Raw genomic sequence first — 208630 nt, 5'->3', positions numbered from 1 at the left:
ACTTACAGCTCCCCAAAGCATATCGGTGTTAGTCCCGTCCTTCATCGGCTCCTAATGCCAAGGCATCCACCGTGCGCCCTTATTCACTTAACCTTACGATCTTACGATCGGTTTTGTTTGGCTCGTTTCTCTAGCGATAGAGGCGTGACCAATAAAATAAGCTTCGAACAATTTTAATTAAAAAACTCATTCAACGCGGTGTTCTCGGTTTGTTTTGATTACTTTTTTACTTCAATATCCAGTTTTCAATGAACAATTCGTTTGAGAGAATTATAGAATAAGAAAAGAATCTAATGATTATTTTCTTAAGTTATAAGAGTAAACCTCTCAAAACTGAACAAAGTGTTAACGAATGTGTAAGTTTCCGTAATATTCCTTAGAAAGGAGGTGATCCAGCCGCACCTTCCGATACGGCTACCTTGTTACGACTTCACCCCAATCATCTATCCCACCTTAGGCGGCTGGCTCCACAAGGGTTACCTCACCGACTTCGGGTGTTACAAACTTTCGTGGTGTGACGGGCGGTGTGTACAAGGCCCGGGAACGTATTCACCGCGGCGTGCTGATCCGCGATTACTAGCGATTCCGGCTTCATGTAGGCGAGTTGCAGCCTACAATCCGAACTGAGAGAAGCTTTAAGAGATTTGCATGACCTCGCGGCCTAGCGACTCGTTGTACTTCCCATTGTAGCACGTGTGTAGCCCAGGTCATAAGGGGCATGATGATTTGACGTCATCCCCACCTTCCTCCGGTTTGTCACCGGCAGTCTCGCTAGAGTGCCCAACTGAATGATGGCAACTAACAATAAGGGTTGCGCTCGTTGCGGGACTTAACCCAACATCTCACGACACGAGCTGACGACAACCATGCACCACCTGTCACTTTGTCCCCGAAGGGAAAGCTCTATCTCTAGAGTGGTCAAAGGATGTCAAGACCTGGTAAGGTTCTTCGCGTTGCTTCGAATTAAACCACATGCTCCACCGCTTGTGCGGGCCCCCGTCAATTCCTTTGAGTTTCAACCTTGCGGTCGTACTCCCCAGGCGGAGTGCTTAATGCGTTAGCTGCAGCACTGAAGGGCGGAAACCCTCCAACACTTAGCACTCATCGTTTACGGCGTGGACTACCAGGGTATCTAATCCTGTTTGCTCCCCACGCTTTCGAGCCTCAGCGTCAGTTACAGACCAGAGAGTCGCCTTCGCCACTGGTGTTCCTCCATATATCTACGCATTTCACCGCTACACATGGAATTCCACTCTCCTCTTCTGCACTCAAGTCTCCCAGTTTCCAATGACCCTCCCCGGTTGAGCCGGGGGCTTTCACATCAGACTTAAGAAACCGCCTGCGCTCGCTTTACGCCCAATAAATCCGGACAACGCTTGCCACCTACGTATTACCGCGGCTGCTGGCACGTAGTTAGCCGTGGCTTTCTGGTTAGATACCGTCAAGGTAAGAGCAGTTACTCTCCTACTTGTTCTTCTCTAACAACAGAGTTTTACGATCCGAAAACCTTCTTCACTCACGCGGCGTTGCTCGGTCAGACTTCCGTCCATTGCCGAAGATTCCCTACTGCTGCCTCCCGTAGGAGTCTGGGCCGTGTCTCAGTCCCAGTGTGGCCGATCACCCTCTCAGGTCGGCTATGCATCATGGCCTTGGTGAGCCGTTACCTCACCAACTAGCTAATGCACCGCGGGTCCATCCATCAGTGACACCCGAAAGCGTCTTTCAAATCAACACCATGCGGTGTCGACTATTATGCGGTATTAGCACCTGTTTCCAAGTGTTATCCCCCACTGATGGGTAGGTTACCCACGTGTTACTCACCCGTCCGCCACTCCTCTTTTCAAATGAGTGCAAGCACTCGGTAGAAAAGAAGCGTTCGACTTGCATGTATTAGGCACGCCGCCAGCGTTCGTCCTGAGCCAGGATCAAACTCTCATAATAAAAGTTGAACACGATCTTGCGATCGTTAAGCTCATTTGTTTGCTAGCATATTGCTTCGCTTGTTAAAAATTGTTGTTTGTTTTTACCGTTGTAAAAACAACCTACACATTTGGTTCGTCTTACTTTGTTCAGTTTTCAAAGGTCTACTATGTTACCTCGCAGCAACTTTTATATCATATCAAATCTAAGATTCGATGTCAACACTTTTTTTTAAAAGTTTCAAAGTTTTTTCTGCTTGCCGTTATCGTTTATTCCAGCGACAACTTCATTAGTTTACCAGGTTGTTTGTTATTTGTCAACAACTTTCTTCCTGATTTTTCAACTTTTTTCGAAAGTTGAAATGTTATTCTATTTTCGTCGTTTGGCGTATTTCATCAGTGCCTTGCGACAAGATATAATATACCAAGATTATCGGCTTAGGTCAACTAAAATTTGCACTTTTTTTAAACTTTTTTTCGTTCCCGATTATTTTATTGCTTTTGTTCTTTATTGTTCGTTTTTTCATCATATAAATATCGATATCTACTATTTCAACCCAGATTTCATAGTAAATAAAAAGAGTAGATTATCAGCAAATAATCTACTCTTTTAAAGTTTATCTCATCGTTGGGAATAATAGCACATCACGAATCGATTGTGCATCTGTTAAAAGCATTACCAAACGATCAATACCAATTCCTAATCCACCAGTTGGCGGCAATCCATATTCTAAAGCTTCGATAAAGTCTTCATCTACTCCATGGGCTTCATCATTTCCTTGTTCACGTTCTTTTTCTTGATCTTCGAAACGTTCACGTTGATCAATTGGGTCATTTAACTCAGTAAAGGCATTGGCAAATTCTTTTCCTACTATAAATAGTTCAAAGCGATCTGTAAAACGACCATCTTCTGGATTTTTCTTTGCCAAAGGAGAGACTTCAACTGGATGTCCATAAACAAATGTTGGTTGTTGTAAGGTTTCTTCCACAAATGTTTCAAAGAACTCGTTTAAAATATGACCAACAGCCATATTGTCGTTAATCTCCACGTTATGTTTTTTAGCTAATGCTCGTGCTTCTTCTACTGTCATTTCTTGCCAGAAATCAACACCTGTTTGCTCTTTGATTGCATCTGCCATGTGTACACGTCTGAATTCAGAGCCTAAATTTACTTCTTTTCCATCATACGTAATACTTGTTGTACCTAGTACTTTTTCTGCTGCGTTACGAATGATTCCTTCTGTTAAGTCCATTACGTCTTTGTAATCAGTGTAGGCAGTATAAGCTTCTAACATCGTAAATTCTGGATTATGCGTTGTATCGATTCCTTCATTACGGAATACACGACCAATTTCGTACACTTTTTCCATGCCGCCAACGATTAGACGTTTTAAATGTAATTCCAGCGCAATTCTCAAATATAAATCCATATCTAATGCATTATGATGGGTAATAAATGGACGGGCAGCAGCTCCTCCAGCATCATTGTGTAAAACGGGTGTTTCGACTTCTACATAACCATTGCTATCGAGATAGCGACGGATTTCGCTAATGATTTGGCTACGTTTCATAAAACGATCAAAACTATCTTTATTACTGATTAGGTCCAAGTAACGTTGACGGTAGCGTTGTTCGATATTTGTTAACCCATGATATTTATCAGGTAACGGACGTAATGCTTTGGTAAGTAAAACGATTGTTTTTGCTTTAATGGTCACTTCACCTGTATCAGTTTTCATGATTTGCCCCGTTACGCCAAAGAAATCACCCAAATCAGCATGTTTGAATATCTCATAAGCTTCATCGCCTACTTGATCTTTACGTACATAGATTTGAATTTGTCCTTCACGGTCTTGTAAATGAGCAAACCCAGCTTTTCCTTTACCGCGTTTGGTCATCATACGACCAGCAACACTTGCTGATTGATCCATTTCGTTCAATTCTTCTTTTGAATGTTGGTCAAATTGTTCATGTAATTCTTTTGAATTATGTGTACGGTCAAAACGCTTGCCGAAAGGATCAATCCCTTCCTCACGTAAGTTTTCCATTTTTTCACGACGCACAAGCATTTGATCATTTAGATCTTCTAAGTGCGCTTGTTGTTCATCTGCCACTTTATTTCCTCCATTCTGAAATCACATACCCCTATAATGCCACAGTAAAACGAAAAAAAGCAAGCCGAATTTTTGTTTCAGCCTGCTTTTTTTCTTAGTTTATTTCGATTGCTTCTTTTTCTGCGTGCTTTTCTGCCTTTTCTTCAAACATATCTAGCAAATCAACCATTGCCTGTTGTGTCTCGGCCTGATTGATTGCTACTTTGACTTTAGCAGCTCTTGGGATTCCTTTTAAGTAATAAGAAGCATGTTGGCGAAATTCTCTAGTAGCAATTTGTTCTCCTTTTAAATCGACTAATCGCTGGAGATGGACTTTGGCTATTTCGATTTTTTCACGTGGTGTCGGTTCTGGCATAAGTTCTCCAGTTTCGAGGTAATTTATCGTCCGTTGGATCATCCAAGGATTTCCTAAAGCAGCTCGACCGATCATCACACCGTCTGCTCCCACGTATTCGAGCATTCTTTTAGCATCTTCTGGTGTTTTTACATCACCATTTCCCATAAAAGGAATCGTTAAATGCTTTTTGACTTCTTTTAAAACATCCCAGTTTGCTTGACCTTCATACATTTGAACTCTCGTACGGCCATGCATAGCAATAGCGGAAGCTCCTGCTTTTTCGGCTGCCAATGCATTTTCGACTGCAAATAAATGCTCATCGTCCCAACCCGTTCTCATTTTGACTGTTACTGGTAAATCTACAGCAGATGAAACAGCTTCAACCATTTCATAAACTTTATTTGGGTCTAAAAGCCATTTTGCACCAGCTTCTGCTTTAATGACTTTATTTACAGGACAGCCCATATTGATATCGATAATTGCGGCTTTGGTATTTTCTTCCACAAATTTTGCTGCTTCAACTAAGGTTTCTTTGTCTCCACCAAAAATTTGTACACTCAACGGATACTCTCGATCATCAATGTGCAGCATATCTAAGGTTTTTTTATTTCTTTGTTTGATGCCTTTGTCACTGATCATTTCACAAACGACTAAACCTGCACCAAACTCTTTGACCGTTACACGAAACGCAGCATTGCTGATTCCTGCCATAGGCGCTACAACGACACGATTGGGAATTTCGATTTTTCCTATTTTCCACATAAGGATTCTCTCCTATTTTTCACGGGTATTTTTGATTGCTTCATCACGTAGTTCAATTAAATCCTCTTCACTATATTGATATTTGTTCCCACAGAACTGACAGACAGCTTCAGCGCCATGGTCTTCTTCAATCATCGCATTGATCTCATCTAAACCGACCGCAATAATTGCTGTACCAAATTTTTCTTTTGAACAGTTACATTGGAATTGAACCGGCATTTTTTCTAAAATTTCGATTTCATCTTTTCCTAAAAGACGTTCTAAAATGCCTTCTGGTGATTCACCTTCATCAATTAAGCGGGAAATCATTGGCACTTCTTGTAATCGTTGTTCAATAAAATCAATTGTTTTTTCATCTGCTCCTGGCATAACTTGAATCATAAATCCTCCAGCAGCTTTCACACTTTCATCCGTATCGACTAACACACTCAAGCCAATTGCAGATGGAATTTGTTCTGAAACCGCCATAAAGTAAGTGAAATCTTCACCGATTTCACCAGAAACGATTGGTGTTTGCCCTGAGAATGTTTCTTTCAATCCTAAATCTTTGATTACAGTGAAAATCCCTTCATTTCCCACAGCTCCACGAACATCGATTTTACCACTTTCATTCAACGTTAGACTAACATGAGGATTTTTTATGTATCCTTTAGTATTCCCACTACCATCGCTATCAACCACGATTCCTCCTGCTGGTCCGTTACCTTGAACTTTTACAGTTAGCTTATCTTCGCCTTTTAAAGTAGCACCTAATAATAGAGCACCAACCATTGTTCTGCCTAATGCTGCAGTTGATGAACTCCATGTATCATGACGTTTTTGTGCTTCTGAAATTGTATTTGTTGCGCAAACTGCATAAGCGCGAATCGATCCTTCATAACATAATGCTTTAACTAAATAATCTTCCATTTTTATTTTCCTCTTCTCACTTGGTACTTTTTTCGACTCATTATCAGATAATACTAGGATTTAGCTATTTTTTCAACTAAATAATTTCACCTTGAAGAAAAGAGCACCCCATGAAAGGGATGCTCTAAGTGTTTTATTTGTAACGATCGTCAAAGTTATTACGGTCATATTCAGAATCATTTTTACGTTCATCATCAGATTTGTTTTCTGATTGAACAGTCTCTTCTGTCTTTTCACTGTCCGCTTTTACTTCTTCTGTTTCGTCATGTAATTCTTTTTTAGTTTCTTCAAAATCTTGTTTTTCTTCGGCTTGTTTTTGTGCATCTTTTTCTTCTAATGCACGTTTTGCTTCTTCAAACGTTTGTGCTTTTTCACTTGGGAATTGGCTGTCAATAACGTCTTGAGGCATAACGCCTTCTTCAAACAATGATTTGATACTACGAGCATCTAATGTTTCATACTCTAATAGTTTTTCAGCAATTAGTTTGTGTTGAGCACGGTGCGTTTCAATGATTTCACGTGCTTTATCATGAGCTTCCATCAAGATACGACGTACTTCTTGATCGATTTCAAAGGCTACTTGTTCTGAGTACGCTTTTGTTTGACCATAATCGCGTCCAACAAAGACTTGATGATTTCCTTCATATTGAACTGGACCTAATTTGTCACTCATTCCATATTCAGTTACCATGCTACGGGCAATGCCTGTTGCTTGCTCAAAGTCATTTGAAGCACCTGTTGATTGTACATTGAAAATAATTTCTTCTGCTGTACGTCCCCCCAGTAGTCCAACGATTTGTTCAAACATATCTTCTTTAGTCATTAAGAATTGGTCTTCTTTTGGCAAGGCAATCATATAACCGCCAGCGCGTCCACGAGGGATGATGGTTACTTTGTGAACGATACGAGCACGGCTTAAGACTAACCCAACAATTGTATGTCCAGCTTCGTGGTAAGCGACCATTTCGCGTTCTTTTTTATTGATAACACGATCTTTTTTCGCAGGTCCAGCAATGACGCGGTCTTCAGCTTCATCTACATCGGAAGCGTCGATTTTCTTCTTATTACGACGAGCAGCAACTAATGCGGCTTCGTTCAAAACGTTTTCTAAATCAGCACCAGCAAAACCTGGTGTTTGTTGTGCAACGACTTTTAAATCAACATCGTCAGCTAATGGTTTGTTACGGGCGTGAACTTTAAGAATCGCTTCACGGCCTTTCACATCAGGACGACCAACCAAGATTTGGCGGTCAAAACGACCTGGACGTAACAATGCAGGGTCTAATACGTCTGAACGGTTTGTTGCAGCTACGACGATCACGCCTTCGTTGCCATCAAATCCATCCATTTCAACAAGTAATTGGTTAAGGGTTTGTTCACGTTCATCATGTCCGCCGCCCATACCAGCACCACGTTGACGACCAACTGCATCGATTTCATCGATGAAGATGATTGCTGGTGCATTTTTCTTCGCTGTTTCAAATAAATCACGGACACGGCTTGCACCAACACCGACAAACATTTCAACGAAGTCTGAACCAGAGATAGAGTAAAACGGTACGCCTGCTTCACCAGCAACGGCTTTTGCAAGTAATGTTTTACCAGTTCCTGGAGGTCCTTCTAATAGAACACCCGCTGGAATTCTTGCGCCTAATTCAACGAAACGACGAGGATCTTTTAAGAACTCAACCACTTCGACTAATTCTTGTTTTTCTTCTTCGGCTCCTGCTACATCAGAGAAACGAACGCGGTTAGCTTTTTTGTCTGCTTCTTTGGCTTTTGATTTACCAAAGTTCATGACACGGCCGCCGCCACCGCCACCGCCGCCTTGTTGTCCCATCATCATATAGAATAAGAAGATGAACAGTACAATTGGCAAGAAACTAAATAGAATAGAAAGCCAAGCACCGCTTGTGGATTGTTCTTTGACTGTTAACTTCACATTATTTTTTTGGGCCATCTCTTGAATGCCTGATAATGTGATGTCACTAGGCAAGACAACTGTTGTGAATGCTTTTGTAGAAACTTCTGTTGATCCCCATAAAGAAAGACCGCCAGTGTTTTTGATTTCTTGTTTTTCTTTATACTGACCTGTAATTTTGAAAACACCATTTGTTGGTTGGATTGTCAGTTCTTTCACTTTACCTTCCTCTAATTGAGTATTGAAGGTTGAGTATTCGATATCCGGTGATTGAGGATTGTTATTTCCAAAAATGAAATAAACAACCATGACCATCGCCAAGATAAGCAATACATAATAAAGGCCATTTTTCATGCCGCTATTTTTTTTATTCATGCCTGTCCTCCTTTGATTACTGCTCGTAAGTTTATTTTACGTTTTATTTTTTATCAATTCTGACCATTACATTGTAACATAACTAAATCCAAGAGAGATATTAATTTGATTCGTAGATTTCAGGTTTCAAGACGCCTACGTAAGGCAGGTTACGGTAGCGTTCAGCATAATCTAACCCATAGCCTACAACAAATTCATTTGGCACATTAAATCCTACATAATCAGCAACAATATCTACCACACGTCCTTCTGGTTTATCCAGTAATGTGACGATTTTCACTGATGCTGCTTTTCTGTATTTAAAAAGATCAACTAGGTAAGCTAATGTGCGACCACTGTCAATGATATCTTCGACAATCAAGACATCTCGGCCTTCAACATTTGTGTCTAAATCTTTAACGATTTTTACTTCTCCAGAAGAAACTGTCGCATTGCCATAACTAGATACATCCATGAAATCCATTTCTAAATACGTATCAATAGAACGTGTAATATCTGCCATAAAAGGAATAGCTCCTTTTAAAATACCTATGACTAACGGATTTTTATCCTTATAATCTTCTGTTAGTTGTTTTCCTAGTTCAGTAGATTTTTCCAAAATTTGTTCTTTTGTGATCAAAATCTCTTTAATATCTTTCTCTAACATAATGCTCTCCTTTTCCTTATGGGTTTTTATCCCTTATTTCTGATTGACTTCATTAAGGATAACCTTTACAGGCGACTATTACTTTATTTTCAGGCTGTTAGGTTGCTTTTCACTCTTTTATTTTATAAAGGAGCCTGTAGAGTATTTTATCAGTTTCTTTAGGAATACTCAAATAGGAATTTACAAATTTAGGAACCCAAATGATGTTCTGGTCTGCTGAAAGAATAACCCAAGCTTGTTCTCGAATAAAATTAGGGGTTTTTCGATCAATGAAGATCCGGTTTAATCGCTTTGTTAACATCGGTGTTAATGCAATTCGATCCCCATCTTTTCGGTGACGGATGACTAGAGGCAACAATGTTTGACTATTGATAAGTAAAGAAAAGTCTTGCCAATTTTTGACTGCTTCTGGTTGTTCAATCTCTTTCCCTACTATTTCTATAGCCAACCATTCATTTTCTGAAAGAAAAACAGGGGCGTTTATATCCAAGAAACGCTCTTTTCCCTCTTGTTTAGATGATTTTTTCTTCAAACAAACGGTGTCATACTCTTTGATAATCTGCCAATCTTGTTCAATATCCATAGCCAATTGAGGGGCCGATTGCTCAATCAATGTCAAAAATTGCTGAATATGTTTTTGATTAATTATGACTCCTTCTGGCACAAGTGTTTGTTGAAACAAATACATTAAAAAGTAGTATTGAATACTTTTCTTCTCTTGTGTCAGTTCAGATATTTGAATTGTCCAGTGGTCTGATTTTTTTTCAACCCATTGTTTGTATTTAGGTTCCATAACTGATTGAATCAGTTCATCGGCTAGAGCAATTTGCTCACTAAAGTTAGTGATATGGTATAAAAACTGTTGATTTTCCTTTTTCAATACAGGAATCACTTGATGCCGCATGCGATTACGTAGATAATCATCACTTTGGTTTGTGCTATCTTCAAAATACACAATACTTGATTTTTTAGCGAACTGTTCTAGATATTCTTTGGAAAAAATTAATAAAGGGCGAATCAATTCTCCCTTGGCAAATGATTGTTTGGCTCTGATTCCTACTAGATTAGTCAAAGCACTTCCTCGTGTTAGCTTCATTAAAATAGTTTCAGCTTGATCATCATTATGGTGAGCAGTTAAAAGTTTTGGGTATTTTTCTATCTCCATAATTTCAGCAAAAAATTCATAACGAAACTGACGTGCGCGAGCTTCTGTATTTTTCTCTTTGTTTAAAGCTTGCCATTTTTTACTATAGTAAGAGATTCCCTGTTCGTGACAATAGCGTTTCAAATACGCAGCTTCTGATTCTGATTCTACACGCAATTGATGATTGACATGAGCAACAGCTATTGTTAGCTGATCTTTTTGCGCAGCTATTTCCATCAGCTTCAACAAGACCATCGAATCTACCCCACCAGAAATAGCTAAGAGTATTTTTTGATTTGGTTGCCAGTATTCATTTCTTTTACAATGACTGTAAAATTCTTGAAACATCTGCTCACCTCTTCGTTTTTTGATTTTATTAATATAGAAGGAAAACGTTCCAAACAGAAAAGCCGAGCTTTCGCTCAGCTTTGTTTATCTATTGGTTAGTTACGACGTCCGCCACGTCCGCCACGTTTACCTTCTGTATTGCGTTTCAAAGAAGATAGGCGATCATCACTATCTTTTAAAAATGAACTCATTAACGAATCAAAATCTTGTTTTGAATTCGTAGGTTGCGCTCTTGTAAATTGTTTTTTAGGTGCTGGACGTTGTCCACGATCTCGGTTGCCTTGATATTCGTTGTTATCACGACGTTGATATTCACGTTTCGGTTCTACTGGTTGTTCTTGTGCTTTACGAATAGATAAACCAACTTTACCATCATCACCTACTGAGGTAACTTTAACGGTTACTTCATCCCCTACAGTCAATACATCATGGATATCTTTGACAAATCCATTTGATACTTCACTAATGTGAACCAACCCTGTTTTTCCTTCACCTAAGTCGATGAAGGCACCAAAATTAGTGATTCCTGACACTTTCCCTGGCAACTTCGCTCCTACTTCAATTGACATAAAAAAAATGTTCCTCCTATTATTTACCCTATTATATCTGCAGTCATTCGCCTGATGTTTGTTCAGATGACTGTGATTGATTGTCTTGTGACGATTGTTTATGTTCATTACTGGAGCTAGTCGTTCCGCCTAACTCTGGAATGTTGTAAATCTGTTCTCCTTCTTTAGAGACATAGAAACGACTGCGGGCTAATTTAGCTACATAGTCATCATCTCTTAAAAGTGCAACATCTTGTTCTAAACGCGTTAACTTCTTATCCGCTTCGGCAGATTCTGCTAAAGCTTCTGTGTGTTGCTTCTTAAATGCATTCAGTTGTTGGTAATCTTTCATTAATTGAATGCCAGAAACCACAAAAATTACAAACGCAACGAGAAAAACAACGGCCAAACGTCGGCGTCTGAAAATTAACTGTTTTTGCTGTTTCTGAAATTCGGCATACTGCTCTTTAGTATACTCGTTATCTAATGCAGCAACTTTCTCCATGTCTTTTTTCTTTTTTCCCATGTTCTACGCTCCACTCGTTTTTTGGTTTGTCTGCTTTATTATACCAACATCTAAGAAGCTTGTCTAATCTAAATTATCACTATTTTCGACTCTTTTTTCTGAAATAATTTGATACATCTTTTCTGCATCTTCTTTTTTCGTCGAATCCCGCAGTTCAAGGACTTCGATTTCTAAGATTTTATTCCCAAATTGTATTCTAATTTGATCACCAATTTTTACGTTACTTGACGATTTCGCTAAAATACCATTGATTTGAATCCGACCTTTATCTGCTACTTCTTTCGCTACAGGTCTTCTTTTGATAATACGTGAAACTTTTAAAAACTTGTCTAAACGCATACACTTTACCTCTTTATCCTTAATATTTTCGCTCCAAACGGTAATGTTAGCCACTCTCGAATGGTAAATAATTTTATTTTGATAATAGTAACTATAAATGTTGTTCCACCTAGCAAGACGCCGACCAACGTGATAACTAACGCTTGGCCACGATGACTAACTACTCCGAACAATACACCAATGATCCCTTGATAACAGAGTAACACAATTCCCATCAATCCTAAACTGATAATCAATTTACGAAAGAAATGCTGCTCTTTTATAAAACAATTGATTTCCTTTTTTGAAAAGATCACTAAGAGAAACAAGGTTGTGACTAACCCTGCAATGGTTGATAGACTGGCGCCAATTGTTCCTAATCCATAAGTTAACGGACTAGTTAAAACGAGTTTGATTAATAAACCTCCTCCTGCAGCCAACATAGATGTAACAAACTGATTACGGCTTTGCAAAATACTTTGATAGGCTTGAATAACTGCCATAAAAGCAATGGAACAGACATATATCCCTAAAACACCATTTCCTTTATAATCTTTAAATAATGCAAAGTTCATATACGGAAGCAACAAAACTAACCCTAATGATGCTGCAGATGCTATCGTTGTCGTCAAACGCAAAAAGATTTTTGCCGCTTGTAAGAATCGTCCACGTTCTTTACTAATGAAGTATTTCGTCAACGCTGGTAAAAAACTTGAACTTAATGCCAAAGCCACAACTAAACCTAATTGAACCAATGGCTGACCTCGGTCATAGACACCTTTATCTACTTTAGCGGCTGAATCACTGATTCCAGAAGCAACTAAAGAGTTTTTAATAAGAAAAGAATCCACGAATTGAAAAAGAATCAAAAACGCGCTATATAAAGAGACAATTCCTCCTTCGACTACTAAGCGTCCGAATAAGGATCCAGAATCTTTGGTTACATGCCATTGGGTGAGATAAGCAGAACTTCCTACACGAATTTTCTGATCATAATACCACAGAATCCCAGAAGCAATCACTCCGCCGAATAAAGCTCCTCCCATAGCGATTGTTCCAGTCTGATAAACAGACCAACCAAATCGACTAAAAGAATAGGCTGCAATTAAAATCACACCGACTCGAACGATTTGTTCGATCACTTGAGAAACAGCGCTTGGAATCATCAATAAATGTCCTTGAAAATTGCCGCGATAAAACGATAATACAGGCACTAGTAAAAACGTAAATGACACTACCTGAATCAACGGCGCTAAAAGTCGATCCCCCATCATAAAGGCAATTTCTTGGCTACCGAAAAAGAAAAATGCCCAAAATAAACTTGCGATACAAAAAACAAACGGGAATAGTTGCTGCAACACTTTTTTTTGTCCGCTGATTTCTGATTGTTCCGCCACAATTTTTGAGATGAATTGTGGTAAGCCTGATAGTGCCAATGTCATCGCAATACCATAAATTGGGTACACTTGCTGATAAACATAAAATCCTTCATCACCAACTAAATTTTGAAATGGTACACGATAAACAGCACTCAATACTTTAGCGACAAATGATGCAATAGTTAAAACAACGGCCCCTTGCATCATCGTCCGCATCTCTTTATGAGCCATTGTTAACCTCCTAATTAAACCCATCACGAACCGAAAAGCAGCGACTTAAACTTGTCCTGTTTCCAACTTCGTAATATTCGTTTGTAACGCACAACAACTTTCGTTATTCATTAACCGTTGCTGTTTTGTATTTTTCTTGTCTTAAAGCCTTTGTAAACAAGGCAACTTCCTGTAACCAAGCAGCTTCTTTCATATCTCTAGGTACTTTTAAACGCACTGACATTTTTTCATTATCTACTGCTAAATCTGCTTTTAATTGTGTGTGTGATAAGGCTTCAAAAATTTGTTCCACATTATATGTTTTTGTTCCAATTTTACTTAAAGTGAAGGTAATCTCCTGCTGTTTTTTACGAATTGTTTCGATTAATGCACGGTCACCATCCATTTTAATTTGCCCTGTCGTCAATAAATGAGCGACTTCATCGGGGTATTCTCCAAAACGGTCAAGTAGATCGGCTTCTAATTCATCATACATATCCATATTTTCTAACTGACGAATTCGTTTATAAATTTCAATTTTCTGCCGTTCATCTGAAATATAGGTGGTCGGTAGATAGGCGTCGATGCCCAAATCAATTTCAACAGAGGTTTTTTGATCTTGAATATTTTTCCCTTGTTTGCGTGCTACCGCTTCTGACAACATTTGAGAGTACATGTCAAAACCAACGGAGTCGATAAATCCATGTTGTTGGGCGCCAAGTAAATTCCCTGCACCACGAATGGATAGATCACGCATCGCAATCTTAAATCCAGAGCCAAGCTCCGTAAAGTCTTTAATTGCTTCTAAACGCTTTTCGCTGACTTCATTTAAGATTTTTTGCTGTTCATACATAAAATATGCATAGGCGACACGATTACTTCGTCCAACTCTACCACGCAATTGATACAAAGTAGATAAGCCCATATAATCTGCATTTTCAACAAACAGCGTATTCGCATTTGGAATATCCACACCCGTTTCAATAATCGTCGTTGTAACTAAAATATCGTATTGTCGTTCAATAAAATCAAATAATGTATTTTCTAACTGGACTTCTGTCATTTGTCCATGAGCATAAGCAATCCTAGCATCAGGAACTAAGGCTTGAAGTTCTTCCACTTTTTGCTCGATCGTGTCCACTCGATTATATAAATAAAACACTTGTCCATCACGAGCCATCTCTCGTTCGATAGCTTCTCTGATCGCCCCAGGATTACTTTCCATCACATAGGTTTGAATCGGGTAACGGTTTTCTGGCGGTGTTTCGATGACCGAAAGATCACGAACCCCAAGCATTGACATGTGTAATGTTCTTGGAATCGGTGTTGCAGTCAATGTTAAAACATCTACTTGGGCACGTAGTTGTTTCAAGCGTTCTTTATGTTTAACACCGAATCGTTGCTCTTCATCAATAACAAGTAGTCCTAGATCGCTAAAATTAACATCTTGAGAAAGCAAACGATGCGTTCCTACCACGATATCTACCTGTCCATGTTTGATTTTTTCAATTGTTTCACTTTGTTGTTTTTTAGTTCTAAATCGGCTCAACAACCCTACTTCTACGGGGAAGCCTTCAAACCGATCCAACATTGTTTCATAGTGTTGCTGCGCTAAAATAGTTGTAGGAACTAAAAAAGCGACTTGTTTGTTGTTACTAAGTGCTTTGAATGCTGCACGCAAGGCCACTTCTGTTTTTCCATATCCAACGTCTCCTACCAACAAACGATCCATTGGTCGTGTTTTTTCCATATCGTGTTTAATTTCAGCTGTACTACGTAGTTGATCATCTGTTTCACTATATGGAAAGGCATCTTCAAATTCCTTTTGAAAGGCATCATCCGGCGGAAACGCATAACCTTTTTCAGATTCTCTAGACGCATAAAGTTGAATCAAGTCATCGGCAATATCTTCGATTTTAGAAGAAACTTTACGTTTGGTTTTGCTCCATTCGCTCCCACCTAACTTATTCACTTTAGGTGATTTGGCTTCAGAAGCAACGAATTTTTGAATCAAATTGAGTTGGGTCACTGGAATGAATAATTTATCGTCATTTTGATACAAAATCGTGATGTAATCTTGATGAACGCCATCTACTTCTAGCGTTTGCATCCCGATATATTTACCAATACCATGATTCGCATGAACGACATAATCACCTGTTTTTAAATCGCTATAGCTTTTCAGACGTTCAGCATTAGAAACCGTTTGGCGGCGTGCTCGTTTTTTCGTTGTTGTATGGAAAATTTCTTTTTCTGTGATCGCAACGATTTTTTCAACAGGCAATTCAAACCCTGATTGCAAAGACCCTTCGACCAGTTGGATTTTTCCTTCTATTAATTGATCAAATGATGCTGTTACACTTGAAATATCAAAATCACGAAACAGTTCTTCGACTTTTTGGCTACGCTCTTTGGTTGGAACAAAAACTACTACCGTTTGATCTTGCTTTTGCCAGCGATCCATTTCGGTTTTTAATAAAGGCATTTGACCAAAAAATTGTTGCATCGAACGGTATTGAAAATTATGAATGGCTTGAAAACGCAGATTGCCCATCCCTTTTTGGAAGAGTGAAAAAAAGGTAGTAGCAAATGACATTTTTCGGACTTGATCATGAAAATCCACACCAAATGTCTGTTCAGGAAAAACACGCATCTCTTCTAATTTAAGCACTTGCCATTCATTTTCTTCACGAATAATTTCACGTTCTGCTTCTAAAATACGTGCATAATCATCTACAAACACCAAACTATCTTCTGGTAAATAATCCAGTAATGTCGTTTTCTTTTCGTATAAGAAATCCGTATAGTAATGCGCTGTATCTGTTGGAATCCCTTGACTCCAAGAGGTTGCCAGTTGACTAAAATACTCTTGAAGAAACTCTTTTTCAGCAGCCTCTTTAGCAATCGCTACTCGTTTTTCTAGCGCGTTATTTAATTGCTTTTCACCATAGACTAAGTCTTCTTTAGCAAACACAAGATCTGTCATCGGTGACAGAACAACAGAGTCAATGTTGCCAACAGAACGTTGGGTGTCTGCTTCAAAGTAACGAAGGGAATCGATTTCAATATCAAACAACTCTGCTCGGACAGGATAATCTGAATTCAATGGATACACATCAACAATACTGCCTCTAATACTGAAATCTCCTGGTTTCCCAACTAAAGATTGGCGTTCATAGCCCATTAATACTAGTTGTTGAGCTAAGGCATCCAGTTCCACTTCTCCGCCAATTTCCCAATGGAGTTGATTCTGTGCCCATGTTTTTTTACTAGGCAAGTATTTTCTTAATCCTGCTACAGGAACAACTACGATTCCTGCTTGATCGGTTAAAAGAAAATTAAGTGTAGCAACTCTTTCTGCTCTAGCTTCTGGTGAAGAAAAAGCCATCTCGGCAGATAATACTTCATCTACGGGAAATAAATACACTTCTTCATCAGACAAGACATTTCTGAAATCTTCTACTAATTGATTGCCGTAATAAAGATTGGGAACAGCAACCACGACTTTTTTCTTTTTTTCTTTAAACCCACTAGTCATGACTAGTGTCTTGGCTGAGCCGGCTAAGCCTGTAATTAGTTGGCGAGAATTTCCAGTCAGTTGTTTACGCCAATCTTGGGCTAGTTCACTTGCACCAATTTTTTCAATGATGTTCACGTCAGGCTCCTCCTTGTATATTTTCTTTCTTTTTACTTTCCATTAAATTGATTCATTGTATCGACAAATGTATGTCCTTCACAGGCATAAATAGCTGCATCCGCTGCACTTTTCACTGCAATCAACATTTCTTCATGTTTTTCTTTAGGAAAACCAGTCAATACATGATGAACAACTGTGTTACTCCCGATTGGACGACCAATTCCGATTTTGATTCTTGGAAATACATTTGTTCCTAAGTGGGAAATCAAACTTTTTATTCCGTTATGCCCGCCTGCTCCACCTTTTTCACGTAAACGAATTTTTCCAGGTTCTAAATCTAAATCATCATAGATGACAATCAACTCTTCCTCTGCCACACCATAATAAGTCATTAACGGACCCACAGAGCGACCAGATTCATTCATAAATGTTAGTGGTTTGACCAACATAATTTTTTCAGTTCCTATAAAGAATTCAGCAATATCTGCTTCAAATTGGCTTTTGTTGAATCTTGCATTGTATCGATGAGCAATTTCGTCGATAGTAATAAAGCCAATATTATGCTTTGTTTCTTGGTACTTAGTTCCTGGGTTGCCTAACCCAACGATCATTTTCATCTATTTTAACTTCTCCTTATATAGTTAATTTCATACGCCAACACAAAATGCCCGAGCAGAAAACGCCTCTGCCCAGTTTTTTTCAATTATACCACAAAACAAACAATTGCCGAATCTTTTAAATTGTTAAAAAAGCAATAAGCTTTAAAAATATAGCCCCAAACGTGAAATAGTGAAATACCGCACATGAAAGAGTTTTCTTATGGAACAGGGTTTAAAACTGTATTAATATATCAAACAAATAACGTGACAAAAGTCACAATCGGTGGTATTATCATCGTGATAAAACAATTATCTGAAAGGAATGATACACATGTCTGAAGCAGTAGGAAATAAAGATCACCAAAAAGTAATTTTAGTTGGAGATGGCGCTGTCGGATCTAGTTATGCTTTTGCCTTAGTGACTCAAAATATTGCACAAGAAATTGGTATTATTGATATAGATACAAAAAAAACTGAAGGAGATGCCGCTGATTTATCTCATGCCTTAGCCTTCACTTCTCCTAAAAAGATTTATGCGGCTACTTATGAAGACTGTCATGACGCTGACCTTGTGGTGTTAACTGCCGGAGCTGCTCAAAAACCAGGTGAAACAAGAATTGATTTAGTTCATAAAAACTTAAAAATCAATAAACAAATCGTAACATCTATCGTTGAATCTGGCTTTAACGGAATTTTCTTAGTCGCAGCAAATCCAGTTGATATTTTAACTTATTCTACATGGAAATTCTCTGGATTTCCAAAAGAACGCGTTATTGGTTCAGGTACCTCTCTTGATTCAGCACGATTCCGTCAAGCAATAGCCGAACTAGTAGATGTAGATGCTCGTAACGTCCATGCTTACATCCTAGGCGAACACGGCGACACTGAATTTCCGGTTTGGTCTCATGCTAATGTTGCTGGATTACAAATTTATGAATGGATCAAAAATAACCCCGAGGTAGATGAAGAAGCAATGGTCAATTTATTCTTCAATGTAAGAGATGCTGCTTATTCTATCATTGAGAAAAAAGGAGCAACATTTTATGGAATCGCAGCTGCCTTAGCTCGTATCACTAAAGCGATTTTAGACGATGAAGATTCTGTCTTCCCACTTTCTGTTTACTTAGACGGAGAATATGGTCAAAATGATATCTACATCGGTGCACCTGCTGTGATTAATCGTCAAGGAATCAAACAAGTGATTGAAATTCCATTGACAGATGCAGAAAAAGACCGTATGAATGCTTCAGCCAATGCGTTGAAAGAAGTCATTCGTTCTGCTTTTGAGAAGTTTGAAGCGGAAAATTAAGTAAAAATACAATCGACTATCTCTGTTTAACTAATTTAATAATAATTGAGCTGCGCCCAAATTTTTGTCATAACAATCGACAGATACTAGGCGCAGCTCACTTTTTTTATTCTATAAAACATTAGAGAAAAATCGCTATTTATTTCTACTCTTTTTATATCCCATCCATCCTACTACACATCCAATGACTATTAAACCAATCATCATTAAATACAAGGCTGGCTGTTCATTAGTTGAAGGAAGGCTTTTGTCAGTTTCCTCTATTGGTTTGTATTCGTTAGTTGCTTTTGACTGTTCTTCTGTCGTACTTGATTGTTCTTCTATTAGCTCTCTATTATCAGTAAACCTAATGCCAATTTTTGATGTTGCATTATCGTCTGAAGTAGCGTAAACGTTGGGGAAATGTTGAACAAAAATCGTCCCAAAAATCAGCAACAGCCATAAATAACTCAGTTTTTTCATAAACATGTATCCTCCTTTCAAAAAAATAATTGTATAACTCTATTTTGAGGAAGTATCTTTCTATCTAGTTTTTACTTTTCTACTTGTTTCTTATTAGAACTCTTTTTCTTATTTTTCTTCTTAGTTTGTATTGTTTCTTTTTTTATCTCTACTTGTTTCTTTTTGGAACCTTCTATTTTTTTCAACCGTTTCCGTTCCATCGCTAAACGTTTATCCAATTTTTTTTCATTTTGTTTTTTAACAATCATCCAAATAATGATAAGAAGTAAGATTATCATTATTACAGCTAAAATAATCCACATAGTATAATCTTTTTCTAATTCAACAGCTTCTTTATTTAATTTTCTAGATTCATTTCCATTGATTTTAAAGGTCTTTTCTAGTGTCCATTTATGTTCTTTATCGTCTTCAGCAACTAGTGACAGATGATACGTACCTGCTTTTAATTTTTGGCTATTCCAATTAATTGGGAAATCGAAATTGGAGTTTGGCGCCATACTCATGTCTTGCTTCTCTGTTTCATGTAATACTTCATCACTATTTTCCTTACTTATTTTCGCTTTCACTTTTAAGCCATTTATAATTACAGGTTGTGTATTTTGGATATTTGCAGTCACAACTGTCCGGTAATTTTGTAATGCTGGTTTCACATTATTTAAGACAAGTTCAGGTTGTACGCTTTTATCTGTTTCACGTAGCTTTATACCAATAACATAGGCATATTGATTTTTGATTTGAACAGATTGTTTCTCTCCCGCTTTATCATCTTTTTGTTCTTTACGAATATGGAAACCACCAAGAATAATCCCGTCATATGATTCCTTAGGCATTTTCAGATGAAAAACAGCCTTCTTTGTTTCTTTTGGCGCTAGAGTGTATTTCTCCTCACCAGAAATCACATCTGTCAATCCAACATTTAATGATGAGTCTTTCTCTAGCTCTTTACTATAATCGATCACTCCGTTTTGATTAGTGACCGCTATATGAGGTTCAATAGTGAATGTTGCTGCTTCATCTGAACTATTTTTAATCGTAATCGAAATATCTTGCTCTTGTTCTGGTTTCATTTTCAAATCAAAATATGTTTGTGATTTATCTATTTGATTTTTCGGAATATTTGCTTCTACAGAAAAATTCATATCTGCTGCAAATGCATTAGTTATATGTATTGAAAAAGATAGTGCCATAACAATAATAATTAACGGTAATAAATATTTTTTCTTCATGAATTTCCTCCTGATTTAAAAACAAGGAAGGGATAAAAAATCCTTTTTATCCCAACCATATATATGCATCATCTATGAATAACTATTATTTAGGTGCGTTTGCTAACGTCCAATTAATTTCGGCTTGGTAATCAACATTCGCATCTGCTGATCCTTCTAAAACTTTTAATTTTACATTTTGATTGTTGTCAGCTTCACCTGAGAAGACATCTACCCAAGTACCACGGCCAGCGTCTTTTTTAGCAGTCATAACGACTTTAGCATCTGCATTATTAAAGGTCACATCTGTTGTAGTTGGTGCTGTTGAAACATTTCCACTTCCTGTTTTGACTTGTCCATTTTTAAAACTCAATGTTGCACCTTTTAACTGTTTTTTCCCATCAGCTGTGTAAAATCCTTTTGTTTGTGCGCTCAGTGTCCAACCAGCACCCGTTCCTCGTTTGTCCGTCACTTGTACAAATGGATTTTCATTTAATGCATTATAGATTGTATCTCCTGATTTAATTTCTTGCTCTCCAAATTGTATATTAGAAATATAGTCAATTGATAATGGACCTTTATTTCCTGTTCCAGGATTATCTGGATCAGTTGGATCAATCGGCTCGTCTGGATCTACTGGTTGATCTGGATTATTTGGATTTACGGGATCCGTTGATTCATCATTGGCTTTGAATGTAATATGCGATTTCGACACACCATTTTCTGGTATTACACTGTCTGCTGCAAATGTTACTACTCCATTTAATGAAAAAATACTGATTAATCCTACTGTGCTTAATAATTTAATTGTTTTCATGATTAGTCTTCATCCTCTTATTAATTTTTTATTTTGGTGCGTTACTTAATGTCCACGTCATTGTTGCACCATATTGACCCGCAAAGTTTCCTGCTGGAATACTCAATTTTGTTTTATTTTTATCATAGCTATCAGCCCATGTGCCGAGACCTTTATCTTTATCTGCTGACATAATTGTTTGAGGGTCTTCATTCAATACAAGAGCAAAGGTATTTGGAGCTAAAGAATTATCCACATTATTTGTTTTCAAATCACCTTTTGGTAAGCTTAGTGTTGCTCCTTTTAACGTATGTTTTTCTGTACTTGTAAATTCAGAAATTGCAACACCTAATGTCCAACCAGCACCTGTTCCTCGTTTATCTGTTACTTGGGCTAACGGATTTACTTTGTTGTCTTTATTCGCAGTTAGTGTTGTTGCTTTTGGCGTTAATTTAAATGAACCAAAATCAAGATTAGTAACGATATCAATGGTTAAATTACCAGTTTGACCAGTACCACCCTCTCCTGGATTATCTGGATCTTCTGGATCAATTGGATCAGTTGGAACTGAATCATCACCTGGTTCAATGCCGACAGTTACGTGAGATTCTGCTTTTTTTGCATCGTCTGCTGGTTTTTCTGCCTCTGCAGCAAAAGTTGTTGTAGCGCTAAATAAACTCATGCTTAAAAGTGTTGCTACTGATAATAAATGTAAGTTTTTCAAGATATTTCCTCCTAATTTTTCCAATTCATGATCATTAAATTATGCTGTGGGCGTATCTAACATTGTCCACGTTAATGTTGATACATACTCACCTGAAAAGTTACCTGCTGGTACTTTAACTGTCACTTTTTCAGCATTAAATAAATCTTCCCAAGTACCCATACCTGTTTTATCCGTAGCCACCATTAATACTTCAGCTGTTGGCTTGTCTGTTGTTAAATGAACTTCTTTAGCTGTTGGTTTTTCAGATACATTTCCTTCTGTTGTTTTTAATTCACCTGTTGGTATCGTCAAAACAGCACCTTTTAATGTTTTTTTTACATCTGTTACATCCGTAAATTGAGAAGAAGTAACTTGTAAAGTCCAACCTTTACCTTCTCCACGATTATCTGTTACTTGCACATTAGGATGGTCACTAGTTGCAGAGTAGATAGATTCTCCACCAGCTAATTTGTGTTCACCAAATTCTAGAGGCGTTACGTTGTCAATTGTCAAAGGACCTTTATTGCCAGTTTCTCCACCTGGTTCACTTGGGTCAATTGGATCAGTTGGATCAGTTGTTTCATCTCCTGGTTGTAAGGTCATATGTGCATGTGACGTTGCGCCTTTACCATCTGGTGTACCTATAACTGTTTTCCAGTCGTCGCTCTCTGCATGAGCTACTGCTCCTCCTGCTAGTAATACTGTTGATAATAATGTTCCAAAAATGATTTTTTTCATCTCTATCTCCTTCTTTCGAATATGTTATATATAAAACAAGGAAGACCCATTTACTATTGATAAGTGATTCTATCCTTGTATTACGCCGTTACATCATTCATCGTTGGGCACATCTTCTAATACCCAACTGATATTACCTATATAGTTTCCAAAATATGATTCTGGTGATACTCGGAACAATAGTCCGGTATCTTTTTTCCATTCTAATGGTTGTAATGACTCTTTTTCTGTTTTCCCTGTTTTTACTACAATCAACTTAGCTGGAGTCATTACTTCAGCTTGCCCATTTTCATGAACAAATACTAAATTTCCACGTTTTTGTTTACTCGTTTGAGTTTCTTGCGTCAACATAGCTGTCAAACGCCAATTTTTATTTGGACCACGTTCGTCATTAATGATGATTTGCTCCTTCCCAGCTCTGGAGATCATTGTTGCTTTTTCTGGAATTTTTACTGTTCCAAAATCAAAATTCGGTACCTGTTTAAATTCCAAAAATCCAGTGACCTGTAATATAACATCATGAATAATGGGTTGCTTAGGTTTATCTACGGAAAAAAGTGCTTTGTAACTTCCTGGAGTATTCTGTAGATTATTTTCTTTTAGATTAGGAGTAAATTTTTCACCTGTTCGCATATCCCACGCTTGGGGTTGTGCTTTGTCTTTTATTAATTTGTCCCAATTTTCCGATAATTGAAGTTCAACAACCGTTATCGCGACTTCTTGTTTCCCGTCAACAGCAATTTCTTCTTTATCATAAAAAGTTGTTGAATTTTTCTCATATACGTTGACAGGTATATCAATATCGATTTTTTGCTCAAGTGAGTCTTGCAACGTAGCCGTAGCTTTTGAATAACCAATTTTACTTGTATCTGGCTTTTTTAATTGCGTCATTGTTACTTGATCACCAGAAATATTTGTCACTAACTCTTCCAATTTTTTTTCAAAAGAATCTCCTACTTGGACCTTTTGAATGACAGCTTTTCCGCCAACGGATAATACTTTGATTTTGACAGAAACCCGATTGCTTCCAAGTCCTACATCATTGATCAAATAAAAATTGCCTATATGATTGCCACTACTCAACTCACCCAAATCTGCTTCTAATCCATCAAGATTTACTTTGACTCCAGGTTTTTCGTTAAACGATTTTATCATCATCAATTTTTTATCTGTTTCATCATAATACATTAACTGATATGCATTTCTAGTCTTGTCATAAACGGTTCCATTCAATTGAACAACAGCACTTCCATGTCCCACGGTAAATTCTGTTCCACTAAGAGTCAAAATGGGTGGCGGAGTGGATGCGATATACATTTTATTGCTAAACTTTATGGTTTCTCCATTTTCTACTTGTCTTCCCAGCGTTTTCCCACTAACTTGAACTTCACCTGTTGCCGAAGCATATGTCCGCCACTTACCTTTTTTATCTAATTGCGCATCCAACTGCTCTACCCCTGTTCCAAATGCATTTTTAGATGTATACTCCTTGAAATTACTCGCATCGAGTCCGTAAGACCAGTTTTGAAAATCACCTTGACTCCACTGTACGAGTTGACTATCCGAACTTATTGAACGCTTCACACTTATTAAATCGCTACTATAAGGAACAAATATATTAACCGCTGAATACGGTTTTTGTACGTGGAATAATTCTGAGATTCCTATTTTTATAGCTGAACCACTTTTATTTGTAATCGCATAGGTTTTATCTATATCTCCTGTAGTTTTTGGATACATCAAAATTTGAATCTCATATTTTGAATCAAGTGTGAATTGCATTAACCATTTATTTTTTTTACTATTTATATAAAATTTTTGCTTCGTTTTACGCCTAGAATTGAACATATCCACCTTTGGATCTGAATTCAATGAAGCAGTATTATCAACCTGTAGCATTTTATCATTTATAATCAAGTCTCCTGATATAGACAAATAATACCTATCGTTTGTCACTCTGATCTTTGGTCTATCAGATGAATAGCCTCCTCCACCTATAGTCGAATAGATATCGATATCCCCAACAGTTATTTTAGCAGGATTTTTTGTCACTTCTTCCCATTGTTCATCCTCTTTCACAAGAGGGCCCGTTAGTTGGACTTGTTTAGTGGCGCTGTCTATTTCAGGTAATGATACTTCTAACTTATTTGAATAGATCATTTTATTTTGCTCAGCTTTTATTGTCCCTTGTTTAACATTTTTATCCGTTTTAAGGTACAAATTTATTTTTTCATTTCGATTCTGAGTATTCACAAACGTCATTTTGAATCCTTCATTGATTTCTTTAATAGACTCAATCTCACCGATATTTTTAAGTAATGTTTTTTCAATATCGATATGCATTCCTTTAGACAGGGAAACATTGACTGTTTCTATGCTCCTTTGAACATTTAATTGTACAATGGCTTCATTTGCTTGCCTTGTCTGTTCCTCCACCTGCTTCAAATGTAGTTTTAAACCACTAGCAGAGACAACCTGAAATGACAGATATAGAGAAAAAATAATTCCTAAAAAAAATAGATATATTTGCATTCTTTTTAACATCTATCCATTCCTTTCTGATACTCTTGAACTCTAACAAGTAATAATAGTTATACGTGATACATCACTTTTGCTTAGCTAAGTATAGTTTAGCCAAATCAGCCTTTCAACATTTTTTTCTCTCCTTTTTATCTCTTTTTTTAGACGAAAAAAGATAAAAAGGAGATAGTATAATCAAAATTAACAATCGATTAAATATATAATAATACATATGTATATACCTATAGTAGTCCTGTCACAACTTCATTCGTTCCATATTTTTTATATTTTTTTGTAAAAAATAATATATATAATTGAAAATCATTATTAAGTCATTTTTATAAAAAAATGTGAAAAAACAGTTGAAATAAAATTTTTTTTAATGGAATCCCCAATGATTTACATTATATTTTTAATAGGAGGTATTAAAAATGAATCTATTGTTGAAAAAAAATAATCTTTTTAAGCTAAATTTACTCAGTCAGTTTTCTAGTTGCTCGACTGTCCTTACGCAGCAGATGTTGGCAGAAACATTAAACATTGGCCATCATAAACTAAAAAAACAAATTTCTATTTTGAATGAGGACTTGTATGAATTATTTGGTGACGATGTACAAATAGTTAAGGTCATTGATGGCTACCGTTTAAAACTCCCACAAGAGTTAGATAGCATCCATTTATTAGAAACATTAAAGCTACATTATTTAAAACAAGCGACCACCTTTGACATTCTTCAATCATTACTTAGAAAAAATTATTATTCTATAGAAGAATTAGCTGGCGATCTTCACTTGACTTCGTCCTATGTATACAAACAGTTGACCCAATTAAATAAAGTTCTTGAGCCTTTAGGAATTCATTTGACTTTTACACAAGATTTTGAAGAATCAAACTTTGTTGGTGAGGAGACCGTTTTACGCTACTTTATTTTTTCTTTTTATTGGTCTTCTTATAAAACTCAAAAATTGCCTTCACAGCGTACTTCATTAAATGAGACAAAAATTACACTTGATAAACTTTCTCCGTATCTAACATCTCCTTCTAAACAGCAATATGCACGCTATTACATTGCTTATAGTATGTACCGTTCCGTTGAAAAAAAATGTGGAGTCAAATTAGACGAACAATTTACTAAACTTGTAACACTTTTACAACAAACAAATGACCTTTCAATTTATTCCGTCGAAAACTATCCTTCTGATCTAACTACTATTTTGGAGAATGAAAATTTGTTTTTTAATTTTGTTATCCGAAATTTTTTGTCTATTGATACTCCTGAAGAGCAACTTTATCTTGCTCAACAATTTATAAAAACTGAACTCCCACTTAGTAAACTTGCTCAACAATTTATTGATGCTATTTTGAATCATTGGCAACTCCATCTGTCTGATATTGATTATTATATTTTGATTTATCGGATAGTAATTACCATGCTATTTATTCGATATATAGGGATTAGTTTTTATGAAGCATTCCATTATTCTGAAAATTTTACTTTTGAAGCATTTCCAACTTCTGTTCCAAAAGAATTGTATAAAAAAATAGCAGAATTTCATGCTATGTTTAACAAAAACAATCCTCTAGCACATGAATTACTCTTTGAAAAAAAATATTTCCATATTGCCTATACCTGGATTTACTACATTATTGATTATGCAAAAAATACTCAATTAAAAATTGCCATTCATTTTTCAAAAGATACACTTTCAGAATTGTTTATCCAAAATAAAATTCGTCAAATATACAGCGAACATTCCGTAACCTTTGTTCAGCAAATGTCTGAAGCTGATATTATTATTTCGGATTTTGCTGAACCCGCCGTTGATAATAAAACTATCGTATACATGGGAAATATTTTTGAAGAAAATAATTGGTTCTCGCTATTTCAGTGCATTCAAGAAAAGTTATTCAGTAAAACATTGCTTTAATCTTTCTACTAAAAAAAGCGTGATAACTATTCAAAAACACAAAGAGGATTGACAAATTAAAAATTTTGTCAATCCTCTTTGTATTTTTATCCTTTATATAAGATATCTTTTTGTACCAATGCCTCTTTAATATGCGCATACATTTCTTCATTTTCACAACGAATCGTATGTAAATGGACTCCTGAAGTCAGCTCTGATAATAGCGAGGCTCTACTTTTTTTATACGATTGTACAAAACCTGACACTTCTTTTTCTGTGCGAATATGTAATCCACCAGTCAATTCACCATAAATAGGATGCTCCACCACAACATCTATGATTTCTCCACCTAATGAGACGATCGTCAATAACTCTTCTTCTGTTTGCTCTGGTCTGTGCTGACATGCAATTTTTCTGATAATCCCTTGCTTGTCTTCTTCCACTTCAAGCAGATAGCCCCTGGCTGTTGCAATAATTTCATAGCCTGCTGCACGTAGAAGTGCTACATCTCCCACAACTATTTGGCGACTGACCTTGAACTCTTTTGCAAAACGACTAGCGCTGATCGGCTTTTCTGCTGATTCTAATTGGAATAAAATCGCTTCTCGCCTTTTTACACCATCCATTCAATTTCCTCCTGTTACTTTAATCCATTTGCTTTTGCTGAAACTCTTTTGACGCATCCATAATTCCTTGGTAGGTTGCTTTTATTGCTTCATTATACGTATCATTTTTAACATAAGACTCAATTTTAGCTAATACTTCAACTTCTCTTGATGTGTCTAAAATTGGTTGATCAGTTGTTTTCTTAATTGCTGCAATTGCTGTTACAACGTCCATTCTTTCTTCTAATAAAGACACGATTTTTTTATCCAACTCATTAATTTTATCTCGTTGTACAGTAAGCGGTGAGCGTTTTTCATCCAATTCGATTTCTTTAATAAGTTTCGCAGGATTCCCGCCAATCACGCAATTGTCAGGAAATGATTTTGTTACCACAGCACCTGCTGCAACAACCACATTATTCCCCAACGTTACACCAGGAGTAATCACAACACCGCCGCCTAGCCAAACATTGTTCCCTAACGTTATCGGTTTTCCATATTCTAACCCACTGTTTCTCTTCACAGGATGCAATGGATGTGTCGCTGTATAAAGTTGAGCGTTGGGACCAAACATGCAGTTATCACCAATTGTAATCGGACAAATATCCAAGAATATACTGTTAAAATTCGCATAAAAATTCTTTCCCACATGAATATTAAAGCCATAATCAAAGCTGATTGATGGTTCAATATAACTACCTGTTCCCGTTGTACCAAAGGTCTCTTCTACCAATTGGCGACGAATGAGTTGATCTTCTTCTCGATTGATTAATTTCATTTGTTCTCTAGCGAATTTTCTTGCTGTTACTAATTCTGGATCAGCAGCAAAGTAAAGTTCACCATCGATCATTTTTTGTCGTTCTGATTTTATTTCTTCCATAATTAAGGCTCCTTTATCACAATATTTTCAAAGACCTTCGTTGCATCTTCTTTAACAAAATAAGCATCTCTAATTAATTGAATCGGTGTTTGGTTAATGACTAAGACACTTGCCGTATCTGCTGCGTAATGAATCAGATCGCAAAATGGGTGTACTTGAAAACTCGTTCCTACAATGACAACCAGATCTGCTTTAGAAATAGCCTCGATTGAGGTAGCAATCGCTTGCTCATCTAATCCTTCTTCGTACAAAACAATATTGGGACGAATTTGCCCTCCACATTGTTTATGTTTATCAGAATTTAAATAAACACTCGCTGAAACCTTCTGTCCACACATTCTACAATAACAATCGTATAAATTCCCATGAAAATTGACTAAATGCTGCGTGTTTGCAGCTGCATGAAGCCCGTCTATATTTTGAGAAATAACCCACAACTCTTTTACTTTCTCTAATTCTGTTATTTTTTCATGGATGATGTTTGGTTTAGCATTAGGATGATACAACGTTTGTACAAATGAATACAATTTTTCTGGCTCTTCCACTAAACAAGTTCGGCTCAATAAATATTCTGGGCGCTCCATCCCTTGATAAACGCCTGATAATGAACGATAATCAGGAACACCAGAAGCGGTTGAAATGCCTGCGCCTGTTAAAAAGACGATTTTCTTTGCTTGTTTTATTAAGTCTACTCCATTTTGTTCATCAATGGTTTGCATAAAGTCATCTCCTAATAATTTTATTATAGCCTAAATAGGAGTCGGAGAGAAAACTTATTGAGCACAAAGTTGAAATTCTATCTACAAAAACCATGTGAAGAGCTTCTAAAAATGGATGGTTTTTCACTGTCTTTTCATGACAAACAAAAGAGAACGTGATAGAATACTTAATGTATAAAAGTGAGGTGAAACTTCGTGGTAGCATTTATTATTTATTGGGCAGCTATTTTAGTCTGCATCGCTTGGGGCGTATTAAGTTTATGGTTTTCGATCTATTATCTTTCACGTAAAGAAAATGGAAACCTATGGGCGTTTGCATTCTTTAATGTTCTTGCAGCTATTGTTTTAGCAATTGTTCTAGTTATTTACAAAACATGGGATTTTGGTATCTTAACGTATTCAAGTCTGATTTACACAATCTTAGCTTCATACGGTGTCTTAACCGTTTTACAAGCAATTTTAGGCCGCGAACCAAAAGAAGCTGTCAAAGCTTAATTGTATCCATTAGATAGGAAAAACACTGAAAAGAAATTCTTTTCGGTGTTTTTTATGTTATTGAAAAACCATTTATTGATTATGTATTTCGAACATTGTTCATGATAAAATAAAAATGTAGAGAAGTCGTGACGTTGGCTAGTTCTATGAGCAATAAACCAATTTTATTTTAAAATGAGGTATAAAGGTGGATACTAATATTAAAGAAGAATTGTCAAAAATTAAATATCATCAAAAACTATTGCTTATGATTACTCTTAAAGAAAATAAAGAAGATACATTATTTTTTCAAGGGATCATAGACTTTGATTTAAGTGAAAAACAAGTCAAAGAAATTATGACTGTTGTACAAGATGGGACAGTTGAAAAGCTGAAAAAATATCTTTTAAAAGAGAATATAAATTTCGATATTCGTGCATTATTAAAATCTATGATTAGTCAATCTATATTACTAGAGAATTCTAAAAAACTATTACACGATCTTACTTAGCTATGTACAAAAGTTTAGGAAAATAGTTCTTTTCAACACTAAAACAAATCCAATTTTGATGTGTCTGTAGTGAGCCAAAAAGTCGGACTTTTCGGAGTAGAAAAATCTACTCCGTTTTTTATTGTGCTGAAATTGATTATTAAGTTGTTTGTTGTAATGATTTTCGAAATTGGGTAGGACTTTTCTAGTTCGATTTCTGTTTTATACACTCCTTATTATAATAATAAATATACTCATCGATCACTCCTTATATTTCTTTTTTTTACCTAAAAAACCATAGTTCATCAAAGAGAAATCCAATCATTCTCTATTCCTCCTCGCCTTCACCCCACAAAAAACATAAATAAAAATAAGATATAATATAAATATTTTTTATATAAAATATTGCTATTTATTTCAAACTGTATTATACTTCATTTACCTACTATTCTATGAATAATAGATAAACCTCACAAAAAGAAAGGAAGCGTTAATTTTGAAGAAATTTAAATTAGGTTTTATTGGTATGGCATTATTGGGTACATCTCTTATTGGTTTGTCCCCTACATCACATGCAGTGGAGAAGGCTAAAGCTCCTGCTGCAAAAGAAGTGGTGGTAACTCCAAATGAAGTTGCTCCTGAAGATATCGTTGTTGAGCACACTCAAGTAGAAGTAAATGTTGGTGAATCTATCGCTCTTAAAGCTTCTGTTTTACCTGAAAATGCAACGAACAAACAATTATACTGGGATACAACAGACGAAGGAATTGTCACAGTAGATGCTAATGGCAAAATCACGGGCGTTAATGCTGGTGAAACAGTGATTGACGTAACAACTGCTGATGGAAAAATCACAAAACAGATCTTTGTAACTGTAAACGAAGTTGCTCCTGAAGAAATTAAAGTTGAAAAAGAACAAGTTGAGCTAACTGTTGGCGAGTCAATGACACTTAATGCCTCTGTTTTACCTGAAAATGCGACAGATAAAGAATTGTTCTGGATTCCAATGGACGAGTCAATTGCTACTGTGGATGATAATGGCAAAATCACAGGCGTAAATCCTGGTAAAACAGAAATTTTGGTTCTATCTGTGACTAACTTTGGTGACATCGAAAAAACGATTACTGTTACGGTAAATAAACAAAAACCCGCAAATCTAACGTTTTCACAAGAAAATGGTTTATACTTTTCTAAACAAGATATCAGAGGAACCTCTGAAGTAGCTCCGAATGCCAATAAAAAAGCAACAGTTCTTTTGCATTTAAGCCAACCAACTGATCTATACGATTTAAAAATCGGTGAAGTAGACTTTGCTGGTGGTACTGGTGTGTATAATGTTCAACCAATTACACTGGATCGTCCAATGACTAAAACGTTATACGCTGTTAGTACAACTAGAATATTAGATAACAGCAAACTGATTATCATGTATGTGGATAAGAAAGATCCTACAATCGTAAAAGATTACTTTGTTGTTAATAATATTTAAACGCTTTAACGAGGAAGTCCTGTCTCAAAAAAACGAGAGATGGAGATGAATATGTTTAGCACTGAGAACCAAGTAGTTCCTTTGCACCATTAATTCGTATCCCATTATGTTTCTCAGTAATTTCAGCTTGTTCTCGTCGTTTATTCGTATTTTAAGGGGCTGAGATCTAACTTTTAGAGTATGATATAACCCCAAAAAATTGTACGTGAAAAATACAATTTTTTGGGGTTATTTTTTATGCATTATTATGAAGTAAAATTCAAATTAAAGATAGTAAATGGACAATTTCTTTGGTCTAATGACACAAGAAATAGATTACGGTCGTAGCTTTTCTAGCTTTGAGGAATTAAAACAAGGCGTTACAAAGTATATTGATTATTACAAGCACCATCGGACAAAAGTAAAATTGACTGGTATGAGCCCGGTTCAATACCGGATTCATACCAGCCAAATAGCTGGTTAATCTACTAAAACTTTTAGGACGCACATCACTTCGCCCTACTCTTTATAATCCACTAACAATGAAATAATCTTTTACGATTGTAGGATTTTTCTTATCTACATACATGATAATCATCTTGCTGTTCGTTATTTTTTTAGTGGCATTAACCGTATATAGCGACTTAGTCATTGGTTGGTTTAACGCTACTGGCTGAACATTATATACACCAGTACCACCAAAAAAATCTAACTCGGCAATTTTCAAATCATACAAACGATTTGGTTTATTTAAATGAAGAACAATGTTTACATTTCCAATACTATTCGCGTTTGTCCCAATGGTTTCTTTAATATCTTGTTTAGAAAAATATACCCCAGTTTTTTTAGGGAAGGTCAGATTTGCTCGTTGTAATGGCTCTTCTTTTTCTTTAATTTCAGCTGTGATATATTTTTCTATTTTTCCATCATAAGATAAAATCAACAGTTCTGTTGAACCCGGAGCTAGACCTGTAATGTTCCCATCATCATCAACAGTCGCAATGTCTTCGTCCATCGAAATCCAATATAACTCTTTACGTACTGCTTCTTCAGGTAAAACAGAAGCTTTAAGAGTCATAGTTTCCCCTACAGCCAGCTCTACTTTTTCTTTTTCAACAACTATTTCTTTGGGTTCTATCTCTTTCGTCACAGTGACAATAATATATTTAACAACCTTTTTATTGTCAGCTAGTACATCAATTACAGTTGTCCCTTCACCTGTCCCTGTGATTGTTCCATCTTGATCAACAACAGCGATTTGTTCAGCTGTTGTATCCCAAAATAATTGTTTATTTGTTGCATTTTCTGGCATAACTGTTGCGTTTATTTTTACAGATTCGCCAATAGCCAACTCTACTACTTCCTTATCTACTTGTATATCAGTCACTTCATTAAAAGAGTTAGATGATTCTCCAATGTGTTTTGAAATAAACTCAAGATGTTCTGAATTGAGCTTTACTCCATTATTATGAACTGTACTACCAGAAGTGTGCACAGCAATTATTTCATTTTGCTCATTAAAAACTGGCGATCCAGATTGACCACCCTTAGTATCAAAATCGTATTTGATGATGTTTTCGTTTTGTCCTATAATTTGTCCTTTACTTTCCCACATCGTCCCCCAAGGCTTATCTCCTGGATACCCCATAGTGGAAACTGCATTTCCTAAAGTTACTTCATTTGTCAAACTCAGACGATTCTGTTTCACAAGATCACCGATACTCTTGCCATTACTTTGTTCAAGGGTAATCACTGCGATATCATGATTAGAATCCGTATGGCTTAGGTATTTTTGATGGATATTGATTTCTTTAATTTTAAACTTTCCAAATGGAAGAGTAGCACCATTTCTTCCAGGAATAACGTAATTTGTATCAGCCGTTGGATTATCTTTAATTTTATTAACTACATGCGCTGCGGTTAAAACAGTATCTTTCCCTATTACTGAGCCTGAGCCAAGTCCTCCATTGGCAGCGATAAATACAGTGCTTTGGTATGGCGAAAGCGTTGTATCTGTCACCTGAATACGATCATCGGTACCAATAATCGAACGATTTTCAATCCCCCATGCTTGTTGCGATTGAGAAGGGACCATTGTAAGGGAACCTCCTAATAAAAAAATACCAATTAAACCTAAATAAAACTTTTTCAAACTTATTCATTCCTTCCGTTCATGCTTTCTAACTATTATTCATAAAATACTAGCAAATTGAATTGTAGTATAATTTAGAATGAATTACAATAAATGGAAAAAGTATATTCTTTAGATAAATTTTTAAAAAATGAAATGGCCCCTCATTTTACCGTTAATTATCCAAAAAATAACATACTAAATGAAAATGGACTTGAAAAAGTGCTAAATTTAAAAAAGCAAAATATTGACTTTTTTGATCAAATCACGTAAAATTAGCACTTGAATTTAATAATTAAATAAGTACCTCAAATTGAGGTAGAGGTTGCGGTTTTTATTACGCTTGTGGAGTGAGAGGACACATTGAAGCAAGTCTAGGAACAATCGCCGAAATACATAACAGCCTCCCTGGTATGTGTTGGGACGTAAGTGAATAGCTTGCGGACTGTCTTAGTAGTGATGCTAAGTTGCGCTATGTTTTTGTTGAGAGTACCTGACGATAATAGGCAACTATGCATTTTTGCATAGTTGCTTTTTTACGTAAAGAAAAGGACATTTCGGTTCGTGAAACAAGATTATTTTTCAAAAACTCTTTAAACTAAATTATAGTAGAACTATTTCAGTGCTCTAGAAGAAAGGAAGAAAAACATGAACAAAAAAACATTTTCACTTGGTTTATTATTTACAGTCATGCTTAGCATGTTTTACGTACCACAATTTAGCCAAGCAGAAGGAGCTGGCACAAATGATGAATTTCGTGTCGGGATGGAAGCTGGATATGCACCATTTAACTGGTCGCAAAAAACAGATGCAAATGGTGCTGTACCAATTCAAGGAAATTCTTCTTATGCAGGAGGATATGATGTTCAGATCGCTAAAAAAATTGCGGATGGACTAAATAAAAAATTAGTTATTGTGCAAACAAAGTGGGACGGGTTAGCTCCTGCGTTACAATCAGGAAAAATCGATGCAATCATTGCTGGTATGAGCCCAACTGCTGAACGCCGTAAAGAAATCGACTTTACGAATCCTTACTATGAATCACAATTAGTCGTCGTGGTTCAAAAAAAGGGGACATTTGCAGAGGCTAAAAACTTAAAGGATTTATCTGGCGCAAAAATCACTGCACAGCTAAATACCTTCCATTATAGTGTGATTGATCAAATTCCAGATGTGAATAAGCAGCAAGCAATGGATAATTTTTCTGCTATGAGAACTGCCTTAGCATCCGGCATGATTGACGGATATGTCAGCGAACGTCCTGAAGGGGTAACTGCGACAAGTGTGAACAAAGACTTAAAAATGCTAGAATTCTCTAAAGAGGACGGCTTCCAAACAAATGCAGAAGATGTTCAAATTGCTGTCGGTATGCGCAAAGGAGATACTGAAATCAGCAAAGTGAATCAAATTTTATCAGAGATTTCTTCAAACGAACGAACAAAAATTATGGATCAGGCGGTTAAAGATCAGCCAGCTGCTGAAACAAGTGACAGTGAAAAATCAGGTGTTCTAGCTGATTTCAAAAATATTTGGGATCAATACGGCAGCATGTTCTTACGTGGTGCAGGTTTAACTTTATTTATCGCACTGATAGGAACAGTAGTTGGTACAACATTAGGTTTATTAATTGGCGTTGTTCGGACGATTCCTGAATCTGAAAGCAAAGCAACTCGTGTTTTCCAAAAAATTGGCAATGGTTTACTTTCAATCTATATTGAAGTATTCCGCGGTACACCAATGATGGTACAAGCAATGGTTATCTTTTATGGTTTAGCCTTAGCTTTTGGGATCTCTTTAGATCGGACTGTTGCTGCGTTGTTTATTGTTTCTATTAATACAGGTGCTTATATGTCTGAAATCGTGCGTGGTGGAATTTTCGCTGTTGATCGTGGACAATTTGAAGCAGCCCAAGCAATTGGAATGACTCATGGGCAAACGATGCGTAAAGTTGTAGTACCTCAAGTACTGCGTAATATTTTACCTGCTACAGGAAATGAGTTTGTCATCAATATCAAAGATACAGCTGTTTTGAGTGTTATTGGCGTAGCTGATTTATTCTTCCAAGGAAATGCCGCATCAGGCGCGAACTTCCAATTTTTCCAAACATTTACAATCGTTGGAATCATGTACTTGATTATGACGTATGCAATTACTCGTGTTTTACGTGTTGTAGAGAAAAAAATGGATGGCCCTTCTGCTTATGTGAAACTAGAAGAAACGGATAATCTAAAAGAAAGCTAAGTTTTAAAAACAGGAGGATATAATAATGAACCAAATTATTGAAGTCGAACATCTAAGAAAAAGCTTCGGTGAAAATGAAGTCTTAAAAGATATCAATGTGACGGTAAACAAAGGTGAAGTTGTAACGATCATCGGTTCTTCTGGTTCGGGTAAATCAACCTTTTTACGTTGCATCAATTTGCTAGAAAAACCAACTGGCGGCAAAATCATTTATAATGGTGAGAATGTGCTGGAACGTGGCTATAACTTACCAAAATACCGTACACATTTAGGCATGGTTTTCCAATCATTTAATTTATTTAATAACATGAATGTCTTAGAAAATTGTACGTCTGGACAAATCACTGTCTTGAAACGAGGCAAAGAAGAAGCCAGCAAAATTGCTCTGGAAAACCTTGTAAAAGTTGGAATGGAGCGGTTTGTTGATGCAAAACCTGCGCAACTTTCAGGTGGACAGAAACAACGTGTCGCAATTGCTCGCGCATTGTCAATGAATCCTGATGTGATGCTTTTTGATGAACCAACTTCTGCACTTGATCCTGAAATGGTTGGCGAAGTTTTAAAAACAATGAAAGACCTTGCTCAGACCGGATTAACCATGATTATTGTGACACATGAGATGGAATTTGCCAAAGAAGTTTCAGACCGTGTAATCTTCATGGATAAAGGCGTAATCGCTGAAGAAGGAACAGCAGATGATATCTTTGTTCATCCAAAAGAAGAACGAACAAAAGAATTCTTGCACCGTATTTTATCCAAAGCATAATCAAACCTGTTTGAAACAGCATTTTTTAGTCACGACTACACAGCAAAAGCCTTTAATTCCTTATTTCTCGGAGTTAAAGGCTTTTTTATATCTTCTGTTGATTAGTTATATTGTCTGATTGTCGGCGGTGTGAACGTATCTATAAATTCTTTTATCTCCTCTAGCGAATCAGAGAAGAAAATCTTTTCTCGATCTTCTTTTGTTAAAAAGCCGTCTGTAACCATCTTATCAAAAAAATCGGCTAATAAATTATAATACCCATCTACATTGAAAAATACACACGGATTTTGATGCTCTCCTATACGTCCCCAAGAAACCACTTCTGAAATTTCTTCCAGTGTCCCAGGACCGCCTGGTAACGCCAAATAGCAATCTGCTAAATCAATCATTTTTCGTTTCCGTTCATGCATATCATTTACAATATACATTTTAATGCCTTCATATGCCAGCTCACGATCCAATAAAAATTTCGGCATCACACCAATTACTTTTCTACCATTCTCAATAACCGTATCTGCTAGAATACCCATCAATCCAACATTGCCACCACCATAAACTAAATCATAGCCATTGGCACTCAGCCATTGTCCTAGTTCTTTGGTTTTTTCCTGATAAATTGCCTTGTTCCCTACGCTTGCCCCACAATAAACTGCCATTTTCTTCAAAAAATCTCCACCTATACATTCGTTTTTCTTTTATGCTTCTTCATTCTGAGATTGATAAGAAATATCATTAAATGTTTTTAACATATAATTATCAGAATTCGCCGTTTTTTCTACAATCGTAATACTCGTATTAGCTAATGGGCCACCTTCTCGCCAGTTGGCCTTTTCTTTTCCAATCAACGAATTGATCAACGTAATTAGCAAAACACCATGCGCTACAACCAATACTTTCCCCTTTGGATAGGCTTGGCTAAGTTTTTCGATCGTTTCAGTGGAGCGTGTAACTAAGGAATCAATCGTTTCACCCCCAAAAGCTGTAGGGTCATATAAATCTGGCCGATGACGTAAATAATCCGTTTGCTCATCTGTATGATCAATTTCTGTACCTTCTCTTTTACCAAATCTGAGTTCCCTTAAATGATCATAATACTGAATCGTCAAACCATCTAAAAAGTTATTTTCTTTCAGAATATAATTTGCGGTATCCATAGCTCGTTTTTGGGTACTAACAGCGACTGTATCAAACGAAACATCCGAAAGATAACGTCCAGCTTGAATAGCTTGTTCAATCCCTACAGGCAATAGTGGAGAATCAATTTCTCCACCTTGAAATCGTAAACTTAAATTCAACTCTGTTTTTCCATGTCTAACAAAATAAAATGTGGTCATCTAGTCCATTCCTCCATTTTTCAAAGTATCTCTACACTTATTTATGATACTACAAATAAGGAAACTTTTCTCTCACTCTATTTTTCCTTTTTTCCTTTGATATGCTACCATAGTAAGATAGACAGGAGGGATGGCGTGGAACTTACACATTATCAACAATGGATCAGCGATTTTTATAAAAAAAGAGGTTGGTATGCACTTAACCCATTTATCCGTGTAGGCTTTTTAGCTGAAGAAACTGGTGAGGTCGCTCGAGCCGTACGTGCTTTAGAAATTGGGCGGGATCGCCCTGATGAAAAAGTTCAAGAAAAAGAAGCATTGATTCAGGAGTTAACAGAAGAATTAGGTGATGTTTTAGATAACGTTTTTATTCTTGCAGATACTTACGATATTCGTTTTGAAGATATTTTAACATCCCATAAAGCAAAATTAGAAGAACGTTTTAAAGATACATCACGATGAAAGAAGGTTTACCATGGAAAATAAGCTAACCATTCGACTTGTTGAAGAAAAAGATTATCCTATGTTACTTGAAATTGAGAATAGCATTTGGACATATGAGAATTCTCCTGTCGTTCATTATTATGCCTCTGTAGATGAGTACAAAGAAAAAACGACTGGACATCTTATTTTTGTAGCTGCTGATGACGAGAATGTACATGGTTTTATTGATGTGCATCATCCAACTCCTTTACTTTCACATAAAAAAAACTGGATGTTCGGCATTGGTGTTCATTCAAATAGCCAATCTTTAGGAATTGGGCACAAATTATTGGATTACTTAAAAGAAGCAGCATCTCGTGAAGGCATCCATAAAATTTCGCTACGTGTTATGGGATCAAATACTCATGCTATTCGATTTTATCGGAAAAATGATTTTGTTCAAGAGGCACTATTCAAAGATGAATTTTTTATCGATGGTCGTTTTTACGATGACTATCAATTTGCTTATTTTACTGATTAATCTCAGCCTATTTTAATATTTGACCATAACTTCACACACTTTTTCTAAATATGCTTGCTGTGACTGCCTCATTCTGGTATTTTTAGTAAGTACAAAATTAGAGGAGTGTTTAATTGTGACAAAAAAATTATCATGGCGTGATTACCTTTATGTAGGGTCTATGCTATTTGGCTTATTTTTTGGAGCTGGGAATTTGATTTTCCCTGTTCATATGGGGCAAGTTGCTGGCGCAAATATCTTTTTAGCAAATCTTGGCTTTTTGATTACTGGAATTGGACTGCCTTTTTTAGGAGTAATTGCCATTGGTATTTCTAAAAGCAACGGTGTCTTTGATTTAGCGACGCGTGTGAATCGCCGTTATGCTGTTGTTTTTACCGTCTTACTTTATTTAACGATTGGTCCATTCTTTGCCTTGCCTCGTTTGGCAACAACATCTTTTGAAATTGGAATGGTGCCATTTATTCCCGAAGATCAACATAAGTTATTTTTAGCTATTTTTTCAGCATTATTCTTTTTGATCGCTTGGGCGTTTTCTCGTAAACCATCCAAGTTGCTAGATTATGTAGGAAAATTTTTAAATCCATTATTTTTATTCTTATTAGCAATTCTGATTCTCTTTGCATTCTTTCGTCCATTAGGAACCATATCTTCGGCTCCAATTGGTAGTGATTACGTGGATAATCCTTTCTTTAAAGGGTTCACTGAAGGATATAACACGTTAGATGCATTAGCTTCATTAGCGTTCGGTATCATTATCGTCTCTACCATTAAGGGGATGGGCGTGGAAAAACCAAATGATATTGCAAAAGATACCATAAAATCTGGTGCAATAAGTATTGTCTTGATGGGCATCATTTATACGTTGTTGTCTTATATGGGTACTATGAGCTTAGGTGGCTTTCCACTAAGTGAGAACGGCGGCGTGGCTTTAGCTCAAATCGCTAATCATTATCTAGGTAATTTAGGAAGTATTTTGCTTGCTTTTATTGTTATTCTAGCTTGTTTAAAAACAGCAATCGGCTTGATTACAGCTTGCTCTGAAACCTTTAGTGAACTTTTTCCAAAAGGTTCTTATCCTTTTTATATCGCAGTAGCTAGCATTTTGCCTTGCTTGTTTGCAAATGTTGGATTAACAAATATCATTCAATTCTCGATTCCTGTATTGATGTTTCTTTATCCTTTAGCAATGACCTTAATGATTTTAGTGATTATCAGCCCCTTGTTCCAGCATCGAAAAAAAGTATACCAGATGACTACTTATGTCACATTAGTTGCCGCCCTACTTGACGCATTCAATAGTGCACCAGCATTTATTCAATCAAATTTTGTTGTTGCAACTATTTTAGACCTAGCGAAAAATTATTTACCTTTATTCTCAATTGGAATGGGTTGGGTTATTCCTGCTTTGGTTGGTTTTTTCGTTGGGTTGATTTGGTCCAAAATGGTTGATTAGTACTAATTGATTTACTAAACACTAAGGTTTGTAAGGCAAAACTATTTTTAGTTTTCTCTTGCAACCTTTTTTTATTGATTTTTCTGCTGGTTGTTGCTGTTTAGTGCATTAACTGGCAAGTATTTAGTAAATACAGTAAAATAAGCGTAAGGAAGTGATTCGTATGTTGTATGAGGAATTAATGATGGATTCAGGAATGCTGACTAAATTCAAGATTTTCAAGCGAATTATTCGAGTGAATCAATCAAATATATCTATTAATCGATTATCTGAAGAGTTATCATTAACGTATCAGCAAACATCCATTGTATGCACAGAGCTGAATAATGATCTAGCTAAAATTTTATCGAACCATCCATCGATTTTACATAAAGCTGGAAAGGTTGATAGCAGTAAATTACTTGTAACGATTGATGAATATCGTTACTTTCTATTACAAAAATCTATTCCCTTCCAGTATATTCTTTATTTTTTAAACCATGATTCACCAAACATAGACGACTTTTGTCAACGTTATTTTGTCAGCCGTTCGACCGTTTCTAGAAAGATGCTTCCGTTAAAAAAGCACGTAAAACGCTTTGATTTACGATTTACCTATACAGAGGCAAATCTCGTTGGTGATGAACGTTCTGTTCGAGTGGCTCTTTTCGATGCACTTTGGCTAGGTACACGTGGGACTATTTGGCCTTTTAAAAGCGTTACTATAGAGGAAGCCGAAAAAATCACAGCAGCATTCGCTGAATATTTTCCTTTATCAAGAACGTATCTTGGAACGAAGGAATTAACTTATTTTGCAGCAATCTTTCTTTGCCGTACGCGAAAAAAAATGTATGTTGACTATGATAATCATTATAACTTTTTGATGGACAATAATCCTTATTATGATTTTGAACGTTTAAATAAAGAATTGGGTCCTCGGGCATTACCGGCCAAATACAGCAAGTCAGAAAGTAGCTTTATCTTTTTTTTAGCTCACTATGCGCCTTTTTATACACTAGACGATGATCCTTCATTGCGTCAAACATTGCATGATTTTTCTACACGTCCTAATCCAGTTTACACATTCGTACAAGAATTTTTGGACTATGCGAAATCAACAATTTTAGATAAAGAACCTGAACTTTTAGACAAACCGATAATTATCGGTAATCTGATTAATATTACTTTCACTTTCTATGTATTAGGCAAGCCTTTTCCAAATTTACAATTATTAGTTGAAACACCTCAAAAAATGAGTAAAACAGAGCAATTTCTTGAACAAAAACTGCAACATTTTTTTGATGAAAAAGCGATTGAAAAAGACTATAAATTTATTTACACAATAAAGAAACCTTTTATTAGTGCCTTTAAAAGTGTTTTAATGCCTGTTTACGATCAGCCAAAGCATTCTGAGCATTTAAAAGTTGGTGTCGCTTTTGAGCATAATTTTACATTGGTAAGAATGATTTATCAGTTTTTAAATGATTTAGGTTTTATAGATGCTACGCCTTATCAAGAAAATTTGAATGATCACTACGATTTAGTTATCAGTTCCTCTTTGCTTCCGAGAAAAAAATACCCAGAATTACCCTTGTATTTTTGGGATTTATCTTATGGAAGTAAAGATTTAGCGGATTTATACAAAACACTGCAACAGTTGTTTGAGAAAAAGAATATGGTTCAGGACGAGCAATAGTCACGATGTTCTAACACATGACAAACAACTAAAAAGTGAGACGAGCGCTTTTATTGAAGTTGCGTTCGTCTCACTTTTTATTCTTATGGGTTTATATCAGGTGTTTTTTTAGTAAGCCAATAAATGAAAAAACTAAAGCTTAATAAGCATAACACAGATAAAATCAAGCCAAACGTAAATCCTTCAGGTAAAAAGACAAATTCTATGGTGTGCTCCCCAGCTGGGATCGGCAACGTTAACAAGGCTTCTTTAAATGTTGGAATTTCTACAGCTTTGCCGTCAATATAGGCTTTCCACCCTCGATCGTAAGGAATCGTTGTTAAAAGAACTTGTTCTTCTTTTAGCTGTACTTTACCAAAAGCTTTGCGACCAGAAACAGCTAAATCAATCCCTTTTGCTTTTACTGCTTGATAAGATGTTTTAAATTTATTGATATCCATTAATGCTAATTCAGGCGGCACAATTTCAACAGCACCCTCTTTTTTTAAATCAGAAAATATGGTTTTAAAGCGAACTGTTTTTGCTTCATCATAGTATCCAAGAGAATAAAATTGTCCTGTCTCTTGAACACTACTCTTTCTTTTTTCACCATTTACTTCAACAGTCACATTTGCTATTCCGAACTTGGAAAAATTAGTTGTATATAGATTAAAATACGCTTGCGTATGCGCTGGAATGTCTGCTTCCCATTCAATCTCAAGCGGCTCCCCCTGCTTTTTAGGCTGATAACTTTCAATCACGGTCGCATTGATTTTTTTGCTATGTTCCTGCACATTTTTTGTTTTTATTTTATTCACCGGTGAAAATGAGAAGAAGTCTTCTTTCGTGTTTGCAAGATGATTGAATAATGTCGCTTGCGACTCTGCCACACCTTCTTGATAGATGCTATCCGTTGTCAAAACGCCTAAAGGTAACGAGTAGTCATTTTCATATAGTGTAAATTCACCACGTTTCTCTACTTCGTGAAATCCAAATTTATTCACTTTTTGCTTAGATAAATTGTATTTCATCCCAACAAGTGAATCCATCAGTAATGTATTATTATCATAACGAATATTCAGATTGGTTCCTATAGAACGATAGCCTAAGGCATTTAAATAATAAGAAGAATGACGATTTCTTATGGAAGAAAACATTGATATACCGCTATACCCATAGTTAAAACTGTCATTTGCAGAAACCCTGTCCAAATTTTCTAAACGATAAAAACCTGTATTTTCTTTCTTCGTTTGATCAACTAAATATTCAATGTCTGGATGGGGATCTGCATAGTATTTTCTTGCTGGATAATGCCATTCTTTGGCGATTCCCTTAGTCAGTTCAATACTGTTTATGACAAATTCACTGCAAACAAATAAAAAGAGCAAACTAACAACTATTTTCTTGTTTTTTTGAATAAAATAAAAAAAGACAAGATAGCTACTCAAAAAAATTAAACTAAAAATAAAGGACCAGCTACTTAAATAAGCATAATCTCCTCTATCTGCAATGAGTTTAACTACAACAAAGGTCGTAAGTAAACCAAAAATAATCGTTGTTAATTGATCAAAGTTCTCTGTTTCATATTTTTCCAATCCGTATCCGGCAACCAGCAACACTAAAAAAGAAAACAAAAAACTGTAGCGAAATAAAAACATATTTGGTGCATGCATTCCTTGCCAGAATAAATTTAACGGTTCAAAATAGAAACTTCCTATTAAGAGAAGAAACAAGAAACCATGAAACCATTTTTCTTTCCGTTCAATTTTCGGTGTTACAAAATAATATACACAAAAAATCAACGCAAATAAGCCGACAAAAATATACGGAGTTGAACCAAATTTTGTACTATCATAGACACCAATCATATTTTTTAAAATCAAATCAAGTGGTCCTGTCGCCTCTGTTTTTATTCGAGCAATAGGCGATAACGCTTCTCCGTTATTCTTTAAATCGAATATCGTAGGTAAGATTATCACCATGGATGACCCGCCAGCCAACAAAGACGTAAACAAATACATAGGAATTTTGGATACATACCGTTTTCGATCTAAACATATTCTTCCAAAAAAATAGAAAAACGAAAATAAGCCGACAATAAATCCCATGTAAAAATTTGAAATAAACAACAAGAAATAACTTATAAATAATAGTATCGGCTTTCGTTTATCCATTAATCGATGGATACCTAAAATAATCAAAGGTAAATAGATTAAGGCATCGATCCACATTAAAATCTCCGAATAAGCAATCACAAATGACATCAATGCATAAGAAATGCTTAAGCTAAGTTGTTGCCATTTAGCAATTTTAAACGTGTGAATCGATAGAACCCAAAAGGAAAGTCCTAAACAACCGATTTTTATTAATGTAAGATAATACAAATATTCTGGCATTTGTACATTGTTAAAAAAGAAAACCAAGGGTGTAAACAGTCCCCCTAAATAATACGAGATAAACGTCCAATAATTTAACCCCATTGAACCAAACCACGTATAAAAGAGATTCCCTTCTCCTTTTAATAAATTGTTAAAACTTGCATGAAAATTAGCATATTGCGAAAATGCATCACTCGCAAGTATTGTATGGTTTTCACTGCCAGGATAGATACCGATATACGCATAAACGCCTACCATAATCCCTAATGGTAAGAAAAAACTAAGTATTCCCCAAAATCCATATGTTTTAAAAAAATGATATACTTTGTTCTTCATAGTAGCCTCTCTTTATTCTTAGTGAACAAACCCAATTTTATTTAGTGGATAGTAACGGAAATCAACTACACCTTCAATCTGATCGCTTTGTACAAGCCCAATCGTTCTACTATCTTTTGAATTCCCACGATTATCCCCCAGAACAAAGTAACTTTTTGATGGAATTGTTTTCAATTTTTCAAATTTAATTTTCGCCTCTTTAGTTAGTACTCGTACAACAGTTGTACTATCTTTTATGAGTGTATCCGAACGTTCAACGAAACTTGGTTGAGTAATCATCAGTTGGTCTCCTTTAACCTTTAATTGATCTCCTGGCAAGCCTATTACTCTTTTAACGTATAATGTACTCGCCTCATTTTCAGGTAAAAAAGTGACTATATCAAATCGCTGAATCGTTTTTGTTTTACGCACCAATACTCTATCCCGATCAGAAAATGTGGGCTGCATGGAATGTCCATCTATGATATGGGTCTTCGTAAAAAATAGAAAAAAAAGAGCGACCATGAAAAATAAACTGAACAAGCAATGTTCAAAAATAATTGTCCATTGCTTCATCCTTTTTTTCCTTGCTAACTGTTTTCGTTGTTTAGGCGTTAGCTTCTTCTTCGGCCGCTTTCTTTTTGTAGACTGAACGGATAATGATTTATGTTTTTCTGTTCTAAATAGTCTCACCTCTTTACTACTTTTCTACGATTAAAAGTTAGTCATCTCATGTAATGGAAATAACCGCATCTTTACAACGCCTATAATATCTTCTTGATCAATAAAACCGTAATAACGACTATCTGATACATAAGGACGATTATCTCCTAAAACAAAATATTTCCCTTGTGGAATACGTGACACATTTGTTTTAGCTAATTTCCTCATTGTAAAATCTTCCGTAAATAGATATTCTTCTTGTTTTGCTCGGTACACTTTTTCAGTCAAGTATCGTTCAACTTTTTCTTGTCCATTTACGAATAATTGATCATTTTTATAGGTAATTTCTTCCCCAGGCAATCCAATTACACGACGGATACTTTTTTCTTTCGGTTTGTTAGGCACGTTCAAATAAACAAGCGAAAATCGCTCAATATCGCCAAATTTATAAACGACTAAGCGATCTTTATTTTCTAATATGCCGCTCATGCCGTAACCTTGAACGATCGGGAAAGCAAACAAGAAAAAAGCACCCAACGTAAAAAATAGACTTGAAATAAACATGCTGAGTAAAAGTTCGAGCCGTAACTGTCTCCATTTCTTTTGACGAAATGAGCGTACTTTTCGTTTTCGACGTTTTCTTGCTTTTTTCTTTTCCATTGACCATCTGCTCCCGCTTTAAGCCTGGTTATTTTTTCTGATTAAGTGCTTTTTCATCTACATCAAAATAATCAAATACTTTTTTCTGATTTGTTTTTGTTTTTTGGATATCCTTTTTATAACTCTCCATAATTTCTTGACGTCTAAGCGTATCTACAGATTGATTACTCAAGTTTAACCCAAGCTCTTTCATCGCTGAATATAAGCGATTCAACAGCATCTGCCCTTGTTGTGAGAGGCGACCATCCGCACTTCTAGCACCATAGCTTGATAAACGCGCTGATAAATCATAGAGATTTTTTTGGGTTCGCACTGCATTTTCTTCATCATCCACTTTACCAAGTTGTTGTTCAATCGTATGAATCAAGTAATACCCTTGAACAATAGCATCTGAATCTTTCTTACCTAAATTGGTTGCTTGGTAATAACGACTATAAAACGCACCGCTTATAAAAAGAACACCACTGAGTAGAAAAATAACCCCTAATTTTATTTGTTTCTTTTTCTGAGCTTCTAATTTCTTTCTTTTTCTGATAAGCTTTTTTCTTTTCCGCTTATTCTTTACTCGTTTGCTTTTAATTGTGTTTATATTTTTCTTTGTTACTAGTGAAAATATAAGATAGGCAATTGAGAAAATAAGGCTTAAGATAGCCAAAGAGAATAAAACGATAAAAAACCAATCCAGTATTTCCATATTGCCTACCCCCTAGGAATCGTTTATTTCTTTGTTTTCTTTTTCTTAGTTGCTTTTCGTTTTAATTGTTTTTTCTTCTGTTTCTTTTTGCTCACTAGTCGAATAATGACAAAGACAACAATAATAACAAGTAAAATCCCTCCGACAATCAGAAGAATCAATACCCAATTTATTCCTCGATCTTGCACCAAGCTTAAATCTTGATCGTTAAATTTATCTGCTTCTTCGTTGGTTATTTTGAATGATTGATCCCAAGCCCATTTCCCACCAGCTACTGTTGTTACAAGGACTTTCGCTTGATAGTCTCCAGGAGTCATTTTTTCGCCATTCATAGAAATTGGAAATTCAATCATTGAATTAGGTGCCATGCGCATATTCGACTTTTTGGTTTCATATAAGACTTCTGATGAACCTTTTTTTGTGATTTGAGCATCTACAGTCATCTTCTCTGTATAAACAGGTTGAACGTTAGAGAAATTAACGAAAATAGCATTTCGGAAATTTTGCAGTTCTGGATATACCTTGTTTAATTTCAAGTCTGGTTGAATTTCTTTTGTGTCAGATTCGCTTAGTAGCATACCTACTAAATAGGCAAATTTATTAACAACCATTCCAGTGTCTGTTTGTTTTTTGACCTCACCGTCGATTTGCTGCAATTGAATCCCGCCTGAGATATATCCTTCAAACGTAGATTCCGGCATAGTGATGTTGAAATCAACTAAGATATGGCCTTTTGCTGGTATTTTTACTTCTTCGGGTGCTTTTACAATATCGGTAAACTCATATTTTAAAGACGCATCCTTTTTGATTTGACTTGGTCCATATTCGATGACACCATTACTATTTGTTTTTGCGCTATTTAATTTCACACTTATTTTTATTTCTTCATCGGAAGAATTATTCATCTTCATTTGGACCGTTTGCTTTTGTCCTGGTTTCATAAGCAAATCAAAATATGTAACCTCTTTATTATGTTGGTTTTCAGGCTGAATTACTTCAAATGAAAATCCTCCTGTATCTGGTTTTGTTTCATCCGCATAGCTATTCATTGGAAAGATAAAACAAATTATGTATAAAAAGCTGAAAAAGCCACTTATTATCTTTTTTTTCATTAAAAAAAACCTCTTTCTTGCTATCTCAAGTGATAAATTAGTACACTTTTACTTAATTTATGTAGCGTTCTTTAAATAAATAGCAGGAAACTGGATGATCCAGTTTCCAGCTATTAAATTATGCAAATGAACTAGTTTGCATCTGTAATTGACCAAGTGATTTCTGCTTCGTATTCACCTGTTTTTAGTACGTTTGTTCCTGGAATGTTTAATGTGATAGAATCATATGAATCAGGATTTGCAACTGTTGCATCTTTATCACCAAACATTAATTCAAATACACCGTAACCTTTTCCTTCTTGTTTGTTCGATAAAACTGTTTCTTTTTGGTTAAGAGCTAAGTTAAATGTTGGTTTTAATGCACCTTCAACTGTTGTATCTGGTTTTGTTGTTGCGTTTGTTCCAGTGATTAAAGAAACATTTTTATAATCAATTGTTGCGCCGTCTAATACACGTGTACCGTTAGTGAATTGTTTTGTCATTTCAGCTGATACAGTGTGGTAGTTCGTATCAACATCTGCACGAACATCTTGGAAACGGATAAAGTGAGGCATTACTGCGTCAGTTCCATCTGTTGTTGTTGTTTTAAATGCTTTAGCATCGTAAGTTTTATCAGAGTCATTAGCAACAATTGCTTTTGAATCAAAATCTAAATCAGTAACAGAAACGATTTTTAATGGGTTTGCTTCTGTATTTTGAGTTGGTTCTGTTAATTCAGGACCAGTAGATTCGCCTGGTGGTAAGTTTGTTGGGTTAGTTGTATCATCTTGTGTGAATGTGATTTTTCCTTTTCCAATAACGTCTCCAGGTGCTGCTTTTGTTGCTGATGGTAATGCCAATCCTACGCCCATGGCAGCCATTAAAGCTGCTCCAGCTAATTTGTAAGAATTTTTCATTTGTGTTTCCTCCTAATATGTGTGTTTTCATTTATGGTAGCTCGGATAAAATCCAAGTTATCACCGTTTGATAGTTGACCGGATCTTTTTTCGTTGCTCCAGGTATTGACAACGTTAGTGCTTCATTTTGATAGATTGGTTTATTTTCAAAGGCAGGGTCTAACATTGGTTTGCCGTGTGTGTCCATTTTAGGTGACAAAGTATCTTTACGTCCTTTGTCATTTTCAATAGAAGCACCAAAGTTAATTGACCATGTTCCTTGACCTTTCCCCTGACTAGCTTCAGCCAGATTATAAGTTTCACCAATATTATTAATACGGATGACATCTTTCGATACAATTGGTGCTTCCATTTCAGAACGAGTGGAATTTGCCCAAGATTGATCTAAAGAAATGACTGCCCCGTTTAATTCTTTATTTGTTGTTGTATCATTACGGAATTGTGTTTCTTGCCTTACTTGTAGTATCCACCCAGAGCCTGTTCCTCTATAATCAGAAATTTGAATAAAATTCCCGCGAGCGCCAGTTTTGTCGTGGAAAAGTTGGGCATTTCCATAATATTTTTCATCTTTGTCCGAAATTTTGTTTGAACCAAAATTAAACTGCGGAACAAAATCGATTCGTAAATCTCCCGATGTCTTCGGACTATCCCCTGGATTTAGTATTGTCTCAGGATGTTCTGGATCTCTAACTTCTTGAGCGTATTCTCCTTCAAAGTTAATCGTTCCATTTCCTGAAACATTGGACTCTCCAATAGCAGTTGGCGCAAAAGCAAATGCACTTATTGAGAAGATAGCTAAACTGAGCAGAATCTGATAATTTATTTTTTTCACCTTAGTCAGACTCCTTCCCGTTGCTTTTTCTCTTATGCCTAATGAGAATATACAGCAGAATCAGTAATAACAACCCGCCAGTAAATACCATGCTCTTTTGAACTAATTCTCCTGTAGAAGGGAATCGGCCAACAGGTTTTGGTTTTTTAATTGGAGTTTCTGTAGTGCTCGTAGTTGTTGAACTTGAACTGCTACTTTCTTCATAAAACTGAATATTCCCATTTGTTTGAACCGCACCGCCATTTTCCTCAGCTAAAGTAGAATAAGAAAAACCAAACGCACTCACACCTACCAGAGTTAGAAGAATAACGAATGATAGATATTTTTTATACACTTTCATACTTTTCACTCCATCTTCTTAAGGTGTTCTTTGTAATTGCCAAAGGATTGTCGCTTGGTATTCTCCAAGGCGACGAATGCCTCCTGCTGGAATATCCAATTGGAAGCCTGAATCTCCTCGTTCCCATTCATCACTAATATTGTACTGACCAGCACTCTTATGTTGATGAACTGTTACAGGTTGAGCCGTATCCTTAGAAAGCGTTACAGTATCTTTTTCTGATACTTTATAACGAATGGCATCAGGTAAAATTTTATTCGCATCTACTTGGCTAGTTAATGGACTTTCTAATTTTGCTGTTAGTGTCCATTGATCCAATATGGCACGGTTGTCCCAAATAATTAATGGCGCATCAAATGTGGCTTTTTCTACTTTCGTAGCGAATATCCCTACATTTTTAACCCCAAAATCTAGTGTTTCAGGTGACGACTCAATAAAGAGCATTCCTTTAAATGTATATTGAACAGTTGTTCCATTCACAGGAATCAGTAGTTGTGTTTCATTTTCTGGTCGCTTGTCTAATAAATAGTGTTGTGCTAACACATTATCAATCGCCCCAATGATTACTTGCTCTTTCGTCAAATCAATCGTTGTACCAATGGTTCCTTGAACGGGAATTGGTGTGTGCAAAGCTTTACCTGTTTCATCAACGAATTCAACTGTGATATCAGCAAAACGATTAACTACATTAACCGTAATCACCTTCTGAATATCTTCTGTTAAACCAGAATCTGCTTTTGAAACAGTTAATGTTACTTGATACGGTCCAGCAGTTGAGTTTGGTGTTAATCCACCTAGATTACTTATCTGGATTTTATCCGTTAAATCTGTAAAGATACCATCAACTATTTTCTGTGATGAAGCCTCACTATTCTTGAGAATGTAGTCCTTTAATTCAGCTTCAGTCATCGTAGGTAATGTGTCTGTACCAATCTCAATATCATGACCATTAACGCTATTTGCTGCATCATGGACGATTAGTTTACCTTTAATTTTGGTTTTGTTCGGTGTTTTATTTCCTAATGCATCAACTGCTTCATCCAAAAGATAAACGTAAACGTCATACTCTCCTTGTTTATTCATCATCTCAGCAATATCTGCTTCTGAATTTTCTTCTGCAAATTCATAGCCAAATATTGGCTTAGCTGGATTCGTATCTGAAGGATTGCCAACAAATTTATCTGGCGTAGGGACTGTGTCACCTAAACCAACATGATATTCTGTTGGATCACCTGCTGGAGGTGTTTTATCCAAAACGATTTGTGTCGCTGTATCGTCTTTTCCTTCTTTAAAAGAATAAACCTTAATTTCTCCACCAGCTTCAAAATGCTGATCATTCGGCAGTGTATAAGTATAGGTCGCCGCAACGCCACCAACACCACCAACTGCTTTTACAGTAAAAGGTGAAGTCTGATCATCCAAAGGTTCTCCCGGAGTTGTTTCAACAGGACTCGGTACATTCTGCTCAATGGTTACTTCTTTTCCATTTGCAGGCGGGGTATAGGTAATACGAACATAGGCATCTGGATTCGTTACTCCTTTAACCGTTGTCGAGTTAACATCGGTGATTAAATCATTCGATGTACTATCTATTGACACATTTACATCTGGAATATATTCAAATAATATACGTTGTGCACCCGGTATAGCGCCTTTGCTTGCGCCTGTATTAAAGTAATTGATAAAATCAGTTCTAATAGTGGCCGCTGTGGATCTCGCTTGAATATTGGCATTTGTAACTACGCGATTGTTATACGGCAAACGCATACCAAACATTGGTGTCCAGTCTCTATCTGGATCTACTCCTATATTCCCTCGATCCCATTGTTTCACTCGCTGGACATCGACATCAAAATATCCTGCACTTCCACTCATTTCAATGAGGGATGATGCAGCATTTGGCGTACCAATAAATTTCATGTCTACTTGCTCAGCGTCGCTAAATTGAAATTTCGCGTTTGTTCCCATACGAACCAAAGATTTAGATCCTGTTCCATCACTTTCAACAGAAAAAATTCCCTTTTTCGCTACTGTAAATGTTGCGGAGTTATCTGCATAAATAATAGAGCCTGCTCCTGCTCCTGTTCCTGTAGAAGAAACGGATAACATTCCTTCTTCATCTACAGATAAGATAGCACTTGTTCCTAAACGAATAACATTTCTTGTTGCACCATCATTTTGTGCATTCGATAACGCTTGTATATCCAATTTGGCTTTTCGTGCAATCTTTAAAAAGCTTCCCGCTGATGCCAAATGAATAGCCGAATAAGGTCTGACTGTTTTGACTAATAACTTAGATTGTTCTTTCATATCCAAGTTTCCAGAAATCAACAACGCTTCTGCTAACTCTCCAGCAGTAGTCCCCGTTGAATCAGTATTATCAATCGTTACGTTCGCATTGGGGCTTATTTCAAGAGTTCCTCCTGCTTTAATATCTGTACTACCGACATTACCAGCTATTAAGTTAAGTGTTGTTCCAGCTAGAACAACGGCATTTCCGATTTCTAAATTTTGCTGTGTGCCAAAAGTTTGCGTTGAAAATGATGCTCCCCCAAATGGCGAAACGTATGATTCTACTAAATTAGTTGATACATTTCCCGAAAACTTAACGGGTGTATCATCTGCTCTTAGTAACTGCGAACCGATATGATCAATATTATGATAAGTAATAGTCGAAAGTCTTTGATTCGCAGCCGTTGCAAATCTTGTAGTTACTACACCATAATAATGACGTGAGTACATTTTTAAGTTTTGCAAGGTGATATTCCATGCACCATTACTTGTCCTAAATGCTCTTCCACGAAAATCAACCTCATGATTATTTCCTTCTATAATAATGGTTCGATTTCCTGTGGGGTTCCAAGACGCAGAACTTGAAACATAGTTTCCCTCACCAGTAGATTCGGTAATAGCAAAATCTTCAACAATGTTGAATACCATGATTTGAGGATCTTTAAACGCAGCTTGTAGATCTGCATCATTCCGAATATCTTTTATTTGAGAAGCTGGGATGTTTGTCGTATCAACTTCCCCAGATTCTTTATAATCTAGTGGAATATCGCCATTCTCATCTCTCGGATACTCATCTGTTAGTAGCGAAGCAGATTTTTTAGCAGATTTTTTTTCATTACTAACAGTCATTTCTTCTACTGCTTTACTGGATTCATCATGTGCTTTAATCTCATTTGCATGGTACAAATAAGTACCTGATGCTAACCCGATTAAAAGTAGTATGCTTATTTTGATTTTCTTCATTTTTTTCCTCCTCTCTCAATTGTTGATGTATACCAACATGTAGATATACATAATCTATTTCAAATCTCTTTTCTTATTTAACTTAAGTAAAAGAGATGAGAAAACAAATGAATGATTGCCTTATACAGGAGGAACAAACATATAGCCTATACTTCTGACTGTTTTTATCACGTGAAAATTATTTGGTTCTTGTTCTAATTTTTCTCGTATATGGAAAATAACATTAGCAAGTCGTGGTCGATATTGCTCAACGTGTTCACCCCAAATTCCTTGGGATAATTCACTGTAGCTTAATGCTTGTCCAGGTTGCTGACAAAGATGAGCTAATGCTTTAAATTCCAGATTGGTTAAACTTATTTCTTTTCCTTCTGCTGTGAATACACTCTGGTTTTGAGGATGTAATTTAAACAAAGGCAATTCTTTCTTTTCTTTTTTACTCTGTTTCATTCGATTAACTGTGTTACGAACGATTAAAAATAGCTCTTGTTTTTCTGTCCCTGTAATATTGCCATCTACACCTAATTGTAAATAAATAAGACGGTTCACTTCAGAAATTTCTTTTCCATACATCCATATTAAAAGTTTCGGATCATTTCTTAACTGTGTAATCAATCCACAACTTTTACTAATGCTCTTTTGGTATTCATCTATGATGATTACTCCATCCAGAGCATGAAACATTTGGAGTTCATTGCTATCCATTTCTATAAACTCCATCTCATCTATACTAGACAGCTCCAAATTTTTCAAATCCATCTCACCAGATAGAATAACTACTCCTATCTTTATCATTCTCTTCCTCCTAAATATGTTCTTTCTATATTTTTTATATTTTATTTTTTATATAAAATTAATATGTGTCATGTAATATTTATATCATTCGTAACCATGGTTTTGATTTCATCTTTTTTATAAAAAACGATTTTTAGTGAAATATAAAAATAATTATCAAAAAATACATAAATAAACGTTGATTTGATAATGTTTGTAAATTTACACTAAAAATGAAAATAAGTTCAAATAAACTGAACATTTTTGCATTCCCTACCTTTTCTTGTAAAAAAACAATAAAAAAAGAACGATTTCTTCTTGAAATCGTTCTTTTTTATTTGAATTATAACCGTTCATTATTCACTTGCTTGATAATTTCCAGAAAAATTTCATTAAATAATGCATTCATTGCCTGAGCATCAGAAAATGTAGTAACATAAACTGTTCGAGGAAAAATTCTCTCGCCATCGTATTGTTTATCGGTAACAAACAAATCAACTTTCGATGTATAGACTTCCGTTAGCTCGACTTTATCTGAGAACATTTTCTTTATTTTGGCCTTTATGATATCACCAATATATACTTTGGAGTTCTGAACATAGATCGTTACTTTTTCCATTCTTGTTTTATTCATTTCTTTCTTTGATAGTAAACTGTATATTAGAATGAATAATTTATTGTTCATAGCATCTTTATTCCCATCATCATCTAACTCAATATTAAAAAAGCTCCACAATAAATTTTGTTCCATACTATCTAATATATTACCAACTTTATTATATATCTGCTTCTCATACTTTGTTTTTCTATCATAGTTATCTTCATCATAATTATATAGAAATCTTCTTCCGTCAGAAAAACTAGTGTAGGCAAACAGTAGATATGTTGTGATTTCAAAATTGATCATCCCATAATATTGCTCATCGTCCTCAAAAAACTGAACAAGTACAGCATCAACCAAATAATTTTTTATGTAATCAAAATACTCAATATTTCTTGTGTCAAAGGTAATTTCATCTTCCATCAATAAATCTATTTTGATGATTTGATGACGTGTGCAAAATAGAAAAATGAACTTTGCTTCCTCTAATTTGTTTTCAATATACGGAAAGTACATATTTAAATATTGGTAAATATCTAAAAAAATTTTTTTTAAGCTCCCCTTTTCTTTGAGTTCGAAAGATGCAACATCGGATATATATTTTTTTTGCGCATTTCTCGTACTACAAATATGCATGAATAAACGTACCAACCCTTTTTGAGATGGGTCAAAATTTAACGAATTTAAAAATCAGACTTTAACGCTGCCTCTAGCGTACTGTACGCTTCTTTAGAAAAGAGCCATTTAGAACAAGCGTTGGAAAAAAACAAAAAATAGAAATTCCTAATTTTGTACTCTTCTCCTTCTAAAATATTTTCTCTAGTTAAACTAAGATCAAAGGATTCTAGAATTTTTGCCAGGCGCTTTCTTACTCTTGAAAATGTAGAAGAACTTATAAAATACTTTTCACATATCTTTACCCTATTCATTTGACCTGTTTGAAAAAGCTCTTTTATCGTAATAAACAATAGCGATTTTTCTAAATAAAAGAAAGAAGCATCTATCATAGAGACCCCTTCAATTTTTACAGAATGCAATTTCCCTGTTTCATTATAATTTAACTGTATATTTTCTTTTGTTATATATGTATTTTCTTTAAACGAGTGTATAATATGATGAATTGTGCTAGTTGACAGCTTAGTTTTAGAAATAATGTCCGTTACTAACACTTCTTTAGAGTCACGAATTAAGTAATCAAGTACCATTACTTTATTGTTATCAGATTTATTCAAAAATTCTTTCATGATTTATTCCCCCTTATAATAAAATGACATTATTATAAAAAACTTCCTTATTAATTAATCTATACATATACTTTTTTCTGAAATATGTCTAAATATCTTTCTGTATTTGCTTAGATTTCTGAATATCCAAACTTTGGTAAATGAATGATTACTATTTGTTTATTATTACAAATCTCCTTATTTATAGCAAAAATAAATATGTTTCAACCCTAAATTCAACAATACAAGAAATAATACTACATATTAAAACCATTTTCAAATTATTTTTATTTTTTATATCAATAAATTACATTATAATAAAAAATAAGGTATGAGAGAAAAGCAACAATCACTTTTCTCTCATACCTTAACTGCGAATAAACAGAGGAAACAGACGCAATCTCCTCGGAAATAGCGCTTCTGTGCCAACCTCATTTTTAGACTTCATTATTCATACTTAACTTCAACCAAGTATAATCCTTCTGGATGTGCAGTAGGCCCAGCTAAGTTTCGATCTTTCGCTGCAATAATTTCAGGAATTGATGTTTCATCCATCCGCCCATTTCCCATCTTAAGCAATGTGCCTACTAGAATGCGAATCATTTTATATAAAAAACCATCTCCACGAAATGTAAAAAGTAACTCGTCTTCTGCTTCGTTTGTTTCAACATTCGCTTCATAAATCGTACGTACTTTATCTTCTACCTCAGTACCAGATGCGCAAAATGATGTGAAATCATGCGTCCCAAGCAAGTCGATCATGGCACGTCTCACTTTTTCGATATCAACTGGATAAGGAAAATAACTGGCATAAAAACGTTTAAATGGACTTCTCGGCTTCCCAATATCTACACGAAATTGATACGTTTTTTCAATCACATGATACCGTGCATGAAACTCATCTGATACTATTTCTACCTTTTTTACAGCAATATCTTTTGGGGTTTGTGTGTCTAGTGCATAACGCATTCTTTCTAACTCTCTTGTCTGAGGATAATCAAAATGAATGACTTGCCCCTCAGCATGAACACCTGCATCTGTACGTCCAGACCCAAAAATCGTGATCGTTTTCCCATTGTTCATTTTTCTTAAAGTCTTTTCAAACTCTCCTTGAACGGTTCTAGCATCTGGTTGTGTTTGAAAACCATTAAAGTTTGTTCCATCATAAGCAATTATCGCTTTATAACGCGGCATTTCTTTTTTCCACCTTTACTTCTAACTTCTCATAAAAATCAATAGTGCTGTCAAAACGGCAAACACCAATATTGCTACTGTATCTTTAAGATGCCAATGAAGAATTCGGTACTTTGTCCGTCCATCCCCGCCCTGATATCCGCGAGCCTCCATTGCAATCGCCAAATCTTCTGCTCGATTAAAACTACTGACAAATAATGGTATCAACAACGGCACCACGGCTTTCATCTTCTGAACTAAGTTTCCCTCACCAAAATCTACTCCTCTAGCACGTTGAGCATTCATAATTTTTTCTGTTTCATCCATCAATGTTGGAACAAAACGCAAGGCAATAGATAACATTAATGATACTTCATGCACTGGAAAGCGGAGTACTTTCAATGGACGTAATAAGTATTCGATTGCATCAGAGAGATCAAGCGGGGGTGTGGTTAGCGTTAGCAATGTAGACATAAAAATAATCAACACAAAGCGGCAAAAAATCATCACACCATTCATCACACCAAATTCTGTAAGTGTGAAAATCCCCCATTTAAAGTAAACTTCGCCACCTTGGGTAAATAGCATCTGCAAAGCAACAGTAAATAAAATCAACCAAATCAGCGGTTTAATTCCTCGAATAAAGAAACGAATATTGACTTTTGATAAGAAAATGGCACCTAACGTAAACACGCTTAATACAGCATAACTTTGCCAATTATTCGCTAAAAAAATAATTCCGATAAAATAAAAACTAGCCACTAATTTAGCTCTAGGATCCATTGTATGGATAAAAGAAGTACCAGGAATATAACGACCAAAAATCAATTTATTCATCATTGGTCTTCACCAACTTTCCTGAATTCTTTTAACAATTCATCTGCTAATGCATCTGCAGTGAGTGGTAACTGTTCAAAGGTAAGTCCTTTACTCACTAATTTTTCTGCAAAAGATGCAGCGGTCGGAACACCTAATTGCTTTTCTTTTAGCCATTGGATATCCTGAAACACTTCTTGAGGTGTGCCCGATTTTACAATTGCTCCTTTTTCTAATACAATGACATGGTTTGCATAGTTCGCCACATCATCCATTAAATGAGTCACAAGAACAATCGTCAATCCGTGTTCTTCGTGTAGTCGTTGAAACATGTCCATCATTTCTTTACGTCCCTGCGGATCTAAGCCTGCTGTGGGTTCATCCAATACTAATACTTCTGGTTTCATTGCTAAAACACCTGCGATGGCCACACGACGCATCTGTCCCCCAGACAATTCAAACGGAGAACGTTCTAAATAGCTTGCATCTAACCCTACTAAAGCAAGCATTTCTGCTGCTAAATTTTGCGCTTCCGTTTCTGATACCCCAAAATTCTTTGGACCAAAAGCGATATCTTTGGCTACAGTCTCTTCAAATAACTGTGCTTCTGGAAATTGAAAGACGATGCCTACTTTTTTACGAATCGGTTTGAGATTTTTATTATTGGTTTCTGGAACAATGACTCGATCCCCAATTGTTACGGTTCCTTTTGTCGGTTTCACCAATGCATTTAAATGCTGCAGTAACGTCGACTTTCCACTTCCTGTATGACCGACAATGGCGGTATAAGAGCCATCTTCTATCGTCAAATTCAAATCAAATAAAGCTCTCTGCTCAAATGGAGTGTTTGGCTGATAAGTGAAATCTACTTGTTCAAAACGGATGTCCATAACCACTCTACCATCCTTTCTTCAGTCAAATAGTCCCTCGGTATGTCGAGTCCTCGTTCCTTTAATGCGATTTTTAATTTTTCTGGGAAAGGTAAATCTAACCCCATTTGAATTAGATCTGTTCCAGCTGAAAAAATCTCTTCTGGTGTTCCTTCGCCAACTAATTCGCCTTGTTTCATCACTAAAATTCGATTTGCATTGGCTGCTTCATCAATATCATGAGTAATCGAGATCACAGTCAAATTACTCTCTTCTTTGATTTTTTGAATCGTAGCAATGACCTCTTCCCGTCCTTCTGGATCCAGCATACTCGTTGCTTCATCTAAAATAATAATATCTGGGCGCAATGCCACAACACCTGCGATTGCTACACGTTGTTTTTGTCCGCCTGATAGACGAGCGGGTTCACGAGTAGCAAAAGAATCCATTCTCACTTTTTCTAATGCATCTTTTACTCTTAAAACCATTTCTTCTCGCGGAATTCCTTGATTTTCCAACCCAAAAGCTACATCATCTTCTACTGTGGATCCTACGAATTGGTTATCGGGATTTTGAAAAACCATGCCTACCATCTTACGAATATCCCAAACATTTGCTTCATTCAGCTCTTTGCCACCAACAAAAATACTGCCATTAGCCGGTAATAACAGACCATTAATCGTTTTGGCTAATGTTGATTTCCCTGATCCGTTATGTCCAATAATGGCAATCCACTCACCTTGTTGGATGGAAAAAGAGACATCTTTCAAAGCGGGAGAAGCATCTTCAGCTTGGTAGTTAAAATTGATATTTTTTAATTCAATTATCGGTTGCATTATTTACTCCCTCAATTATTTAGTCTTACTAACACTAACAAAAAATCAGTGTTTTTTCAATTATATATCCCTATCTTTACACTAACCTCTATTATAACAAAATTAGTTCCTTTGTGTGCATTCTTATCTGTCATGACAGATAAGTTTTTGGTGATAAATGCCCGAACTCTTTTTAATAGGCAAAAAAGGCAAGAACAAAAACTAAAATATAGTTTTATTCCAACCTTTTTAATTAACTATTGATTTAAATACTCAAAAGCATATTGAGCATATAATTCTGCCCCAACCTCCATTGCATCTTCATCCACATTGAAGCGTCCATGGTGATGTGCCCATTGTGTGTCTTTATCTGGATTTCCACAGCCGACTAATGCGAAACATCCAGGTGTATTTTCTGTAAAATAGCTAAAGTCTTCTCCACCTGTTGTTGGTGGTTCTTGAATCAATGCTACTTCGCCAAAATTTTCTTTGATAATTTCTTGGGCAAATAGCGCATCTACTTCATCGTTGATCACTGGTACAGTGCCATAATTGTACTCAACCTTAGCTGTTCCACCATACATTGCTGCTGTTTGATCAGCATAACGCTGTAACGCCTTTTGAACACGATCACGAGTTTCTATACTAAAACAACGAACAGTTCCTTCCAAACGAGCATTTTCAGCAATAACATTAAAACGCGTACCAACATCCATTTTCCCAACTGTCACCACAACTGGATCAAGCGGGTTTGTTTCTCTAGAAACAACGGTTTGGACATTCATCACAAATGACGAAGCAATGACTGCAGCATCCACACAAGCATCTGGCATTGCACCATGACCGCCACGACCTTTAAAATCAATTGAAAAAATATCTGCCGATGCAAAGGATGAACCAACCACACAAGAGGCAGTACCAGAAGGCATTTGTGACCAAATGTGAATACCAAAAACATCATCAACGCCTTCCACAGCTCCTTGTGCCACCATTGCTTTCGCACCTTGTGCATTTTCCTCTGATGGCTGGAAAATAAAACGCACTGTTCCTTTAATTTCAGATTGAACATCTTTTAGCGCTCTTGCTGCAGTTAAAAGCATTGCTGTATGTGCGTCATGTCCACATGCGTGCATTTTGCCATCTTCTAATGACTTATAAGATAATTCATCATTCAGCTCTTGAACAGGCAAAGCATCCATATCTGCTCTCAAAGCAACGGTTTTTCCAGGCTTTCCACCAACTAATTCAGCTATAATTCCTGTCGGATCTGTTTTGTGATAGGAAATCCCCATCTGATCGAGTGCCTCTGCAACTTTTTCTGTCGTTCTAAACTCTTCAAATTGCAATTCTGGATGCTGATGCAAATCTCTTCTAAAGTCGATCATTTCTTGTTTATACGTTTGGATTAGTTTCTTTAATTGTTTCATTTTACTCCCTCATTTCACTAAATTCAATAAAATACTTGAAAAAATACCTGCCAACACAACTGAAACGATTGTAACTGTAATAAATCCTGCAACTAACATTGGTGGCATCATATGACTGGTCAACGCTTCTTTTTCTTTCTCATCTTCCGTCAATGATTGAATTACTTCATTGGTAATAATGTAATCTGCTGGAAATCCATACAATGCGGTTAAAGATACTGCAAAAGCCATTTCTTTACTAACACCCAATAATCGGCCAACGATTGCTGAAAAAATATACATACCAATTACGCCGATACCAATGATTCCAAGCATCGGTAAAAGTAATTCTTCCAGCATTTCAGGCGTTGCTTTTTTTAATCCATCAAAGATAAATAGCATTAACCCTAGAATTGCAAAACCAAAACTATTCGCTTTTTTTAATGGCTGTTTTTCTAAAAAGCCGATACTCGATGCTACAACACCAAAAAATAAACATAAGACGAACGGACTAATTGATACAATAGGCGCACACCAAACAGATACATAATAGGCTACTAGGGCAACAATCGCTAAACGAAAGATACGTGAAAAATCAGTGTGGTACTTTTGAGGAATGTTCTTAAACAGTCTAGGAAGTTCTTCTTCCGAATCATGAGAAGTTTTGTGAGAATCGTCTTGTTCATGATCTGGCTTCCACTCACCATCGCGATATTTTTTTAACATTCGCTGTCCTTCTTTTTTCAACATAATAGAAGTCAATGGATATCCAGCGAAACCTTGCATAACATAAATCAAAATTGCCAGCACGGATAGAGAAGTTAATCCTGCTGTCTGCGCAGCTTCTGACATAATCAGCGACGAGACAACACCTCCAACTAATGGCGGTACTGCTACTAAGACTGTCTCATAGTCAAAAACCATTGATCCCACCGTTAATAATAAAACAACAATACCTAAAATTCCTGAAAGTGTGATCACGATTGTCTTCCATTGATTGGCTAATTCTTTAATTGACAACAATGTTCCCATATTAGTAATTAATAAATACATCAATAATGTTGCAACTACCGGTGGAATGCCAGCAATCTCTACAATATTTTCTGGAAAAAAAGTCCAATAGCCAATCACAAATAATACTGCACAAACAAAAACAGATGAGATCCATGCTTTTGTTCTATTTGATACAACGTCTCCAATGTATAAAATTCCCATCAGCAACGTAAAAGCGGTCATTTGTGCCATGTTACTCCCCCTAAAACTCCTTTATTTGTCTGAAAATTCCGACTAATAAAAGTATACTAAAGATTACATGAGTATGCAATAACGTAACAAAAAATAATTACTATCTATCCATAAAAAAATGCCCTAAGAATAAATTCTTAGGACAAAAAAATACACCTTATCTATGATGAGTGCTTCCCTGCTAAACGAGTTCAGCAGGGAAAGCGTTGAGCTAGACTAGGAGTCGCCTCCAACATCATAACACTCTAAAAGAATCATCTATAAAGTGACGGTATAGTTTGATTATTTAACAAATTCAATAATTACCATTGGTGCTGCATCTCCGCGTCTTGGTTCTGTCTTCAAGATACGAGTGTAACCACCTTGGCGTTCTGCGTAACGAGGTGCAAGATCGTTGAATAATTTTTGTAAAGCTGATTCAACAACGATTTTTTCGTCTTCTTCACGTACGCTAGCAACTTCGTTACGTACAAAAGTAGCTGCTTGACGACGGGCATGAAGATCTCCACGTTTGCCTAAAGTAATCATTTTTTCTGTAGTTGAACGGATTTCTTTCGCACGAGCTTCAGTCGTAACAATACGTTCATTGATAATTAAATCAGTAGTTAAGTCACGCAACATTGCCTTACGTTGGCTTGATGTGCGTCCTAATTTACGATAACCCACGTTGGTTTTCCTCCTTCACTAAGTTTCGTATACAGTCCGACTAAAAACTAAAGGAAAGACGGACTAGCATCCTTCGTAAAAAGTATTAATCGTCTTTACGTAAGCCTAAACCTAAATCATGTAATTTTAGTTTAACCTCTTCAAGAGATTTACGACCTAAATTACGTACTTTGATCATTTCTGGTTCAGATTTATTTGTAAGTTCTTGTACAGTGTTAATACCTGCACGTTTTAAACAGTTGTATGAACGAACAGACAAGTCTAGTTCTTCGATGGTCATTTCTAGCATTTTTTCTTTTTGTGTTTCTTCTTTTTCAACCATGATTTCAGCGTTTTTCGCTTCATCAGTAAGGTTAACAAAGATGTCTAAATGCTCCGTCATGATCTTAGCAGCTAAGCTAAGGGCTTCTTGAGGAATGATTGAACCATCAGTCCATATTTCCATTGTTAATTTGTCAAAGTCATCACGACGACCAACACGAGTGTTTTCTACTTGGTAGTTTACACGGCGAACTGGTGTATAGATGGAATCAACAGGGAGAACACCAATTGGCATATCTTCCTTTTTGTTTTCGTCTGCTTGAACATAGCCACGACCAGGTTTCACTGTTAAGCGAGCATGGAAAGTAGCTCCTTCAGAGACACTACAGATAATTAAATCTTTATTCAAGATCTCAACATCGCTGTCAACGATAATATCGCCAGCAGTTACTGTAGCAGGTCCTGTAATATCGATCTCAAGGGTTTTTTCTTCTTCTGCATAAAGCTTAAGAGCTAAACCTTTAATATTCAAAATAATTTGAGTTACGTCTTCTCTCACACCTTTAATGGTAGAGAATTCATGCAACACACCATCGATCTGAATATTTGTAATAGCCGCTCCCGGCAGAGAAGATAATAAAATACGACGTAGAGAATTACCTAAAGTAGTCCCGTAACCTCTTTCCAGTGGTTCAACGACGAACTTGCCATAATCTCTATTCTCATCAATTTTTTCGATTCTTGGTTTTTCAAATTCAATCATTCTTATCTATACCCCTTTCAAAACGAAAAGTGTCTTGTTCAATGACGTTCTTAATTCAAACTCAGAATGAGTGGCGCTCATTAAACACGACGGCGTTTTGGAGGGCGGCATCCATTATGAGGAACTGGAGTCACGTCACGAATTGCAGTCACTTCTAAACCTGTTGCTTGCAATGAACGAATCGCTGCTTCACGTCCAGAACCTGGTCCTTTAACTGTTACATCAACAGTTTTAAGTCCGTGTTCTTGTGCTGCTTTAGTTGCAGCTTCTGCGGCCATTTGAGCTGCAAACGGTGTTGATTTTTTACTTCCTTTAAAACCTAATGAACCTGCAGATGACCATGCTAATGCATTACCATGACTGTCAGTGATCATTACAATTGTATTGTTGAATGTAGAATGGATATGTGCAATCCCAGTTTCTATATTCTTTTTCACACGGCGTTTACGACTAACTTTTTTTGCTGCCATGAAGATCTAACCTCCTTCACTTAGGAATTATTTTTTCTTGCCTGCTACAGTACGAGCTGGGCCTTTACGAGTACGTGCATTATTTTTCGTGTTTTGTCCACGAGTTGGTAATCCACGACGGTGACGGATTCCACGGTATGAACCGATTTCCATCAAACGCTTGATGTTCAAGTTCACTTCACGACGAAGATCACCTTCAACTTTTAACTTATCAATTTCCGCACGGATAGCATCTGTTTGATCATTCGTTAAATCACGAACACGAATATCTTCAGATACGCCAACGTTTGCTAATACTTGTTTAGCAGTAGTGTTACCAATACCAAAAATATAAGTAAGGGAAATTACTACACGTTTATCACGAGGGATGTCTACTCCTGCAATACGAGCCATTATTCGTTACACCTCCTATTATCCTTGACGTTGTTTATGTTTTGGATTTGCTGGGCAAATGACCATAACACGTCCTTTACGGCGAATTACTTTACAATGTTCACACATTGGTTTTACTGATGGTCTTACTTTCATGATAATACCTCCCTGAATTTTACGGAGTACAATTATTTAAAGCGATAAGTGATTCGACCACGAGTTAAATCATATGGAGATAACTCTACAGTCACTTTATCCCCAGGTAAAATTCGAATATAGTGCATACGGATTTTACCGGAAACAGTTGCAAGAACTTGGTGTCCATTTTCTAGTTCAACTTTAAACATTGCATTCGGCAAAGTTTCGACGACTGTACCTTCGACTTCAATCATATCTTCTTTTGCCACGCACAGTACCTCCTTGTACTTGTTTCGCATTTTCACACGATAAAATGGCGGAAACTTCAGCTCCCACCTAGAATTTTCAATTAAACTTCTTCTTTAAAAAAGGTAGAAGTCGGACTGATATATTCTATCATAAATTATTCTATTTGGCAAGAGAATCTGAATCAAACAAAATGGTAGGCTGCGGGCAATTCAAACAACTATCTTTTTTCAATGATTTGTTTCACTTCAGAAAAAACAGTATCGATCTCGCGATTACCATCTATTGTATGCAACACGTTTTTAGCCTTGTAAAAGTCTAAAATCGGTGCACTGCTTTTGATGTTTACTGCCAGACGGTTTTTAACCGTTTCAGGCTTATCATCTTCTCTTTGATAAAATTCATGTCCGCCACAACGGTCACATGTTCCTTCCTCTTTTGGAGGATTGAAGATTTTGTGGTAAGTCGCTCCGCATGTCCGGCAGATAAACCGTCCTGCTAAACGATCAACCAAAACGTCTTCTTCAACATGGATGTCGATGACAGCATCAATTTTTTGTTTAATTCTGTTAACATTTTATCTAATGCTTCTGCTTGCTCCAACGTACGTGGAAAACCATCTAATAAAAAACCTTTATCAGTATCTGGTTCAGCCAAACGTTCTTTGACAATTCCATTTGTTACATCGTCTGGAACCAAAGCACCTTTATCGATATAAGATTTCGCTTCTAAGCCAAGAGCAGTCTCGTTTTTCATAGCAGCACGGAACATATCCCCTGTAGAAATATGTGGAATATCGTAAGTATCAACGATTTTTTCTGCTTGAGTCCCTTTGCCTGCACCAGGCAATCCCATTAAAATGAGGTTCATTTCTTTTCCTCCTAATTTTAAAGGCTGGCTTTGGATAGCTAAGGAAGAATGGTGCTGAGGATGATCCTCAACACAAAACTCCTACTTATTGATAAAGCCAACATATTGACGTTTCAACATTAAACCTTCTAATTGTTTAGCTGTTTCTAATGCAACACCAATAACAATCAGTAAGCTCGTTCCTCCTAGACCGATAGATTGCGGCAATTTCCAAATCATTTGAGCAATGATTGGTAATAATGCAACCAAACCTAGGAATATAGAACCGACAACACTTAGTCTCATTAACATTCCAGAAATATATTCTTCTGTCCCTTTACCTGGTCGTACGCTTGGAATATAGCTTCCTTGTTTTTGCAAGTTTTCCGATAATTTCTCAGGATTTACTTGAACAAACGCATAGAAGAATGTGAAAGCCACGATCAGCACAGTATAAATAATTGCACCTGGAACGGTATTGTAACTAAAAATTTGTGTCATTACATCATACCAACCTTCACCAGCATAATTCTTAGAGAAGGCTTGTAAAACAGCGTTCGGCGTTGCAATTAGCGAACTTGCAAAGATAACTGGGATAACACCTGCAGCATTTACTTTTAATGGTAAATAACTACTCGTTGGTGCACCGGAAACACGTTTTGTATATTGGATCGGAATTTTTCGTTCTGCTTGCTGGAAAAATGTTACTAATGTAACAACAGCTAAAATTGCAATAATCAAAATCACAATAAAAATCGCAGATTGCCAAATTCGTGAAGACTCAATATTGATAAAGTAATCGTCAACGATCTCTTTGATTCCTTCTGGTAAACGAGAAATAATCCCCGCGAAGATAATCATTGAAACACCATTTCCAATCCCTTTTTCAGTAATTTGTTCTCCTAACCAAGTAACGAACATTGTTCCACCCGTTAAAATCACAGCGATCATTACATAGGTATTGAAGTTTGGATTTTTCACAACCCCAACTGAACTTAAGCTTTGGAATCCTGCGGTAATCCCCATAGATTGAGCAATACCCAAGACAATCGTTAGATATCTTGTTGCTTGATTCAATTTCTTACGTCCAACTTCACCTTGCTTCGACCATTCTACAAATTTTGGAATGATATCCATTTGTAATAATTGAATGATGATCGATGCTGTAATGTAAGGCGAAACTCCCATCGAGAAGATAGAGAAATTTTGCATGGCACTACCACTGACCATATTCAACATATTTAAAAATGGCAAATTGCTTAAGTCTTGCAATCCTTTTGCATTTACGCCAGGTACAGTTATATGCGCACCTAAACGAAATATAAAAAGAATGAATACAGTAAACAAAATTTTTGATCTAATGTCTTTGACTTTAAAAGCATCTTTTAATAGTTTAAACATTAGATCACCTCGATTGATCCACCAGCTGCAACAATTGCTTCTTCTGCTGCTTTAGAGAACTTAGCTGCTTTCACTGTTAATTTTTTAGTCGTTAATTCACCATTAGCTAAAACTTTGATTCCAGCTTTTTCGTTTTTCACGATTCCAGCTTCGATAAGTCCTGCAGGTGTAACTTCAGTTCCATCTTCGAAACGATTTAAGACATCTAAGTTGATGACTGCATAATCTTTACGGTTGATATTTGTGAAGCCGCGTTTTGGTAAACGACGGAATAATGGAGTTTGACCCCCTTCAAATCCTAGTCTTACACCACCACCTGAACGAGCTTTTTGCCCTTTTTGTCCGCGGCCGGCAGTTTTACCATTACCAGATGAAGTACCACGTCCAACACGGTTACGTACTTGGCGTGAACCTTCAGCAGGTTTCAATTCATGAAGTTTCATTGGTTTGGCACCTCCTTAAACAATGTACTATTGTAAATTAAACTTCTTCAACGTCCACTAAATGTGACACAGTGTTGATCATACCTTTGATAGCTTCATTCGCAGGTTTCACAACAGAGCTGTTTAGTTTACCTAAACCTAGTGCTTTTACTGTATCTTTTTGGTTTTGAGGACGTCCGATAACGCTGCGTTTTAATGTTACTTTTAATTCAGCCATTCTTTTGTCCTCCTTATCCTAAGATTTCTTCTACAGTTTTACCGCGAAGTGCTGCCACTTCTTCGGCACGTTTTAATTGTTTTAACCCTTCAACTGTTGCGCGAACAACGTTGATTGGTGTGTTTGAACCTAATGATTTTGATGTAATATCTGCTACACCAGCTAATTCCAATACGGCACGAACTGGTCCACCAGCGGCTACCCCAGAACCTTCTACTGCAGGTTTCATAAGGATGCGGCCACCACCAAATACTCCGATCACTTCGTGAGGGATGGTAGAACCAACCATAGGCACTTCAACTAAGTTTTTCTTCGCGTCTTCGATTGCTTTACGGATTGCTTCTGGCACTTCTTGTGCTTTACCAGTCCCAAAGCCAACGTGACCGTTTTTATCTCCCACAACAACTAGTGCTGCAAAGCGTAGACGACGTCCACCTTTAACAACTTTAGTTACGCGGTTGATAGCAACAACGCGGTCTTCTAATTCCAAGTGTTTTGGATCAATATAAACCATGAATGGTGTTCCTCCTTCTCCTAAAATTCTAGTCCATTTTCACGCGCTGCTTCAGCTAAAGCTTGCACGCGGCCATGGTAAAGGTATCCACCACGGTCAAAGACTACTACTTTAATGCCTTTTTCAGCGGCACGTTCAGCAATTAATTTACCAACAGCTGCGGCTGTTTCTGTTTTATTTCCACCTGAAATTTCTTTATCTAAGGCAGAGGCACTTGCTAGCGTTACACCCGCTACGTCATCAATGATTTGCGCGTAGATGTTTTTGTTAGAACGGAATACGTTCAAGCGTGGGCACTCAGCAGTACCAGAGATTTTGTTACGTACACGACGATGTCTCTTTTGACGTGTTTTGTTTTTATCTGGTTTTGTAATCACAATTGTCACCTCTTTAATTTTATTGGACTACCATTTCAGGCAATCAACGAGTTGCGGAAAATAGAAGCTGTGACACAAGCAAAATCTCTTTTAATGAAGACAAGCTTCATTAAAACAGCTTTTTCTTGTTGCTCACTTCTAAGCGATTTTCCTACACATCTCTTATTATTTACCAGTTTTACCTTCTTTACGGCGTACGAATTCACCAACATAGCGGATTCCTTTGCCTTTATAAGGTTCTGGAGGACGAACGCCACGGATGTTTGCTGCTAATTCACCAACGTGTTCTTTGTTAGCGCCTTTAACAATTACTTGTGTGTTCGAAGGTACTTCTACAGTTACACCAGCTGGTGGTGTGATTTCTACTGGATGAGAGTACCCAACGTTAAGAACTAATTTAGTCCCTTGCATTTGAGCACGGTACCCAACCCCGATAAGTTCAAGTCCTTTTTCAAAACCTGTACTTACACCAACGACCATGTTGTTGAAGTTGGCACGAGTTGTTCCGTGAATTGTTTTCATGTCTTTGCTATCGTTTGGACGAGTGAAAGTCACTTCAGTTCCTTCGATATTCATTGTGATATCAGAAGAAAATTCACGAGTTAATTCACCTTTAGGTCCTTTTACAGTAATGTTGTTTCCTTCTTGTTTGACTTCAACGCCAGCAGGAAGTACAACGATTTTATTACCAATACGGCTCACTTAGAGACACCTCCTTGTGTGTTTTTTTAAATTACCATACGTAGGCGATTACTTCGCCGCCGATATTTTTTGCTCTTGCTTCTTTATCAGTGATAACACCTTCAGAAGTTGAGATGATTGCGATTCCTAGACCGTTTAATACTTTAGGTACTTCATCAGATTTGACATAAGCACGTAAGCCTGGTTTAGAAATACGTTTTAAGTTAGTGATAACACGCTCTTCGTTTTTACCATATTTAAGGAAAACACGGATCACGCCTTGTTTGTCATCTTCGATATATTCTACATCACGTACGAAACCTTCACGTTTCAAGATTTCTGCGATATCACGTTTGATTTTTGAAGCAGGTACTTCTAAGCTTTCATGTTTAACCATGTTTGCATTACGAATGCGCGTTAGAAAATCTGCAATTGGATCTGTCATGACCATTGAACTATTTACCTCCTTTATGCGAGTTTACTTGTTTACCAGCTAGCTTTCTTCACGCCGGGAATTTGACCTTTATAGGCAAGTTCGCGGAAGCAAATACGGCAAAGATGAAATTTACGATAAACTGAATGTGGACGTCCGCAACGTTCACAACGAGTATACGCTTGTGTTGAATGTTTTGCAGGGCGTTTGTTTTTAGCAATCATTGATTTTTTAGCCACGTAGTTCGCCTCCTTTTATTATTTTTGGAATGGCATACCTAATTGTGCAAGCAATTCACGAGATTCTTCATCTGTGTTTGCTGTTGTTACAATAACGATGTCCATACCGCGTACTTTATCTACTAAATCATAATCAACTTCTGGGAAGATTAATTGTTCTTTAATACCTAAAGTGTAGTTACCACGTCCGTCAAAGGCTTTTTTGCTAACACCGTGGAAGTCACGTACACGAGGTAAAGATACTGATACTAATTTATCTAAAAATTCGTACATTCTTTCTCCGCGCAAAGTAACTTTCGCACCGATTGGCATTCCTTCACGAAGACGGAAACCAGCGATTGATTTCTTAGCTTTAGTAATCAATGGTTTTTGACCAGTGATCAAGGCTAATTCTTCAACTGCTTTATCTAAGTTTTTTGCGTTTGATACAGCGTCACCCACACCCATGTTAATAACGATTTTATCAACTTTAGGTGTTTGCATAACTGAACTATAATTAAATTTTTCCACTAATGCTGGAGTAATTTCTTTAATATATTTTTCTTTCAGGCGGTTCATTTAGTAAGCCCCTCCTTCCTATTAATCTATTTATCTAAGACTTCACCGGTTTTTTTAGAAACACGGACTTTTTTACCATCGACTTCTTTGTAGCCAACACGACCTGCTACACCTGTACCGTCAACCACCATTACATTAGAAACATGAATTGGCGCTTCGACTTCCAAGATTCCACCTTGCGGCGCTGCTTGGTTTGGTTTTTGGTGTTTTTTCATGATGTTGACACCTTCAACGATGACTTTGTCTTTTTTAGGAAACGCTGCTAATACAACGCCTTCTTTATTTTTGTCTTTACCAGTGATAACTTTTACTTTATCGCCTTTTTTAACAAACATTACTGTTTCGCACCTCCTTTGATACGCGTCCTGATTATAATACTTCTGGTGCTAGAGAAACGATCTTCATGAAGTTGTTTTCACGTAATTCACGTGCAACAGGACCGAAGATACGAGTTCCACGCGGGCTCTTATCATCACGGATAATCACCGCAGCATTTTCATCAAATTTAATGTAAGAACCGTCAGTACGACGAGCTCCTGATTTTGTACGAACGATAACGGCTTTTACTACTTCACCTTTTTTAACAACTCCACCTGGCGTTGCTTGTTTGACCGTAGCAACAATCACGTCACCAATATTAGCAGTTTTACGTCCAGAACCACCTAGTACTTTAATCGTTAAGATTTCACGAGCACCTGAGTTGTCTGCAACTTTTAATCGGCTTTCTTGTTGGATCACGATGTGTATCCCCCTTTCAGATTTTATGTTTCAATCTATATAGGAAAATCTCGTTTTATTAGATAATAACTGCTTCTTCGACTACCTCTAGTAAACGGAAACGTTTTGTAGCTGATAATGGACGAGTTTCCATGATTCTTACGATGTCTCCAACTTTTGCTGTGTTGTTTTCATCATGAGCTTTGTATTTCTTAGAATATTTCATACGTTTACCATAAATAGGATGGTTTTTCTTTGTTTCTACGACAACAGTGATAGTTTTATCCATTTTGTCTGAAACAACACGACCTTGGTAAACTTTGCGTTGATTTCTTTCTTCAGTCATACGCGTTTGGCCTCCTTCCACTATTAGTTAGCTTGTTCACGCAATACTGTTTTGATGCGTGCAATCGATTGACGTACTTCTTTAATACGTGCAGTGTTTTCTAATTGACCTGTTGCTAGTTGGAATCTAAGATTAAATAATTCTTCTTTGAATTGCTTTTCTTTTTCAAGCATTTCGGCAGTGGTTAATTCTCTGATTTCTTTAACCTTCATTCGATTCACCACCCATTTCCTCACGTTTTACAATTTTGGTTTTCACCGGCAATTTGTGGGATGCAAGACGAAGAGCTTCACGAGCTACTTCTTCAGGTACGCCTGCGATTTCAAACATGATTTTACCACGTTTAACTGGTGAAACCCAGCCTTCAGGTGCCCCTTTACCTTTACCCATACGAACACCGATAGCTTTGCTTGTATAAGATTTGTGAGGGAAAATTTTAATCCATACTTTCCCGCCACGTTTCATATAACGAGTCATAGCAATACGGGCAGCTTCGATTTGACGGTTAGTAATCCAGTGAGATTCAGTTGCTTGTAAACCCCATTCACCAAATGCTACTTCTTTTCCGCCTTTGGCTTCACCACGCATTTTACCTCTAAATTCACGACGGTGTTTTACACGTTTAGGTACTAACATGATTATTTCCCTCCTTTCTCAGTGTTTTTTTTCGTTGGAAGAATTTCTCCACGGTAAATCCACACTTTAACTCCTAATTTTCCGTAAGTTGTGTCTGCTTCTTCCCATGCGTAATCAATATCAGCACGCAAAGTGTGAAGTGGAACTGTACCTTCAGAGTAACCTTCTGAACGAGCGATATCAGCACCGTTTAAACGACCTGATACTTGTGTTTTGATTCCTTTAGCGCCTGAACGCATAGTGCGTTGGATCGCTTGTTTTTGAGCACGACGGAAAGCAACACGGTTTTCTAATTGACGTGCAATTCCTTCGCCTACTAATTTTGCATCTAAATCTGGTTTTTTGATTTCAACGATGTTGATGTGAACTCGTTTGCCAGTTAGTGAATTTAATGATTTTCTCAGGTTTTCGACTTCAGATCCGCCTTTACCGATAACCATACCTGGTTTAGCTGTGTGGATTGAAATATTCACACGGTTTGCAGCGCGCTCAATCTCAATTGTAGACACAGCGGCATCAGCAAGTTTTGTCGCGATGAATTTACGGATTCTTAAATCTTCGTGCAAGAACTCAGCATACTCTTTTTCAGCATACCATTTTGCATCCCAGTCGCGGATGATGCCTACACGCATTCCTATTGGATGTACTTTTTGACCCACTGATTGTCCCTCCTCTTAATCTTTAAAGGTTCGGTATCTACTCACTCTAAGTGCTAAAGCACCAAGAATCGTAGTCCTCCTCTTATCTAGTGACATCTGTTTAAGAACAGATTATTTTTCTGATACTACTACTGTAAGATGACTTGTACGTTTGTTGATTGGTGATGCTGAACCTTTTGCACGTGGACGGAAACGTTTCATTGTTGGTCCTTCGTTGACAAATGCTTCAGATACTACTAAGTTTTCAACGTCTAAGTCAAAGTTATTTTCTGCGTTAGCAACTGCTGACATTAAAACTTTCTCAATGATTCCAGCTGATTTGTTCGGTGTGAATTTCAAGATTGAAATTGCATCCGCAACGCTTTTACCTCTGATAAGATCGATTACTAAACGGGCTTTACGAGGTGAAGTGCGAACTGTTTTTGCAGTTGCCTTAGCTGATGTAATTTGTTCTGACATTTGCATTTCCTCCCCTCAAAATTAACGTCTAGTTTTCTTATCGTCGGCTCCGTGGCCACGATAAGTTCTAGTTGGTGCAAATTCACCTAATTTATGTCCTACCATGTCTTCTTGAATGTATACAGGAACGTGTTTACGTCCATCATATACTGCAATTGTAAACCCAACGAATTGTGGGAAAATTGTAGAACGGCGAGACCAAGTTTTAATTACTTTTTTCTTTTCGGCACCTTCTTGAGCTTCTACTTTTTTCATTAGATGCTCATCGACGAAAGGTCCTTTTTTCAAACTACGACCCATGGTGAACCTCCTCTCAAAATGTACGACACATGGTCAAAAAAATTATTTAGTACGACGACGAACGATAAGTTTGTCAGATTTAGCTTTTTTGTTACGAGTTTTCAAGCCGATAGCTGGTTGACCCCAAGGTGATACTGGAGCTTTACGTCCAATCGGTTGTTTACCTTCACCACCACCGTGTGGGTGATCGTTCGGGTTCATTACGCTACCACGTACAGTTGGGCGTTTACGCATCCAACGAGAACGTCCAGCTTTACCGATGTTGATTAATTCGTGTTGTTCGTTACCAACAGCACCGACAGTTGCACGGCAAGTTGCCAAGATCATACGAACTTCGCCTGAGTTCAAACGGATTAATACGTATTTGCCTTCTTTACCAAGTACTTGAGCACTTGTTCCAGCTGAACGAATCAATTGACCGCCTTTACCAGGTTTCATTTCAATGTTGTGAACAACAGTACCTACTGGAATATTTTCCAATGGTAATGCGTTCCCTACTTTAATATCTGCTTCTGGACCTGAAACAAGGCGCATGCCTACTTCTAATCCTTTTGGTGCTAAGATGTATGCTTTAACTCCATCTTCGTAATGTACTAACGCAATGTTAGCTGAACGATTTGGATCATACTCGATCGTTTTAACAACCGCTACAACGTTGTCTTTGTTACGTTTGAAGTCGATCAAACGGTATTGACGTTTGTGACCGCCACCTTGATGACGAACAGTGATACGACCGTTGTTGTTACGACCAGCATGGTTTTTTAATGGCGCCAATAACGATTTTTCTGGTGTTGATGTCGTGATTTCTGCGAAATCAGACGCTGTCATATTACGACGGCCATTTGTGGTAGGTTTGTACTTTTTAATCGCCACGTCTTTTTCCCTCCCATTTATTGATTAAACATGGTCTGCTTATTCAGCAGCATCGAAAATTTGGATTTCTTTTGAATCATTTGTTAATGTCACAACAGCTTTGCGACGTTTTTTAGTATATCCTGCATATTTACCCATGCGTTTGAATTTAGGACGCACGTTGATGATGTTTACGTTTTTAACTTTAACACCGTCAAAAGCTGCTTCTACAGCTTGTTTTACTAATGTTTTGTTTGCGCGAGTGTCCACTTCGAAAGTGTATTTCTTTTCGTCCATAGCAAGCATGGATTTTTCAGTGATCACTGGGCGTTTAATTACGTCTAGTAAGTTCATTATGCAAGCACCTCCTCAATTTGAGTAAGAGCAGTTTGTGTTGCCAATACTTTAGTATTAGAAACGATATCTAGAACACTTACGTTATCAGAAGTTACTACAGAAACGTTAGGTAGATTACGTGCAGACAACGCTGCAAAATCATTTCCTGCTTCTAAAACAACTAATACTTTCGCATCAATAGATAAGTTTGTAAGAACTTGTTTGAATTCTTTTGTTTTTGGTGCATCGAAGCTTAACGCATCAACGGCTACCAAGTTGTTTTCAGCAACTTTATCTGACAATACAGATTTCATTGCTAAACGACGAACTTTTTTAGGAAGTTTGTAGCTGTAAGAACGTGGTGTTGGTCCGAAAACTACGCCACCTCCACGCCATTGTGGTGAACGGATTGAACCTTGACGGGCACGTCCAGTTCCTTTTTGACGCCATGGTTTACGGCCACCGCCACGAACTTCTCCGCGGTGTTTAACTGAGTGTGTTCCTTGTCTTAATGAAGCACGTTGCATGATGATTGCATCGTAGACAACTGTTTCATTTGGTTCGATTCCGAAAATTTCTTCGTTTAATGTGATTTCACCATTTTGAGTTCCATCTTGTTTAAATAATGCTACATTCGGCATTCCTTAGTTCCTCCTTTCCCTACGCTTATTTAGCTTTCACAGCTGATTTGATTGTGATTAATGATTTTTTCGCTCCAGGAATGTTACCTTTGATCATGATTACATTTCTTTCAGCGTCCACTTTAACAATTTCAAGGTTTTGAATTGTTACGCGGTTGCCACCCATACGGCCAGCAAGTTTTTTATTTTTAAATACACGGTTAGGTGCAACTGGACCCATTGACCCAGGACGACGGTGGTAACGAGATCCGTGACTCATTGGTCCACGGCTTTGTCCGTGACGTTTGATAACGCCTTGGAATCCTTTACCTTTCGTAGTTCCTGTAACATCAATAATGTCTCCTGCTTGGAAAACATCTACCTTAATTTCTTTACCTACTTCGTATTCTCCTAGCTCAACATTCTTGAATTCCTTAATGAAGCGCTTAGGAGCCGTGTTTGCTTTTGCAACATGACCTTTCGCAGGTTTGTTCGATAAAACTTCACGTTTGTCTTGGTAACCAACTTGGATAGCTTCGTATCCGTCAGTTTCAACAGTTTTTACTTGTAAAACTACGTTTGGAGTAGCTTCAACTACTGTTACTGGAATTAATTCACCAGACTCAGTAAAGATTTGTGTCATTCCCACTTTTTTCCCTAAGATTCCTTTGGTCATGAGTACACCTCCATCTTAATTTTATAGTTTGATTTCAATATTTACACCAGACGGTAAGTCAAGCTTCATTAAAGCATCAACTGTTTTTGGTGTTGGGTTCACAATGTCGATTAGACGTTTGTGCGTACGCATTTCGAATTGTTCGCGAGAATCTTTGTATTTATGAGTCGCACGAATAACTGTGTAAAGTGAGCGTTCTGTTGGTAATGGAATCGGACCTGATACGTCAGCTCCAGTTCTTTTTGCTGTTTCCACAATTTTATCCGCTGATTGATCTAAAATACGGTGTTCATACGCTTTTAAACGGATACGAATCTTTTGTTTTGCCATCTTGTTCCCTCCTTCGCCTATTTTGAAAGTAGACATAGCTCCACGAAAATTTTTCCGTCACGCTCGTTCGTGGCAAAGCGTCCGGGCGTGTCGCAACCTCTCGTTTCTTAGCCGGTAGATCAAAAGCTTGATTTACCAATGCTTTTTACACTTCTGTAAATAGCACCTTTGTAATTATATTATAGAAACATAGTAATAGCAAGGTTTTTTTATAAAAAAGACACTTTTTTACTGCAAGCATTTTTTTCGGAAAATATCCTCTGACGACCTATTCGTTTGCCAAGGAACTTCAATCATCTATTTTATTGAAGACTTTTAATCGTTTAGACGATTCAATTAATAAAATAATCATACAAAAAAAGGATCAAGATATAACTCTAAACGTTATATCTTGACCCCCTAAAAACCGAATAAAGGGTAGGAGCAGAAGCAACCCCTTCGCTCTTCCCACCCTTTCAAACTCTTTTACAAGTCGCTAATGATTCGTTCAACATTCATATATTGAAAATCTTCTGGTTTTATAAATACGATTTTAGAGGTACATTTTTCCTGATCGATGATTTTTTGGATCTTGTCCTGATATCTTGCAACTTGAGGCGTTAGAAGTAATACATCATAATTTTTGAAATTAAGTTTCTCTTGAATGCGGCTTACTGGTGCATAATCAATTGAATACTCCAATTGTTTGTCCCTAAGTGCTTCAAGAATTTTCGAGACAAGTAACGATGCACTGATTCCAGCCTCACAGACAATCAATATATTTTTTTCCACATGAGCCCCTCCCAAATGATTTTAATTCCCCTGCATTACAATTTTGCCAAACCTATAGGAGAAAAAGCGATATAAGTTAAAATGACGATCACAACCAAGACTACAGAAACAACCTTTGTATAACGCCATGGTTTAATATCTACTTTTGTATCGAATGATTCCAAGACAAAGTTGCCGTCTGGTTTCCACTTGGAGATCACCAGCATAATCAACACGTCTAAGAAAAACAACAAGCTTAATACATATAAAAAGTGGATATCTTTTAAGAATACTTTTGACAACGCATACAAAACAATATGAATAACAATTGTTGATTTCGCAGCAGTCGCTGTCGCTTTTTTAGAATAAAAGGCAAATAAGATAATCACTAACAGCGGCATATTGTACAATCCATTAAATTCTTGAACGAATTGATACAGACCAGCCGGAGCAAATGAAATAAACGGAGCTACCACAACGGATATTACGCCTACTATTATAGTAACAATTTTTCCCGCGCGGGCAATTTGTCGATCGTCCGCCTGTTTATTAATCACAGGTTTGTAGAAATCTAGCGAAAACAATGTTGCAGTAGCATTCAAAGCTCCTGCAAAAGAAGAGAGAATCGCACCGAAAATCACAGCAGCAAAAACACCAAACAGTGCTTGCGGCAGAACTTCTGTCACTAAATAGGGATAGGCATTATCTGGATTGTTCATCAATGCTTCTCCAAAAATATTTCGAGCCACAATCCCTGGAAAGACTAAGAACAAGGCACCGAATACCTTGAAAAGCCCAACAATAAATGCTCCTTTTTGAGCCTCCGCTAGGTTTTTGCCTGACAAAGCTTTTTGTACAATCATTTGATTTGTACACCAGAAATACAAATTATTAAACAGCATACCTGTGATTAAGGTTGGCCATGGCACGATTGCAGAATCGATCGCTCCAACTGAATTCAACAACCATGGCGTTTGATCAACAATATAGTCAATACCGCTAATAAAGTTGCCATCACCTAATTTCATCACACCTAAAATCGGAATCATTAGTCCACAAACTAACAATCCCACACCATAAACGGTATCACTATTGGCACTTAGCGAGAGCCCGCCAATCAACAAATAAAGAATACCGATCAAACCGATGATGAAAGCAACTAGAATAATGGCAACGATCGGTCGAACACCCAAGAGTTCATCGATATGAAAAATTTTATTAAACACTAGCGAACCTGAATATAAAACAACTGGTAAAAAGGAAATCATGTATGTCACAATGAATAAAATCGAAATAACCCGTTTTGTCACTGTATCATAACGGATTTCAATAAAATCCGAAACAGTATTAATACCATACTTAAAATATTTGGGTAAAAAGATTACTGCCAAAGCAACGATCGCAATCGCCGCCGTCACTTCCCAAGCCATCACTTCCATTCCTGCATGATAACTTTGACCATTTTGCCCAACGATTTGTTCTGTAGATAAATTAGTCATAATGATAGAACCTGCAATTGGCAAGGCTGTTAGACTTCTCCCACCCATAAAAAACCCTTCTGAGCCTGAAGTATCTACGCCTCTAGCGCGACGATAAGCAAACAGCCATACACACGCTACAATCACGACAAAACTAATGAGAGAAAATAGATTCATACGATTCCGCTCCTTCTTCGACTTTTAGCTATTTGTGATTTCACGAATATATTTTCTTGCCTTCACTGCGTATTCAAAAGGATTCGCCTTGGCTGGGTCTTGCTCTGCTTCAACAACGATCCATCCTTCGTAATCACTATTTTCGATTGCTTCCCAAATTGGTATGAAATCAATCATCCCATCTCCAGGAACAGTAAATACGCCAAGCTTAACTGCATTCAAAAAGCTTTGTTCCGTTTCTTTCACTTGTTTAGCTATATCTTTTCGAATATCTTTGAAATGGATATGTTTGATACGGTCTTGATACTTCTGATAAATAGCAATTGGTTCTTCACCAGAAAAAACTAAGTGTCCAGTATCAAACAACAAAGAAACTTTCTTTGGATCAGTCAGTGCCATCAATCGGTCGATTTCTTCTGTCGTTTGTACACCAGTCCCCATATGATGATGGTAAACAATCGTCATATCTTTCGCATTCGCCAACTCACCTAAGCGTTCTAGACCAGAAGCCAAGGCTTGCCACTCTTCTTCTGTAAATACAGGTTTTTCTTTAAAAATCGGTGTACTCATCTGCCCTTGTATACTATGTCCTTGCTCTGAGACAACAATTACTTTAGCTCCCATGAAATATAAAAAATTCATATGCTCGATAAACGCTTTTTCTGTTTCTTCATAGGGTTTTGTTGTTAAAAATGCGCTAAACCAAGCACTCGCCACTGATAATCCACGAATATCAAGATATGACCTTAACACATCCGGGTCTTTAGGATACTTATTACCAATCTCAGTGCCGACAAAACCAGCTAATGCCATTTCACTAACACATTGCTCAAAGGTATTTTCTTTGCCTAGTTCTGGCATATCATCATTTGTCCAGGCAATCGGTGCAATCCCTAAACGGATTTTTAAATCATTCATTTTATTTTTTTCTCCCCTTTCTAAGGAATATTGCTTATTCATCTTCAAGTGTAACCAGCTCATTCGTTTCAAATGATTTTTTACATGCTAATGCCACTTTTGTCGACTGCAACCCATCATACGCTGAGACTTCGGGCTGACGTTTTTCTTTGATACAGTCAATAAATTCTTTTGCTTCGCTGACAAAAGCTTCACGAAATCTTTCTGGAAAGTCTTGCGAGCAAGCTCTTACAACGCCTTGTTCATTCATCACCGTTACTAAATTCTTCTCTGGTACAGCCGCAACTCGCAACATCCCTTTAGTTCCAATCAATTCTGTCTCCACGTGATAACCATGATGACAATTTCTACCCGCGATCAGAATAGCCATTGCCTGATTTTCTAACTGCATCATAGCAGCGCCAGTTTCTAACTCTCCGACTTCATCTAACTCAGGATAGGCAGCATTTTTCCCAATTGCCCAGACTCTACGGACTTCTTTTTTCATAAACCAACGAACTAAATCAATATCGTGAATTGACATATCCATAAATAACCCTCCGCTGTCACTGGCTCCAGCAAATTTCACAAAACTTTCCATGCCAGAGCTAGGGTCAATACTGTAACAACGCATCAGTGTCAGCTCACCTAATTCTCCGTTATCTACTAATTGTTTGGCATATTGATATGAGTCATCATAACGACGCATAAACCCTAACATGAATACTTGATCCGGATAGCTTTGAATCACACTTTGGGTTTCTTTTATCTCATCTATCCCCAATCCAATCGGTTTTTCACTAAAAACATGTTTCCCATTTTCCATCGCCAATTTAATTTGCTCACAATGAAAGCCTGAAGGAGAAACGATAAAAACAGCATCGATTGATGGGCTTTCCACCATTTTTTCATATTCGTTGTAGGTTTCTTTCACACCTAACTCTGCTACAGCGTAAGCTAATTCTTCTTGAACAAAGCTACAGGCCGCAACTAATTCGCACCCTTGAACATTTTCAGCTAAATTTTTCGCATGGACTTTTCCTAAGCGTCCTAATCCGACAATTCCTACCTTGATTTTCTCCATTTTTCTGCCTCCTAAATTTTGAAAGCGCAGCGGACTTCCTAGCCTCTATGTCTCTATTGGAAAAGAGGCTAGGCCGCAAAGCTAGATAATCATTTAGTTAATGCCTTATCTTATTTGTATAGTGTCGGGCAATCCGGCAATTGGATCAACGCTCGTTCTCCTGTATCTCTAGCCTGCCCACAAGCATCCATCGTAACCGCAGCAACATATCCATCCCAAGCGGTCGGACCAGTTAAATTACCTGATTGTATCGAACGAACCCATAGTTCAAATTCATAATCATACGCTTCAATAAAACGAGTCTGCCAATCTGGTGCGATCTTGGTATAGTCTTTCCCTTTTGATTTCACATGGGTATACGCTGGGTCTTCTAACCCGATTTCACCTGTTTCACAAACAACATCACACTTGATATCATAGCCAAACTGACAATTGACAAAAATTTCTAAATCAATATGAATACCAGAAGTGGTTTCTAAAATCAGCATTTGTGGATCATGTAATTTTTCATGGGTGAAACTCGTTTGTTTTGGCATAATCATTTGAGCAGAAACATAATCTTCCTGAAGCAACCAGCGTAGTGCATCGATTTCATGGATTCCTGTGTTGATGATCGCCATTGGTGTATGGTAATTTTCATCTGCAGTCGGATTTCTATGTGCACAATGCAACATCAACGGTTCGCCAAATTTTTTCGTTTCAATCGCTTCTTTCAATTCGATATAACCGCGGTCATACCTTCTCATAAAACCAACCTGAACTAATTTTTTTCCAGCAGCAATCTCAGCATCAACGATCCGTTTACACCCTGCACTGTCTGTGGCTAACGGTTTTTCGCAGAAAACATATTTTTTGTGTTTAATTGCTTCTAATACGTATTTTTCATGCGTTGGATCCCAAGATGTCACAACAACAATATCTACACTGGAAGAAGCAATTAATTCTTCACCTGTCTCAAAAAAGACGGCATTGATTTGATTCGCTAATTTCTGAGCTTGCTCCACATTGATATCTGAAACTGCTGTAACATAAGCACCTTGTACTTTTTCGTTGATTCTTCTAATATGTTCGATTCCAATTGCACCTGTTCCAATGACGCCAACTTTTAAATCCATTACTTTGCCTCCATTTTCTTTTTTTACAAACCTGACAGACACCTGCTTTAGATCTGATCAACATCACGTATGCGCTTTCACAACATCTTAGTTATCAGCTAGCTAACCAACTTCTGATAAAAGCGCGCTTATTAGGTTAATATTTTTTGGCGTTTCCTAACATTTTTTGACTACGATCATATGCCGCTTGAATTGCTGGCGTCGTCGAAACTTCAGCAACGCCTACGTGCCACCAGCTATCATACCCATCTGACATTGTTTTTGGTAAGACCTTTATTTCAATCAATGTAGATTTTTCTTGTTTTTTAGCATCTTCCAACGCTACCCTAAGTTCTTCTTTCGTCTTAACCCGATACACTTTAGCGCCATATCCTTCTCCGACTTTCGCATAATCAATAGTCATAATTTGATTGTTATAGTCTCTGAATTCGCAGTTATAACTACCACTTCCATTATCCATCTGTAGATTATTGATACACCCAAAGCCAGAATTATCAAAGAGCAAAATATTGATTTTTTGATTGTATTGTAGCGCTGTAACCAGCTCTGAATGCAACATGAGAAAACTGCCGTCTCCTACCATGGCATAGACTTCTTGCGACGGGTTAGCTAGTTTCACGCCTAAAGCGCCAGCAATTTCATACCCCATACAAGAATAGCCATATTCTAGGTGATACGTATTTGGTACGGTCGAATGCCACAAACGTTGCATGTCGCCAGGTAGTGATCCCGCCGACGCAATTGCTATGCTATCTTCAGCAACATTGTCATTAATAGTTAGAAACGCACTAGTTTGGGTAAACTCCGTCTTTAGAGCATCCGCGTATTCATTAAGTACTTCTTGCGTGAATTGATCGTTGATTTCTGGTGAAAAATCGGTTCTTGAAAAGGTCGTTTCGCCCAAGCGTTTTCTTTCAGTCGACCACTCCGCTTTTAGTTGCTGGATACTTTCCCCAAACGCAGTTCGATACTCTGTCAACTGCGGTATCAGCATTTCTAAGGTCTCTTTTGCGTCACCTATAAGCTGGAAAGCATCAAATTTATACGCCTGCATTCGATTAACATTGATATTTAAAAATTTCGTTTGTTCGTAATTAAATGCTGTCTTGGAAGATGTCGTGAAATCTGTGTAGCGTGTGCCAATCCCGATAATCAAATCAGCTTGTTGAATCGCCTTATTGGCCGCCAACGTCCCAAGTACCCCAGTACCTCCCAGATTATTTTTGAAATCTGCTTCTACTGTAGATTTTCCAGCATGCGTTTCTACCAGGGGAATATCACATTGTGAAGATAAATCAATCAAAGCTTTGCGTGCCTGTGAATATTTAGCACCTCCACCAACGATGATTACTGGTCTCTTGCTTGCTTTAATTCTTTCCACGGCTCCCTTTAATTCGCGTTTTGTAGGTATTTGCCGATTTATATAATGTACTCTTTTTTGGAAAAACGCTTCATCATACTCGTATGCCTCAGCTTCTGTATCTTGAGAAATACAAATCGTTGCAGGTCCACTAGTTGCCGGATTTGTCATAACTTCAAACGCTCGTAACAAGCTACTCATCAGCTGTTCAGGCCGTTGAACTCGATCCCAATATTTGGAAACAGCTTTAAAAGCATCATTCGTTGTTATCGCCGCACTCGTTTCATGTTCCAATTGTTGCAAAACCGGATCCGGCTGTCTTGTAGCAAATGTATCTGCTGGCAATACCAACACTGGAATATTATTTGCAAAAGCTGTCGCTACTGCCGTAATCATATTAGCTGATCCCGGTCCTGCCGAAGCGGTCACTGCAAAAATTTTCTGCCGTAATTTTTGCCGACTGTACGCCACAGCAGCGTGGGTCATTCCTTGTTCATTTTTGCCTTGTATCACTTTCAAATGTCCTGGGTTTTCTTCAAGCGCCTGACCGATTCCTAAGACATTTCCATGACCAAACACATTAAATACACCTTCGACAAAAGGAATTTCTTCCCCGTCGATATGAATATATTGCTGATTCAAAAACTTGATTAGTGCTTGAGCCGTGGTTAATCGGATTTTTTTCACCATACATTTCCCACCTTACTTTTTTATCAAGATTGTTCTAAAATCAATTGCTCTATTTCCTGTGCTGTCGGCATCGCTTCTGAGGAACTATGCTTACTAACGACAATTGCCGCTGATGCACTCCCATATTTTAATGCTGTTTCAATATCTTTCCCTGTACTTAGCGCATATAAAAATGCCGCTGCATACGAATCCCCTGCACCAAATGTTTTCAGAACTTGAGTCTTATACGAACCAGCTTGGTAGCTCTCTCCATTTTTGGTATACGCATACGAACCTTTTACGCCATGTTTGATTACAATCAGCTCTGGCCGATGTTGAAAGAGGTACTCAGTTGTGGTTTGGTTTGTTCCGCCTTTTTTACCTTCCATTTCGTCATATTCATCTCTAGTCCCAATCACAATATCAGCATTTTCAGCGACAATTGAATAATAGACCGCTACCTCTTCTGGCGAATGCCACGTATATGGTCGATAATCCAGTTCAAATGCTACTTTTATTTGATTTTTTTTTGCATAGGAGATCGCTTTTAATACGGCTTCTCTCGAAGGACTTTGCGAAAGCGCTGTTCCAGAAACTAACAGCAGATCTGTTTGATTGATATACTCTTCATTGATCTCCTCTGGTGTCAAATACAAATCCGCTACTTGATCCCGATACATCAAAATACTACACTCTTCTGGGCTTTTAATCTCCGTAAACGCCAACCCTGTTTTATGTCCTTTTTGATCGACAAACATCTGGCTCGTATCAATACCGGCCTCCCCCATAAATTTTTTGATAAAACGGCCATGCTGATCATCTGAAACTTTACCGATAAACCCAACTTTTACACCTAATTTAGCACTACCAATCGCTATATTCGCTGGAGAACCACCTACATATTTTTTAAACGTCATCGTTTCTTCCATTGGTCGATTATACTCAACGGCATTCAGGTCAATACATGCCCGGCCAAGGGCGATCATACCAAATTTCTTTGTCATCCTCGTCACTCCTTCTATTCTCTAGTTAAGATCCATTCGTGATCAGGATCGTTATGAAATTGCCATTTTCTAATTGGTCCTGCCATCACATTTAAGTAATAAGAGTCATAGCCATCCGGTACGCCTACCGGATGGTACCCTTCAGGCACAACCACTACATCACCATTTTCAACCGTCATCGTTTCATCAAGCAGTCGATCATCGGTATAGACTCGTTGAAAAACAAAGCCTTGTCTAGGATTCATCTCATGGTAATAGGTTTCTTCTAGTTTAGATTCCAACGGCAGGTTATCCTGATCATGTTTATGGGGCGGATAACTGGACCAATTACCGCCATCAGTAAACACCTCAACCACCAACAAGCAATCTGCAAACGGAGAGTTATCAGGTAAAATATTATGAACTAAACGCTTATTTTGATACTGCCCACGATGTTCAACGGTATTCTCTGCTGCCTTAATCAACCTAGTTTGATTTTTTTTCTGGGACGGCGCGTAACAAAGTACCACAGTTGCTTTTGAATCTCCCATTATCTTAAATTCCTGCTCTATTGAAATATAGACACTGTCTGTTGGTATTTTTTCAAAGACATTGTCGCGAGTACCGATTGCCTCAAAGGTTTGGTCTCCATCTGTCACTGTTATTTTTCCAGTCAATGCAACAATACACACTTCTTGCATGCCTAAATATTCTTGAAAAACACTTCCAGCAGACATTTCGATTACTTTTAGCTCAATATACTGCAACGCTGTATTTTTTTTATGGATATGTTGAAGTAGTGTAATCCCCGGATCCAGCTCTCTTGGGATTGGCTTATAGTTTAAACGTGCCATATTTGTTCCTTCTTTCTAGTTTAAATATTTGCCTTTGGATAACGGGCTGTGACGACTTTTTTACGAGTGTAGAAATCTACACTGTCTTTGCCATTTGCATGAAGTGTACCGTAGAAAGAAGATTTCCAACCAGAAAACGGGAAAAATGCCATCGGTGCCGGCACACCTAAATTGATCCCCAACATGCCTGCATCAATATTTTCTCTAAAATAGCGAATGGCGGATGCATTGTTGGTAAACAGACATGCACCGTTAGCAAATTCAGACTGATTGGCTGTAGTAATCGCTTCTTTTAAATCTTTCACCCGAATAATTGATAAAACCGGCGCAAAAATTTCATCTCGCCAAATCGTCATATCTGTTGTTACCCCATCAAAAATAGTCGGCCCTACAAAATAACCATCTTCTGGAATATTTTCTCTTCCATCTATAATCAGTTGCGCCCCTTCTTCGATTCCTTTTTCAATATAGGAAACTGTTCTTTTTTGGTTTTCATCACGAATAACTGGTCCCAAAAAGACACCATCATCCAATCCATTCCCTATTTTAATTCCACCAGCTTTTTCTTTTAGTTTATGAATGAATTTATCTGCTACCTCTTCTTCAACTGTTACAACGGCACACGCCATACACCGTTCGCCAGCTGAACCGAATGCAGCTGACACAATATTTGTCACCGCATCATCTAAATCTGCGTCTTTTAAAACAATCGAGTGGTTTTTTGCTCCAGTTAAAGCCTGAACCCGTTTTAAGTATTTACTTCCTTGAGTGTAGACATATTCTCCAACAGGTTTTGAACCAACAAAGGAAATCGCTTTCACTTCTGGATGCTCTAAAATCCCATTCACAATATCATGTGCACCATAAACAACATTAAACACTCCTGCTGGCAACCCAGCTTCTGTAAATAACTCAACCAATCGTTCAGTCAATAACGGTGTTCTTTCTGAAGGTTTTAAAATAAAACTATTGCCACATGAGATCGCCATCGGAAACATCCAACAAGGAACCATCATCGGAAAATTGAATGGTGAAATCCCTGCAACCACCCCAATCGGGTAACGGTAATTGGTCGCTTCTACGTCTGTAGCAATGGAAGATAACGAATCGCCCATCATCAGTGTTGGTGTTCCTGCTGCAAATTCTACGTTTTCTATACCTCGCTGAACCTCGCCTAACGCTTCATTTAGATTCTTACCGTTTTCCAAAGTAATCAAACGAGCTAATTCTTCCTTATGCTTAATCAATAGCTGTTGGTAGCGAAACAGAATTCTTGCACGTCTTGGCACAGCCATTTCCTTCCATTGTTCAAATGCTTCTTTAGCAATTTTCACAGCTTCTTCTAAATCTTCTTTTGTAGAAATCGGTACTTCACATAGAACTTCTTTTGTAGCCGGATTGTAAACGGTCTCATATGTTTCTGTCAGACTAGTTACCCACTTCCCGCCAATGTAATTTTTTAGCTTTCTGATCTCTATCATCTATACATCCTCCTTAGTTTCCATTAAAAATCAACACGGTGATGATATCTTGATAACGTTTGGTTAACTTTTGATTATATTGTACAGTTACAATTTAAGATAGTCAACCTGTTTTCAATGAAATATTGATTTTTTTGATTACTTCTTGGATAACTGCCTCTTATCAAGTAATAAAAATAATCATTTAGCACACATCATTTACTTATTCCTGGTTATATATTGATTACATTGAGAGCATATGTTATAGTGAAGCTAATTACACGAAGTGGAAAGGTTATAGCATATGAAATTACAACGGATTCAGCAAATCGAAAACCATATCCAGCAACAAGGCAGTATTTCTCTTGATGAACTATGTCGCGTTTTCAACGTTTCTAAAAATACCATTCGTCGGGATATCAATGAATTAGAAAAAAGAGGAACCATAAAGAAAGTATATGGCGGCGTGGTTTATGTAGAAAACAATCTCGTTTCTTTTGAAAATCGAACGATTCACAATCAAGCAGAGAAGGAAAAAATTGGTGCACAAGCTGCAACGCTAATCCAAGAAGACGACTTAATCTACATCGATTCTGGTACAACAACTAGTCAACTATTAAAAAATGTTGATCCAGAACTGCCATTTACCTTATTGACCAATAACCTTGATATCATCAACGCTGCGGCAGCAATGAAAAACGTTCAGTTAATTCTTATCGGAAATAGCTACAAAAGAAAAACACGTTCTTTCGTGGGCATCGAAGATGAAGCGGTTGTAACAAGGTATAATATAAATAAAGCATTTATGGCCGCTACGGGTGTATCGATTACAAGCGGGCTGACCAATTCAGATTTAATGGAGTATCGTATTAAAAAAATGATCGTTCAACGAGCAAAAGATATCTACCTGTTAGCAGATCAATCAAAATTCGATCATTCTACCTTGCTCACCTACTCACCATTAGAGAGTATCAAGGGAATTGTCACAACTAAAGATATTCCACAAAATTATGTCGATTTTTGTGATTTACATACAATTGAACTTTTATACGGTAATTAATTATTTTGAAAAGGAGGGAAGCAATTGCCATTACTAAAATTTGATATGGTTGAAGGACGCAGCGAAGAGGAAATACAAAGAATTCTTGATATTGCTCATTCTGTTGTTTTGGAAGCTTTTGATGTTCCTGAAGGGGATAGATATCAGATCGTGACTCAGCATAAACCATTTGAAATGGTGATGGAAGATACGGGGCTAGGGTTTAAAAGAGACAAAAGAAAGATGATTTCACTTACTGTTATTAGTAGAGAACGAACAACACCTCAAAAGGAAATGTTTTATCGCTTACTTTCACAACAATTAGAGGAATTTTGTGGGATGACACCTGAAAATTTACTTGTTTCATTCGTTATTAATAATGATGCGGATTGGAGCTTTGGATTTGGAAAAGCACAGTTTTTGACTGGGGAACTTTGAGAGGAAAATACGTCTGGGACATAACTCTACAAGTTATATCTCAGACACCAAAAACCCGAATAAACGGCAAGGAATAATGTGATTTTTACGAAAAAACTATACCAACTACATAGCTGATAATCAATAAAATCACTTTTACCAATGCCAAAATTTTAGTTGCTCGAAGGTTTTTGCTTGAAGAGTAAAAAAGATAAAGAAACAAAATAAAATCTAAAAGCAGTGCGACACCAGATACTAATGATACAGATACCACATTGATAAGTAATAAACTTAATGTGTTAACTACAATCCTGGTAAGCAATAGAGAAACAAATATCTGATCGCTATATGCCCCACCTCCACCCTTATAAAGCAGCTGAAATAGTGTTTTAATCAGAAAATAAGTAACAAATAGCATCACTAATATAAATGGAATTATTATGATTGCTACAACAAATAAAGAAGAAGTCTCAGTTATATTTAAACGCTCTTTAACATTTGAAAGAAAAGTGTTTATTTCAGGATTATTTCTCGCTAAATCAAACATCAATAATATATATGACATTACATAAACACTCACCATAATAAATTTCAATCCTAAATTTTTTAATTTTCTAGACACCTCTTATTTCCTCCTTAATTTATAATACTTTGCGCGTAAGATAAACTATCACGTAAAAGTAGCCCATCATGAGTGACAACAATAGCATGCAATCACTCAGAAGTTTATTTATCCAAATATCTATAAATAATACCTTTTGACTCTTTATCCATACTTGCCAATATCTCCCTTGACCCAACTGTACTACTACAATTTCCCCATTTATACTGTCATCTATTTCAAAAAATAGTAACATTTATATAATCTAAAAGCAATCTTATTTTCATTTAACTTCCTTTAAAATTTCATTTTAAATAAAAACTAATCTTACAATTCTAATTATAGCTACTTATAAATTATGAACTATTAAAAATTACAAGGTTTTTTCACACTCCATAAAAATTTGATAGGTGCAACAAAAAAAGCCGAAGGGAAATCCCTTCGGCTTACGTCCGAGTACCCCAGCTTTTTACACTGGTTAGCGCTATATTAAGTCTAATTATTTAACGATTTCAGAAACAACGCCTGAACCAACAGTACGTCCGCCTTCACGAATAGAGAAACGAGTTCCGTCTTCGATAGCGATTGGGTGGATTAATTCAACGTCCATTGCTACGTTATCACCAGGCATTACCATTTCAATACCTTCTGGTAATTCAACTACACCAGTTACGTCAGTTGTACGGAAGTAGAACTGAGGACGGTAGTTAGTGAAGAATGGAGTGTGACGTCCGCCTTCTTCTTTTGATAAAACATAAACTTCAGCTTTGAATTTTGTGTGTGGAGTGATTGAAGCAGGTTTTGCCAATACTTGTCCACGTTCGATATCTTCACGAGCAACACCACGTAATAACGCACCGATGTTATCGCCAGCTTCAGCGTAGTCTAATAATTTACGGAACATTTCAACACCTGTAACAGTTGTTTTAGATGTTTCTTCTTTAATACCAACGATTTCGATTTCGTCACCAACGCGAACTTCTCCACGTTCAACACGGCCTGTAGCAACAGTACCACGTCCAGTGATTGAGAATACGTCTTCGACTGGCATCATGAATGGTTTGTCAGTATCACGAGTTGGAGTTGGGATGTACTCATCAACCGCAGCCATTAATTCCATGATTTTTTCTTCGTATGAAGCGTCGCCTTCTAAAGCTTTCAAAGCAGAACCAGCGATAACAGGAGTGTCATCACCTGGGAAGTCATATTCAGATAATAAATCACGAACTTCCATTTCTACTAATTCTAATAATTCTTCGTCATCTACCATATCCATTTTGTTTAAGAAAACAACGATGTATGGTACACCAACGTTACGTGATAACAAGATGTGCTCACGAGTTTGTGGCATAGGACCGTCCGCCGCTGATACTACTAAGATAGCTCCATCCATTTGTGCAGCACCAGTGATCATGTTTTTAACGTAGTCCGCGTGTCCTGGGCAGTCCACGTGAGCGTAGTGACGAGCATCAGTTTCATACTCGATATGAGAAGTGTTGATTGTGATACCACGTTCTTTTTCTTCTGGAGCGTTATCGATATCAGCATAGTTTTGAGCTTCACCGCCACCGTGTTTAGCTAACACAGTTGCAATTGCAGCAGTTAATGTAGTTTTACCATGGTCAACGTGTCCAATAGTACCAATGTTTACATGGGGTTTAGAACGGTCAAATTTTTCTTTAGCCATTTTAAATGTTCCTCCTAAAATATATGAATTTTATTTTATTTGATAGATAGTGACAACTACCTGATCATCTTTAATTAGTTTAACCGAAATCGTAAGAAAATCCTAGTCTTAAATAAGTAAGTACCTATTTCTTAACTATTATGCGTTGTTTCCGCCATTTTTCTTGATGATTTCTTCTTGTACAGATTTTGGTACGTCTTCATAGTGGTCAAATACCATCATAAATGTACCGCGACCTTGTGTTGCTGAACGTAATGTTGTAGCATAACCGAACATTTCAGCTAGAGGCACCATCGCGTTAACGATTTGTGAGTTACCGTGTGCTTCCATACCTTCAACACGTCCACGACGACTTGTAACGTGTCCCATGATATCACCTAAGTAATCTTCTGGAACAGTAATTGTTACTTTCATCATTGGTTCTAAGATAACTGGATTAGCTTTCTTAGCAGCCGCACGTAACGCCATAGAAGCCGCTACACGGAAGGCAGTTTCATTTGAATCGACATCATGGTATGAACCATCATAAAGTTTTGCTTTGATATCAACTAATGGGTATCCAGCAAGAACACCGTTGTTCATTGATTCAGCTAAACCTTTTTCAACCGCTGGGATGTATTCACGAGGAACCACACCACCGACGATAGCATTTTCGAATTCGAAACCTTTTCCTTCTTCGTTTGGTGTAAATTCAACCCAGACATGTCCGTATTGACCTTTACCACCAGACTGACGTACAAACTTACCTTCTGCCTGAGTTAGAGGCGCACGGAAAGTTTCACGATATGATACTTGAGGCGCACCAACGTTAGCTTCAACCTTGAACTCACGTCTCATACGGTCTACTAATACGTCTAAGTGCAACTCACCCATACCAGAGATAACTGTTTCACCAGTTTCAACGTTTGTTTCAACGCGGAATGATGGATCTTCTTCTGCAAGTTTTTGCAGAGCCACACCCATTTTATCTTGGTCGGCTTTTGATTTAGGTTCAACAGCAACTTGGATAACTGGTTCTGGGAACTCAATTGATTCAAGGATAACTGGTGAATCTACCGCACATAAAGTATCACCTGTTGTTGTATCTTTCAATCCAACAGCGGCAGCGATATCTCCTGAATACACTTTATCGATTTCTTTACGTGTATTCGCGTGCATTTGTAGAATACGACCGATACGTTCTTTTTTGTCTTTAGAAGCGTTCAATACATATGAACCACTTTCAAGAACACCAGAATAGACACGGAAGAATGTTAAACGACCTACGAATGGGTCAGTCATAACTTTAAATGCTAATGATGAAAACGGTGCTTCGTCATCAGCAGGACGAGTTGTTTCTTCGTCTGTCTTAACGTCGATCCCTTTGATTGCATCAATATCAAGTGGTGATGGCAAGTAATCAAGAACTGCATCAAGCATTAATTGAACACCTTTATTTTTAAAGGCAGAACCAGCCATTACTGGGAAGAACTCAACGTTAATCGTTGCTTGGCGGATACCCGCTTTTAATTCTTCGATTGTAATTTCTTCACCGTCAAGATATTTCATCATTAGGTCTTCATCAGTTTCAGCAACAGCTTCAACTAATTTTTCACGCCATTCAACTGCTTGATCCATATATTCTTCTGGAATTTCAGTTTCTTGGATGTCTGTACCTAAGTCATTTGTGTAGATTTCAGCTTTCATCGTAATTAAATCGATGATCCCTGTAAAGTTATCTTCTGCACCAATTGGTAATTGGATTGGATGAGCATTTGCTTGTAAACGATCATGTAATGAGTTTACAGAGTATAAGAAATCCGCACCGATTTTATCCATTTTGTTACAGAAAACAACACGTGGAACTTTATATTCAGTTGCTTGACGCCAAACTGTTTCTGTTTGAGGTTCCACACCTGATTGTGAATCAAGAACGGTTACAGCACCATCTAATACACGTAGTGAACGTTGAACTTCAATAGTGAAATCCACGTGCCCTGGTGTGTCAATGATGTTTACACGGTAACCTTTCCATTCTGCAGTTGTTGCTGCAGATGTGATTGTAATACCACGTTCTTGCTCTTGTTCCATCCAGTCCATTTGTGATGCACCTTCGTGCGTTTCACCAATTTTATGGATTTTACCAGTGTAATAAAGGATACGCTCTGTTGTTGTTGTTTTACCCGCATCAACGTGAGCCATGATTCCGATATTACGAGTTTTTTCTAACGAAAATTCTCTTGCCATTCTAGGTTGTTCTCCTCTCTTTATTTAAATCGATTGTAAAGTGACTGTCTGTTGTAAAGTTAAATTACATACAGAGAGGATCTTACCAACGATAATGTGCAAACGCACGGTTAGCGTCCGCCATTTTATGTGTGTCTTCACGTTTTTTAACAGAAGCACCAGTGTTATTGGCAGCATCCATGATTTCTTTCGCTAGACGTTGTTCCATTGTATGTTCACCGCGTAGGCGAGCATAGTTAACAACCCAACGTAGACCTAAAGTTGTACGACGTTCTGGACGAACTTCAACTGGTACTTGATAGTTAGAACCCCCAACACGGCGAGCTTTTACTTCTAAGACAGGCATAACGTTTTTCATTGCTTGTTCGAAAACTTCCAATGGGTCGTTCCCTGTAGATTCTTTAATAATATCAAATGAATTATAGATAATATTAGCAGCAATCCCGCGTTTTCCATCAACCATTACACGGTTGATCAAGCGAGTTACTAATTTTGAGTTATAAATTGGATCTGGTAAAACATCGCGTTTTGTAACAGGACCTTTACGTGGCATCCGTAACTCCTCCTTCCGAAAATTCTTTTTTATATACTACCTTAGTGATTGTCAAATTATTTAGCTGCTTTAGGCATTTTAGTACCATATTTAGAGCGGCTTTGTTTACGATCAGTAACGCCGGCTGTATCAAGCGCACCACGTACGATATGATAACGTACCCCTGGTAAGTCTTTTACACGTCCACCGCGTAATAATACCACGCTATGTTCTTGTAAGTTGTGACCAATCCCTGGGATATAAGCTGTTACTTCGATTAAGTTAGACAAACGAACACGGGCATATTTACGTAAAGCTGAGTTCGGTTTTTTAGGTGTCATAGTTCCCACACGTGTACAAACCCCACGCTTTTGTGGTGAATTTACGTTTGTTTGAGATTTCTTGAAGCTATTATATCCTTTGTTCAACGCTGGTGAATTAGATTTTTCCACCTTTGATTTACGAGGTTTACGTACTAATTGATTAATTGTAGGCATTCCTTGTTTCCTCCTTCCTCATTTCGCATCTAGTCCCACACATCCAGGTGGTTCTTTTTTAGCGATAAAAAATAATGCAGTCTCTGCACTCATTATCAAATATGCTTCGATAGACAGTCAGCACGTCTCCAACGAGAGACCTGTAGATAAAGCACCTTTGATAGCATACCATGACGTATTTCATTTGTCAACTATTGTTTTTTAGGTCCACAAAAAATAACTCATTTACAAAAAGTAATAAAAAGAGTACTATAGATTGAAAGAAGGAGGAATCTATATGAAAAAAAATGGTAACGCTTTACCCATTGTTAAAAGGCACTATCTGCTTATCGCTCTGTTTGTTTGCTTCATTTTCTCAGCTCAAAACGCTTTTGGCGAAGAAAGTAGTCTACCAGCCAAGTACGATCCTCGGGAAACTGGACAAGTGACTCCGGTTAAAGCTCAAACACGATCTATTTGCTGGTCATACGCCGCCACTTCGGCACTTGAGAGTTATTTAGCCAGAAATGGTGAGCAGCACGATTTCTCAGCAAATTATTTTAATTATCTAATTGCTAGGGATGCAACTGGCGCAATAGGAGAAAATCCTTATTCTACTGTTATTAGTAATGGCGGCGGATTAGATAACGGCTATGATACTGAACCCGTTATAGATGCTATGTTAGACTGGTCTGGTCCAGTCAACGAGAACACTTTCCCCAACTCTATTACTGGCTACCAACCGCTTGCTAAGTGGCAAAACTTAAATGCAGAAAAGCATGTACAAGGTATAGTCACTCTTCCAAAAGTCTCATTAGACATTTCTCAAGAAGACAACGATAAGCGTATCCAAACAATCAAAGAATATGTTCATCGTTATGGTAATGCTATTCAGAGCAATTTAATGTTTAGAGGGTACGAAACCCGTTATAGTTCTCAGTATATTCCTAAAGAACGTGTTGGTACTGTTAATCACGTAACGACCATCGTTGGCTGGGATGACACCTTCCGCAAAGATGTATTCGTTTACAAACCATCTCAAGACGGCGCGTTTATTGTCAAAAACAGTTGGGGACCTAACTGGGGAGATCAAGGTTATTTTTATATTTCTTATGATGACTTCCAATTAAAAAAATCAGACATCAATGTCATTACTTCCGTAGAAAATAAGGATAATTATTTTAAAAAGTACAACGGAGCTTATTTTACTGGTGGACAACTTGTGCCATTATTTCCGAATAAAGAACGAACACTTGCCACTTCTTATTCACGAAAAACCGAAACACCAGAACAGTTATCTGCTGTTTCATTGAAAACATTAAGTAATGATGTAAATTATGAAATTTACGTTATACCTAATGGAAAACCTTCAAAAAACCTAACTGGTTTTACTAAGGTTCAAGAAGGGATAAAAAAAGAAATAGGCACTGAAACAATCCGGTTGAAAAAACCTGTTACTTTAACTGGAAAAGACTTCTCTATCGCTGTTGTTTATCGTTCTTCTGATAAAGAAAACCGCCAAAATTTACCTGTTAGCCCAAAGGAAACATTAGGTTTAAACAGTGGTAGCAGTTACTTATTACAAGACAATGGCATATGGACTGAGGAAACTTTCCGTACCTTTTTTATTGGCGGTTTTACTGAACAAACATCAGAAATAGCTGCAACTTCAGTTACAGTTCAAAAAGGTGCCCTATCACTTTTAGTAGGCGACCAGGAGCAGCTAACAGTTACATTAGCTCCTAAAAATGCGACTTATCCCTCAATCGGTTTTAGAAGTCTTAATCCAGAGATTTCCACTGTCGATTTTAATGGTACAGTCACTGCTGTTCATGCTGGAAAAGCAAAAATAGAAGCTTTTTCAACTAGAAATCCTTCTGTAAAAGCAGTGATTGACATTACAGTAAGTGATTTACCTAAAATTCAAAAAATAGAGCTTAGCCAAACAGCACTCAATATTGATAAGCTTCAAAAAGTTACTTTAAATGCCAAAACCCTACCGGAGAATGCGCAGCCACAAAATATCATCTGGACAACGAGTAATCCATTAATCGCCACTGTTTCATCAACTGGAGAAATCAATTCTAGGCAGGCTGGAGAAGCAGTCATTACAGCAACTACTGAGGATGGGACTGTTAAAGCTGTCTGTAAAGTATCAGTTAACTCAAGTTCATACTCAAACGGCTATTCCTTTGTAGGCTGGGGAACAGATTTGCGAGATAGCCGTAGAAATTATCTGTATATTGATGATCCTATGACGAATACAATTTATTTCCAATATGGTGCTGGACTCCTTAAAAATTCAAAGGATAATTGGGTTGAATTTCATTTAACAACGGCAAAAGGAAAAACGTTTAAAGCCGTTGACTATCCAGAAATTACATGGTTCGATTCTTCCAACAAGCTTACTTCCATCGTAGATGCTACTATCGAATATACTAAAGATGGGGTCAATTTTACTTCTGAAAAACCAGATTCACACGAATTAGAAGGCTTTAGAATTCATTATGCTTCGAAAATTACTGCTAATTTACAGCTATTTGTCAATCTTAAACTAAAAGTAAATGATCTGAAAGAAGAAGATAAGAGAAAAGTTATACTTCCTATCCAATTAAAAAAGGGATACCACTTATATGGACCAACAACAGATGTAATTGCTGATGGGCTAGCACCATCTAAAATCAACAGTTTTAACGTTTACTTTGCTAAATAAGTTTAAAATTAAAAAACAGATAAATCAATTTGAGTATCTATCTTTTTTTGTTCCTTGCATGTAAACTATTGGTGTGAGACTTAGACTTAAAAAGGAGAGGGTACGTGTAATGAACCTTAAACAAATGGCAGGGATTGAAGCAGCAAAGTATGTAGAAGATGGAATGATTGTAGGTCTAGGAACTGGCTCTACCGCAAAATTCATGGTTGATGAAATTGGTAGACGTGTAAAAGAAGAAGGATTGTCCATCACTGGTGTGACAACGTCAAAAGAAACAGAGCGTCAGGCTATTGAGTTAGGGATTCCTCTAAAAAGCATTGATGATGTTCCCTATGTTGATTTAACCATTGACGGTGCGGATGAAATCAGTGAAGATTTTCAAGGAATCAAAGGTGGGGGCGCGGCTTTATTATTTGAAAAGATCGTTGCAACCTATTCAAAGAAATGTATTTGGATTGTCGATGAGTCTAAACTAGTCAAAAAACTTGGCAAGTTTCCGTTACCTGTTGAAGTCATTCCTTATGGCAGCCAACAGTTACTTCGTTTATTTGAAGAAAAAGGGTTCTCACCAGCTTTAAGAATGGCAAGCGACGGTAAGGCTTTAGTTACTGATGGCGGTCATCACATTATTGATCTTCATTTGAACGAAATTGCTGATCCAATTGCATTAGGTGATTATTTAGATCAATTAGTTGGCGTAGTTGAGCATGGCCTATTTCTTCAAATCGTTTCAACCGTTATCGTAGGTGGCGAAAGTGGACCTAGAACAATTCATGTGTCTAAATAGTACTTTTGTTGTACTTTATTTCAAATAAAACAAATATATGAGAAAAAGATGAAAAAAACATCTATCATTTCGTTCGTTTATGTGCTACATTCTTAATATCCTATTATTTTTTCTTAAGAAAGGACGAACGATGAAAACAATTGGTTACGCACGTACAACAATTACTGACAGCGATTTAGATGCTCAAATAAAGATATTGACTGATTTCGGTTGTGAAGAAATTTTTCACGAGTCTTTTGATATTACAGACGATAAACACGCTACTTCTGAACTTGAATCTGTCCTTAGAATTTTGGAACCTGGTGATGCACTTGTGATTTGCCGTTTAAATCGATTAGGACGCTCTACTCGACAATTAACTGAATTGACCCAAACCTTTAAAGGTTCCGGCATTCATTTGGTTAGTTTAGATGAAGAAATTGACACTCGTCAAACTATGGGAGACATCTATTTTAAGTTGATGAATGGGTTAGCACTTATGGAATGCGACCTGATCAAAGAACGTACCTTGATCGGTTTAAATAATGCACGTAAAAAAGGAAAAATCGGTGGTCGCCCAAAAATTGATAGACAGACAGTCAAAAAAATTCGACATCTTTACTATGAAAAAAAAGAAACCATCCAGTTCATTTCATCAAAATGCAATGTTTCTGTCGGTACTTGTTATAAGTATATCAGGCTACCCGAGAATGAAATCACAAAAATATAGTGTTACAGTTAAGAAAACATCAAACAGACCAACGCTTGGTTTGCCTTGATGTTTTTCTTTTAGAAAGCTTTTCTAACAAGACTTTTCAGTAGTTTTTACTAATTTACAATGGAAATCTATTTTAAAACGTTGTACAATAGAAAAGGAAATGAAAGTTTCAGAAACTACAACTCAAAGGAGAGCTATACATGCCAAAATTAGTATTTTCTCGTCATGGACTTAGTGAATGGAATGCGTTGAATCAATTTACCGGTTGGGCTGATGTTGATTTAGCACCAGAAGGAATTGAAGAAGCGATTGAAGGCGGCCGCAAAATCAAAGAAGCTGGAATTGAATTTGATGTAGCCTATACTTCTGTTTTAACTCGTGCAATCAAAACATGTAACTTACTTTTAGAACACTCAGAGCAATTATGGGTGCCTCAAATTAAATCTTGGCGCTTAAACGAACGTCATTATGGTAAATTACAAGGCTTAAACAAAAAAGAAACTGCTGAAAAATATGGAGATGACCAAGTACACATTTGGCGTCGTTCTTACGACACTCTTCCTCCATTAATGGAAGCAAACGATGAAGGGTCTGCTGCAAACGATCGCCGTTATGCAATGTTAGACAAACGCGATGTTCCAGGTGGGGAAAACTTAAAAGTAACATTAGAACGTGCTTTACCATTCTGGCAAGATGAAATCGCTCCTGCTTTACTAGATAATAAAACTGTTTTAGTTGCAGCTCACGGTAACTCTTTACGTGCGTTAGCAAAACACATCGAAGGTATTTCAGACGAAGATATCATGGATCTTGAAATCCCAACAGGTCAACCACTTGTTTATGAATTAAACGATGATTTAACAGTAGCTAAAAAATACTATTTATAAAAAAGCGAAGAGGCTGGGACAGAATGCGTTTAGCCCCGAGAAATAAGAATACATTCACGAAAATTGTTCTTCAAATTTTTGTGAATGCATTCTTATTTCCGAAGGGGTTGCTTCTGCTCCCGCCGTTTATTCTGTTTTTAAGGGTGAGGTTGAGATAAAAGTCGGTTAGGTTCGAGCAATTGGAGTAAAAATCGAACAATACGCTTCTTGTATTGCTCGATTTTTGCGAAATTGCCGAAGAACCTGACTTTTGTCCACCGTTTATTAGGAATTAGAGTGTGAAACAAAATTGATTTTTAGTTTTGTCACGCACTCACCCTTTTTTATTTCTCTAGATTTTCTTTCAAACGTTGAAGCCAAGTATCAATAACTTCTCGCTGCGTAACAAACTCAAAATCGGACATATTACATTGAACATAGTATTGTCCACCTTCAAAACGAACCATGATTGAAGAACGGACTTTTTCCTCTAACGCATCTGTTTGCAACTCTTCACGATAAAATATCCAGCTTGTCGCCAAAACATCAGCAGTATTCTGCAAGTCATTTTGGATAATTTGGCAAATCGTTTCTATTAAATCGATTTGCTCTGTATTTTTAAAATAAGCATACCAAAGCGTCCGATTTTCAGAATACGTTTCATCAAACAACTGTTTCATCAGCCTATCCCCTTTTCAAGTCGCAAATTTTAGTTACGTAAAGCTAGACTCAGTTAAACATTCACGATAAATCGCCTCAACATCTGACTCATTTAACGGAACAAACGCATCTGTTTTAATTGTACTGTGTGCTACTGCTTGTTTCGCCATTTCTCCAAATTTTTCCTCATCGATCCCAACAGCAGGTAAAGTCATTGGAATGTCGCAAGCTTTAAAGAAATCATAGGTTGCTTGAATGCCTTTTTTCGCCGCCACCATCGGATCATCCTCAACGATTCCCCAAACATTATGAGCAAACTGCGCAAATTTAGTCACTGTTTGGTCTGAAAGTACATAGTTCATCCAACGAGGTGTCAAAATAGCCAAACCAATTCCATGTGTAATATCATAAAATGCACTTAACTCATGCTCCATCGCATGACAGGACCAAACACCGTGTTTACCATTCCGTGTTAATCCGTTTAATGCCAAACTACTTGACCACATTAAGTTCGCACGAGCATCATAATTATCAGGATCACTAAGCGCAATTGGGCAATTTTTAATAACAGCACGCATCAAGCCTTCTGATACAAAATCCTGTACATCCGTTCCTTCAGTTATATTAAAATAACTCTCAAATAAATGACTTAAAATATCAGCAGAACCTGCAGCTGTTTGATAAGCTGGTACAGTAAATGTCGTGGTCGGATCTAAAAATGACACTTTCGGCATCATCGCTGGCCCACCAACACCTAATTTTTGGTTTGTTGCTACGTTTGTAATCACAGCACCAATATTCATTTCGCTACCTGTTGCTGCTAACGTTAAGATGGTAACAATCGGCAAAGCTTCACCTTGAAAACCTTTACCTGCTACTATGACTTCCCACGGATCTTCATCACTGTAAAAACCTGCTGCAATCACTTTAGAACAATCAATTGTTGAGCCTCCGCCTACAGCCAAAATGACATCGATATCATTTTCCCGACACAACGCTACACCACGACGAACGGTTTCAATACGAGGATTAGGCTCTACACCACTCAATTCAACAACTTTATTTTGATTGTTTTCAAGTAGATCGATTACTTGATCATACAACCCATTTTTCTTAATACTACCTCCGCCATAAACCAGCAATACATTTTTACCATATACATCTAGTACTGCTGTTAACTCTTTTGTTAAACGGTCTTTCCCAAAGCGAATATCTGTCGGTACGTAAAATCTAAAATTATCCAATTTTCTTCCTCCGTTCAATTCAGGTTTCTTATTTATATGATAATCCATCAACCAGGCGTGTCAAGAAAAACAAACCTTTAATCCCATCCGATAAAGTCGTAGTATAAAAACAGCTCCATCTAAAAGCAGGAGCTGTTTTACTAATTATTGTTATTAACTGTTGATCGCTGTTTCTAGGCCTACTTCAATCATGTCGTTGAATGTTGTTTGGCGTTCTTCGGCAGTTGTTTCTTCGCCTGTTACCAAACTATCACTAACGGTCATGATCGCTAGAGCTTGAACATCGAATTTAGCCGCTAAATAATATAAAGCTGCAGCTTCCATTTCAATCGCTAGTACGCCTAATTTACCAAGCTCAAATACACCATCCATACTATCTTTGTAAAAAACATCATCTGATAGAACATTTCCTACATGGGTATTGAAGCCTTTCTCTTTTGCAATCGTGTAAGATTTCAACAACAAATCAAAATTAGCAATTTGCGGAAAATCATATTTTGGAAAATCATTACGGATCATTGAAGAAGGCGTAGCCGCTGCTTGGGCAATGACTAAGTCTCGAACCCGAACTTTTTCTGAAATCGATCCACATGTTCCTACACGGATCAGTTTTTTTACACCATAAGAATTGATTAGTTCATGACCATAAATCGTTGCTGAAGGCATCCCCATTCCCGTTCCTTGAACAGAAATACGTTCTCCTTTATACATACCAGTATAGCCTAGCATTCCTCTCACTTGGTTATAGCACACAGGGTTTTCTAAAAATGTTTCAGCAATATATTTTGCTCGTAATGGATCTCCTGGTAATAAGATTTTATCTGCGATTTCGCCTTCTTTTGCTTCGATATGCACACTCATATTTTTTCTCCTTTGATTCTCTTTTTTTATAATTCAGCTAACGTTGCTTTAATCAGTTCTTTAAATTGCGCTTTCACACGTTCTGTTGTTTCAACAACTTCTGCGTGATTCAAACTGCTTTGCATTCCGGCAGCTAAATTTGTAATACATGAAATCCCCAACACTTTCAACCCGCTATGTGCTGCAACAATAACCTCTGATACCGTCGACATTCCTACTGCATCAGCTCCCATTACACGTGACATGCGAATTTCAGCAGGTGTTTCGTAAGTGGGACCAGAATAGCCCATATAAACGCCTTCTTGTAATGGCATGTTTTGTTCTTTTGCAACTTTTTTCGCTATTTCAAGATACTCTGGTGTATATGCATGGCTCATATCTGGGAAACGTGGACCCATTGCTTCATCATTTTCTCCAATCAATGGATTATCCCCTGTAAAGTTGATATGATCTGTGATCAACATCAAATTCCCTGGTGTGAAGGTTTCGTTTACACCACCTGCAGCATTTGTCACTATGATTGAGTGAGCTTTCATTGCCGCCATTACACGCACAGGGTAGGTTACTTTTCGCATCGAATGTCCTTCATAGTAGTGGAAACGACCTTGCATCGCTAACACTTTTTTCCCAGAAAGCGTACCGTAAACCAATTTGCCAGCATGACCGACAACTGTAGAAACGGCAAAATGAGGAATGTCAGAAAAAGAGATTGCAATAGCGTCTTCTACTTCATCAGCTAATTCGCCTAAGCCAGAGCCCAAGATCAAGCCAAAATCAACGTCTCCAACACCTTTTTCTTTTAAAAATGTTGTTGTTTCTTTTAATAATTCACTTAGTTTTGTCATTATGTCTCTCCTATACCAGTTTATTTAAAAAGCTTTCGCCATTTTCTGTTTTTGGAACTGAAAAGTTTTCAGCCACAGTTGCTGAGATATCTGCATAATGACCTTGAGGCAAGCTGCCTTGGCCGTTCATTTTTTTGCTGTACACTAGAAGTGGTACGTACTCTCTTGTATGGTCTGTTCCAGGGAAAGTCGGATCGTTCCCATGATCTGCTGTAATCATTAGCAAATCATCTTCCTCCATTGCGTCAATGATTTCTGGAAGCCTTAAATCAAAAGCTTCGATCGCATGGGCATAACCAACTACATCACGACGGTGACCATATAATGCATCAAAATCAACTAAGTTAGTGAAACTCAACCCTTCAAAATCTTTTCTCATTACTTTAAGCAATTGATCTACACCGTCCATATTACTCTTCGTACGCACTGAATCAGTGATACCTTGACCATTGAAAATATCATTGATTTTTCCAACAGCGATGACTTCTTTGCCATTTTCTTTTAAGGAATCCAACACTGTATGTCCAAATGGATCGAGAGCATAATCGTGACGGTTACTTGTTCTAGTAAAATTATCTGGTTCGCCAACATAAGGACGGGCGATGATACGACCGATCATGTATGGTTCATCTTTCGTAATATCACGTACGTACTGACAAATACGGTACAGCTCTTCTAATGGGATAATCTCTTCATGAGCCGCAATCTGTAACACTGGATCAGCAGAGGTATAAACGATCAAATCCCCTGTTTCCATTTGATGTTTCCCGTAATCATCAATAACTGCCGTTCCACTATACGGTTTATTACAAACAATTTTACGTCCTGAAAATTCTTCAATTTGCTTTAGTAATTCTTCTGGAAATCCATCAGGAAATACGCGGAAAGGTTTTTGAATATTTAACCCCATGATCTCCCAGTGACCGGTCATCGTATCTTTCCCCACAGAAATTTCTTCTAATTTAGTTGCATAGCCTTTGTGATCAGCAACGGCTTCTACGTCTTTAAGCGGCGCGATTGTTCCTAGACCTAGATTTTCTAGATTAGGAATCGTCAAACCTGCCTCTTTAGCAATATGTCCTAAAGTATCACTGCCTAGATCACCAAATTTTTCAGCATCTGGGGCTTCTCCGATTCCGACTGAATCCATAACGATTAGATGTACACGTTTAAACATAACCATCCTTCTTTCTTTGATTTTGTTTTAGAAAACTGACATGTTCACTCTAAAACTATTGATAAAAAGGGCATGACTTAAGAAAATGTCCCATAGTCCCGCCCTTTTATACTAAACTTTTTATTTGGATTTGATATAGTTTTGTCCGTTTGCTTTTGGTCCAGAAGCTTTTCCTAAGAAAACGACTAAAACGATAATAGTTAATACATAAGGCGCTGCTTGTAGATAAACAGCTGGAATAGATGAAATGACTGGTAAATTCGATCCAGCAATACTGACATTTTGAGCAAATCCGAAGAATAACGCTGCTCCCATTGCTCCTAATGGATTCCATTTTCCAAAAATCATCGCCGCCATTGAAATAAATCCTTGACCAGCAATTGTCGTTACCGCAAAACGTCCAGCAATCGTTTGTGCAAAGACCGCTCCGCCAATACCACCTAAAAATCCTGAAATCAATACGCCTGAATAGCGCATAAGATAGACATTGATCCCAAGTGTGTCTGCTGCTTGAGGATTTTCACCTACAGAGCGAAGACGTAAACCAAAACGAGTTTTGAACAATACAAACCACGAAAGAATCGCGACAATGATTGCCACAAATGCTGGCAAAGAGGTTTGTTTGAAGAATAATTCTCCCAAAATAGGAATATCTTTTAATACAGGGAATGAAAAGTACCCAAAAGATTCTTTGATTGTATCTGTTTGACCTTTACCATAGATTACTTTAATTAAGAAAATCCCCAATGCTGGTGCCATCAAGTTGATAACCGTACCACTAATAATATGATCTGCTCTTAAATTGATTGTCGCAACTGCATGCAACAGCGAAAATACCATTCCAACCACACCGCCTACTAAACAAGCAAGCCAAGGCGTTGCTGCCCCAAAGGTTTCAGCAAAGGTTAAATTAAAGACGACTGAGCTAAATGCGCCCATAACCATGATACCTTCTAGTCCTACGTTTACAATACCACTACGCTCGGAAAAAGTCCCGCCCAAAGCCGTAAAAACCAAAGGAGTCGAATAAACCAAAGTTTGTGTAATAATCGGCGCCAATACAGCGATTAATGCAATATCCATTAGATTTTTCCTCCTTCTTGACTCGTCGGATCTGATTTTCCTGCCAATTCTTCAACCACGGCAACTTCTTTTTTACTGCCAGAAGCTTTTGCCAATAAGAAGCGAATAAGGTAACTAATGGCAATAAAGAAAATAATCGAAGCAATAACCACATCTACAAGTTCAATTGGCACCCCCGCACGAAGAGGCATTCCTTGACCACCGAGTTTTAATACGCTAAACAAAATCGCAGATAGGAATATTCCGACTGAACTTCCTGCACCAAGTAATGAAATAGCCATTCCGTCAAACCCAATACTTAATGATGAACCTTGAACAAAGAAATTCCCAAATGTTCCCAGTCCAAGAACCACGCCGCCTAAGCCTGCTAATGTTCCTGAAATAACCATTGACATTACAATCGTACGTTTGCTACTCATTCCAGCATATTCAGAAGCAAAGGGATTCAACCCGACCGAGCGAATTTCGTATCCTAACGTAGTTTTTTTCATCATAAACCAAATCAGTACTAAGAAAATAACTGCAAGAAAAATCCCGCCATTTAAACGCGAACCATTCGTCATTTCTTTCAAAAAATCATTTCTCAGACTGGCATTTTCTCCGATGATCTTAGTCACACCTTTATTTGTTCCTAAGACACTTTCAGACATGACATTATTCACAATGTGAGTACTTGTATAAAGAAAAACATAGTTCAACATAATCGTAACGATTACTTCACTTGTGCCAAAGAAGGCACGCAATAATCCAGGAATTGCTGCCGCCAACGCACCCGCCAACGCACCTGTAAGTACTGCTAGAGGCAAAACAACCATGCGCGGAGCATCAGGCATCGACAATGCTACCCAAATACTGGCTACCCAGCCACATAACGCTTGCCCTGAAAGTCCGATGTTAAAAAATCCAGCTGCATTTGCTACAGCAAAACCCAGTGCCGTTAAAATCAATGGTGCAGCTGTTACAAAAATCTCACCGATACTTTTAGGATTTAAGAATGCTGTTTTTAACATTGCTTGATAACCGATAATTGGGTCTTGTCCAGAAATAAGCATAATAATTGCACCAAGAATAAATCCTAACAATACTGATAAAACAGGGACTAAAATATTACGTAGTCTTTCTGATCGATTATTCAACTGCCTCACCTACCTCTTGACTTAATTCTGCTCTGGCTTCTTCTAATGAATAACCAGCCATTAATAATCCTAATTCGTTCTCAGTTGTTTCTTTTGGATCAACGATTCCGACGATTTTCCCAGCATGAATTACAGCAATTCGATCGGACACATTCAATATTTCTTCTAATTCAAAACTAACTAATAAAACAGCTTTATCTTTGTCACGCTGTTCGATTAAACGCTTATGGATATACTCAATGGCCCCAACATCCAAGCCACGAGTTGGTTGAGAAACAATCAGCAAATCAGGGTTACGATCAATTTCGCGGGCAATGATTGCTTTTTGTTGGTTCCCACCAGAAAGAGCTTTAGCCGGCACAAGTTCATTCGTTGTCCGTACATCGTATTCTTCAATCAATTTACGCGCATAAGCATTGATTTGATTGTAATTTAAAACCCCACTCTTACTTAGTGGTTTTTGATAATAGGTTTGCAAAGCAATATTTTCAGCTAATGTCATATCCAAAACTAAACCATATTTGTGACGGTCTTCTGGGACATGCCCTACGCCGGCTTCTGTGATTTCACGTGGACGTTTATTAGTGATTGCTTTTCCATTTAGTTCAACAGAGCCACTTTCAGCTTTACGCAAACCGGTCAGCGCCTGAATTAACTCCGTTTGACCATTTCCATCAATTCCGGCAATCCCAACAACTTCACCTGCACGAATATCTAAACTCAGACTTTTAACTGCTTCTATTCCCCGACTTTCTTTAACTACTAAATCCTTGATTGAAAGTACCACTTCTTTGGGTTCAGCCACTTTCTTCTCTGTTTTAAAGGAAACAGAACGTCCCACCATCATATCTGCTAATTGTTGTGATGAAACATCTTTTACATTCACTGTATCAATACTCTGACCACGGCGAATAACTGTGCAGCGATCTGCTACTTTTTTAATTTCGTCCAACTTATGTGTAATCAAAATGATTGATTTTCCTTCTTGCACAAGTCCACGCATGATGTCGATTAATTCATCGATTTCTTGAGGTGTCAAGACTGCTGTTGGTTCATCAAAAATCAAGATGTCTGCGCCGCGATACAAGGTTTTCAGTATTTCTACTCGTTGCTGTGCACCTACAGAAATATCACGAATATACGCCCCTGGATCTACGGATAAACCATATTGCTCAGACACTCGTTTAATTTCTGCCGTTGCTTTTTTACGATCTAGCACGCCTGCGTGTGTTGGTTCACTGCCTAAAATAATGTTTTCGGTGACTGTAAATGCCTCCACCAACATAAAGTGTTGATGAACCATCCCAATTCCCAAACGATTTGCTGCAGTAGGTCCATTGATCGACACCTTTGAACCATTCATAAATATTTCACCTGATGTTGGTTCTAATAACCCAGATAAAATATTCATCAAAGTGGATTTTCCTGCACCGTTTTCCCCAAGCAAAGCATGGATTTCTCCAGGTCGGACGGTTAAGTTGATATTATCATTTGCCTTAAATGTCCCAAATTGCTTCGTGATATTGCGCATTTCAATTACATAGTTTTCCTGAACCACATTTTTCACATCCTAACGATTTAATCACGTGCATCAATGAACGCGGTACTTCTAAAATAAGCAGCTTTTAGGCTCTTAAAGAAAGAAAACGAGTCTTGTTAAGGCATCATTTTCTTTCTTTAAAAGCTTAATAAAATCTTAGCGCTGCTACTCGTGCAGCGCTAAGCAGAACGTTTTATTCTTTTACGTTTTTAGGTGCTTCTGGCGCTTTGATATCACCAGCAATAATTTTTTCTTTTGCTTTTTCAACGGCTGTTTTTGCTTCATCAGATAAGTAGCCATCTGTTAAATCAACACCGCCGTCTTTCAAGCCGTATACTAAGTGTTCGCCACCAGGGAATTTATCTTCTAACGCACGGTTTGAGATATCTTGCACTGCCGCACCAACACCTTTAAGTGTTGACGTTAAAGTAAAGTTATCTTCTTTGCCATCTTTTGTTTTATATGCGCCCTCTTTGTCTTGATCGCTATCAACGCCGATAACCCAAACTTTATCTTTAGAGCCTGTTTCATTTAAATCTTTTGCTTCTTGGAAGACCCCTTGTCCTGTACCACCTGAAGCATGATAAATGATGTCTGCGCCTTTTTGATACATTGAAGCAGCCAAGGCTTTCCCTTTAGCAGGTTCACCAAATGAAGCAGCATATTCAACTTCAACTTTGATGTCTTTTTTCAATTCTTTTGCTGTATCAATTACACCTTGATGGAAACCAGCTTCAAAGCGATCGATAACTGCTCCTTCTTCTCCCCCAATAAAGCCTACTGTATTTGTTTTCGTTGTGTAAGCTGCAGCTACACCAGCTAAGTAAGCTGCTTCTTGGTCTTTAAATGTTGCAGAAACGACATTGTCTTTTCCTTCAATTACACTATCAATGATACCGAATTGTGTATCTGGATTTGCATCTGCCGCTGTGCTGATTGAGTCTGTTAGTAGATAACCGATTCCAAAGACTGTTTTAAATCCATTAGAAACAGCCGTGTCAATATTTGTTACGTATTCAGAAGCATCATTTGATTGAATATAATCAAAGCCCTCCGCTCCTTTTTTCAATCCATGTTCTTTCCCCCAAGCTTGTAAACCTTCCCAAGCTGATTGGTTGAATGAACGGTCATCTACGCCGCCGATATCAGTAATTACTACGACGCTATGATCTTTATCCTCACCTTTTGAGTCGCCACCTGCTGAATCTTTTTTACCTCCACCACATGCCGCTAACGCAACTGTTAATGCTAATGCAGTCAAGCCAAAACCAAATAATTTTGCTTTTTTCATCTCTGTAAAGCCCCCTAAAATAGTTTTATATTTTCAACAGCCAGACGACTGAATGAAACAAGATAATAGTGAAACAACTCTCTCTTCGTTCACCTTGTACTTTTCAACATCAAATCACTATATTCTTTGTGTTTCTAAGCAAAGCGGAGTGAACCGCTCAGACCTCAAACAACCAAGTCCTTCAATTCTAAGTGTTATTGACACTTAGAAATTGATGAAATCGAAACGAAGTGTAGTAGATACCTTTTTACATCAACTCTTTTCATTCGTTGTGTACCAAGGCACTTTGTCTATTTGTTGAGAGGTTTGGTTCATGTAGCTAGATCTTATAAAGCCACATGTACAATAATGTAGCCTTATAGATCTTTTTCCGTAAAAGCATATGGAAGTAATTCACCAACAGTTGTTTCCTTTGTCACACCTTGTTCACCAACTAATGTAACCGGCATATCTGGTGCACAAAATTCAGCCATTACTTGGCGACAAGCGCCACATGGAGAAATCGGCTCTGGTGTTTTCCCAGTGATTACTAAGTGTTGAAAATCACGTTCACCTTCTGATACAGCTTTAAAAATTGCTGTTCGTTCTGCACAGTTCGTCAATCCATAAGAAGCATTTTCGATGTTGAGTCCTTGATAGGTTTTCCCTGATTTTGTTACTAGACACGCTCCAACTGGAAAGTGAGAATAAGGAACATATGCTTTTGCTAATGCTTCATTTGCGATCGTTAGCCATTCTGGTTTTGCTGTCATTTGTCTGCCGCCTTTTTATTTGATTTAATAACCTGCCCCTGTGGAACCTTCCATAATCGCCACACCCGCACTGGTTCCAAGTCTCGTTGCACCAGCTTCAATCATCGCTTTCGCTTGCGCTTCATTATGAATACCACCAGAAGCTTTGACACCCATCTCTGGTCCAACGGTTTCACGCATCAATTTAACATCTGCTACTGTTGCCCCACCTGTAGAAAAACCAGTCGATGTTTTCACAAAATCAGCGCCAGCTTCTTTTGCTAATTCGCACACTTTCACTTTTTCTTCATCTGTTAGTAAAGCAGTCTCGATGATAACTTTGACTAATGCTTTCCCTTTAGCCGCATCAACGACTGCTTGGATATCTTTTAATACTTTTTTATATTGTTTTGATTTCAGCGCACCAATATTAATGACCATGTCAACTTCTGTCGCGCCATTGTTGATCGCGTCTGCTGCTTCATAGGCTTTTACTTCTGATGTATTTGCTCCTAGTGGAAAACCGATGACGGTACAAACAGCAACCGAGGATTCTGCTAAGTGCTCTTTTGCCAATGCTACCCAACAAGGATTGATACAAACCGAGAAGAAATTATAGTGTTTCGCTTCTTCAATGATACGTAATACATCGTCTTCTTTAGCGTCTGCTTTTAAAATAGTGTGATCGATCAATTGATTTAATTCCATTATTTTAGACACATCCTTTACGCAGTTATTATATCATGAATCAGCACAGGCTCTGTTGCCGAACTGCCGATTTGGATATTTTTATATAGAAGTTCTTTTACCTCTTCGATTGATTCTGAGTTAGCATAAATTGTCAGCAATGATTCCCCTTTTGCTACAGGCATACCGACTTTTTTATGCAACTTAATGCCTACTGCATAATCAATAGCGTCTTCTTTCGTCGCTCTTCCAGCACCTAAAAGCATCGCTGCAATACCGATTTCATTCGCAACGATTTTTTGAACGACGCCAGCTTCTTTTGCTGGCAATTCAATTTGATAGTTGGCTGTCAATAAGCGCTCTGGATTATCAATGATGCTGGCATCGCCACCTTGATTACTGATCATTTCACGGAATTTCTCCAAGGCTTTTCCAGACTCTAAGGATTCTTTTAGCATTGCTCTTGCTTCATCTAGCGTTTCAGCTTGTTTAGCCAATACAACCATTTGGCTGCCTAAGATATAGCACATCTCTAACAAATCTTCTGGCCCTTTGCCTTGAAGTGTTTCGATTGCTTCAACAACTTCCAAACTATTGCCGATTGCTTCTCCTAGAGGTTGTGACATATCTGAAATGATCGCCATTGTTTGTCGATTGGCTAGATGACCAATTCGAACCATTGTTTTTGCTAAACGGCGGGCTTCATCAATGTTTTTCATAAAAGCTCCTTCGCCAGTTGTTACATCAAGGACAATAGCATCTGCACCTGCTGCAATTTTTTTACTCATGATTGAGCTGGCAATCAACGGAATTGAATCAACGGTTGCTGTCACATCCCGTAAGGCATAAAGCTTTTTATCTGCTGGCGCTAGGTCACCAGATTGTCCGACCACCGCTACGTGACTCTCATTCACTAGCCGGATAAATTCATCATCAGGAAGTTCTACATGAAAACCTGGAATAGCTTCCAACTTATCAATCGTACCACCCGTATAACCAAGTCCTCTACCTGACATTTTCGCAACACTAACGCCAACACTAGCAACTAATGGCGCAAGAATCAACGTGGTCGTATCGCCTACACCACCAGTAGAATGTTTATCGACTTTGATTCCTTGAATGGATGAAAGATCGATCATTTCACCTGAATGAGCCATCTCTAATGTCAATGTCGTAATTTCTTCATCCGTCATATCTTCGTAAAAAACTGTCATTAAAAAAGCACTCATCTGATAATCTGGAATGTCGCCTTTGGTATATCCTGAAACAATGAATTGAATTTCTTTGTCTGTTAACGCCTGTCCATCACGCTTTTTCTCAATCAAATCGACCATTCTCATGCTCTTTTTCCTCCAAATCAATCCCCAAGGATGTATTATACACTAAAATCGTTCTGGTTAAAACCTTTTAGTAAAACAGTTTACTAACGCTTTCATAAATTAAAAACGCTTACAACACGAACATTAAATCAAATCAACGAACTTGTCAATCGATTTAGTGCTATTTCTCGAAATAAATGTTGTTTCAAAAATTTTATTCGGCATTTTTTTCTCCGGATGATTAATTGCTTCAACTAAAAAGCGTGCAGCATAAAACCCAATATCAAAACTTGGCTGGTATACCGTAGTCAATCCAGGAACTAAATACTCTGATATTTCTAAGCCATCAAATCCGATAATCGAAATATCGTCAGGAATCTTTTTCCCGCTTTCTTCAATGGCTTGATAAGCGCCCATCGCCATTTCATCATTCCCACAAAACAAGGCAGTGATTTTCGGATTTTCCAATACTTTTTTCGCTGCTTCATACCCACCGCCCAAATTCAGATCTCCACTAGACATGTACTCTTCTCTTAGCGGAATATTATGGTCTTTTAGCGCATGTTGGTAAGCGGTTACTCTTTCGGTCAATTGATAATACCCATCATTTTCCTTTAACATCCCAATGTGCTTATGACCTTGTTTAATCAAAAAACAGACGGCTTGGTAAGCGCCCTCATATTCTTTCACAATCAAACGGCCATTTTCACGAGGATTGATGCCACGATCCACAAGAACCACTGGAACTTTGCGTTTTTTCTTATTCCTTAAGATGTGATTCGATGGCAAAATATTCGGTGTAGCAAAAATAATTCCATCCACAGAACGATGAACGAGCTCAGTAACATAGTTTGTCGCTTGCTCTTCATCATGTTTTGAATTACATAATAAAATCATGTACCCTAACGAATTCAGATAGGTTTCCACACCTTCAATTACCTTTGAAAAGAAAAAATCGGTAACATCTGGCACGACCATGCCTATTGTTTTGGAATGGCGAGTAATAATGTTTGAAGCAAAATAATCTGGCTTGTAATCATATTCTTCTACAACAGCTAAAACTTTCTTTCTGGTTTGTTCACTAAAACGACTGCCTTTATCATTTAGAATTTGAGATACCGTCGTTACTGACACACCAGCCATATCCGCGATTTCCTTAATAGTCAATTTCATGTTTTACTCCCCTTACTCGACAGGTTAACTCCTTCAAAATACATATCGAATGGTTACAGTTTATCAGAGTTGGCTGAAATTAAATAGTATAATCTATCAACAATCTCGTCTAACAATGACAAGCGGTAGCTATAAATCATATAGTAGATATACTAAAACAAAAAATTCAAAGCGAAAGTAGTCGTTTTAATAACGAACTACTTCCTCCTTATTTTTTCGCTTTCACCAATTATTTGTCAACATCAACAACCCTGGAATCCAGCAAGTCACAATCCCTTCAACAATCGCTAAATAAAGAACAGGTTTGCCGATTTCCTTCTTTAGCACATACTCGATAAATCCTGTCAGCCACAATACGCCCCAAGATAACCAAATCAAAGCAAAGCGCCAATCTCCCTCCACTGCATAGCTGATATAAGCCGCCGGAATTGTATTCACCGCAACAAACAATGCAAATATTCCATACACACGCATATCCAAGTGCAAGAAATAAACCAACCCAACCATTAAATACGTAAAGGCAAATAAATACCCTGTCCCTGCATCATAATACTCTCCACGCCATAAATGAATCGTATTAATAATAAAAGACAAACTTCCTGTAAATAAATTAATCACAGCTGTCGACTTTTTATCCACTCCAGCCAAGCCGCAATAGCCATTACTAATCAAGGTAATCGCTACAAATAATAATCCTACACCTAACAAAAGAATCTCTCCAATCAAAAAGATATGATTTTCTACTGGATTATTTTACGTTAAAAACACTGAAAAAACCACACCTAATTGACTATTTCACTATCGCTTATTGACAGCTCAAACGGAACATGTTAAAGTCGTCAAAATACTTGTCAAAAGCATAGAGAAAAGAGAGGTTGATACTATGGAGCGTCACATTGTTCATCACTTACCCAAAATAGAACTGCATTGCCACTTAGATGGTTCCATCCGACCAGAAACATTACAAAAAATAGCCCAGTCACAAGGTATTGCTTTACCTACAAAAAAAGAGCAACTAATAGATCTACTCGTTGCACCACAAGACTGTCAAGATTTAAATGACTACTTAAAGCGTTTCGAGATTGTATTAACTTGTTTACAAACAGAAGAAGCGTTAAAAACAGCAGCACTAGATATTATCAGCCAAGCCGCAGAAGAAAATGTTCGCTACATAGAAGTTCGCTTTGCCCCTTCTTTGCACACCCAAAAAGGTCTCTCTTTGTCTGACATCGTCACCGCAGTTTTAACCGGACTAAACGAAGGCGAAAAACAATTTGGTGTAAAAAGCAATGCCTTGTTGTGCGGTATGCGTCATGAAGAACTTGATTCCATCGAAAAAATCGTCCATTTAGCGGAAAATTTCAAGCAGTCAGGTGTGGTTGGTTTTGACCTTGCTGGTAATGAAGAGGACTTTCCTCCTTATCTTTTTGAGGATGCGTTGAAATTGGTTGAACAACTGAGTATTCCTTTAACTTTACATGCTGGTGAATGTGGGTGCGGAAAAAATGTTGCTGATGCCGTGTATTTAGGCGCTAAACGGATCGGACACGGTATTGCTGTGAAAGATACACCAGAATATTTTGATTTATTAAAGGAAAAGAATATTCTTATTGAAATGTGTCCTACTAGTAATTTCCAAACAAAAACGGTCACTACCCTAGAAGAGTATCCTTTTAAACAATTTCTTAATGAAGGTCTGTCTCTTTGCATTAACACAGACAACCGAACAGTATCAGCGACTACTTTGACTGATGAGTTTATGAAATTGCATGAATGGTACGGTATTACATATGCGGACATGGAACAATTAACCCATAATGCTGTTGATGGCGCGTTTATCTCTGAATCCGAAAAACAAGGACATCATACGTACTTAACAGCCGCCTATAAAAACCTCAAATAGACCACTTTTTTTCCACAACAAAGACGGGACATAACTAAAAAGTTATGTCCTAGGCTCTTTGTATCCGAATAAACGGTGGAAGCAACCTCTTTATCTTACACTTCCCCCTTAGTTCCCAATCATACCGGTTTGATTTACACCAATGATTTGCCAGTCGTAAATTCGCGCGGTCTTGCCATTTTGCTCGGCTTTTTCTAATGAAAGTTTGACATAACGCCCTTCGATTAATGAAATGGCTTCTTTACTGATATTTTCAGTGTTTCCGCGACGTTGTACCACATTCGTCCAATTTTGCCCATCAGAACTTACGGAGATATCGTATTCTCGGGTATTCCACTCAACGCTTTCTCCACCAGCACCGGCATGGAAAAGAGTGAACCCTGAAATCGTTTTTGTTCCATCTAAATCAACGACCATCCAAGGCTTTTCACTACCGTTATCACACCATTTAGTTGTCTGATCGCCATCTATAGCGTAGCGATAACTTTCGTTTTCATTCGTAAATCCAGACCCTTCATTCGCTGAAGTTGTTGGCAAAGTAGATAGATTTTCTATTTTGATTCCACTGTCTTTAGGGTAGACATGAATATACTTTTCTTTCACAATCTCTGTTGTCCCAGAAGCATTGCTTGCTGCAGCTTTTACAGTATAAACACCAGCCTTAGGAAATGTAAAGCTCACTTCTTTACCAGATAGCTCTTGCGGCACAGCGCCCACTACTTCCCAATTGACCGTTTCTGTAGAGGCTGAAACAGTTGCTGATAAATTGATGGTATCTCCTTCAAAAATCAAGGTGCTACTCGCATTAATTGTTATCTCTGGTTGCTTTAATGGGTCAAATGAATACAATCCAACTGCACTTTTCTTTTGCTCTTCTCGTCCATAATAACCTACTGGAACCACTCGATAACTAGCTGTATCTTCTTGTCTCTTTTGATTGAGTAAGGTATACGACGTATTGGTTGTCTCTCCTTCAAATGCCAATTGTCCGTCAACTTCTCGGTAAATACGATACGAGGCTGTATGTTTATTTTTACTATCCCAACGCATCCGAATACTTTCTGTACGGTCATCCACAATAGTTTTCCCTGTAAAACGGACATTGCGAACTTCACTAACTGCTGTCTTCTTCTCTTTACCAGCTAATAATTGCCCTAAATAAATCTCGGCAGAACCTGATTGATTATTTTTCATGTTAAAACCGATAGACGTGACTGTTTGGCAAGCCGCTGATTTCAATGAATAAGTCGTTTTCATCCAACCTTTTTCCAGCCCTTGGCGTTCTCCTGGGATCACTAACGTTTTGTTTTTTCCTTTGAGTTCTAAAACAAGGGATGCCTCATCTGCACCTTTCGTTACAAAGGTAAGACTGTCAGACGCCGCTACTTTGGCTTGTGCGGCATACAATTTAATAAATGTTTGTTTTCCAGCAGTCATCTCACCAGTTAATTTAATCGAAGAGCCTCCGTTAAACGCATCTTCATAGCTAACCGCAGCATTTAATTGATTGCCAGCTTCATTATCGATAATCCAACGATATGTTGGCATCACATCCTGCAAACTACGATTATTAAAGCTTCCTTCTTTCACTTTTTGTCCATTTTGATAAAAAGCGTCCCCATTCCCTACATTAAAATTAGTTAAAAAAGGAAATTGAGTAATCGGTGTTTTTTCCACAAAATAGCGGGAAATCCCTTGCCACTCATTTTTAGAGCTGCTGACTGATCTTGGATCTCCTTGAGCGTTGATCCAAAATAGCTTTTCGTTTTCCCAATAGCGATCGATATCGTATTGCCCACCGTCACGCAACGTCCAATCAGGACAATATAAACCTAATGAAACCAATGGTTGTCCATCTTTCCCTAAAATACTACTTGGTTTCCGACGGCTATTAATCCCACTTGCTTGAACATCGATTCCGGCAAAAAGATCGTTAGGATCGCGTTTGATTTCATTCGCTTTATTCTTGGAAAATTCGAGTTCTTGCCAACGGAAATCAATAAATAGTTTATCCGAAATGCGTTTTTTCCCCTCTTGAAAATAGCCTTGATTTTGTTCATTCAACGCACCTTGCCAAGCGACATTGCCATTAGCAATCATCGAATCATACCAAATGACTTGTTGATTTTTAGGTTTACGTGCTTGCATATAAGCTAAAAGTTCTTTCATCCCACTCGCTGTTTGAGGATCAACATTCGTCTCTTGATTGATGAACCAGCCATCAAACCCATAAACTTGCGCCATTTCTATTAATTTATCTGCTAGAGGAAATCGTCCTTTGGCATCTTTTTGAACAAATTGTTGCACCCATTCCGCCTTCCCACCATACGCTTCTGGCGGAAAAAAGACTGTTCCAACCACAGGTACACCATTTCGGTGGGCAGAATCGGTTACATCAGCACTTGGCGGTACAATAATTCCTTCTCCTGACGATCCAGCCCAAGCAACTAAGGTGTCGACATATTGCCAATTCGTAAAATTATACACCGCTTTGTCCGTTCCACCTTGAGAAGGCGTCCCTTTTGTATGGCGATTAACAATGGCAATGGATAAAACTTTGGCTTCCTTACTTTGATCAGGATTCGTTATCTCTCCTTGTACTCTTTTAGCCAATGGAACAGTAGCAACATTGAATGACGCATCAGGATCACTTTGAAATTGCCAGTCCAACAGATTTTTCGGAAACAACACAGTCGATTCTGGTACTTGGTCGTATTTCGGGATCTCGTTTTCTTCTTTAGTTACTACAGAAGATAGCGTCTCTGCATGGACCGTCGTTACCACATTTCCTCCCAAAGCAAGACCAACCATTACAGCAGAACAACAAAACACATGTGTTACATTTTTTCTTTTCAATGAATAAGCCCCCTCTAATCATTTATTACCCTAAACGCAGTATTGTTCATTCCTAACAAAATGATAGCGCTTTCTTAATTATTGATAAATAGACAAACTATAGTTTTTTCATTACAAAGTATAGGACTTATCCCGTCCTTAATTAAATTTCTGCAGAAAAAAAGCAAATAGAAACAAATCCTAAGATTGTTGCTATTTGCTTTTTTGTCTTGAACTACGCTTGCGCTTTTGCAAGTAATAAACAGCCTAGGGTGCCACTGTTGTCCTTCAATTCACAACTAACAATATATTGCTCTAAATCCGGAAGTGAAACATAATTGTTTAATTGCTTTGCAAATGATGCACGAATTTTAGGAAGCAATTGCGCTTGTTTCATCACTCCGCCGCCTAAGATGATTTTTTCTGGCGAAAGGACCAACGTATAATTCATGATTGCCTGAGCTAAATAATAGGCTTCCATCTCCCAAACTTCATGGGTTTCAGGTAATAATTGTCCTTTTATACCTGTTCTTTTTTCTAATGCTGGTCCTGCCGCTAATCCTTCTACACAATTCTCATGATACGGACAAGCGCTTTCCAATGTATCTTCAGGATAACGTTGAAGAGAAATATGCCCCATTTCAGGGTGACTAAATCCTTGTAGAACCTGACCATTGACTACTGCGCCACCGCCTACACCTGTTCCCACGGTTAAATAAATACAGCTTTGCGTGTGTTTGCCAGCACCTAGTTTCATTTCACCATATGCTGCGGCATTTACATCTGTTGTCCAAGCCATCGGTATATTATATCGTTCTTTCAATGCACCTAGCAGATTGAAATTTTTCCAGCTCACTTTAGGTGTAGACGTGATATAACCATATGTTTTTGATGCTTCATTTACATCGATTGGACCAAAAGAACCCACGCCAAGCGCTTTTAGTTGATACTTATCAAAGAAAGCAAAAACATTTGCTAACGTTTCTTCTGGCATTGTTGTAGGCAAGCTGATTCTCTCTAAAATCGTCAACGACTCATCTGCCACTGCACAAACAAATTTTGTTCCACCAGCTTCAATAGATCCATAGTAATCCATTTCTATTACCCTCCGCCTCTTATCGATCAAATCCAATCGTGCGAATTTCATAGGCACGTAAATCAGACTTGACTTCCTCTCCTTGTTTTTCTTCCAATAAGTTTAACAAAGATGCTTTTTCTCTACTTTTTTTCTCTATCTTAATTTTACAAGATTCGTCACTCATGTTAAAGCCTCTTAAGACAAGATGTTGATCATCTTCACTATTTTTCAAGGCTGTTGTCGCAAAAGTATCTCCTGTAATCGTTAGATACGCATCTTTTGGCTCCAAACATTCGTGGTGTTTAGTCGTCTGCTCTACGCTAAAAGGAATTTGTGTAGCATAAGCATGTTGGTATGTTTTAAAACGCTCGGAAGGTCTTCCATGAAAAGCCAGTCCATAGGCAAATACATGTTGACCTAAACATTGTGCTTCCGGCGTTGGAAAATAGCCCCAATCGCCCATTTCTCCTACGCTCCTTAATAAGGTCAAAGCAATTGTGTTGTCACTAGGCAATACTTCATACTCGTTCAAGCCAAAATTTGAAACGGTTATCCCAGCTATTTCATCGTGTATATTAACAAAAGCATGTTGATGTTGAGGATTGGTCGGATTTTCCCAGCTTTTACTTACTTGATTTGGACGTGTCACTACTTCATAAATACTATCAGCCTCATGGGTTTCAGCTTGAATAGTCGTAGGGAAAAGTATCCGTAAACGATGGTCTCGACTTTGATTATCGATCGTTGTTTCAATCCCTAAATAAGCAGAATCATTTTCCATTGTTATCACTGTTTCGACTAATAATTCTGTCATTTTTGAAGAGCGTCCAGCTTTACGGTAGCGAAAATCTATGACGGCTTGTTGTTCCTGTTCTAATAACTGATCTGCTGATTCAGGAATCATGAGTCGTTGAACCATTTTCACTTGGGCTATAAACGATTCATCTTTGATCACCGTTATCTCAGCTGGCAGTCCTTTGGATAAAATTGGTTCGCTTCCTTCTGGTTGTTTGAAGATATACTCATTCCCGATATCGCCTGTATCTTCAATCATCAACAAATCATCGTATTGTTTTCCGGAAATTTTGTCTAAGACTTTAAGCGTCCCATCTGTTTTGATCGTTACATGCAATCGACTGTTTTCTAATTGATTGGTTGTCCCTTCTTTAACCATAGAACTCTTCTTTACTTGACTGCTCTCTGTTTCTTTAAGAGCAAAACTATTCCACGAAAATGCCGGCATATCTTCTATGCGCATTTCAACCTCAATCATTTTTGCCATATAAGGCACTCTGAAACGATCTTTAGGTAAATCATAATCAAACCCAACCTCTGGATGAGAGAGAATCGCCGGAATGCTTTTCCCATGATGATCAATCACTTCAAAGACAGGTGTATCTTTTTCTGCTAAGGTCTTCCATAATTCGTGAGGAACTCCGTTACTAAAGGTTTTTCTTTCAATTTCTACTTTCACTTTCACAATTCCTGATTTTTGGTAACCAGATGTATTGAACACTACAAACGGATGACTATTTTCAGGAAAAGCATCTGTATTGATTGATTCAGTTAATACTCGTATCGCTTCACTCGCTAAGTACCTTCCAACTTCGTAAGATTTTTCAAACCTTGGAACCATTTCTCGATGCACTTCATCCACTGAACAACCGCAAATACTATCATGAGGATGGTTTTGCAATAATAATTTCCAGGCATAATCTAGTTGATCGTGCGGATAGTTGTTTGTTAATTCATAGGCCATTGCAGCCAATGGCTCCGTTATATTTTCTAGTTGGCGTTCAACTTTGGTATTCCATTGTTTTAAATACACTCTGGCAGAAGCAGTATTGGCTAAAGTAAACCACCCATCTGTTTCTTGGCTCGTTAATTCGCCATAAACTGTGCCTACTTTTTCTGGCAACTCTTGACGGACTTGTTTTAAATACTCATCAAAATTAGAATGGATGAATTCATAATTTGGGAACAGTTCATTTGCGAGTGCAATCGCTTGAGTGATATCTTTTTGAACAGGTTGGTGATCTACTCCATTCATCATCAATAGATGATCTGTTGAGGCAAATCGTTCAACATCTGCTAATTTTTGCGTCCAAAAGTCTATAGCCGCTTCTTTCGTTGTTGGGATCTCATTGCCATTGCTGTACCAGTTAGCAAATAATAATCCTAATATCTCGCTTCCATCAGGTCCTTGCCACCACATTTCTGAATATTGAGACGTATAACTTTCATCCTCCAAAACTTCATTATTGAAACCCACTGGTTTAACCCCTCTGCCAAAAGCGGCAACTTCAAGGTTGGCTTGTTTCATCATTTGAGGGGTTTGGCCCATGTTTCCAAATGTATCAGGGAAATAACCTAATTGAACTGGCGCTCCCCATTTCTCACTTTCTTTTTTGCCAATCAGCATGTTTCGGACATTGGATTCAGGACTGATTAAAAAGTCATCCTGCAAAATATAAAAAGGACCGATTTTTAGTTTCCCCTCTGAGATAGCTTTTTGAACATCTGCTTTACGCTCTGGTCTAATCTGTAAGTAATCGTCCAAAATAATGGTTTGCCCATCTAAATGAAAACTATCAAATGCAGGATCTTTTTCCGCCAATTCTAAAATGTCATCCATCAATTCAACTAAACGCATATGATGCTGTTCATACGGCATGTACCACTCTCGATCCCAATGGGAGTGAGAGATAATATAGACTTTTTTCTTCATTCTGGTCACGCTCCAATCTACTGTTTATTTTTCCACTCGAATATCAAAATAATCCATTACTAGTTCGCAAAACATCATATTCGCCCATGAAAACCATTCTCTTGTATATTGATTAGGATCATTTACGTCAAATCCTTCATGCATCAAATGAGTTCCGCCATCATTAGCAACTAAAGAATCCAAAATTCGTTCTTTTTCAGCCTTATCTTCAGTTGTCATACCTTCCATAGCCAAAGCAATAGGCCAGACATAGTTTTCTGGCGTATGGGAGCTACCGATTCCTTTTGCGTATTTCCCTTCATAGAAATAAGGATTTTCTTTACTTAAAATCGTCTTGCGCGTGGCTTGGTATATCGAATCTTCGCTAGTGGTGTAACCTAAATAGGGTGCTGACAGTAAATTAGGTATATTGCTGTCATCCATAATACTACTGTTTCCAAGCCCATCTACCTCATAGGCGTAAATAGATTCCCCTGCTTGGTTCTTCGTCTGTCCATATTTTTTAAGACCGCTTTCAATTTCTTTTTTTACTTTTGATGCACAGGCAACAATCTCTGAATCATGCAAAATCGTTGTAAAAATTTCTTCGATATACGTTAAAACCACGACTGCAAACATGTTTGAAGGAACTAAATACCCATAGCGACAGGCATCATCACTTGGACGAAAACCAGACCAAGTCATTCCAGTCGGTTTAACATCAGCCCCTTTTCCATCGTTAGGCAAGGTATCTTCGATTCTTGTTGTCTCACGTTCAAAGGTATACGGTGAGTGTTGATGATCTTGTTCTGTAGCAAATACAGTGAGTATTTTTTTCACGCCAGTAACAAACGTTTCATCAAACTGTTCCGTCAATCCAGTATTTTTGAACAATAGATAGGCTAATTGAACAGGATAGCACAACGAGTCAATTTCATATTTTCTTTCCCAGATCCACGGGTTCATTTCAGTGTGATCGGTTTGATGCCCTGCATTATTGGGCGTTTCATTAAAGGCATTTGCGTAAGGATCGATCGTGATGTAGAAAAATTGTCGTTGAACCAATCCACAAATCATTTTCGCTAACGCTTCATCTTCTTTTGCAATCACTAAATAAGGGCGTACTTGGGCTGTAGAATCTCGCAACCACATTGCTGGAATATCTCCTGTCAATAAGAATGTCGTACCATCTTCTTGTTGCCGAACGGTCGTCGTTAAGGTATTCGCAAAAGCAGCATTAAAGTTCTCTGCCCATCCAGCGTGTTCTTGTCCACACAACGTCGTGATTTTATCCATAAAACGTTGTACAGAAGTGGGAATGTTTTTATAAGTCATAATTGCCTCCTTTTGTTGATATATCATTTCACAACGAAAGTATATGCTAATGAAAGCGTTTTGTCTACTGTTTTATTAAATATTTTTAGATTGAAGTCTTTTTTCTTTTATGATAAACTACAAACAATGATATATCATTTCACATTTAGGAGAACACTTATGTCAAAACCTTTATATAAAAAAATAATCGATGATTTATTACAGGCTATTCAATCTGGGGAACTGGTTGAAAATGCTCAATTACCTACAGAAAAAGAGCTATCTCAAAAATACAACGTCAGTCGTATCACGTCCAAACGAGCGCTAACAGAGTTAGAAAATCAAGGGCTGATTTACCGCATTCAAGGCAAAGGCAGCTATGTAAAAGCGTATAAACCTAAGAACAAAACAGTGCCACGGATTTTATTTTTGATTCCTTTTGCAAACGATCTTTCCCTCGGAAATTTCAATGAAGGACTGGCTCCTATTACTAGCGAGCATCACTATGAAGTCATCATGTCTTCAGCAGAATTTTTGATCAATAAACAAGCTTCTGATCTTATCGAAAACTTTGATGGCATGATCTACTACGCTCATAACACAGAGGATTTTTTAGATACTTTATTTGAGTTATCCATTGCTCAATTCCCAGTCATCATACTAGATAAAAAAATCCACGATCTCCCTTATCCAACGGTTCAATCGGATAACTTTTCTGGTGGAGAAATGGCCACTAATTATTTAGCTGCCAATGGTCATCAGCGGATTGCCTATATTTTTGGTGAAGCTGTATTGCCACAATCTGTTCGGCAACGTTACTTAGGCTATATTCACGCAACAAAAGAACAGCAGCTATCCTTTCATACGGCTTTGACAGATAAACAAGCAGTTGTAGGCAACGATTTATTGGATTATCTAAGTAAAAATAACATCACTGGCGTCGTTTGCGAAAATGATCTCGTCGCCATTGCACTAATGAATCAAGCCAAGCGCGCTAACGTTGATATACCAAATCAATTGGCGATTATTGGATTTGATAATATTCAAGCTTCTGCACTAATCGATCCAGCATTAACAACAATTGCTCAAGATTTTAAAGGAATGGGAAAAATTGCTGGTGAGATGCTTATCAACTGGATTGAAAAACAACAGATTCCGACAGATCAACAGATTCCAGTAAAACAAATCATTCGACACTCAACAAAGGAGACCTAGTCAATGAACATAACAGAAATAGACACGAGACATGGTACAGATAATCAAGCTTCTTTTTCAAACGGAAATTGTTTACCTTATACAGGAGTACCGTTTGGAATGAATTATTTCGCACCACAAACGAATGGAGAGAATGGCAGTTGGTGGTTCAATCCTCGTGACCGTACGTTCCAAGGCTTTCGCCTAACTCATCAGCCCAGTCCTTGGATGGGGGATTTCAGTTATTTGGTTTTATTGCCTTTTAATGGCGCTCTGAAAGAACCCTCTCTTTTCCATGCTCAATCGTCTTACCGACCAGATGAAAGCGTTTTTAACCCTAGCTATGTAGAAATCACAGAGCAACGCTACCAATTGAAAACCCGCATCATCCCTAGCATGTATGGTGGTGTTTTGACTGCTCGCTATACACATAAGGAAGCAGGGCTCTTACTTTCATTGCCAGGACAATATCAACTAACTATTGAAGATGAACAGACGATTTCTGGCTCTATCATAAATTACGCAGGATGTGAAGATCCTACATTTTCCTTTTATTTTACATTGCATTTCAAACAACCGATCCGTTTTGATACACCTGTTAAAAAGAAAGGAGAAAATGACTGTATTCCACTTTATTTCGGAGATATCGACGAACAAGTGGTTCAATTTGGCACATCTTTTATCAGTCACGAACAAGCAGTTTTGAATTTGTCCCGTGAATTGCATTTACAACCAGAAGATTATTTAGAGCAATCTCAACAGCTTTGGTCGAATTATTTGACTAAAATCGACATTCGGGACAAAAATCAGCACCGTCGTTCAACTTTCTATCATAATTTATACCGAACGTTTTTATTTCCACAGACATTTTACGAAAAAGAGGCTTCTGGGCAAGCGATTCATTATGATACCTTGGCGAAAAAAGTCCGCCCTGGTTACTTGTATACCAACAATGGTTTTTGGGATACGTACAAGACTGTCTACCCGCTGTATTCATTGATCGCTCAAGATAAATATGAAGAAATGTTGGAGGGCTTTTTAAACAGTTATCGCGAAAGTGGTTATTTACCTAAATGGTTATCGCCAGACGAACGTGGGTTGATGCCGGGAACATTGATTGATGCGGTAATTGCAGATGCTGCGGTGAAAAACATCCGGCCAGATCTGATGCCTGATTTCTTAACAGCTATGGTTAAAGGTGCTACGGTTCAAAGTGCCTCTGCTAATTATGGTCGACAAGGAACAACGGACTACTTAACATATGGCTATGTTCCAGCTTCTTATCATGAATCGGTCAATCACACCTTGGATTATTGCTATAGCGATTTTTGTATTAGCCAAGTAGCGAGTATTCTAGGCGACACAGACACCGCACTGCATTACCGCCAACAAGCGAAAAATTACCAACATATTTTTGATCCCGAAACCTGTTTCATGCGTGCAAAACAAACAGATGGAACATTCACTACACCATTCACTAGCCATCGTTGGGGCGGTGATTACGCAGAAGGCAGCGCTTGGCAAAGTAGTTTTGCTGTGTATCATGATTTTAAAGGCTTAATCACTTCTTACGGCGGCCAAGAACGATTTCAAGAAAAATTAATCGATCTCTGTAATCAACCTCCTGCTTTCACCGTTGAAGGGTACGGTTTTGAAATTCATGAAATGAGCGAAATGGCCGCTATTGAATTCGGTCAACTAGCCATCTCTAATCAACCAAGTTTTCACCTTCCTTACCTGTTCAACTATATTGGAAAACCTGAATATGCCCAGCCGTTGCTAAAACAATTAATGACCCAAGTTTTTGACGACAGTGCAACTGGTTATCCAGGTGACGAAGACAACGGGAGTATGGCTGGTTGGTATATTTTCAGCTCGTTGGGCTTTTATCCTGTTTGCCCTAGTTCAGGCGAATATGTAGTCGGTATCCCTTTATTTGACGAAGTAACTATCCATTTATCTACTGGTAAAACACTAACTATTACAGCCAGTCCAAACCATGAGCAACAACAATTCGTCGATCAGATTTCTTTTAATGGTTCCTTACATGAGTCTCTTTTTTTCACTCATGAAGCACTAATAAATGGCGGCACCATTGATTTTCATTTAGGCATTGTTCCTCGTCCTAAAACGTATACTAAAAAACAATTGCCTTTTAGTCTCTAACTAAAAAATAGGGCTCTATAATAAATGGGACTGATGAAAGTAGAAATGCTTTTTTCAGTCCCATGTTCATTTTTAGATAAAAAAACATATCGTTCTCTGATAGGATTAAGTTTTGATGTAGTTGTCGGGAAACCAACTTCATCTTAACAGTTTAGGGGGCTTTTTTATACCACGCTGAAAGCTTTATGGAACCACCCGATAGCAGGTAGTTTTCAAAAAAGACAAAAAGATGCTGGTGATTTCTCACCAACACCAAAAAGTATAGCGCCAATTTGTTAAATAAACCACATACAAATTTTAGGACACACAACTATTATCCTTCATCAAACAAATCTATTCCTATTTCACCTATCTCTTTTGCCTCAGATTCAGTTAAAAACCAAAACGACATTTCTTCATGTCCAATAAATCCTAACCACGGTTTCTCATCTTGAAAAAGAACTAAGTCTTCGGGAAGTTTTGGTCCACACCAATCACTCACTGAATTAGAATATTCTAGTATCTTCATTAATGATTGCTCATTGAAACGATATCTATACAACCTTGCTTCTTTTTCACGACTAATAATCATATCTGTTACCCAGTGATTTGTTTGTATTTCAGATACTAGAAATGGGGTTAACTCTTCCATAAACTTATACGTATTTTCAGAATATCTATAGGAATAATCACCTAAAAAATCAATATCATGACGAATACAAAACTCAAAATGATTACAACCATTTTCCTGCGCAACTGTCAATACTTGTTCATAGACTTCAGCAGAAAAACTTTTGTATAATACAAATGTATTACCTTGCGGTTCCATAAAATGAATGTCCCCCTGCTCTGTTCCAAGTATGATGATGATAAAAATTACCTGGTCCACCATGACGTTCAGCTTTCTTAGGCTGTTGTAATTTACCTCCTCTCGGTGTTCCCGCAAAATATGCCACTCTCCAGGCTAAAGTTTGGGATATCGACCATACATCTCCACGAATTTTCAAATAGTTCACAGCTGTGTTTAAATTCATTCCACCTAAAACCGCTAATCCTACTTTTCCAGTCCTAACAACTCTATAATGATCATAATATTTTCTATAGTTAACATTTACAGATATTAAAGTTAATGCAGCTCCCAATAACCCTCCTATTACAGCTGCAAAGGCCATTTTTAATAATTGGGTCGCCACCTGTCTTGTAATATAAATACCAACAGGAATTGCCCAAGCATACGATGCTACACCGTCACTTGGATCAATCTCTCGTTCACTATTAGTGGCTAAATCAGTCATTACAATAGGGGTCTCAGCTAATTCCTCTGCTGTAGTAATTTGATTCTGTTTATTATTAAAAATCTTTTCTGTTGGTAATTCAATTTTTTCTAATTCTTCATCCGTATACTTCCCATCTTCAATATCCTGTAATAATTTTTCTTCTGCTGCCATCGCTTGTTCTAATTGATGTTTTTCCTCTACAGTTCCAAAATAGATAGAATATTCATTTTCTTCTCCATTTGATGCCTCTTTTACAGTTAGCGAATCAGTAGCAACTGCCTGTTCCTCTGAAAAATCATTAGTAATTTCTACATTATGAGTCTCTCCATCGTTTTCTACTTCTGCTTCAATTTTGATTTCTTCATTTTCAAAATCAATTTCAACATTTTCAAAGGAAGTCCCCTCATTCGAAACTTTTTCGAGCTCCTGTTGTATTTTATTCTCTACCTCTTCTTGTGCATCAAATGTCGTAGCATATGATACATTACTAATTGTTCCAGCTATTAAAATTATTAACAAACTTAATGTAATTTTTTTCATCCTCTTCACTCCCCATGAATTGTACTTTGAGAAAAAATAAAATTCTTCAAATATTTCACTTGATTTTCCTCTCTGCTTTTAGTGGATTGTAATTTTTTTACTGAAAGCCCCGTTGCAATAGCAGTAGAATAAGTAGTGCCTTTCATGTTTTGAAATTTATTCTCTCCTATCGCTGTCATGATATCTATTCCTTGAAAATAAACATCTGCATTTGAATTTGAGTTCATATAAGCTTTGTTCCCATTACTATCTGTTGCACCAACAAAAATCATATTATTTACTTCTTTTTTCAATATCCTTTTTTGCGTATCAAAATTTCCATTAGAAAAAATAAAAAGAATATTTTTTGCTTTGTCAGAATTTATAATTTCCAGTAATTCCTTGCGAAAAATTGTAAACGCTACACTGACGTTTATAACTTCTACCTCTTGTTCTATACACCATTCAATTGCTTGTTTCAAATTTCCAGACGATGCTAATCCATCTGATAATATAACTGCGTTCATCACTTCGAGATATCTAGAATCCCCTATTCCAAGATCATTATTGCCACAAATAACACCTAACACAGAAGTACCATGAGTAATATCGCTATCAGTTATATTATCAGAGAAATATCTTTTCTTTATGGAATAAAGATCACTAAAAGCTATATGCTCCTTATCAATCTCCCCGTCTATAACACCTATTTTCACAATTCTTTTTTTTTCAGAGACAGCTAAGTTCTTATAATCCGATACGGTCTTGACCATAGCTCGTTCATTTTTTACCTTTAAAGCTATCAAAAAAATTATACACAAAATAACAATTATAAATAAATATACTTTTCTCCTTTTGATTAACTACTCCCCTCCTTCTTTAAATATTGAGCTCTCTAAATAATCTTTTAAAAATTTTATCATAACCACTTTTTGTCAGAAAATTAAAACAATTTCAATTGATAATAAATATCCTAACATAGTGTACTTTCACACTCAATATATTTTTTATTTTTTGTATTCTTTTGTATTCTTTTCTATTCGTGCTTTCTGATAACAGTTTGATAATACTCTACTAAAATCGAGTACATTTTAAACAAACTCAAATCACTTAAAATAGCGTAAATTCAACTATCATGTACCGTGCAAAACTAATTTATTTTTGAGTGGGAATATTAAAGAAACTGTGAGCCCTTTGATATTAATAGCCGCAAGTTCACTGTCTTGCGGCTACTTTTAGATATGAATTGCTCTCACCCATCTTCTCCTATCGAATGGTAGCGATGCTTATATTTTTCACGGAATTCTTTCGGTGTCAGATCATTCATTTTTTTAAACATTTGCGAGAAATACGTACTATTATTAAACCCAATCTTATCGGCGATCTCATTGACGTTATCATCCGAATACAATAATAGATTTTGAGCTTTTTTCATACGGTATTGATTCAAATATTGGGAAAAACTCTTTTTGGTTTCTTTTTTGAACAATTGTCCCAGGTACATCACATTTAAATGAAGGGATTGTGCGACATATTTTAACGTTAGTTCGCTCGTGTAATCGGAGCGAATTTTATCAATGACATTTTGGACATTTTCTGAATATTCATAACTGATTTTTTCCCGAGTGATTTGCTTCAGTGTGGTGAATAAAATCTCCCGCAATCTATCTGCATTTGACGAATGGTTGATATCATCTAAAACTTGTTGGTATTCCCCTTCATCCAAATGATTAAAACAACGGTAAATATCCATAAACAACATAAAGGTAATATGGCGAACATCTTCTGGACGGGCACCAATTTTTTGAGTCTTTGTAAAAATTTCTCCAACCACTCCTTCAATCGTCGTAAAATCACCTACCATCAAGGTCTTATTAAAATTGATGATATCAGAGGAAAGATCAAAATCATCCGAAAATACCGAGTATAAAATATTGCTGCCGCTTGTTTCATAAAACTTATATCGCTGTAACGTCTGACTCGCTTTTTCAAAACTATCAGGCACATCTTCCCAATCTTTTACTGTCTCGCCAATGCTTATCAACCAACTATCATCACGCATTGATTGTAAGGGATTCTCTGCGATTAGTTGGTTTAACTGGCGCTTGTTCCCTCTAAAAATATGTACAAGCAAGCTTTTATCTCCTAAATTTCGAGAAAAAAATAAACATTGCCCTTTTTCTTTTAACCATTCAGTAAAATAAATTTTCTGTTCACGATTGACCTCAATCAGCAACACAGTCCAGTCAACCTCTTCTTCAATAGCCACAAGGTCACTCAATTCCTCTAAACTATCTGTATCAATTTCTCCATTGACCCACTGGGATAATAAAATGTCACTGTATAACCCTTTTCTCGTTTCTTCTTGAGTCCGGCTATCTAAACGTGTTTTCGCTTTTTTAACGCTTTTTAGCAATTCTTCTTTGTCTACAGGTTTCATTAAGTAATTGATCGCACCTAGTTGCAGACCACCCTTTAAAAAATCGAACTTTTGATACCCAGAAAGAATCATAAATTCAAACTGTCCCGCTTCTTTTTGAGCGGCTTCAATAAACTCTAAACCTGTCATCTCTGGCATCGTAATGTCTGTAATCACTAAATCAATTGCTTCTGTTTCCATTAACGTCAACGCTTCTTTAGGGTTTCTAGCCGTTCCCTTGATGGTAAACCCTTCTGTTTCCCAGGAAATAATTTTTTTCAGTCCATTAACGATCATATATTCATCATCGACTAATAAAACATTATACGTCATTATTTTTGCTCCTTTACTGTGAAACTTCACGAGCTGCTTTTGCCTTGTTCTGTTCCTTGTTATCTTGACTAACCAACATAAATGAAAGGTTGATGGACATCCCTTTCCTGTCATTTTGTATAATTGTCATAGAAAAACTAGGCCCAAAATAGGCACGCAAACGCTCATTGACATTTTGTAGACCAATCGAATCGTGCAATTCAATCTGAGTGCTTTTTAGTTTCTCTTGAATTAGATTTAGTTTATGCTTGGAAATTCCTTTTCCATTATCCCGAATCCTAATGTCAACCAAGCCATCTACTAAACACGCTTTTACACTGATGGCATTATCATTGCGGGAAAAATCAATCCCATGAACAAAGTAATTCTCTATCAAAGGCTGAATTGAAAATTTTGGTAATACTAATTCGTTTAATTGTTCATCGATTTCAAAGTGATAGGCTACTCGATCTGGGTACCTCATTTGGTACAAGTACACATATTTTTCGCAAAAACTCAGCTCTTTTTCCAATGTCGTTGTTTTCGCCTGATCGGTGTTATTACGTAATAAGGTAGAAAAAGCATAGACGACGTCTGCTAACTCTTCACTTCCTTCACTTAATGCGTACATCCGAATATACTCCAGTGTATTGTATAAAAAATGCGGACTGATTTGCGATTGTAACGCCCTCATATGGGCATCTTGCTGTTTGATTTCTAGCTTATAAATGTCAGCAATGTATTGTTCACTGTTGTCCAACATTGTATTAATCCCTTTAGAAAGCTCTTTTAACTCAAACTGTGTGGTCTGCTCATTAATTCGTGTGTTCAAATCCCCTTGCGAAACAAGAGCCATTGATTCCATGATAGTATCCACTTGCTGCGAGTATTTTGTAAAGGTTCGATAAAGCAAATATAATAACAACAAAATCAAGGTCAAGCCACCCAGCATTAAAAAGCGCAATTCAAAAAACACCTGTGTCAAAATTTTCTTATTGGACAGTGTAACAAGAATATCAAAACCACTCGTCGTTTCCAGATGTTCCACTAAATTTGTTTCAGCTAATGTTTGCAGCGGTAATTGAGAGGTTTCTTTCATTTTTTGTTTGATCAACAGTTGATCACTTGTGCCGACTTTTTCTGTGTACGTTAACAACTGATAGCCCGTATTGGAAAATACATATGCAGATAATCCATCAAAAGAGGTTAAATGAACCAAACTATCAAGGATGTCCTTTTTGGAAAATTCGACATAAAAACTCCCTAAGACTTCTAACGTCACAGGATTTGTAATCGGATACGCTAAATAAAATTTATTATTCAAATCAGGAGAGCCGCTTTTTTTATCCCCACTCTTATTGTCCAATGTAGAAAGATAATAGCCATCATAATTATTTAACACCATAATGACCGACTCAATATTGTCATACGTCGTATAAAAATTCTTCACCTGACTAGGTAAAAACAAATAATTCCCAGTAGCTAACTGCTGATCGTAAGAGTAATTTAAATAATCTGAAATCGAAGCATCCATATAACGATTTAAATTATTTATTTTATCTTGTGTCTCCGTTAGTCCATTCAACATCATTTTTCCTTGTAAATTTTTATCATTGATTGAACGACCAATCATATCCACTGCTTCTTGCGTTGTGATTTTTCCTCTTCCCATCGATTGCCAATACGTATTCATACTGATACTAATCATACCAATCAAAATCAGCGATACTAGAATCAATGCATAATTTTTTAACAACCGATTTAGTAGTGTCTTTTTATTGAACGACGAAGATGAGCGCTTAAACATGGCAGCCCAAACGTTCATCAAGACTTGTTCGCCATGATTTCGTCGCAGTGAAACTCCATAGCTGAATCAGCGAAAACGTCCCAAACAAAAGAAGGCCTTTATACTGCCAGGTCACAAATAAAATAACACACACACCAATCGCGATTTTTAATAAATTAGCAAAATTAGATAACGTCGAAATAAAGGCCAACTTCAATAAATTCCGTAAACTGATCTCATAATAGCTATCTAATAACAAAGAATATTGAAAGGTAACGCTACCATAAATCATGCCAAAAACTAAGATAAAATCAATCATCAAAAAAACAATCCCTTGAACTTGAACAGATAAAAACAAATTATAGGCAAGTAAGGCAAGCAACAACAGCCACCCATAAAAAAGCACATTCCCACGAATCATATTTTGTTTAAAAAAAGCCCAGCCCTCTTTCAACGTAATCTCTTTATAATTAAATTGATGGCTGGCAAACAAGTCATTGATTGTTTTTAAAGCAGGACCTATGCCAGCAACAATCAATCCGCAACAACTAAATAACCAAAAAAACAAATTTAACTTCACAATGACCCAAATTTTAATGAATAACGTTTCTAGCGCTTTTCCAACCATGCGTCTCGTCCTTTCTGCTTCCTTACTAGTATAATAAATAACTATCCTTAGAAATCCAAATAAAAAGAGTCCCAGACAAAATAAACAATCCACTTTGCCTGAGACTCTAGCTAACAGTCGAGGTGTCCCTCTTAAAAATTATGCTGAATTTGCTATAAAACACCTTTCTGTACGAGCTGATATCAATCACAGTACCTACTAAGCATTTCACGCTTTTCTATCAGCCTTTTTCAGTTTTTTATTTTTTCAAAAACGCATCATATTGTTTTTGCATCTCAGTCAAGACTTTTTCATACCCAGCGTTCTCAAGCGCTTCTTTTAATTTAGGAACCGTAACTTCTGGATCGACGGTCCCAGTGTTTAACCCATCCAAATATTGATTCATGACATTGGCAATGTTACTTAGTTCTGTTTTTACACTTGATGTCACAAAGTTAAATCCTAAAATAGGTGACGTTTCTGCATTAGCAATTGACTCATCACGTTCTTTGATCATGTCATCTGTAATTGTGTCTTGTGTGTAAAGAATTTTATTATTTCCAGTATTCCATGCGGATAAATGAGTATTTGGTTTGTAGCCGTCCAGCAACTTGATTTTATCTTCTTTACCAGGAATTTTTTCCCAAGCTTCGCCTTCAATTCCCCAGACTAAACCGTTTAACAATTCTGGATCGCTATTGATTTGTCCCAATACTTCCACTGCTTTTTCCTTATTTTTGGACGTATTTGACACAACGAAATTAGCCATTTGTGCTTGTGCCGTTGATTTTAACGGCGTCGTAAAGGCTTTAGAAACTAATTCTTGTCCTGCAGCATTACTTAAGATCGTATCACCATAATCATACGGACCTTGTGTTTCTTGTCGAATGAACCAAGTATTTCCTTCTAGTGGAAATTCAGTATTACTTGTAGCGGCATCTGATGGAATATAGCCTGCTTTGTACCATTTATGCATCGTTTTTAAAACATCCATAAAGTCTTTGTTTTCATATTGATTGACGATTTTTTTAGGATCTCCTTTTAAATCGATTGCAAATGGATAATTGTTTCCAACTGGAAAATCAAATTCGCCTTGCGCTTTAAAGCCTTGCCCAATTGCAAAAGCTGCAACTGTAGGTTCTTTTTCATGGAAGGTTTTCAAGGCATTTTCAGCATCTTTATACGATTTAATATTATCAATGGATAAATTATATTTATCTAGATATTGCTTATTAAAAGTCAAGACTTGTTGAGAATACACATTTCCGTTGACTGGAAATGCATATAATTTCCCATCCACTAAATTCCCTTTAATATAAGCTTCATCTAACTGATCATACGCATCTTTAGCAAACTTCGGTGCTAGTTCAGTCAAATCAGCAAATGCTCCTTTTTGCGCATTCGGTACATAATTATCGGCGAAAGCAATATCATAATTTTCACCTGATGAAACAATCACGCTCATCTTCTTCTCGTAATCACCCCAACCGATATATTGAATGTTCAGCTTCACACCCGTTTTTTCTTCGATTCTCTTATTGGCAACCTCCATCAATGCATCATAATTATCAGGTTTATCCCCTATTTGATACATCAATAACGTTTTTTCATCCGCCTTTTTACTACTACCATCTGTCTTCTCTTTACTACCACCGCCACACGCCGCTAAAATACCTAAAAGAACAACTGCTGAACCTACACTTGCGATTTTTTTCCAATTTTTCAATTCCGGTCCCTCCTAATTTTAAAAGCGTAGCAGGTGAACTTATATGCTGAATGCGCTCGTCCTGCTCCGAATACTAAACAGCTTAAACACTGAATCATTCACTTACAAACTCAATGCATTTATTCCTTCACGCCGCCAATTGTCAATCCTTTAACAAAATATTTTTGGAAAAACGGGTAACTAATAGCGATCGGCAACGTTGATATTACTACAATCGCCATACGAGCTGATTCACCCGGTATCGCCGCCATTCCACCTGATAACTGACTGCTGGCTCCGGCATTTTGTGTTAGGTATTGAATATTGTTTTGAATTTTCATCAATAAATACTGCAATGGAACTAAACTATCTTTTTGAATATACAACAATGCATTAAACCAATCATTCCAATAGCCCAAAGCCGCAAATAAACTAATCGTTGCAATTCCTGGAACGGCTAAAGGCAATACAATCTGAACAAAAATCCGCAATTCTGACGCACCATCGATCCTTGCTGATTCAATAATTGAGTCCGACACAGACCGTTTAAAAAAGGTTCGCATCACAATAATATTAAATGGACTAACCGCCATCGGCAAGATCAATGCCCAAATCGTATCTTTCAATTGCAGCAAATTCGTCATCACGATGTAATTAGCTACCATCCCTGGAGAAAATAACATCGTAATCAAACAAAAGACCGTAAAAAAACGACGAAACGGAAAATTAGATCTTGATATCACATAAGCATACAGCGAAGTCGCCGTACTATTAATCAATGTTCCAACGACCGTTACTAACACAGTGACTAATAACGCTTGAAAGATTTTTTCATGCATTTGATCAAATAAATAGGTATAACCAAAACCACTAAACTCTTTTGGCCAAAAACTATAGCCATGAGCGGCAATCGCTGTCTCATTTGTCAACGAGATCGACACGACAAACAGAAACGGCAACACACAAGACAAAGCAAATATAGCAATGAGCAAGTTGAAAAAGAGATTGACTGGTTTATTAAAAGAGCGAATTTCTACTTTTGATACAGGCTTTTTCCTCAATCGTTTCCCTCCTCCTTAGAATAACGCTGATTCATTATCAAATCGACGAACAATGCCATTGGTAATCATTAATAAGACAAAGCCGACGGTGGATTGATACAGCCCCGCTGCCGCAGTCATCCCAATATCACCTGTAGATGTCAACCCATTATAAATATAAGTATCCAACACAGAAGTAACTTGATAGAGCGCACCAGAGTTTCTAGGAACATTAAAGAACAAACCAAAATCGGCTCTAAAAATATTTCCTACAGCTAAAATCGTCATAATCGTCATCAACGGCAATAATTGAGGAATCGTTACATTTTTGATCTGCTGCCATTTACTCGCACCATCAACCATCGCAGCCTCATAATAAGTCGGATCAATCCCCATCACCGAAGCAAAATAGATGATGCTGTTGTAGCCGATCCCTTTCCACGTGCCAATGAACACTAAAATAAACGGCCAATATTTCACTTCACTATACCAATTGACTGGTGTGCCTCCATGACCTGTGATCCATTGATTGAAAATACCTTTGTCTGGGCTTAAAAAGGCATACACAAAGTAGCCAATAATAACCCAAGATAAGAAATAAGGCAATAAAGACATCGTTTGATACACTTTTACCAACCGCTTATTCCGTAACTCACTCATAACAATTGCAAAAAATACAGAAATGACAAGGTTCAATGTAATAAACGTCACGTTGTACAACACTGTATTTTTCGTAATTAAAAAAGCATCATTGGAAGAAAATAAAAACTTAAAATTATCAAACCCGACCCACGGACTGGCTTTTAAACTAGCGATGAACCCATCTGGCGAAATGTGAAAATCCTTAAACGCCACAACATTAGTCAACACTGGAATATAGAAAAAAAAGATCATCCAGATCATCGCCGGAATCGCCATAATAATCAGCGCTTTATACCGCCAAACATTAGAAAAGAAACGCGAACTCTTCGACTTTCTTTTCATCCACTCAACTCCTTTCATCAAATTGTCTACAATAGAATTGTAGCGCTTTCAAAAAAAGATAGAAATAAACAAAATATAGATATTGTTATAGAAAATATAGATGTTTCGATAAAGTGATCTTAAATAAAATAAATTCTGGTAATCAGTAACACTTTTCTAAACCTCTTTTTTCAACTTAATTATGGTCATTTAGCAAGAAAATAAAATAAGCGTTTGCAAAGCAAGAAGAGCTTTGATAGTATTTTTCTTAGCCACCTTCATATTAAATAAAAATACAGTCGCTACTTGAATTAAGGAGCTAATCTATGAATTATTTAAAATGGTTAATGATCCCTTTTATGCTTATACTTTTAGTCTCTTGCTCTTTTACAATAGACAAAAAAATAGGAAAATCAGAGAGGCACTCAAAAGAAGACATCGAAAAAGCCATGTCTGTCGTAGAAAAAGAGTATAAAGAATTTATCACCGTTGGAAAACCAATCGTCTTAACTTTCGATCAAGATACATCAGATAGTGTTCTTAAAGAATATTCACCTAAGTCAAAATCAGACTTAATCGTTTTAAATTCAGATATAAAAACAACCATTTTTTCTGGCAGTTTATCTCCTGTATCAACGTATAAAGATTTTTATTGGATTTTAGAGAGAGAAGAGGATAATTGGACGATTCTTCATGGTGGTTTTTTGAACTAGGTATGAATATAATGATCCACACTCACGTTGCTTCCAGATAAACTCTGAAATCAGAAACAATCCCTTCTAAAATAAAAAAGAACTTCACAAAAATTTGAAGAGCAATTTTCGTGAAGTTCTTTTTATTTTTCGAGATTAGACAATTCTATCCCGACCTCATTTAAACGCGATTAAACGTGACGTTTTTTCTGGTAAAGAATATATCCGACTAAACCAACTAAAACAAGACTCATTGCCCCTACGATCCAAGGCCAATAATTGGTTGGTTGTTTCACCACATCAACAGCTTTCTCATTGATGTTTTCAGCTTCTTTTTTATCTACATTAAATTCTTTAGTAAATGACCATTTATCTTCACCGCTAGAAACAGTTAATTTCATCGTATAGTCGCCCGCTTTAATTTCTTCATTATCCAATGACACATTGTAATTGAACACAGAATAAGGAGCCATTGCTAATTTTTCTTTCTTTGTTGTATAAACGAGTTTGCCTTTTTGATAAATGTTTCCTTCAACTGTTGCATTTTTTAAAGTAGCTCTTTGGACATTTCGGATTGTAGCTAGAAAAGCTGTTCGACCATTGGCTAATCCCGCTTTAGCTTCAGCCAGTTTAATTTCTGGTTTAACGATACGGTCTGTTTCACTTAATTTCACACCGATTGTGTAAGAAAAACGATTGGATAACTGCACGCCAGACGCACTTTTTTGTTCTTTTTTTGCTTCATTTGAAGCATCCGTTGTCTCATTTTCGTCTACTTCTTGCACAAAAAATCCACCTAAAACGTCGCCATCAAAAGATTCGCTTGCCATTTTCAACTGAAAGCTGATTTCTTTTTCTTCTTTTGGTTTCAATGTAACGACTTGTTTTTTTGAAACCAACTCAGTAAATGGATACTTCATTGTTCTATCCATTATCGGATCATCTAGGCTATAGTCGATCATGCCATTGTCATTGGTAAATGCATTTCTTGGCGTCACTGCGATTGTAGATGGTCGATCTGCGTAATTCACAAGCTTTAACTTCAGCTCTTGTTCTTGTGATGGCTTCATTGTTAAATGAAAATAACTCACATCAGTCTTTTGATTTTCCGGCAAAATTGCTTGAACAGAATACGACATTTCCTCAGCCAAAGCAGTGTGTCCATTAAATAGTCCAAAAACAAACAGAATACTTAAAAGTCCTAGTATTTTTTTCATGATGACCATTCCCTTCTTTTCTTATTGCCAAGTGTGATCTATGTACATATAAGGTTGGGACAGAAACGAGTAACTTCAACCAAGCAAGTGAATAGCCGTTTATTCGCTTTCTGTCTCAACCTATTTTCGCTATCTACTTAGACAGCTAATTGTTACTATGTCTGATATTTATTTTTATTCTTGACCTGTTTCAGCATCAACTAAGTTCCAGTTGATTTCACCTGTATAGTCTCCTGCAACGACTTTCTTGTTATCTGTATAACCAAATGTCATCATCGCATTAGAAAGTCCGATTGTATTTACGCCTAATCCTGTTGTTTCACCATCTGAAACAATGTTTGTTCCAACTTGATCGATAGCGATTAAATCTGCTGCTCTAGGTGCTTCTTGACCGAAAATTTTTGTTCCTTCGATTACTGGTGATGCTAATGTTTGTTCTTTATTTTCTTTGTTCACAAATGCTGATAATTTTACATTTAAGGTCCATTTTTCGTTAGAACCTAATAAATCGACAACTTGACCTTGAATGATTCCAGATTCATTTTCCATTGGTTTTGATTTGATCGTTGAATTGATGACTGTGTTTCCAAGATCATTTGTTGTTACTGCATCATTTAAGTCAAAATCAAAATTCACATTGTTTGTGAAACCTGTTAGATACAGATCGCCACCTTTAACTGCCGCTTGTGCTTGTGTTGTTGCTTGTTTTGACGGTGCGTCTTCTGCGTGTGCTGATACTGCAAAAGTGCTTCCTACTGCTAATAAAATCATTCCTGCTGTTAATTTACTTGTTTTCATAATTAAATTCCTCCTAATTTGTTTAACTGTTTAATTATTTCAATGATAGAGACTGTTTGTTCTATCTACTTAAAACGCTGCTAATGAATCCTTGCTTTTTAAGGCACGTCCATCAAGTTCCAAGAAATCGTTCCTTGATAATGTCCTTTATTTTTATTTGGGGAAAGTTCTGCATAAATTTGTTGTTCACTTTTTTCGCCAAAGGTTAACTCTTTCATGCCCTTATGACTAATGACGACTCCTGCTTCTAGTGACTGTTTTTGTTTATCTTTTTCAAAGAATAGTGGCAATAGATCACCAGAGGCATTTTTGATCTCACCAGAAATATGCAATGACCACGAGTTACTACCTTCACGTGTATCTTGAATCTTGATACTTAAATCTTCAGCATATTTCTTTTGGGTTTCTCGCTTTAAAATCATTTCGCCAAAATCCAGTTCTCCTGTCACATCAGCGATCGTCAACATTGCTTTTGGCTGAACCTTAGGCAACTTAATTTCTTTGACTGCTTCAATGTCCTCTTCGGTTTTGTCTGTACCAAACGCGGAAGTATGAACAATGATCGGATTGTTTAATTTCGATGCGTCTTTTGCAGCCATCGCCTTTACTCGAATATGATATTCTTCTTGCGGCAAAATGTCCTTTTTAAAACGAGCCATCGCCACTCGTTGGTAATTTTTCTTTGTCTGCTGTTCATCATTTTCGGAAATAATTGTACATTCCACTTGATCACTAGGTAAGGGCTGATTATTTTTATCTAGCACCTGAATCTCTTTAAGCTCTAGGCCTTCTTCTTCTGGAAAAATGTATTGTACTTGTTTCCATGCGCCAGAATCCATTTCTTTGGCTATTGCTGAATTACCAATTGTTCCTTCAAAAATCAATTCATCTTCTTCTTTGATTTCTTGATTAGTGATATGCCCGTCTATATAAGCTTTGGGGAAGTTAGTGACGGTTCCTTCATTTGCTAAACTAATTTCACTTTTTACTAACGGTTTCGTATAACTATCTTTTTCATAGAAACTGGCAGTATTTGCGATAGATGCTAATTTCACACCTAAACTTTCTTCTTTAACAATCGCATCAAAGCTAAAGGTAATTACTTCATTTAATGCCATGGCACCATCATAGGTCATTGTTTGTTCTTTTATTTGAACATCTGGTTTTGGATCACGTTTATTTTCAATATGAATGGATTTTTCATCTAGTGCTAAATACTTAGAAAAGTCATTTTTCCAACGGAAGTAAATATTTTTCCCTCTGTTTTCTAAATAAATTTCATAGTGTAAGCGATCGCCAGGATGGACTTTCGACAACAAGCCATTTGTATTGGTAACAGTTGAGTCAAACACATACTTTGTATCTTTAGAAATGATTCGGAATGTGCGTGTGACTTTCTCCGATAGATTGCCTTCACTATCTTGTGCAAGAAAAGTCAGAGTGTGTTTTCCTGCTTTATAGGCAGTTAAATCGATGTTGTCAATTGACCACTCATGTTTTTCTCCCACATTGGAATTGGCAATCTCTTTTGCAGTGGTGTACGCTCCATTGTCTATGGCATACAATAATCGAATATTGTTACGTCTATCAGATTCCACCGTACCCGTTATCTGCTCTAAGTTTTTCCCTTCAAGCAAACTAGCTGGGATGTCCGATTGTAATTTAACCTTAGGCTTACTTACCTCGTCCAAGTGAAGCGTGTAAGACATAATCCGCGTCCCCTGCGGCTTGACCTTTTGTTTATCCCACATCATTGCCAGTGCTGCATCGGAATAATGATCGACGAGTTCACCTGGTTGTCCGTTTTTATCTTCTAAACCGTGAACTTCACTACTAATAATTGATCGGCTTTTGAAAAAATCACCTGGTTCAGCATCACGATACAACCAATGGATACCAATACTTAAATCTAAATAGGTGCCTTTACCGGCTCCCCATTTATTTGGTCGCGTACCGCCATTTTTTTCTTCAGAAACATCAAACATGACATTATATGGATTGTTTTCGATAAACAGCCCACGTCCATTTCCTATATAAGAAACATCTGCGCTCTCTCTACCATTTAATTTGGTATCAACAATTTCTGAAAATCCAACATTCATTGGTTGCGGATCACCTAATAATGGTTTGTCTACTCGTTTGATTTCAATTTGTTTTTGGACATCGCCTGTTTGATCCTCGACACTCAAGGTCACACGTACGACGACTTTGTAAGAATAGACCAAGTTGTGATCGATCGTGAATTCTCCATAGCCTCTGATTTGGTTGCCATTGACTGCTACTGCGGTTAAGGCTACTTTCTCAACAGGCGTGTATTCACCCGTTTTCTCAAATGAATAGAAACGGATTCCTCTGCCGTTGCCAGAATTTCTTTCATTCCGATAATCCACTCGTTGACCATTTGTGTCTGTTAAGAAAACGTTGGTTAAAAACAAATCTTGTTCTGTCGCAAATCCATAAGAAAGTTGATTTCCTGATGGGATAGCCGCTGACAATAGGGTTTGCTTATTAAGCTGAACTTGCCATCCAGAATTTCGATCGGCGGCAATTTCACTCATTAACTCACTTGATCGCACCTCTGCTTTGGGTTCAGGTTCTGTCGTAGTCGTACTTGTCTCAAGTTCAACACTGGTATCGCTTTTTGACTGTTCGTTTGATTCTGATTCTGTTGTTTGTGTTGTTTCGCTTGTTGAAACATCTTCTGAGCTTGTTTGAGTAATCTCTTCTATTTCACTACTTGTTGCGGTTGAAGAGATTTCGGTCACTTCTTCGTCCATGTGTAAACGATACGTCTTTACTCGTTCATTTTGTTCAACTTTAATCTCTTGTTCTTTTACTTGATCCACTTCAAAATATAATTGAAACGGTTCTGTCCCTTGGTAGATAAATGAGACGCTGCTTTTTTCTTCATTACTATGTAAATTTAAAATCGTTTGTTTATTTTCTAAGGCTAACGTATCGATCGGTGTATCGGACGTAACGGTTATTTCTTGTCCAGGAATAACTTGAGGTAATGTGACCTCTGCTTGTCCTTGTTCATTGTTATGTATAGTTAAATCTGTTACTTGCTCTTGTTCACTTAATGTCTCAGCGAACACGCTCATCGTACTTTGACAGAAGGGACTGACGACTAAAAAAATAATAACCATCCAGACATTGAATCGTTGGATCACTCTCACTGAATCACCTCTTATTTTTGCCAAAATTTTTCTGTATACAAAATATAAAAGAATCCACTCCTAAGTTCAAGATATTCTCGTATTATGTTTTTTTGCTTTTTTTTATTTTTTTAATATCAATAATCTTCGTTTCCGTTTATAATAACCAATATAAAGGAGAGATTGTTATGTTAATGACGCAACTAATCAAAAAAAATGAGCAAATAAAATTAAATTTATTTACTAAAATTGTAAATAGCTCGATGATTGAAGCAGATCTGCTTCAAACGCAGTTGTCTTTATCAAAAAATCGTCTCTACCATTTCATCTTACAATTAAATAGAGATTTAGCTGTCTATCAAATACCTGTAGTCATTGGATATAAAGATAATAAATACCTAGTCGAAGATACAACCAATGAGTATCATCCATCTTTATTAATTTATGAATTGATTCAACATTATTTAAATTCTTCTGCCATGTTCCAACTTACTTATCTTTTTTTACATGAGGAAGAATTACCAATCACTGATATTGCACAAACCTTATTGTTTTCTCAATCGCATACTTACTACGTCATTCGGCAAGCTAATCCTTTTTTGCAACAATTCAATCTAGAATTAACTGTGGCCAATAAGAGCGTTGTACTTAAAGGTCGAGCGGCGGACATCTTTATTTTTCGTTTTTTAGTTTTTTGTTTTTTATTCTTTTACCAATCACCTTATCCAGAAATAGAAACAGAACGCAAAAAAAGTATTGCAAATGAAAAAACAGCTCCCTACGCCAAACAAATGACCTATTCAGAACTGCATAGTTTGAATTCTTTTTTCTATGTTCTTGAACATACACCAACAGATCTAGATCGTTTATTAGCTGAAATTCAGTCATCTGCTGTGTTTCCTTTGACAACTATTTTTGAAGATAAAGAAAAAGATCTTAATCACCCTTTTCTATTATTCTTCCTCAGAATCTTTATTCCTAGAATCTACACTTTTGATGAAATGATTCACTTTGGGGAACAATTGGAAAATATGCCCGATTTTCACTTGGCAAGTTTGGCGAAAGAAATGCTGGATGCGGTTTTTGAAGAATTCTCATTGGAATCTTTGCCACGATTTTATAAAAATTATTATGCAAGTTTTTATATTTTGACACTTCATCTAAGTTATATTGAGTTTTTCGGTCATGACTTTAAGAATATTTTTTATTCTCAAGCGTTGACTACTGAAAGCGTCCAAAGTCATGCTGCTCTGTATGACCAGCTAATCAATTTTTACGACCACTTTCAGCCAACAACACCTTGGACTAAAAAAGAAGAAAATAAACAAGTCTTGATTGATACCCTATACTTGATCGTCTTAGGTGAACATCAACAAAAAGTGATGATCTATATTGACTTCGGCGGAAATATCGTTGCCGAATTAGCATTAAAAAGAAAACTGATGAAAATTCTAAATCCTGAAACCTTTGTTTTTACAACAGATGATACAATCGCCGACGTGATCATCGCCAATTATGTAGCACCCATCGAAAGGAAAAACACGACCTTTTTGCTTGTAGAAAACTTTAATGAACAAGGAACGTGGAAGGCTATTTATACCCATTTATTGCAGCTTGTTAAAGAGTAAAAATAAAGAGTGTGGAACAAAACTAAAAATCAGTTTTGTTTCACACTCTAAATCCTAATAAACGGTAGACAAAAGGCAGGTTCTTCGGCAATTTCGCAAAAATCGAGCAATACAAGAAGTGTATTGTTCGATTTTTTACTCCACTAGCTCGAACCTAATCGACTTTTATCTCAACCTCCATTTATTCAAGCTTTAGGAGGCATTTCCATAAAAAAAATTCTCACTTCACTGCATCAGTCTATTTTGCTTCCACTAATTCCAACGGCGAATCAATTTTACTCTCCACTTTCTTCCCTTCAAAATGATCATAGGCTGCTTGTAAAGCAAGTTTACCCATTTCCACAGGTTGTTGAGCCACTGTTGCAGCTAAGGTTCCTGCTTTTACAGCTTTCAAGCCATCTTCATTTCCATCAAACCCAACCACTAAAACATCTTTTTTACCTGCTGATTTTAAAGCTTCTACTGCTCCTAGAGCCATTTCATCATTTTGAGCAAAAACCGCTTTTATATCTGAACTTGATTGCAAGATATTTTCCATAACCGTTAATCCTTTAGCACGGTCAAAGTCAGCAGATTGGCTTTGAACGACTTTCAAGTCTTTTTTAGCAATTGATTCGAAGCCTTTTCCACGCTCTCTTGTCGCTGAAGCACCTGGTGTTCCTTCTAATTGTGCCACTTTTGCGTCTTTCCCTACTTTTTCTTTGATAAAATTAGCTGCCATTTCCCCACCTTTTACATTATCAGAAGCAACTAGTGTTAAGATTTCCCCACCATCAGAACTTCTATCTAACGCAATGACAGGGATATTCGCTTCATTGGCTGCTTCAACAGCAGGTTGGATTGCTGAAGAATCAACTGGATTGACTAAGATAACATCTACTTTTTGTTGAATCAGATCATCAATATCATTGCTTTGTTTTGAGGCATCATTTTGTGCATCGGATATGATCGTTTTTGTTTTATTTTCATCTGCTAAGGTTTGAATCCCATCTTTTACAGAAACAAAGAATGGATTATTTAAGGTAGAAATACTTACCCCTACTTTTAAATCTGCTGCTTTTTTCTCTTCTGTTTTTTTGTCTGTTTGCGTATCATTTTCTCCTAATGTTGCTGCGCCACATCCTGATAAAAGTAACCCTGCCGCCACCATTGATAATACTAGTTTTTTCATTGTGCGATTCTCCTTCATCTTTATTTATTTTGTTTGCGGTCTAACAATACCGCAATGATAATAACTAAGCCTTTAACGATTTGTTGATAAAAACTAGATACGCCTAATAAATTCAAGCCATTGTTAATCGTGCCTATAATCAGCGCCCCAATCAAGGTCCCAAACAATCGTCCTTTTCCTCCAGATAAACTCGTTCCGCCTAACACAACCGCTGCAATAGCATCCATTTCATAGGCTTGTCCTGCCGTTGGTTGCGCTGAATTTAGTCTTGAAGTTAGAATAATTCCTGAGATGGAAGCCATCAATCCTGAGATCGTGTAGATGATGATTTGAATTTTGTCTGTTTTGACCCCAGCAATTTCAGCCGCTTTAAGATTCCCTCCTACAGCGTATGTTTTTTTACCGAAAGCTGTTTTATGAAGCAAGGTATAAAGGAATACGAAAAATAGCAACATAACAATAATTGGAAATGGAATACCAAATAAATAACCCTTACCCATAAATTGAAAAATAAAACTTTTGCCGATTCCAGTAATTGGGTTCCCATCTGTATAAACCAACGTCGCCCCACGATAAATCGTCATAGTGGCAAGCGTTGCGATAAACGGTGCCATTTTCCCTTTGGTAATCAACAAACCATTTATCATGCCAAGAAATGCACCCAAAACCACACCGAAAAGCATTGCAAGAACCGGTGATACTCCGCTGGCAATCAATCCTGCCGTCAACGCACCTGATAACGCTAATGTAGAACCGACCGAAAGATCAATACCGCCAGTGAGAATAACAAAACTCATTCCAAAAGCAATCAACGCATTGATGGATACTTGACGTAGTAAATTCAGCAAATTATTCGTCGCAATAAAACTAGGATTTAACACCGTTACGACAATCACTAATACGACTAATGCAAGTAACGGTCCTAATGACCCAAGAGCAATTTTTTTCTGTTTTGTCTTTTCCATGATTAATTTCCTCCTGTAGCTAGGTTCATAATTTTTTCTTGTGTCGCCTCTTCTTTTCTTACTTCACCAGCAATTTTTCCTTCTCTAACTACAATCACACGATCGCTCACACTCATAACTTCTGGCAAATCACTTGAAATCATAATGATCGCCACACCTCGTTCTGCTAATTCATTCATCAACAGATAAATTTCTCGTTTCGCCCCTACGTCAACACCTCTAGTTGGCTCATCTAAAATCAAGACTTGTGGACCAATCCCGATCCATTTGGCTAAAACGACTTTTTGCTGATTTCCTCCTGATAAACTACTTGCAGGAACTTCTTTGCTTTCTGCTTTGACCGTTAAACGTTTTAAAAGTAAGTTCACAAATTCATCCATCGTTTTCTTTTCCAACAACCCATGTTTGGCAAATTCATCCACTGAAGGCAACACAATATTATCTTCTAAACTGAAATCAAGAATCAGCCCTTCTTCTTTCCGATCTTCTGTTAAAAAACCAATTCCGTGCTTGATTGCGTCAGATGGTTTATTTATTTTTAATTTTTCCCCTTGCAAAAGAATGTCACCAGAATCATGTGAATCGATACCAAAAACAGCCCGCATAATTTCCGTTCGTCCAGAACCCATCAATCCTGAAAAACCTAAAATTTCCCCTTCTCTAACTGAAAAAGACACATCTTCAAACAGATTTTTTGATGTCAGATGGTTCACTTCAAATTTGACTGAACCAATCTTATTTGTTTTCTCTGGATAAAAATCACCGATATCTCTTCCCACCATATCATGCACAATCTGATTCACATCGACTTGAGCAATTTGGTAACAACTAACAGAAATCCCATCACGCATCACTGTAATTCGATCACATAGAGAGAAAATTTCTTCCATTCTATGAGAGATATAAACAATCGCGACACCTTTTTCTTTTAACCCACGAATAATCTTAAACAAGTTCGCAATTTCCATCTCAGAAAGTGCAGCAGTCGGCTCATCCATAATCAAGACTTGACCATTTAGCATCAATGATTTAGCAATCTCAAGCATTTGCTGCTGACCGACAGATAAGCGATCCACCTGCTCAGATAAATCCAATGAAATATGCAGTTCATCGAAAATCGCTTTCGCTTGTTCAGCCATTTTTTTGTTGTCGAGTAGACCAAAACTTGTTTTGATTTCTCGATTTAAATACATATTTTCCAAAACTGTCATGTTAGAAAACGTATTCATTTCTTGGTGAATAAACGTTAGCCCAAACTCTTCGGCTTCTTTTGGGTTTTTAAAGTATCTTTCCTTTCCATCAATAAATATTTTTCCAGCGTCTTGTTTATGCAGCCCCGTTAAAATATTCATCAATGTCGATTTTCCAGCACCGTTTTCTCCCATTAAAGCATGGATTTCGCCTGATTTCAGTTCAAAATCAACGCCTTCCAATACCTTATTTGTGCCAAAACATTTATTGATCCCTGACATTTTTACTTCCATGAGAACACTCCTCTCATTTTCTAAAAAATCACTGCTGACTGTAAAATAATATTTGCATACGGCGTCACTTCACCTGTGCGGATAATTGCTTTTACGCCTTGGCTCAACTGCTTGAATTCTTCATGTGAAACATACTCGATTGTCGAAAATAAGGGCGTTACTTGTTCATAAAGAGCGGGATTATTTTCTTTGATTTCATCGGCTAAGACCACTTTTTCAACCGCAACTTCTGCTAAAATGGTTTCCAACACCGAATAAAATGACGGAGTGCCTTGCTTTAAAGAAATATCAATTTCCTTCACATTTTCTGGAACTGGCAGACCGCAATCGCCAATAATGAAACGATCTGTATGACGTAAATCATCAACCATTTTGGCGATTTCTGAGTTCAATAAGCCACTTTTTTTCATAATGCCCCAACCACCTTTTCATACACCGGAATCCCATCTTGCGCTCCCTTTGCTTGAATAGCCAAAGCAGAAGCCGCGTTACCTAGTGCTAAACTTTCAGCTAATGATTTTCCGTCTAAAATCCCTTTCGCAAAATAGCCGTTAAACGTATCTCCTGCACCTGTCGTATCTACTACATTCGTAACGCGATGTGCTGGCACAACGACTTCTTTTTCCCCATCATGAAAGACAGCTCCTTGTTCTCCTAGCGTGACAATTAATTTGTTTGGGTATCTTTTAAGGACGTTTTCTCTTGCTTCACCTTTAAACAATAACGCTGTTTCATGCTCATTTGGTGTGATGTAGGTCACTTTATCAATATATTTTCCAGCAATTTCTTTCGCTGGTGCTGGATTATAAATAGTTTTGATCTTGTGCTCAAAGCACCAATCAATCAAATATTCAATAGTTTCTAACGGGATTTCATTTTGCAATACAATGATGTCCATTTTTTGTAGCTCTTCTTGATACTGTTTAACCATTTCAATAGAAATCAGGTCATTCGCTCCTGGAATAATGACAATCCGATTGTCGCCATCTTTTATCTGAATATGGGCAGAACCACTTTCACTTTCTTCAATGGTCTGGATCATTTCTGTATGAATAGCATTTTCACTTAAATTTCTGATCAATTCCTTTCCAAAAGAATCGCTTCCGACAGCCCCTAACATAAATACATCTACCCCTGCTCGGCTAAGAGCAACTGCTTGATTGGCTCCTTTTCCACCAAAGAAGGTTTGAAAACTTTGACCAACAACCGTTTCCCCTTGATTTGGGATTACTTCTGTTGTGACTACAAAGTCCGTAGATATACTGCCTATCACTGCTGCTTTTTTCATTTTATCATCTCCATCCACAATGTGTAACCGGTTACCTATGGTTGTACATTAACACTTTTTACCGATTTTGTAAACCCTTTCAGCGTAAACTTTCTCCTTTTTGCAGTCTAACGGGCAATATTTTCTCTTCTTTGTCTATTTTTTCTTGGGCTACTAACTGCATCATGATCTCTGCTGCGGTCTCACCAATTTCGTAAACAGGTTGTTGAATCGTCGTTAACTTAGGATAAGTCATATCCGCAAACGGAATACCGTCATACCCAATAATCTGTAAATCCTCTGGAATCCGCATCCCTCGTTGTTGTGCTTTTTGCATAATTTTTAATGCTAAATAATCATTTGAAGCAATGACTGTATCGACAGAAGCATACTGTTCAAAAAATCGGTCAGAAATTTTATCCACTTCATTCACATTAAAAGAAGAGGTTTCATAAATATCATAGGCCGTTTTTTCCATGTCTAGTACATCGGTCAATCCTTTTAAACGCTTTTTCGCACTAGTAAAAGAAAGACTTCCTGTAATAATCAAGATATGTTCAAATGTCGTCTTTAAAATTGCTTCACCAATCAATTTTCCACCTAAATAATCATCTGGCAACACTTTGCTGATTTCCCCTTCATATACTCGATCGATTCCAACAACAGAAATATCTGGAAGAGGTTTGATCGGTAAGGCAGTGATAATTCCACTGACATTATTTTGAATAAACGTGGTAATATACTGGTTTAGCTGCTCTTGTGAATCGGATGTGTTCGCCAAAAGCATCATATACCCATTTTTGATCAACGTTTCTTCGATTCCTTTTGCTAGTAAAGGAAAATACGGATTGGCAATATCCGGCAATAACACGCCGATGATTTTCGATTTTTTTTGAAATAAAGATCGTGCCACTTCGTTAGGTACATAGTCCAATTCTTTGATTGCTTCTGCAATTTTTTTCCCTGTTTCAGTTCGTACATACCCGTTTTTATTAATATATCTGGATACACTAGCGACAGATACCCCAGCGTGCTTCGCTACGTCTTTAATCGTGACCATCTAGCTCACTCCAATCTCACTCACTGTCTTGACTTTTCTTCTTGTACATCTATTTTAGAGGAAACCCTTGCAAAAAGATAGTTTCGACCAAAAAAAAGCAATGCCGCAACTTCTGTCGAAGACTGCTTTGGCATTGCTCTTTAAAGATTTAAGCTTCTTTCACGCTTTTTAAAATATAATAGCCTTTATCTTTGGTTACGACTTCGACATTGCCGAAGACTTCTTCCATTTTTTTCTCTGCGCTAGGTGCGCCTTGTTTCTTTTGGATAACGACCGTTAATGTACCACCAGTAACAAGCAAAGGATGGGCTTCACTTAAAATTTCATGAACCACTTTTTTCCCTGCACGAATTGGCGGATTACTGATGATTGCAGCATAGTGCGTTTCATGGATATCTGCATAAATATTGGACGTGTGAATGTCTACGTTTTTCACTTGATTTTTCTTAGCATTTTCCTGTGCTAAAGCCACTGCTCGTTGATTAACATCAATCATCTCTACTTCTCTACCACTGATTGACGCTAATGTTAAACCGATTGGACCATAGCCACAACCGACATCCAGCAATTTTCCTTCTGGTAATTCTTCAAAGTCAAACGCATCGATCAACACTCGTGAGCCAAAATCCACTGTATTACGGGAAAAGACCCCGCTATCAGTTAAAAATTGGAATTTCTTTCCTCTTAATTCAAATGACCACTGCTCTAAATCATGGGCAAGATCTGGATTTTCTGTATAATAATGATTCGTCATGTTCTTCTTCCTAACTATTGTCTTTTGTCATCAGTCTACCTTTTATTTCACGAACAATCAAGGCTGCAAGTAAGTCGTAGCCTGTTTTAGAAAAATGCAGACCATCTGCTTGTAAAAACTCATCGGTGCCAGGATAAACCACCATCGCTTTATAAAGATCGATGACTGGAATCTCATATCGTTCAGCAATCGCTTTTACTCGCTCTGCGTACTCACGAATCCGTCCATCCTCACGATTTGGTTTTCTAGCACAATCCACATAAGGCGGTGTCAATAAAATAACTTTTTCCTTGCCGATTTTTACAATCATTGTTTCAATATTTTCTGCAAATGTTTCTAGAGAAACTAAATTATCCCTATTTGTGTCATTCGCTCCAAAGAAAATCGTCACAAGATCAGGCTTCTCTCTCAAGACTTCTTTATCTAAACGCTTCATCGCATCAACGGTAGTATCGCCCGGCATCCCAGCGTTGATAATCGTGATTTCTTCTAGATTTTGTGCTTCTAATCCCTCCGTAATTAACTGTTGTAAAATCGGAGTGATTGCTTCTTCTCCATATCCAGCAGTGATACTATCACCAAATAAAACTAATTTTTTCATATCACACTCTCCTCTCTGCCTTTTTCTTCATTTATCATACCATTGAAAGAAGAGTTTTGGCGAAGGAACGATTTCTTTCAGTCATTGATTTTCACATAAAATAAAACGAGATTGTTTCTACCCTTTAAACGCCTACTATAGACAAACAATATTTAATATAATCAAATTGACACCAAATTCTTACTAACGTATAATCAAAATTATTAACAAATCTTACGTTAAGAAAAGAGCTGAACATGAAAAAATATTATCTTAACCTCCTAATAGCCATCTCCTTATTGGTCTTATTTATTCTAAGTAGCTGCAAAAAAACAACGACTCTACCAAAAAAAGAATACGATCTTGCCATCATTGATTCAAAAAACATCACAACATTTAAAGAAAAAGACGATGCCTTGCAAAACGTTGAACAACAAAAACGAACAGATGGCAACCTAAATTTTTGGCGTACTAACTTTTGGGAAATGAATAACAGCTACTATACAAAAACATCTGAAAGTCCGAAACTTGACGTTTTTTTAGCCAAAATCAATAGCGATTTGTCGATTGATCTTGTAAAAGCAAAAGGCAATGATGCCTATACTTCCAATGTAGATGGAGAATTTTTTTATACAACCACTTGTTTTAGCGATCGAACAGAGTTTTATAAATATGACAAAAACTTGAAACTTAAGCTAAAAAAAGAAATCCATCAAAAAGAAAGTATTCTGACTAACCAATTAATTCCGCTTGGGGAATATCTTTATGTTTTGTGCGCTTATAATAATCCCGACGACGGAACGAGTAAGAATATATTACTAAAAATGACAAAAGAGTTGGAGGTAGTAGAAGAAATAGACTTAGGGGATGAAACGAGTGCTTACATGAGAATGGCTGCATTTCAAAACAAACTATATATAACTGAAGGCAATGCTGGCATACGTTCAGACGGTGAACCTGGCGAATCTAAACGAATCCTTGTCTATGATTTGGCAAACAAAAAGAAAGAATACATCAATCTAACGTATCCTTATCCAATGGAGATATACGTGGATGCTCAAAATGAACACCTACTTATTCGTCATTATGAATTGTATGTAAAAAGTTATACGTGGACTGTTTATCATTTGAAAGAACAATCTGAATCGTTCATTCATTTTCCAGAATACGAAAAACAAGAAAAAGAAAAACATATAAATTCTCCATTTCTCTCTATGAAAAATGGCTATTATTATTTTATGTTTGACGACCAAATCACTAAATATGATCCTAAAATAAATAAATCAGTCAAACTAGATTTGTCTTCCTATCACCTGGAAGACACAAGTGCATTGATTATTAAGGATTAAGACTACTTCAAAAAATGAACAAGGAAATAATGAAAATTATTTGTTGAGATTCACGAACTTATTGATTGGCATATCGGACTATCAAACCTATTTCTAATCGAAAAAAGCGCTGTTTCTTTCGTTTTTAAACTATTTAATGAGTTTTACTATCCGAAGAAAATCAAGCATCTGACCTGCCCAGAAGTTCTTTACTTTATCGAAAAACCTAGAGGAGTTTACCTCTAGGCTTCATGATAATCAATTTAATCCTTTAATTTTTCGCCAACTTTAGTTGACAGATAGATAGCCTCTGGAATTAGCTACTTACACAGTTCACTTTGCACTTTCATTACTCTTTCTTTTTATACTTTCTTCCTTTAAAGAACAACACAATAGTAAGAAGTATTCCACCCAAAATGCTAGTAAGAATGCTAATATCTTCTCCCGTTGAAGGAAGTTTTTGGGTCAACGATCCACTTTTTTCATATGTTGCTCCCTTTACTTCTGTCTTGTTTCCAATAACTGCTGCTTTTTCTTCAGTCTTTTCAGTTGTAATTGATTCCTTCTCACTTACTATGTCTTTATTTCCTAATACTGTAACTAATACGGTGTCGGTTGCTCCTCCATTAGTATACGTTACTTCATATACTCCTGGTTTGCTGGTATCGACTGTCGTTACTTCTTCTCCTGTTGCTTTATCTACGATCTTGTCTACCATTGACTCAGTGAATGTGACGGTGTTCCCATCTTTGTCGGTTGCTGAGACGAAGTTGTCTTCTTTATTCCAAGTGCTTCCCACATAGATCGTTGAGTCTTTTCCTTCTACCGTTTCTTTGTTTTCTAGAACTGTAACTGTTACGGTATCAGTTGCTCCTCCGTTGGTATACGTTACTTCATATACTCCTGGTTTGCTAGTATCGACTGTTGTTACTTCTTCGCCTGTTGCTTTGTCTACGATCTTGTCTACCATTGACTCAGTGAATGTGACGGTGTTCCCATCTTTGTCGGTTGCTGAGACGAAGTTGTCTTCTTTATCCCAAGTGCTTCCCACATAGATCGTTGAGTCTTTTCCTTCTACAGCTTCTTTGTTTTCTAGAACTGTAACTGTTACGGTATCAGTTGTTCCTCCGTTGGTATACGTTACTTCATATACTCCTGGTTTGCTAGTATCGACTGTCGTTACTTCTTCTCCTGTTGCTTTATCTACGATCTTGTCTACCATTGACTCAGTATAGGTTACGGTGTTCCCATCTTTGTCGGTTGCTGAAACGAAGTTGTCTTCTTTATTCCAAGTGCTTCCCACATAGATCGTTGAGTCTTTTCCTTCTACCGCTTCTTTGTTTTCTAGAACTGTAACTGTTACGGTATCAGTTGCTCCTCCGTTGGTATACGTTACTTCGTATACTCCTGGCTTGCTAGTATCGACTGTTGTTACTTCTTCTCCTGTTGCTTTATCTACGATCTTGTCTACCATTGACTCAGTATAGGTTACGGTGTTCCCATCTTTGTCGGTTGCTGAAACAAAGTTGTCTTCTTTATCCCAAGTGCTTCCCACATAGATCGTTGAGTCTTTTCCTTCTACCGCTTCTTTGTTTTCTTTTGGTGTCAAAGGAATTTTAAACTCATTTAGAGCAGTATCTTCAACAATTTTAAGTTCTTTGCCAGCCAAATATTCATTTGGAACAGTATATCCTTCTGGTACCTCTGTTACTACTAAGCTATAGTTACCTGTTCGAATTCCTGTGAGAGCCTGAAGTCCAGCTTCATCTGTTGTGTATGATACTTCTGTTCCTGTATCAAGATTTTTCAAGATGAATGCTACATTCCCTAAGGGCTCTTCTGTAACCGTATTGTATGAAAGTACTTTTCCTGATACTAATTTTGTAACCATATCTCCTGCTACATATTCAATATCAACGCTATTACTTAACTTACTTAGTTGATAACTGTCATATCCAATCAAGCTGTCTGATTTTATCGATGTAGTCGTAGAAACTTTTCCAGATTGAGAAGAAATTGAATTGTAAGTTAATGTTATATTTTCTGTTAATACATATCCTTCTTTAAACTGGATAGAGATCCCTGTTCCATCTACTTTTGGAACAATAATGTATTCATCTTCAGGGATAGTTGCTCCAGAACTAGTTACGATTGCTATAGAAGCCGTTTCGGCTACTGCTTTACTTGCCCCAGAAAGAGTAATATCAAATGACGGACTAAGCAACTTATATTTATTCGCATCTACATTTTTTGTAGTAAATGTATGTTGAACTACATTTAAGAACGTATCATCTTTTTCAAGTACAGATGTATCTATAGGAGTTGCGGGCGTTGTTTGAAACGATTGAGAGACAGGTTCTTCTTGTTGTCCTGTTACTGTTGATTCAATTGTATCATTAGACCTATTGACCCAATTATTCGTTCTTTCCCAAACAATTAGATAACGATTAGACGTCTCCCCAAAATCGAACGTATAAACTTTCTTGGTCTCATCGTAAGTAATTGTAGGATACTCAGCATCCCCCAACTTCACCTCAGTATTAGTTAATAAACTTGAATTCTCGTAAAGTGTCCAGTCAGGATGTGCGATTGATTTTACTTGATCATTGGAAATATTATATATTTTGTAACTTGCTGCTGTATCTTCCATCTTAGAAATGTCTGATGTTACGATCAATGAATCATAGGAGTCATTACGTGCATTCACCAAAAATGCTAACGAGTTTTTACCTGGAGTAGATTGAAGAGTTGCTTCACTATACTCTCTTTCTTTTAAGTAAGAAGAGACTAAAACAGGTGGAATATCTTCATACCCATCGGCTGAAAGTGTGACAGTAGAATCTACTGCATTATCACCACTTGGAATAGGCTCTGTTTTATCTAATCCATCTGGAACATAATTAAAAACTAATGAATAATCTATCGTATTGGTAATAGGTGTAGTAAATGCAATTATTGTTTCTGTGTCACTAACTTTTTCTATAGTATAATCCACACCTAGTTTATAGGTTTTCTGACTTGTTACAAGTGCTTGTATTTCTCTAACGGAAAAATAGGAAGGGTGATCTATTGTGATTTTAATATTATTTAGAGGCTCTGCAGTTGTTCCCTCCAAATGAATTTTAGCATTTTTGGAATTATTACTTGCCGCATTACTATTTCCCCAAGCTGTTCCGCCAAAATCTGCATTGATTACAGAAATTTTCTCAATGTACGGATTGTATAGTACTTCATATTTTGCTCCCGCATTGATCATTGTATTCTCTGCAGATAACACAACCGCTTCCTTATTTTGTGGAACAGTTGCTTCAACATACATCTGACTTAATACTATATCTTGTTTTGCTCTGAGCGTGAGAATGTTTTCTGATCCTGTGGGTACAATTTCAAAAGAAGATTCTGCTACATTTGTATTATTTGCATCATAGATGCTTAATAAATAATCAGTAATTGGTTGCCCGTTATCGCTTGTAATAGTAAAGGTATCTCCTGCCTTGACGGCGTATTTAAACCGATCATTCTTATTTAACAAGTTCACTCTGTATTTATCTCCAGAAATGAGTTGCGCAGAAGTCATTGTTCCAGCTATACCATCATTTTTTAAATTCTTCCCCCCTTTATTACTAATATTTGCAGAATAATAGGACGAAAGTACAGAACTAGAATCTGCGTTATAGTAGGTTAAATTTCCATATGCCCATCTTCCTAATGTTTTGTCTGGTGCAGTGTACTTTGATGCCGTAGTCCCTTGGAGTGCATACTCTTTACTTGTTGATACAACATACGTTTTTTCTTGGTCCATATTTGTCACTTTAACTGAAAGCTTCTTATCACTGTTCTCAATAATCACATAATCCGTACCATCAACTAAAACCTCTTCAGTATCTAAAATAGGATTTCCTTTAACATCCACATAATAAGACTTTACAGTGATACCCTTATCTGGATCTACTAAAGCCAGTTGGATTCCTTGGTTTTCTATAGTTGCAAAAGCACTATTAGTGATATTTAAAAATTGTTCTCCTGAAAGTGCTCGAGATAAGTTATAAAAAATATCTCCAGAAATTCCCCATACATTTTTATCACTAATAAACTTAATATCCTCTACTTTTTCATACGCATTAAATGTATAAGTTTTAGCTGTCTTTCCAGCTGTATCAAGGGTTACAATTGGTTTGATTCCAGCCTCTACTTTTAGATAAGTTAAAATGTTGATTGTAAAATTAGGGTCTGTAGTCGCTTCTGTAAAGGTAACCACTAATTGACGGTTGGCTGCGTCCACTGTTGCTTTAGCTGATGTGCTTCCTGTAAGCGTTATATCAATTCCACTTAACCCGATGTAATCAGGTAGTGGTAGCGTATACGTATCTCCGCTGTGATATGTACCAACTTGATTGAAATCCAATTGTAGCTTAACTGCTGCACCATTTTCTATACGATTTATACCATTAGTATTGTATTCGGTGCCTACGTTATCTGTCATATTATAAATTTTAATTTCCTGAAGTAATTCATCTGTAATTTCCATACCAGCTGGTACTGCTCTAGAATGCGGCACCACATTTTCTTCTTCAACTGGAACGTCTTCACTTTCAGACGAATCCTGTTGAATCTGTGTTTCTGTTGTTTCTTCCGTAGTAGCCTGTTCTGAATCAGAGGATTCTGATTCAACAACTTCTGAACTAGTTACGTCTTCCGTTTGTACATTTTCTTCTAAAACTTCCGCAGCTGCGGATAATGGTAATATATTTTGTGACAATAATGCTGCAAGCGTTACACATGTTAAGATTCTATTTTTTTTCATAAAATAATTCTCTCTCTCTGATTAAATTTCCATTTATTTTTTTTAGTATTGCCAAACAATTTCTATTGTTTGACTTAAAAAAATGGTTTGTTTACAAGGCTATTCTTTAAACACATAACCAATTGAACGTGTTGTTTTAATAAGTTTCGGTTTGCTTGAGTCTATTTCAATTTTTTTTCGCACCTTTGAAATTATATTAGCGATTCTATAGTTTGAAACTTCTCTTTGATATACTTCATTAGGCCATACCTTTTGAAATAATTCTCTGTAACTAACTGTCTGATTAGCATGACTTCTAAGAAAATAGAGCATATTGAATTCACGGGTTGTTAAAAAAATTTCCCTTCCATTTACTATTATAGAAATATTTTTTTTATTTAAATCTACCTTTGAATTATTCATTTGTTTTTTATCAAGATTTTTTGATTGAACAACCTGCTTTTTTTGAAGTGTATTTCTTATAAATTTCCCTATACTTTCAAAAGAATAATTGGTCGTCAAAATTCCGTTCACTCCTATAGAGGCATACATATCAACTATAGAGGATTCTGCTTCTTTCATATAAATCCATACCATTGGTAGTGTTTCTTGCAATAACCATTGAATAATCATTAGCTCTTTGGTCGGGGAATAGCCTGACCCATCAATAATTAATGCATCTAACTCTTTTCTAGCATTTTTATCTGGGAACCCCAAAAATTGAACAAATGAAATAGGTTTTAACTTTTCCATATCAAAATTTTCAATAGAGTTTGTTGCTGACATTTTAATCCAGCCAACTTTATACATAAACAATCCTCCTTCTTAATTTAAAAATTAGAGTTCACTCTTACATCACAATTAATTGTTTCTAAATATAGATTTCTATACTATTTATTATAAAATAAAAACATTCTTATTCTGTGGCAAAAAATTAAGTACAAAATAAAGGTTTTGACACCTACCATTTTGTAAAGCAGAAATCGTTCATTTAAAGTAATACTGCAATAAAATAATCTAAAAAAAATGATCGCCTCAAAAAGTTCTTTAGCAAAAGCTAAAGAACACAGTTAGCAATTTACATTATCAAAATTTAACTTCTCATTTATTTACAAATTAAGTCGTTAAGAATTTAAATTTATATCCGCTCGATCACAAAATTTATATCCTATTGAACGTACTGTTTGAATATAATTATGATCTGCTCCAGCTAATTTGAGTTTCGTTCGCAAACTAAAGACAACATTTGCAACTTTCGGTTTTATATCCTTTAAGCTAGTGTTGATTTGACTAAATTCGCAATCCCAAATCTCATTAAATAATTTTTCATAAGTGAAAACCTTTGTTATATCAGATGAAATTATCGACAGTAATTTATATTCGATTTTTGTTAAATAAATTTCCATTTTTCCATTTAAAATTGCGCTTCGATTTCTATCATCTACTTGAAAAATCACTTTTTCATTCTCTTCATCTGCAATGTTAAGTTTTAAATTTGAATTATTTTCTGTAATCAGCATAAGTTCTTCTAAATTATAGTCTAAATCCACAAAACCGTTTATTCCCAATTTTAATAAAATCAAGCGATCTACATTAGATAAATCATTAACCATAAGCATTATTGGAAACATTCCCCTTTTTCGAATTTCCAAAATACAATTGCAATATTCGCGAATATCTGATCCATTCTTATCATATATAAAAACGGCATCCATATGTTCTAATGGTTGGTTTTCTTGAGAGTCTAAATATAAATGAATAAATCTTATTCCTTTTTTGGTATATTTATCCTTATAATTTAAATCGTATTTTTCTGATAAATTAATGATTCCTATCTTCATTTAAAGTATCCTCCTTTTCAATATTAAAATAATTAGTATTAATGCTTTGAACAACTCGTCCTAAATCTCCGTAAATTGAATAGTTCTCAATAATAAAAACAGCAGTTTTACCAGTACTTTCTAAATGATAATCTGTTACAATAATGTTTGGTTGATCAGAAAATGTATTCAGAAAGGTAATAGGATAAAAAATTAATTCCGAAAGTTTTTCTTCTATAATCTCTTTATTTCTATCACCAAATTTACTATAAACTAGTATCTTTAATCCCACTCCTTTTTTTTTTAACACTTCATTAAAAAGTACTTTCAAAGTTCCTATACTTAATGGATTTTTTTTTCGAGTATTCTCTTCAAAGTATTTTGTAAATCTAGAATAAAGTTCATATACTTTTGATGATCCTATCGCTAGACTATAATCAAGATCAGCAGACACACAAAAAAGGGCTTGTTTTTTTAAAATCAAATACAAGTTAGCAATTAGGTAAAAATATTCATCTGGATGAAACTCTATATCTAAAAAAAGCGCCATTTGGTAAATAATCAGATTCGCCATTTCAAAAGCTTTATCATTGAGCGTGCTAGGTGTTAAATATGCAGAAACATTTAACACTGTCTTCATATCAAGCAAATTATTTGTACTGATAAAAAAATATAAATTGGCTATCTCCTTCTCCATAGCATCTTCTGATATCATTAGTTGATAGTTTTTACGTACAATATTCGAAAATTTTTCTTTTGTTATCAATCTATTAACAACCATAAATTCACTACTATCCGATTCAATCACATATCCTTTAGAAGCTCGTAATTTGCTGATATTAAAATATAGAAGAAAACAGTCTATGGAATTTTGAGTTATTTTAGGATCTATTATTTTTAATGACTCACCTACTTTTGATGACATCATTCCAGCTTTGGGAAAGCTTCGACTAACACGAAACAGTAAATAGTAGAAATAACGTATCCGTTCTTCATTTCCACTTAAGTAAAATACCCCACTTCTTTTAATTATTTTCATTCCTAATTCTTGACTAAATGATCTTAAGTATCTAAATTTTCTAGCTAAAGATGAACTACTTATAAAAAATTCTTGGACATATTTTTCCGTAGTTATTGTTTTACCATAAAATAAATCTTGTAATATTTGAAAATAAGTGCTTTTGTTCATCATCTTGCTAAAAAATAAATCTAAAGAAAAATTTTTCCCTTTTTTAAAATAATAAATATTCTTACTAAGTACACTTACCTCCAAATAATCTTCGACTTCAAGCTGATCAATTTCATCACCCAGCTCTTTTATTACTTCACTTAAAGTGACTGCTGATAAATCAACTACTTTAACTAATTCTTCATAACTCAACTCACAAGCTGTAGCTGTGCTAACATATTCTAGAATATGGCATAGTATTCTATCTTTCTTTTCTAAAAGATTTAATATATTTTCTTTATTGAGAATCAATCTTTCAACACCTTCTAAAATTAAAATATTTTTCCAAAAGCTTTAATTTTATTTGCATCTTTAGTATTTTTCTATGTTTAATTCCATAATCCTTTCCTTATTTCCACTTCTCTAATATAGTAATATTAATATAATCACCAAAAGATTTTGTGCCAAAATATATATAAATAAATAAATTTTTTGACATAAATATCATTTTCATGTAAAAAAATCACTCATTATGATAAAATCGTTTTTTTTAAATACAACTACAACAGAATAATAATTTTTTTATACCTAGAAACCTTGTATATTTTTTTAGATGAAAATTACTTTTCAAAAAGCACAAATCATTTTATTGTTATACCTATTTGATATAGAATAAACATAGTTACTTCACTAAAAAAATGCCTTTAGTTGTCCAGTAAATATTTCGGAAAATTCAGGAGGAGACTTCCCTATGCGCAATATTCTCTCTGTGCCTTTGCAAAGACGCTTAAAATTAGTAGATTACTTATTTGTTTATCAAGCTAAAAGATTAAACCATATACAAGAAGATTTAAATTATAATACAGTTACTTTATTAAAAGATATTTCTGACATCAACGAAATGATACATCCTTGTAAAATAATAAAAACACCAAATTATGAATATATACTTTTTTTTCCAAATAACACTAATATAGAGTATATTTACTCTTGTTTTCTAAAAAACTGTCTAGAATTTTCTCTACTTCACAAATTGATTACTCGCTCTTTTGACTCATTAGAATCCCTTTCTACAGAACTTTTCATTAGTAAATCTACACTAAGAAGATTGATTCGACGTGTTAATTCTCACTTACGTTCAGATTATAATTTTGAAATAGATACTTCTGCAGTTATGTTCGTAGGAGATGAAGGGAGCATCATTACCTTTAACACATATTTTTTAAAAGAATATTATCTGACTTCTAAACAGATACTTCGACAAGATCAATTAGAAATACTTGGCGATCTTTTTAAAACGTTTTCATTATCACCTCACACTGTGCCACTAAACCTTTTAGATATTGATAAATTTAATTTCTATGTATACAGTACCTTGCTTAGATTTAAGCAAATACATCAATTTGATGTTGTTGATCAAGAGTTACTATTTTTCCCAGAATTTTCACATTTAAAAATCCCTTTTAAGCGTGCATTTAATGTTAATTTAACTCATGATTTAATTTTTAGAATAGAATCAATCATCAATAATAATGATTTTATGCTTTCTTACAATGACTTGATTGCATCAACTAAGCTTGATAAAAATAAGTTCAAAACCCTAAAGAAATTAAATACACTAATCGACTACCTTTGTGACACTTTAAAAATTAAATGTACAAATTATGATAATCTTCTGCTGACCTTATATAATTTCACAACTCTTACATACGGTACTGAATATGTACTTTTTTCAAGATATAAATTTTTTTTAAATTCAATGACAGACTATTATCCTTCTTTTTTCAACTCAATAAAAGATGATGTAAGAGAAATTTTATCATACACTCATTTGGAAAAATCTCATGAATTTGTGTACTATCTACTATTGAATTGGTCTGAACTTCAAAATGCTTTATATAAATTCAATCCTAAAATGAGTGTCGGAATCTATTTTTATACGGATATATACCACAATCATTGGATGGAACAATTTCTAAAAGAACATTTTTCAGAAAAATTATCTATTACCATTCTCTATGAAAAACAGACTTCTATTACCCAACAAAATTTTAAAACATACGACTTACTACTAACTGATCAACCACTACTTGAAGGAAGCCATAAAAATATCCTATGCTGTTCTGTATTTCCTACGAAGGAGCAACTATCTAATATCCAAAATTTTTATACATCATGGTTGCAAAAACATATATGAATATAACTAAACGCATGGCAGGAATAAAAGCATTCAGCTCCTAAAAATAAGCTGAATGCTTCTATTCCTGTATCATATTGGTGTTGATAATAAGCTCCACTTAACAATTCCTCCATAAGTTCCTGAAAGCATTGAATTATTGGGGCTAAAATAGAATCCATTTTCTCCATCTTGATTTAAGATGTACTCGTCACTTGTTCCTTCATTGCTCTGTAAAATTTCGATTGGGTTAGTCGATATTACAAACTTTTCTCCATTATTTTTATAGTAAAAAAAGGAATCATGCGCATAATGATTTTGACCTATAAAATTATTTTTATTAATAAAGTTTGAATTTACTAGATTCACTTGCAATTTCCACTCTCGATCGAGTAAGCGTTGATCAGAAATGATGATAGGTCCCATACCTTCTACTTTCTTATCACTACCTCCAATCTTAATAGAGTCACTATTAAAAGAAGAAGGAATTGACGCAAATGATAACTTCCCTTGAATATAAATGTCATTTAAAGCAAAAAAGTCAGATTCATTTCCTTCAGTATCTACTGCCCAGAGTTTAAAATCATATTTCCCAATTGGTACATTTGAAGTATCAAGCTCGAGTTCTATATTATTTTCTTCTGATTGCAATATTTGATAAGTACCAAAATCAATCTTTTGATTATCTGAAAGCTGTCCTATCAGTTTAATTGACTCACTATCATAATCTGAAATAGATACTTTTAAGGGAATTTTTTCTCCAATAGTGAAAATTGATTGATTCTCTAAAGGCGATATAGTTACTGTTGGTGCATTCTGTTTATATAATACAATTACCGCTGAAGAAACTTCTCCCGTTTCTTGATTAGTGATAGAATAATGAAGTTTAAACATACCATAAGGTAATTGAAGAAATTGCTCAAGTATGTTGTATGTAAAACTACCATTTATCTCCGTTGCTGTTTCTTCAAATTCTGTAATCATTTCAAATTGACCATTCTGCTCTAACTTTATAGCATGAGCTAACGGAACACGATTTTCATTGTTCCAACCAAATTCTACTATAAATGAGTCAATACTATTATCAAGAATAACTTCACCATCTTCATGAGAGTTAATCATCGCTCCTATAGTGATATTTTTTGTATTAAAACTAAAAGGAGTTGCTTCATAGACCGCATTTCGCCCAACCATTCTACTTGTTATAGTTTGTGATTGAAAAGTGTCATTTATGATTCGGACTTTAAATGTAATAGAAGCTTTGTTAATTGTATTACTATCATGTCCTCCCAAATCAGGAATAATCCCAGATTTAATAGTTAAAATATTCCCTTCCCAAACAAGGCTATCATCTATTGCTGTACCATTTACTTTAGTCGTATCATCAAGCAAAACCACACCACTTGGGATAACAGTAGCTAGATCAATATCTGTCCAATTTTGCTTCCCTCCTAGCCATTCAGCTTCGATAGCAATTGTTACTTCAGAACCACCATTTACTGTAGCTTGATTTAAAATTTCTTGTCCTGCTCTATCAAACATTTTTATGGATGTATCAGCATTGACCAAGCCGGGAACTCTTTCAAAAATTACTCTTTGATCTGCTTTATAAGTTGGGCCTGTTGAGCCTGTAAATCCCCAAAAGGCTTCTGACACTACTCCATTTTGAAAAATTTGAGAATTTAAATGCGCAGAACTAATTTGTATTGGCATTTGATCATTTATTTTAAAAGTTAATATTCCTTTTGTATAATCTTGCTCATTCGTTTCCCAATTTAATTCTACCCTAGTCCAATTACCGCTGGCTAGATTTACGTTTGTGATTAACGAATCATGCTTAACATAACGTGTAGATCCAAATATATTAAAGTTATCTGTATATCCTTCTAAAGTTCCTGGATAAACGACTGCAATATGATTATTATTATATGTACCAGTAATTCCATTATCAAAAAAACCATCTGCTGAGGACTTATTTCCATACAAGTCAAATTCAACCCCAATAGAGTTAGGTAGCCCGAGTGCTCCTTGGTACTTATTTTCTCCTAGAGCTCCCATAGAAGCGCCAGAATAAGTGAACCAATTACTGGTATTATTAGCACTTTTTAACAAAAATACTAATCCATCGCCTGAAGAAGCGGCCGCATCTCCCTGATTTACATAAGATACCATATTAAAATCTTGTTTAAAATCCAACAAATTCTCTTGTGTACTCCATAAAGCTCCAACTTGACTGGCCAATCCATTAGTAATAATTGCTACATCATCTATTAAAGCAGCGGAATTACCTGAAACGCCTACATCGGTCGAGAATATACCATTTAGAGAAACTCTATCAGGAATACTTGTTGTGGCTTCAGCCTGTTGTTCAAATGAGAAAATAGGCATAAAAAATAGTATCCAGAGCAAATAGTTTTTTAATAACCTCATCCTTAATCTCCTTAATTTTAAAATGTACTATTTGTGATTTTATGATTAATCAATTTTATTCGCCAATAGGTAATGCTGACAATGACCATGTAAACGTGCTAGTGTACGCCCCAGCAGCATTTCCATCACTAATTACTGCTTCTGCAACTTGAAATTCTGTAAGCCAAGTTCCTAATCCTTCACCCTGTTCGGCTACCACAATTGGCCCTGCGTCAAGACCACTCGTTGTATCAACAATTCCTTGAATATTATTTACTAAACTTGGCTCAGCTGATGTATTCCCATCTACAGGAACAACTGAAACAGGTATCGTTAAGGTCATCCCCTTAAGAGCAGTGCCATTACTTTTAAATGGCGAAATATTTAGTCCCAAACTCCAGCCTTCTGCGGTTCCTCTTCGATCGGTAACTTGTGCATTGCGAACATAATTTGCTGCTATTTGACTATTAGTTAACGTATCAGTGAATATTCCAGACAATCCTGTTCCTTTGAAATTAAATTGTGGAACTGCGTCGATCGTCAAAAGTCCCGTCTGTCCTGTACCTCCTGGGTTGTCTGGATCTGGCATTATTGGACCCACTACTCCTGCTTCCTCTTCGTCTAAAGCTTCAAGTGTCGCCACGCCTTCTGTCATTACTGAATCTGCTGCCATTACTTGCTGATTGCCTAAAAATGCACAACCTAGAAATAATAATGGTAATATAATTTTTTTCATGCTTGATATCCTCCTGAATATATTAATATTTTTTTGATATTATAAAGAAAAGCAAACAAGCGAAACTTAGTATAGCTACTAAAAGAAGTAACAACCAATTTATTTGGGACTGTTCATTCTCAATACTCTGCTTCAATATTTTATTTTTATTATCTTCTTGAATAGTAAATTTCTTTTGCAATTGCCACTGTTCTTTTCCACGTGAGTGTATCTTTATTTTCATAACGTACTCACCAGGTTTTAGTTCAGATGCATCTATCCGTTCTGGCAAACTGAAGATGCTATTAGGTGCCATAGAAAATGTATCTTTTTGAAATTTATGAACAATTTTTTCTTGGTCATTTTGAATTTCTCCGGATAAAGAGTAAAAAGAAATCAATTGTGGCGCATTATTGTGAATATCCGCAACAACAGTAAAATAACCTCCATAATTATCTAAATAGACTTTCTCTAAAGAAAAATTTTTCTCAACACTATCTTTTGACACTCTAATCTGACAGCCTATTATCATTGAAAATTGATTTTTTATGTGTATTCCTTCTTTTGAACTAATGGATTCTTCTCCTTCAACTTCTTGAATATAGAAACCACCTAAAATGACACCTTCAAACGGATTTTCTGGTACTTTAATATGAAATGTTACTATTTTTTCTGAATTTCCAGATATTTCAACCACTTGCTCTTCAGATGTAATTTCTTCAAATGATGCAAATAAGTTAGGCGTATTCTCCAACTCCATTCCAGAATAATCAACCGTTCCGTTTGAAGTTGTTTTGGCAGTATTGGGATGAACTTTTAATTTAATCATTTTATCACTTGTATTACTAAGCTTAATGGATACTTGTTGTTTTTCTCCCGGAGTAACTAATAAATCAAAATATGATTTTTTTTCGTCGAGTTGATTTTCAGTATGTAGTATCGTTGCTGTATAATCCAATATAGCGGGAGTATTTGCGTATGCATCATTAGCTATTCCCAAAAAAGCTACCACTAATAATCCATATATTACTAAAATGGATTTCTTCATTTGTTACCTTCCTTTCTGTAGTTTATAGTGCTCATCAAATATCTTGAGCTTATACATATATTATCAATTTTTTTTAACAATTTTATTTCATTATGTTTCTAGTAAAGTATATTTTTTGACACTTAGATTTCACTGCCTATTTCTATAAACAACTCATTTTTTTGATGAAACTTCATACGGTGTTTTGTATACTAAAAAATACAAAGAAATATAGAATAAAATTATGTCTTCTCATTCCATAATCTCTCTATTAGAGTCCATATTAGTTCTTCTTTGTATGCTTTAATTTCAGGGACAACTGTATAGTCAAGTTCCTAGTTCGAAGAAAAGTTGAATGAGAATGCTCTTTTTTGTGCGTTTAAATAAGAATTTATTAAATAAGAAAAAGAGTTCTATGTTATAATAAGCACAGAAAGAAATGCTGGCTTTGGTGGAGGAACCGATGGACGATAAAATGAATTACTACCCCATTTCTAGAAAGGAATGGCAGGGCTTCTATCATAACGGCAAAGCGCCGCTGACAGAAGAAGAATTAGAAGATATTAAAGGCTTCAATGATCAGATTTCATTACAGGATGTGCAGGACATTTATGTGCCGCTGACCCATCTAATTCATTTATATATGAAAGAATTTGAGTCTTTGACTGTTAGCAAAGGGCTATTTTTGCATGAGTATGTTCCTGTTCCACCTTTTATCATCGGAATCGCTGGTAGTGTGGCTGTCGGGAAAAGTACCACCGCCCGCTTACTACAGTTGATTTTATCCAGAACCTTTAAACGCCGCAATGTCCAACTGATCACGACAGATGGTTTTTTATATCCAAATAAAGTGTTGGAAGCAAAAGGCATTATGGATCGTAAAGGATTTCCTGAAAGCTATGACATGGAAAAGTTGATCGACTTTTTAAACCAAGTCAAAAACAGCCAAGAAGAAATCAAAGCACCACTTTATTCTCACAGTGTTTATGATATTGTGGAAGGTGAATATGAAGTGATCCAGCAACCAGATATTCTGATTGTTGAAGGAATCAATACACTACAATTACCTGCTAATCAGCAAATTTACGTCAGCGACTTCTTTGACTTTTCCGTCTTTGTGGACGCCGATCCAAAACTAATCGAAAAATGGTATCTCGAACGTTTCGGCGCTTTACTCGATACAGCCTTTCTTGATCCGGATAATTACTATTATCAATATGCGATCGGTAATCGAGAAGATGCCTTTGCGATGGCTAAAGAAGTTTGGAAAAATGTGAATCTGAAAAACTTAGAGGAATATATCTTGCCAACACGAGGCAGAGCGGATATTATACTTCATAAGACTGAAAATCATATTATTGATGAGATATTTATGCGGAAATACTAGGAAAAGCGGAATGAAGCGTTTAATCCGCATGAAGATTGTCTATTTTCCTTGTGGATTGCTTCATGGAGCTAGATCAAAAATAAGGCTAACGAACTCGTTCAGTGCTGACAGAAAAATAGGGAAAACTGATTGTGACGCTTTTTGTCACTAGCCTTTTTCATCTTTTTTCCGAAGCACTAGTTCGTGAAGCTAGATCACAAAGTAACACTTAACTTGATTCTAAAGGGGTCAGAATTTTCCTAACGGAAAATTCTCCATAAACGGTGTAAAAAATGCAGGTTTCTTGCTTTGAAACACAAAGAGCATAGCGATTTGATGTTGAAAAGTACAAGACGCAACATTTGCGTGTTGTTCCTTCTACGCTCGAACCTAAACGCTTTTTTTACAACCTCTTATTAGATAAATCTAAATGGATAGGGGTAATAAATGTGACCAATGTTGCCGATTTGACAACTGTCGAAAAAATTATTGTTTTAGACTTTGGTAGTCAATATAACCAATTGATTACTCGACGTATTCGTGAATTTGGCGTGTTCTCAGAATTATTGAGCCACCGAATCACAGCGGATGAAATTCGCGAAATAGCGCCAAAAGGAATTATTTTCTCTGGTGGCCCAAATAGTGTGTATGATGAAAATGCGTTTAGTATCGACCCTGAAATTTATGAATTAGGCATTCCAATTCTAGGGATTTGTTACGGTATGCAACTAATGATGCATAATTTAGGTGGAAAAGTTGAACCTGCTGGCAACCGTGAATACGGCAAGTCAGAGCTATCACTTTTGATTCCTGATTCACCTATTTTCAAAGGAACACCTGAAAAACAAATCGCTTGGATGAGTCATGGTGACCTAGTCGCTGCCATTCCTGATAGCTTTGAAACGGTCGCAACTAGTGCAGATTGTCCATTTGCAGCCGTTCAAAATACAGACCGCAACCTTTACGGTGTGCAATTCCATCCAGAAGTTCGTCATTCTGAATATGGCAACGACTTATTACGTCACTTTACTTTTGATATTTGTCATTGCGAAGGCGACTGGACAATGGGCAACTTCATCGAAATGGAAATCAACAAAATCCGTGAACAAGTCGGCAATAAAAAAGTCCTTCTTGGCCTTTCAGGCGGCGTGGATTCAAGCGTTGTTGGGGTGCTTTTACAAAAAGCCATCGGCGATCAATTAACTTGTATCTTTGTGGATCATGGTTTATTGCGTAAAGGTGAAGCAGAACAAGTAATGGATAGTTTAGGTGGGAAATTTGGCTTAAACATCATTAAAGTAGATGCGAAAAAACGCTTCTTAGATAAATTAGCTGGCGTTTCTGATCCAGAGAAAAAACGTAAAATCATTGGAAATGAATTTGTTTATCTTTTTGACGATGAAGCAACAAAACTTGATGGCATCGACTTCCTAGCACAAGGAACGCTTTATACAGATATCGTAGAAAGCGGCACTGAAACAGCGCAAACAATCAAATCTCACCATAACGTGGGCGGATTGCCGGAAGATATGCAATTTGAATTGATTGAACCGTTGAATACTTTATTTAAAGATGAAGTTCGTGAATTGGGAATTGAATTAGGAATGCCTGAAGCGCTTGTTTGGCGCCAACCGTTCCCTGGTCCTGGTTTAGGGATTCGTGTGCTTGGTGAAATTACCGAAGATAAATTAGAAATCGTGCGTAACTCTGATGCGATTTTACGTGAAGAGATTGCCAATGCTGGTTTAGATCGTGATATTTGGCAGTACTTTACTGTGTTACCTGGTATCCGTAGTGTGGGTGTGATGGGTGATGGCCGTACGTATGATTATACTGTGGGCATTCGTGCAGTGACTTCGATTGATGGGATGACAGCTGATTTTGCTAGAATTCCTTGGGATGTTTTGCAGAAGATTTCTGTGAGAATCGTGAATGAAGTGGATCATGTGAATCGGATTGTTTATGATATTACGAGTAAGCCACCTGCTACTGTTGAGTGGGAATAAAGAGCCAACATAATATGAATGGGGAATGCCGATAAATCAACGTTTTTCAACTTATGAAATGCTTGATTTTCATTGAAAATGATATGGTTCCCTACCATTTTCCCTACCAAAATAAAACCCTGCTAAGATAATACTTGGCAGGGAATTTTTGTGTGATTCTATTTTTTTAAATAAGAAATATTATAGATATCATACTTCATAAACACGTGGTTTTCATTTATTGGTAGAATTGTTCAATTTTATATTCATTTAAGACTGCTTTAACCATCAAGGTTGTTGCCATATCGATTCGAGCATATTCTTGGTCTGCATCAGAAAGATTGTTGTTATAACCAACATAGCATTTTTCTTTACTTTCAAAGACTAATTCTTGATGCTTTCCGGTATCACTATTAATTAATTTTTCAATGGATTCTTTTTGTTGTAAATTTTCAAAAACAGGAATCATACTTAAATGCCTAGACCAAGCACCATTATCATGATTAATCAATGATTTTAATAACCACATTAATCCTATTTCTGGTGAATCTTCAAAATAATAATAGTATGAATTTACATACTCACTTTTTGGGTAACTGTCAAACAACTCAAGAGATGAGCTTTTGGGATGTACTGCTATACCTCGAGCTTCATCAATATAATGTGCTGAAAATTCTAAAAGTATCGTTTGATGATACTTTACCCTCAAAATATGCCATGAACTTCTTGCATTAGTATGCATCAAGGCGAAAGGTGGTGTCCTTAAATCTTCATTTTCAGGGTCATCATAAAATTCAATTGTATACTCAGGAAATTTTTCATAGTACCATGACATCCCCTCATAACTACTTTTCATTTTTATCCAAGAGTCAGTATCCTTAATATAATTAAATACTCTTTCTTTTGGATAAGGGATTAATCCAAATCTAAATTCCCATAATTTTTCAATGTCTTGAATTTCAGCTTGTTTATTGATCGAAGTATTTTTCGCACCTTTTCGAACATAAATTTGATTAGGTTGTACACTTTGATATTTTTCTTTAAGATAAAAAGGAACTCTTTGAGATTTATGAACTACTAAAATGTCTAATTCTGCACCAACTCCATTGGTTATTGTTCTTAACTCCAACGCTGGAATATAATCTCCTGCCCATTTCTTACTATGAATAAAATCGAGATACTTTTCCTGAGTCCACCTACCTAAATACTTTTCAACTCCTATAATTTCAACAGGATTATCGGATATTCCCATTATTAAATAGGCTTCATGATTACCCAGATTGTTTGCCATGCAAATTATGTCATGTAATAAATCATTTTTCTTTTTATTTATCTCTGCCTTGTCTTGACCTTCATAAAAATAAGGAAACTCCTTGAAGTCCCAATATTCACCTTCTGTGTTTTGATAGAACAATTCGCGAATGATCTCTTCTAATTCTTCATTTCTCCCCATAAGCTTATCCCTCCATTACCAAATTCCATCAAAAGAGCATGCTTTTCCTACTGAATTTCTAACTATCAATTTTTACTTGGATTGATTGAACAAAATATTCGCATACTAAGCTATCAACCGACTGCTCTAGAAGTAATTTCTTTCCTAAAGCCTTCTCTACCTCATTAATAAATTGAGCTAAATAATCTATATCAGTTGCATCATGTTGGTTTTTTGTATTGAAAAATGGAGCAACATGGTTGAATAATTTTCCCCCATCCATTTCAATTTTAGGTGTGAACTCTGAAAACAACGTTCTAACATCTAAATCAGGCAACTCATCATCTGTTAGATCCTCATTTTGATAGTCGTCCCAATATTTCGATATCCTTGCATTTATTCTTTCTTTAATAATATTTTTAACTTCATCTGAAATACCCAAACGCCTTTGAGAATACTCATAAAGTCTTTTTAACCCGAATCCATTCCAATGATCCATACCGTTTTCTTTAAAATAGCCACCTCTTAAATCTTTTGAAACTAAATCAGCAATTTTATCAAAATCAATACTACCTACTTCTTCATTAACCACTTTACTTTTTATATTAGGTAGCGCTTTTGATTTCTCTTTTACTCTTGATTCACTATCACAATCAAGAAACTTTTCAACATGACACAGGATGATATCTCTCACATCTGTCATCTTCAAATAAATGTCTACATCATAGTAACTTTCATTATCTATATGATGGTCAACTTTTGATAAGTTATATTTTTTTGTTTTATCGTGCTTATCATTCCATATTTGAATACAATAATCCATATTAGAAAACTCATTAAAAAAATGAAACGGATTACGATCTCTACGACTAAATATTCGCCCTAATTGGCTATCTTTATAGCCTTTTAACTCTAATGATTCCAACTTAGTTAATTGCTCACCTGAATGAACAATTAATGTACGAATATCTAATAACAATTTTAATTCATCATTTTTTTCAACTTTTACTTTCCAAAGTCTTCCTAAATAATCTAATGCGTTGATTAATCGATAAATATTATTCGCAAAGTGATCTGCTTCTATACTTGGAATACCTGATGCATTTCCATCTCCTAAGAACTTATCATTTAAACCATCAAAATAGTCAATCCCACCACGTATAATCCATAATAATGAGGCTTCTGTATTATCATACGTAGTAGGTGTTTTGTGTATCTTTATCTTTTCTTCTAGTTTTTCCTTCAATACTTTTGAGGTTGCAGAAAATGGTTTTGATGAAATTAATTTTATATTGTTCATGAAGAATCAGTCTTCCTTTCGTTTCATTTAATAAGAATTTACTACTAAGTACATAAACTTAGCGTCGGAAATTATTTATTTTTTATCTCGCTCTAATATTTTCAAGACATAAGAGATATCCAGCAAAATCTCCCCAGCGTTTTCTATCTTCTGATGAACCGATTTTTTCTTTCCAACTAGTATCTAGTTCTAATTGTTCAGCTAACTTATGAAACGCCCTTAAATTGATCATAAAAGTGTTGTGATAGCTAGTTCTTAATTTATCCTTTTCCTGTTTCTCTTCTCTAGAAAAATAATTCCAGTTAGTTCTCATATTAGAATAGACTAAAGCTGAATCTATGACTTCTTTCCATAGCTCATGTAAGTATTCGTCCTTGCATTCCAGTATATTAAAAATAGAGTTGTAAATTTCCAATGATTCTTCGAAAGACATTGAATCATTTTTTTGTAGATAAGCATTATAATCAAACATTAATCCATCTCCTTTTTTGTTACAACACGCAAAATTAATTCAAATTTTTAAGTTATCTTTGATATTTTGTTTAATTATTTCAATTTCACTTATATTTTAATAATCTTTAATATAAAAAAATTCATTTATCACTTTAGAATAGTTAACTCCGACTTACAAATCATTAATTTTCTTTACCATTCCAATAATTTCAGCTGATCTAATAGTATTTTGGATTTATTAATTATTAGGATTCAATTCTCCAATAAGTCTTAAAATGATCTTCAGCTTTATTATCAATAAATACTTGTTCAAACATACTCAACAACTCTTTCTTAGTCTTTCCAATTGTTTCAGCAGATAAATCATCTATAGAATGCGAGTTAACGTTAAATATTTTCATATGTTCCTCTTTATTCTCATAAAAACTAACTTGGTTTATCTTATTAAACTTTATATAGGTTTCAATAATTCGTCTCATTGAATTAAGCATTGAATTTAATAAGTTCCTATTATATAACTCGGCTAGCTCTATCCATAAATATTCATAATGAGTGTTTAAATCTTCTTTTTCAGACATTATTTTTCTGAAATTTCGATCCTCTATTCTGTAAAAATTATTTTTATCATATTTTGATACTTCTATCATTTTACCAGTTGTCTTATCCAACTTCTTGTCTTTAAAGTTTCCATGGGGTTGAACATTTATATAAAAATGCGCATTATGTGTAAGACAAACGAAGATATCTTTATTTAAGTTAAACTTATCTTTGTACTTAGAACCTTGATATAATTTCTGCAATTCTGTAATTATCAAATATTGCATTGTATCGTCATTCGAGTTCATCGGATCATCTAAAATAATTATTTTAGGCTTAGAGTTTTGAATCTCAATATCACTTAAACTTTCTAAAAAGTATAAAAATGCTATTATATTTTTTTCACCAGTAGATATCTTATTAATATCGCGGACTTTTTCTCCATCTTTAATTAGATAATGCTCCACTTTATCTTCTTCTTTAACAAGACACAGCTCAAGGTTATTTTTTCCAGTCCCTTTTAACTTCATATTTATATTATCTACAGACTTAGATGTATCTTTTGTTTCCTTTAGAAGTTCTTTTTTTTCATTTATTTTTTTGTTATTTCACTTTCTAAGAATAATAGTGTATCTTTTGTTTGAACTGAATCACCTGTAATTTCTAAAATTTTTGAATCTACCATGGTTTCCGCAGCTTCTTTTAATCCTTCTAAAACATGGAGTAAATTTCGTTCTCCCTCATAACCTATCCAATTTTCTTTATATTCGCTTTTCTGTTCTAAGTATTCCGCAACATAGTGTAACCTTAAATTTGTTTTTGCTGCATCTTGCTCAATACTTAAATTTTGAGTAAAATTGTTATTATCCTCTACTATACTGTTAATTTCTTCCTCATATATACTAAAAGGTTCTGGAACTTCGTTTAATACTATATCAACACATCCAAATAAGTTTCTTGCTTTTTCATCTAATTTATTTTGCAGTTTTTGAAAAAATAGGTTGTACTCTGCTTTCTTTTCTTTTATTTCTAAATTACTATTTTTAACTCTTTCAAGAAATTTTTCATAGAAGAGCACTTCTTCTATATTATTAATACTATTAAGATTAATCAAATTTTGACTCATTTTATCATTAAGAGTTTGTATTTCCTCTTCCAATTCTCGAACTTCATTAACAGAAAAATAACTTTGTAGTTTCTCAGTTCTTGCTTTAGTAATTTCATTTCCACAAAAAGCACATGAATCAGTGTCCTTATGAATTTCTAAGCCTCGCTTAGCAAAAGCCTGCTTATCTGGTTCATCTTTTAATTCTTCTATTATTATTGTTTCCTTCACTCGTTTCTGTAACACACTGTTTGTTTCTTTTAGTAATCCCTCCAAATCAAACTTAGGAAAACTAAATTTTTGAACTACTTCTTTAGCTTTTTCCGCTAATATTTTTTCGAATTCTTGTTTTTTCTCTTCGTTTAATATGCATTTATTAGGAATATCCTGAATAAAATCCTGTTTATTATAAATAGGTTTAGTAATTTGAGGTTTATCTTGACTTTTTAATATTCTGGCTTGATCTTTGCAATACTTATCAATTTCTCGCTCCTTTTTTTGATAGTCTAAACAAGTGCGTTCTTTTTCTAATAACAACTCATGTTTTTCTATCCCTTCTTCTTGATAACTGGCACCCCATTGAAGTTGTTTCAGTAATAATTCTTTATCTTGCTTTTTTGAATATAATTCATCTATTTGTTTTTCAAGAGCAAGTAGTGTTTTTTGTATTTGAGTATTTTCCTTTCCTAAAACAACCGCATCAAGCTTATTATCAATTAAAATATTCTCAAAACCAGAAAAAATAAAGACATTATGAGTTTTAGTGAATTGAGTTTCAACTAATTTACATAATGTCGACTTACCCGCACCATTTTTCCCAAATATGAAATTTTTATTTTTGAAAACCAACTCTGTTTTTTGGGAAATATCAAATACTTCATATTCCTGTTCTGATAAATTCACAGCTATTTCACTCATCTACCTTACACTCCTCGCTTATTTTTCATTGTATCTATATGATACCGTATTCAAAAGACTTTTTCCTTATATTTTAATCATTTAAGATAAGAAGACTAAGCAAAATGAATGCATAGCCTTTCAAAAAGTTTACATATATAATGATGTATCAATTTGTATAAATATTTTCTACATATATTCGATGTAATATCTATCTACAAACTCTCCACTAGTCCCAAAATCATAATCTCTCCCAAGAGCTTCATAATCTATATAATTCGCCAAATGCTCAGGAATATCATAATATCCCAAATCTACCAAAGCATATCCCAACTTCTCATGATCGCTCACTCCTGTATCATCCAATTCAATAATAGTTACCTCAGCATCTCTATTTTCTGCAATCACTCGAACTACTTCATCTGGATAACCCATATACTCTTCCAAACTATCATACCTTTCTGCTAAAGATTGAGGAAAATCATACTCTCCTACAGAAAATGGCACATCATAATCAGTAATAAAATACTCTTCATACGAATAACTAAATTCATCTACAAACTCATTTCCCACACAAATCGTTTGATAGGCTTGTGCCAAGTCTTCCTCGTCAAATGGAAAGTGTAAATACACACCTAACAAAAATCCTTCATTGTAAGCTTTCAAATTAGTTAAATATATCCAATGATCACTATCTCCGCCAACTCTTTTTCCGTCTTGTTCCATCATCATTTCTTCTGTTACTCTTACTAATTCCATCTTAATCTTCCTCTCTTTGTCTTTTTGACCATCCATTTTGTTTCGAGCCGAGGCGCAGGTTGTTAGGATGCAATCCTGACGATTTTCTCTTCTCTTTTAGTTTTCAAAATTTATGTATCAACTTTCAATGAATGGTTCATTTTGCTCTTTCGCTTTCGGCGCAATTGACACAGCAATTTTTTTGATTGATGGAAAGGACGAAGTATTCGAAGGCTCGCCTGATTCCTTGTAGGCAATCAAACAAAATTGCTAAATTGCATCGTTCGAACTCGAAAGGGCAGAATGGAACATGACAGAGAGACATAAGGTTGGAAAAGTAAAACACGTAAAAAAAGAAGCTTGCGTATGCAAACTTCTACCAACTCATCGTCTTTAATTGTTTTTGTTTTTCTCAATGTCTAAAATGCTATCAATGACATCTAAAATCTCGTCTTGCTGAGAAGATAAAGATAACTTATTCATGATTCTTGTTTTCTTATCTGCTGTTTCTATATTGAAAGAGAAGAATGTAGGATAATCAATTTCCAAGGCTGAAATTATCTTATCAAGAGTTTTCAATTGTAGATTGCTACTAACGCCTCGTTCCACTCGACCTAAGAAATTTGAATTGATATCTGCCTTTTGTGCTAGTATTTCTTGACTCATGCCTTTACTGATGCGAATCTCTCTGATTCTTTTTGACACTTCACTATCAAGCTGCATTGGATTCACCTCTAATGTTAAATTTGTCTTCCTCTTAACTAAGATTAAACTGTTTCTGCTCAAAATATCACATCTCAAAAGTACGATTAACTATTATTTATAGTTCTTAAAAGTACGTTAACGTGATATAATAGTACTTGTTCAGAAAAAATACAGTAAATATTAAAAGGAGAGTGAGTATTTTATGAAAAATACGAAGAACAAGAACATGGTTAATGCAACTGAACAAAAATACCGCGCTAAGATGGTAAAAGGAAAGAAAGGCTGGCTGATTAAGGGAATGCTATTTTCTACCTTATTATTTGGCGGAGCATTCTTAGTAGAGTCAGAAACTGTACAAGCTGCTGAGTGGCAAGTTAATTCAGTGGAAACAATCAAAGCAACACTAAAAGAAAATCAATCATCCTACACATTTGTTGAAGGAGATACCTTCTATAATATTGCGCTCGCTGTGAACGTAAAATGGGAAACCCTAATGACCGCTAATGGATTTGAGTTAGGCTCTCAATACTCTGTACCTGTTGGAACAACGATTTCTTTTGTTGGCTCCAAAATGACTGTGACTAATGCAGCAGGAGAGGTTATTAGCGAAACACAGCTTAACAACAATGATAAAATTGATACAACACAGCCATTTGCTGGACAAGCAACAACAAATCAACCTGCTAAAACCAATACAGGTACTAACAATAAACCGAATGCTTCTCTTCCAATAACTAAACCTTCAACGCCATCAAAAAATCCTACAGCAGATAAAGAACAGGCTGAATCTCAACTGGAAGAAGTTGAAAAGGATAAGGAACAGGTTGAAAAAGAGAAAGAGGAAGTTGAAAAAGAACTGGCAGCTCTTAATGAAAGCAATAACGGTACTTTATTAGATTTACAAGCGAAACGTGATGATTTGCAACAAAAAGTGGAAGAGGCACAAACAGCCTATGATCTTCAATTGGCTGCTGTAACAAATGCAGAAGCTAAAGTAGCTGAGGCTACGACAGCTCAAGCCACTGCTCAAACAACCCTAGAAAATGCACAAACGACACTTGCAACTGCTCAAGCCAATGCAGATGCTGCTCAGAATCGTGTAAATGATGTGCAAGCACAAATGGATGCTTTAACAGAACAAGCAACCACTGCAAATGATGCAGCAGCTCAAGCAAAACTAGCTGCATTACAATTAGAAATGGATGCTGCTCAAGCCAATTTAACAACCTATCAAAATGAATTAAATGTAGCCACTGATAACTTGACAACTGCTCAAACTAACTACGATAGAGCAACAACACAATTAACAACTGTAGAAGCTGAACTTGCCACAGCACGAGCGAATGTAGAAGCTGCTCAAGCAGCTTTAGTAACAGCTGAAACACAATTAAATAGCTTGCCTGAAACGGTGATAGCTTCAACAGTAGAAGAAGCAAAAAAACTTCAAAAACAATTAGCTGATTTTGAAGTACGTCTCAAAGAATTAGATACACAAATTACGACATTAAAAGATAAAATTGAACAGCTGAATCAGCAAATTGCACAACTAGATCAACAAGCCGACCAAAGCAAAAAAGATTTTGAAGATATCAAAGACTTCGCCAATAATGTTGTAGAAAATTTACCAGATGAAACACCAGTAACAAATGCAAACGACACAGCGAATAACACAGAGAAGGAATTGCCAGAAATAAATAATGGTGGCACAACAGCGCCATCTAATGAAGATAAATATGTGACGGTGAACGTTGATGAAGCTGGAAACGTACTAACTGACTTAACTGGCTATGTAAAAGTATCAGAATCAGAAGCGGTTAAAACAGTTGAAACCTTACCAAATGGGAACACAATAACCACTTATACAACAACCGTTACTTACCATAAAACAATCAATACAGATAAATCCGTAACCTATCATATTGATGAGGCAGGAAATCCAATTGATGAAGCAGATTTAGTGAATTACATCGAGCTAAGTCGTGATAATAGCGTGACAGTTGAAACCTTGCCTAATGGTGACACTGTAACGACTCAAATTACAACAATTGTTTATCGTAAAACGAACAATACAGATAAGCATGTGACGATCACGATTGATGAAGCTGGCAACGTTATTACTGATTTAACTGGCTACACAAAGATTTCCGAATCGGAAGCCGTTAAGACAGTAGAGACGTTACCTAATGGTGATACAGTGACAACCTATACAACGACGATCACTTATCACAAAAATGTAAATACTGATAAACATGTAACCATCAATGTAGACGAATCTGGAAAAGTTCTCACAGACTTAACAGATTATGAAAAAGTATCAGAATCAACGTCAGTAAAATCAGTTGAAACGCTACCTAACGGAGACACTATAACAACTTACACTACTACTGTGACGTATAAGAAAAAAGCTACTACAACCGATCCGATTATCGATAATATTTTATCTTCTACTGATAAAAAAATTACTGATATAAAGAATCAAGTAAGTAAAGATGATACAGCCGTTTCACTTGAACAAGCTCGTGAATTAACGGATGCTGAATTGACAGCTAAGGTAGCAGAAGAATTCGCTAAAATGGTTCAAGCAGAACAAGCGAATTACAAGTACAATCAAACGAATCTAACGACTGATGATAAAGTCGGTGATCGCACCTCTTCTCGTGCAGTCGAGGTAATGTACAATTTCGACCACGCTAGACCAGAAAACGATCTGGAAGATGGCACATACAAATTATCTTATAATACAGGCGATACACAGATGGCGAACACAACAGAAAATATTTCTCAGTCTACAATTTCAGCATCTAAAGTGAATGGCGATTCAAGCGAGTTAGCCAAGCTAATTGCACAAGCAATGTTCCAACAATACATTGAAGAAGAACGTGCTGCGTATCTAGCTGGAAATACATCGGCTGCCATGCACTATTCTAATATTGCTGCAAAAGGATATACTGACATGTCGGTTGGTGTATTTGTAGTGAAACAAGGCAATAACTATGTTGTTACAACTACAGTTATCACAGGTAATCACTCAACAGCAAGATAATATCGTTTCTAGGTGGCAGTTATTTGTCACCTAGTATTTTATGCTTAATCTTATATAAGGTGGTTTCAATATGAAAAAATATACCTCACTAGCTACGATACTTATTTGTATCTTTCTATTAAGTGCTTGTTCAACAAAAAATACGGTAAAAGAAAATAATGGACAATCTACAACAACAAAGAAAGATGATCCAGAAGAAAGAAAATTATTAACTGTTGAAAATTCAATTATTGATAATAAAGAGCTCCAAATTTGGTATGAAGTCGATTCAGATGATCTTGATAACGCAAAAGATGCTAGTGTCTATCATTTATATTTAATCAAAAATAATGAAATTGCTTCATTAATATTAGATTATCCTATAGACTATGACCACACCAACCCAGAACATGAAAATGCACAAGAAAAGAAGCCTCTTACACTAGGTGAAATATCGAAGTTAGAAAAAACAGATACCATCATGAAAGAAGTAAAACAGCGATATAAAAATAACAGTGATAAAGGCTATGGTAATAATGAAGTATTTGACTTCTATCCTCTTACCTATGAAACTGAAACAGATGGGACAGGAAATAATGTAGAGGAAATTATCTTATCCTATACAAACAAGGAACAGAAAGAGGATCAATTAACGTTTTATAAGCCTACTAGTGGGCAAGTTGTTTATGATAATATTTTCATTGGATACTGGAATCACGTTTCTTCAAAAGAATCTGGCGATGAATACACTCGCCAAGCCTTGAAATTAGAAACAAATAAAAATGCATTATTTGTTTGGGATGAACCTGATTTTGGACAACTGGAAACTAAGGATTCAAAAGAACCTACGAACAAACAGAAATCAGCTCAATCACCCGACTTAAAACCAGTTACAATCGCTGCATTAGTTGCTCAAAAAATTTGGCCTGCCGCAACATCTATGCCAGTAATCGGCTATACAAATAATGGTGATGATTATGTTGTCAATCAAGGAGAGTCTCCATATTCGATACAGTTTCAAGTAAAAGACGATCAAATCTTAATTTTACCTGAATCAAAAGAAGCACCTAATACTGAATACTCACTTGCTGAACTTGTAAATGAATTTTACTCTGATTCTTCGTCTAAAGAATTGACTAATTTATTGACACAACAAATGTCTCAGACGAATTATGAAAGTGGTAAATAGTTCTAAATACAACGACGACCGTTTCACAATCAACAACTACAGAATCAAGAAAAATGAATGCATTAAAGAAGCTTATCAAGAAGCAAGTGCAAAGGGGTTTACACATTTCGCCTATTTTTTGGGATGTTACTTTGGTTGCTATCTTGGTATTTTTCGTTTATTCTAGGATGGTTTGTAATAGGAAAGTATATCTAACCATCGCTATATGATGATTAGACTTAATACATTAACAAACAATTATATATTTATTAAGAGAGTCACCCAGCAATTTTGCTTACTGGGTGACTCTCTTTATCTTTTCTTTGAATGGCTCTTTATATCTTGTAAAAACCTAATAATAGTCGCTTGATTTGATTCGTTTTTTATCTTATCTGAGGAAGTGTTTCGAGTTCGTTCATTATCAATAACTTCATTTAATACCTTGTTTCTAAAATTTTCAGAAGGAGATTCTTTTTTAATGGTTCTTCATTTATCTTTTTAACATAAAGATTCTTCACATCATTTACAAAATTAGAAAAGAAACTCAAATAGTTAGCACTTATATTTTCTGTAGAGTTTATTAGATACTCATCCATTATTAATTTGCTTCGTTGTAAATTTTTAAACTCCTTTGCACGTATAGGGAAGCTCTTTTTAAATGTATGTTCTTGATCAAAATTTTTATTTATAAAGTTAACAAATTCAGTTTTAGTTATTAATTCAATAAATTGTTTTTGATCTAAGAATGTTTTCTTTGCCCTAGTAGTTTCAGCCACTTGTTTCACTAGTTTGTTTAATTGATTCCGATTATGTGAGTAGTCAATAGACATCGAGATGTTAAAAGTAGAATCAATAAAGTCTCTTAAATCACCTGTACTAATCTTAAATTCTTTTGCTTCACATTCATGATCTGGTGAAAAACTGTGCCCTACACGATTTAAAGCTGGCGTATAGTCTGAGTATATATCATTCAATTTTCTTATGTCAAAAGTGATTTGATTGCCCATAATTATGCCCCTCTTTTCAAATAGTTAGTTTTTTTACAAATATACCATATAAATAAGCTTTTAAGCAACGTCTGAATCCGATAAAAGTTAGTTTTGCAGGTTAAATAATGATAAACTAGTGTTAGAAATTAAGAGAAAGCATTTTATAGTTACACAAATTGATCTTTGATAACCAAATAAAAATTAATTGACCAATTTAAGTGAAGTCAGAAAAAGCTTCTTAATTTATATTGAGACGTCAATATAAAAACTGTTGAATTCAACAATAAATAACAGCTATGCCAGCGAATAAAATAGGCAGTTAGAAAAGTTTAGCTAACTTTTCTAACAAAGGAAGGAACTCTAATGGCACTAAAAGCACTGAATAAAATAAAAAGACCAGTTCAAATCGAACTAGAAGCAATTCAAAAAAGCTGGAAGTTAGAGGCTCTATCACAGGAACCTTACTATGCGCACACGGATGAACACCATGTAACCCCACTGGGAACCAAGACAACTGTTGTTATCACCTCCGATAGTTTCGACTATGGCGAAAAAGGCTCTGAACTGAATCTTTTCGAAAAACTCACAATCAAAACACCAGTGGAAATGAAACCAGCACAATTCAACAAACGTCAAGAAGTAAAAATTGTTTCCTTATCAAAAGCTACAACGTATGGAGATTATCAAAATCAGTTATCCCTTGAAGGTATCTTAATGGATGCTAAAGAATATGAAACACGTCTAAAACAACAACAAAAATAAACCAGATAATTACAGAGCTGATTCATTCAGCTCTGTATCTAGGAGGGTTTCACATGAAGAAGAATTCCCCTGTTCCTCAGGCTTCCTCAAATGCAAAAGTAATGAGTGTCGCTCACCGCAATCTAAATTACTGTGTCAGTCTAGTAATTATCTTGATTGCAGCTTTCGCAGTTAATCGCATTATTATGCATTACAGCCAATCCATTTTACATGGTTGGGGCTATGACAAGCTGAAACTACTGCAAGTACTGCTAATCGTTACTTTCATAGTCTCTATTGTTGCTCTGCTACTGATATTTTCTGTAAAGTTCAGTATTAGAAAATACGGAATCAAGCGTTCTGTTTGGTTATTCAACATTTATCGATCTCTCGATAAACAATTAGTAGATGCGAAGCTATATTCAGAATATGCAAGTCGAGCTAATGGTCAAAAGTTAGCTAAAACACCTAAAATTCAATTGCAGTGGTTGGATAGTGAGCAACGCTTAATTGTGCAGCTAAAATCTTCTTTACAGCTATCTGAAAAATTGTTAAAACTCAATATTTCACCTGCTTTAAAGGACTTCGTTTTAGAAAACTGTTACTCAAGTGAAGATAATAATTGGATTATCTATGAATGTTATCAAGTAAATATTGATACACAAATTATTGCTCAGTCACTTGATGAATTTAAACATGTAATCTCAAACGATCAGTACACCGTCACTGTTGATAAAAACTTAGAATATGAGCTACATCATTCTATGCTCGTTGGTCAAACAGGAAGCGGTAAATCATATAGTCTTTACAGCTACGTACTCCAAGGTCTTCTAAAAGATTGGAATATGTATATCGCTGACCCAAAAGCCACATCCATGAGTATTATCGGTGAGATGATTGGTAATAGCGCCTGTTCTGTGGAAGAAATCTTGTCTCTGTTAGAAACATTTGATAAAGGCATGCAACAACGGAAAATGGTACTGAGAGCAAGATTACAAGAAGGTTTAGATTTATCTTACAGCGATTTTCACATGAAACCAAACGTCTTTATGTTTGATGAGTACGCTTCATTCATCCAATCACTAAAAGTGGAGAAAAAAGATGTACGTGATAAAGCAATGAAAATCATTACAAACATTATTCTCGAAGGTCGCCAATTAGGTTGTTTTATCATTCTTGCTCTTCAAAAAAGTGATGCGGACATCGTAAATACACTGATTCGTGATCAAATGATTTTCAAATGTGTCTTAGGTGATTCCGAAGATTTAACTTATGTCACCACATTTGGGCAAGGTGTTCAGATTCCAAATGCAAGAATGGTTACTGGCAGAGGCATCTATACGCTATCTGGAAAAACCAACAAGCCTTCATTGTGTTCTATGCCTCGGCTATCTTTTAACATCTATGAAGCAATTAAGAGCTTAACAACGACTAAAAAAGTGAATAATGATTGAGTTTCGCTCATTACCATGCAAAAACATTCACATCGCCTGTGCTGCGCAGCAGCTAAAGGCGGTGTGCCAAGTGTGGGCATTAGTAATGACCCACACTCAACAACTAACAATTATTGTTGTCGATGAAACAATTAATTGGAAAAGAGGTGTCTAATGGCAGTAACCGTAAAAGTAGATGAAATGAGTCTAGTGTTCACTTCATCTGAGATTGATTCACTAGATGATTGGCAATCTCAAGCACAGCATCTTGTAACACTGATCGATACTATCTTAGAATTGAGCACTGTATTTGATAGACCGTCTATCAGTGAAAAAGGATTTGCAGGCTATACAACTGTGCTTAAATATGATAATGATAAAGCTTTTATGCTACAAGTGTGTTACAACGAAATGATGCCAAACATGGGAGTCTATGTACATTTTTCTGGACAAGCATTTAGTAAATACTTGTTCACTAGAGATGTCATTGCATCCAAAGTCATACAGGATTTCAAAAAACTGGAAGACTACTATGAAGGGGCTGCTCATATTTCAAGGATTGATATTGCCATTGATTTTCTTGATGAAGGTCTTTCTGTAGCGACTATCTATGATCGTCTAGTAAGTGAAGTTGACTATCTTGTAGACAAAAATGATCGCAAAAACAGCAGTAAAATTAGTGCCGTTGTCAACAATCAGATTGTTAATACCATCTACGTTGGATCAAAAAAGAAAAATACTCGCTTACTTATGAGAATCTATGATAAAAAGCTTGAACAGCTAGACAACGCACAACATGCAACTCACTATACAGAAGCAAAGCACTGTGACGATTGGGTGAGGTTTGAAGCAAGCTTTAGGCAAATGTACGCTCATCAAATTAGTGAAGAGCTTGTAAAAATTGAAACGAAAGAAGAACTGAGTGGCTTTCTTTTTAGCACCTTCTGTGAAAAATATCGTTTCTATAATGTATTCGATGAAACCTATACCACATTAACTAAAGTCATGCTCGCTTATTCAGATGGTCTCTCGGATATCCTTGACGGACGAAAACCACAGGAATCAAACTTAGAGGTTTCAATTAACTACCTCTGTACTGGTTCAGGTTTAATGCCTACGTTCTATAAAATCTATGATTTCTACGGACAAAAAGGAATTAACAACTTCATTGGCTACCTATTCGACTACTACAACAATGCCTATGAAGCCAATAGAGATGCTTATAACTACATCATGAAATATCGTGAAGAATATCAAGGAAGAAAGAAATTTCCATGGCGTGATCTGTCATTGAAAGGAGGCGAAAAAGATGGAAAATCTTAATCTATTAGCATTCAAAGCTCGCAATCTAGAAATAAGCAATGAATTTTATCAGAGCTTAGATGAATCTAAAAAATTCGAAACGTATCTAATGGCTAAATTCATCAATGATAGTATCCTATTCGCAAACGATTCTACCTTAGTAGAAGACCTGTTTGATTTATGGGATGTGTATTTTTCCAAGATTCATCAGAATCCAAGCATTGGTAATCAACTCGAACTGGAAAAAGAAAGGTTTAACAACCTTCTAATCGACGATCCAGAAAATGTACTCATCAGCAGTTACTTCAAAGTATATTTCTTTATCTCACTTGTCGAAAGGAATAAACTAAATACTCACTATTCAGCCGACGAAAGCAAAGAATAGTGAGCGTTACAAACATTATGCGGATAGCAGTAGTACTACCCACTGCTGCTATTATCGCATGTTTAAGCGATGAAAGAAAGTAGGTATCTTATGTATAAAAACAACATGGTCTCAAGAGTAGACCTCGAAAAATTAGGATTTAAAAAGCATCAAGCTACTACGATTATTCGACAGGCTAAACTTAAACTTGTAAACAGTGGTGTAGCCTATTATAATAATAAAAGAGTGGGTATTGTCCCACGAAAAATAGTTGAAGAAATTATCGGTGTTCCTCTTGAATCGGAGGAATAACGAATGGCAAAAACAAAGTACCCTTGTGTCTATCAAGATACTAAAGGTCGTTTTTCATATCTAATTGAACTTGGTTTAGACAAAACCACTGGCAAACGGATTCAGAAAAAAGGGACGAAGGATCAATTAGGGAAACGTTTTGCAACCGCTAAAGAAGCGCATAAAGAAGTGACTCGAATCAAAAGTGAATACATGAAAAGAAATGGCTATGCTAACTATGACTTAACCTATGATGAATTTATGGAGCATTCCTACATTCCGCATTATAAATCATCTGTTCAGCGTAGTACATGGAGCTCTCGTGAATGTGGACTAAAGCAAATCACTGATTACTTTAATGACAAAAAGCTACGAGATATCTCTGTAGTAGATTGCGAAGGCTATCGAATTTGGTTACTAACTAAAAGTGGCTACTCCCAAGCGTATAGCTCGCTCATGTATGGCATGTTTCGCAAGTCATTAGATTACGCTGTTTTATTAGAGTTTCTCACTGAGAATATCTCTAAACGAACAAAAGCAATCCCTAAAGGAAAATCAATTGTAGCTTATTGGACAAAAGAAGAATTCGAAAAAGTATTATCCGTCATCTACAAAGAGGATTTCTATGAGCATATGTGCTTCACGATGATTTGGTTGTACTATATGACAGGTATTCGAGTCAGTGAAGGCTTAGCATTAAATTGGAACGATGTTGACCTAAAACGTCAAAAATTACGTATTCATCATACATTAGATATGAAGAATCATAATGACTTCGCCAGAAAGCCTTATACTAAAACTGAGAGTGGTATGCGTGTTATCTCATTAGATGATGATACTGTTCGTATCTTGGCAGAATGGAAAAAAATCCAAAAGAAGCATGGTGTAGAACAATTCATTCTAAGCTATACTGACTTACCATTGTATCGTTCTACAGTACAACGTGTTATTGAACGCTATGCAAAATTGGCTAAAGTTCCTGCTATTCAAGGCAAAGGATTGAGACACTCTCATGTCAGCTACTTAATCAATGAATTTAACGCTGATATTCTAGTTGTCTCACGACGATTAGGTCATTCTAGCCCAGAGATCACACTCAAGCATTACGCTCACCTGTGGAGTAGAAATGATGAAGGCATCGCCGAACAAATGACTGGTAATATTCAATTTACTTTTGCTAAAGAATCAAAAGTTGCAATTTTTAATGGAAATCAGGCAGTAAAATTTTAACCCTACCATTTCCCTACCAAAACGATGTTTTCTGGTGATAAACGTTGATATAACAGTGTTTTAAACTTGAAAATTACGTGGAGTGGGAGTAAATAAAAAAGCTTTGGAAGTCCTTATTTTTAGGAGCTTCTAAAGCTTTTTTTGTAATAACAATTCTTGAATATTTTTACTGTAAATCCATTTTATAGTAATACCATCATTCATTTGGCTTGGTTGATAATCAACTATATCATTATTACTCCATTTGAAACCATAATCTAGCTTAAATATAAATGAGTATTCATAAGTAAATACTTTTTCCCTTTGTTAACTAACCTAGTCCCTCCATTATTTCAGTGTACAATTTTTCAGTGTTTAGTATGCCGTAATCTCTTTTCGAGATAGCTATAACAGGTGTTTCAGGAAACTTTTTCTCTATCTCCTCTTTAGCATATCCAAATGTAGGGGTTAATAATATGATATCCGCTTGCTCTCCATATAGATCAACTTTATTAGAATTATAGGTTTCAATTGTAATGTTCTTCTCTTTCTTCTTCATAAGCAATTCTAGTTTTCTGTTTAGAAGTTGAGTCTGCAAAAGCCCCTCATCTGTGATAAAACTAAATACAACATCAAAAATAATAACTTTTTTCTCTTCTTCTCCGACGGAAACATTCTCCGAATTCACACTCTGTACTTTTTTCATTTTCTTACTTCCTTTCATCTTAGAAAAAAGAGAATCAAAAAAATTTTGACTTTTGTTACCTAAAATATCATCAACAGAAACATTGAAATAGTGACTCAAATTTAAAAGTGTTTGTAAATCTGGATTACTCTCATTGCGTTCCCATTTTGATATAGCTTGTGGGGTAACATTCAAAGTTTTCGCCAAAGCCTTTTGAGTTAATTTTTTTGACAGTCTTAATTCTTTTATTTTTTTTCCTACATCTAACATTAATATACCTCCTTCGGAGTAAATTTATCAATGAACTATTTGTTGAATAAAGATAAATCTGACTCAACTATTCGTTGAATTCCCTTCTAGCTATAGTATAAATCATTTTTTTCATTATGTTAACTTAAAACAGATTATTCAAATATAAAAAATGAATCATATAAATCTTTATGCATACGGAATAAATTTGTTGAATTCAGTAAATGAAAAATGTTTAAAGATTCTTTGATTTTGGCTTTTCCTTCTACTTCTCCATTATAAGCTTCAAAAAAACCAGTCCAAAAAAGCAGAATGTTTTTTTCAAAAGAGCATCCTCTTCTAAAAAAAGTTCTTTAGCTGAATTAAAAATCCTTTTTGCTTTTTTAAAATCAGAATTTTGAATGTTACATGCAGTGACATTAATCAGCAACTGGAATAACTCTCTATTATTATTTTTGTATAGATTATACGAATAATTCTTTTTTATAATTTTTTGAACTAGTATATTTACAATGTCAATATCAAAAGAAAAAATACTATTATTAAATAGCACTATTTCATATCTTGTCCATTCTTCAATTTCTAAAAGATAGTGAACTAACTTATTTTCAGAAGAAGAAACATGAATACTTTTCAATCTATTAATTAGTGCATCACATAACCACTGTAAATGAACAATTTTAGAATTTTGATTCATCGTTTCCATTTTCTCCCTCACAGCTTTCAATGTTAAATCATCTTTTTTTAAATAAGCAACTTTAATGTCGTGCATTAAACCTTCATTAATTTGCCAAGTTTGTTGGTTACACAGAAAAAAAAATTCATCATACGTCACATTTAATTTTTCAATTATATGATTGAAATTTGTAATTGAGGTTTCAATTTCATTATTAACAATTCTAAAATATGTAGATTCTGAAAAAAAATCCTTACATATATCCTTTATTTTTATATTTTTACTTTTTTGAATTTTTGAAATAGTCTCCCCGACAGTTATCCTGATTTCCATCTTGTTCTCTCTCCCCTATTAATAGTATAAAAATTTGACAATACAGCTAGATAATGACTTACAAACTAAGTTTAACGTTTTCACACTCAATTTGATTCTCCCAAATATGCAAGTTTTGCCGGAAGTCACCTAAAGTTCGAATATAATAACACTAAGTCAAACGTATTTAGTTAGGAGAATAATATGTGGTATTTATTGCTATTCACTTACTAACTCTAATTCGGCGTTAATAGAGATAATTTTTGAGATTGGGATCCAGGGTATTAGTTCCCTTAAAACTAAAAATAATAAGAAAGGAGTACAATACTATGAGTTCATTTTTAAAGAAAATCAGCGCTACAGAAGTCAACAGTGAAACTAAGAATGGTGGAGCTAGTGGGTGGTGCGCACTTTATGCAGCACAATTACCCGTTGCAGCAGCACTATGCTCTATGGGAAACAAATGCGGTTGCAGCGACTACCAAAATATGTCTTCTTACCTGTCAAGATATTGTCGCTAATTAATTTAACAAAAAAGACAAACAGTGAGTTTTTTTGACTCACTGTTTGTATATGTATGTAAATCTCTATACTATTTTTTTAAGATTAGGGGGAAAAATATTGATTTCACCTTCAATTTCTATTGGAATAATGTGTAAAAATGAAGAAAAAACTATTTCAAGATGTTTAGAAGCTATACAAAGACAAATAAATGATATAGATGAAGTTATCGTTGTTGACACTGGTTCAACAGATCAAACTATAAATATAATAAAAAAAAACTTTCCTAAAATAGGACTTTATTATAAACAATGGGATGATAATTTTTCAGAAATTCGTAACTTTATTATTACTTTATCAAAAAAAGATTGGATATTTTTTATAGATTCGGATGAAATAATACAGCCATCAGGACTTATAAATATTAGAAATAATATTTTAAAAATAGAAAAGGTATCTAATGACGCTATTGTATTTTGTCCTAAAGTATTAAATACAAATGATAGTATTGTTTATAACACAGGAAGAATAATTAAAAATAATGGCCTATATAAATTTTTCGGTTATGTTCACGAATACCCTATTTATAAAAATAATTTAAACGCAGACAATCTTACAACCGTAATTCTTGAAGATGTCGTAATGATACACGATGGTTACGAAGATAATACAATGACAGAAAAAAATAAATCTAAGAGAAACACAATTCTAAATGAGAAAATGTTGACAGAGTTCCCTGATAATGATAGATATTATTATTTTTATTGTAGAGATGCAAAACCTCTACTAAGTCAGGAAGAATATGAGCTTTCCCTATCAAGTTTTTTTGATATTTATCCTACAAGTAGATTTACAAACGAAGCTTACTTAGATTTAATCAGCTGTTTAATCGAACAAGGAAAAACTCAAAAAGCAGAAATTTATATAAAAAAATATTGGGAAGAATTTAATACCAAAGAGACTTTTTCAAAATCTGGTTTAGTTTATTTAACAGTACTTAATGAGATCCAAAAAATAATGGATACTCAAAAAGAACTACTTGAAGTGATGATTAATACGAAAAAAAATATTCAACACGATTCTTATAGAACAGTTGAAAATGGATATAATTTTGAAGATATAATTGGCTTCTTATATTGGTCCTTAGGGGACATTCCATCTGCCATACTGATTAAAGAGGAGTTAAATACAACAGGGTACAAAGGAATGCTTAACGAGTTATTTCAATTATTAAATTGGAACGATGGTGATAAAAATGAAATTTAGGATAACACCTCAAAGCGGAGAAGAAGATTGCGGTGCAGCATGTGTAAGCATGTTATTAAGCAATTATTTTAAAAAAGTAGTATCTCTATGTGAAATCAGGCCTATCATAAAAAATACTCAAGCTGGTACAACTTTCGGGGACTTAAAAACAGGCTTAACAAAATTTGGAGTTAAATCAACTATTTTCAAAGTAGAAAAAAATAGACTAGCATTTAGCGAAATGAGTGTACCTTTAATAACTCAAGTGGAAAAGAAAGATAAATCTTTTCATTTCATATTACTAACTAGAATTACTGATAGATATATATATTACGCTGATCCTGAATTATCAAAAATACAAAAAAAGCACATTAATGTTTTTATGCAGGACTGGATCCCCTACATCATTCAAGTTGATCTGGAAGCATCTAAACTAGATATAGATTTAGTAGAAAATTTCGAAAAACTAAATTACAAAAATCTTTTCATGTACGTTAAAGGAAGAGTAGCAATTATAATCTTTTTATCTTTACTTAGTTATATACTTGGACTTTTTATAGCTTCTATGTATACTACGTATTTTGATATAGTTATACCTAATGCTCTCCTTGGTTTCATATTTTCCACAATGGTAGTTTATCTTATTGCAGCCATTTTTAAATTTATAATGAATTTTTTAGTGACTATAACGACAAACTCACTCAATAAAACATTAGATACCGTTTTAAGTAACGAATTCTTTCAGTCATTATTTAGGAAATCAACATCAGCACTTGAATATTTTGGAATTGGTGAAACTATTGCTACTTTATCCAATATAGTTACAATAAGACAAAGATTTTTCACAATGATTGTTTCAATACCATTAAACCTTTTTCTAATTCTTAGTAGTTTTGTTATTTTAGCAAGAATAAATTTATATCTATCATTACTTTTGATATCTCTCATGATTGTATTTTGTTTAATTGTTCTCTATTCAAACGATAAATATCAAATGTTCAGCAAAAAATTAATTCACTCAAACAAGCAATTTAACGATAATATAATTGATACTTTTTCAAATACTGGAATGATAAAACAGTATCAACAAGAAGCATACTTCGTCGAAAAAGGTAGAGAAAAATTACTTAAAAATATTTCCGCAAGAAATTCTTTACTTAATTTTGATGCAAAACTCGAAGGTATTAAAACGCTTGTCTTAGATGCATTTAATGTAATTTTATTTTCCTTAGGTTCCTATTTAATAATCAAAGGAACTTTCATCACGGGTACATTACTAATGTATAATTCAATAATTGGCTTCACAATCAATCCCATCTTGGCTCTCATAAACCTCCAATCGTTGTTAACTCAAGGAAAAGTAGCCAAAGAATTATTATTTAACTTGTTAAGTAGTGATCTTAACTTATTTGGCTCAAAACCGTTTCCATGTACAGATTCCAAGAATAAAATAGTAGTAAATAATTTGGGATTTGCATTTGACAGTAGAAGTCCTCTTTTAAAAGATATTAACTTGAACATTGAAGATAATACTTCTATAGCATTAACAGGCGCTAACGGTTCCGGAAAGACAACATTTGGAAAATTGATAGCAAGACTTTATTTACCAGACGAAGGAGAAATTAAAATAAATAACACCAATATCAACCTTATTAATGAAAGCGATTTAATAAGCAAGATAATTTTTGTTGATAGTGAAGAAAAAATAATATCAGGAAACATAATTGAGAATATCAACTTAGGACGGAATATTAATAGTAAAAAATTAGAAATAATATCAAAGAAAATTGGTTTAAGTAACTTCATAGAAAATCTTCAACAAGGATATAACACACCTATAGGTCATGGCGGAGTGAATTTAAGCTTAGGCCAGAAACAACTTATAAAAATTGCTAGAGCTACTATTGAAGAAAAAAAAATTTATATATTTGATGAAATAACAAATGGATTAGATAAGGAGCACAAACCAAAGCTTATAAATTATTTAGTCCAGTTATCAGGTATTAAAATTTTTATTACCCATGATCCAGAACTTATACAGTATTGTCATACAGAGATAAATATGGATACATTTAAAAAGTAAAGGAGAAACTAATGAAAAAAAAAATTTTGTTTTCAATTTTCATTGCGCTGGGAATTACAGGACTTTATTTTTCTTTTAGCAATATTACAAAACAAACTCAAAAAAACTATAACATGGTTACCTATAAAGAGATCCTTTCAAAAGCTAAACAAAAGGCTGACTTTATCCTTTTTGTAAAAAAAGATGGCTGTATACACTGTGAAAATGTTGAACCTCTTGTCAACAAACTGGCAAAAGAAAAAAAGCTCCAGGTACTATCAATAACTTCAAATAAAGAAAAACAACAAGAAAAACTGATTAATAATTTGAAAATTTCTCTTTATCCAACTATTATTTTTTTTAAGAAAGGAATTGAAGAAACAAGAATAGTTGGTGAGTTTGATGAACAAGAACTAACAGAAAAGATTGGAGAACTTAAATATGAATCCTCATAAAGAAAAACAAAAGACGACGATGCTCATATTATGTCTAGGTTTGTTCATTGTACTTATATTAGCTGGAGTAACTATCTTATCTGAAAAAAATAAAGTGAAGCAAGTTAATGAGTCTCTAAAGATAGAACAGACAAATATTGAAATTTATCAAGATGTCGTTTCATTTCCCCTAGAAACTTTTGAATATAAATTCTCAAAAGGAGATTTGATGTTAGTCTATATGGGGAATTTTGAGTGCTCTGATTGTTCTACTTTTTCCCCAGTTTTCAAAGAAAAATTCAAAAAACATAATCTAAAGAACAAACTAATTTATGTTGAGTGTAGTTATTTACGGTCTAACAAAAGTGAATGGTTAAAATTCAAAGAAAAGTATAGCTTTAAACAAACACCTTCTTTTATTATTTATAAAAATTCAAGTATTTTGTCTAGTATAGAATGGGACGACGTCAACGGTCTTAATGAAGAAACTTTTGATAATTGGCTATTAGAAAATAAGAAAATCATTGATACCATTTCATTGTAATGATTTGCACCAAAATTCTTTTTTGTTCATAATGAAACTATAGATTAAACCAATAATTTACCCTTCATTACACAAAAACGATTTCATGATGTGAGCGGATTGCCGGAAGATATGCAATTTGAATTGATTGAACCATTGAATACTTTATTTAAAGATGAAGTTCATGCTTTAGGAATCGAATTAGGCATGCCTGAAGCGCTAGTTTGGCGTCAACTGGTCCCTGGTCCTGGTTTAGGGATTCGTGTGCTTGGTGAAATTACTGAAGATAAATTAGAAATCGTGCGTAACTCTGATGCGATTTTACGTGAAGAGATCGCTAATGCTGGTTTAGATCGTGATATTTGGCAGTACTTTACTGTGTTACCTGGCATCCGTAGTGTGGGTGTGATGGGTGATGGTCGTACGTATGATTATACTGTTGGAATTCGTGCTGTGACTTCGATTGATGGGATGACGGCTGATTTTGCTAGAATTCCTTGGGATGTTTTGCAAAAGATTTCTGTGAGGATCGTGAATGAAGTGGATCATGTGAATAATGAAGTGGATCATGTGAATCGGATTGTTTATGATGTTACGAGTAAGCCACCTGCTACTGTTGAGTGGGAATAAAGAGCCAACATAATATGAATGGGGAATGCCGATAAATCAACGTTTTTCAACTTATGAAATGCTTGATTTTCATTGAAAATGATATGGTTCCCTACCATTTTCCCTACCAAAAACCCCTGTCAGGATAACGCTTGACAGGGGTTAATTTTTTGTGATCTTACTTTTTCTTAAGACCTCGTTTGATTAAAAAAACTTTGACAGCAATGTATGTAGCACAATTTATGTACTATTAAATTTATCAAATAATTTTTAAATCATTGGAAGTCAATAGTGTGAATTTTTAAGCAAAAATATGCAAGTCGGAGCGCTACTAATAGTATTACTTAATTTAGCTCTAAAAAATATACTTTTATCTGATAAAAAAACTAATCAATCAAAGAAATCCTCCTTTAATTCTGAATCGGGAAATATCCATTTTGCAAACTCATCATACAACTTTTTTGATGATTGTAAACCACTAGAAGAATAATTTTTAGCATTAATTTTACCATCAAGATTATTCAAGGGACTCATCATATTTTCAAAATATTTTAAACTTAAATCACCTTCAGAGATTCCTTTTACATATAATTTTTTGAATACAGACATTAAAGCATAGTATCCAGTAGTTTTTTGCAAAATACTTTCTTTATTTTTTTCTTCCCATTCTTTAGGAAATATTAATTTACAAGCATCAAAAAAATTATTTAATATTTTATAAACTGATGCTGAGTCTCCTTTTACATAGAACTCCCAAAATATATATTTCTCTTTAGTATAGTTAATATCTATTAATTTGGGTCTATTATTACTCTCAATAATTTTTTCGCGCACAATGTAATAGTCATCGTCATTATAAATAAAGTCAAGGATTGGCTCATAAAATGATTTCAGACTTATTACTCCATTTTTAGAATACATATCTTTTTTTCCAACAATCTTTATCTTCTGATTCCAAACAGATTTCCGATCAACACCGAATGAAATTGCTATTTTCGCTGCAAATTTTCTTGGTGTATTGTACTTTCCTGTTGACTCTTGGTATATAGTAACCGATGGATTTATTTTTGTTTGCTCTGAGTTTATACGTGTAAAAATTTCTTGTTGCTGATCTATTCTCAAATTTGTATAAATTGAAACTGGGACATCAATATTTAAATTTGCTTCCTTCAATCCTTCTAACCGGTGTTGACCATCAATAATAGAAAATGTGTTCTCATCTTTTATAAATTCAATATAGTTCTTCTCATTCTCTTCGTAGGATTTAATAAAATAGTTCATATTCAAATTGAGAATGATCGAATTCGGAAATGTGGCATCAGGTTGTGAAAGATATTTTACGATTTTCTTTACCTTTTTCTGATTGAGCTCTCTTTGAACACCGTCGTACAATAACCCATCTATCTCGTCCTCCGCAATTCTCATGATATCGGCTTTAGAGAGGCTATATAACTCATCGGATTTCATTGTAGTTGTATAAAAGTTACCAATTGGTTGTCCCAATGGAAATACTAATAATTTTCTTTTATTAAAATTCATTATTATAACCCTTTCTATAGTTTTATGTTCTTCCCTGAAACGTTAACTTCTGTTGTTTTTTCACTCTTCATCCTAAGTGTCTCAGCATTTTCTTTTAATTCCGCCAACATTTCTTCCTCATTAATTTCCTTTTTATGGATTTCTACTTCGGAAAAAAATTGATAAACAAAGTTTATTATGCAGAGTACAATTGCTAATAATAGCAAAAAGGTATTGTATTTGAATGAAAATTCCTCAAAAAAGTCCAAAATCAGAATAGGGCTAAAAATAATTGTTATCAGAAATGGTAAAGGCTTCGCTTTTAGCTCACCCGTCTTATCAATTCTGAAAGATAATCCACCTATGTTAGAAATAGAACTTGTAATTGCAGCAAAAAGAATTGCAGTAGGATCGAACTCCCTATTTCTTGGTATAATCAATAAAAATACTAAATACATTATCAATGGTAAATAGCTAAGTACAAAATTAAAAAAAATCCTTTTTAAAATCAGCTTATTTATTTTCATCAGGTGTCTCCTTCGAATACTATCACCTCAAATATAGCTCAAAAATTATATCAATATTTCACTTAATATATTCTCAACTATATAAAGATTTAAATTCTATCAAAATATTCTTGTATTTCAATTTAATTCTTCATACATACATCCTGTTAAATAAACTGGCTCACAAACACAATCGATCGATTACTTGTCCTAGAACAGTATTAACCCACTCAACAAAGGTTCGGACAGCCAAGATAATATCGTTTATATTTAACAGGATGTATATAGATTAGAAAAACTGGCTTAGAGCTAAACATTTTAAAAAATCAAAAAAGTATTGAATATAAAAAATAATTTTATAGATTAGGACAATATATGTAAAATATTACGTGACTACACTGAATGTTATTCAAATACCCATTGGTAAAATTTTCTATCGTAAATTATCTAAAAAAGATGTAGAATGGAGTAATGTCAACTCAAAAAATGTTTCACAAAGCGAATTATGAAATACCTGAAAGTACTGACATGAAGCCGTTCTTTAGGTTTTGGGGACTGACTAGCTTTATGCGCTTTTTTCAAGCCTTGTTCATATTTCAAAATTCCATTGAATTTTAATAAATTTAAAATCAATGGTGTCAACTTTTTAAACAAACATATACGAGCTGAAATAAGTACTACATATATTTTCTATATATCAAAAATTATATTCCATAAAATAGTTTATTTTCTCTTCAAATTGATTGCTACCAGAACCATGTTTGAAACCAAAACTTTCTAAAAGCGAATTGTACATTAAGCTCTGAAACTGAATCGTGGTTTGCTTTTGCGCAATTGTCAAATTTGAGAATAATTCTTTTAACTCAAAAATAGAGTGACTTTCTAAAAATGCCATCCACATTCTTAGAACCCCTATAATTAAATCTGATAATTGAACAAATATTGAATTTTCTGATTTAACAAATTCGTATGAAACTTTTTTCCCGAATACTTCAATTGTATCCTTATCCAAACTTTTTTGTATTTCTAATTCCTCATCGAACACATGAAAAGAATTATAAAAAGTAAGAATTGAATTTCTATAAATATCTGCGTAATTTTCAATCATAACCCTATCTTTATTACCTTCTAGGAATATCAGAATGTCCTTTCTATGGCTGTTCATACTTTGTCTTAGATATTCAATATTAAAATCATATCCATCGGGATTTATTCTCTCGAACCATTTCAACATCTCGTCAATAAATTGATTATGATCTTTCACATTAGGATAGTCAAAGTAGATCATCAACTGAATAAACCAATCTTTATCCTTAGCAATACAGTCATATAAAGTACTTTTCAGCTCTCTATTAAACTCGAAACCTCCAAAAGAAGATTTTTCAAGAGAATCTATAATATCAACTATGCTATAATAAAAATTATCTCTATAAGAATAATGAACCCAACATTTATTATCATACAACCACTCAATAAAATCTTTAGTACGTTTTTTAGAAATCAATTCCAAAAAGACTTTAGCTTTCTGCTGAATATGCTTAAATTTTATTTCCGTAGAGTTCTGCTGAACTCTCAATTTTTCCACGAGACTCTCTAAACTCTCCTTGCTTGGACGTTTTCCTTTCTCAAATGCGAGCCCTCCTAATAGAAAATATGCTTTCTCATTAAAATTAAACCCTTCATCTGTTAAACGAAAAATACGTGAGTTATTAGTTTCATCATAGTAAAGTTCATATTCCTTGTCCATTTTTGGAACATTATGAAGTTCTGAAATAGCTTTGACAAGCCCAGTATAGTCCACAATGATCACTCCTTCCCAAATTCTAATCTCATTTAATTCGATCAATATCCTTCTGAAATAACAATCTTTTAAAATTAGAAAAAACTATCTTCTCAAAATCTGGGATTACCTCCTCAAAGTCTTCATAAATCTCTTTTAAGTCTCGTGGATAAACAATCTTTTTATCTTTTCTTGCAAATGGACCATCAGTTTCAAACAATAGTTGAGACTTGGGAATAATTCGAATAATTTCCATCCCACTTTTTGAAGTGAGCATTTTATGATTCACAGAAAAAAAATACCCCGATGCTGCAATATCTTTCAATGTTTTTTTTCCACCAGTATACCAATGAAAAATTGCATTTTTCACATTATTTTTTTTTAATATCTCAAGAACTTCTGCTTCTGCTTTTCTAGAATGAATTGAGTAAATATTACCTTTGTTATAATTAGGACTAGTTATTTTTTCAAATATTTCAACTTGCGCTTTTTTGAATTGTTGATTTGATCCAGAAAAATCAAGTCCTACTTCTCCAATATATCTAGTATACTTCAATCCTTTTTCAAACTCATTTTTATCAAAAGTGTATTCTCCCACCATGTCTGGATGAAATCCTAATGCCATCCGGACATATTTATAGTTTTCATACTCATATCGAGTTTTTAAGAATATTTCTGGCAAGTAGGTGACAAAAATAGCATATATTTTCAAATTTTCGTATTGATTAGCTAACTCTAATGGTTTTGAATAAAAATCAATGTGAACATGCAAATCAACGTATCCCATATTTATCAATAAACCTTTCGTATTCCGAGACAAATTTATCAAACATTATTTTTTGCTTTTGCAAGTAATTTTCATCCTCATGAAATTTCGGTTTGTTATTAGATATTTCACCAAAGATTTCATCTTTTTTAATAGCTTCAACATATGCTTCAAAATATCCCAAATTATTAATGTAATCCGTCAAATAATTCTTTGGTGCAGAAATAGCATCTTTATACCCAACGAAATACTCTGTATCATAGGACTCATTGTCATGCGATGCCAAAGATATTTTTCTCAATATGCATGGGATACAAGTACCACATTGCCCTTTGTGATTATAATCTCTTCCAGCTCGGCTTTTTCCACAAGTAAATGTATTTTTTATTTGTGATTTAAATTCAAAATTCATATTGGCAATAGTTTCACCTTTCGTTTGATACTCAAACTTATTTAAAATTCTAATATCATAGCCAAGCGACATAAGGAGTTCATTATAAAGAAATATCGTCTTAGGATGAGTAGTTTTGGTAGTATATCTTCCTAATTCTGGATTAAGAGATAATATCCCATTTTCATACATTCTAATCTCTTTTGTAGCATTGGATATTGCTCTAGATATAGCTAAAGAAAGATACAATAAAGATCGCGTAGACTGAAAATAGAATGTTTTTGGCTTTTGATATTTATTCCTAATATCAATCTCACTTCCACCAGCAGAAAAAATTTGGCTGTAAAAAGATTGCAATTGAATTTGATGTGTTCTCTCTTCTGATTTATTGACATATCCTACATAATCACTTGAAATATTATTTGAGAAATTATAGTAAGCTCCTGCAAGAGAATCTAATCCTCCTGAAAAAAGTGTGATACACTGCTTTTGAGAACTAGGAATTTCTAACAGAAAAGTATCAAATATTTCTTCGTTTTTTTCAAAAAAAACACTGAATGAATCCCCTGATACCCAATTAAGCAATTCAACTAATTTTCCATTAGATTTATTCCATTTCTCAACATCATATACTTTTGCTGTTACAGATACCTTCCTAGAATTTTTATTATTTGCGTTCCCACCTGTAGATATATCTCCATCGAATGCCGCAAGCATTACATTGACAATATCACAAGCTTTACAACGCTCATCTTCGCTCATATAAGGATAATCTGTGGCTTCGTTTATAAAATTTCGAAAATAGAGATTTGTGTCCATTAAAAACCACCAAAGTTTTTAAGCTTGTTAGCAATCTGCTCATTTATTGTAGCTAAAGTTATTTTTCCTTCAACCAATTTAGAAATATTTTCTCTCACATCGTCCTCAAATAGTTTATCAGCAAGAGGTTTAATGAATTCTTTTCTAATTTGCAGAATAGTTATCCCCTCATCCAAACTTTCTAAAGCTCCTTGCATTGTGTTTGCTAAGGATAAAAACACAATTTGGTATAACAATTTTTCTACAAAATAGGTTTCATCTCTTTCCTCTTTGACAGTCTCCCCTAAAGAGATTCGTAACGCTTTCAATAAGACATCAGACATTTCACTATCGCTATCGTCTTCAACTAATTCCATCACTTCATTTACCCATTGTTCTCTTTTAAAAAGATCATTTGCTATTTCTTCGTACTCATCTTCGTCTAATTCATAAATTTTTGAAAGTTTCCCACCTACAACGCCGACAATGCTCTGATAAGCTTGTTCAGAAACTTCTTTATCAATAAAATTACTTTTCATTGTACTTGTTATTTCTGGAATACTTAATTTAGCCTCATCAATGGTCTTTCCTTCAAGAATCATTTTAATAGATTTATCAATTCTTGCTTTATTTGTTCCCATAAAATCGCTCCATTCTTGTATTTAGATAGATTAATTTATAAGTTTTTACTCAACAAAGAAAATATTATTTTTATCTGATTGAATTATACGGATTTTTATAACCTTAGAGAGAGTTTGCTTTGCAATAAACATGTTTCATTTATTTTTTACCATCCATCAACCGCGTAAACAAAAATCAAATAACTAGCAAAAACCTATAATTCTTTGCCTATGCTCAGATATATCTTGTCTAGTTCTATTTGGTACATCACCTTCTAAAACGTTCTTTAGTCCAAATATCACTATTCCATGCATTTAACTTATTTTTACATCCTTATTGTACTCTCACAAAATAAATAAATTGACAATTATTTCTTCTTAATTATAACACAAAATTATTTTTTAGTTCAAAATAACAAAAATACGATTCATAAAGATCGTAGCTTCACTGAGCATAATTATTCATCATCAAACATAGTATTATTCATCTCTGGAAAATCCAATAGTTCAGAAACCGTCATATCAAGCCCTGTAGCTAATTTATGCAATGTTTTTAACTTAGGGTTTTTGGTTTTCCCTTTCATAATATTATCTACAGTAGACTGCGTTATACCTGATAATGTTGCAAGTTTATTGATAGATATATTTTTTTCAGCGCATAAATTTTTAAGCCGTAATCTAATTACATCAGAATAAGTCATAGCTTTCCTCCATTAACCTTGTATAGTTAACTCAAGTATAGCGAATGAAAATATACAACATTAACGTTACAGGGGTATATTTAGTATTACTCATCATCAAAAAGCGTTTCATTCATTTCTGGAAAATCTAATAGTTCAGAAACCGTCATATCTAATCCCATTGCTAATTTATGCAACGTTTTTAGTTTGGGATTCTTAGTATTCCCCTTCATAATGTTATTCAGCGTAGACTGTGTCATACCTGATAACGTTGCAAGTTTGTTTATTGAAATTCCTTTTTGTTCACATAATTTCTTAAGTCTAAAAACAATAATCTCTGAATATGTCATAATGTCCTCCGTTAACCTTGTACAGTTAACTGAAGTATATAATATTTCCATACAGAGAATTAACCGTACAAGGTTGACACCAAAGAATTTTTGTGATAAATTAACCTTATAAGGTTAAAAAATATCATTAGAAGGTTCAACATGGCTCACCCAGTAAAAATGATCACCTATCAAGACCTACATAAACTAAATCATTCAATCCAACAATTAAAGAACTGGCACAAAACATTCAGTTCACTAAAAAACAACACCCAAAATCACTCTATTCCCGATAACCTCTTCTATGAGCATGAGCGAATACTAAAAACATTAGCGCAAGAAACACAAAAACTTAAAACCAAAGAGAAACTGAAAAACATTTTGATTTAAAATCCTAGCGGTAAATAGGATTTTAAAGTTCATCAGTATTAGCCTGAACTGATACTGATGAACGATAAATTTAAGAGTGTGTGACAATAATCAGATTTTTTCTGACTATTGTCACACACTCTATTCATAGTAAAACATTTAACTTTTGGATTAGCTCGCTTTCAGGGGAGTGTATCCCTTGAACCGTCATTTTATAAATTTAGTAGATGATATTGGAGATAACTTTTATTCACAAGTTTTCCAAAAAGAAATGAAATTTGTCACTCATAAAAATTTTAACTCACCTTCCTAAAAGGAATTTTTATATCACTTTAACTAAAATTAAAATTTCAATAAGAGTTGAAAAACATTCCTATATATGTTAGTATGCAATTGTTGGTATGGTTAAATAATTTAGGAGGAAGAGTTATGAAAAAATTAAAAAAGTTGATTATCTCTAATCTGTTGCTTCTGGTATGTAGTCTTTTTCTTGGTGCTTCAGTCGCATTTGCTGGTACTCATTATCCCGGTGGTTCAACAACTGGAAATTGGTATTCTAGGTTCATGCGGGACGGGAATGGATATTCTGAAGTATGGACAACTAATGGATCGGGACGTGCTCGTTGGTACTTCTTTGATGTGCAAAGAGCTGGGGGACGCAGTTTGGGGTACTCTCAACCATATATTGCGAATAAAGGAATCTATACACAAGGTGTATGGGGACAGCCCTTTTTAGATAGACGTGGCGGCGTAAACAGCTATGGAACAAAACATTACCCTGGATTCACTTCTTAAAAAATCTGTGTTTCAAAAACACCAAAAAGCTCTTATCAGTTTTTGGTGTTTTTTCATATAAAAATGATTTTGCATTGTCCACTTTTATGAAGGAGTGATTTATTTGACTAAAAAAAAGAAGTTAGCTCTCGTTAGTTTTCTATCGATTTCTGTTCTTATTTGTTGTTTTTATGGTTGGAATATCTTAAAAGACAAACAAGAGACGATTATCAACATAAATAAAATCAAAGATATAGAATTTTCTGTAACTGAAAATAACGTAGATATGGATACTCCCTTTACTATCAGAATGAATTTAGGAAAAATGAAACAATATGATCATATCTATGCGATGCAAGATAAAAATGTGATCTATATAGCATTTAGCGAGACGATCTCTGTTAGTTTTTCTGAAAAACAAACGATCACTGATTCGCTCTCTAGTCTTATGAATCCCTCCAAAGAGTATCAAATTGAAAAAATTTATCTAGTTAGTGGTTCAAATATCTTTGATGAAAATGGTGGTGTTGATCCAAAAAGATATAAGGAAAGTAAATTGGTTTGGGAAAAGGGAGGTATTCAATAACTAATGCTTGTAATAAAAGGGTTAACAAAAAAATACTCAGATACTATAATTTTGCTAATCTCTATTACATGGTCTTTGTTTAACACAAAGAAGAAACTAATAGAATACCTAAAATGAAAACATTATTTTATGATCACACTTTGATAACAGTCAAAAAAAAGCATATTGCATGGCTCTATTTCTTTCTTGCTATTATTAAGATATAATCAAATTATTATAATGTCGCTCCCTTTAAGGGTACACGCCATTTGATTTTAAAAATAAAAAAGGAGATTGATCTATTGTCAATGTATGATTTTGCTTTACAAAACTTAAGAAAGAAGATAAATTCTTTAGAAAAACATGAATATTTCAGAAAAAAATTTCTTCATTTTATTCGTTTTGCTACAGTAACCTTTATCATTATAGTATCTATTTATAGCATCTATTTACTCTCAGCCAAAAATTTATCATTCTTTAATTATGGATTGGCATGGTGGATTGCCATTTTTCTTCTTATCTCAGGATGGATAGGAGAATTTATAATAGTCTTACGTGGTACAAAACTTTATCACGAATACTTAGATAGTATACAAAACTTTTCAAATGTTTTATTTACAACCTATAACGAATCAAACATTCATAAAATTGAACCTTTTATAGAAGAAGAAAGAAATCCTGAATATCTCAAATTATTTAAACTTGGATTTTATGACTATGCTAAAGAAATACAAGAATATTATTTAACTCATATAGAAATTTATTATTTTGATATTGAAAATATTCACGGAATATCTGACCTTTTAAACACCACAGATATTTCAAAGTGTATAGGTCAGCAACTCTCAGAACAACTTGATACTTTTTACGTTGGGTGTATTAATTTACCTGACGGCTCAAATAATTTTTTCAAGAAATGTATTGTGGTATATACTTCAAAAGAACCCATTTAATCAATATATCTTACAAAACTCTTGATATAACTGCTATTATAACTAGATAGTTCAAATCCATAACCCAAAAGAGCTTATCATGGGCAATCCAATCAGCTCTTTTTTTGCATTTATCTAAAAACTAGCTAAATGTATGCTAATTAACTTTTTTGTCCTTAGAACTTAAGTATTTATTACTGTAATGGATAATCACAGTAACCTTAATAAAAATATTTCCAATTTCCTTGATAGCTATACGAATGAACCTACTAAATATAATGATTGTACTCTGTATTATGAAAGATTAAAGATCAAATTCTAACCATACACCACCCATAATAGAGTTAGTAAGTTCTCCCTTTTGAAAAAAGAGAAGTGCTAAATTCGTTGTAGCCTTAGACACCACCTAAATATAAAAAACGACTTACTCTTTATATTGAGAACGTCGCTTATTTTTAATTCATCTTGATTTAAATCATTTATACAGATATATTTTTTAAAATATTATATTCATCTCGTATTTTCACAGTCAAACAAAAACAGAGATATTTACTATCATCCATTTCAATACATGATGCTTTCTATACGTTTTAAACAATTTGACTTCTTATTTTTTAAAAATCAAAGTATTTTTTATCAATGATCATTAGCGTTTTTTTGTTATAGGTCACTTCAATTGAGCTTCCAGCACGTTCACCATCTACTGCTTTTTCCCAAGTTGCTTGTACTCGAGGTGGCATTCCGTAGTCTTCTTTTTCCCAACTCATAACACTATCAGGTTTTCCAACTTATTCTACTTTATAATAAAGAAATAAGAGCACTAATATAAAAAAGCAAACAGAATAAACTCTATACTATAATCCTCTGATTCATTCTAAATCCTAAAATAGTATATATACTAACTTGTATCTTATGTAATAATAGTTTTACACACCCTTACGCAAAAATTATGATATAGTTAAAAATTGGTACGTGATTAAACAAATAAAAAGAGTAATAATAAAAGTTATTTAGTAACGAAATGATAATAACGAATATTCGTAGAAAAATTTTTTTAGCGTAACAAAAAAGGCACTCAAACAAGTACCTCTCTGGATGCATTATTGATTGAATCATCAGAAATAAGACCGATTACAAATACAAATTCACATTATTTACAATTTAAGTGAAAAAAATGTTAACTAAATTAATATTGTTTGCTAGAATAGTACGTAATCTACAAGTCAGCTTGAATAAAAAATAGGAATATTTTTTGCTTTCTGAAAGGATAGAGGTAACTTATCATTCAATACTTTTGGCAAACTGTTGCTCTCCAAGTTTATTTAATAAATGGATGTAGTCAAAAATATTTTCTTTATACCTATAAAATTAGCCATTTCCCTAAGAGGCATTTCTTTAGAAAATATTAATTGGTTGTAACACTCAAGTAATTCACATTTGATTGATTTATTTAGTTGGTTTTTTACCACATTGTTTAAATGGTCGTTGAACGTTTAAGAAAATTTGTATTCATAATTTAAAACTTTTATGTTGCAAAACAATATTATATAGTTGTACAAAGAATCATTGAATTGAAAGAAATCATTGAGAATACTTCTCGTGAAATTCTTTCAATTCAATAGTTTATCTACGGTTCCTTTTTAAAAATTTAAGTCTTCGCCATTTGTTTCAATCACTTTTTTATACCAATCAAATGAATCTTTTTTTATCCGTTTCAGTGAACCATTCCCTTGATTATCACGATCCACATATATACATCCGTAACGCTTCCGCATTTCCCCTGTAGTAAATGAAATCGGATCGATACAGCCCCAAACCGTGTAGCCTAAAACATCTACACCATCTAGCTCAATTGCTTTTTTCATTTCTTTGATATGTTGGCTAAGAAAATCGATTCTTTCTGTATCGTGTACTTTATCTTCTATTAAAACATCTGCATAACCAAAACCGTTTTCTACAATAAAGATTGGGCGCTCATAACGATTACTTAAAAGATTTAGATAGTGACGTAATCCAGCCGGATCAATCGACCAGCCCCATTCCGTCATACTGACATAAGGATTTTCAACAAGAGAGCTGTCTCCAAGCAAATCATCTTCCAAACGAACCGCTTCTGGTCGTGTTGAAATTGTATTGCTTAAATAGTAGCTGATACCAATATAATCAACTGTTCCAGCTTTTAATGTCTGTAAATCTTCATCCGTAATATCCAGTTCATAGCCATTTCTTTCCCATTCTTTAATTGCCCACCGTGGATAATTCCCTCTTACTTGGACATCCGTAAAAAATAATTGCTTTTCATCTTCTTGCTGAGCCGCGATAATATCATTAGGATCACTTGTCAGCGGATAGTTTGGTGTTGCCGCTAGCATACAACCGATTTGAAAATTAGGATTGATTTTTTTCCCTTCAGCAACTGTAATTGCCCCCGCCACAAATTGATAATGCGCAGCTTGATACATCGTTTTCAGTTTATCTTCGTCTTCATGATAAAGAATACCTGAGTTGGTAAA

Annotated in this window: 193 protein-coding genes, 2 rRNA genes, 2 pseudogenes and 1 riboswitch (2 of these 198 cut by a window edge); of the genes and pseudogenes, 45 read left to right on the top strand and 152 right to left on the bottom strand. The window is 35.7% G+C overall.

Annotation, left to right across the window (positions count from 1 at the left end):
- The 14 genes from A5880_RS10380 to pth form a co-directional block, all read right to left on the bottom strand.
- Window positions 1–93 (bottom strand): 23S ribosomal RNA (locus tag A5880_RS10380) (it extends 2819 nt beyond the left edge of the window).
- 287 nt (window positions 94–380) lie between these two features.
- Window positions 381–1941: ribosomal RNA gene (locus A5880_RS10375) — 16S ribosomal RNA — on the bottom strand.
- The 16S and 23S rRNA genes sit together here, the layout of an rRNA operon.
- Before the next feature lie 595 nt (window positions 1942–2536).
- Complete coding sequence (lysS, locus tag A5880_RS10370; protein WP_086330868.1) at window positions 2537–4033, bottom strand: lysine--tRNA ligase; 1497 nt, start codon at window positions 4031–4033, stop codon at window positions 2537–2539.
- Window positions 4034–4127: 94 nt separating this feature from the next.
- Window positions 4128–5132: a tRNA dihydrouridine synthase DusB gene (gene dusB / locus A5880_RS10365; RefSeq protein ID WP_086330867.1), complete on the bottom strand. Its 1005-nt coding sequence runs from the start codon at window positions 5130–5132 to the stop codon at window positions 4128–4130.
- A 12-nt stretch (window positions 5133–5144) separates the two neighbouring features.
- A complete protein-coding gene (gene hslO, locus A5880_RS10360; RefSeq protein ID WP_086330866.1) occupies window positions 5145–6041 on the bottom strand; it encodes an Hsp33 family molecular chaperone HslO in 897 nt (298 codons plus the stop codon).
- Between the two features lie 133 nt (window positions 6042–6174).
- Complete coding sequence (gene ftsH, locus A5880_RS10355; protein ID WP_086330865.1) at window positions 6175–8337, bottom strand: ATP-dependent zinc metalloprotease FtsH; 2163 nt, start codon at window positions 8335–8337, stop codon at window positions 6175–6177.
- A gap of 100 nt (window positions 8338–8437) precedes the next feature.
- On the bottom strand, window positions 8438–8983 hold the full coding sequence (hpt, locus tag A5880_RS10350; RefSeq protein ID WP_086330864.1) for a hypoxanthine phosphoribosyltransferase: 546 nt from the start codon (window positions 8981–8983) through the stop codon (window positions 8438–8440).
- 109 nt (window positions 8984–9092) lie between these two features.
- Window positions 9093–10475: a tRNA lysidine(34) synthetase TilS gene (gene tilS / locus A5880_RS10345; protein ID WP_086330863.1), complete on the bottom strand. Its 1383-nt coding sequence runs from the start codon at window positions 10473–10475 to the stop codon at window positions 9093–9095.
- A 95-nt stretch (window positions 10476–10570) separates the two neighbouring features.
- Entirely contained in the window at window positions 10571–11044 is a 474-nt protein-coding gene (locus A5880_RS10340; RefSeq protein ID WP_086330862.1) for a S1 domain-containing RNA-binding protein, read from the bottom strand.
- Between the two features lie 43 nt (window positions 11045–11087).
- The gene (locus tag A5880_RS10335; RefSeq protein WP_086330861.1) at window positions 11088–11549 is read right to left on the bottom strand and encodes an FtsB family cell division protein; all 462 of its coding nucleotides are present in this window, start codon (window positions 11547–11549) and stop codon (window positions 11088–11090) included.
- A gap of 63 nt (window positions 11550–11612) precedes the next feature.
- A complete protein-coding gene (locus A5880_RS10330; RefSeq protein WP_086330860.1) occupies window positions 11613–11888 on the bottom strand; it encodes an RNA-binding S4 domain-containing protein in 276 nt (91 codons plus the stop codon).
- Window positions 11889–11893: 5 nt separating this feature from the next.
- Window positions 11894–13477: a putative polysaccharide biosynthesis protein gene (locus A5880_RS10325; protein ID WP_086330859.1), complete on the bottom strand. Its 1584-nt coding sequence runs from the start codon at window positions 13475–13477 to the stop codon at window positions 11894–11896.
- A 103-nt stretch (window positions 13478–13580) separates the two neighbouring features.
- The gene (gene mfd, locus A5880_RS10320; protein WP_419469624.1) at window positions 13581–17102 is read right to left on the bottom strand and encodes a transcription-repair coupling factor; all 3522 of its coding nucleotides are present in this window, start codon (window positions 17100–17102) and stop codon (window positions 13581–13583) included.
- 41 nt (window positions 17103–17143) lie between these two features.
- Window positions 17144–17710, bottom strand: a complete 567-nt coding sequence (pth, locus tag A5880_RS10315) for an aminoacyl-tRNA hydrolase (RefSeq protein ID WP_086330857.1) — start codon at window positions 17708–17710, stop codon at window positions 17144–17146.
- 313 nt (window positions 17711–18023) lie between these two features.
- Between pth and A5880_RS10310 the strand changes: the two genes are divergently transcribed.
- Complete coding sequence (locus A5880_RS10310) at window positions 18024–19001, top strand: L-lactate dehydrogenase (protein ID WP_086330856.1); 978 nt, start codon at window positions 18024–18026, stop codon at window positions 18999–19001.
- Between the two features lie 135 nt (window positions 19002–19136).
- On the opposite strand, the gene A5880_RS10305 is transcribed toward A5880_RS10310, so the two are convergent.
- The 6 genes from A5880_RS10305 to A5880_RS10280 form a co-directional block, all read right to left on the bottom strand.
- On the bottom strand, window positions 19137–19463 hold the full coding sequence (locus A5880_RS10305) for an LPXTG cell wall anchor domain-containing protein (protein ID WP_179190435.1): 327 nt from the start codon (window positions 19461–19463) through the stop codon (window positions 19137–19139).
- 71 nt (window positions 19464–19534) lie between these two features.
- Window positions 19535–20689, bottom strand: coding sequence for a WxLIP family cell surface protein (locus tag A5880_RS10300; protein ID WP_086330854.1), 1155 nt, complete (start codon window positions 20687–20689; stop codon window positions 19535–19537).
- 85 nt (window positions 20690–20774) lie between these two features.
- On the bottom strand, window positions 20775–21485 hold the full coding sequence (locus tag A5880_RS10295) for a WxL domain-containing protein (RefSeq protein ID WP_086330853.1): 711 nt from the start codon (window positions 21483–21485) through the stop codon (window positions 20775–20777).
- 28 nt (window positions 21486–21513) lie between these two features.
- Window positions 21514–22188, bottom strand: a complete 675-nt coding sequence (locus A5880_RS10290) for a WxL domain-containing protein (RefSeq protein WP_086330852.1) — start codon at window positions 22186–22188, stop codon at window positions 21514–21516.
- A 39-nt stretch (window positions 22189–22227) separates the two neighbouring features.
- On the bottom strand, window positions 22228–22908 hold the full coding sequence (locus tag A5880_RS10285; protein WP_086330851.1) for a WxL domain-containing protein: 681 nt from the start codon (window positions 22906–22908) through the stop codon (window positions 22228–22230).
- Window positions 22909–23001: 93 nt separating this feature from the next.
- Complete coding sequence (locus A5880_RS10280; protein WP_086330850.1) at window positions 23002–25452, bottom strand: WxL domain-containing protein; 2451 nt, start codon at window positions 25450–25452, stop codon at window positions 23002–23004.
- A 407-nt stretch (window positions 25453–25859) separates the two neighbouring features.
- On the opposite strand from A5880_RS10280, the gene A5880_RS10275 reads away from it, so the two are divergent.
- Complete coding sequence (locus A5880_RS10275; RefSeq protein ID WP_336577125.1) at window positions 25860–27356, top strand: helix-turn-helix domain-containing protein; 1497 nt, start codon at window positions 25860–25862, stop codon at window positions 27354–27356.
- 86 nt (window positions 27357–27442) lie between these two features.
- On the opposite strand, the gene A5880_RS10270 is transcribed toward A5880_RS10275, so the two are convergent.
- From A5880_RS10270 to A5880_RS10260, 3 genes are read right to left on the bottom strand one after another with little or no spacing between them, the layout of a single operon-like run.
- Entirely contained in the window at window positions 27443–27961 is a 519-nt protein-coding gene (locus A5880_RS10270; RefSeq protein ID WP_086330849.1) for a transcription repressor NadR, read from the bottom strand.
- A gap of 19 nt (window positions 27962–27980) precedes the next feature.
- Window positions 27981–28820, bottom strand: coding sequence for a chorismate mutase (locus tag A5880_RS10265; RefSeq protein ID WP_086330848.1), 840 nt, complete (start codon window positions 28818–28820; stop codon window positions 27981–27983).
- Window positions 28821–28822: 2 nt separating this feature from the next.
- Window positions 28823–29539 carry an NAD-dependent protein deacylase gene (locus A5880_RS10260; protein ID WP_086330847.1) on the bottom strand — a complete coding sequence of 239 codons (717 nt, stop codon included), beginning with the start codon at window positions 29537–29539 and terminating at the stop codon, window positions 28823–28825.
- A 195-nt stretch (window positions 29540–29734) separates the two neighbouring features.
- Here A5880_RS10260 and A5880_RS10255 point away from each other — a divergent pair, with 195 nt between their 5' ends.
- The 4 genes from A5880_RS10255 (at window position 29735) to A5880_RS10240 (ending at window position 32455) form a co-directional block, all read left to right on the top strand.
- Window positions 29735–30034, top strand: a complete 300-nt coding sequence (locus A5880_RS10255; protein WP_086330846.1) for a hypothetical protein — start codon at window positions 29735–29737, stop codon at window positions 30032–30034.
- A gap of 187 nt (window positions 30035–30221) precedes the next feature.
- On the top strand, window positions 30222–30524 hold the full coding sequence (locus A5880_RS10250; protein WP_086330845.1) for a hypothetical protein: 303 nt from the start codon (window positions 30222–30224) through the stop codon (window positions 30522–30524).
- A 475-nt stretch (window positions 30525–30999) separates the two neighbouring features.
- Window positions 31000–31992 (top strand): Ig-like domain-containing protein, encoded by a 993-nt coding sequence (locus tag A5880_RS10245; protein WP_086330844.1) that lies wholly within the window; start codon window positions 31000–31002, stop codon window positions 31990–31992.
- Between the two features lie 277 nt (window positions 31993–32269).
- A complete protein-coding gene (locus A5880_RS10240) occupies window positions 32270–32455 on the top strand; it encodes an IS3 family transposase (protein WP_086330843.1) in 186 nt (61 codons plus the stop codon).
- Window positions 32456–32497: 42 nt separating this feature from the next.
- Here A5880_RS10240 and A5880_RS10235 read toward each other — a convergent pair whose 3' ends face one another.
- Entirely contained in the window at window positions 32498–34066 is a 1569-nt protein-coding gene (locus A5880_RS10235) for an Ig-like domain-containing protein (RefSeq protein ID WP_086330842.1), read from the bottom strand.
- A 150-nt stretch (window positions 34067–34216) separates the two neighbouring features.
- Between A5880_RS10235 and A5880_RS10230 the strand changes: the two genes are divergently transcribed.
- From A5880_RS10230 to A5880_RS10220, 3 genes are all read left to right on the top strand, one after another.
- Window positions 34217–34375, top strand: a complete 159-nt coding sequence (locus A5880_RS10230; protein ID WP_179190432.1) for a hypothetical protein — start codon at window positions 34217–34219, stop codon at window positions 34373–34375.
- Window positions 34376–34413: 38 nt separating this feature from the next.
- A riboswitch (Lysine riboswitch) is annotated at window positions 34414–34585 on the top strand.
- A gap of 207 nt (window positions 34586–34792) precedes the next feature.
- On the top strand, window positions 34793–36343 hold the full coding sequence (locus A5880_RS10225) for an ABC transporter permease subunit (RefSeq protein ID WP_419469623.1): 1551 nt from the start codon (window positions 34793–34795) through the stop codon (window positions 36341–36343).
- Window positions 36344–36368: 25 nt separating this feature from the next.
- Window positions 36369–37109, top strand: a complete 741-nt coding sequence (locus A5880_RS10220; RefSeq protein ID WP_086330840.1) for an amino acid ABC transporter ATP-binding protein — start codon at window positions 36369–36371, stop codon at window positions 37107–37109.
- A 101-nt stretch (window positions 37110–37210) separates the two neighbouring features.
- Here the strand turns inward: A5880_RS10220 and A5880_RS10215 are convergent, their stop codons facing one another.
- Both A5880_RS10215 and A5880_RS10210 read right to left on the bottom strand, forming a co-directional pair.
- Window positions 37211–37765, bottom strand: coding sequence for an LOG family protein (locus A5880_RS10215; RefSeq protein ID WP_179190440.1), 555 nt, complete (start codon window positions 37763–37765; stop codon window positions 37211–37213).
- Between the two features lie 39 nt (window positions 37766–37804).
- Window positions 37805–38443: a histidine phosphatase family protein gene (locus tag A5880_RS10210; protein WP_086330838.1), complete on the bottom strand. Its 639-nt coding sequence runs from the start codon at window positions 38441–38443 to the stop codon at window positions 37805–37807.
- Between the two features lie 135 nt (window positions 38444–38578).
- Between A5880_RS10210 and A5880_RS10205 the strand changes: the two genes are divergently transcribed.
- The 4 genes from A5880_RS10205 (at window position 38579) to A5880_RS10190 (ending at window position 42535) form a co-directional block, all read left to right on the top strand.
- Window positions 38579–38905, top strand: coding sequence for a MazG nucleotide pyrophosphohydrolase domain-containing protein (locus tag A5880_RS10205; protein ID WP_086330837.1), 327 nt, complete (start codon window positions 38579–38581; stop codon window positions 38903–38905).
- 13 nt (window positions 38906–38918) lie between these two features.
- Window positions 38919–39407, top strand: a complete 489-nt coding sequence (locus A5880_RS10200; RefSeq protein WP_086330836.1) for a GNAT family N-acetyltransferase — start codon at window positions 38919–38921, stop codon at window positions 39405–39407.
- A 115-nt stretch (window positions 39408–39522) separates the two neighbouring features.
- Window positions 39523–40860 (top strand): branched-chain amino acid transport system II carrier protein, encoded by a 1338-nt coding sequence (gene brnQ / locus A5880_RS10195; protein WP_086330835.1) that lies wholly within the window; start codon window positions 39523–39525, stop codon window positions 40858–40860.
- A gap of 163 nt (window positions 40861–41023) precedes the next feature.
- The gene (locus A5880_RS10190) at window positions 41024–42535 is read left to right on the top strand and encodes a helix-turn-helix domain-containing protein (RefSeq protein WP_086330834.1); all 1512 of its coding nucleotides are present in this window, start codon (window positions 41024–41026) and stop codon (window positions 42533–42535) included.
- Window positions 42536–42618: 83 nt separating this feature from the next.
- On the opposite strand, the gene A5880_RS10185 is transcribed toward A5880_RS10190, so the two are convergent.
- The 56 genes and pseudogenes from A5880_RS10185 to iolA all read right to left on the bottom strand — a co-directional run bounded on the left by A5880_RS10185 (window position 42619) and on the right by iolA (window position 87985).
- Window positions 42619–45228: a YfhO family protein gene (locus A5880_RS10185; RefSeq protein WP_086330833.1), complete on the bottom strand. Its 2610-nt coding sequence runs from the start codon at window positions 45226–45228 to the stop codon at window positions 42619–42621.
- An 18-nt stretch (window positions 45229–45246) separates the two neighbouring features.
- A complete protein-coding gene (gene lepB, locus A5880_RS10180) occupies window positions 45247–45783 on the bottom strand; it encodes a signal peptidase I (RefSeq protein ID WP_086330832.1) in 537 nt (178 codons plus the stop codon).
- A gap of 138 nt (window positions 45784–45921) precedes the next feature.
- Window positions 45922–46530, bottom strand: coding sequence for a signal peptidase I (gene lepB / locus A5880_RS10175; protein WP_086330831.1), 609 nt, complete (start codon window positions 46528–46530; stop codon window positions 45922–45924).
- A 28-nt stretch (window positions 46531–46558) separates the two neighbouring features.
- Window positions 46559–47224, bottom strand: coding sequence for a hypothetical protein (locus tag A5880_RS10170; protein WP_086330830.1), 666 nt, complete (start codon window positions 47222–47224; stop codon window positions 46559–46561).
- Window positions 47225–47247: 23 nt separating this feature from the next.
- Window positions 47248–48336 carry a WxLIP family cell surface protein gene (locus A5880_RS10165; protein ID WP_086330829.1) on the bottom strand — a complete coding sequence of 363 codons (1089 nt, stop codon included), beginning with the start codon at window positions 48334–48336 and terminating at the stop codon, window positions 47248–47250.
- Between the two features lie 131 nt (window positions 48337–48467).
- Complete coding sequence (locus tag A5880_RS10160) at window positions 48468–49232, bottom strand: WxL domain-containing protein (protein ID WP_086330828.1); 765 nt, start codon at window positions 49230–49232, stop codon at window positions 48468–48470.
- Between the two features lie 31 nt (window positions 49233–49263).
- Window positions 49264–50064: a WxL domain-containing protein gene (locus A5880_RS10155; RefSeq protein ID WP_256924819.1), complete on the bottom strand. Its 801-nt coding sequence runs from the start codon at window positions 50062–50064 to the stop codon at window positions 49264–49266.
- 1 nt (window position 50065) lies between these two features.
- Complete coding sequence (locus A5880_RS10150; RefSeq protein ID WP_086330826.1) at window positions 50066–50404, bottom strand: LPXTG cell wall anchor domain-containing protein; 339 nt, start codon at window positions 50402–50404, stop codon at window positions 50066–50068.
- Between the two features lie 18 nt (window positions 50405–50422).
- Window positions 50423–53659, bottom strand: a complete 3237-nt coding sequence (locus tag A5880_RS10145) for a pectate lyase-like adhesive domain-containing protein (RefSeq protein WP_086330825.1) — start codon at window positions 53657–53659, stop codon at window positions 50423–50425.
- Between the two features lie 120 nt (window positions 53660–53779).
- Window positions 53780–54451 carry a winged helix-turn-helix domain-containing protein gene (locus tag A5880_RS10140; protein ID WP_086330824.1) on the bottom strand — a complete coding sequence of 224 codons (672 nt, stop codon included), beginning with the start codon at window positions 54449–54451 and terminating at the stop codon, window positions 53780–53782.
- Between the two features lie 322 nt (window positions 54452–54773).
- A complete protein-coding gene (locus A5880_RS10135; RefSeq protein ID WP_336577124.1) occupies window positions 54774–55454 on the bottom strand; it encodes a hypothetical protein in 681 nt (226 codons plus the stop codon).
- Window positions 55455–55714: 260 nt separating this feature from the next.
- Complete coding sequence (locus A5880_RS10130; RefSeq protein WP_336577121.1) at window positions 55715–56275, bottom strand: helix-turn-helix domain-containing protein; 561 nt, start codon at window positions 56273–56275, stop codon at window positions 55715–55717.
- Between the two features lie 426 nt (window positions 56276–56701).
- A complete protein-coding gene (gene truA / locus A5880_RS10125; protein ID WP_086330822.1) occupies window positions 56702–57448 on the bottom strand; it encodes a tRNA pseudouridine(38-40) synthase TruA in 747 nt (248 codons plus the stop codon).
- 21 nt (window positions 57449–57469) lie between these two features.
- Window positions 57470–58267, bottom strand: coding sequence for an energy-coupling factor transporter transmembrane component T family protein (locus tag A5880_RS10120; RefSeq protein ID WP_086330821.1), 798 nt, complete (start codon window positions 58265–58267; stop codon window positions 57470–57472).
- On the bottom strand, window positions 58264–59133 hold the full coding sequence (locus A5880_RS10115) for an energy-coupling factor ABC transporter ATP-binding protein (protein ID WP_179190431.1): 870 nt from the start codon (window positions 59131–59133) through the stop codon (window positions 58264–58266). Before A5880_RS10115 ends, A5880_RS10120 begins: the two co-directional genes overlap by 4 nt.
- On the bottom strand, window positions 59109–59948 hold the full coding sequence (locus A5880_RS10110; protein WP_086330819.1) for an energy-coupling factor ABC transporter ATP-binding protein: 840 nt from the start codon (window positions 59946–59948) through the stop codon (window positions 59109–59111). The genes A5880_RS10115 and A5880_RS10110 overlap by 25 nt, the downstream gene beginning before the upstream one ends.
- A gap of 236 nt (window positions 59949–60184) precedes the next feature.
- Window positions 60185–61354 (bottom strand): M20 family metallopeptidase, encoded by a 1170-nt coding sequence (locus A5880_RS10105; protein WP_179190430.1) that lies wholly within the window; start codon window positions 61352–61354, stop codon window positions 60185–60187.
- 9 nt (window positions 61355–61363) lie between these two features.
- Window positions 61364–62578 carry a hypothetical protein gene (locus A5880_RS10100; RefSeq protein WP_086330818.1) on the bottom strand — a complete coding sequence of 405 codons (1215 nt, stop codon included), beginning with the start codon at window positions 62576–62578 and terminating at the stop codon, window positions 61364–61366.
- 282 nt (window positions 62579–62860) lie between these two features.
- Complete coding sequence (gene rplQ / locus A5880_RS10095; RefSeq protein WP_010761666.1) at window positions 62861–63244, bottom strand: 50S ribosomal protein L17; 384 nt, start codon at window positions 63242–63244, stop codon at window positions 62861–62863.
- An 85-nt stretch (window positions 63245–63329) separates the two neighbouring features.
- On the bottom strand, window positions 63330–64268 hold the full coding sequence (locus A5880_RS10090; RefSeq protein WP_010761667.1) for a DNA-directed RNA polymerase subunit alpha: 939 nt from the start codon (window positions 64266–64268) through the stop codon (window positions 63330–63332).
- An 80-nt stretch (window positions 64269–64348) separates the two neighbouring features.
- Window positions 64349–64738, bottom strand: coding sequence for a 30S ribosomal protein S11 (gene rpsK, locus A5880_RS10085; protein WP_010761668.1), 390 nt, complete (start codon window positions 64736–64738; stop codon window positions 64349–64351).
- 27 nt (window positions 64739–64765) lie between these two features.
- Window positions 64766–65131: a 30S ribosomal protein S13 gene (rpsM, locus tag A5880_RS10080; protein ID WP_086330817.1), complete on the bottom strand. Its 366-nt coding sequence runs from the start codon at window positions 65129–65131 to the stop codon at window positions 64766–64768.
- 18 nt (window positions 65132–65149) lie between these two features.
- Complete coding sequence (gene rpmJ / locus A5880_RS10075) at window positions 65150–65266, bottom strand: 50S ribosomal protein L36 (RefSeq protein WP_002288710.1); 117 nt, start codon at window positions 65264–65266, stop codon at window positions 65150–65152.
- A 32-nt stretch (window positions 65267–65298) separates the two neighbouring features.
- A complete protein-coding gene (gene infA, locus A5880_RS10070) occupies window positions 65299–65517 on the bottom strand; it encodes a translation initiation factor IF-1 (protein ID WP_002356224.1) in 219 nt (72 codons plus the stop codon).
- Between the two features lie 197 nt (window positions 65518–65714).
- A pseudogene (locus tag A5880_RS10065) lies at window positions 65715–66364 on the bottom strand (adenylate kinase).
- A gap of 81 nt (window positions 66365–66445) precedes the next feature.
- A complete protein-coding gene (gene secY / locus A5880_RS10060; RefSeq protein WP_086330815.1) occupies window positions 66446–67744 on the bottom strand; it encodes a preprotein translocase subunit SecY in 1299 nt (432 codons plus the stop codon).
- Window positions 67744–68187: a 50S ribosomal protein L15 gene (gene rplO, locus A5880_RS10055; RefSeq protein ID WP_010761672.1), complete on the bottom strand. Its 444-nt coding sequence runs from the start codon at window positions 68185–68187 to the stop codon at window positions 67744–67746. Before rplO ends, secY begins: the two co-directional genes overlap by 1 nt.
- A gap of 37 nt (window positions 68188–68224) precedes the next feature.
- Window positions 68225–68404: a 50S ribosomal protein L30 gene (gene rpmD / locus A5880_RS10050; RefSeq protein WP_010761673.1), complete on the bottom strand. Its 180-nt coding sequence runs from the start codon at window positions 68402–68404 to the stop codon at window positions 68225–68227.
- A 13-nt stretch (window positions 68405–68417) separates the two neighbouring features.
- Window positions 68418–68918: a 30S ribosomal protein S5 gene (gene rpsE, locus A5880_RS10045; RefSeq protein WP_086330814.1), complete on the bottom strand. Its 501-nt coding sequence runs from the start codon at window positions 68916–68918 to the stop codon at window positions 68418–68420.
- A 20-nt stretch (window positions 68919–68938) separates the two neighbouring features.
- Entirely contained in the window at window positions 68939–69295 is a 357-nt protein-coding gene (gene rplR / locus A5880_RS10040; protein ID WP_086330813.1) for a 50S ribosomal protein L18, read from the bottom strand.
- Window positions 69296–69460: 165 nt separating this feature from the next.
- Window positions 69461–69997, bottom strand: coding sequence for a 50S ribosomal protein L6 (rplF, locus tag A5880_RS10035; RefSeq protein ID WP_086330812.1), 537 nt, complete (start codon window positions 69995–69997; stop codon window positions 69461–69463).
- Window positions 69998–70028: 31 nt separating this feature from the next.
- Window positions 70029–70427: a 30S ribosomal protein S8 gene (rpsH, locus tag A5880_RS10030; RefSeq protein WP_010770626.1), complete on the bottom strand. Its 399-nt coding sequence runs from the start codon at window positions 70425–70427 to the stop codon at window positions 70029–70031.
- Window positions 70428–70462: 35 nt separating this feature from the next.
- The gene (locus tag A5880_RS10025) at window positions 70463–70648 is read right to left on the bottom strand and encodes a type Z 30S ribosomal protein S14 (protein ID WP_002356214.1); all 186 of its coding nucleotides are present in this window, start codon (window positions 70646–70648) and stop codon (window positions 70463–70465) included.
- An 18-nt stretch (window positions 70649–70666) separates the two neighbouring features.
- On the bottom strand, window positions 70667–71206 hold the full coding sequence (gene rplE / locus A5880_RS10020; protein WP_069635456.1) for a 50S ribosomal protein L5: 540 nt from the start codon (window positions 71204–71206) through the stop codon (window positions 70667–70669).
- 26 nt (window positions 71207–71232) lie between these two features.
- On the bottom strand, window positions 71233–71541 hold the full coding sequence (gene rplX / locus A5880_RS10015) for a 50S ribosomal protein L24 (protein ID WP_086330811.1): 309 nt from the start codon (window positions 71539–71541) through the stop codon (window positions 71233–71235).
- Between the two features lie 34 nt (window positions 71542–71575).
- A complete protein-coding gene (gene rplN, locus A5880_RS10010; RefSeq protein ID WP_010766218.1) occupies window positions 71576–71944 on the bottom strand; it encodes a 50S ribosomal protein L14 in 369 nt (122 codons plus the stop codon).
- Between the two features lie 58 nt (window positions 71945–72002).
- Window positions 72003–72269 carry a 30S ribosomal protein S17 gene (gene rpsQ / locus A5880_RS10005; protein WP_010761681.1) on the bottom strand — a complete coding sequence of 89 codons (267 nt, stop codon included), beginning with the start codon at window positions 72267–72269 and terminating at the stop codon, window positions 72003–72005.
- A 23-nt stretch (window positions 72270–72292) separates the two neighbouring features.
- Window positions 72293–72481: a 50S ribosomal protein L29 gene (gene rpmC, locus A5880_RS10000; RefSeq protein WP_010766220.1), complete on the bottom strand. Its 189-nt coding sequence runs from the start codon at window positions 72479–72481 to the stop codon at window positions 72293–72295.
- A complete protein-coding gene (gene rplP, locus A5880_RS09995) occupies window positions 72471–72905 on the bottom strand; it encodes a 50S ribosomal protein L16 (RefSeq protein WP_002356208.1) in 435 nt (144 codons plus the stop codon). Before rplP ends, rpmC begins: the two co-directional genes overlap by 11 nt.
- Before the next feature lie 2 nt (window positions 72906–72907).
- Window positions 72908–73564: a 30S ribosomal protein S3 gene (rpsC, locus tag A5880_RS09990; protein ID WP_086330810.1), complete on the bottom strand. Its 657-nt coding sequence runs from the start codon at window positions 73562–73564 to the stop codon at window positions 72908–72910.
- Window positions 73565–73675: 111 nt separating this feature from the next.
- Complete coding sequence (rplV, locus tag A5880_RS09985; RefSeq protein WP_069635459.1) at window positions 73676–74023, bottom strand: 50S ribosomal protein L22; 348 nt, start codon at window positions 74021–74023, stop codon at window positions 73676–73678.
- Window positions 74024–74044: 21 nt separating this feature from the next.
- On the bottom strand, window positions 74045–74323 hold the full coding sequence (gene rpsS / locus A5880_RS09980) for a 30S ribosomal protein S19 (RefSeq protein WP_069635460.1): 279 nt from the start codon (window positions 74321–74323) through the stop codon (window positions 74045–74047).
- Between the two features lie 42 nt (window positions 74324–74365).
- Window positions 74366–75196, bottom strand: coding sequence for a 50S ribosomal protein L2 (rplB, locus tag A5880_RS09975; RefSeq protein ID WP_086330809.1), 831 nt, complete (start codon window positions 75194–75196; stop codon window positions 74366–74368).
- Window positions 75197–75235: 39 nt separating this feature from the next.
- Window positions 75236–75529: a 50S ribosomal protein L23 gene (locus A5880_RS09970; RefSeq protein ID WP_069662422.1), complete on the bottom strand. Its 294-nt coding sequence runs from the start codon at window positions 75527–75529 to the stop codon at window positions 75236–75238.
- Window positions 75529–76152: a 50S ribosomal protein L4 gene (rplD, locus tag A5880_RS09965; RefSeq protein WP_086330808.1), complete on the bottom strand. Its 624-nt coding sequence runs from the start codon at window positions 76150–76152 to the stop codon at window positions 75529–75531. The genes A5880_RS09970 and rplD overlap by 1 nt, the downstream gene beginning before the upstream one ends.
- A 25-nt stretch (window positions 76153–76177) precedes the next feature.
- Window positions 76178–76807 (bottom strand): 50S ribosomal protein L3, encoded by a 630-nt coding sequence (gene rplC, locus A5880_RS09960; RefSeq protein ID WP_086330807.1) that lies wholly within the window; start codon window positions 76805–76807, stop codon window positions 76178–76180.
- Between the two features lie 21 nt (window positions 76808–76828).
- A complete protein-coding gene (gene rpsJ / locus A5880_RS09955) occupies window positions 76829–77137 on the bottom strand; it encodes a 30S ribosomal protein S10 (RefSeq protein ID WP_002389727.1) in 309 nt (102 codons plus the stop codon).
- A 465-nt stretch (window positions 77138–77602) separates the two neighbouring features.
- Window positions 77603–77908, bottom strand: a complete 306-nt coding sequence (locus A5880_RS09950; RefSeq protein ID WP_086330806.1) for a PTS sugar transporter subunit IIB — start codon at window positions 77906–77908, stop codon at window positions 77603–77605.
- A 35-nt stretch (window positions 77909–77943) separates the two neighbouring features.
- Window positions 77944–79542, bottom strand: a complete 1599-nt coding sequence (locus A5880_RS09945) for a solute:sodium symporter family transporter (RefSeq protein ID WP_086330805.1) — start codon at window positions 79540–79542, stop codon at window positions 77944–77946.
- Between the two features lie 24 nt (window positions 79543–79566).
- Window positions 79567–80460 (bottom strand): myo-inosose-2 dehydratase, encoded by an 894-nt coding sequence (iolE, locus tag A5880_RS09940; protein ID WP_086330804.1) that lies wholly within the window; start codon window positions 80458–80460, stop codon window positions 79567–79569.
- A 34-nt stretch (window positions 80461–80494) separates the two neighbouring features.
- Complete coding sequence (gene iolG / locus A5880_RS09935) at window positions 80495–81523, bottom strand: inositol 2-dehydrogenase (RefSeq protein ID WP_086330803.1); 1029 nt, start codon at window positions 81521–81523, stop codon at window positions 80495–80497.
- Between the two features lie 110 nt (window positions 81524–81633).
- Window positions 81634–82638 (bottom strand): Gfo/Idh/MocA family protein, encoded by a 1005-nt coding sequence (locus A5880_RS09930; protein ID WP_086330802.1) that lies wholly within the window; start codon window positions 82636–82638, stop codon window positions 81634–81636.
- Between the two features lie 136 nt (window positions 82639–82774).
- Window positions 82775–84688, bottom strand: a complete 1914-nt coding sequence (gene iolD / locus A5880_RS09925; protein WP_086330801.1) for a 3D-(3,5/4)-trihydroxycyclohexane-1,2-dione acylhydrolase (decyclizing) — start codon at window positions 84686–84688, stop codon at window positions 82775–82777.
- A 23-nt stretch (window positions 84689–84711) separates the two neighbouring features.
- Window positions 84712–85671, bottom strand: a complete 960-nt coding sequence (iolC, locus tag A5880_RS09920; RefSeq protein ID WP_086330800.1) for a 5-dehydro-2-deoxygluconokinase — start codon at window positions 85669–85671, stop codon at window positions 84712–84714.
- A 14-nt stretch (window positions 85672–85685) separates the two neighbouring features.
- Window positions 85686–86504, bottom strand: a complete 819-nt coding sequence (gene iolB / locus A5880_RS09915; RefSeq protein WP_086330799.1) for a 5-deoxy-glucuronate isomerase — start codon at window positions 86502–86504, stop codon at window positions 85686–85688.
- Window positions 86505–86524: 20 nt separating this feature from the next.
- A complete protein-coding gene (iolA, locus tag A5880_RS09910) occupies window positions 86525–87985 on the bottom strand; it encodes a methylmalonate-semialdehyde dehydrogenase (RefSeq protein ID WP_086330798.1) in 1461 nt (486 codons plus the stop codon).
- A gap of 283 nt (window positions 87986–88268) precedes the next feature.
- Here iolA and A5880_RS09905 point away from each other — a divergent pair, with 283 nt between their 5' ends.
- Window positions 88269–89024: a DeoR/GlpR family DNA-binding transcription regulator gene (locus A5880_RS09905; RefSeq protein WP_086330797.1), complete on the top strand. Its 756-nt coding sequence runs from the start codon at window positions 88269–88271 to the stop codon at window positions 89022–89024.
- A 24-nt stretch (window positions 89025–89048) separates the two neighbouring features.
- Complete coding sequence (locus A5880_RS09900) at window positions 89049–89441, top strand: tautomerase family protein (protein ID WP_086330796.1); 393 nt, start codon at window positions 89049–89051, stop codon at window positions 89439–89441.
- 85 nt (window positions 89442–89526) lie between these two features.
- Here A5880_RS09900 and A5880_RS09895 read toward each other — a convergent pair whose 3' ends face one another.
- The 5 genes from A5880_RS09895 to rpsL all read right to left on the bottom strand — a co-directional run bounded on the left by A5880_RS09895 (window position 89527) and on the right by rpsL (window position 94963).
- Entirely contained in the window at window positions 89527–90042 is a 516-nt protein-coding gene (locus tag A5880_RS09895) for a hypothetical protein (protein WP_086330795.1), read from the bottom strand.
- Window positions 90043–90520: 478 nt separating this feature from the next.
- Window positions 90521–91708, bottom strand: a complete 1188-nt coding sequence (gene tuf, locus A5880_RS09890; RefSeq protein WP_086330794.1) for an elongation factor Tu — start codon at window positions 91706–91708, stop codon at window positions 90521–90523.
- 138 nt (window positions 91709–91846) lie between these two features.
- Window positions 91847–93934, bottom strand: a complete 2088-nt coding sequence (gene fusA / locus A5880_RS09885) for an elongation factor G (protein ID WP_086330793.1) — start codon at window positions 93932–93934, stop codon at window positions 91847–91849.
- 82 nt (window positions 93935–94016) lie between these two features.
- Window positions 94017–94487 (bottom strand): 30S ribosomal protein S7, encoded by a 471-nt coding sequence (gene rpsG / locus A5880_RS09880; RefSeq protein ID WP_010761695.1) that lies wholly within the window; start codon window positions 94485–94487, stop codon window positions 94017–94019.
- 56 nt (window positions 94488–94543) lie between these two features.
- Window positions 94544–94963 carry a 30S ribosomal protein S12 gene (gene rpsL, locus A5880_RS09875; RefSeq protein WP_010761696.1) on the bottom strand — a complete coding sequence of 140 codons (420 nt, stop codon included), beginning with the start codon at window positions 94961–94963 and terminating at the stop codon, window positions 94544–94546.
- Window positions 94964–95240: 277 nt separating this feature from the next.
- Between rpsL and A5880_RS09870 the strand changes: the two genes are divergently transcribed.
- The 4 genes from A5880_RS09870 to gpmA all read left to right on the top strand — a co-directional run bounded on the left by A5880_RS09870 (window position 95241) and on the right by gpmA (window position 100026).
- Window positions 95241–97655 (top strand): Ig-like domain-containing protein, encoded by a 2415-nt coding sequence (locus A5880_RS09870; protein ID WP_086330792.1) that lies wholly within the window; start codon window positions 95241–95243, stop codon window positions 97653–97655.
- Between the two features lie 109 nt (window positions 97656–97764).
- Window positions 97765–98442 (top strand): ribose-5-phosphate isomerase RpiA, encoded by a 678-nt coding sequence (gene rpiA, locus A5880_RS09865; RefSeq protein WP_086330791.1) that lies wholly within the window; start codon window positions 97765–97767, stop codon window positions 98440–98442.
- A 130-nt stretch (window positions 98443–98572) separates the two neighbouring features.
- Window positions 98573–99151, top strand: coding sequence for a recombinase family protein (locus A5880_RS09860; RefSeq protein WP_086330790.1), 579 nt, complete (start codon window positions 98573–98575; stop codon window positions 99149–99151).
- Window positions 99152–99339: 188 nt separating this feature from the next.
- On the top strand, window positions 99340–100026 hold the full coding sequence (gpmA, locus tag A5880_RS09855) for a 2,3-diphosphoglycerate-dependent phosphoglycerate mutase (protein ID WP_086330789.1): 687 nt from the start codon (window positions 99340–99342) through the stop codon (window positions 100024–100026).
- A gap of 323 nt (window positions 100027–100349) precedes the next feature.
- Here the strand turns inward: gpmA and A5880_RS09850 are convergent, their stop codons facing one another.
- The 14 genes from A5880_RS09850 to A5880_RS09785 form a co-directional block, all read right to left on the bottom strand.
- Entirely contained in the window at window positions 100350–100685 is a 336-nt protein-coding gene (locus tag A5880_RS09850) for a hypothetical protein (protein ID WP_086330788.1), read from the bottom strand.
- Window positions 100686–100718: 33 nt separating this feature from the next.
- Window positions 100719–101909, bottom strand: a complete 1191-nt coding sequence (locus A5880_RS09845; RefSeq protein WP_086330787.1) for an iron-containing alcohol dehydrogenase — start codon at window positions 101907–101909, stop codon at window positions 100719–100721.
- A 153-nt stretch (window positions 101910–102062) separates the two neighbouring features.
- Window positions 102063–102770, bottom strand: coding sequence for a purine-nucleoside phosphorylase (gene deoD / locus A5880_RS09840; RefSeq protein WP_086330786.1), 708 nt, complete (start codon window positions 102768–102770; stop codon window positions 102063–102065).
- Window positions 102771–102796: 26 nt separating this feature from the next.
- Window positions 102797–103615 (bottom strand): purine-nucleoside phosphorylase, encoded by an 819-nt coding sequence (locus A5880_RS09835; RefSeq protein ID WP_086330785.1) that lies wholly within the window; start codon window positions 103613–103615, stop codon window positions 102797–102799.
- A 10-nt stretch (window positions 103616–103625) separates the two neighbouring features.
- Window positions 103626–104792: a phosphopentomutase gene (gene deoB, locus A5880_RS09830; protein WP_086330784.1), complete on the bottom strand. Its 1167-nt coding sequence runs from the start codon at window positions 104790–104792 to the stop codon at window positions 103626–103628.
- Window positions 104793–104912: 120 nt separating this feature from the next.
- Window positions 104913–105875, bottom strand: coding sequence for an ABC transporter permease (locus A5880_RS09825; protein ID WP_086330783.1), 963 nt, complete (start codon window positions 105873–105875; stop codon window positions 104913–104915).
- A complete protein-coding gene (locus A5880_RS09820) occupies window positions 105875–107011 on the bottom strand; it encodes an ABC transporter permease (RefSeq protein WP_306298349.1) in 1137 nt (378 codons plus the stop codon). Before A5880_RS09820 ends, A5880_RS09825 begins: the two co-directional genes overlap by 1 nt.
- A complete protein-coding gene (locus A5880_RS09815; protein WP_086330781.1) occupies window positions 107004–108569 on the bottom strand; it encodes an ABC transporter ATP-binding protein in 1566 nt (521 codons plus the stop codon). The genes A5880_RS09820 and A5880_RS09815 overlap by 8 nt, the downstream gene beginning before the upstream one ends.
- A 175-nt stretch (window positions 108570–108744) precedes the next feature.
- Entirely contained in the window at window positions 108745–109842 is a 1098-nt protein-coding gene (locus tag A5880_RS09810; protein WP_086330780.1) for a BMP family lipoprotein, read from the bottom strand.
- Between the two features lie 356 nt (window positions 109843–110198).
- Entirely contained in the window at window positions 110199–110594 is a 396-nt protein-coding gene (locus A5880_RS09805) for a cytidine deaminase (RefSeq protein WP_086330779.1), read from the bottom strand.
- Window positions 110595–110618: 24 nt separating this feature from the next.
- Entirely contained in the window at window positions 110619–111281 is a 663-nt protein-coding gene (gene deoC, locus A5880_RS09800; protein ID WP_086330778.1) for a deoxyribose-phosphate aldolase, read from the bottom strand.
- 17 nt (window positions 111282–111298) lie between these two features.
- The gene (locus A5880_RS09795; RefSeq protein ID WP_086330777.1) at window positions 111299–112600 is read right to left on the bottom strand and encodes a pyrimidine-nucleoside phosphorylase; all 1302 of its coding nucleotides are present in this window, start codon (window positions 112598–112600) and stop codon (window positions 111299–111301) included.
- A 123-nt stretch (window positions 112601–112723) separates the two neighbouring features.
- Complete coding sequence (locus A5880_RS09790) at window positions 112724–113752, bottom strand: LacI family DNA-binding transcriptional regulator (protein WP_086330776.1); 1029 nt, start codon at window positions 113750–113752, stop codon at window positions 112724–112726.
- Window positions 113753–113974: 222 nt separating this feature from the next.
- Window positions 113975–114460, bottom strand: a complete 486-nt coding sequence (locus tag A5880_RS09785; RefSeq protein ID WP_086330775.1) for an AmiS/UreI family transporter — start codon at window positions 114458–114460, stop codon at window positions 113975–113977.
- A gap of 175 nt (window positions 114461–114635) precedes the next feature.
- On the opposite strand from A5880_RS09785, the gene add reads away from it, so the two are divergent.
- Window positions 114636–115655: an adenosine deaminase gene (add, locus tag A5880_RS09780; RefSeq protein ID WP_086330774.1), complete on the top strand. Its 1020-nt coding sequence runs from the start codon at window positions 114636–114638 to the stop codon at window positions 115653–115655.
- A gap of 108 nt (window positions 115656–115763) precedes the next feature.
- Here add and A5880_RS09775 read toward each other — a convergent pair whose 3' ends face one another.
- From A5880_RS09775 to A5880_RS09760, 4 genes are all read right to left on the bottom strand, one after another.
- Entirely contained in the window at window positions 115764–118511 is a 2748-nt protein-coding gene (locus A5880_RS09775) for an endo-beta-N-acetylglucosaminidase (protein WP_086330773.1), read from the bottom strand.
- Window positions 118512–118725: 214 nt separating this feature from the next.
- Entirely contained in the window at window positions 118726–119586 is an 861-nt protein-coding gene (locus A5880_RS09770) for an ROK family protein (RefSeq protein ID WP_086330772.1), read from the bottom strand.
- A 19-nt stretch (window positions 119587–119605) separates the two neighbouring features.
- Window positions 119606–122296, bottom strand: coding sequence for an alpha-mannosidase (locus A5880_RS09765; protein WP_086330771.1), 2691 nt, complete (start codon window positions 122294–122296; stop codon window positions 119606–119608).
- Between the two features lie 24 nt (window positions 122297–122320).
- Entirely contained in the window at window positions 122321–123610 is a 1290-nt protein-coding gene (locus A5880_RS09760; protein ID WP_086330770.1) for a glycoside hydrolase family 125 protein, read from the bottom strand.
- A gap of 159 nt (window positions 123611–123769) precedes the next feature.
- Here A5880_RS09760 and A5880_RS09755 point away from each other — a divergent pair, with 159 nt between their 5' ends.
- Window positions 123770–124804 (top strand): GntR family transcriptional regulator, encoded by a 1035-nt coding sequence (locus A5880_RS09755; protein WP_086330769.1) that lies wholly within the window; start codon window positions 123770–123772, stop codon window positions 124802–124804.
- A 3-nt stretch (window positions 124805–124807) separates the two neighbouring features.
- A complete protein-coding gene (locus A5880_RS09750) occupies window positions 124808–126949 on the top strand; it encodes a GH92 family glycosyl hydrolase (protein ID WP_086330768.1) in 2142 nt (713 codons plus the stop codon).
- 313 nt (window positions 126950–127262) lie between these two features.
- On the opposite strand, the gene A5880_RS09745 is transcribed toward A5880_RS09750, so the two are convergent.
- The 9 genes from A5880_RS09745 to A5880_RS09705 form a co-directional block, all read right to left on the bottom strand.
- Window positions 127263–127757, bottom strand: coding sequence for a hypothetical protein (locus A5880_RS09745; protein WP_086330767.1), 495 nt, complete (start codon window positions 127755–127757; stop codon window positions 127263–127265).
- Entirely contained in the window at window positions 127741–128745 is a 1005-nt protein-coding gene (locus tag A5880_RS09740; RefSeq protein WP_086330766.1) for a hypothetical protein, read from the bottom strand. Before A5880_RS09740 ends, A5880_RS09745 begins: the two co-directional genes overlap by 17 nt.
- 5 nt (window positions 128746–128750) lie before the next feature.
- Window positions 128751–129530, bottom strand: a complete 780-nt coding sequence (locus tag A5880_RS09735; RefSeq protein WP_256924818.1) for a S8 family peptidase — start codon at window positions 129528–129530, stop codon at window positions 128751–128753.
- A gap of 446 nt (window positions 129531–129976) precedes the next feature.
- Entirely contained in the window at window positions 129977–131476 is a 1500-nt protein-coding gene (locus tag A5880_RS09730; protein WP_086330765.1) for a response regulator transcription factor, read from the bottom strand.
- A gap of 13 nt (window positions 131477–131489) precedes the next feature.
- Window positions 131490–133280, bottom strand: coding sequence for a sensor histidine kinase (locus A5880_RS09725; RefSeq protein WP_256924817.1), 1791 nt, complete (start codon window positions 133278–133280; stop codon window positions 131490–131492).
- Complete coding sequence (locus tag A5880_RS09720) at window positions 133255–133869, bottom strand: YesL family protein (protein ID WP_086330764.1); 615 nt, start codon at window positions 133867–133869, stop codon at window positions 133255–133257. Before A5880_RS09720 ends, A5880_RS09725 begins: the two co-directional genes overlap by 26 nt.
- Before the next feature lie 238 nt (window positions 133870–134107).
- The gene (locus A5880_RS09715) at window positions 134108–135574 is read right to left on the bottom strand and encodes an ABC transporter substrate-binding protein (RefSeq protein WP_086330763.1); all 1467 of its coding nucleotides are present in this window, start codon (window positions 135572–135574) and stop codon (window positions 134108–134110) included.
- 119 nt (window positions 135575–135693) lie between these two features.
- On the bottom strand, window positions 135694–136614 hold the full coding sequence (locus A5880_RS09710; RefSeq protein ID WP_086330762.1) for a carbohydrate ABC transporter permease: 921 nt from the start codon (window positions 136612–136614) through the stop codon (window positions 135694–135696).
- A gap of 15 nt (window positions 136615–136629) precedes the next feature.
- Entirely contained in the window at window positions 136630–137595 is a 966-nt protein-coding gene (locus A5880_RS09705) for an ABC transporter permease (protein WP_419469611.1), read from the bottom strand.
- A 287-nt stretch (window positions 137596–137882) separates the two neighbouring features.
- Here A5880_RS09705 and A5880_RS09700 point away from each other — a divergent pair, with 287 nt between their 5' ends.
- Entirely contained in the window at window positions 137883–138269 is a 387-nt protein-coding gene (locus A5880_RS09700; RefSeq protein WP_086330760.1) for a hypothetical protein, read from the top strand.
- 170 nt (window positions 138270–138439) lie between these two features.
- On the opposite strand, the gene A5880_RS09695 is transcribed toward A5880_RS09700, so the two are convergent.
- The 3 genes from A5880_RS09695 to A5880_RS09685 all read right to left on the bottom strand — a co-directional run bounded on the left by A5880_RS09695 (window position 138440) and on the right by A5880_RS09685 (window position 143442).
- The gene (locus A5880_RS09695) at window positions 138440–139465 is read right to left on the bottom strand and encodes a WxLIP family cell surface protein (protein WP_086330759.1); all 1026 of its coding nucleotides are present in this window, start codon (window positions 139463–139465) and stop codon (window positions 138440–138442) included.
- 174 nt (window positions 139466–139639) lie between these two features.
- Window positions 139640–140263, bottom strand: coding sequence for a WxL domain-containing protein (locus A5880_RS09690; RefSeq protein ID WP_086330758.1), 624 nt, complete (start codon window positions 140261–140263; stop codon window positions 139640–139642).
- A gap of 98 nt (window positions 140264–140361) precedes the next feature.
- A complete protein-coding gene (locus tag A5880_RS09685) occupies window positions 140362–143442 on the bottom strand; it encodes a hypothetical protein (protein ID WP_086330757.1) in 3081 nt (1026 codons plus the stop codon).
- Window positions 143443–143609: 167 nt separating this feature from the next.
- Between A5880_RS09685 and A5880_RS09680 the strand changes: the two genes are divergently transcribed.
- A complete protein-coding gene (locus tag A5880_RS09680) occupies window positions 143610–145049 on the top strand; it encodes a helix-turn-helix domain-containing protein (protein WP_086330756.1) in 1440 nt (479 codons plus the stop codon).
- 238 nt (window positions 145050–145287) lie between these two features.
- Here the strand turns inward: A5880_RS09680 and A5880_RS09675 are convergent, their stop codons facing one another.
- The 8 genes from A5880_RS09675 to A5880_RS09640 all read right to left on the bottom strand — a co-directional run bounded on the left by A5880_RS09675 (window position 145288) and on the right by A5880_RS09640 (window position 152351).
- The gene (locus A5880_RS09675) at window positions 145288–146220 is read right to left on the bottom strand and encodes a D-ribose ABC transporter substrate-binding protein (RefSeq protein ID WP_086330755.1); all 933 of its coding nucleotides are present in this window, start codon (window positions 146218–146220) and stop codon (window positions 145288–145290) included.
- Window positions 146221–146240: 20 nt separating this feature from the next.
- The gene (locus tag A5880_RS09670; protein ID WP_086330754.1) at window positions 146241–147185 is read right to left on the bottom strand and encodes an ABC transporter permease; all 945 of its coding nucleotides are present in this window, start codon (window positions 147183–147185) and stop codon (window positions 146241–146243) included.
- Window positions 147186–147187: 2 nt separating this feature from the next.
- Window positions 147188–148669, bottom strand: coding sequence for a sugar ABC transporter ATP-binding protein (locus tag A5880_RS09665; protein WP_086330753.1), 1482 nt, complete (start codon window positions 148667–148669; stop codon window positions 147188–147190).
- A gap of 20 nt (window positions 148670–148689) precedes the next feature.
- Window positions 148690–149079, bottom strand: a complete 390-nt coding sequence (gene rbsD, locus A5880_RS09660) for a D-ribose pyranase (RefSeq protein ID WP_086330752.1) — start codon at window positions 149077–149079, stop codon at window positions 148690–148692.
- Window positions 149076–149957 carry a ribokinase gene (gene rbsK, locus A5880_RS09655; RefSeq protein WP_086330751.1) on the bottom strand — a complete coding sequence of 294 codons (882 nt, stop codon included), beginning with the start codon at window positions 149955–149957 and terminating at the stop codon, window positions 149076–149078. The genes rbsD and rbsK overlap by 4 nt, the downstream gene beginning before the upstream one ends.
- Before the next feature lie 79 nt (window positions 149958–150036).
- Window positions 150037–150996, bottom strand: a complete 960-nt coding sequence (locus A5880_RS09650; RefSeq protein ID WP_086330750.1) for a LacI family DNA-binding transcriptional regulator — start codon at window positions 150994–150996, stop codon at window positions 150037–150039.
- 148 nt (window positions 150997–151144) lie between these two features.
- Window positions 151145–151750, bottom strand: a complete 606-nt coding sequence (locus tag A5880_RS09645; protein ID WP_086330749.1) for a class I SAM-dependent methyltransferase — start codon at window positions 151748–151750, stop codon at window positions 151145–151147.
- A gap of 10 nt (window positions 151751–151760) precedes the next feature.
- Window positions 151761–152351 carry an SGNH/GDSL hydrolase family protein gene (locus A5880_RS09640; protein ID WP_086330748.1) on the bottom strand — a complete coding sequence of 197 codons (591 nt, stop codon included), beginning with the start codon at window positions 152349–152351 and terminating at the stop codon, window positions 151761–151763.
- Window positions 152352–152587: 236 nt separating this feature from the next.
- Here A5880_RS09640 and A5880_RS09635 point away from each other — a divergent pair, with 236 nt between their 5' ends.
- The gene (locus A5880_RS09635) at window positions 152588–153679 is read left to right on the top strand and encodes a hypothetical protein (protein ID WP_086330747.1); all 1092 of its coding nucleotides are present in this window, start codon (window positions 152588–152590) and stop codon (window positions 153677–153679) included.
- A 328-nt stretch (window positions 153680–154007) separates the two neighbouring features.
- On the opposite strand, the gene A5880_RS09630 is transcribed toward A5880_RS09635, so the two are convergent.
- The 4 genes from A5880_RS09630 to A5880_RS09615 all read right to left on the bottom strand — a co-directional run bounded on the left by A5880_RS09630 (window position 154008) and on the right by A5880_RS09615 (window position 161741).
- Window positions 154008–158462 carry a bacterial Ig-like domain-containing protein gene (locus A5880_RS09630; RefSeq protein ID WP_336577074.1) on the bottom strand — a complete coding sequence of 1485 codons (4455 nt, stop codon included), beginning with the start codon at window positions 158460–158462 and terminating at the stop codon, window positions 154008–154010.
- Between the two features lie 99 nt (window positions 158463–158561).
- The gene (locus A5880_RS09625) at window positions 158562–159251 is read right to left on the bottom strand and encodes a winged helix-turn-helix domain-containing protein (protein ID WP_336577073.1); all 690 of its coding nucleotides are present in this window, start codon (window positions 159249–159251) and stop codon (window positions 158562–158564) included.
- A gap of 314 nt (window positions 159252–159565) precedes the next feature.
- The gene (locus A5880_RS09620; protein WP_336577072.1) at window positions 159566–160282 is read right to left on the bottom strand and encodes a winged helix-turn-helix domain-containing protein; all 717 of its coding nucleotides are present in this window, start codon (window positions 160280–160282) and stop codon (window positions 159566–159568) included.
- A complete protein-coding gene (locus A5880_RS09615; protein WP_336577071.1) occupies window positions 160263–161741 on the bottom strand; it encodes a helix-turn-helix domain-containing protein in 1479 nt (492 codons plus the stop codon). Before A5880_RS09615 ends, A5880_RS09620 begins: the two co-directional genes overlap by 20 nt.
- A 439-nt stretch (window positions 161742–162180) precedes the next feature.
- On the opposite strand from A5880_RS09615, the gene A5880_RS09610 reads away from it, so the two are divergent.
- Window positions 162181–163626 (top strand): AcpB/EbpR/MafR family transcriptional regulator, encoded by a 1446-nt coding sequence (locus tag A5880_RS09610; protein WP_336577070.1) that lies wholly within the window; start codon window positions 162181–162183, stop codon window positions 163624–163626.
- 72 nt (window positions 163627–163698) lie between these two features.
- On the opposite strand, the gene A5880_RS09605 is transcribed toward A5880_RS09610, so the two are convergent.
- The 3 genes from A5880_RS09605 to A5880_RS09595 are packed head-to-tail and all read right to left on the bottom strand — an operon-like array spanning window position 163699 to window position 167777.
- Window positions 163699–166035, bottom strand: a complete 2337-nt coding sequence (locus A5880_RS09605; RefSeq protein WP_086330744.1) for an L-type lectin family protein — start codon at window positions 166033–166035, stop codon at window positions 163699–163701.
- A gap of 55 nt (window positions 166036–166090) precedes the next feature.
- Complete coding sequence (locus tag A5880_RS09600) at window positions 166091–166750, bottom strand: WxL domain-containing protein (RefSeq protein WP_086330743.1); 660 nt, start codon at window positions 166748–166750, stop codon at window positions 166091–166093.
- 22 nt (window positions 166751–166772) lie between these two features.
- Window positions 166773–167777 carry a WxLIP family cell surface protein gene (locus tag A5880_RS09595; RefSeq protein WP_086330742.1) on the bottom strand — a complete coding sequence of 335 codons (1005 nt, stop codon included), beginning with the start codon at window positions 167775–167777 and terminating at the stop codon, window positions 166773–166775.
- A 442-nt stretch (window positions 167778–168219) separates the two neighbouring features.
- Here A5880_RS09595 and coaA point away from each other — a divergent pair, with 442 nt between their 5' ends.
- Both coaA and guaA read left to right on the top strand, forming a co-directional pair.
- A complete protein-coding gene (coaA, locus tag A5880_RS09590) occupies window positions 168220–169143 on the top strand; it encodes a type I pantothenate kinase (RefSeq protein WP_086330741.1) in 924 nt (307 codons plus the stop codon).
- Window positions 169144–169571: 428 nt separating this feature from the next.
- Complete coding sequence (gene guaA / locus A5880_RS09585; protein ID WP_086330740.1) at window positions 169572–171128, top strand: glutamine-hydrolyzing GMP synthase; 1557 nt, start codon at window positions 169572–169574, stop codon at window positions 171126–171128.
- A gap of 217 nt (window positions 171129–171345) precedes the next feature.
- Here the strand turns inward: guaA and A5880_RS09580 are convergent, their stop codons facing one another.
- The 7 genes from A5880_RS09580 to A5880_RS09550 form a co-directional block, all read right to left on the bottom strand.
- Window positions 171346–172560 (bottom strand): ATP-binding protein, encoded by a 1215-nt coding sequence (locus A5880_RS09580; protein ID WP_086330739.1) that lies wholly within the window; start codon window positions 172558–172560, stop codon window positions 171346–171348.
- A gap of 58 nt (window positions 172561–172618) precedes the next feature.
- Complete coding sequence (locus tag A5880_RS09575) at window positions 172619–173839, bottom strand: hypothetical protein (RefSeq protein ID WP_086330738.1); 1221 nt, start codon at window positions 173837–173839, stop codon at window positions 172619–172621.
- Between the two features lie 82 nt (window positions 173840–173921).
- Complete coding sequence (locus A5880_RS09570) at window positions 173922–174311, bottom strand: hypothetical protein (protein WP_336577069.1); 390 nt, start codon at window positions 174309–174311, stop codon at window positions 173922–173924.
- A 226-nt stretch (window positions 174312–174537) separates the two neighbouring features.
- The gene (locus tag A5880_RS09565) at window positions 174538–175425 is read right to left on the bottom strand and encodes an AAA family ATPase (RefSeq protein WP_336577245.1); all 888 of its coding nucleotides are present in this window, start codon (window positions 175423–175425) and stop codon (window positions 174538–174540) included.
- Window positions 175422–176852, bottom strand: a complete 1431-nt coding sequence (locus tag A5880_RS09560) for an AAA family ATPase (protein WP_336577068.1) — start codon at window positions 176850–176852, stop codon at window positions 175422–175424. Before A5880_RS09560 ends, A5880_RS09565 begins: the two co-directional genes overlap by 4 nt.
- A gap of 168 nt (window positions 176853–177020) precedes the next feature.
- On the bottom strand, window positions 177021–177590 hold the full coding sequence (locus A5880_RS09555; protein ID WP_086330736.1) for an antirestriction protein ArdA: 570 nt from the start codon (window positions 177588–177590) through the stop codon (window positions 177021–177023).
- A 372-nt stretch (window positions 177591–177962) separates the two neighbouring features.
- Window positions 177963–178292, bottom strand: a complete 330-nt coding sequence (locus A5880_RS09550; protein WP_086330735.1) for a helix-turn-helix domain-containing protein — start codon at window positions 178290–178292, stop codon at window positions 177963–177965.
- Between the two features lie 184 nt (window positions 178293–178476).
- On the opposite strand from A5880_RS09550, the gene A5880_RS09545 reads away from it, so the two are divergent.
- Window positions 178477–181317, top strand: coding sequence for a LysM peptidoglycan-binding domain-containing protein (locus tag A5880_RS09545; RefSeq protein ID WP_086330734.1), 2841 nt, complete (start codon window positions 178477–178479; stop codon window positions 181315–181317).
- Between the two features lie 70 nt (window positions 181318–181387).
- Entirely contained in the window at window positions 181388–182485 is a 1098-nt protein-coding gene (locus A5880_RS09540; RefSeq protein WP_086330733.1) for a YgdI/YgdR family lipoprotein, read from the top strand.
- A 413-nt stretch (window positions 182486–182898) separates the two neighbouring features.
- Here the strand turns inward: A5880_RS09540 and A5880_RS09535 are convergent, their stop codons facing one another.
- Window positions 182899–183471 (bottom strand): hypothetical protein, encoded by a 573-nt coding sequence (locus tag A5880_RS09535; RefSeq protein ID WP_336577067.1) that lies wholly within the window; start codon window positions 183469–183471, stop codon window positions 182899–182901.
- Between the two features lie 345 nt (window positions 183472–183816).
- On the opposite strand from A5880_RS09535, the gene A5880_RS09530 reads away from it, so the two are divergent.
- From A5880_RS09530 to A5880_RS09505, 6 genes are all read left to right on the top strand, one after another.
- Window positions 183817–184215 (top strand): hypothetical protein, encoded by a 399-nt coding sequence (locus A5880_RS09530; protein WP_086330731.1) that lies wholly within the window; start codon window positions 183817–183819, stop codon window positions 184213–184215.
- A gap of 53 nt (window positions 184216–184268) precedes the next feature.
- On the top strand, window positions 184269–185648 hold the full coding sequence (locus tag A5880_RS09525; RefSeq protein ID WP_086330730.1) for a P-loop NTPase family protein: 1380 nt from the start codon (window positions 184269–184271) through the stop codon (window positions 185646–185648).
- 153 nt (window positions 185649–185801) lie between these two features.
- Complete coding sequence (locus A5880_RS09520; protein ID WP_086330729.1) at window positions 185802–186950, top strand: replication initiation factor domain-containing protein; 1149 nt, start codon at window positions 185802–185804, stop codon at window positions 186948–186950.
- Window positions 186937–187314, top strand: a complete 378-nt coding sequence (locus tag A5880_RS09515; RefSeq protein ID WP_086330728.1) for a hypothetical protein — start codon at window positions 186937–186939, stop codon at window positions 187312–187314. The genes A5880_RS09520 and A5880_RS09515 overlap by 14 nt, the downstream gene beginning before the upstream one ends.
- A gap of 90 nt (window positions 187315–187404) precedes the next feature.
- Window positions 187405–187605 carry a DUF3173 family protein gene (locus A5880_RS09510; protein WP_086330727.1) on the top strand — a complete coding sequence of 67 codons (201 nt, stop codon included), beginning with the start codon at window positions 187405–187407 and terminating at the stop codon, window positions 187603–187605.
- 3 nt (window positions 187606–187608) lie between these two features.
- On the top strand, window positions 187609–188814 hold the full coding sequence (locus A5880_RS09505) for a tyrosine-type recombinase/integrase (protein WP_086330726.1): 1206 nt from the start codon (window positions 187609–187611) through the stop codon (window positions 188812–188814).
- A 310-nt stretch (window positions 188815–189124) separates the two neighbouring features.
- Here the strand turns inward: A5880_RS09505 and A5880_RS09500 are convergent, their stop codons facing one another.
- Window positions 189125–189748, bottom strand: coding sequence for a helix-turn-helix domain-containing protein (locus A5880_RS09500; RefSeq protein ID WP_086330725.1), 624 nt, complete (start codon window positions 189746–189748; stop codon window positions 189125–189127).
- Window positions 189749–189992: 244 nt separating this feature from the next.
- Window positions 189993–190736: an Rgg family transcriptional regulator gene (locus A5880_RS09495; RefSeq protein WP_336577066.1), complete on the bottom strand. Its 744-nt coding sequence runs from the start codon at window positions 190734–190736 to the stop codon at window positions 189993–189995.
- A gap of 600 nt (window positions 190737–191336) precedes the next feature.
- On the opposite strand from A5880_RS09495, the gene A5880_RS09490 reads away from it, so the two are divergent.
- From A5880_RS09490 to A5880_RS09470, 5 genes and pseudogenes are all read left to right on the top strand, one after another.
- Window positions 191337–192482 (top strand): glycosyltransferase, encoded by a 1146-nt coding sequence (locus A5880_RS09490; protein WP_336577065.1) that lies wholly within the window; start codon window positions 191337–191339, stop codon window positions 192480–192482.
- Window positions 192472–194544 (top strand): ATP-binding cassette domain-containing protein, encoded by a 2073-nt coding sequence (locus A5880_RS09485; protein WP_336577064.1) that lies wholly within the window; start codon window positions 192472–192474, stop codon window positions 194542–194544. Before A5880_RS09490 ends, A5880_RS09485 begins: the two co-directional genes overlap by 11 nt.
- Before the next feature lie 11 nt (window positions 194545–194555).
- Complete coding sequence (locus A5880_RS09480; protein ID WP_336577063.1) at window positions 194556–194978, top strand: thioredoxin family protein; 423 nt, start codon at window positions 194556–194558, stop codon at window positions 194976–194978.
- Window positions 194965–195501, top strand: coding sequence for a DUF6568 family protein (locus A5880_RS09475; protein WP_336577062.1), 537 nt, complete (start codon window positions 194965–194967; stop codon window positions 195499–195501). Before A5880_RS09480 ends, A5880_RS09475 begins: the two co-directional genes overlap by 14 nt.
- Window positions 195502–195570: 69 nt before the next feature.
- Window positions 195571–196110, top strand: a pseudogene (locus A5880_RS09470) (GMP synthase (glutamine-hydrolyzing)); the annotation flags it as partial.
- Window positions 196111–196479: 369 nt separating this feature from the next.
- On the opposite strand, the gene A5880_RS09465 reads toward A5880_RS09470, so the two are convergent.
- The 8 genes from A5880_RS09465 to A5880_RS09430 all read right to left on the bottom strand — a co-directional run bounded on the left by A5880_RS09465 (window position 196480) and on the right by A5880_RS09430 (window position 203498).
- Window positions 196480–197628: a DGQHR domain-containing protein gene (locus A5880_RS09465; RefSeq protein ID WP_086330723.1), complete on the bottom strand. Its 1149-nt coding sequence runs from the start codon at window positions 197626–197628 to the stop codon at window positions 196480–196482.
- Window positions 197629–197642: 14 nt separating this feature from the next.
- Entirely contained in the window at window positions 197643–198134 is a 492-nt protein-coding gene (locus A5880_RS09460) for a hypothetical protein (RefSeq protein ID WP_086330722.1), read from the bottom strand.
- 676 nt (window positions 198135–198810) lie between these two features.
- Complete coding sequence (locus A5880_RS09455) at window positions 198811–199914, bottom strand: DUF3800 domain-containing protein (protein ID WP_143353645.1); 1104 nt, start codon at window positions 199912–199914, stop codon at window positions 198811–198813.
- A 28-nt stretch (window positions 199915–199942) separates the two neighbouring features.
- Complete coding sequence (locus A5880_RS09450; protein WP_336577061.1) at window positions 199943–200665, bottom strand: TatD family hydrolase; 723 nt, start codon at window positions 200663–200665, stop codon at window positions 199943–199945.
- 1 nt (window position 200666) lies between these two features.
- Window positions 200667–201869, bottom strand: coding sequence for an adenine nucleotide alpha hydrolase family protein (locus A5880_RS09445; RefSeq protein WP_086330719.1), 1203 nt, complete (start codon window positions 201867–201869; stop codon window positions 200667–200669).
- Window positions 201869–202489, bottom strand: a complete 621-nt coding sequence (locus A5880_RS09440) for a hypothetical protein (protein WP_086330718.1) — start codon at window positions 202487–202489, stop codon at window positions 201869–201871. Before A5880_RS09440 ends, A5880_RS09445 begins: the two co-directional genes overlap by 1 nt.
- A gap of 437 nt (window positions 202490–202926) precedes the next feature.
- Entirely contained in the window at window positions 202927–203169 is a 243-nt protein-coding gene (locus A5880_RS09435; protein ID WP_086330717.1) for a helix-turn-helix domain-containing protein, read from the bottom strand.
- Window positions 203170–203255: 86 nt separating this feature from the next.
- Window positions 203256–203498 (bottom strand): helix-turn-helix domain-containing protein, encoded by a 243-nt coding sequence (locus A5880_RS09430; RefSeq protein ID WP_086330716.1) that lies wholly within the window; start codon window positions 203496–203498, stop codon window positions 203256–203258.
- A 141-nt stretch (window positions 203499–203639) separates the two neighbouring features.
- On the opposite strand from A5880_RS09430, the gene A5880_RS09425 reads away from it, so the two are divergent.
- From A5880_RS09425 to A5880_RS09410, 4 genes are all read left to right on the top strand, one after another.
- Window positions 203640–203867: a hypothetical protein gene (locus A5880_RS09425; RefSeq protein WP_086330715.1), complete on the top strand. Its 228-nt coding sequence runs from the start codon at window positions 203640–203642 to the stop codon at window positions 203865–203867.
- 408 nt (window positions 203868–204275) lie between these two features.
- The gene (locus A5880_RS09420; protein WP_086330714.1) at window positions 204276–204641 is read left to right on the top strand and encodes a hypothetical protein; all 366 of its coding nucleotides are present in this window, start codon (window positions 204276–204278) and stop codon (window positions 204639–204641) included.
- Between the two features lie 103 nt (window positions 204642–204744).
- Entirely contained in the window at window positions 204745–205206 is a 462-nt protein-coding gene (locus tag A5880_RS09415) for a hypothetical protein (protein WP_086330713.1), read from the top strand.
- A gap of 281 nt (window positions 205207–205487) precedes the next feature.
- Window positions 205488–206138: a hypothetical protein gene (locus A5880_RS09410; protein WP_086330712.1), complete on the top strand. Its 651-nt coding sequence runs from the start codon at window positions 205488–205490 to the stop codon at window positions 206136–206138.
- A 593-nt stretch (window positions 206139–206731) separates the two neighbouring features.
- Here the strand turns inward: A5880_RS09410 and A5880_RS09405 are convergent.
- Window positions 206732–206884, bottom strand: a complete 153-nt coding sequence (locus A5880_RS09405; RefSeq protein ID WP_179190425.1) for a hypothetical protein — start codon at window positions 206882–206884, stop codon at window positions 206732–206734.
- Between the two features lie 873 nt (window positions 206885–207757).
- Window positions 207758–208630 carry the 3' portion of a 6-phospho-beta-glucosidase gene (locus tag A5880_RS09400; protein WP_086330711.1) on the bottom strand. Its footprint extends 558 nt past the window's final position, so only the last 873 of its 1431 coding nucleotides appear in the window; the start codon falls outside the window, past its right edge — the gene reads right to left on this strand; it ends in the stop codon at window positions 207758–207760.

Source organism: Enterococcus sp. 4G2_DIV0659 (genome assembly GCF_002140715.2).
Lineage (GTDB): Bacteria > Bacillota > Bacilli > Lactobacillales > Enterococcaceae > Enterococcus_L > Enterococcus_L mansonii.
This window is presented reverse-complemented; position numbering and strand designations above follow the sequence as displayed.

Bases quoted from the DNA above. Each gene is read 5' to 3' on its own strand.
- A5880_RS09695 (WP_086330759.1), bottom strand. From the start codon at position 139,465: ATGAAAAAAATACTAGGACTTTTAAGTATTCTGTTTGTTTTTGGACTA.
- A5880_RS09510 (WP_086330727.1), top strand. From the start codon at position 187,405: ATGTATAAAAACAACATGGTCTCAAGAGTAGACCTCGAAAAATTAGGA.
- A5880_RS10220 (WP_086330840.1), top strand. From the start codon at position 36,369: ATGAACCAAATTATTGAAGTCGAACATCTAAGAAAAAGCTTCGGTGAA.
- A5880_RS10340 (WP_086330862.1), bottom strand. From the start codon at position 11,044: ATGTCAATTGAAGTAGGAGCGAAGTTGCCAGGGAAAGTGTCAGGAATC.
- tilS (WP_086330863.1), bottom strand. From the start codon at position 10,475: ATGTTTCAAGAATTTTACAGTCATTGTAAAAGAAATGAATACTGGCAA.
- A5880_RS09970 (WP_069662422.1), bottom strand. From the start codon at position 75,529: ATGAACTTACTAGACGTAATTAAACGCCCAGTGATCACTGAAAAATCC.
- rpsQ (WP_010761681.1), bottom strand. From the start codon at position 72,269: ATGACTGAAGAAAGAAATCAACGCAAAGTTTACCAAGGTCGTGTTGTT.
- A5880_RS09570 (WP_336577069.1), bottom strand. From the start codon at position 174,311: ATGTTTGATTATAATGCTTATCTACAAAAAAATGATTCAATGTCTTTC.
- A5880_RS09620 (WP_336577072.1), bottom strand. From the start codon at position 160,282: ATGAAGATAGGAATCATTAATTTATCAGAAAAATACGATTTAAATTAT.
- A5880_RS09435 (WP_086330717.1), bottom strand. From the start codon at position 203,169: ATGACTTATTCTGATGTAATTAGATTACGGCTTAAAAATTTATGCGCT.
- A5880_RS09680 (WP_086330756.1), top strand. From the start codon at position 143,610: ATGTTAATGACGCAACTAATCAAAAAAAATGAGCAAATAAAATTAAAT.
- A5880_RS09790 (WP_086330776.1), bottom strand. From the start codon at position 113,752: ATGAAATTGACTATTAAGGAAATCGCGGATATGGCTGGTGTGTCAGTA.
- A5880_RS09765 (WP_086330771.1), bottom strand. From the start codon at position 122,296: ATGAAGAAAAAAGTCTATATTATCTCTCACTCCCATTGGGATCGAGAG.
- A5880_RS09525 (WP_086330730.1), top strand. From the start codon at position 184,269: ATGAAGAAGAATTCCCCTGTTCCTCAGGCTTCCTCAAATGCAAAAGTA.
- A5880_RS09505 (WP_086330726.1), top strand. From the start codon at position 187,609: ATGGCAAAAACAAAGTACCCTTGTGTCTATCAAGATACTAAAGGTCGT.
- A5880_RS09460 (WP_086330722.1), bottom strand. From the start codon at position 198,134: ATGAAAATAAATAAGCTGATTTTAAAAAGGATTTTTTTTAATTTTGTA.
- A5880_RS09760 (WP_086330770.1), bottom strand. From the start codon at position 123,610: ATGACTTATAAAAACATTCCCACTTCTGTACAACGTTTTATGGATAAA.
- iolD (WP_086330801.1), bottom strand. From the start codon at position 84,688: ATGGTGAAAAAAATCCGATTAACCACGGCTCAAGCACTAATCAAGTTT.
- A5880_RS09930 (WP_086330802.1), bottom strand. From the start codon at position 82,638: ATGGATTTAAAAGTTGGCGTCATTGGAACAGGTGCAATTGGAATCGAA.
- A5880_RS09440 (WP_086330718.1), bottom strand. From the start codon at position 202,489: ATGGGAACAAATAAAGCAAGAATTGATAAATCTATTAAAATGATTCTT.
- truA (WP_086330822.1), bottom strand. From the start codon at position 57,448: ATGCCGCGTTATAAAGCGATAATTGCTTATGATGGAACAAACTTTAAT.
- A5880_RS09485 (WP_336577064.1), top strand. From the start codon at position 192,472: ATGAAATTTAGGATAACACCTCAAAGCGGAGAAGAAGATTGCGGTGCA.
- A5880_RS09730 (WP_086330765.1), bottom strand. From the start codon at position 131,476: ATGACGTATAATGTTTTATTAGTCGATGATGAATATATGATCGTTAAT.
- A5880_RS09610 (WP_336577070.1), top strand. From the start codon at position 162,181: ATGCGCAATATTCTCTCTGTGCCTTTGCAAAGACGCTTAAAATTAGTA.
- rplD (WP_086330808.1), bottom strand. From the start codon at position 76,152: ATGCCGAATGTAGCATTATTTAAACAAGATGGAACTCAAAATGGTGAA.
- rplX (WP_086330811.1), bottom strand. From the start codon at position 71,541: ATGTTTGTTAAAAAAGGCGATAAAGTAAAAGTTATCACTGGTAAAGAC.
- A5880_RS10210 (WP_086330838.1), bottom strand. From the start codon at position 38,443: ATGACCACATTTTATTTTGTTAGACATGGAAAAACAGAGTTGAATTTA.
- A5880_RS10105 (WP_179190430.1), bottom strand. From the start codon at position 61,354: ATGAAACAATTAAAGAAACTAATCCAAACGTATAAACAAGAAATGATC.
- rpsG (WP_010761695.1), bottom strand. From the start codon at position 94,487: ATGCCACGTAAAGGTCCTGTTACAAAACGCGATGTTTTACCAGATCCA.
- A5880_RS09635 (WP_086330747.1), top strand. From the start codon at position 152,588: ATGAAAAAATATTATCTTAACCTCCTAATAGCCATCTCCTTATTGGTC.
- A5880_RS09835 (WP_086330785.1), bottom strand. From the start codon at position 103,615: ATGACAAAACTAAGTGAATTATTAAAAGAAACAACAACATTTTTAAAA.
- A5880_RS10310 (WP_086330856.1), top strand. From the start codon at position 18,024: ATGTCTGAAGCAGTAGGAAATAAAGATCACCAAAAAGTAATTTTAGTT.
- A5880_RS10225 (WP_419469623.1), top strand. From the start codon at position 34,793: ATGCTTAGCATGTTTTACGTACCACAATTTAGCCAAGCAGAAGGAGCT.
- A5880_RS09545 (WP_086330734.1), top strand. From the start codon at position 178,477: ATGAAAAATACGAAGAACAAGAACATGGTTAATGCAACTGAACAAAAA.
- A5880_RS10240 (WP_086330843.1), top strand. From the start codon at position 32,270: ATGGACAATTTCTTTGGTCTAATGACACAAGAAATAGATTACGGTCGT.
- A5880_RS09430 (WP_086330716.1), bottom strand. From the start codon at position 203,498: ATGACATATTCAGAGATTATTGTTTTTAGACTTAAGAAATTATGTGAA.
- A5880_RS10265 (WP_086330848.1), bottom strand. From the start codon at position 28,820: ATGGAAGAAATAAAATCAGAACGACAAAAAATGATCGATGGTGAACTT.
- A5880_RS09810 (WP_086330780.1), bottom strand. From the start codon at position 109,842: ATGAAAAAAGCAAAATTATTTGGTTTTGGCTTGACTGCATTAGCATTA.
- A5880_RS09445 (WP_086330719.1), bottom strand. From the start codon at position 201,869: ATGGACACAAATCTCTATTTTCGAAATTTTATAAACGAAGCCACAGAT.
- A5880_RS09945 (WP_086330805.1), bottom strand. From the start codon at position 79,542: ATGAATCTATTTTCTCTCATTAGTTTTGTCGTGATTGTAGCGTGTGTA.
- rpmJ (WP_002288710.1), bottom strand. From the start codon at position 65,266: ATGAAAGTAAGACCATCAGTAAAACCAATGTGTGAACATTGTAAAGTA.
- A5880_RS09520 (WP_086330729.1), top strand. From the start codon at position 185,802: ATGGCAGTAACCGTAAAAGTAGATGAAATGAGTCTAGTGTTCACTTCA.
- iolE (WP_086330804.1), bottom strand. From the start codon at position 80,460: ATGAATGATTTAAAAATCCGTTTAGGGATTGCACCGATTGCCTGGACA.
- A5880_RS09825 (WP_086330783.1), bottom strand. From the start codon at position 105,875: ATGGATATTGCATTAATCGCTGTATTGGCGCCGATTATTACACAAACT.
- A5880_RS09575 (WP_086330738.1), bottom strand. From the start codon at position 173,839: ATGAACAATATAAAATTAATTTCATCAAAACCATTTTCTGCAACCTCA.
- A5880_RS09725 (WP_256924817.1), bottom strand. From the start codon at position 133,280: ATGAACGTTTGGGCTGCCATGTTTAAGCGCTCATCTTCGTCGTTCAAT.
- dusB (WP_086330867.1), bottom strand. From the start codon at position 5,132: ATGTGGAAAATAGGAAAAATCGAAATTCCCAATCGTGTCGTTGTAGCG.
- A5880_RS10150 (WP_086330826.1), bottom strand. From the start codon at position 50,404: ATGAAAGTGTATAAAAAATATCTATCATTCGTTATTCTTCTAACTCTG.
- iolA (WP_086330798.1), bottom strand. From the start codon at position 87,985: ATGATAGAGATCAGAAAGCTAAAAAATTACATTGGCGGGAAGTGGGTA.
- A5880_RS10295 (WP_086330853.1), bottom strand. From the start codon at position 21,485: ATGAAAACAATTAAATTATTAAGCACAGTAGGATTAATCAGTATTTTT.
- A5880_RS09580 (WP_086330739.1), bottom strand. From the start codon at position 172,560: ATGGGGAGAAATGAAGAATTAGAAGAGATCATTCGCGAATTGTTCTAT.
- A5880_RS10260 (WP_086330847.1), bottom strand. From the start codon at position 29,539: ATGCAAACCATTGATGAACAAAATGGAGTAGACTTAATAAAACAAGCA.
- A5880_RS10235 (WP_086330842.1), bottom strand. From the start codon at position 34,066: ATGGTCCCTTCTCAATCGCAACAAGCATGGGGGATTGAAAATCGTTCG.
- A5880_RS09600 (WP_086330743.1), bottom strand. From the start codon at position 166,750: ATGAAAAAAATTATATTACCATTATTATTTCTAGGTTGTGCATTTTTA.
- A5880_RS09530 (WP_086330731.1), top strand. From the start codon at position 183,817: ATGGCACTAAAAGCACTGAATAAAATAAAAAGACCAGTTCAAATCGAA.
- iolG (WP_086330803.1), bottom strand. From the start codon at position 81,523: ATGGAGAAAATCAAGGTAGGAATTGTCGGATTAGGACGCTTAGGAAAA.
- A5880_RS09905 (WP_086330797.1), top strand. From the start codon at position 88,269: ATGAAATTACAACGGATTCAGCAAATCGAAAACCATATCCAGCAACAA.
- secY (WP_086330815.1), bottom strand. From the start codon at position 67,744: ATGTTTAAACTATTAAAAGATGCTTTTAAAGTCAAAGACATTAGATCA.
- A5880_RS09665 (WP_086330753.1), bottom strand. From the start codon at position 148,669: ATGGAAGTAAAAATGTCAGGGATCAATAAATGTTTTGGCACAAATAAG.
- A5880_RS09480 (WP_336577063.1), top strand. From the start codon at position 194,556: ATGAAAAAAAAAATTTTGTTTTCAATTTTCATTGCGCTGGGAATTACA.
- A5880_RS10230 (WP_179190432.1), top strand. From the start codon at position 34,217: ATGGAAAAAGTATATTCTTTAGATAAATTTTTAAAAAATGAAATGGCC.
- A5880_RS09605 (WP_086330744.1), bottom strand. From the start codon at position 166,035: ATGAGGTTATTAAAAAACTATTTGCTCTGGATACTATTTTTTATGCCT.
- A5880_RS09690 (WP_086330758.1), bottom strand. From the start codon at position 140,263: ATGAAAACAAGTAAATTAACAGCAGGAATGATTTTATTAGCAGTAGGA.
- A5880_RS10115 (WP_179190431.1), bottom strand. From the start codon at position 59,133: ATGGACATCCGTTTTGAACAAGTAGATTTCACTTATCAGCCAAACACT.
- A5880_RS09475 (WP_336577062.1), top strand. From the start codon at position 194,965: ATGAATCCTCATAAAGAAAAACAAAAGACGACGATGCTCATATTATGT.
- A5880_RS09560 (WP_336577068.1), bottom strand. From the start codon at position 176,852: ATGAGTGAAATAGCTGTGAATTTATCAGAACAGGAATATGAAGTATTT.
- lepB (WP_086330831.1), bottom strand. From the start codon at position 46,530: ATGGAAAAGAAAAAAGCAAGAAAACGTCGAAAACGAAAAGTACGCTCA.
- add (WP_086330774.1), top strand. From the start codon at position 114,636: ATGGAGCGTCACATTGTTCATCACTTACCCAAAATAGAACTGCATTGC.
- rplE (WP_069635456.1), bottom strand. From the start codon at position 71,206: ATGAACCGCCTGAAAGAAAAATATATTAAAGAAATTACTCCAGCATTA.
- rpiA (WP_086330791.1), top strand. From the start codon at position 97,765: ATGAACCTTAAACAAATGGCAGGGATTGAAGCAGCAAAGTATGTAGAA.
- rplC (WP_086330807.1), bottom strand. From the start codon at position 76,807: ATGACCAAAGGAATCTTAGGGAAAAAAGTGGGAATGACACAAATCTTT.
- A5880_RS10200 (WP_086330836.1), top strand. From the start codon at position 38,919: ATGGAAAATAAGCTAACCATTCGACTTGTTGAAGAAAAAGATTATCCT.
- A5880_RS09630 (WP_336577074.1), bottom strand. From the start codon at position 158,462: ATGAAAAAAAATAGAATCTTAACATGTGTAACGCTTGCAGCATTATTG.
- A5880_RS10300 (WP_086330854.1), bottom strand. From the start codon at position 20,689: ATGAAGAAAAAATATTTATTACCGTTAATTATTATTGTTATGGCACTA.
- A5880_RS09720 (WP_086330764.1), bottom strand. From the start codon at position 133,869: ATGGTTGGAAAAGCGCTAGAAACGTTATTCATTAAAATTTGGGTCATT.
- A5880_RS09795 (WP_086330777.1), bottom strand. From the start codon at position 112,600: ATGAGAATGGTCGATTTGATTGAGAAAAAGCGTGATGGACAGGCGTTA.
- A5880_RS09515 (WP_086330728.1), top strand. From the start codon at position 186,937: ATGGAAAATCTTAATCTATTAGCATTCAAAGCTCGCAATCTAGAAATA.
- A5880_RS09805 (WP_086330779.1), bottom strand. From the start codon at position 110,594: ATGACAGCAAAACCAGAATGGCTAACGATCGCAAATGAAGCATTAGCA.
- rplP (WP_002356208.1), bottom strand. From the start codon at position 72,905: ATGTTAGTACCTAAACGTGTAAAACACCGTCGTGAATTTAGAGGTAAA.
- A5880_RS09740 (WP_086330766.1), bottom strand. From the start codon at position 128,745: ATGAAAAAAATTACATTAAGTTTGTTAATAATTTTAATAGCTGGAACA.
- A5880_RS10120 (WP_086330821.1), bottom strand. From the start codon at position 58,267: ATGATGAATAAATTGATTTTTGGTCGTTATATTCCTGGTACTTCTTTT.
- hslO (WP_086330866.1), bottom strand. From the start codon at position 6,041: ATGGAAGATTATTTAGTTAAAGCATTATGTTATGAAGGATCGATTCGC.
- rpsM (WP_086330817.1), bottom strand. From the start codon at position 65,131: ATGGCTCGTATTGCAGGAGTAGACATCCCTCGTGATAAACGTGTAGTA.
- A5880_RS09405 (WP_179190425.1), bottom strand. From the start codon at position 206,884: ATGAGTTGGGAAAAAGAAGACTACGGAATGCCACCTCGAGTACAAGCA.
- A5880_RS09750 (WP_086330768.1), top strand. From the start codon at position 124,808: ATGAACATAACAGAAATAGACACGAGACATGGTACAGATAATCAAGCT.
- gpmA (WP_086330789.1), top strand. From the start codon at position 99,340: ATGCCAAAATTAGTATTTTCTCGTCATGGACTTAGTGAATGGAATGCG.
- coaA (WP_086330741.1), top strand. From the start codon at position 168,220: ATGGACGATAAAATGAATTACTACCCCATTTCTAGAAAGGAATGGCAG.
- A5880_RS09540 (WP_086330733.1), top strand. From the start codon at position 181,388: ATGAAAAAATATACCTCACTAGCTACGATACTTATTTGTATCTTTCTA.
- A5880_RS10185 (WP_086330833.1), bottom strand. From the start codon at position 45,228: ATGAAGAACAAAGTATATCATTTTTTTAAAACATATGGATTTTGGGGA.
- A5880_RS10335 (WP_086330861.1), bottom strand. From the start codon at position 11,549: ATGGGAAAAAAGAAAAAAGACATGGAGAAAGTTGCTGCATTAGATAAC.
- A5880_RS09670 (WP_086330754.1), bottom strand. From the start codon at position 147,185: ATGGAAAAGACAAAACAGAAAAAAATTGCTCTTGGGTCATTAGGACCG.
- rplV (WP_069635459.1), bottom strand. From the start codon at position 74,023: ATGTCAGAACAAATTACATCAGCTAAGGCAACTGCAAAAACAGTTCGC.
- A5880_RS10110 (WP_086330819.1), bottom strand. From the start codon at position 59,948: ATGCAACCGATAATTGAATTAAAAAATATCAATTTTAACTACCAAGCT.
- A5880_RS09755 (WP_086330769.1), top strand. From the start codon at position 123,770: ATGTCAAAACCTTTATATAAAAAAATAATCGATGATTTATTACAGGCT.
- rpsK (WP_010761668.1), bottom strand. From the start codon at position 64,738: ATGGCAGCAAAAAAAGTTAGTCGTAAACGCCGTGTGAAAAAGAATATA.
- A5880_RS10305 (WP_179190435.1), bottom strand. From the start codon at position 19,463: ATGAAAAAACTGAGTTATTTATGGCTGTTGCTGATTTTTGGGACGATT.
- lepB (WP_086330832.1), bottom strand. From the start codon at position 45,783: ATGAAGCAATGGACAATTATTTTTGAACATTGCTTGTTCAGTTTATTT.
- A5880_RS10145 (WP_086330825.1), bottom strand. From the start codon at position 53,659: ATGAAGAAAATCAAAATAAGCATACTACTTTTAATCGGGTTAGCATCA.
- A5880_RS09850 (WP_086330788.1), bottom strand. From the start codon at position 100,685: ATGAAACAGTTGTTTGATGAAACGTATTCTGAAAATCGGACGCTTTGG.
- rpsH (WP_010770626.1), bottom strand. From the start codon at position 70,427: ATGGTCATGACAGATCCAATTGCAGATTTTCTAACGCGCATTCGTAAT.
- A5880_RS09550 (WP_086330735.1), bottom strand. From the start codon at position 178,292: ATGCAGCTTGATAGTGAAGTGTCAAAAAGAATCAGAGAGATTCGCATC.
- iolB (WP_086330799.1), bottom strand. From the start codon at position 86,504: ATGGCACGTTTAAACTATAAGCCAATCCCAAGAGAGCTGGATCCGGGG.
- rpmD (WP_010761673.1), bottom strand. From the start codon at position 68,404: ATGGCTGAATTAAAAGTAACATTAAAACGCAGCGTTATCGGACGTCCT.
- A5880_RS09700 (WP_086330760.1), top strand. From the start codon at position 137,883: ATGAATTATTTAAAATGGTTAATGATCCCTTTTATGCTTATACTTTTA.
- A5880_RS09860 (WP_086330790.1), top strand. From the start codon at position 98,573: ATGAAAACAATTGGTTACGCACGTACAACAATTACTGACAGCGATTTA.
- deoD (WP_086330786.1), bottom strand. From the start codon at position 102,770: ATGAGTGTGCATATCGAAGCAAAAGAAGGCGAAATCGCAGATAAAATC.
- A5880_RS09640 (WP_086330748.1), bottom strand. From the start codon at position 152,351: ATGAAAAAATTAGTTTTATTTGGTGATAGTATCACTGCTGGATATGGA.
- deoB (WP_086330784.1), bottom strand. From the start codon at position 104,792: ATGTTTAAACGTGTACATCTAATCGTTATGGATTCAGTCGGAATCGGA.
- iolC (WP_086330800.1), bottom strand. From the start codon at position 85,671: ATGACAAAGAAATTTGGTATGATCGCCCTTGGCCGGGCATGTATTGAC.
- hpt (WP_086330864.1), bottom strand. From the start codon at position 8,983: ATGTTAGAGAAAGATATTAAAGAGATTTTGATCACAAAAGAACAAATT.
- A5880_RS09500 (WP_086330725.1), bottom strand. From the start codon at position 189,748: ATGTTAGATGTAGGAAAAAAAATAAAAGAATTAAGACTGTCAAAAAAA.
- A5880_RS09705 (WP_419469611.1), bottom strand. From the start codon at position 137,595: ATGAAAGGAGTTGAGTGGATGAAAAGAAAGTCGAAGAGTTCGCGTTTC.
- A5880_RS10285 (WP_086330851.1), bottom strand. From the start codon at position 22,908: ATGAAAAAAATCATTTTTGGAACATTATTATCAACAGTATTACTAGCA.
- A5880_RS09645 (WP_086330749.1), bottom strand. From the start codon at position 151,750: ATGACGAATCATTATTATACAGAAAATCCAGATCTTGCCCATGATTTA.
- rpsE (WP_086330814.1), bottom strand. From the start codon at position 68,918: ATGGTTTATATTGATCCAAAACACTTGGAATTAGAAGACCGCGTTGTT.
- A5880_RS09535 (WP_336577067.1), bottom strand. From the start codon at position 183,471: ATGGGCAATCAAATCACTTTTGACATAAGAAAATTGAATGATATATAC.
- A5880_RS09495 (WP_336577066.1), bottom strand. From the start codon at position 190,736: ATGGAAATCAGGATAACTGTCGGGGAGACTATTTCAAAAATTCAAAAA.
- A5880_RS09420 (WP_086330714.1), top strand. From the start codon at position 204,276: ATGAAAAAATTAAAAAAGTTGATTATCTCTAATCTGTTGCTTCTGGTA.
- rpsL (WP_010761696.1), bottom strand. From the start codon at position 94,963: ATGCCTACAATTAATCAATTAGTACGTAAACCTCGTAAATCAAAGGTG.
- A5880_RS09465 (WP_086330723.1), bottom strand. From the start codon at position 197,628: ATGAATTTTAATAAAAGAAAATTATTAGTATTTCCATTGGGACAACCA.
- A5880_RS10090 (WP_010761667.1), bottom strand. From the start codon at position 64,268: ATGATTGAATTTGAAAAACCAAGAATCGAAAAAATTGATGAGAATAGA.
- A5880_RS10165 (WP_086330829.1), bottom strand. From the start codon at position 48,336: ATGAAAAAAAAGATAATAAGTGGCTTTTTCAGCTTTTTATACATAATT.
- A5880_RS09555 (WP_086330736.1), bottom strand. From the start codon at position 177,590: ATGGAATTAGTAAGAGTAACAGAAGAAATGATGATGGAACAAGACGGA.
- A5880_RS10160 (WP_086330828.1), bottom strand. From the start codon at position 49,232: ATGAAAAATTCTTACAAATTAGCTGGAGCAGCTTTAATGGCTGCCATG.
- rbsD (WP_086330752.1), bottom strand. From the start codon at position 149,079: ATGAAAAAAAGTGGCTTATTGAACTCAGAAATCGCCAAAATGGTTGAT.
- pth (WP_086330857.1), bottom strand. From the start codon at position 17,710: ATGAAAATGATCGTTGGGTTAGGCAACCCAGGAACTAAGTACCAAGAA.
- rplO (WP_010761672.1), bottom strand. From the start codon at position 68,187: ATGAAACTTCATGAATTGAAACCTGCTGAAGGTTCACGCCAAGTACGT.
- A5880_RS09870 (WP_086330792.1), top strand. From the start codon at position 95,241: ATGAAAAAAAATGGTAACGCTTTACCCATTGTTAAAAGGCACTATCTG.
- A5880_RS10135 (WP_336577124.1), bottom strand. From the start codon at position 55,454: ATGGAAGATGAAATTACCTTTGACACAAGAAATATTGAGTATTTTGAT.
- A5880_RS10280 (WP_086330850.1), bottom strand. From the start codon at position 25,452: ATGTTAAAAAGAATGCAAATATATCTATTTTTTTTAGGAATTATTTTT.
- ftsH (WP_086330865.1), bottom strand. From the start codon at position 8,337: ATGAATAAAAAAAATAGCGGCATGAAAAATGGCCTTTATTATGTATTG.
- A5880_RS10140 (WP_086330824.1), bottom strand. From the start codon at position 54,451: ATGATAAAGATAGGAGTAGTTATTCTATCTGGTGAGATGGATTTGAAA.
- A5880_RS09675 (WP_086330755.1), bottom strand. From the start codon at position 146,220: ATGAAAAAACTAGTATTATCAATGGTGGCGGCAGGGTTACTTTTATCA.
- A5880_RS10170 (WP_086330830.1), bottom strand. From the start codon at position 47,224: ATGGAAATACTGGATTGGTTTTTTATCGTTTTATTCTCTTTGGCTATC.
- A5880_RS09745 (WP_086330767.1), bottom strand. From the start codon at position 127,757: ATGGAACCGCAAGGTAATACATTTGTATTATACAAAAGTTTTTCTGCT.
- fusA (WP_086330793.1), bottom strand. From the start codon at position 93,934: ATGGCAAGAGAATTTTCGTTAGAAAAAACTCGTAATATCGGAATCATG.
- deoC (WP_086330778.1), bottom strand. From the start codon at position 111,281: ATGGAATTAAATCAATTGATCGATCACACTATTTTAAAAGCAGACGCT.
- A5880_RS09625 (WP_336577073.1), bottom strand. From the start codon at position 159,251: ATGTATAAAGTTGGCTGGATTAAAATGTCAGCAACAAACTCTATTGAA.
- rbsK (WP_086330751.1), bottom strand. From the start codon at position 149,957: ATGAAAAAAGCAGCAGTGATAGGCAGTATATCTACGGACTTTGTAGTC.
- A5880_RS09595 (WP_086330742.1), bottom strand. From the start codon at position 167,777: ATGAAGAAATCCATTTTAGTAATATATGGATTATTAGTGGTAGCTTTT.
- A5880_RS09650 (WP_086330750.1), bottom strand. From the start codon at position 150,996: ATGGTCACGATTAAAGACGTAGCGAAGCACGCTGGGGTATCTGTCGCT.
- A5880_RS09770 (WP_086330772.1), bottom strand. From the start codon at position 119,586: ATGGATTACTATGGATCTATTGAAGCTGGTGGAACAAAATTTGTTTGT.
- A5880_RS10325 (WP_086330859.1), bottom strand. From the start codon at position 13,477: ATGGCTCATAAAGAGATGCGGACGATGATGCAAGGGGCCGTTGTTTTA.
- A5880_RS10100 (WP_086330818.1), bottom strand. From the start codon at position 62,578: ATGGCACAAATGACCGCTTTTACGTTGCTGATGGGAATTTTATACATT.
- A5880_RS10330 (WP_086330860.1), bottom strand. From the start codon at position 11,888: ATGCGTTTAGACAAGTTTTTAAAAGTTTCACGTATTATCAAAAGAAGA.
- A5880_RS09425 (WP_086330715.1), top strand. From the start codon at position 203,640: ATGGCTCACCCAGTAAAAATGATCACCTATCAAGACCTACATAAACTA.
- rpsJ (WP_002389727.1), bottom strand. From the start codon at position 77,137: ATGGCAAAACAAAAGATTCGTATCCGTTTAAAAGCGTATGAACACCGT.
- rpmC (WP_010766220.1), bottom strand. From the start codon at position 72,481: ATGAAGGTTAAAGAAATCAGAGAATTAACCACTGCCGAAATGCTTGAA.
- rpsS (WP_069635460.1), bottom strand. From the start codon at position 74,323: ATGGGTCGTAGTTTGAAAAAAGGACCTTTCGTCGATGAGCATCTAATG.
- A5880_RS10270 (WP_086330849.1), bottom strand. From the start codon at position 27,961: ATGGATGGTGTAAAAAGGCGAGAAGCGATTTTATTCCAATTAGAATCA.
- tuf (WP_086330794.1), bottom strand. From the start codon at position 91,708: ATGGCTAAAGAAAAATTTGACCGTTCTAAACCCCATGTAAACATTGGT.
- A5880_RS10190 (WP_086330834.1), top strand. From the start codon at position 41,024: ATGTTGTATGAGGAATTAATGATGGATTCAGGAATGCTGACTAAATTC.
- A5880_RS10215 (WP_179190440.1), bottom strand. From the start codon at position 37,765: ATGGCAGTTTATTGTGGGGCAAGCGTAGGGAACAAGGCAATTTATCAG.
- A5880_RS10275 (WP_336577125.1), top strand. From the start codon at position 25,860: ATGAATCTATTGTTGAAAAAAAATAATCTTTTTAAGCTAAATTTACTC.
- A5880_RS10130 (WP_336577121.1), bottom strand. From the start codon at position 56,275: ATGAAAGAATTTTTGAATAAATCTGATAACAATAAAGTAATGGTACTT.